Source organism: Novosphingobium sp. BF6, assembly GCF_058273105.1.
Genome location: NZ_CM177775.1, coordinates 1332669 through 1557825 on the forward strand (window position 1 = coordinate 1332669; position 225157 = coordinate 1557825).

The window sequence follows — 225157 nt, forward strand, 5'->3', positions numbered from 1 at the left end:
GGCCTTGCCCTCGATCGAGACGTTACCCTTGATCGCGACGTCGCCCTCGATCGTGACGCCGCCCGGCGCGGTAAGCGCGGCGGTGCCGCCTGCGGGCAGGTTGACGGTGAGCGCGTGGGTCGCGTGGTTGTAGGAGAGGACGGCGCCGTCAGGGAATTCGAGCTGGAAGAGGTCGGGGTCCGACGTGCTCGGCGAATTGGCGTCCGAGTAGATGCCGGGCAGCACGAGGCCGCTATCGACGTCGCCTTCCGGGCAAAGGACGGCGCACTGTTCGCCTGCCGAGGGCGGGCACCAGAGCTTCACGCGCCCGGCGAGCAGGGCGACCCATGGCAGATCGCCGGTTTCGAGGTCGCCCAGCTGGACGGTGCAGGTACGCGCGGCATGGTCGATGGACGCGACAGTGCCCACCTGAATGACCTCGCCGGTCAGCTGCTCATGGTCGTTGGATTGCGCCATGGTGCGACCATGGCGCGAGAAGGATCAGGTTTCGCCGGGCTTCATTTGGTGGGCCGTCTAGCCAAATGAAAAGCGATGCTTCACAGGTATTCTCTGAATTCTAGGCAGCAGAGGAAAATCCCCAGTGGCGAAGTTGTGGTTGACCTACGCGTGGAAAGACAATGAAGAAAATGACGTCGACCATGTCATATCTGAGCTTCGCGCAGCGGGGATCGAAGTAGGATACGATCGCGCGCACCTTCTCGCGGGACGGAGATTGTGGGAGCAAATCTCAGCCGCTATCAGCGCCCCAGAGGTTGAAGCTTGGGCGCTGTACGTGTCAGAAAACAGCCTGAAGAGCGAGCCCTGCCAAGAAGAGCTCGCGTACGCGCTGGATCGCGCCCTGCGGACCCGAGGGACTCAATTTCCTCTCATAGGTTTGTTTGCAGGCGACTTCGATGGCTCGTTGATCCCGTCTGCCTTGGCAACGCGTCTGTGCGTCAATTTGCATAGCAACGAATGGGTGCAGCAAGTTCAAGAGGGTCTCGATGGCGCAAAAAAGGTGTCTCATGTGGAGCCGCTCAAATTTGGTCATCAACTTCACAGTCTCGATGGCTATCACGTTCTTGAGGTTTGGCCTCGGACCGGGACTTGGGCGCCCACCCAAGCTGTGGTGAGCGAGGATGAACGCGATCTGTTGGAGGCGTTCTATCCTGCACCACGCGGTTTGACCAATCCCGGAATAATCGCAATGACCTGCGGGGAAAGCGCGCAGGGTGGGTTCTTTGGTAGGGTTTTCAACAATCCGGTCAACAGCGCTACCACAGCTCACATCAGGCTCAAGAGTTTGCCTCGCTGGATCGAATTCGGAGTCGCAGGGAAAATGCATCGGATCGATTTCGAAGTGCGGCCAGCCTTCAACGTGACGAGTCTCACTTCATCAAACCTTGGCTTTAAGGCTTAGTGGCGTATCCAGTGCTTTCACAGCCCGTAGTAATAGGCCCCGCGTCTGCCGTGCGCGCAGATGCGGGGCCATGCCTCAATCGTCGTTATCTGCCAGCCTGAAGTTGCTGATCACCACTTCGCGCGCCGGCCGCGCCGTGCAGCCCACAGTGTAAGTGGTCTCGATTGGTGCGACGATGAAGCGGCCGAAGGTCTCGCGTACGCCCTCATTGTCGTTGAGCGACATCAGGAATTTCCCCTTAATCCCCGCCAGCTGGTCGGCCAGCGCGGCGAAGTCCTCGCGGGTGAACACATCGGGGCCGTAGTCTTTCTCGCAGGCCCAATAGGGCGGATCGAGGTAGAACAAGGCGCCCTCGCGATCATAGCGGCGGATGAAGTCGCTGTAGGGCAGTCGTTCGATCACGACGGACTGCAGGCGGTCATGGATGTCGGCGAGCATCGGCTCGATCTTGCTGACGTCGAAGCGGGCCGGGGCCGAGGCGCTAACGCCGAAGGTCCGGCCGGACACCTTGCCACCGAATGCCAGGCGCTGGAGATAGAGGAAGCGGACGGCGCGCTGTAGGTCGGTCAGCCGCTCGGGATCCTGCCCGAGCAGCCGCTCGAATTCGGCCCTGCTGGTGACGCGGAAGCGCAGCATATCGACGAGGTAGGGATAATGTTCGGCCAGGCACCGGAACAGGCCGACGACATCACCGGAAATATCATTGATCGCCTCGGCCTTCGGGCGCCGCGTGCGGCGCAGGAAGATGCCACCCATGCCCACGAAAGGCTCGGCGTAGCTGGAGTGCGGCGTGCGGTCGATGATGGCGCAGATGCGCTTGGAAAGGTTCCGTTTTCCGCCGATGTAACCGGCCGGGGGAGAAACGGGGTCAACGAGAACAAAAGGGGTAGACATGTGATTGATCCTGCACGATTGCCCTTCCGCGCCTGAGACGCGGAAGGGTGCTCGAAGGGGCAGGCGTGCTGCCCGGAGAGTGCGAGTGCAGGCTCGCTGGTTTCGAGATGCGGGAACATCCGAGACCCCCTTCCGTAAAGGGGGAATTGGGCGGCGTGAAGTGCCGCCGATCACTTACTCATCAGTAGCGGAATCCGCGGCGTCTTCGATCGGCGCCTCCGGCTCGGGAGCGGGCACGGTGATGATGCCGAGCGCAATCTTGTGTGCCACGCCGAGCGCGACCTCCTCGACGCGGGCTTTCGTGCCCGCCTTGTCGAAAGAGCCGTCGGCCTTGAAGACCGCGTTAACGTCGCGCTTGTGCACGATGTCGCCGCTGGTGAAGGTGACCGGGACGCTGCGCTTGTCCTTGTCGTAGGTGCCGATTTTCGTGGTCAGTTCGGGCATTTCAAAGCCTTTCGGTTGGAGCGACCGGCCACGCGATCGTGGCGAGGTCGGCGGTGGTTTCGGGAAGATCGCGAAGCGCCTGGCGGTAGACGCGCCAAGCGGCGCGCTGGGCATCGGTCAGCGGGGCATCAGCGAATTGCGACCAGTCGGATGCGGCGAGTAGCGAATTGCGCTGCGCGCGCAGCACTTCGAGCAACTGCTCCTCCGTCAGCGGCGCGCGCGCCACCGCAACCGGGGCGCCGTCCTCGCCACGAACAATTTGAAGGCCTTCAGCCTGCGCGGCGAACAGCGCCGCGTGCTCCTCCTCGGTGAGCAGGACCGCGCCATCTTCGGGAACGCTCGTGCCGTCCATGGGCGAGAACGCAAATCGGGCATCCGCCTCGATCCAGAGCGCTGAATGCTGCATGTCAGTTACCCCAAGCCAGATAGTTGAATGCGTTGCCCGACTGGGGGCCAGACGACATGTTGGAGGCGACCGCGCTAAAGCCGGTCTGGCTCTGCCCACCGGTCTGAATGGCTGTCAGGGCGTTGGTTACTGGAGAGGCCACAACGCCAAAACACGCGGTGCGGAATTGCTGCGGGAAGGTGACGTTCAGGGTCGTGAAGTTGCCTGCGCCGATCGTCCCGGTGACCGATACCGTGGCCTGCTGGATCACAAGCCCGCCGGGAAGCCGGAAACTGCCGGTTGCCGCGAGCGTGTTGGTGAACGTGTTCGCAGACAGGGGAAACCAGCTGTTGCCGGTTGCCGAGCACATGATTGCGAAGTCGCCCTGATTGAGCGTGATCGTGGTCTGGGCGATACCTGCGGCGCCGCCGTGAACGTAAATGACATCTGTGCCAGCACGCTGGACCGTGACCGGCGCCATGCCAGTATTCACCAGGTAGATGACGCCGCCACTGCCTCCAGGCCCCATCGTTGCGGAAGCGGGCAGTGTGACCGTGAAGGATGCCGTGCCGATCAAATTGACGATCCTGCCAGCATGCGCGGTCGTCAGTGTGGTTGCACTGGAAAACTGCGCGAAGCCCGAGCATGACCCAAGGGCGCGTTGCACGAATTCGGTCGTCGCGAGGCTGGTGTCGTTGTCGAACAGTGCCGGAGTGGGCGCCGCAGGATTTCCGGTGAACACTGGCGAGGCGAGCGGGGCGAAGAAGCTGGCATGCTGACCGTCCAGCAGATCGGCATCAAGCCCGCAGCCGGACCCATCGACCGTCAGCAGCTTCGCGAGCACGTCGGCAGCTGTGTAGGCCGAGGCCGCGAGCGGATTGAAGCCGAGCCGCGCCGGGATGTCGGTGAAGTAGCTGCCATGATTACCGTCGAGCAGATCGGCGTCGATGGCGGATCCCGATCCATCAACGGTCAGCAGCTTTGCAAGCAAGGCAGCGGCAGTGACAAGGCTGTCCACATACTGTTTCGGGGTGGCCTGAAGCGCGGTCGCAGGGTTCGCGGCGAGGGTCAGGGGGCCGCTCATGGTACCGCCCGCCTTGTCCAGCGGCGTGTACCCCAAGCGCGAGGGGATATCGGTGTAGTAGGAAGGCAGCTGACCGGCGAACAGGCCAGCATCCAGACCGGACCCGGCGCCGTCGTTGTTCGGACCCCACGGCACGTAACCGAGGCGCGCGGGCACATCGGAATAGTAGGCGCCGTGCTGGCCGTCGAGCAGATCGGCGTCCAGACCATTGCCCGCGCCTTCATCCTTGAGCGCGGCGCTCTTGATCTCCAGCGAGATCCGCATGGCAGCGACGGATGCTGCCGTAAGCAGCGTCTTCACGAATGCGGACGGTGCGCCTTCGCCGAAGCGGGCGTCGATCCACTTGGTGACGGCGGATTTCAGCGTCTTGGGCGTCACCGCTCGCTGGGTATCGACCCCGGTGGCAGTTTCCTCTTCGGTCGCGATCTCGATCACGCCCTGAGTCTCGGTGGTCGCGGGCGGATTGAGGAAGTTCGTGTCGCCGAACGTCAGCTGGGCCGCGTCGATGTCCGCGAACTGGACGTCGATCGCGAGCAGCATCATCGCCTGCGCCGACTTTTCGAGGATCGGGTTAGCCTGGCCGTAGATGGCGAACAGGGTGCCGTCCGCGAGATAGAGGGCGAAGCTGCGCACGGTGAAGACGTCCGTGCTTTCGTCGCGGACAATCAGGTGGATCATGTCGGCGGCGACGACGTCGCCAGCGATCGTGGCGATGCGCCTGCTTTCGCCGGGCAGCGTGAGCGCCTCGGGCGATGGCACGACGGCAGTTGCCGAAACGCCGACCTGCGTGATGGTCACGGCGGCGGTGCCCGTCTTCCTGGCGTTGAGCAGCGCGACGCGGCCTGCGGTGGTGACGGTGATCGTAAGGGCCATGGGTGCTCCGGTCAGGCCGCAGGCGCTGTGCAGGACAGGCGGGCGAAGAGAGTGGGGCGAACAGCCGCGACCAGGCCGACTTCGGCGGCGGCGGTGATGCCCTGAGTGAAAGTGAAGTGGCTGCGCACCGGCTTGGCGCGGCTGACCTCTGCAATGACCTGATCGACGAAGGCAGCAGTGGCGGGCGCGCCCTTCTGTTCGAGATTCAGGATCAGCTGGAACGTGTGGGGGATGCCCTTAGGCTCCATCTGCCACCATTCGCGCAGGGCGACCGAGCCGCCGAAGCTCTGCACGACGGCGCGGACGGAACCGGCGGTGCCCTTGCGGCGCGCGATCGGGATTGCCTGGCGCACGCGCTCGCGGCGGATCGCCTCGGGCCAGTCCGAGGACCAGTTGTCGAGCGAACGCTCCCACGCCAGCCACGGCAGGAATTGCAGCGGGCTGTCCGTGGCCGACTTCACCGCACGGACGAGGTTCGGGAGGTCGAGCATCTCCGAGCCGACCCGTTCAAGGGCCTTCTGCAACGCTGTGGAGCCGGGCGGCAGGAGCGACGCGAAGGTCATTCGTCGATGCCCGCATAGGTGACGTCGATCTTGGTGCAGAACGGCGCCTGCGTGCGCGAGATGATGATGTCGGCAGGGGGGTGGGTCAGCTGGACATTCTGGACGCCCTCGACGTGCAGGGCGGCGTGGAGACCGGATAGGGTGATGTCGCGGCCGAGGCGGTGGCTCTCGTCGGTGTAGGCTTTGGCGCTGGCCAGCGCGGCATCCATGACGACGCCGCCGTCGGGGCCAGAGAACGTCTTGATGGTGCCCTCGACGGTGTAGGGCACGATCTCGGCAGACTGGGTGATGACATGGTCGGTCAGCGGGCGGATGTCTTCGCCGGACAAGTAATCGCCGACATCGGCCACGAGATCCGCGCTGGCGGCACCGTCATCGACGCGGGACAGGAGTGATACGATGACTTCGCCCGGCCACACCGCACCGTCGAGCGCGGCGGTCATCGCCGTCACCAGCGCGGTGGGGGCAGCGCTGGATTGCAGGACGCCCAGCACGAGCGCGCGGATGTCGTCCGGCTCGGGGCTGGTGGCGCTGGCGTCGAGCACGTTGGGATGCGCCGACAGCGCGTGGTAGATGTAGGCGCCCTCGGGACCGGCGACCGAGTAGCCCTCGGGTGCCAGGACAATGCGGCGCCGGAATTCGGTGTCGCTCTCCATTACCGCCGGAATACCGAGCACGTCGTCGGCGGGCGTGATGGTCCGGCGGACAACACCGAAACCGGCGGCGAGATTGTCGAGGTCGTTGTTTACGGCATAGGCGACCATGACCGCGCGCACGGCCTCGTTGAGGCGCTGCAACAGCAGCTGGACCTCGTAGGCGAAGACCTGAAGCACCCGCGTGGAGGGATTGCTTTCGCGGCCGTCGAAATCGACGCCTTCTTCCGCCATCAGCGCTTTCATGCGCGCCAGCGCCCGCGCGAAGAGGGTCTCGAAATCGAGTTCCTCGACAGCGTCAGGCAGCGGAATGCGCGACAGGTCTACGGCGGTGAAGGTTGCATCGGCCATACCGCCCATCTCGCGGCAGGTATGGGGGCAGCGCTACCGGGCTGCATTTGGCTGGGCGGCTGACCAAATGATCGTTGTAAACGCACGCAGGCTGAATATGTCGCACTCAGTGAATGATTGGCCAACGGGAGAATGTTAGGTTAAGAGCAGCAGTTCTCAGATAGCTGCCATCTTCCAACATGTTAAGTACGCGTATTTTTGCGCGAACCACTCACTTCCATAGGGTATGTAAACATGATTGAACCCCGCATTCGTATCGACAAGCTTAGTTTGCGCGATGTTGGCGGTTTTCACGACATGAGTATCCGTTTTGGACCACGATTGAATATCCTGTGTGGTCCGAATGGTGTTGGAAAAACAACAGTTCTGGATGCTGTTGCCTCAGCGTTTATTACTGGCCATTCACTACATCACTTACGCCGCCGAGCTGGAACAGCAAAGGGTGAAATTGAGTATTCTGTCATTTTGAATGGAGATCCCCACATCGGATTGGGCGAACTTACCAACTTTGGTCCCAATGAGCAGGCTAGTCCCTTCGGGAGAGGAAGTGAGGCGGCAAGCCAACTCATTTACGTTAAAAGTAGTCGGGATTTTGGTTACAGTCCCCTCCAAGGTGTTTTGCGAGACCCGGACAAGAATGCATATCAGTCTCAGACTGAAGCGTTGTCCGGGATTGCGGTCGGTGATGTAAAGCAGTGGTTTAGTAATCGATATTTGATGGAACCTCACTCAGCCAATTGGCCTGTGTATCGGCGGACTAACCTTACTTTAGCAAAGACATTTTTTTCTTTATTGGATTCAGGGGTGACGTTAAGTCATGTTGACAGCTCGACGTTTGATATTTTCTTGAATACTCCATCGGGTTTGATTCCGTTCGAATACATGTCGGCGGGATTTCGGACGTCTTACGGAATGATTTTCGGGATCTTGAAGGAAATTGAGTTTCGCAAGCTTGATGTACCTGCTGAGAGTTTTGCCGGCCTTATTTTGGTGGACGAGTTAGACCTTCATCTGCATCCAACTTGGCATGGGCCTATGTTACGCGCTTTGGAGGCAGCTTACCCTCGGGCCCAGATGATTGTTTCAACCCATAGCCCGCACATGATTCAGCACGCGCGACCTGACAACCTGATTGTCTTACCAAAGTATGGAACCAAACCTCTTGAACTTCAGGGAGTTGATGCCGAGTTCGGTCTCATCGGCTGGACGGTAGAAGAAATTCTCCGAGACGTGATGGGAATGGATGACCCGCGGCCACCGGCATTTGCTGAGATGATGGAACGATATGAAAGCGCAGTAACGCGAAAAGATAAAGAGGCCATCAAAGACGCGAAGAAAAATATATACCGAGCCCTTCATCCTTCAAGCATCGTGCGTCAAATTATAGAGATTGAAAGCATCTAATGATTCGACTTGTTAGGCCGCAAGCTCCCGGAGTGCTTACCGCTGCATACGTTGCCGCCAATACAGCTCGGTTCATTGCAGACGAAACTGCGGTGTGGAATGTGGATGAAATTAAGACGGCCTTATCGGATATGTCCGGCGGAAAATGCGCTTATTGCGAGATCCGCCTTGGAGAGGGCACCGCCTACCTTGAGGTGGAGCATTTCTTCGCCAAACATCATCATCCGCACCGAGTCCTAGACTGGAGCAATCTTTTACCAGCTTGCCGTAGGTGCAACGGAAAGAAAAGCGACTGGGATGTCGCGCTGCCGGGGCAAATGATGGTAGATCCGGTATTAGTAGATCCGTCGGCTCATATCCGCTTAGATGAGGCGTATAGGCCGATAGGATTGACTAAAGAAGGTGAGAATGCCGTCATCGAAGTTAACTTGGATGACGTTATGCGTCTTGGCGTTATGCGTTACCGCCTAGGAGAGACATTTAAGCGTAAGCTAGAAGAATTGCATATCCTTTATGTGGATATTCCCCCAGCAGCCTCCACGAGGCAACGGCGTGCCGTCATCCGTAAAATCAAAGCCGCACTTGAGTTGTGCCGTAATGATCAGCCATTCAGTGCGGTGACTGCAACAGTTTTGACAAGAAGTGCTGATTACGTAGCACTGAAGGCAGCTATGATAGCAGCAGGAGATTGGGACGCCCAACTCATTGCTGACGATGCGGCAGCGATAGCTGCATCACTAGGATGATCGGGTTTTGTGCTATAGCCTCTCTGATCTTGCCTTGACGGCATCTCAGCGTACCCCTTACATTGGCGGAACTAGCCGAGATTAGGGGCTTCCGAGCCTAAGTACAAAGAATTTACATTCGAACTGCGCGAAAAATATTCGCGTGTACCTGAGAGGCGTCAGTGCAATTGCTGTTAAGATAGCTGATCTGTTAATCGATGAGGTGATCAAAAAGCAAATCGAGTAGGTGTTCTCTATCGAGGGTGGTTAGACCCAACAATTCGCGCTTTGGGTACGAGACGACTTTCGTTCGCAGCGACGGTTTGTCCCGCAGGCCGTACTGGTGAACGCTGGCGATCTGCGCAACCTTGCCGGTGAAGCCGACCCAGACGCCCTGATCGTCCACGCCGCTGCGCAGGAATCGCGCCGTGGCCAGTCGGCGGAACATCGCGCGGCGGCGGATGCGGGCAGGTCGCTTGCGCGCGGCGCTGCTGCCGCGATGCTCCTCGGGCACGGGAAGCCACTTCACGATCTTGTTGAATTCGAACGAGCGGATGGCACCGGCCTCGATGTCGAAGCCGGTGAGCATGTGGCCGCTGCCCCATGTGAAGCTCTTCATCAGGACACGGCGCGGTTCGCCGCCGCCGCCCGCCGGGTAGAGGAAGCAGGCGGGGCCGCGACCTGGCTGCGCGGGCGTCCGCTCCCGGCGCGCTTCGAAGGCGCTGCCGTCCGGCTGCTGCTGGGCGGCAATGCGGCGGCGCTGGCTGGCGGCGAGGTCGCGGCCCATGCGGCGCATCAGGCCGCGCTGCTCGGCGGCGGACAGGCTGCGCAGGAGCGCGCCTGCTACTCGTTCCAGTTCGGAGAGATCGTCGGTCATGCGGCGGGCGGGACGGCGGGCGTGAGCACGGCTTCAGGATCCTCGGTCTCGACCAGCAGTTCGGTGTTGCCGAAGCCTTGGAGGAACGAGGCTTGGACGCCCGCGAAGCTGTCTGGGAACTTAGGTTCGGGGATATGGTCGACGTCGTAGCCGCTGCCGTCTGGCCGGGGAATCACGAGCACCGGCTCGGTCAGGTCGATCGAAATCTCGATATCGAACTTTTCCGTGTCGAGCGGCTGTGCTTCGAAGCCGAAGGGCTGGCTGTCGGCGCGCTGCAGCAGCTGCGGCTGTTCCTTTTCGATCCATGCCAGGATCGGGACCATCAGCGTATCGGGATCGGCAGCGAAGTCGAAGATCGTGACCTTGAGCGCGTAGCTGTAGGAGAACGACAGCGTCTTCGACCGGCGGGCGTTGATCTGGCCCGCGTCGATGTAGATGCTGAGGTTCTCCGGGTTCTTCTTCAGGTCCGGCAGGTAGGCGGTGAGCCAGCGGCGCAGGTCATTTGCCTTGCGCATCGGTGCCTCCCGTGCCGGGCGCCTGCATGGCGCGAACCTGCCCCTGCAGTTCGACGAAGGCCGCGCGGATCTGCCCGGCGACGTCGTAGAGCGCGGTGAGGCTGGCATGTGCGTCGGCGCCGGTCATCTCGCCGGTGCTACCGCGCTGGACCTTCGGAAGCGCCGGGGGCGGCGCCAGCAGGGCCGGGGACACCCTCGCCGTTGGCGACGGACGCGGCGCGGTCGAGCAGGCCGACACCGTCAGCATCAATGCAGATATTGCGATACACCGGCCGCTCAATGACCTTCTGGCTTTCACGGTAGATTTCCCTGACGTTGGTCTGCCGGGCATATTCGGCGGCCTGGCTGCGCTCGGTGGAGGCGTCGATCTGGCCTTGCAGCCGGTCGCGTTCGGCGCGCGCGGCATCGTCGGCGCGCTTCTGGGCGGCCTGTTCCTGTGCGGCACCGACGCCGGTGCCGTAGAAGAAACCGCCAATGCCGGCAGCGCTCGCGGTGAGCGCCCCGGCGAGAATGACGTGGGAGAGGCCGAGGGTCACGCCCACCGACTCCTGATCAGCGCGGCCTGAATCTTCTCGGCAATGTCGGCGATGTCGTCGGCGCGATCGGTGCCGTTGATGATGCGGCGGGCCTGCACGAACTGGTCGCGGGTTCCGGTCTCGGAGACGTAGCGACTGAGGCTGCGCCCGGTGAACGCGCCGTCTTCCATGCCCTTGACGAGGATGCGCACCGACAGGTCGGGGTCGAGGGCGAGGTCGAAGTTCTTGAGCAGGGCACCCTTGAGGCCGAGCGCCTTGTCCGCCCACTCGTAATTGCGGTCCCACGTCAGCTGGACGAGGCCGCGACCGTACTGCGGATGACCGTACTTGCCGGGGGCGGCGTAGGGCCTGCCCTTGCCGAGGCCCCACTCGCGCTGCGGGGTGAAGCGGGCTTCATGCCAGGCGGTGGCGAGCGCATAGGCCAGCCAGCCCACCGGCCACGCGGCGGCGGATGCCATGATGGCATTGACGATGTTGACCTGTTTCTGATCGAGGCCGCCGGTGATCGAGCGGAGCGAAGCGAAGAAGGCGGCAGGGTTGGCGAGCGCGCAGCGCGACTTGGCGGTCATGGGGTCAGTCCTTCTTGGGGAGGAAGCGGTCGGCGAGGCGGGCCGGAAGGCTGGCGAGCGTGTCGATCGCGGCCTTGGCCAGCTTGGGTGTGGCGTCGTAGGCGAGCAGGGCGATGCCGAAGCCGATCGACTGCGCCACCAGGCCGCTCCATCCGGTCGAGAACACGATCGCGAGCGTGGCGTAGTAGCTGACCGTCGAGCCGACAGCCCACTGGACGAAGCGCTGGCGGTACGAGAGGCCGGGCTTCCATGCCTGGGCGACCGCCGAGCCGATCAGCGAGGGCGAAAGCGAGCCGAGAAATTCAGCCGCGGCTTCGAAAATGGGGCGCAGTTCCATGTGTCAGCTCCAAAGCTGGATGAGGGGGAGCACGCGGTTCGCGCTGGTGGAGGTGGTTGCAGTGGCGGGGATCAGGACGACGGTGCCGAGCGGCAGCACCTTCCCGCTGTCGGCAAGGCCGGGGTTGGCATCGAGCACACGCGTCAGTTCGCCCGGTCCCAGCCCGGCTTCGCGCCAGAGCAGCTGGTCGAGCGTGTCGCCCTGTTTGGACCGGAGGCGCTGCGCGGCGGCCATCAGATCAGGTCCACCGTGGTCCGCGATACGCCGAGAATGTCGCGCACGGCATGCAGGGCATCCCGGCGCAGTTCCCCGATCGAGGGCGTGAGATCGTCCGCCTGGTTGCCGCCTGCGCTGGTCGTATCGAAGTCGCGGTAGCGCTCGACCAGTTCGGCCTTGGCGTAGAGGCTGACGGCACGGTGGTAGCGGATCAGCTGCTGGCTCTGGCCGTCCAGCTGCGGCGAGGGGACATCGGCAAGCGTGGCGTGCCCGGCGGCGATTGACCGCGCGGCGTAGGCGCGCAGATCGTATTCCACCGACATGATGGCGCCAAGGATCGCGGCCCGCAGCCGGGGCACAGTGATACTGCTCGAAATGCGGGCATCTGCGCGCACAGCGGCGAGTGCGATGTCGGGGAAGAAGCCGTCGTTGGTGATGACGCCTTCGTCGGCGGGCGGAGCCTCGATCGCATCTCCAGGAGGGTTGGCGATGAAGGTCATACGGCCGTCAGGGCACGATAAGCCGCCAGACCCAACGTAGCGGCGAGCCGTCCAGTCGTATACGCGCAGAGAGCCCAGATAGCTGCCCAAGCGAGCGAATAGAGGCCGAAGACAATTAGGGCGCGCCTAGCTGGCAATATGCGGAAGATTGCCAGCTTTGAGGCCTGCAGCGCTGGGAGCATTGCAGTGTTCGGCGGCCGCAGCAGCAGTGCGACTCCTGCGACCAAGGCCAGTCTATGCACGAGATTGCGAACGGTGTCGGCAAAGGCCGCAGTGCAAAACAGCGTGGCAATCAGCAGGACGATCAGGACGAGGTTCATCGCGGGGTTCCATTTCGGCCGCCCGGCTAACAGGGGTGGGGATCGGGTCAGCTGGCGGCCCTACGGCCCGAAAGCCTCCCGCAGCGCGCGATCCGCCCCTGAGCGCCGGGGGCGAGCTTGTTACGCGGCAGGATTGCCGCCGGTGTCGGTGGTGGGCGCGGCAGCGCTGACAGCAGCCAGCAGCTTTTCCGCGCGCTTGACGCGATCCTTCACGCCGATGCGGTCAAACAGACGCTGGGCTTCGCGAAGGTTGATGAGGGCACTTTCGAGAGGGACCTGGCTGCTTTCGGCAGGCATTTCCTCGGCTTTGCGCAGCTGCTCGATGCCGATGGCCTTGAGCAGCTTGGCGCGAACCTGATCGTGGAGGTCGAGACCGATGGTCAGATTGTCGGCAGTGTCGAGCACGGACAGCGGGAAGGCCTTGCCGGTGTTCTGGACCTTCAAGGCGGCGTCGGCGATCTCTTCGACGAGGATCGTGGCGACATCGCGCTCGTAGCGCTTGGGCATCGCCACATGGTGGCGCAGCAGGAATTCGGCGATGTGGAGGGCGACCGTGTAGGCGCCGACGTCGATCGACCAGACCATGCAGGTGGGAACGACATCAGCGGCGATACCGGAGCCGACGCCTGCATCGGCGCTCAGCACGCCGACGATCCACGCGTTGTACTGCGGGAGCATCTGGCGCTTGGCTTCGATCTTGCGGTCGATCGACTTGATTTCCTTCAGGCGGCGCAGATCGTGCGTCAGGCGCAGGGCGATCTCGGCGGCGGCCCGGTCGGCGGGCGTTGCCTTGCCCCCCGCTGCCGAAGGGAGAGCGGCAGCGGGGGAGGCAACCGCCCCCGTGACAGGTGCGGTTGCTGCGGTGATGGTCTGGGCAGCGAGTACGCGATCACGCTTAAGACGAGCGAGGCTCATGGTGATATCCTGTGACGGGAGCGGCTACGGGTGGCGAAACCGGCCGGTCAGGCGGGCTTCTTGGCCATCTTGATGTTCTCGACGAGGGCGCAGCGACCGTAGTCTTCCACCACGTAGTCCTCGTTGACGGACTCGTAGTTCTCGATCTGGTCGAGTGCCGGCTCATCCTTGAGCTGGCGGCGGCGGGTCTCTTCCTGCCAGTAGATCGCAAGGTTATCGAGGCTGGTGATCAGCAGCGAATCCTCGGGGAAGAACGGCACGATGACGGCGCGCTTGCCTGCCAGCTGCTTGGGCAGCGTCAGGATGCGGTGCGCGGCTTCGCGTTCGGTCGCGGTGTCACCGGCGGCCTGCAGCAGGTTCAGATACTTGTCCTTCACCAGTGCCCAGCCTACGATGACGACAAGGTCGGTATCGCTGCGATTCCAGGGATCGAGCAGATCGAGCGCGTCGAAGGCGACCGCGTCGAGGTTGGCATAGTCGGCCTTGGCGGTGTCGGCGTTCGTGACCTCGCCGTCGATGACTTCGACGATGTCGACATCGGCAGCGACGTAGATCGCCTTGTCGGGGCCGTCTGTAAGCGCGCCGTCATCGAGTACGCGCTCGTCGGCATGGGTGCGGATCTTGTGCAGCCAGCCTTCGTTGACGTCCTGCAGCAGCGGATTGGCGGCGCGATTGGTGGTCGCGGCGGCCGAGGTGCCGTTGAAACCGATCATGATGCGGTCGCGGCCCTGCTGTTTCAGGATCACGTCGCGCAGCAGCGTCTGGAAATTCGGTTTGTGGCGCCACTGGTCGAGCTTGGCGTAGGGGATCGCGTGGTCATAGTTGGTCTGGCGGCAGAAGTAGCCGCCGTCGTCGGTGGTGTCGGTCGGATCGCTGGGGGTCCGGCGCTCACCGTTCTTGGTGTTGGTGCGCCCGGCCAGCGGGCGGGTTGCGCCGACGCCGACCTTGTCGCCGGACTGGGCCACGACCGGCACTACGCTGACCTGCTGCAGGAACTCGCTCGATTCCTGGATCTTCTCTTCCAGCGTCTGTTCGACAGACGGGGCCACGCTGAACTTGGCAACGGTATCGGCTTCGTCGATGCCGTTGAGTTCGGCAACGCGGGCGACGTACTTCTTGTAGGCTGCGCGGGTTTCTTTACGCATTTGGGTTGCTCCTGAGAGGCGCGAGGGGCTTGGGCAGGTGGGGGCGGGCCGATCAGCAGTCGGTCAGGAGCGCGGCATCGCCGCCGCCGCCGGTTGCAGGGTCGCGACGGAAATTCTGCGGCTGTTCGGTGGAGGCCAGCTGGGCTTCCAGCTTGTCGAAGCGAGCGCCGAGGGCGGCGACAGCATCATTCGAAGGCTTCACGGCAGCGGCCGCCTGCTCGCCCATGACGGCGGCGAAGCGTTCGATGTCGGGTGCGTTGTCGTTGGCGGGTGCCGGGGCAGGCGGCGGGGTGACCGGTTCCTTGGGCTTGTCCGACTTGAACAGCGTGGCGAACGCGGCGATGAAACCGGACTTGGTCGCTTCGGCGATGGTCGCACCGTCGAGCGACGGCTCGATCTCAAGCTCAGTCTCGTAAGCCGAGGTGAAGAAGTTGGGCCGGGACTGGACCGCAAACTTCAGCGGTTCGGTGCCGAGCGATGCCGGGGTGTCGGTGATGGCGAGACCGACGAGGTAGCCTTTGCCTTCCCCTGCGAAATTGGGGTGAAGTTCGCAGCTGGTGTAGAGCTTCTGACCGGCTTTGTTGAGCGCGACCAGCTGGTCGTTGGCTTCGATCTCTGCGACCAGGCTGAGCAGCTTCTTCGGCGCGCCGTTGATAGTGAGTTCGACCTCTTCGGTGCGCAGCGACAGCACGGTGCCGTAGGCATTGAAGGGCTTGTCCGGGCTGTACCCGGCGATGTGCTCGCAATTGATGCGCGCGGCATAGGTGGCAGGCGCGTAGCTGGCGGCAGCCTGTTCGAGCAGAGCGCGCTCGATGACGCGGCCATCGACAGTGGGGCCTTCGACGGCGACGCGGAAAAACTTGCTCTTGGCCATGATCGGTCCGGTTCCTTGAGGGTGCGGCGGGTTCGGCAGCGGTGTTGACCCGGCCAAAAGGACCGTTGGGGCGCATCTTCTCAAGGGCATCCATTTGGTCTGGCGCTGGACCAAATGGACAGCGGTGATTGAAGGCAAAAACGCGGCGCATGGTCGCCGCCATGAGCACGAACGCGACCCTTCCCGACCCGCTGGCCTCCACATGGAAGTTCGATCCGCGTCGCCATGCCCGCAGCCTGTACTGGCGCGGGTGGGGCGTGACGCAGATTGCCGACGAGTTCGCGCTGCACGGCGTGACCAACGATCAGGGCAAGCCGATCCCGCGGCCGACGATCGAATCGTGGCGCCAGCGCGACAAGTGGGACGAGGCGCCGTCGATCAAGAAAATGGAGGACGCGACCGAGATCCGCCTGCTGACCTTGATCGCAAAGGAAAAGAAGACCGGCGGCGATTATGTTGAGATCGACGCCCTGCGCAAAGTGGTCGAAAGCGCGGCCCGCGTCCGGCGCTTCGAGCAGCCGGGCGGCCATAGCGGGGACCTCAACGAGAAGGTCGGCAATCGCAACGCCGGGCCGCGCAAGGCGCCGAAAAAGAACCACTTCACCGAGGAGCAGGCCGAGGAACTCAAGCGCATCTTCCTCGACGGGTGCTTCGACTATCAGCTGCGCTGGTGGAAGGAGAAGGATCAGCGCACCCGCATGATCCTGAAGTCGCGCCAGATCGGCGCCACCTACTTCTTCGCTTTCGAAGCGCTGATGGACGCGATCGAGACCGGGCGTAACCAGATCTTCCTGTCAGCGTCGAAGGCGCAGGCCCACCAGTTCCGGTCCTACATCGTCAGCTTCGCCAAGCTGGTGGGCGTATCGCTGGCGGGCGACCCGATGGTCATCACTTCCGACCTGCGCCCGCCGGAGGAGGCCGGGGCCGAGCTGCACTTCCTCGGCACGAATTTCCGCACCGCGCAGGGGCGCAGCGGCAACTTCTACTTCGACGAATTCTTCTGGGTCCACTCGTTCGAGGAGTTGAACAAAGTCGCCTCTGGCATGGCGACGCACAAGAAGTGGCGGAAAACCTACTTTTCGACGCCATCGACCATCGCACATCCCGCTTACCCGTACTGGACCGGCGAGCGGCGCAACAAGCGCCGGAAGAAGGCCGACCGGATCGAGATCGACGTCAGCCACCAGGCGCTTGCCGCTGGTAGCGTCGGACCGGACCGGGTGTGGCGGCACATCGTCAACATCCGGGACGCGGATCTCGCGGGCTGCGACCTGTTCGATATCGAAGAGCTTGAGGACGAGTACGCGGCTGACGAGTTCGCGAACCTCTACATGTGCGAGTTCGTGGACGACAGCCTGTCCGCGTTCAAGTTCAACGACCTGATCGCCTGCGGCTGCGACAGCTTGGTCGAGTGGGAGGACTTCAACCCGGAAGCGGCGCGGCCCTATGGCAATCGCGCGGTTTGGGCGGGCTATGATCCGCAATCGAGCGAGACCGGCGACAACGCGGCGCTGGTAATCGCGGCGCCGCCGCGGTCGGAGGGTGGGACGTTCCGGATCCTCGAACGGCACCCGCTACGCGGTCAGGACTTCGAAGAGCAGGCCGGATTCATCAAGGCGATGCTGGGCCGGTACAACTGCACATACCTCGGCGTTGACGCGACCGGCGTTGGCGCCGGTGTCTATCAGCTGCTGGCCAAGCCGGGCGCGCTGCCGGGCTGTTCCGTCGCCAAGATCGAATACTCGCTGGAAGTGAAGGCGGGCATGATCATGAAGGCGCAGAACGTGATCCGGCGCGGGCGCCTGGCGTTCGAGAGCAGCTACCTCGACATCGTCTCGGCCTTCGTCTCGATCAAGAAGACGCTGACCACCAGCGGGCGCAACGTGACATTCAAGGCCGGACGCGGCGGTGACGACGGCCATGCCGACATCGCGTGGGCGACCATGCACATCCTCATGAACGAGCCGCTCGACGGCAAGGAAAAGCCCAAGGGCACGATGGAGATTATCGAATGAGCAAGCGTAACCGTGCCCGCCGCATGAGCCGTCAGGAAACGGCGGAGGCATCGCACGGCGCGATCGTCTCCGCGAACGACAACCGCGGCGAAGTGCAGGCCTTCACGTTCGGCGAACCCGAGCCGGTGCTCAGCCGGGCAACGATGCTCGACATGCTGGAATGCTATCATAACCAGCGCTGGTACGAGCCGCCGATCTCCCTGCATGGGCTTGCCCGCGCGTTCCGCGCCTCGCCGCACCATTCCAGTGCGATCATCCTCAAGCGAAACATGCTGGCCGCCAGCCTTGAGCCGACCCAGTGGCTGAGCCGTGCGGCGTTCAAGGGCATGGCGCAGGACTATCTGGTGATGGGCAACGCTTACGCGCAGGAGGTCCGCAATCGCCTGGGCGGACTGCTGCGGCTCGACCACGCGCTGGCCAAGTACACCAGGCGCGGCGTGGAGCCGGGGCACTTCTGGTGGGTGCCGGGGCATCAGCCCGAGGTCGAGTTCGCGCCGGGCACGGTTCACCAGCTGATCGCGCCGGACGTCAACCAGGAGATCTATGGTCTGCCGGAGTACCTATCGGCCTTGCAGTCGGCGCTGCTCAACGAGAACGCCACGCTGTTCCGCCGCCGCTACTATGAGAACGGCAGCCACGCGGGTTACATCATGTATGTGACCGGCACGTTTGCCGATGGCGACGTCGACAAGATGCGCGATGCCCTGAAGCGATCGAAGGGACCGGGGAATTTTCGGAACCTCTTCGTCCATGCGCCGGACGGCAAAGAGGCCGGGATCCAGATCAAGTCGATCGCGGAGGCGGGTGCAAAGGACGAGTTCCTCGGGATCAAGAACACGACGCGCGACGATGTGCTCGCCGCGCACCGGGTGCCGCCCCAGCTGCTGGGCATCGTGCCTGCCAACGCTGGCGGCTTCGGGGATGTGACCAAGGCGACCGACGCGTTTTTCGAGCTGGAGATCGAGCCGTTGCAGTCGGTGTTTCTCGAACTGAACGACATGTTGGGCGTCGAGGCGGTGCGTTTCAAAAGACGAGAAAAAGCAACGGTCTGAGAACAATCGCCTTGAGATCTGCCGGAGTTATAGAAAACAATTGGCTATAATGGTTGAAACACCGCTGGAGATTGCTGTTGAGCTTAAGGTCACTTTTCTTTGGGAAGCAAATTATTCCCTCGAAAGAGCGTACAGAGTATCAAGTCGAATTCGAATCGGCAGTAAATTGGAGTGTTGAGCATTCATTCAGGGTTGAAATGCCTAAGTGGCATAATCGTGTAAAATCAAATGCGGACGATATAATCGAAGCTTGTCTCAAGCGCATGGGCGTTGATCTTAGGGACAGCGCATTTCAATGTGTGAAATGGTCACATTATCTGACGCCTCATTTCGAAAAGGCGCTGCGGCAAAAGGCTTGGTTTACACTGGGGCAGCTCTGGAAAGGCAGCAAACCTGTGTTCTGCCCAACACGATTGGACGTCCAACGGTGGGGTATGGAAGGGATGGGTGTCCATGATTTAGAAAGTGGGGCTGGTCTAAGGCTTCATGCTTGGATTACCTTGGAGACAGGTGAAATCATTGAACCGACCCTCTTTTCCTCGTTGGCTGCGGCGTACGACTCCTTTGAGCGTTTCAATGGCGGTTTTACGGTAAGCAAGCCTGACAGTATCGGCGATCATCGTTACATTCCGTTGGCGGTAGGCTCAGACTACATCGAGCAAGTTGCCCGTCGCACGCCATTCCCGATTCTCGCTAGCGGCTTTGCGGATCTGCGCTGTATTGCCGCAATTTTAAGCTATTGAATGGAGGGGGCGAGATGCCTTGAACTTCAGCCGCGAAACCGATTGATCGCCCGCTTCCACTCCCGTTCGTCCGGCATCGGCAGGTGGATCGTCGGTTCTTCCCGGCAGGTCTCGAACTTTGCAGGCCGCAGCTTGCGGCATTTCGTTCGCCAGCAGTCGCGGCAGTAGAAACGGCCTCTCGCCTGGGCGAAGGTTTCGTCCCATCCTCTGCGCTCGAACAGATACCATAGCGCATGGGGATCGAAGACGGCCGACCGGCCGCACGCGCACGTCACCTTGATCGGGTAATGCCAGGCGGCGGCCTCGAACAGCCGCGTGGGTATCCTCAGGCCGTCCTGGTAACGCACGGCATCAGCCGGGCGTGGGCTGCTTGGTCAGCATGGCGGCACAGGCAAGGGCGCCGGTCATGTAAGGGCCATCGTCCTGCTCGCCGGAGCGGATTTGTCGCAGGAACTCTCGGTTATCTAGACCGCGCGTCTCCAGCGCCTTTGCGACCGCTCGGCGGATTTCCTTAATCTGTTCCATCTGTTGTCCTCCTGCACGCCTGAAAGCGTCGACTCATGATGCGAACATATAGAGAACATGATAGGCTTGTTCCACCGATTCGATAGCGAGGATTGCCATGGAACAGACGCCCACCACGCCGACGCTCGATGATTTACGTAGGGAAGTCAGCAGGATCACGGAGGGTGGAGGAGCCTTCCAAGATTTTACGAAAGGGCCGGATTTCCGCGCTTTCGTGCCTGCGCCGCCAGATTTGCGCCTGCGGCCCGCAGGTCGCACGGCCTCGGCTGCAGAGCGCGGAGCATTCGGCCGCTGGCTGCTCATGCAGGCCGGGCGCGGAGGGCTGGTCGGCGAACTGGCGAAGTGTGCCATGGCCGATCGCGGCTTTCCCAAGGATGGAGACCCGGAGGCTGTCCGCCAGCGCCTGCGCGTCGGCCAGGCTGAAGGCGATATGTTCGAGGCCGTGGACGAGGCTGAACTCGACTGGTTGAGCTACTGAGGCGCGTCCGGCGGTATGGTCCAGCGTGGATCTATCCGGCGTTGCCTACCGGCGGATCGCAGGGGATCACCGGACAATGCTGAAAGATGCCGAGATGATCATAGTAGCGTTGCTGATGGCGGTGGCGTTCGCGGCGCAGGTTGTGGGCTGGCTCTCTTGAACCAAGGCTCGTCCGTGCGATCGACCACCAGCGGGGCATCGTAGACGCGGCATAGCGCGAAGGCCTCGTCCGGTTCTCCGTTCGTCCAGCGCTCCCAATCCTCTTGGGCGAGAATCGTCGGCATGCGGTCATGCACGTCGGCCATCTGCTCGCACCCATCCACCATGACCATGGAATAAGCGTCGCCCCACTCGGCCGTCGGGCGCCAGACGCCCGCGACAGCAAACAGATCCTGATCGGGCAGCGAGTACCACGTCCGCGTCATCGCGCCTTTCGCGCCCTCGGCCTCTGCCCAGGCGGTGACGGGGATCAGGCAGCGCCGTTTGCGGAAGCTGTCGATCCAGAAGCCGGTGTGCAGCTTGTCCTCGCGGGTGTTGTTTACCGGCTTGGGCTTGAGCGGCGCGCCAGTCTTCTTGCTCTTGAGCACGAGGGGGAAGCCCCAGTTCATCGCGCGGATTGTGCCGTCAGCGACGACGAGGCCGGGATAGCCGGGGTAGACCTCGGCCGCGAAGTTCGGCGCGGCGCCGGTGGTCGCTCGAAACAATCCTGCGACCGCGCCCGCAGGGGCTGTCATCCGGTAGAGGTTGCACATGCGGTTATCGTGCGCCCGGCCGGGGCGACCGTCAATCGGCCTACCCTTGGTCGCCATTCCCTTTGAGTTGCGTAACAATATTGCGCTGCCGCGACATGGAGTCGTACCCCCTCAAAGCGCGCTTAATCCCCCGCCTCGCCCGCGCACTTTTCGTGTCGGTTTTGATGCATACCGGCGGCGCCGGGAAAATGGCTAGCTTCCTCGGCCGGGTGGCGATGGCGAGAGGCACGGCGCTGATGCACTTTGATGCAGCTGGCAGGCCCATCCGACGCCGGTCGAGGATCGGAAAAATGTTCGACTAGCCAAGCGATCTAAGGAGGGAGGGGGCGGAAAAGCGTAACATCCGTAACCGGCGCCCCATTTTCGGCCTGAAACCCACAGAAATCCGCCGTTTTCGAGATTACATCGCGGGTGTAATCGACCGCTACCTCTTTCGCCAGAAAACGTAACAACCGCAGAAATCCTAGGGTTTTCTGATCCTAAAAGTTACATTCTGAAAATGTAATCTCGTTACGTTGATATTACGCTTTCGGTTACGTAAAAAATGGCGGATTTCCGCCAAGGTTACGTATGTTACGTTTTTTCCGATAGGCCGCCTGTTTGCGGGCGATATGAATTGAAGCAGGGGGAATACGTGAGTTCAGAGTCTGTAGAGATAATAGAAGGTGCCCTGACCGAAGATGAGGTTAACTTTCGGAATGCTATCGCAGATATCGAGCGAAGAGCGAAAGATGCACAGATAAAATTCGACATCGAAGAATCAAGTGTGTCACTTAATAAGGTGCTTGTTCTAAAAGTACCTCAAGGAAGGGGCGAGCGAAGAGTATCAATATTCAATGCAGAAGGTGCAAGGCAGCTCCTTGCCATTGAGTTTGAGAAATTCAGGTTTGTTGCTGGTTACCGGGCAATTTACAATCGCGAAATCGATATAATTGAGGCTGCCATTCGGCCGCTGGCCCCGGCAAGTCTTATGGCTGCTAGGCGACGGCTTTTTGGTCAGGTCGATTACGCGCAGTCGTCAGGCAACGAAATTTGCCTCAGCCACGATGAATTTGATCGCAAGATCGTGCTTGGTGATGCTTCAAATGAAATTCTGGCGCTAGTCCAGCAGTCTAAGGTGTACAGTAAGCCACTTAGTATTAAATTGATAGGTTTTGGGGCTAAGAAGCACGATCAAGTATTGAGTGTTTTAGAGAAAATGAGCGATGCTCTATCTTTTCAAATAGATCTTCTTTCGGACGTCGCGATAGGATTGGTGAGAGATCGTGCTGGATTTATTGGTATAGGTGCAACGAAAAAAGCTTCGGACGCTCTGCGGGAAATGCCATTCCCTAAGCACGAGTACGACCACGCCCCAATCTCCCTTTACCAGTATGGGAGAAATGCGGCGGGTATGCCTCTTCTTCAATTCTTGGCATTTTATCAGGCGGTGGAATTCTACTTCCCGACCTATTCAGACACTGAAGCGCGGAAACGTGTTCGTAATCTTTTGAAGGATCCTGCATTCAAAGCGGATCGTGACGCTGATATTGGACGGTTACTCACGACATTACATGCTCGCTCTGGCGGGTTGGGAAGCGAGCGCGCCCAACTGAAGGCTACTATCAGGGAGTGTGTGGACGAGGGCAACTTCCGTGCATTTCTTTCAGAGAGTAACGCGCGTACCGAGTTCTATAAAGTCAGTGCAAAAAATTCTTCCCGAACAAAACTCAGTGTGGAGAGTGAGAAGTCTAACATACTGGATGAACTGGCGAACAGACTTTACGATATCCGCTGTGAGATCGTTCATACAAAGGATGGGAACGAAGCGGATGTGCAAAACCGGCTGCTTCCTTACTCAGCGGAAGCGGATTTGCTACGGCATGATATCTCTCTCATGCAGTATGTCGCGCAAAGGGTACTGATCGCATCTAGCAGGCCATTGCCTTAACTAGTTATCCCCCTTACCTTGCGGTTGCTTGCTTGATGCCTGTAAGCCGCAGGAAAGGGGGGCGGCAGACAAACGTAGGGATCACCAGTCGAGGCTGCTTGGCCGGTATCTGAAATAATACGAAAGCTATCGCATTCGAATGACACTCGCGAGGGGCAAGCTGCTCGATGACGGTCACCTGATTTCCATCTCGCATACTGCAATGGCCGATCTATAGGATTGCGATCTCCCATGCGTTACGAAAAATGGATGAGACGGTTGCCAAAGCGTCTCATTCACAATCGAATGCGGCGGAGGGTATCCTCCAAGCCAGAACGCTCCTCCGCTACCACACCCCCTTTTCAGAGACAGTTCAGCTTTGTCCGCAGACGTCTCGGGGCATCTTTTTTCAAAATAATTTCAAGCGTTTAAGGCGTCCGTCACGGCACACAAACGTCCGCTCACGTCCATGTGGGACCACCCACGTCGATTTGAATTGGGGGTGGAATTGGGGGTATTTTTTGCCGGCACCCCCAACAGGCGATACCCCCACATGGCCCTCAAGGAACTTGAAGTTAAATATGCGGCGATCCGGAGCCGCGCATACAAGCTGACGGACGGCGGTGGATTGCACCTGTTCGTCCAGCCGAACGGCTCGAAGCTGTGGCGGATGAAGTACCGATTCGGCGGCAAGGAAAAGCTGCTGAGCTTCGGGAAATATCCCGACGTTCCGCTCGCGGCTGCGCGGACCAAGCGCGACGAGGCCAGAGCCTGCCTTGCCGAGGGGCGAGACCCGGGTGTGGTGCAGGCGGAAGAACAGCAGGCAGCAGAGCGTACCTTTGAAAAGGTAGCACGCGATTGGCACGCGAATCGCGCTGGCGGATTGAATGCCGCTCACGCCCAGAGGGTAATCAGCCGGATGGAAAGGGATGTTTTTCCTGCGATCGGTCACCGTCCACTCACCGAGATAACCGTTCCCGAGATCCTGGACATGATCAGGAAGATCGAGGCGAGGGGGGCTCTCGATATCAGCAGGCGCGCGAACCAATGCGTGAGCCAGGTCTACCGGTTTGCGATCGCAAACGGCTGGGCGCGTGAAAATCCGACGGTGCATTTGATTGGTGCCCTGAAACCGCGGCCGCGAGTGAAGCACATGGCGCGTGTGCCACAACAGGAAGTTCCGGATCTTGTTCGTGCCATTGCTGGGTATGACGGCGAAGATGGGAGCCGGCGGCGTGATCGAACCAGGGACGCCATGATGTTCACGTTGCTCACGTGGGCCCGCACTGGTGAAGTGCGCGGTGCGGTCTGGAGTGAGATAGAGGATTTGGATGGTCGGCAGCCCGTGTGGAGAGTGCCGGCGGAGCGCATGAAGAAGAAGCGTGAGCACTTGGTCCCATTGTCGTCCCAGGCTGTTCTAATCCTCAAGCGGCGAAGGGAAATGACAGCGGTGACGGCAGGAGGGTTCGTTTTTCCCGGAGATCGGCAGGGATCCGAGATGTCGGAAAACACGATGCTCTACGGTTGCTATCGGATGGGATATAGAAGCCGCCAGACAATCCATGGCTTTCGGGCTCTGGCTTCGACTTGGGCAAATGAATCCCAGGACTATCGGTCGGATTGGATCGAGTTGGCCTTGGCTCACGTAGAGGATGATACCGTACGGGCTGCTTATAACAGCGCGCAGCATCTTGGTCCTCGGGCGCGTATGCTTCAGGAGTGGGGCGACTATGTCGATGCCTGCGGTCGGCCCGGGAAAGATGGTTCGGCCTCCTCCGGCGTGGACCGGAATGGCATTTCCGACGTCCAAGAACGACATTTGCGTGGCGTGGAGACACGAGGCAATTTGCGGCTCGTCCAGCAGAGCGTGGAAGCCGGGGACAACATCATCAAATTTCCGGGACGTTCTCGTTGCGGTGAGAATTGAGCTGTTCATGCGGAACGCTCATCGTTGAAAGGATCTTGAGCGTCCGCCTCAAATCGAAAAAATTAGTTGCTTGTCGAACAGCTTGAGCGCGGCAGTTTCGAGCAGACCCGGTCGCCCGATTAGCCACAGCGAACGTCTTTTCCTGCCATAGACCCGCCGTCCGGCGGACATCAACCTGCCGAGCTGCAGGGCGCCCATTTCCGTCATAGGGGGTGCGCAGTCGCGCGCCCGAAACCGGAATGGCAAGATTGCAAGATTTTAATCCGAAAGGTGCCTGACCGGACCCGCCGACATTGCGGACATAACTTTAGTTGCTAAAGTCGCACCATGTCTCTTGAGATTGCTGTCCCGATCGCTCTTTTCGGCGTGCCGATTTACGATCGGCTCCTCACCTCTCAGGGAGCGTCATTCATGCGCAGCTTCAAGTACAGCTATCGACCGTTCACTAGGCTTAGATGGTTAAGCTGCATCGTGCTTTTAATTGGTACTTTTATCACGTTCCTACTGGCCGAGCCTCCGGAGCAGAGAATATGGGTGGGAGTACCGTGGCTGGGTGCGATGCTTTTCCATTTTGTTGTGGTTATAGTCGACCTTTTTCGCCAACAGCGGAACGCAGCTACGACGCCACACGGCAGCTAACCACTCATCTCCGACTAAACGGCGCGCAGCCGCGCTCCCGTAACCGTAACGGCAGGATTTCACGACTTTAATCCGAAAGTTGCCTGACCGGACCCGCCGACTAAGCGGACGTCCGGCCTCGAGCTTGATCAGCCCACAAACTGCTTTTCCGAGCACCCGAACGTTTACGCCGTCAGCCGAGCAACGTATTCTGCCAAAGGAACAGTTCGGCACGGCTCAAGGTAATCATCAATAACGTTAGGTTCGGTTGATATTTTGAGAGTGCAGGGAAAATCATCGGTCGCAACTAGCAGCCGACTGTTCTGGTCGGAAGTAAACAAAAGGCCTGGTGCAACCCAACACGAATGCTCGGTTCCCAACGGCAATTCGCCGGGATGAAGATGAGACGGAATGTTGTAGCTGTCCGGCCACTCCTCTGGATTGGAAAGCCAATCTAGCCGCTCCAGCACACCAACCTGCCATTGTCGGAATGGCCACAATGTGAGGTTGCTGGGCACTTGGAAATTCTCGATCTTCGGTGCTGCGACTGGAATTGGCGAGAGAGGCGAATCACTTGCCAGTGCCTGATAGCCCTCTTGTGCAGCAATAAAAGCATCGGCAGGTGTCTGTACGGACAGAGGAAAGACTTCGAATTGCCAAGCTCGGTCGACACTGACCGAAGTTATCAGGAAAGCTTGGGAAACCGTGCAAATCCAAACCGCATCTATCGATTGTCCCGACTGCTCAATGCCGAATGAAACAATCCCCTCAGATAGTGCTAACAGGCTAGAAGCGCTGGACTGAAGCTCAACAGGTTGGTGGTGGACCATGCCATGTTGTAGCAAATGGGGAATGTCCGGAAAGGGGCTTAGCGATCCTTCCACATCATAATGAACGAAGATCCGCTATCTTGCGTGGCTAACCCAAAAGCCGCCTGTCCGGGCTCCACCCTTGCGCGCCAAAATCCCGCCGGATCTTAAGCGCCCCTTTGCGGTCATTATTGCTGCCCGGCATTGGCCGTGGCATGTCATCATGATGCTCGAGCGCTACGAACCTCCTTCGGAATTTCTGAAATCCGTCATAGCGGAGGAAGTGCCGCTGACCGATGGGCCATTTGCTGCTGCAAACCTTGAGAGACTCATAGAATTCACGCGCGACCCTGATCGCGCAAATCGCGATTGGGCCGTACTGCTTCTAAGCCAAGAGGGCGGGGACACATCCCCTGTGCGAGATGCCTTGTATCGTGCAGCATCAGACGGGGACGATTGCATCAGGGGCGAAGCGATATTGGGGCTTGCCGGTCTTGATCCCGTCTCCGCGCTTCCATTCGTGCAAGCGGAACTCAGCAGGGGATCAATTACGATCCCTGTACTGGAAGCCGCCAGCATTTCTGCCGACCCTTCATTGATTCCTGATTTGAAAGTATGGGCGGAGCCTTCCGATCAGCCTTACGCAGATAAGTTGGCTGCGGAAGCGTTGGCAGCCTGTGAGCGGGCAGTCCGCTAACCCGACTTATCGGACGTACAGCCAGAAATTGGCTTCGCTGAAAAGCTGCCGCCCGCTATCCGCGAAAACGATTGATCGCCTGTTTCCACTCTCGCTCGTCCGGCATCGGCAGGTGGATCGTCGGTTCTTCCCGGCAGGTCTCGAACTTTGCAGGCCGCAGCTTGCGGTACTTCATGCGCCAACACTCGCGGCAGTAGAAGCGCTCTCGAGCCTTCGCGAAGGTCGGGTCCCATCCTGCCCGCTCAAACCGGTACCATAGGGCATGGGGATCGAATACGGCTGATCTTCCGCATGCGCACGTCACCTTGATCGGGTAATGCCAGGCGGCGGCCTCGAACAGCCGCGTCGGTATCCTCAGGCCGTCCGCGTAGCGCACGGCCTCAGCCGGGCGTGGGCTGCTTGGCCAGCATGGCGGCACAGGCGAGGGCGCCGGTCATGTAGGGGCCATCGTCCTGCTCGCCGGAGCGGATTTGCCGCAGGAACTCCCGGTTATCGAGACCGCGCGTCTCCAGCGCCTTTGCGACCGCTCGGCGGATTTCCTTAATCTGTTCCATGTGTTGTCCTCCTACGCGCCCGAAAGCGTCGACTCATGATGCGAACATATAGAGAACATGATAGGCTTGCGCCACCGATTCGACAGCGAGGATTGCCATGGAACAAACGCCCACCACGCGTAAGCGTCCGCCCGGGAGCGTTGGCGGCAGAAAACGATCCGTTGCGGACATCTACAACTAAGCGGTTTGAGTGCCTTTTTCGCAGGCCAACAAGGCGTTCAGGACAAGCTGATCGAGCCACACATCATCCGATGGCTCAGTCCAAGGTCGGAGCACCTCCACCAGAACGGGATCAGCGATCAACTCGGCGGCCTCGAACACGGGCATGGTCGCCTGTTCGCCCGATAGTGCTTTCAGAACGAATGGCAGCGCCAGCTTCCGATCGCGCTTTGCAAGACCGAGTAGCGCCTCAGCTCTTACGACGTCATTTTCATCGTTGACGGCTGACAACAGTGCCTCCCGGATTTCGGGCGTATCGGCTTCTTCTGATGCCAAAAGCATCGTCGCCCAGTCACGGTTAGAGAGGTCACCGTCTTGCGTCATCGCGACTAGCTGCCGCATGTTCGCGTCGGCGAAGGCTGTGCCGGAAAGCGGCACCTCCTCAGCGATCACCGCCTTCAGAAAGTCAGAAGTGGGCTCGTAGCGGTCGTTCATCAGCCCAAGCTATCACCAACGCCGAACGACAGCTAGCCACCCAAAATGCGCGTTCACGCCTGCGGGGTGGCCCAGTTCCAAGGCAACAGTTCCTCGATCCGGTTGATGGGATGGCCCTTGCCGATGCGGTCAAGCACGTCGGCAAGCCATTCCTGCGGATTAACGCCGTTAAGCTTGGCCGTTTCGAGCAGTGAATACATGGCGGCGGCGCGCTCACCTCCACAGTCGGCGCCAGCGAACATCCAATTCTTGCGGCCAACGGCTATGCCTCTGAGAGCATTCTCTGCCGGATTGTTGTCGATCTCGAGCCTACCGTCATCGGTGTAGGTGAGCAGCTGCGGCTTCAGCTTCACGGCATAGCGCAGCGCCTCGGCCAGCGGTGACCGGGCCGATGCCCTGGACAGCACATCGTCAGCCCACGCGAAGAAATCCAGCGCCTTGAGCTTCGATAGCTTCCGAGCCTTGCGGCGGAAATCTGCGGGTTCGCGCACGATCTGCCGCTCGACGTCGTAAAGCTCGCCGATCATCTGCAGCCCATCGAGCGCAGCCGAGTTCGGGTCTGCTTTGTAGACATCGTTCAGCTTGCGCCGGGCATGGGCCCAGCACGCAACGGGCGTGATCGGCGCGGGCTGGCGGTCACTCGCATAGAGGCGCTCGAAACCAGCATAGGCATCGGCCTGCAGGAAGCCTGCAAAGGTCTTGAGATGCTCGCGCGGTCGCTCGCCCTTGCGATCGGGGCTGTAGCGGAACAACGCCGCTGGTTTATCAAGATGGCTCCATCGTCGGTTATCGCGAAGGTAGACCCATAGTCGCCCGGTTGCCGTCTTCCCGGTCCCCGGCGCCAGCACGGGAACGGGTGTATCGTCGGCGTGGAGCTTCACGCTGGCCATGACGTGATCGGTGATCCGATCGATCAGCGGTTGTAGCAGCCAGCTCGCCTGGCCCAGCCAGTCCGCCATCGTCGAGCGGCTGATCTCGACACCCTCTCGCGCATAGATTTGCGATTGGCGGTACAAGGGCAGGTGATCAGCGAACTTGGAGACGATGACGTGGGCCAGCAAGCCGGGACCAGCACGGCCGCGCGGCACGGGAAGCGCCGGGGCCGGTGCCTGGCTGATTGCATCGCAGCGGTTGCAGGACAGCTTCGGCCGGACATGACGGACGACGCGGAAGCGGCCGGGTACATATTCCAGCACTTCGGTCACGTCTTCGCCGAGCTTGCCCATCCTGCCTCCACAGGCGGAGCAGCCGCCGGCATCCGGCGCTGCGTGCATGACCTCGTCGCGAGGAAGATGATCGGGCAGCGGAGCACGGCGAGGCTTGCGAGGGGCAGGCTTGACCGGGAAATCTTCGGGCACATGCCCCTCGATCACACACTCGGCATGGGCATGCTCGGCCTCGAGATCCTCCAGCGTCAGTTCGAGTTGATCGGCTTGGAGGGCAAGGCGCTCCGAAGACTGACCGAACTTCATGCGCCTGAGGCGTGCCAGCTGGACCTTGAACTTCTCGATCTGCAGCGCCGTCAGCTTGATCGAGTTTTGAGCAGTCTGAAGCTTCTCGCGGGTCTCGTCATGGGCCGCCCGTTCGGCTTCCAGCGCCTGCTCCGAAACGGCCAGACGTGCGCGCATCGCCTCCGCAAAAGCGTGCAGTTCTGCGGGATCGGTAGGGAGTTCGAGATCGTCGGAAGACACGCTTCCCGTTAGCAGAATCCAGCCTTCCGCCCAAGCAGAAACCCCGGAAATGCGGCGATTATCGCGTCAAATCTGGAGCGGCGCGCGGGGTGGTTCAGGGGCGACGGTGCGCCGCCAGTCCATTGCTTCGATCAGCAACGCGAACTGCGCCGGCGTCAGTACGACACCACCCTCGATAAGCGGTGGCCAGACGAAACGGCTGCGTTCCAGGCGCTTGGCGAACAGGCAAAGCCCAGTGCCATCCCAATGCAGTGCCTTAAGGTAGTTGCCGCTCTTGCTGCGGAAAGGAAGACATGCCCGCCGTAAGGCTCGACCGCGAACAGTGGGCGGACCAATGCCGCCAGCCCATCGAAGCCGAGCCGCATGCTGACCGGCTTGCTTGCCAGATAAACCTTCGTTCCAGGCGCCAGCGAAATCACGATACGTCCCGGAATGCGCGCAGCACGCGGGCCAGCGCCTTCTCGTTGACGTAACTGTCCACCGACAGGCGAACGCCGCTGGGCAGGTCTATGTCTATCGCGCCGGGGCGGGCACCGGGATGTGGGCGGATCAGTTCCTCCGGCGCTGGCGGTATCGGCGACGGAACGGGTCGCGGCACCTTCTGGGGCTCGGGCACCGCCGGCGCGGCCGCAGCCTCCGTCGTTATGATTGCTCCGTAGGGAATGAACTCAAGCGCTTCACTTGCGATGGCCGCTGCTTGGCGGCGAGCCGAGCGCCAGTTATAGATCAGGCTCTCGGCAATCTCATGGCGCTCAGCAACCTGGCGGACCGATACGCCGTCTTCATCCGCCTCCGCGAGGATCGCCGCCTTCTCGACATCCGAAAACTTCCTGCGCCGTTCGGTGCGCGCGATGATCTCCACCCGATCCTTCACTTGGCCTCCTTCTGGAGTCCAGAAAGAGACTCCTTAGCGGAGGTCCATCAGCGCCAACGCCGAATGCGGCAACACACCGGAGGGCGGACGCTTACCACCACGCCGACTCTTGATGATTTACGCAGGGAAGTCAGCAGGATCGCGGAGGGTGGAGGGGCCTTCCAAGATTTTACGAAGGGCCCTGACTTCCGCGCTTTCGTGCCTGCGCCGCCAGACCCGCGCCTGCGGCCCGCAGGCCGCACGGCTTTGCCTGCAGAGCGCGGAGCATTCAGCCGCTGGCTGCTCATGCAGGCCGGGCGCGGAGGGCTGGTCGGCGAACTGGCGAAGTGCGCCATGGCCGATCGCGGCTTTCCCAAGGACGGAGACCCTGAGGCCGTCCGCCAGCGCCTGCGCGTCGGGCAAGCCGAAGGCGATATGTTCGAGGCCGTGGACGAGGCCGAACTCGATTGGCTGAGGTATTGAGGCGCGTCCGGCAGTCTGATCCAGCGCGGATCTATCCGGTGTTGCCTACCGGCGGATGGCAGGGGATCACCGGACGATGCTTAAAGATGCCGAGATGATCATAATAGCGTTGCTGATGGCGGTGGCGCTCGTGTCGCAGGTTGTGGGCTGGCTCTCTTGAACCAAGGCTCGTCCGTGCGATCGACCACCAGCGGGGCATCGTAGACGCGGCATAGCGCGAAGGCCTCGTCCGGATCGCCGTTCGTCCAGCGCTCCCAATTCTCGCGGGCGAGGATCGTCGGCATGCGGTCATGCACGTCGGCCATCTGCTCGCACCCATCCACCATGACCATGGAGTATGCGTCGCCCCACTCGGCAGTGGGGCGCCAGATGCCCGCGACGGCAAACAGATCCTGATCGGGCAGCGAGTACCATGTCCGCGTCATCGCTCCTCTCGCGCCCTCGGCCTCTGCCCAGGCGGTGACTGGAATCAGGCAGCGCCGTCTGCGAAAGCTGTCGATCCAGAAGCCGGTATGCAGCTTGTCCTCGCGGGTGTTGTTCACCGGCTTGGGCTTGAGCGGTGCGCCGGTCTTCTTGCTCTTGAGTACCAGGGGGAAGCCCCAGTTCATCGCGCGGACAGTGCCGTCAGCGACGACTAGGCCGGGGTAGACAGGGTAAACCTCGACTGCGAAGTTCGGCGCGGCACCAGTAGTCGCTCGGAACAATCCCGCGACCGCCTCAGGAGGCGCTGTCATCCGGTAAAGATTGCACATGCGGGTATCGTGCGCCCGGCCGGGGCGACCGTCAATCGCTCCACCCCACCCGACACCGCCCTCGGGCCGCGTAACAATATTGCGCTGCCGCGACCCGCAGCGGCACCCCCTCAAAGCGCGCTTTTCCCCCCGCCTCGCCCTCGCACTTTTCGTGGCGGTTTTGATGCACATCGGTGGCGTCGGGAAAATGGCTGACTTCCTAGGCCGGGTGGCGCCAACGACCGGCATAACGCTGATGCACTTTGATGCATATGGCAGGCCTATCCAAAGCCGGTCGAGGATCGAAAAGTGTTTGGCTAGCCAAGCCATCCACGGAGGGAGGAAGCGGAAAAGCGTAACATCCGTAACCCACCCCCTAGTCTTGGCCTGAAACCCGCAGAAATCAGCCGTTTTCGAATTTACATCGTGGGTGTAGTTAACGCGACGGACTTGCCGGTGATCTGGCCAAGGGCGCCATGGCTGATCGCGGCTTCCCGCGCGACGGCGATCCGGAAGCGGTGCGCAGGCGCCTGAGCATGCTCCAGGCGGACGGCGACATGTTTGAGGCCTTGGACGAGGCCGATCTCGATTGGGCCAGCTATTGAAGGTGGCGAAGCGTTACCGGGTCACCCCTTTCGGCCGCCCGCGCGCGCCGTGGCGCGATAGCATGAAAGAGGCGTCGAACGACGTGATCGCGCTGGGCATCGCCTCGTGAGACGCCAGCCGCCGGGAGTGGACCCTTGCCGTGCGGGTTGGGCTGGCGCGCAAGGCGGCCTGATCCGGAACGAGGTCCTAGGGCGCTTGATTCGAAAAGGCCCGAGGCATGTTGGTGCCTCGGGCTTTCAAGTTCGGGTTGCCTTGCGCTCTCGCGCAGATGGGTGGCCTTGAATGGTAACAGAGTTACTGGCTCAGGACCGACGACAAAGCGCCGCAAGTCTGGAAAGGTTCCAGCACCTTCTCTCTTTTTTGCACGTTCGGATGAGCGTGATAATGAGTCGATGCATGAGGATCGGTGAGGTGAAGTCCCATGTCGATTGATCATCTATATCTAGCGCTTTTCGCCGTCATTTCGGGCGTATCGTTGGCAGGCTTAGCCATCCTTGCAGACGGATCCCTTCCGTCCCGTCCCCGACAAGTAATGGCCGCGCTCGGTTGCTGCGTGATCTTGGTGGGGGTTCTGGTCTTCTGAAACGAAGAGGCCGCCCCTTGCGACACGGGCGGCCTCTAGTCCGGTGCATCTCGGGTAATCAGCACAGAACACTGTCCCTGTGACAGTGCGGGGTCAACATACTGAATGGGCGATTGTTCCCGGCCTCGATCATGTCACTTTCGACCTGGCTGCGGCGCTGGGCTGGACGGCTCCGGCCCGCAGCTACCTCTCCGACGCCGCTGCGCCACCGCGCGCTGCGGCGTCACCTCATTTTGCCGGAGGGCAGGCGATACCCGGCATCCCCATTCCCTCAAAGTGCCGACAGATGCGCCCGCTCGAATCGCTCACCGCCTTTCCCCACACCCGGTCCGCTGATTGATAGTTCGCCGCAGAAGTGGATTTTCCGGGCGAGCGCGGCGGGTGGGATCATCGCGTACGGCGAGGTAATGGTCGCGACGTGCTCTGCGACCACAAGGAATGATGCCAAAATGCCACTATGTTACGGAATCAAGTCAGCCTCGAAACTCGATTGGCTGAGCGCGGTTTTCTGAGCGTGCCGCCAAGTCGGCTATAACGTTCGGAGTTTGAAATGAAGAAGATTGTTTGCGCCGCTGCTCTTGCTCTTGCCCTTCCGACTGCAGCGTTCGCTCAGGACGGGACGGAGGCGACCGCGCCCGATGGCACCCCCGCGTTCGGTATCGAGCCTTATTTCGGTGTGCTTGGCGGCTACCACTCGTTCGACCGTGACAGCGAATTTGGTTCGCCGCGCGGCGGTAAGATGAACGGTGCGCTTATCAGCGGCGTGGCCGGCGTGAACGTGCCTCTGGGGCCGGTCTTTGTGGGCGCCGAAGGCAACGCCACAAAGGGCTTCGGTGACATCGACTGGGAGTACGGTGTCCGTGGTCGCGTTGGCGCCCGCGCCGGTGATAGCGGTATGGTCTTCGCTACGGCTGGTTACCAGTGGGTCAACGGTCGCCGCGCATACAGCGACCAGAAGGACTGGATTTACGGCGTCGGCGTCGAAGTCGGCCCGAAGGACATCGGTCTGGGCGGCATCACCGGCAACAGCGGTGTGCGCCTTCGCCTTCAGGCCGAGACCTACGACTTCGACAGCATCCGCCCGATGGCCGGTGTGATCATGCACTTCTAATAGTTTGGGGCGAGAAGGTCCGGCTCATTCCTGAACCGGTCTCCTCAAACCAATAGTGACGCGGGGTTTAAAACGCCACCGAGAACCGTCGTCATGGCATTAAGGCCCCGCTGCCGCTAGGCAGCGGGGCCTTAATATGTGCGGCGCCGAGAGAGATTATTTTCATCTTGCTGCGGCAGCGCGAAGGGGCGCGCCCTGGTGGCTGTACAGAGGGCCACGCGAGGTGGGCGTGGGCCAGCCGGTTTCGAACCCGGTCCGCAGCCTAAGGCGCCTCGCGAAAAGGGCTGCCGTAATGTGGATTCGGCAGCCCTTTTTTCGCTCAGCAGGTTCGGTGCAATGGGTGATCCAGCCGAACTTGACCCTGAAAGCAGGATCCGCTTGGAGAATGCATAAGTGGGATAAACGTTCCAGATTGCCATCGTGGCGGCGTCGTTGAGGCGACACGGCAAGCCAGAGCTGCGCCAATTCCATGTATGACACCGAGCCAAGGCCGAAAACCATAACGAGAAAAGCCCCGGTTCGCGCTTGAGGACGCGGACCGGGGCTAAGTTTGCGTCGCGTTGCGCCGAAGCGCATCATGGCCTGCCGCCAAGAATTGCCACCCTTGTGGCTGACCAATGATCTTCGAATACCACGGGTCCGTGACAAAGAATTGAAGTGTGGCGCCCTATTCTGTGACCAGGCTAGCACTCTGCTCGATGCGGACACCTTCAGAGAAAGGCCCCGGAGCATGCTTTCGGGGCTCCGGGGCTGAGGTTGTCGCAACGCGCCGAGGCACGCAAAGGGCTGCATCGGATGGGAGGGTCTACCCGATGAGGCGCAGATCCACATTGTGCGGCAAATTCAACGACGGAGCGAATTGCAATTCGTTAATCCCTGCGCCGGTTGGCAAGGGCCTAGGTCGTTTTCGCGAGTGTCGTAAAATGGCCCCGCCGGAGCGGGGCCGAGGTTTGGTAATGCCTGGCCGTTGTCGGGGCAGGAGGCGCGGCTGTTAGCAGGGAACGTGTCGCACCGATACCCGGCATCACTGCGACGCGCTGAGCGGCGCCTGCGAGCCGGTGGGGGCCTTAGCGTCGTGATCCCGGATCGCGTCCACCTTGGCGGCGCACTTCTCGAATCCCTCCATGTAGATGCCCCGCCTCGTGAGGATGTCGGCCGTCGTCGTCAGCGGCACGTCCTTGACGGTGCGTCGCGCCATCAGCCCAGCCGGAATGCCCACATAGGCGGGCGGGGGCGGGGCGAAGGCGCCGTCACTTCTTTTCGAGCAGCCTGCGCAAATCAGCCGGGATAGGGCGAGGCAGATACTCTTTGACCTCGGCATTGCTTACCTCCACATCCTTCAGTTGCGCGGCGGCGGCGATGTTCTGCTGTTCGATGAAGGCGAGCTTGTCCTGAATCAGGATCGTGTTCTGCTGCTCCAGTGCGCGAAGACCGAGAGCAGGCCAATGTCTGCGGCAAGAGCGGTGAGCCAGTCGGACAGCGATTAGTTTTCCATCAGGTCCTCAGTAAGCGCGCATTTCGTAGCACGCCGTTTCCGGAGGCAGTGCGTCCATCATAATTGACGCTGGACGGGACAGCCCACCGCAGCGACGTCGACGTGTCAGGCGTGTCTCTCGAAGTTGAATGGCAGCAGTCGTCGATATCGTCGTCGTGAGGTCGTTGGGGCGGTTCGGTGAGGACATGGCGTAGCCACGTGAGAGGATCGACGCTGCAGGCGCGGCAAGTCAGTATTAGGCTGTAGATGACGGCGCTGGCCCGTCCACCGTCTATGGTGTTGCAGAAAAGCCAGGTTTTTCGTCGTGTTACAAAGACCCTGGTGTCGCGTTCGAGAAGATTGTTGTCGATCAGCATCCTGGAAAGCTGACGGATCACACCTGAGAGCGTAGAATTGCCGGCTGAACGGCACAAAGGGGCCGGTTTCGCTTGAACCAACCGCTGGCTCCTGGGGCTTAGCGGCAGTTTCGTTTAGACATAGCGACTGACCGGTCCCGACAGGAGCCGACATTCGGCATTGCCAAAAAAGTTCAGGCTGGAACGCCAAGTAAACCGCAGCCGTCAACTCCAGGTCGCCGAGAAAGCTGGCGAAGCGAGGAAACTGGCCGGTTGCGGCGAGATAGGCGGCGGGTCGCACACGCCTTCCTCGATGTAGCGCATCGCGGCCATCAGCCCGTTGCGCGAGAAAGGCTTGGGGATGACCCCGTGCGCGCCAGCGAAATCCTCAGGAATTTTCGAGGGGTTGGCAGTCACGAAGACGATGAAGGTGCCGTGCCAGCGCTGCTGGATGAGTCTCGACACATCGAGGCCGCTGGTGCCGCGCGCGAGCTGGATATCGACGAAGGCGAGATCGAACCGGCAATCGTCGGGCAGATCGGCGACATCGTGTAGCGAGGCGGCTTCAGCGACGACGCGATGCCCGGCATCCTCGATCATGGTCTCGAGGTCCATAGCGAGCAGCGCTTCGTCCTCGACGATCAGGATGGAGAGCGGCGCGGAGGGACTGGTCATGCGCCCTCCGGATCGAACAGGATGTCGACCTGGGTGCCCCGGCCGCTGCTGGTCCAGGATACGGTCGCGCCTGCCTGTTTGGAGAGGCGGTTGATGAGCGTGGTGCCGAGACCGCCCCCGGGCGGCTTGTCACCGGCGAAGCCCGGCCCGTCATCTGCGATGGTCAGCCGCGCGGCCGTGCCGTCGCGGTGGGCCGCGACCCTCAGCGTGCCGCCGCGCCCATCAGAATAGGCGTGCTTGACCGCATTGGTCAGCACTTCGTTGAGCACGAGCCCCAACGCCGATGCCATGGCAGCCGGAACTTCGATCCGCTCGGCCGAGACATCGGTCTCGATGTCGCTGCGCCCACTCGAGCCGACGACGTCGGCAACAAGATTCTGGCAGAAGGCGCCGATGTCGAACTGCTGGACATCCTCGCTCTGGTAGAGCCGACGATGGACGGTCGCGAGTGCGTCGACGCGCTCGAGCATCGCCTCGAGTTTCGCGGTCACGGCGGGGTCGGCTATGGTGCGCGCCTGCAAACGCAGCAGCGAGCCGATCATGGTAAGATTGTTTTTCACGCGATGATCGACCTCGTGCAGCAGTAAGGTCTTCTCCTCGAGCGCGGCCGTCAGATCGGCTGTGCGCTTTTCGACCTCGCGCTCGACGATCGCCTTCTGCTCGGCGATCGCGCGCTGCGCCTCGATGCGGTCGGTCACATCGAGCTGCGAGGCGAAATAGAACTGGATGTCGCCGGCGGCGTTGCGGACCGGGCTCAGATAAAGCGCGTTCCAGAAGGTGCTGCCGTCCTTGCGATAGTTCAGAAGATCAACATCGATCGGCTTACCAGCCACGATGGCCTCATGGATGCGCCGCACCGCGTCGCGATCGGTGTCGGGCCCCTGGAGGAACCGGCAGTTGCGCCCAACGATCTCGTCACGGTCGTAGCCGGTGAGCTTCTGGAACGCCTCGTTGCAGAAGATGATCGGATTGTCGGGCTTGGCGGGGTCAGTGATGACCATCGGCATGCGCGTCGCGCGCACGGCGGCGGCAAAGGGATCGCCGGGTCCGCTCTCATGGGTCACATCGTCAGTCAGGTGCCAATTGTCGCGCTGGTCCACTTACCCTCCTGTGCGCAGGAGCGTAGGCCCTAGCGTCTCTACCATAACCACGGTCGGCAGGAGGCGTTCCCAATCTGCGGCGAGCCGCTCGCCTTCGGACCTGCCACTCGCTCAAGTGAGCTGCTCTTCCAGCCGGCCTGATGGTGAGCGCGATCGAACACTGCTCGCCAAGTGTTACCAGCGATCGCGCAGGTCGCTTTCCGCGCCCGAGGCGGTCACGCCCGCCGTGATCCAGGCCGAGGCCTCGCAGCATATCGACGCGTTCAAGTCCTGGCTCGGACGCTGATCGTCCGGGAGCAATCGGCGGGTGCCAGACACAAAGATGCAAACCGGTCCGTCGGCACTTCTCCCGGCCTAGCTTTCACGGGGAACAGAGTTGCGATCGATGCATTGTCTGAACGCTAACATTTGTTGGCGCCACGCGATGGGGCTCTCCCCCGATCCGGGGGACAATGAGCGCTTCGACGACATTGCTGGACCAGCTGAAGACTCTGGTGAACGCCGACCGGCGTTCCGGATTGCCAAGCTATGTCGTGGCGACGTTGTTCATCGCCGCGGTGGCCTTCACGCAGATCTCGCTGTTCGGCTCCTCGGCGCCCTGGTTCCTCTACACGCCAGCCGTCGTCGTCATCGCATTGCTGCTCGGTGGCGGGGCCGGGGTCTGGGCGACGATCCTGTCCGCGCTCGGCGCCGGCTATGCAGCCTCGCGATCCGACCTGCCCTTGTTCCTCACGCCCGTCCACTGGGGTGCTTCGATCTTCTTCATCGCGACGACGCTGGCGCTGGTGGGTCTGGTGGTCGCGTTGCGCACCGCACTGCTCCAGACCGAGGTCCTGCGGCGTCAGCGCGAGGAGGATTTCGTGGCGTCGGCAGAGCGCGAAGCCTTTCTTGCCGGCGTCCTCGCTAGTTCGACCGACTGCATCAAGGTGCTCGATCTCGACGGACAGCTGACCTTCATGAGCGAAGGCGGCCAGCGCGTAATGGAGGTGAGTGACTTCAACGCCATCGCCGGCTGCCCCTGGCCCGACTTCTGGCAAGAACAGGGTCACGTTGAGGCGCGCGCCGCGATCGAGGCGGCGAAACGAGGCGAAGCGCGCAGCTTTGTCGGCAAGGCCGACACCATGGCGGGCACGCCCAAATGGTGGCACGTCGCGGTAAGTCCAATTTTCGGAGCCGACCGCGAGCCCGACCGCATCCTCTCGGTTTCCCGCGACATCAGCGAGCTGCGCGCAAGCGAAGAGGAGCGCGACAATTTCTTGCGTCTGGCCGAGAACAGCACCGACTTCATCGGCATGGCGGGCACCGACAGGCAGATTTTCTATCTGAACGCTGCAGCGCGGCGCATGGTCGGTCTGGAGCGCACCGACGCGGCCTCGCTCACGATCGGCGACTTTTTCGCGCCGGACCAGGCGCAGTTCGTCGAAGAGACCGTGCTGCCGGCGGTCGCCGGAGACGGATCGTGGAGCGGAGAGCTCAACTTCCGGCATTTCGCTACCGGTGAGTCAGTCCCGGTGCTGTATTCGGTGTTCCCGATCCGCGACGCAGCAGGTGGGCTGATCGGCTATGGCACCGTGACCCGCGATTTCCGCGACCGCAAGCGCGCGGAAGACGACATGCGCCTGATGAACGGAGAGCTCGCGCATCGGCTCAAGAATGTCCTCGCTGTGGTCCAGTCTGTCGCCCAGCAGACCCTGCGCAACGCAACCGACATCGAGATCGCGAGCCACGATCTGTCCGCCCGACTGGTGGCGCTGGCGGCGGCAACGGATGTGCTGACGCAGGCTTCATGGCGCTCGGCGGACCTGCGCACGCTCGCTGAGCAGGCGCTCGCGCCGCATGGCCGGATCGGCGACACTATCCGGATCGGCGGCCCGTCGATGACCCTGAAGCCGGAAATCGCGGTAGCGTTCGCGCTTGCGCTGCACGAACTCGCCACCAACGCGGTCAAATATGGCGCGCTGTCGGTGCCGGGTGGCACGGTCACGCTGTGCTGGACGATCAACCGCGGAGTAGAGGATGTGGGCTTCGATCTCGTCTGGGAGGAGAGAGGCGGACCGCCCGTCACGCCGCCCGAGCACAAGGGCTTCGGATCGAAGTTGATCGAACGGTCGCTGCGATCCTATTTTCGCGGCAGGAGCGAAACCGACTACCGACCGGAAGGTTTGATTTTCCAACTCCATGCGCGGTTGAAGGATGCCGCGATCAACACCGGGAACTAAAGCGTGGGCGAGAGCCATCCGATCGGCACCAAAACGATCCTCATCGTCGATGACGAGGCACTGCTTCGCTTCGATCTCGTTGACTTTTTCGAAGCCGCCGGCTGGCGCGTGTTCGATGCAGAAGATGCCGACCAAGCGATCATAATCCTCGAGGAGCGCAAGGAGATCCGGGTGGTCCTGACCGACGTGCAAATGCCCGGCTCGCTGGATGGGTTGAAGCTGGCGCACTACATCCGCGACCGCTTCCCGCCGACTATCCTCTACATCGCCTCGGGTCATGTTCCGCTGCGCGAGGACGAACTGCCCGCGCACGCCACCTTCCTACCCAAGCCGTTTGATCCTAACCGGCTCCTTTGCCAGTTAGAGATGGTGATCGAATAACCGGAAGAATGTCTATTGCGGCGAAAGGCCGAAATTGCGGTGCTTTGTTGCTAGCGGCTTCGCGTCGGGCCAATGACTAGTTCTGTCGGCAACCGCCGTCTCAAGTCGATAGGAGAGTGACACGATCTGGTCGTGAGCCGCCAAAAAGGCGGAAGGTCCACACTTCGATCGCGAAATTCAGGCGCTGAGCGGCGACAAAGGCCCGAAATGCCTTCATGCATTCGGATATATTACTTTCAGACTCAATTATTCATCGCATGCACGCGGCAGTGATCGAGATAGCCTTTTTCATGCCGCCCGGTGAGGTCTACGACTGAACGCCAGAGCCATGACGGGGCATCCAGGGTTCTGGAGCGTCCCCTTTGCAAGGTTTGCGCCCAACTGCGACGGATCTCCGGCGCCATCTGCCGGCCATGCGCTTTGCCCACCACGAAGGCGAGATAGCGCGCTGCCTTGAGCGCTTCGCCCCGCGAGAATTGCTCGACCTCGATCTTGAGATCCTGGGGCATGAGTTCGCGCACGAACACCGAGTGTTCGTGCAGCCGCGCCGTCCCCATGCGTTCGCCGAGATGCGGCGACAAGGCACACGCTGCAGCCAGAACCCGTTCGGCCGGATCGATCGGCATGACGGCGCCAGGTGCGATGGGTGCGACAGGAGCGACGGCCTCCTTTATGTCGACAAGCGCATGGTCACTGCCGCGCGGGCCTTCGAGCGCGACGATTGCTGCATAGCGCATGAGGCCAAGCGAACTACAGCCCTTCATCCAGTAAGCGGCATCGACCATTTTCGGGGCTCGTTCCTCGTCCTTCGTGTCCAGCGACAGGATCATGCTGCTAACCGGCCGGTGCGTGACGATGTCGCGAAGGCCTGTGGTCTCAGTTTCGGTGAGGGGCCAGAAGCGGCGGCCAAGAGGAATTTTCGGCTCCACGTCCTCTAGCCGTTCCTTGGCCAAATGCCTCCACTTCCTGCCGAGCGCGCGGCGGCGCACCACGCGCACGATCTCCGGCTCCCAGCCTGCAGTCTTCTTTGTCTCATCCGGGTCGGCAAAGGCGTCTTCGTAGCCTTCGACCATCTCTTCCATCATCCGCGCGGTGACGACGCCCGGCAGGTCCGATCCGCGTGCCGCCGTGGCAAGCGAAAGGCCCAGGCGGATAAGATCGTGCGCAGGGTTGCCGATCACTGCCTGATCGAGATCACGGATCTGTATCTCGACTTGGCCGTCGCCGTTCGCGATGGGGCCGAGATTGCCGAGATGGCAGTCGCCGCAGATCCAGACCTCCGGTCCTTCGGGAACGATGCGTTCGCCTCCTTCTTCGGCAAGCCAGCGATAGAAGAGTTCGGTATTGCCTCGAACGTAGGCGTGGGCGGAACGCGCCATTTTGAAGTCTCGGCGAGCATGAAGGGTGGCAAGGCGATCTGCCGGGACGACGAATTTCATGCCGACACGAACGAGCAACACTATGCAAGTGTTCCAGATGCAGCCGAGGTTGTGAAAATGGCATCGAGCCATCGGAACAGGCCATGTCTTCGCGGATTTTGCTCCTGCCAAACATATACAAATGGGAAACAAACATGACGACAGTGGCGCAGGTGATCGTGGAGACCCTCCAGGCCGCAGGTGCGCGCCGCTGCTACGGCGTGCCGGGTGACACGCTCAATCATGTGACCGACGCGATCCGGACAAGCGACATTCGATGGGTTCATGTCCGGCATGAGGAGGCGGGCGGCTTTGCGGCCGGCGCTGAATCTCTTCTGACGGGCGAACTTGCACTTTGTGCCGGGTCGTGCGGCCCGGGCAGTCTTCACTTCATCAACGGACTGTTCGAATCCCACCGTAATCGTGCGCCGGTCGTCCTGATTGCCAGCCAGATCGTGCGGGACGAACTTGGCTTCGATTTTCCGCAGGAAGTCGACTTTAACGCCATTTACGAGAGTTGCAGCGTCTTCTGCGAGGAAATCCGTACGCCGGAGCAGGCGCGCCGCAAGACCGCGATGGCGGCTCAGGCGGCCCTGGCCAAGCGCGGCGTTGCGGTGCTGATCGTGCCGGCGGACATCTCCAGCGCCAAGGCACCGGACGAGCCTGCATTTACCGTCCATCGCGCAAGTCCGGTCGTCGTGCCCGCGGATCATGAATTGGAACGTATCGCGTGCTTGCTGGAGCAGGGCAAGAAAATCGCGATTTATGGCGGATCGGGGTGCGAGAACGCGCATGACGAGGTGGTTGCACTCGCGCGCAAATTGCAAGCACCCGTGGCGCACACCTCGCGCGCAAAGGACTTTCTGGAGTACGGCAATCCGTTCGATGTCGGGATGACGGGGATCTTCGGTGGAGAGGCCGGGTATCACGCACTTATGTCATGCGACACACTGCTTCTGCTAGGCTGCGATTTCGCGTGGCGCCAGTTCTATCCGCAGAAGGCGACGATCATCCAGATCGATCTCGACGGGACGCATCTTGGGCGACGCCATCCGGTCGATTTCGGTGTGGTGGGCGATGTTGCAGAGACTCTCAAGGCATTGCGCGGGCGGGTGGACGCGCGGTCCGATCGAGCCTTCCTCGACGATTGCCTGTCGAAGCGCGAGAAGATGGCGGAAAGGCAGGGCAGGCATGCGACGGTCGGCAAGGGCGGCGCGATCCATCCGCAGTACCTTGCCGAAGTCATATCCCGCGCGGCGCCTGCCGATGCGATCTATACGGCCGATGGAGGGTCGCCGATGGTCTGGTGCCTGCGCCACGTCGCAGCGACCGGGAGCAACCGCACGGTGATCAGCCTCAGTCACGGGACGATGGCCAATGCAATGCCGCAGGCGCTGGGCGCAAAGGCGGCATTCCCCGACCGGACGGTGATCTCGCTCTCGGGCGATGGCGGCCTGGCCATGATGCTGGGCGACCTGCTCACCGCCGTGCAGGAGGAATTGCCGATCAAGGTCGCGGTGTTCAACAACAGCGCGCTGGATTTCGTGGAGATCGAGCAGAAGGTCGAGGGGCTGCTCGATGCCTATACCAACATGCTCAATCCCGATTTCGGCCGCGTCGCGGAAGCCATGGGCCTGTGGGGACGCCGGGTCGAAAAGGCGCAGGATCTGGAGGCTGCGGTTCAGGCGTGGCTCGATGCCCCGGGGCCGGCATTGCTCGACGTCGTCACCGACAGATTTGAACTGGTCATGCCGCCGAAGATCGAGGCAGGACAAGTCGCCGGGATGGCGCTCTATTCCGCCAAGGCGGTGCTGGGCGGGCGCGGCAAGGACGTTGCGGGCATGATCCGTAACCTGCTGCCATGAACGGCGGTGCGAGCGGAGCGGTGGGACTCGTCGCGGGGCTGACCCGCGACCATGCTTTGTCACGCAACCTTCTCCTGATCGCCTCGTTTGCGGGGACCGTGTCATCAGTCGCTATCGGCATCCGTCATCCCGGCGGATTGTGGTTTCTGCTGATCAGCTTGCCGATCCTGGTGCTTTCACTCGTCGACCTGTTCCAGACGAAGCATTCACTCCGGCGCAATTACCCCGCCTCGGCGCGGTTCCGCTGGCTGTTCGAATGGCTGCGCCCTTTCCTGCGGGCCTACATCGTCGAAAGCGACCTGGATGGACGACCTTTCAGCCACGATGAGCGAGCGCTAATCTATGCGCGGGCCAAGGGCGATGTTTCGGCCCATCCGTTCGGCACCGAACTCGACGTCTATTCCGACGAGTACGAATGGCTCGCCCACAGCATCGCGCCATCGCGCCATGCGCCCAAGGATACTCGTGTGCATGTCGGCTCGGAGCAATGTTCGAGGCCTTATGAAGCCTCGCGCCTGAACATTTCGGCGATGAGCTTCGGAGCGCTGGGCGCCAATGCGATCGAGGCACTGAACCTAGGTGCGAAGATCGGCGGTTTCTATCACGATACCGGGGAGGGTGGCCTGTCGCCCTATCACCTCCGGCACGGCGGCGACATCGTCTGGGAGGTCGGCTCAGGGTATTTCGGCTGTCGGGATGGCAATGGTCGCTTCGACGGCGCGCGCTTTGCGGAACGGGCCGCGCATGAAGCGGTGAAGATGACCGAGATCAAGCTGAGCCAGGGCGCCAAGCCCGGTCACGGGGGCCTTCTTCCTGGTCCCAAGGTGACGCGCGAGATCGCGCAGACCCGCGATGTGCCTGAAGGCGAAGACTGCCTCTCGCCACCATGGCACAGCGCGTTCTCGACCCCGATCGAACTGGTGGAGTTCGCTGGCAGGATGCGGGATCTCTCCGGGGGCAAGCCGGTGGGGATCAAGCTGTGCGTGGGCTATCCGCACGAACTCTTCGCGGTAGTGAAGGCGATGCTGGAAACAGGCATCTTGCTGGACTTCATCGTCATCGACGGCGCCGAAGGTGGGACCGGAGCAGCACCGACGGAACTTTCTGACCGTGTCGGCATGCCGCTGCGGGAGGGGTTGATCTTGGCGCGCAACGCGCTGGTCGGAACCAACCTCAAAGGCAGGGTCAAGCTTGCAGCATCCGGCAAGGTAAACTCGGGCGCCGGTATCGCTATGAATGCGGCGCTTGGCGCGGACTGGTGCAACGCTGCGCGATCCTTCATGTTCTCGCTCGGCTGCGTCCAGTCGATGCGGTGCCACACGGACACCTGCCCGACCGGAGTTGCCACCCAGTCGCCCGCGCGCCAGCGTGCGCTCGTCATTCCCGAGAAAGCCGAGCGCGTCGCCCGCTTCCAGCGCAGTACGCTAGACGCGTTGCACGACATTGTGGTCGCCTGCGGGCTGGACACTCCGGATCAGTTCACACCGGATGGCCTGCGGCAGCGTATCAGCGCGGTAGAGATGCGATCGATGGATGAAATTTACGCTTTCATCGAACCGGGCGAATTGCTGGATGGTGCTCGGGATCGCCGAACGGCGCGATGGTGGACTCAGGCCGATCCTAATTCGTTCCGCAGAATGGTGCCATGACTACAGCAATGCCGGAACCTTCAGGCCTTATTTGCCAGCGCAGCATACATCCTAACCACCTCTAGCCCTACGTGCAGGTTTCCAGTTTCGCACAAGCGAACGATATGCCCTTGGTGAAGGGAGATTAGGTCCTGAGAGTCCGTGAAGGGTCGAGGCCGAAAGAGAAAGCCACCCGCTCTGGTCGGTCGTTCCATGCTCGTGGCGACGCGACAGAGCCGACCGTTCAGTTTTCCGGGGCGACCAGATCAGCCAGCAGCGGGTTGTTTCGAGACCGCCAGGTTTGAGGAGACGAGCGGTGGTAGCCGTCGCCAGCCGCACCCCTGTAGACAGCGGCCGATTGAACTACGGGATGGTCGATGGACAGGGGCCGCCCGTAATGTTTTGGATTAAGCGCGGCCCAGGTGAACGATGCTCCCGCCCGGCGCAGTCACGTATGACTCATGGTTGGATCCTTGTCCTCTTCGACAAGCTGTTTCGGCCTGGTGCTGGAATAGAATGTGTCATGATTATCAGGTGGCTCAGGCAGGTCGAAGTTGCCTGAGATAATGGCCGGAGCGTTTACTAAAGAGTCTGTAAAAACTACATGGAAGGATGGTATTGCATCGATACTATGAACAAGGATGGAGAGTTCTTTTGATGACTGCATCATTGCTGCGTAAGCAGAATAATAGTCTGATGCCCGCTTCGCGAGCAATGGAAGGGCCGGCACCCAATTCTTATTGAAAGTTCCGTCGAGTGGTTTTGAAACGGATGCAGGCTTTACGTCACCAAAAAACTTCAACGCCGTTGCGGCGCCTTCGGCCAGCCCCTGAACAACTTCAAGAAATCCATGATCATTTCGATTGATATCAATCGTCGCTACATTGTTCATGAGCATCGACGGAAACTGCTTGTCGCCTTCAGAAAGAGTTTCGGCCACGGTCCAGACTTTAGCGTCCGTTGAGTTATCGAGAAAAAGGTCCCGCCCCGAAAAAAACAGGTCACCATAAGACGCCACTTTTTCAACTAAGAGGGCAGATACATTTTGCGCCGTAAAATTAAGTGAAGCCTTGTCCGCTATCCCGCAATGCCTGGTGTATTTGCCAAAAAACGGATTGCCTGTTGCATACCAATAGTACTTCGAATCTTGCGTGTAAATGTTGAATTTTGATGAACTCAATACGCTTCCTTTATACTCTGCAACTATCTGGACAATGTTGTCCAGATAAAAGCACATTGAGGTAAATGCGTGGCTTGTCTCGACATTCTCGAAAACAACCCATTCTTTAGGGCCTGCCTTTATTTCGGAAGTTGTTGGAAGATACATGCATCGGCTGTTGATTAATTTAAAAACTATGTTTTTATCCGAATGATTGTATACTTTAATGTCAAGTTTCTCGCCCATGGTGTCAATTCCCGATTTATACTCAGTATAATTCCAGCGCGAAGTTGCGATGTTCTTTTTTTAAATAGCAATGTTTAAAAATTGTATAATCGCTCGACATCATTTACATTCGAACCAAATGCAATTAACTGATTTAAGTGCGGTGAAGTGTCCTACTCTGTGCAAGAACACTTAATTTGCCTGCCAAATAAATTAAAATTCTGCAATCGGGACGCGCTGCCGACATTCGGAACGGCCTGATCTCGGGCGTTTTCACCGTGGCGGAGAACTTCCCTCTCTCGTGCTCGATCTATCTAAGAAAACAGGCATCTGTCTGGGGTGGTCAGCTAGTCAGCCGACATTTTTGACGCAGCCTATTCCGGGATACCAAGAACGAGGAAACTGCCTGTCCGCACCTGGGAGCGTAAAATTGGTGCTGAACGGCTACAAAAGGGCCCAGCTTCCCATACTTACTAGGCCTCGCCGATGTGCTCGCGCAGCCAGAGGACTTCATCGCTCGGATTACGATGGAAATGACGCTTGAAGTCGCGGCTGAACTGCGCGGGGCTGGCGTAGCCGACCTGCATCGCGACGGTTGCTATGGTAGCTTCGCGCCGCGCGATTATCAGGCGCGCTTCGTGCAACCGCATGGCCTTGATGTACTGAATGGGCGAACTTCCGGTGAGAGCCTTGAATCCGGCGTGATACGAAGCAACGCTCATCCCCGCAGCCTGGGCCAGGGCGGGAACGGTGAGTTTCTCATGATAGCGTTTGCGAATCTCTGACAGGCTCTTCACGACCCTGTCCGCCGTCCCCTCGTGTTGAAGGGCGGCCCGGAGCGGCCGGGCTTGCGGACCCGTCATCACGCGAAAATGCAATTCGCGAATGAGGCCAGGTCCCAGGATAGTGCACTCCTGCGGGGATTGCAGAGCCACCAGCAACCGGCGCAGCACATCGCGAATGGAGGGCCCCATCGGGCTCGAGACCAGACTGCGTGCCTGCTCGCGCGCGTGCGGCGCGTCCGGCTTGGCTATCACCGCAGCGATCTCGGCCGCGAGATGAAGGTCAAAATCGAGATAGATGGCGAGCAAGGGGCAGCCGGCATCCGCCTGTGACGCCATGCGAAATGGCACAGAGACCGAGATGGCGAGGTAGTGATCGGCATCGTAGCGATACTCGTCGCCATCAAGAAAGCCCTGCTTCGATCCCTGTAAGACAAATACGGCTCCGGGCCGGTAAAGCACCGGCACGTCCTCGAGCATGGCTTCCGAACGCAGGATACGCAGGGCGGGGAGGCTGGTCGAATTGTACCCGTGCCGGGGCGCGAGCGCGGCCGCCAATTCGGCAAGATCAGTCATTTCCAAGGATTTTTTCATAGGATCGAGCAAGAAATTTAGAGAAATTGCCGTTTTTTGATCAGCATGATTGTACCATTTGGCAAAGCGTAAAGGCAACCCACAGGAACAACGCCATGTCGCGACGCACTTTCTTCATAACCGGAGCTAATTCCGGCTTCGGCTTTGCAATCGCCAACGCCGCACTGGAGGCTGGCCATCGGGTAATCGGCGCGGTCCGATCCGAGACGGCACGAGATCGTCTCGCTGAACGTCTGCCCGAGATCGTAACGGTCTTGTGCGATGTTACGCAGTTCGAGACGGTTGCCGGAATTGTCGATCGAGCCGACAGCGACCATGGTCCGATCGATATTCTCATCAACAACGCGGGCTATGGGCACGAAGGTGTCATCGAGGAATCCCCACTCGAAGAAATGCGCCGTCAGTTCGACGTCAATGTCTTTGGAGCGGTCGCGGTCGCCAAGGCGTTACTGCCGCGTTTTCGCGAACGTCGCCGCGGCTTCATCGTCAACGTGACCTCGATGGGCGGGATGATTACCATGCCGGGGATTGCCTACTATTGCGGCAGCAAGTTTGCCCTTCAGGGCATTTCCGAAGTGATGCGCGCCGAAATGGCACCTTTCGGCGTTTACGTCACGGCCCTGTGCCCGGGCTCCTTCCGGACCGATTGGGCAGGACGATCGATGGTCCGAAGCCCCCGCGCGATCGCTGACTACGACGCCCTGTTCGATCCGATCCGGACTGCGCGAAAGGAGAAGAGCGGCAAACAGGCAGGCGATCCCGCCAGACTCGCCCAGGCCGTCCTCGCCCTGATCGATGCCGATGCTCCGCCGCCCCAGTTGCTACTGGGTAGCGATGCCCTGCGACTGGTACGTCAACGTCAGATGCAAATGGTGAATGAAATCGAGGAATGGGAGAGTCTGACCGTATCGACGGATGGCTGAGCCAAACGTAGTGCGGGAATGCTCAGGCATGGTCGCTCCCCTCAACGCCCGTTCCCGTAATGCCCACACGTTGTAGGCAAATTCCACTGCCGGACAATCAATCTGGGCCTTACCCCGGGCCATTATTGAGGCAATGGAAGTATCTCGCACGCAGGTTTGCGCAGCTCTTGCATCATCGTTGATATCGATGCGTTGCTCATCCCTTTGGCGAGCTATGAAGGCCGCTATTACTGCTGTATCGAAAGCTATCAGCCAAGCGAAGCTCAGGACACTTGAGATGGCGTTGACCACTATGCAAAGGGCGGTATTTGGGCCTGACGCGCGGTTCTTTGCAATTACGGCGATTGTTATGGCGCTGATAAACGTTGGCGCTTTTTCGTTCTTTGCAGCCATGGGCATATCGTCGTTCCACGCGCCTGTCGCGGTACATATCCACGCGATATTGTTCATGGGGTGGGTCTTGGTGTTCGTGTCTCAGGTGTCGCTTGGAGCCGCCGGTTCGCTCGCCCTTCACCGCAAGTTGGGCTGGCTTGCGGTAGGCTGGGCCTTGGCGATGGTCATCGTCGGAACCACGACGACGATATGGAGCGCCCAGAAAGCTGCAGTGCCGTTCTTCTTCCTACCCGCGCAATTTGTAGTGATGAACCCGTTAAGCGTGATGCTGTTCGCGGCGCTCTTGATTGGGGCCGTGGCGAAGCGGCGTGATCGCGAATGGCATCCACGCCTGATAATATGTGGCATGGCAGCGATCATGGGGCCATCCTTCGGGCGGCTGCTACCCGCTCCCTTGCTCATGTACTCGACGCTGACTGCAGTCTTCATCGGGATGATCGCTTTTCCCGTTGCCGGCATCGTTCGGGACAGGCTGCGCTACGGCCGCGTGCATCCCGCATGGTGGCTTGGCTTGGTTTCGCTCTTGCTGTTGCAATTGGCGACTGAGACACTGGGCCGGAGCGCAATTGCCGGTGCAATCTACGCACGCGTGGTAGTGGGAACGCCGGGCGCGCGTGTGCCTGGGCTGATTTACCAGCGGCCGCCGTTTCCGACAGATTTGTAACTTTGGTCAAGCTACCGGCGAACCTCATCATCGAAAACGACCTTTTGCCGCCTTTCAGCCGGTGACTTTGCGCTGCCGGCTGCGGCCCTTCGGCCTTCACCTCTTCGATGCCCACCAACGTCCGATTGGCAGCTCTGTGCTGTTTACCGGCTACGTTGATCCGGGGCTGGCGCTTCGGATGGCGCCTCGTCAGGTTCATCGATGTTTGGCACCTCGGGCACGATTTCCGGAGGTTCCTGGAATGGGGTCTCCGCAGGTGGCATATCTGGCGGCATCTCAATCGGCGATTGCGGATTGATAGTGTCGGGCGGCGGCATCTCTGGATTCGAAGCCATGAAATTCTCCTCTCGCTGACATAGCGAGCAAGAATATTCGTGGTTCCTGACTTCCAGGCGAAGACGGAAGAAACACTGTCTTGGAGTGAACATCAAAATTGAAGACCGCCCAGATTGTTGGCTCTGCAGGCAGGCCAAATCGGGTGTTTGATGTGAACTTCCTTGTCTCGCACGGCATCAAGGCGGAACGTGGCCAAGCGCTGGACGTTTGATTGGAGCAAACCTTCTGTTGGAGGGGGCGAAGATCAACCGGCAACGGCAAAGGAATGAACAATGGCGGATCCAGCCACAGCAACTCCGACCCTCGTTGAAGCGGATACCTCCGGGCTGAAAGTGCGGTCTCGCGATGGCGACAATCTCGGCCACATCAAATCGTTCATGGTCGACAAGCGCTCTGGCCAATCGACCTATGCCGTATTGAGCCTTGGTGGTTTTCTGGGCTTCAACAAAAGCTTCTATCCCGTGCTTTTCAGTTTGCTGGCTTACGATGCACCGGCGGATGACTATGTGGTCACTATCGATAGGCGCGTGCTGGAAGGCGGCCCTAGCTGGGCGAACAATGCGCCTGAGTTCAATCAGGCGTATGCCGATCGCGTGTCGAGTTACTATGGTACGCCATCTGCGCAGATCGTTTGATGGCGGTTCGATAGTGCCTAGCGCGATCTCTCGTTGACCTATGGTTTGGACTTTCCGTTGCTGCCCGGTTTCGGGGGCTGCTTGTATCGGATATGGACGCCGCGACCCGGGGTGCGCCTGACTTCGAAGGCACCGGTCTTTTCCACCAGGTCGCCGAGCTTTGCATGGCCGAAAGTGCGGGGGTCGAAGTCGGAGGCAAGCGCGGTAAGGCGCTGGCCTACGCCGCCCAGCGCAACCCAGCCGTCGTCGTCTTCGAGTTGCTTCACCGCGCGACGGATCAGCGGGACCGCCATGGTGGGCGAGCGGGCGGCCGAGGCAGGGCGCTGATCCGGTCGTTCCGGTTCGTCGGAGGTCTGCGCTTCCGGAAGCAGGTTTTCCGTATAGATGAGGCCAGGGTGGGCGCCTTCCAGGGATCGCGGCGTTGTCGCCTTGCCGATAGCCTTGAGTTCAATTCGGCGAAGCTCTTCCAGATCTTCGGGAACCAGCGCGCTGGCGAATGGTCCTGCTGATGAAAGCGGCTGTGCCTGGGGCACGAAGTGTTCGAACCTGCGATCAACGAGAAGCCGGCCCGTGGTGCCCGGTTGGCGCGGCGGCGTCCTGGGTATCTCGGGCACCGGCTTTCCGGCGCGCAGCTTGTTCCAATAGCCCTGGGGCGGGGGGACGATGCCCATCGAGACGAACAGTTTCCTGAGACCCACGTCGGAGATGCCGACCTTGGTCGCAAGGTCGCGCATGGGTTCGGACCAGGCAAACTTGATGAGGTCTTCGGGCAGAAGCTGGATGCCGTTCCATGCAGGATAGTAGCGCGACATGGTCGTCCTTCGTGGGCAGGGGCCTGAATTTGTATTGAGTGGATAATGCAGATTGAAGTCCGGCTGCCCCGCGCGCTGCGCGGCCGGGCTCTATTTCGCTGCGCTCAACCGAGCCGCCTGACGGCGTCTCGTCCCTGACGGGTGACGATCCCTGACAGGGGCGGCCCGGTGGGCCGGATGTTGTCGCCGTGCCTGCGGCCCGGCGGCGTATGCCTCGGCTCCAGGGTGACGGGGGGCGTCACGGACCCATAGCCCCGCCATGGCGCGGCGCAACCTGGGCGTTGCCCAGGTCCTCCTCTTCGTTCCGGCCCTTCGGGTGCACCCCGCCATCCTGGCGAGGCTCCTGGTCCGCTCCTGCCGCCCCCCGCCACCCCGGCGCCGGGCCATGGCGGTTGAAGAAAGGAGTAGGGTAATGAGCCAGATTCAGCGTCTTGGCCTGTATGAAGAGGTCACGTCCCGCATCATCGCCGAGCTTGAAGAGGGGCGGCTTCCCTGGGTGCGGCCATGGGACAGCACCCGGTGTCCCTGCATGATGCCGCGCAATGCGGTTACCGGGCGTGTCTATTCCGGCATCAATGTCCTCATCCTGTGGTGCGAGGCGGTGGAGCGGGAGTTCGCTTCGCAGCGCTGGCTGACTTATCGGCAGGCACAGCAAGTTGGCGGAAATGTCCGGCGCGGTGAGAAGGGGACCGTCATCTGTTACGCCGATCGCTTCACGCCCAAGGACGAGGCCGAGAAGGCAGCGGGCGAGGATCGCGAGGCGCGCACGATTGCCTTTCTGAAGCGCTTCGTGGTGTTCAATCTTGATCAGATCGACGGCCTGCCCGAGCAGTTTGAAGAGATCGATACGGTGCCGGATCCGGTTCTTGCGATTGCCGAGGTGGACCGGCTGATTGCAGCTACTGGAGCCGATTTTCGGATCGGCGGGGATGAGGCCTATTACTCCCCCAAGCACGACTATGTGCAGGTTCCGCCGCAGGCCGCCTTCCATGAGCCGGTGAACTGGTTTCGCACGGCGCTGCATGAGCTGGGGCACTGGAGCGGGCACACCAGCCGTTTGAACCGGGATCATACCGGGCGGTTTGGATCGGCCTCGTACGCCAGGGAAGAACTGGTCGCGGAGATGACGGCGGCCTTTGCCTGTGCTTCGCTCGGCATCCATCCGACGGTGCGGCACAGCGACTATATCGGCTCCTGGCTCGAGGTACTGCGCGCCGATGAAAAGGCGATCTTTCGGGCGGCCAGTGCGGCCAGCAAGGCGGCCGATTTCCTCCTCGCATTCGGGGAGGACGCGGCATGAGGGGGCTGCGGTTTTCGCTATGGTGGCGCAGGCGCAGGGTCGAGCATCGCGCTCTGTCTGCCCGACCTGGCGTGCTGCCCGGCATCGATCTGGAAGCGTTGGGGGAGCCGCCACCCGGACTGGTGGAGCGGTTGGAAGCGGCGATGGCGGCACTGCCTGCCGTGGATCGTGAAGTGTTCCTCGCCGTGCGTTTCGACAACATGAGCTATGTGGAAATCGCCCGGCGCACCGGCCGTTCGGTGAAGGACATCGAGAAGCGGATGAGCAGCGCCATTGGCACCATCACGCGAATGCTCGAGGAGAGCGCCGGGGTTTAGCCCCGCTGTCTTTTCCTTGCACCGGCCGCCCCTTATGCCCACAGTCGAGCCAAGCCCATGAAGACCGATCTCGACCATCTCCCCGACCGCAAGCGCCACGATCTAGAACGCGTGGTGCAGATCATCTTTTCGGAATTCGAGGATGCACGCGCGCTTTCCACCCAGAAGTGGAAGCGGGAAGGGCGGATCGCCCAGATCATTCTCTATGGCTCCTACGCCCGGGGAAACTGGATCGAGGATCACGAGGGCGGGTACTATTCGGATTACGATGTCCTCGTGATCGTCAACGACGAGCGGCTGGCCGATCCAGAGTACTGGCACCGTGCGCAGGACCATCTGATGCGCGAATGGAGCATTGCCAAGCGCATCTCGGCGCCGGTGGGCATGGTAGTCCACAGCATGGCCGATGTGAACAGTCAGCTCTCGCGCAGCCGCCCATTTTTCATGGATGTTGTGCGCGAGGGCGTGGTCCTCTACTCGCTCGAAGAGCAGCACTTTGAGATGCCCAGGCCGCTGGATACGGCGGTGGCTTTCTTGGAGGCTGAGCAGAACTATAAGCAGTGGTTCGAGAGTGCTAGCGGGTTTCTTCGCGCGGCACATCACATGGTTGCCGACGATCTGAAAAACCATGCTGCCTTCATGCTCCATCAGGCAACTGAACATTGTTATCATGCCGTCCTGTTGACGCTGACGCTCTACAGCCCGAAATCGCACAACATCGAGTTTCTGCGGAACAAGAGCGAGGACATCGTCCGTGATCTGATCCCGGTATGGCCGCGAGACACAAAGTTCGCTCGGCGATGTTTCGAGCTGCTTCAGCAGGCCTACGTCAAGGCAAGATACTCGCCTTACTACACGATCCGGGACGTCGAACTGGAGTGGGTCGTCCAGCGCGTGGAAATGCTCCATGCGCTGACGAAAGAGGTCTGCGAGACCCATCTGAGGAAGAACGGCAGCCACATCTAGGCGCGCTGGTTCCTTCGAATCGAGCGCCATTTCAGGGCGTCGCCGTGACCGGCGACGCCCTTTTTCTGTCAGGTTCTCGTTGCGGAAAATCGGCTTGATGCGATCGGTTCGCTGCTTGATTTCGTCTCCTTTGCCGGCCTGGCTACTCCCGGAAAGGAGTATATGTCGGCACCTGCGAGCGACACCAAATCGGCGAGCTTTGACCCGATATCACCCAGCAGGCCCCGCCCGGCACGGCCGCTGAAAACCTTTGCAGACGTGTGGAAGTGGCAACAAGCAGGGTTCTTGATGCTGCCGTACGCGTGCAGTGCGAAGGCGGCCTGGCGCTTCCGGAGAATATGGCAGAGGAGAGGGCGTGAAGGGCAGGAGAGGGTAAGAAGGGGGAGGGCAAGTTAAAAGCCGTCGTCTCGCGCAGCGACCCAACTTGTTGTCTGCACATCGTTTTTTACGAGACTCGGAGTGTGGAATGGCCGAACCTTGCCTCCACCGATGGAGGTTTGGCCTCGGAAATGGTGGGTTCCCAACGGCTTGGGCTGGTACGGCGATGGAGGCCCTTGAAGCTACGTGCGCGCAATCCTTCATCGAGGTCTTTGCCAGTGAGGTACGCGCGATGGATGACGACTTCCAGGTATGGCTCGGCCATGTCGGCAAGGAACGGCCTCTTCGCCACGACCTGCGCCGTGCGGTCAATCAGGCCGGAGGAGCGCGGCGAACCTCGGGTGGCGGGAAGGGGCGTTTCACCGGCAGTCGGATTGGCCGAGGCGGGGCCACCGGTAGGTTGCTGGGAAGCGGCGATCGTTTTGGCGGGCCGCGCTCGCGCCGGGTCATCGTCAAGACCCGCTATGTGAAGCTGGCCGAAAAGGGTGCCAAGGCTGCCGCCGCGCACCTGCGTTACCTTCAGCGTGACGGCACCACCCGGGAGGGCGAGCGCGGCACGCTCTACGGTCCGGAAATCGATGTTGCGGACGGCAAGGCTTTTCTCGAGCGCGGTGCCGGCGATCGCCACCAGTTCCGTTTCATCGTCTCGCCCGAGGACGGCCAGCACTACGAGGACCTGAAGCCTTTGACGCGCCGGCTGATGCAGCAGGTCGAAAAGGACCTCGATACCCGCCTCGAATGGGTGGCAGTCGATCACTACAACACCGGCCATCCCCATACCCACATCGTCGTGCGCGGCGTCGACGAGCGCGGCCAGGACCTGATCATCGCCCGCGACTATATCAGCAGCGGCATTGCCGCCCGTGCTTCGGAAATCGTCAGCCTCGATCTCGGCCCGCGCACCGAACTGGAAATACAGGAAGCGCGGCGCTCCGAGATTACCTCCGAACGCTTCACCCGCCTCGATCGAACTTTGCTGACATCGCTCGACGAGCAAGGACTGGCGCCGGCCTGGCACCGTGATCCTGTCGAGCAGGGCCTGCGCGCAGCGCGCCTTGGCACGCTCGCCCGCATGGGGCTCGCACTCGAAGAGGAAAAGGGGCGCTACCGTCTCGATCCCGATATCGAAAATACCCTGCGGACGATGGGAAAGCGCGGCGACATCATTGCCACCATGCATGAGCGCCTGAAAGCACGTCCGGAGCTGGCGCCCCACGACTACGCCATCTTCGAGCCCGGCACGGACCGCGCCATCGTCGGGCGTATCAAGGCTCGCGGACTCTCCGACGAGCACCGGGATCGCCATTACATGATCGTCGAGGCCACCGATGGCCGCACCCATTACGTCGACCTTGGACACGAACTGGCGGACGGTGCCATGCAGGGGCGGTTGGTCAGGATCGAGCAGACGCGCTTCGGCACCCGTATTGCGGATCGCAATGTCGCCGAAATCGCTGCTGCCAATGGCGGAGCCTACAGCGCCGCGAAGCACCTTGCTCATGACCCTACGGCCAGCCACGAATATGCCCAGGCCCATGTGCGGCGTCTCGAAGCCATTCGGCGGGCGCAGGGCGGGGTGGAGCGCCATCTCGACGGCAGCTGGACAATTCCGGCAGATCATCTTGAGCGGGTTAAGCAGTACGAACAGCGCTTGAAGCAAAACCGTCCGGTCACAGTGGAAGTTCTGGCCGATCGGCCCCTGGAGCAGTTGGTCCAGCATGATGGGCCGACCTGGCTCGACCGGCAATGCGTTGCGAAAGATCCCGAGCAGCTTCAGGGCCGAATGGGGGGCGAGGTGCGCGGCGCACTTCAGCAGCGCCGGCAATGGCTGATCGAGCAGGATCTCGCCGAGCAGGACGGCAACACGATCCGCTTCAAGGCGAACCTCCTTGCCAACCTTCAGCAGCGCGAGCTTCGCCGCGTGGCTGGTCAGCTCGCGGAGGAACTGGGCGTTCCCTTCATGGAAAACAGGCATGCCCATATCGAAGGCACCTATCGCCGGGCCGTCGAGGTCGGCGGTGAGAAGTTTGCCCTGATCGAGAAGTCGCGGGAATTTACGCTGGTGCCTTGGCGCCCGGAACTGGAGAGGCACCTGAACCAGCAGGTGTCGGGGATCATGCGCGAAGCGGGAATCACCTGGCGGCGTGGGCTCGATCGCGGTGGGCCCGAAATCTCGTGATGGTCACGAGATGCCGCGGAAAGTACCCTGGGTGCACCAGAGAGTGTCTTTCTGGACGACTGGCCGGCTGGCAGTCTGGCGGGCATGCAGACGCGCAAGACCCGCCATCAGCTTTACCTTCCCGATCACCTCTCGGCGCGCCTCGACGCGCTGGCGGCGGCGCCGAACAATTCCAAGACCGCGATCATGACCGAGGCGCTTGGCATCTGGTTCGAGCGCCGTGAGGATGTCGAGGCGGAGAGACAGTTCGGGAAGAAGCTGGCGCAACAGGTGAGGGCGGTTGAGCGGATGGAGCGGAGGCTTGATTACCTCACCGAAGTGGTTGGGCTCTTTGTACGACATCAACTGACGCTGACGGCGCACCATCCGGGATTCGATGCAGCGACCCGAAAGCTGGGTCAGGCTCGATATGACGCCTTCGTCCGGCTGGTTGCGGAGCAGGCTGCACGAAGCGGAGGCGAAAAGGCGGGTGAAGGTCGGATCCCGAGCAAAGGAGCGAAATGATGGACGAAGAGCGGGCGAGGGCAATGAGCAGCAAGTACGTCCAGCAGTCGCCGACCGAGCCTTTGGCCGTTCGAATTCCCGAAGCTTGCCGATTGACCGGGATCGGCCGCTCGAAGCTCTACCAGATGATTTCCGACGGCTCTATCGAGAGGATTAAGGTTGGCGCGATCACTCTCGTGCCAATGCGAACCCTGCGGCGGCTGATCGAGCGTCCTTGAGTGGGACTTTGTGCTCGGTCCGGTTTGGAAAACCTAAGCCTAGATAGCCGACGTTGCCGACGGCTTAGACGTCGCTTTTTCGTCGGCATCGGTTGTGGGCTACTTTTTCCGATAGGCGCTTAGAAGCAAATTTGCCGGGCCGCGCGAACGTGATTGACCACAGCTATGCCCTCGACGATGTAGCAAAATCATGAAATTGATCACCGAACCCTTCGACCATGAAGAGCAAGACCGCGCACTTGTCGAGGCGCTGACGAAGACAGACAATACAAGGGTCTATCTCGATACTTCCGCGCTTGTCTGGCTCTACCGGATCAGACGGCAGGCACGCGGTGAGTTCGTCGATTTTCTCGAGGCGCCCGCCCTCAAGGAGCGCTCGCATATTCCGCTCTGGTCGCTGCACGAACTGAACAAGCATCGGCGCACCAAGACGGCGCTGTTTCCGCTTAGCGAACAGCATAACCTGCTGTCGAATGCGATGCAGAACGTAGTGACGAATGCGCACCTGTTCGTCGATGACAAGTTCGCCTCGGGCACGAAATGGAAGACGGGCGCGGACTTCATCGAAGCGTTAATGCAAAGCGTCGAGGCTCTGGGGGAGGTCCTGGTGCCGCTGCGCACACCCGGCAAAGTGGAAGAAATCGACACCGAACTGCAATCGTTCCTGCAATCGCACGCCCTAGAGCAACCTATGCCCGCGCTTGCCGGGCTGAAGGAGGAATTTCTCGCGCGGTGCGAGGGCAGGCTACCCCCCGGGTACGAGGATAGCGGCAAGGGCGGGCGCGACGGCGCCGCGAGCAATTATTCCGGAGCAAACCGTTTCGGCGACTACGTGTTCTGGCGCAGCGTTGTCGATCATGCGAAGTCTGACGCCGCTATCAGGACGGTCGTAATCATCAGTCACGATGCCAAACCCGACTGGGTCCATCGCCCCGATACAATCGTCGGCTACGGCGCGAGAAAGTCGCAAACGAAGAAGGAAAAGGGCGGGAGGAAAACCCGCGTAACCTGCCCGCAACCGGTGTTGTCCTTCGAGATCCGGGTCGAGGCAGGGGTGGAGCGGCTGTTCATCGTCTCGATCGAGCAGCTCGTGCTCGCGTTCAGCCTCACCGGCGCGGGCGCGGAACTTCGTGAACTTGCCCGCGCCATCCAGATCGAGTCCGACGATGCCAATGCGCCCGCCGCTGAAGGCAGTGACGATGCGGGCGGGGCGAACAGCGAGGCCGTGGATGCACCCGAAGCCGCTCCCGCGGGCGAACCGGTCGATCCCGCTCCGGAGCCCGAAGCCGTGAGGGGCGGCGAAGACGCAGCCGATGGCCCCGGGGGTGGCGAGATGCCCGGTCCGCTCGACGGTGCGCAGGGGCCCGCTGCCGAGCAGCCCCAGGCGCCTGCGGAACCCGATCCTGTGACGGCGCGGATCGAGGCGCTTGCGCCTGCGGCATTCGCCGATGGCGATTACGTTGCCGATGCGACGGGCGCACCGGAGGCGGATGCGATCATCGAGGCCCTCAAGAGCTACAACTGGTACACCCAGAACCCCGCGGTGCTGCAGCTTCGCAAACTGTTGAAGGATCCGCGTGTCAGCGACCTCCAGCTGTTCGTCCTGGGGCGCAACCTCTATCAGGCCGCCTGCGGCAGCGCCTGGCGTGCCTCCGACATGCTCACGAACCTCGACACTCTCGCCGCGAACGGCGACGCGGGCACGATCGGGATCCTGTTCGCGGGATGCCTGTTCGAGGCCTATTTCGACCATACCGGCGCATTGCGGCAGCGCCCCAAGTCCGACTTCATCGATACGCTGTTCGCCCATGCGCAAATCGCTGCGTTCGCTCCGGCAGTGGACTGGCTGCGCACGCGGCTGGCACCGGTGGCAAACCGCTATGTGCTGCTGCCCTGCGATGATGGAAGGATGGCCGTGTTTGCGCTGCATTCCGGCGATGAGAAGGTCGAGGAAATCCGCGTTCACGGGGTAAGGGTCACCGAGCCTGCCGAACCGGACGAGGACGGATGGGATCCAAGGGCGCTCGCCAGCAAGATCAGCCAGGACCAGCTGACGAGTGACCTTGCGAGCGACTTCGCGATTCCCCAAGACCGGGTGGTGATCGAACCTGCCATCGAGGGCAAGATCAGCCTTGCCCACCTGCGTCTGGTGGCGTGGGGACCTCACGGCGACATCGTGTTTCCCGCGCCGTGAGCCGCGTGCGGGAATGGGGCAAGAGCGCGCGTGCGTGGGTGAAGAGCGGCGCGAACGACGCCATGCGTTCGCGCCGGGTGCAGCGCTGGCTGAAACCCTACGGCTACCAGATGGCCGACGCGAACTCCCAGCAAACCGAGGCGTTCGATGAGGTCGATAAACCAGTCTTCCGCCTGACGTTTGACGCGGTCAAGGCGTGGATTAAGGCACACCGTCTCGGCCTCGCGACATCGCTTTTGGTCACGCTGTGCCTGATCGGCGAACTCTGGCTAGCAGGGAAATACGACGCGCTGGTCCTACATGTCGATCACCCGGAGCGCCTTCCGGCACTTCGCCTCGCCGGGGCCTGCGGCGTGGGGTTCGCAGCCTGCTGGGCCTGCATAGCCCTGTCGCGGCCCTTTCGCGAGCAGGCGGTGACGTCGTGGTGGGAGCCGAGCGACCGGTTCGACAAGTCGGGTCTTGAATGGGACGAGGTTTACCGGCTCGTCGCCTTCAATCCCGAGACGGATCCGGTCGGCTTCGTGAGGAAGGTTCGCTGGCACTGGTGGGGTGTATCGCTCGTGCGGCAGGTGCCGCTGTATCTGGTGGTCTGGGGCATCGCGCTCACCATCATCGACCTGCTGCGTAACGCGCGGCCGCGCACCTTCCTCACCGCGCCGGCAAAGGGAGCGCCCGCATCGCCGGGGCTCGATCATACTCTCGCGACTGTGCTCGGCAATCCGACCGCGTATCTCGCGCTTGTCGGCGCGCTCGCCACCATCTTCTTCACCTTCCGCCAGATACGCGCGAAAGTGCGTGCAGATTCGCGGCAGGCCTGGATCGTCAAGGCGCGCGAGTTGCTGGGCAAGCTCGTTTCGCAGATCGATGCGCACCGCGACCTGACCGAGAAAGGGAAAACCGCAAAGGCGGCTGAGCTGTGGGGCGAACTCAATCCCGGGCGGCTTGAATTCGAGCTCATGCTCAACCCTTCCGAGAAGGATCACCGGTTACTGCTGTACATGATCCAGAATTTCTCGGCCTGGCGCGAGCCCAAGAGCATCCCGCAGGATGGACGGATCGTCCGGGCGGACATCGCCGGGGGGCCCGATCGCGAGCTGCCGGAGAAATGGACGAAGATTCTCGACTCCGACGATCGCTCGACGCAAGTTTCGTACATCCTGCGGCTCTCGCATGTCGTGCTCAAGCGTGAGTGGGAACGGGTCAAGCATACGCGATGACGAGGCGTTGCTGGCTCATTGTCGCTGTGTCGGCGCGAATATCCTGCGCGGGGCACAAGCCATTTCCGTTCAGAGGTTTGGACAGAATTAACTTTCGTGGACACGATCCTCTTCGAAGGCGCCCACAAGATCAGGTTTTTTTGACTGCCTGGGCTTTCCTGGCAGCCAGTTCCTTGCGCAAATCGGCGGGAGCGGGATCCCAGTCATCGGCTTCGGTGTCAAATTGCAGGATGAACTCGTAGAACACCCGGGTCTTGCGGCGGTTGAAAGTGCGCAACGGATCCGCGCTTTCAAGATGGAGATTGATGAAAGCTTCAATTTCCTTCGTGTAGCGTGGCATCATCGCATTCAACAACGGCTGAACCAGATCGATCACCGATTGTCCAAAGGCGATAGCTTGATCCTCTGTCGGCAACAGACCCTGGTGGATTACCTTGTTGCGAAGTTCGACAGACTTCTTCGACAATTGCGGCGGGATCGTTCCATTTTCGTGCAGGTAAAGGCCAATGAACATACCAAGCTGACGTTCTGATTGGCTGGCAACCAGCTTCCAGGTGGCGTCGAAAGCCGTCCGGTCAGTTCCCCTGTTGTAGGATACGATCTCACAATAGAGTTGATAGACGCGTTCAAGCGCCGCAGCGAAAGATGCGACCGCATCCCGGTAATAGCCATCGACTAGGGCCTGCATTCCGGTCTCGGCAAGCACTTCGAAACGCAGCTGGGCCAACACGATCTCGTGGACATGACCATGCGCGCATTCAAAGCGATAAACACTGGTTTCGTTGAAAGGGGCGGTCACGCGCCGACCCGGCATCCCCTCCGCACACTTCCAGCATTGAAACTCCAACTTCACCGTTGCGCGCCCCTCATCGACCGACATGTACTGCTTGGCTGGCACCACAGCATCCGCGGGGTGCCCAGGAGCACATCGCTTCTGCCTCATCGAGCAATGGCTAGCTCAACTGCGCCTCGAAATCGTCAGGTGTGTCATTTTCAAGAGGAGCATCTGATTTTTGGGTGCATGTTCCGAGTCTGCCTCGTCGGACGGGTCGCTGTCACGAACGGCGTTGGCATTGGCAATCTCATGGAACCCGATGTCCGTGACGACATCGCAGCGGGGCGGCTTGTGCGCATTCTTGAAGACTGGACGCCGCCACTTGCGCCGCTGTGCCTGTACTATTCCAATCGGCGCAATTCCTCCGCGGCCTTCCGGGCCTTTATCGCGCTCGCGCGCGATTTCGCAGCGGGGCGGCTCGCACCGTCTTGACCGCCTTCGTCAGGGCCGCTCACTCGGCCGATCGAGGTGAATGCCGGCCTTAGTCGACACCTGCTAGATTGCGGATGAGGTGGATGGCTCCCGCTCACGGCATCAAAGTGCCAAGATGGGTTTGCTGTCATGCAACCCGAGCAGAGGAGCCACCCGCCATGGAGATTAGCACGATCGGCCTGGATTTGGCCAAGAACGTTTTTCAGGTTCACGGTATCAGCGCAACCGGTGAGGTTGTCATTCGCAAGGCGCTTCGGCGATCGCATATGCTGCCGTTCTTCGAGAAATTGGCGCCGTGCCTGGTAGGCGCTGAGGCCTGCGGGACGTCCCATCACTGGGCGCGCGAACTAACCAAGCTGGGGCATGAGGTGCGGCTGGTGCCGGCGGCTTACGTGAAGCCGTATGTGAAGCGCGGCAAGAACGATGCCGCCGATGCGGAAGCGATCTGCGAAGCGGTCACACGCCAGACGATGAGGTTCGTGCCGATCAAGTCGCGCGAACAGCAAGCGGCGCTGTCGCTGCACCGCGTGCGCAACCTTTTGATCAAACAGCGCACCCAGCTGGTAAACATGATGCGCAGCGTACTCGCCGAACTGGGGATCGCCATCCCGGTCGGGATCAGGAAGGCACTGCAGATCGCGCGAGAGATCGTCGACGGGGAATCTAAGCTCGACTTACCGGCCGAAGCCGCGAATGTCGTCGCTATGCTGGCAGGGCAACTGCTCCAGCTTCACGCCCAGTTGCACAAGCTTGACTTGCGGCTCGCCGCTCTGCAGCGGAGCGACGACAGGGCGCGGCGCCTAGCCACGATCCCCGGTATCGGACCGAGTGGTGCGACCGCGCTTGCCGCGTCAGTGACAGATCCAAGCCAGTTCTCGTCAGGACGCCAATTCGCCGCCTGGCTGGGGCTGCCCCCTCGACAAAGTTCGAGCGGCGGCAAGGAGCGTTTGGGGCGCATTACCAAGATGGGCGACCGGTATTTGCGCGCTCTCTTGGTTGTAGGCGCAACCGCGTTGGTCCGGTACGCCAAACAAAAACCTGACACGGTGGATCCGCGCTTTGTCGCTCTGCTTGGCAGAAAGCCCGCGCGCGTTGCCTCAATTGCCATCGCCAACAAGATGGCGCGGATTGCGTGGGCGGTCATGGCGCGCGGCGGTGTCTTCGAACGCGGACATGTGCCCATGCTGACAGCAGCATAGATCAAGAGCTTGACTGAGGAGATCAGCTCCACGAGGTTGTGAGCGCAAAGGATGTGATGGCAAAACCGGTCGGACCGGGAACAAGGACAACCCAAGGACGGTCCTTAGGCGTAATAGCCTGCTTAGCCGATCGGACCTTGTTCGTGGACCCCATCAGGGCCAGCAGTCTACACCGACTGCATAAACAGGCCGGACAGACGACTGCACCCGACGGAACAGTCAGATCATCACTTTAAGCTTGCAACGCGGGAGCCATCCACAGAGGACCGTCCGCACCTGGAGCGCTGCAAACCGGTGCTGAGCGTCTCATAAGGGTCGAATCCCGACGCCAAGTGCAAATTGTGGTCACGAAAAGCGATTGACAGGAAATCAAATTCTCAGGTCACCGCTCACCGGATGGTGAGCTTTTGCGAAACTCAGGCGGCGTGCCGGCGTTTTGGCTTGAACACTCTTGAGGAGATGGCAATGTCGACTGACACGCAAACGCTTAAGCAACACCTTTGGGAAAAGATCGAAAAGGGGCCCTTCCTCATGGTCGGCCTTGCCGATGGGAAGAGCCATTCGGAACCGTTGACGGCGCAGCTCGACAAGGATCAGGCCGACACCATCTGGTTCTTCATCGGTAAGGACAATCGACTTGGCACGGGTGGCGCCGCGATGGCGCAGTTCGTATCGAAGGGTCAGGATTTTTTCGCGTGCCTGTCGGGCCGCGTCGAATTGGACACCAACCCCGCCATGGTCGACAAGCTGTGGTCCAACGCTGTCGAAGCCTGGTTTCCCGGAGGCAAGACGGACCCCAACCTTGCGTTGCTGCGCTTAGATATTGACGAGGCTGAGCTTTGGGAAGCCGATGTGTCGCTGACCGGCAAGCTAAAGATGCTCTTCGGCGGTAAAATCAGAGGCGACGAAGCTGGTAGCCACGCCGTAGTATCGAACACTAAAATCTGAATTGCCGCTTCGAGGCAGGCCCAGCCTGAGAGCGAGCCTGCCTTGGTGCGCCTAGCATCATCCTCCATCGGGGCCTGTATGTCTGAGCCACCAACGCGCGTCGCCGTCCACCCTGTGACGCCGGATGGGCGCTATTTCGTCGTGCGCGGCCGTTTATGGCGCATGTCCGATCCCAACCTGCCGCAAGAGCGTCGCGAGGCGCTGGTCAGGATGCTTATGTCTGCCCGCCGGGCGGTTGGCGTTGCGAGGCGCCAGCGCGATCGCGACGCGCAGGAGCGGGCACATGCTGCGGTCGACGAAGCAAAGCGAGCGCTGGGTGAGCGCGGACCGGTGTGGTGGGACGATGGCGCCCCCGATCTTAATCGGCATCTGGCGAGGACTGGACCCTATGCGCAATGGTACGCACAATTACCGCAACCCTGATTTCACAGGCCGGTGCGCGCGCCCCGCTCACCGGTAACGGGATCGTAGCGGGGGTCAGGCAACGCCGCAATTTGGGCGCGTGTAGCATCGTCCGGAGCCTCGCGCCTAAAGCTCATCAATGGTGGTGGCCGGGCTGACGTCGAGGCAGCACATATCCGTCCCGTCGAAAAGGGTGGCCCTGATATTGTGAGCACTGGTCTCGCTTTGTCGGGGACTGTGCACTGGATGTTCGATCGGGGCCTTATAAGTCTCGCCGATGACCTTGAGGTTCTGGTCAGCCGCCAGGCGAATGATGGCGAGGCGATCCGCGGGCTGATAAATCGTACCGGCGTTGCGCTACCTCCGGCGCATACTGCGGATCGACCTCATCCGAGCTTCCTAAGCTGGCATCGCGAGCATTGATTCAAGCATTGAGAACGGGCTTTCTGGCCAGTTCAATCCGAAGTGTCATGTAACAAAGCCTCTGAAACGATGATTATAAGTCCGAGGATTTGTTACATGCCTGCCCCCCTCTGAACCGCAAAATGCCAGACCGTTCCGCCTCGTGGGGGCGGAGCGATGCTGCGGGCATCAGAGCGAAGCGCGGCAGGCATCAACCCCAAGACGATTGCCAAGGCGGTTGAAGCGGGAAAGATCGAAAGGATTGGGCGGGGCATTTATCAAAAGCCTGATGCCGAGATCAAAGAAAGAAGGTCAGATTTTGCTGAAGCCGCACGTCAGATGTATTCTTCTTTTCGAAAGTGGCTACCACAACTATTCGGTTTGGCTCAGCTATGCAACGCTTCGGCGATTCGTGTATTTGTTGGGGGTGGATTTGGGGGTGGTGACCACCTCAATTTTTCGAAATTGAAAATAGTTTCAGTAAGATAAAGGCGAGCGGTCGATCCCTCCTCCGCTACCAAAAATCAAACACTTAGCATCGACACAAAATGCGGTTTACAGTGCTGTGTAAACTTTCGCGTCTGGTGGCCCCCGTTTCCGGAGCTGCCTATCGCCGCTCGACATGGCTTTGGCGCGGCTGGGACCTGCGCACCATTCTGCATGAGCCCTTCGGGCCCGATCCGGCCGCCCGCTCAGCTTCCTGATGACTGCCGGGTAGATCAGCACTGCAACTCTGCTGAACGATCTGCTCAAGGCGAAATGGCTAATGGGGGACCGCAGCTATGACGCCGACTGGTTCAGGGAAGCGTTGCAAGCGAAGGGTATCTAGCCCTGCATTTCTAGCCGAAAATCCCGGCTTCAACCCGTCAAATACGGCTAGCGCCGGTATAGACGTCGCAACCGCATCTAGATCAAGTTCGGCCGTCTCAAGGACCGGCGCCGCGTTGCTACTCGCTACGATCGCAGTCCCTCCGTCTCCTTCTCCGCCGTCGCGCTCGCCGCAACCGTCATCTTCTGGCTGTGATCAACGAGTCCTGACGCTAGGATACGAAAATCACGGGCTCAATGTCCGACTAGGATCGTCGAAAGCCGTTCGTTCTTAAAATCGACGAGTGGTTCGGGCGCGCAGACCTGCTAGGCGACCACTATGACTAACAAAACAGCCGGTGTCGTCGAGGTGGATGGTCTCCACTACAAATGGGAGCTTCGGAGTGAGCCGCAGTGGGGGGATGCTGAAGGCTGGAGGGGCATGACTGTTGCATTGCTCCGCAAGCAAACCCAGCGAGAAGCTTTGCTGGAGTTCCCCGCGCCCAAGCGTTTGGTGAAAGGCCTGCCGCGAGGGCGGCTCCAGATCAGCGATGCGCTCGTGTCACGCGGCATCCGGGCTGCGTTGCAAGCAGGGTGGGAGCCGGCTTCTCGTGGCAAGCCGATGGTCTTTGCCGTCGATGCGGACGGCAACTGAAGAATGGCGATCTATCGGATTGGGAGAGATCGATGAGCGCTTCGTCAAAACCGTGGGACAACGAGTTGGTCTCGAGGTGGCTGGAAGCTCGCATCGAGGCGGCTGGCCGCGATCAAGCGACGGCCGATAGACGAGGCTACGGGGCCGAGGACGACTATGACAAGGCGGCCGCTGAAGAGTGGGTATGTCGAAGCTTGAGAGCCGTCGCGCGAGAGAGCGGACAGGCCGCGTTTGCGCTTCGGATCAAGCAATTGCTCGATCAGGAGGGCTATCAGATCACCGGCATCCACGATGATCGCCGCGTCGAGCGACATGTCCGCGCAACACTCAGAAAGATTGCCAAAATGGCCAAGGCAAATGAGGGTTTCGAGAACAGGCTGCGCTATCAGTGAATGCGACGGGCTGAAAATAGCGCGTTCGCGCAAAGGGAACTGTCCGTTCATCCCGTTGGGCGAGGGCGCGCATGTTGCCTCACGCCCCAGTTAGCCTATGGCGATGACGGCAAACCAACAGGCGGATAATATGACGGCATCTTCCACCCACGAGCAACGCGAGCACTTCGCTTATTGCGTCCAGCTTTTTGGCGGCACCACAGCATTCTCGCGGCGCATCGGCATAGACGAGCGGGCTATTCGCCGTTTCATAAATGGCGAGCGGCCGCTGGGCACAGGCCTTCTCGAAGACACGGCGAAGGAATTGCGTAAACTCATCGTCGAAGCGACCGCCGCCGAACAGGAAATTGTAGCTTCGCTGAATTCCGGACCAGGCGCTGCACCGTAAGAGCGCGGACGGTTCGAAACGTTGACGACCAATCTCGGCCTGTGTGCCTCGGCGTCCTACCTGCAGGCCATGCTGCACGTCGTCCACCATTCCGGTTACGTGGTCGAAACCGAACGTACGGGCACTTTCCCGCATGACAAGTATGCGCTGGTCATGCGGGCGCTGGGCGAAAGCGGCGTGCCAATGACGGTCCATGCACCCGAAGTCATGCCGCGAGAATGGCTCGAGGCGGTCCACGACCCGGCTTATGTCGACGAAGTCATCAGTTGCGCGGTGCCGGCGGCAAAGCAGCGCCGGATCGGCTTTGCGATCGACGAACGGATATCCCGGAGATCGCAGCTTTCCCCCGGTGGAACATGGCTAGCGGCGAAGCTGGCGCTGCGGCACGGATATGCCGCAAATTCCGCTGGCGGCAGCCATCATGCCCTGGCCGATACCGGCGCGGGCTATTGCGTGTTCAACGATCTGGCGCTTGCCGCCAACAGGCTGATCGAGGAGGGCGACGTCTCGCGCATCCTGATCCTCGACCTCGACGTACATCAGGGAGATGGCACCGCCGCCCTGACCGCGGGGCGCAGCGACATCTTCACGCTTTCCATTCATGCCGAGAAGAACTTCCCCACGCGCAAGGCACGCTCTTCGCGGGATGTCGGACTACCCGATGGAACAGGCGATTCGGACTATCTGGATGCTCTCGCCGGATCACTGCCCATGGTTCTCGATCACTTCGTGCCGGAACTGATCCTGTTGCAGGCAGGCGTCGATGCCCATCGGGACGACAAGCTTGGCCGGCTGTCCCTGACCGATGAGGGGCTCGCGGACCGGGATCGCTATGTGGCGACAGAGGCGAACCGGCGCGGCATTCCCTTGGCGAGCACCCTGGGCGGTGGTTACGGCGCGGACCGCGAAGCCGTGGCCCTGCGGCACGCGCGGACGATCCTTACCCTTTCAGCCATGATTAACGCGCGGGATGCCGCCTGATCGCACGCTCTTACGGGGCCGCGTTCCTCTCGGCATTGAGCCGCTCGACAAGCTTTTCGATCTCGTCGGGATTGAGAATCCAGGTGCGGGTCTTGCGGCCTTCGCGGAACACAGGGCGTGTCAGCAGGATGCGCGCCTGCTCCTTGGCGAAAGGCTTGAAGAGCGAGAAGTGCATCACGCATTCGAGCATCAATCCGATCACCGGCGTCTTGCCGTCCAGATCGATCAGCGTGGCGGGCTGGTCCCAGGGAATGTTCATCATGACGCCCGCCTATCGCGGGTCATGGCGAATGCAAAGGCTGAATGCCTGCATCCCGACTGATGCTGTCCCGGAAAATGCCTCCCGCGGGAATGGGAGTAATCTGGCAAAATCGAAGTTGATTGGTGCCGGAGATTTTGCCCGAAGAAGTCGAAGTTTACCGGCGAGCAGGACGATGGGCTGCGTCCTTCTACGCCCTTCATTCGTCTCTCTGTCTGGCGTCGCGCCTTGGGCCCGGCGCCGGGAGGACGGCCTCGTCATTATCGCCTGCGATAAGTCATTGACGCGAGGGGCGGTCAGCGCGACTCTGCCGATGACCGATTGTGAGAGGGGCGGGAATGCGAGGGGGCAGTTCTGTGAAGCATATGGCCGGGGCTGCCTTGTGGCTTGTCACCGCGGCGCTCGTGCCCGGTGGCGGGGCCTGGGCGAAGGATTTCGTGATCCATGCCGGGCGTTTCATAGACGGAACCGGGGCGGCGCCTCGGCAGAAGGTCTCCATCCTCGTTACCGATGACCGCATCACGGCGATCCAGCCCGGCTTCGTCACGCCTGCAGGGGCCGAAGTGGTGGACCTGGCCGACAAGACGGTGCTGCCCGGTCTTATCGATACCCACGATCACATCACCGCCGGTTGGCATGCCGGCGATCCGATCCGCAACACGGTGACGCGCAGCGATTTCGAGGATGCGATCGAGGCGACCCTGTTCACGCGCAACACCCTGCTGGCAGGATTCACTTCGGTGCGTGACTGCGGGGCCAATACCCAGGTCGTCGTCGCGCTGAAGAAGTCGATCGAGGGCGGCGTGGTGCCGGGGCCGCGCATGTGGGTGGCGGGCGCGGCGCTTGGCCCTACCGGCGGGCACGGCGATCCGGTCAATGGGTTGCGCGCCGAGTTCGCCGATATTCCGCATATCGCCGAGAATGTCGTCGATAGCCCCGAATCGGCGAGGCTGGCTGTCAGGCGGTTGAAGCGCGAAGGCGTGGACCTCATCAAGATCATGCCCTCGGGCGGGGTCATGTCGATCGGCGACGATCCCCGCCACCAGTTGATGACCGACGAGGAGATCAAGGCCGTCATCGATACCGCGCATGCGCTGGGGATGAAGGTCGCCGCCCATGCTCACGGCAAGGAGGCGATCGATCATACGATCGCGCTGGGTGTCGATTCCATCGAGCACGGTTCTTATGCCGACGCGGGCAGCTACAAGCTCTTCAGACAATATGGCGCCTATCTGGTGCCCACCATGCTGGTCGGGGAACGGGTCTATCAGCGCGCGAAGGAGCATCCCGAGCAGCTCAATCCGTCCACTGCCGAAAAGGCGCTTGAGATCGCCCCGTTGCTGCGCCGGAACCTGCATGATGCCTACACTGCGGGCGTGAAGATCGCTTTCGGGACGGACACTTTCGGTCTGTCGAAGCATGGCGAGAATGCGCAGGAATTCGCGTTACTGGTAGGCGCGGGGATGACACCGATGGATGCGATCCGCACCGCGACCGGCAATGCGGCGGACCTGCTGGGCAGCGCCGAAGTCGGTACTTTGCAGGCAGGGCGCTATGCGGACATCATCGCCGTGGACGGTGACCCTCTGGCCGACGTGAAGGTGCTGGAGAGCGTCGGTTTCGTGATGAAGGGCGGGGCAGTCGTCAAGTCCGGCGGCAAGCCGTTGATCTGAGGAGGCGGTTTCCGGTCGGCTCAGGCGGCCAGCCGGGCGCCGTTGGCGCGCAGCGTTTCCAGGACGCGCGCGGCGGCAAGTTCGGCAGGGTGCTCGACGCCCATCAGCGAGAACGTACCGCCGAGCAGGAAGGCGCAGTGGCCATGGACATTGGCGATCAGCGAACTGGCGAGTTCGGCGGTCTTCGCGGCATTCGCATCCGGGAGTACAGAGGCGACTTCGCGGGCGATCATGCCGGTCAGGCGCACGCGCTCGGCCACGAGGTCCTCGGCCATGGGCACGCCTTCCGGGACGCGGTGCTCGTAGATGGCGGACCACAGGTTGCGGTGGCTGGCCGCGAAATCGAAGTAGCCGCGTACCAGCACCAGAATGCGCTCCTGACCCTGCGTGCCTTCCAGCCGCTCGTCCAGCCACTGCGTCCAGAGCCGGAAGGTCCGCGCATTGATGGCCATGACAAGCGCGCCGACATTGCCGAAGACATGCATGACGGTGCCCACCGAATAGCCGATGCGCTTGGCCACCTCGCGGGCGGAAAAGCGGGCATAGCCGCTTTCCGCCATGACTTGCCGCCCGGTGTCGAGGATCAGCGCGTGCAGTTCCTCGCGGCCGTGGTCGGAGCGTCTGGCCACCTTCAGTGCGCTTTACGGACGAAAGGATAGCGCATCTGGGCGAGGTAGCCGCTCGGCACCGCCTCGGGTACGCCGTAGCCCTGCGGCCACTTGCCCTTGGGGAAGTAATGGGTGCCGAACAGGCGGTCGAGCCAGGGGAAGTGGATCGCGAAGTTCTTGTCGATTCCTTCGGCCTCCAGCGCGTGGTGCCAGTGGTGGAAGCGCGGCACGACGAGGAAGCGCCCCAGTCGGTCGAAGTCGCCCCGCACGTTCGCGTGGATCAGCGAGGAATAGACGTAGACCATGCCGATATAGGCCTGCATCACCGAGGGCAGGAAGCCGAAGGTCAGCAGCGGCAGCGAGGTTACGCCGCGCAGCAGCACGATCTCCATGAAATGCATCCGGCCACCGGCCAGCCAGTCCATCGAGCGCGCCGAGTGGTGCACCGCATGGAAGCCCCAAAGGAACGGTATGCGGTGGAACAGGCGGTGGAACCAGTACTGGGCAAGGTCGGTCAGGAACATCGCCAGCAGGAACTGCACGGCCCAGGGCAGGCCGCCGATCGCACCGCGGATGCCCGAAAGGCCGGTGCCGTGGGCGTTGAGGTAGCTCGACGGGGCCAGTGCCAGGAAGGTGATGAGCTGCACCAGCATCGAGCTGATGAGGAAGTAGAACAGGTCCTCCCGCCATTCGGCGCGGAACAGGCGCTGCTTGGCGCGGTGGGGGACGAGGCGTTCCAGCGGCGCGAACATCAGGCCGGTGGCGATCAGGTTCACCGCGAAGAAATCGACGCCGAAGAAAATGCCCCAGTCATGCATCTCGCGCGGCTGGACCGAGGCGCCGCCGAGAATCGTACCGGCCAGCGCGACGACCAGCGCGGTCAGGCCCAGCGCCTTGCGAGGGCGCAGCAGCAGGCTCAACAGCGCGAGGGCATAGGCGCCGAGCAGGGTGGCATGGACCACGATGCGGAAACCCGAGGAGGCCAGTACGCGCGCGAGTTCGGGCGTGGCCAGCCAGTCCGGCCAGCGCAGCGCCGCAACGAAGCAGAATCCGGCGGCGGCGAGAATGAGGGCGAAGAAGCCGGAGAACCACCCCGTACCGAAGCCGCGCGCCTCGATCGGAGCTTCCAGATCGCGCATCAGCTTTTTCAGAAATCCCGTCATGTCCGTTTCCCTGAAAGTCGTGCTGCCTTCATATCGCTGAAATAGAACGCTGTCTAATTTTTTATTGTACGGTGTTCGATTTCACGATACCTCCATGCAGGAAATGTGATCGAGAGGGTAACGGCGTGACCGAATTCCTGTTGCTGGCAACGATCTTTCTGGGCGGACTGCTGTTCGACACACGGCGCCGTCTGGGCCGGATGGAGCGACTGTTTCGCGAGGGCGGGCCTGCCGCAGCGCGAATCGCGCGGCCGGTCTCGATGCCCGAGCCTCCCTTCGAGCCGGAGCGCGTGCCGGAGCCGGTGAAGGCGCCGCCCCCGCTGCCCGTGGAGGATCTGCCGGTTGCCGAGCCCGCAGCGTGGGTCGAGCCGGAACCGGTGCCTTCCATCCCCGAAGCCGTTTCCGAACCAGTCATCACTGCGCCGCCGCCGCCATCGCCGCCGCGCCAGGCGGCCGGTCTTGGCTTCGAGGACCTGTTCGGCCGCAAGCTGCCGATCTGGGCGGGCGGCATCACCCTGATCGTCGCGGCAGTGCTGATGGTGAAATACTCGATCGACACCGGGCTGCTTTCGCCGCTGGTGCGCATTGTGTTGGGCTTCGCCTTCAGCGCGGCCCTGATCGGCGGCGGCGAACTGGCGCGGCGGCGGGCGGATTTCGTGCGCGACGAGCGGGTAGCTCAGGCTCTGGCCGGAGCGGGTGTGGGCGGTCTCTATGCGGCGACGCTGGCGGCAGCGAATCTCTATGGTCTCGTCGGGCCGGGGCTGGCCTTTTCCGGGCTTTTCGCGATTACCGTACTGGCGCTCGGTCTGGCGCTGCGGTTCGGGGCGCCTTGCGCGGTGCTGGGGCTTGTCGGCGGCCTTGCGACGCCTGCGGTTGTCCAGTCGGACAGCCCGAGCGTGCCGCTGCTGGCGGGCTATCTTGCCGTCCTGATCGGCGCGATCACGCTGCTTTCGCGCCGCCAGCGCTGGGTCTGGCTGGGCGTCGGCGCGCTGACCGGCGGTGCCGGGTGGAGCCTGCTGACGATCGCCATGGGCGGCCTCGACAGCGGTTCCACTCTTTCGATGGGACTGCTGGTGCTGCTGATCGGGCTTGGCCTTCCGGCCCTTGCGCTGGAAGGCCGCGCGGCCCCGATCTTGCGCGGCGCGGCAGCGGTCGTCGGCGCGTTCCAACTGGCCCTGCTGGTGGCGAACGGCCACTTCGCGCCGCTGACCTGGGGGCTTTACGGCTTGTTGTCGCTGGCCTTCTGCTGGCTTGCCGGAACCACGCCGATGCTGCGGAGGACGGTCCCCGTGCCGCTGCTGACGGCGCTCGGCCTCACCGCCTTCTGGCCCGCGCCTGAAGCCGGTCTGTTCACGGCGGTCATAGCCGGGATCGCGGCGATCTACGGCGGCTATGCGCTGCGGAACCTGTGGCGGGAAGGCGGCGGTTTTGTCGAAGTCAGCCTGCTCAGCGCCATTGCGCTCGGCGGCTATGCGGTCTGCTGCGCGAAGTTCTACGAGGCGACCGCAGGCCACGACACCGGCTTCGCGCTGCTGGCCTTGGCTTTCGCGGCGTTGCCTGCGCTGGGCGCCGCACTCGGCTGGCGGCGCGAGGCGCGTCACGACGATGCCCGTTTCGCCTTGCTCGCTTCCTGCGCGGGTGTGCTGCTGATCGTGGCCGGTATGATGGGCCTTCCCGAATGGCTCGTGCCCGTCGTTTTCCCGGCCGTCGCGGTGGGACTGTTGGGCGTCGCCGTGGCGGGACGGGACTATCGCCTGAAGCACGGTGCGCTCGCTTTCCTGGGGCTGGCGGTCGCCGTCGTGCTGGCGGTGTCGGCGGAGAACGGTGCCTTGGCTCGTCTGGTGCAGACGGCGAACGTGACGCATCCGGGCCGCGCCCTGCTGCATTGGGGGGCGCTGACTTTGGCCGCCGCCGCCTTCGCCTGGCGCAATGCGGGGTCGCGCCTGCGCTTCGGTTTGCAGCCGCTCACCGTGCTGCTTGGCTACGGCTTCGTGGCGCAACTGGTTCCGGCACCGTGGCTTTCCGTCGTCACGGCGGCTGGGCTGGTGCTGCTGGCCGAAGTGAACGGGCGCAAGCCTGTGCTGGCGATCGAGGCGGCGCAGGGCACGCTGGTCGTGCTCACGGCGCTATGGGCGCTGGAACCGATGGCCTACTGGCTGACGGCGAGCGCGAACTCGGTGATGACAGGCAAGCCGGTCCTCGTGACCGATCTGCCGACATGGGCGGAGGCGCTGCGCCGCCTCGTCGCACCGGCACTGGCGACGGCCTTTGCGCTCTGGCGCGTCCGTGCGCATCTGCCTCGCCCGGTGTTCCTTGCCGGAGCGACGATGGTCGGTCTGCTCGGTCTCGCCGGCAGCCACATCCTGTTCAAGCAGGTCTTCGCGCTCGACGATCCGGAATCCTTCGCCCGCCTCGGACTTGCCGAACGCTGCGTCTGGGAGGCGCTGCTGATCGGCGTGGGCGTGGCGGTCTGGCGCCGTTTTGCCGCGCGCGAGATCGCCCTTGGCTTCCTCGCGATGGGTTTGGCGCATGCGGTCTTCCATACCTGGATTTCGCTGAATCCGTTCTGGAGCCACCAGCAAGTGGGTCCCTGGCCGCTGGTCAACCTGCTGCTACCCGCTTTCCTCATCCCCTTCGTGGTGCCTTCGCTCGCCGCCCGGATCGCGCCGGACCTGGCGCCGCGTTTTCAGCTTCCGGCGGACCTGCTGCGGATGGCGCTGATCCTGCTTTTCGTTTTCGCGACGCTGCGCCAGCTTTTCGCAGGAAGCCTGCTCTACGTCGGCTCGGTGGGCCAAGGGGAGAACATCGGCCGCTCGGTACTGGCGATCGCGCTGGCGCTCGGCTTCCTCGGCTGGGGCATCCGCGAGCGGCTGCGCAGCTGGCGCTTCGCCTCGCTGGTGTTGATGCTAGCCGCCGTCGGCAAGGTTTTCCTCTTCGACGCTTCGGGGCTGGACGGGCTGCTGCGGATCTTGTCCTTCCTCGCCCTCGGCTTCAGCCTGATCGGGATCGGCTGGGTCTATAGCCGTTACCTGAAGCCGGAGGCGGCAGGGTGATGCGCTATCGCTTCCGCAGGACGAAGGCCAAAGTACTGGTGGAAGCGAGCGGGCCGATCCAGTCGACCCACTGATCGAGCTTGGGCCATACCCTGAGATCGAACGGTCCCCACCACGGCATGTTCGCACGCAGGCCGTGGCCATAGGCTTCGATCCAGCGGTACTCGGCCTGCGCCACTTCGCGCCCGAGGAAATAGGCCGAGGCCACGGCGGCGCCCGGCCACCAGCTGCCGGTGAGCAGGCGTAGCAGGGCCTGGACCGCGAGGGCTGCGAGCGTGTGCTCCAGCAGGTTCATGTCATGCTCCCGTTTGCGTGTGCGGGTCCTGTCCGGGATCGCCGGAAGATCGTCAACGCAATAAGGCTTCCCACAAGCCCGCCGAGCGCCTAGAGCGCCCCAATCCCCGGGGGGCCGCTCACGCGCGGCTGAGAGGTGGTCAGCAGACCACGACCCGCTGAACCTGATCCGGTTGACACCGGCGTAGGGAGGGCTGGCGGCAGAGCGTCCGTTGTCCCTCCGACTGGAGCGGACGAAAGACGATGACCCTTACCCCGAAGCCTATTCGCACCCTCACTTCCTTCGGCGGCGCCGCGCTGGCGCTGTTTGCGCCGCTGGCCATGGCTGAGACGGCGCCCGAAACGGGAGGCGAGGCGCCCGACGCTCGCACCGATATCCAGGTCATCGGCCATCCCGACCCCGAAGGCCTGCTGCCGGACCAGACCGCGCCCAAGGCGATCAGCGCGATCTCGGCGGACTTCATCACCAAGCAGGCACCGACCCTGAACGCCTTCCAGCTCGTCAACCTGCTGCCGGGCGCGAATGTTTCCTCCAGCGATCCTTACGGTCTTTCGACCAGTTCGGGCCTGACCATGCGCGGCCTCGGGCAGGACCAGATCGGCGTGCTGATGGAAGGCGCGCCGCAGAACGACATCGGCTATTTCTACGCCTATCCCTCGCAGTTCGCCGACGCCGAGAACGTGCGGCAGATCGCGCTTTCGCAAGGCGCTGCCGCGATCGACGCGCCGGTCGTCGCGGCGGCGGGCGGCACGCTGGCGCTCTCGCTGGACGATCCGAGGCCGGAGATGGGCGGGCTGGTCAATCTTTCGGCCGGGTCCTACGACGCGCGTCGCGCCTTCGTGCGCTTCGACACCGGCACGCTCGGGGCGAGCGGGATCAAGGCCTTCATCTCCTATTCGGACAACCGCGCGGACAACTGGCGCGGCGCGGGCTTCGACAAGCGCCAGCATGTCGATGCCAAGCTGCTGCGCGAATGGGGCGACGGCAACCGCGCCAGCATTTCCTTCTCGTACAACGATGCCAATACCTCGAGCTATGCCAGCCCGACCCTGGCCGACTGGAAAGCCTCGGGCCGCGACTTCAACTATGACAAGCGGTACAGCGAGGGGAACACCAATTACTGGCGCCTCTACCGCGCGCCGTTCCGCAATTTCTACGTCGCCGCGCCGGTTCATCTGAAGCTGTCCGATCGTCTGACCTTCGACAGTTCGGCCTATCTCCAGCTCGGCCACGGCAACGCGCCTTACGGCACCCAGCTCGCCACGACCGGCAACTTCCTAGGCACCGAGGAACTGACTCAGCCGATCGCGCTGCCCGGCGCGGTGGACGGCCTCGCGACGGTGATGGGAAACTGGACCGGCAGGCAATTCCGCGTGGGCGACGTCAGCAAGCTGACCCTCACGGCAGGAGCGCATACGATCATGGCGGGGGTCTGGTTGGATTACGGCACCGACCGCGTCACCCAGTCCTACACCTCGATCGACGCGAACGGCCGCCCGTTCGACATGTGGGGCTATCAGGACAAGGCCATCCGCACTGCGGACGGACGCCTGCTCGCCTACGAGAACGCGCGGACCGAAACGGTGACCAAGGGCTTCTTCCTGGCCGACAGCATCGCGGTGACGCCGCGCCTTGTCGTCGATCTGGGCTTCAAGGGCGTGGACGTGCTGCGCAATGGCCGCAACTACCTGCCCGGCCCACAGGACCGGATCCGCAAGAACAGCTTCGCCGCCCTGCCGCGCGCGGCGGTGCACTACAAGCTGGACGAGCGGCAGCAGCTTTTCGCCAACGTGACCACCAACTTCCGCACCCCGAATGAGTTCGCGCTCTACAACAGCTATTATGGCGGCGAACTGGTAAGTGCGGGCACGACGAGCCTGAAGAACGAGTACTCGGTCTCCGAGGAACTGGGCTATCGCTACATCGGCCCGAGCCTGTCCTTCTCGCTGACCGCCTTCCACTACCACTTCCGCAACCGGCAGGTGGCGACGGTGGTGAACAGCGGCGGCGCGCTGGTCAACTCGACGATCAACGGCGGCAGCCAGACCTCCTATGGCCTAGACGGCGAGATCGACTATCGCCCGGCCAAGGGCGTCAGCGTCTATCTCTCGGGCGAATACCTGCACACGCGGCTGGGCGACGATCTCGCGGTCGGCGGCGATCTCCTGCCGACCAGGGGCAAGCGCGCGGTCTCCAGCCCCGAGTTCCAGTTTGCGCTGGGCACGACGTACGACGACGGCCGCCTGTTCGGCAGCACCGCGCTCAAGTACGTCGGGCGCCAGTACGCGACGTTCATGAACGACGAGAGCATCAAGCCCTACGCCACGCTGGACCTCTCGGTCGGCGTCCATCTGGCGGGCCTGATCGACGCGCAGCGCATGGACCTGCGGCTCAATGCGATCAACGTGACCAACCCGCATGTGCTGTCGGGCGTGCAGGCGATCACCGCCAATGCGCTGGACACCATCGGGCGCGGCGGCACGACGATCACCGGTTCTTCGCCGACCTACTACGTGGGTAGCGGACGCGCTTTCGTGGCGACGCTCAGCCGCGCCTTCTGATCGTGAGCGGCACTTCGTTTCATCTCGTGCATGGCATGGGCATGGCGCTCGAAGTGCCGCGGTGGCCGACGATCACTTCCTTGGAGGCGGAAGCGATCCTCGCCCGTTTTTCCGATGTGGGCACACCGGGAGCGCTGCTCTGGCATTCGCCGCGCCCGTTCTCGGCGGCGTGTCTGGTGGAAACGGAGCGGGGCGCTTTCTTCCTCAAGCGCCATCATCGGCGGCTGCGCACGCCTGCCGCCTTGGCCGAGGAACATGCCTTCATGGCGCACCTGCGCGCGGCGGGCGTTGCCGTGCCGGATGTGGTGGCGGGAGCGGACGGCGTGGGCGCGATTGCCGAGGGCGAGTGGACTTACGAGGTCCTGCGCAAGGCGCCGGGGCTCGATCTCTATCGCGACCGCCAGTCGTGGACGCCGTTCCTGACGCTCGGCCATGCCCGCAATGCCGGTGCGGCACTGGCCCGGTTGCACCGGGCGGCGCGCGATTTTCCGGCCGGGCCGCGCGGGGACCATCCGCTTGTTAGCAGCTTCACGATCCTGCCCGCGCGCGATCCGCTTCCGGCGGCCGAGGCCTATGTCGCCGCCCGTCCGGCGCTTGCCGCCTATCTGGCCGACAAGCCGTGGCGGCAGGAACTGGCGCGCCTCTTTGCATCGTTGGGAGAGGGCCTGTCACAGCGGCTGGCGGACCAGCCCGTGCTCTGGACGCATAACGACTGGCATCCCTCGAACCTGCTCTGGTCCGCTGAGGGCGAGGTGAGCGGGGTGATCGACTTCGGACTGGCGACGCGGACTTGCGCGCTCCACGATCTCGCCACCGCCATCGAGCGCAGCGCCGTCTCCTGGCTCGATCCGGAGCCGCGCGCGGATGGGGAGGCCGCGCTGGCGCTTCTTGTCGGATATCGCTCGGTGCTGCCGCTGAGCCGCGCCGATATCGAGACGCTGATCCGCCTGCTGTCGCTGGTCCATATCGAGTTCGCCTTGTCGGAGGCCGACTACTTCGCGGGCATTCTGGAGGATCGCATGCAGGCCGATCTCGCGTGGCAGGGCTACTGCATCGATCACGCCGACTGGTTCCTCTCCCCGACGGGACAGGACTTTCTGCGGCATCTCGAAACCGGCGCGCTGTCCTGATGTCGGCACTGGAGATCGTCGCCGTCGCCGTGAGCTTCCTCGGCATCTGGCTGACGGCGAGACGGCGGATGCTGTGCTGGCCGGTCAACCTCACCGCTTGCGCGCTCTACTTCAAACTGTTCCTCGACGTGCGGCTCTATGCCGACATGGTGCTGCAGGCGCTGTTCGGTGCGGCGATCCTCTACGGCTGGACTGTCTGGGCGCGGGGCAGGGAGCAGGCGGGTGAGGTCGTCGTGGCACCGCTCTCGGCTGTGCAGGCGGGCAAGGGCCTCGCGATCGGCGCCGTGGCGGCAGTGGCGTTCGGGTGGCTGACCAGCCGCTATACCGACGCGGCGCTGCCGTGGATGGACTGCGCGCTGAGCAGCTTCAGCCTCGTCGCCCAGTACTGGACCGCAAGGCGCCACGCGGCGAGCTGGTTGCTTTGGATCGCCGTGGACGTGCTCTACGTCGGCATGTTCGCGTTCAAGGGGCTATGGCTGACCGGCGGGCTCTACGGCGCGATGATCGTCCTCGCGGTGCTCGGCTACCGCAACTGGCAGCGGGCACGGCGCGAAGACGCGTAGAGCATCAGCCGACGACGATCGCGCTGATCCGGTGGAAGAACGGGTGATGCGGCGTCGCGCCATGGGCGACGTGCGTGAACATGCCGTCGTTCAGATTGGGCAACCTCGATTCGACGCCGCAGACTTCCTCTCCGCCGCGCACGTCGATGTGGGCATGGAGCTTGCCGTCGAACTCCAGGCCGATGTCGACCGCCTGCGGGAACTCGGCGCGCAGCACCTCCAGCACCCGATGGAGACGATCGGTCAGCGTCTCGTCCGTGGCGGGATTCGAGAGCGGGGAACCGTCGATCGAGTACAGGGATGCATCCTTGCGCATGGGGCGCGCCTCCTTGGAAGAACGGGTAGGAAATGGCTGTTGCGAGAGCCAGCTTACCCGTTTTCCCGTAACAGGAAACACCCGAGTTTCGCGGATGCGGTGGCCCGATCAAGTGTCGGACCCGGCGGCATAATCGCATTCAAAGCGCGGCTCTGGCCGGTCCGCTCCGCCGCGAATCGCCTAGCGAGCCTTGCGTGAGGGGCTGGTCTTCCAGCATAGCCAGGCCACGTTGAGCCAGGCACCCATCGTCATTTGCCCGGCCCAGGCGATCAGGCCGTAGCCGAAACCGAAAGCACCCGCGTCGATCGCCAGGACCAGCGCCACGAGCGTCCAGCCGCCGATGCGGGCAAGGCGGCTTTCGCGCTCGGTGAGGGCGCGACCGGCGAGGTCGCGCTGGTGGCGTTTCATCGAGAGGGCGAGCGCGGCGAAGGCGGCGCTTCCCAGCAGCAGGCAGAGCAGGTGGATCATGCCGTCACGGCCTCCCGAGGCTTGCGTCTTGCGGTGCGCGGACCTTCCGCGCGCTTGCGGGCGGCCTTGCGCGCGCCCATGGCGAAACCGAGCGCCAGCAGCAGCATCACCAGATCGAACGAGACGAAGAGCCAGTCGCTCGCCAGCAGGCTCACCGGCAGCCCGCGCGATGTGGTGAAGGCATTGACCAGCGGCACGGCGGCGAAGAGCGCGGCGGCAAGCCCCAGCATTTCCGGCCAGGCGCGGGCGGAGGGGCGGGCCAGCGCGTAGACCAGAACCGCGAGCCAGGTCAGGAACAGGCTGTTGATCTCGTGATCGGCACGATCGGCCATTTCCAGCGGCAGCAGGCGGTTGGCCAGGAAGTATGTGGCGATACCCGCCGGGAAGCCCGCGATCGTCGCGATGTTGAGCTTTTCGACGAGGCGGAAGCCGAAGTGCGGGCGGCTGGGATCGGGCAGCTTGGTGCGGCGCTTGACCGTCCAGAGCACAAGGCCGCTGCCCACCATGATCGTGCCACCGAGGCCGGACAGGAAGTAGAGCCAGCGCAGGCCGTATTCCGCGTAGCGACCGGCATGGAGGCCGATCATCACGCTTTCGGTGGCGAGCGCCGCGCCTTTGGGCATGCTCCCGTCCACCGGCTGTCCGGTAACGCCGCTAAAGGTCACTTCCTCGCCGCGCGAGCCGATTGCGCCTTCGGGCGCGCGGGTCACGCCGATCAGGGCGGTGGCGTCACCGGGATTGGAGACGCGCACGTAGCCGACGCGCTTGCCGTCCCAGCGGGCCGAGGCCGACTGCATGATCGGTCCGATCGCGGCCAGCGGCGCGGGCCTGCCGCTGCGCGCGACTTCCTCGCTCTTGCCGAAGACGGCTTCGAAGAACGTGTTGCGGTCGGTATAGTTCGCGGCGATGCCCCAGGGCATGTACATGGTCGCCAGCGTGACCAGCCCGGTGAAGGTGATCATCAGGTGGAAAGGCAGGGCGACCACCGCCGTCACGTTGTGCGCGTCGAGCCAGGAGCGCTGGCCCTTGTTGAAGCGCAGCATGAAGAAGTCGGCGAAGATCTTCTTGTGGGTGATGATCCCGGAAAGGATCGCCACCAGCATGAACATCGCCGCCACGCCCACGAGATAGCGCGCCCAGAGCACCGGCATGTAGTGCAGGTCGAAATGGAAGCGGTAGAGGAAGAAGCCGCCGCTCGTCTCGCGGGTGGAGATTTCCCGGCCGCTCTGGTCGAGCATGGCGCTGGTCTCGCCGCGCTTCGTGGGCTTGTCGTCGGCCGGTTGCCAGTAGACCTGGGTGGTGGCGCTGCGGCTGTTGGGGGGCGAGATGTACCAGCTCTTCGCATCGGGCACGGTGCGCTGGAGGAAGCGGACGGCACCTTCCGCCGAAGCGACCGGATCGGCGTCCCCGGTGACTTCCGGTTGCATCCAGCGGGTGATCTCGTCCTGGAAATAAGCCGAAGTGCCGGTGGCGAACATCGCGAACAGCAGCCAGCCCAGCAGCAGTCCGGTCCAGGTGTGCAGCAACGCCATCGACTGGCGCAGACCTTCCTTCACAGCCGACCTCCCATGTCGAGCGAAAGCCAGAGCAGGCTGCCGCCGATCGCGCTTCCCACGGCGAGCCAGAGCCACAAACGCGCGATCGAGCGCAGGCCGAAAGCGAACAGCGCCACCGTGGCGAAGATGGCAAACGAGAGCAGCGTCGCGGCGACGCTGGCCTCGGCGGGATTGACCGTCAGGCCGTGCGCCAGCAGCCGGGCAAGGCAGGCCGTTGCAAGCGAGGTGAACAGGTAGTTCGCCGGTATGGCCGCAAGAATGCGCGACGCGACGTTCCAGCGGCCGATTCCGCGGTTCGTTCCCCTGGCAGTGGCGGCACTCTTGGCCATGCTCGATCATTCCTCGAAACAGGATATTGCAAATCAATCGCAAGAACATTGCCGGTAGTTTCGGGGCGCGTCGGAGTCAATGGTTCAGCAGCGCGACGGAAGGAATCCGGGCGCCGACAGCGCCTTTCGCGGCTTGTGCCCGGATGTTCGTCAAACCGTCATGGATCGTCCCTAGGGCGGCGCGCGCCGGACACGAGACGGCGGGGCGCAAGGCGGAAAAATCGTGCTTATCGAGGTCATGGATCGTCCTGCGGCGCCGTCGCAGGACTGGAATGCTGTAAGCGCTGCGCTTCTGCGCTATCTCCGGGCCAGAGGCGCGCGGCCGGATCTGGCGGACGATGTGGCGCAGGAAACGCTTGCGCGGCTGATCGCTCTCAGCCAGACCCGGCAGATCGGCAGTCTTTTTGCGCTGGCCTTCAGGATCGCGGACAACCTGATCGTCGATGCCGGGCGCCGCGAAAAGCGACAATTCGGGGAAGTAGACGAAGAATGGGAAAGCGATGACCCCTCGCTGGACAGGGTTCTCGATTCGCGCCGCGCGCTCGACGTGCTCTCGCGCTGTTTGCGCGCCATGCCGCCGCTGCGCCGGGAAGTTCTCATTCGCCGCCGTCTGAACCAGGAAAGCTGCCGTGCGATCGGCGAAGATCTCTCGATGAGTGCCAAGGCGGTGGAGAAGCACATCACCCGCGGGTTGCTGGACTTGCGCGCCGCGCTGGAGCGCGCGGGGGTGAGCGTGATGGGGATCGGCGAATGAACGCGCAGGGGCAGGAGTTCGACGCGATCGACCGGGAGGCGGCGGCCTGGGTGGACCGGATGAACCGCCCGCTTCACGATGCGGAAGTCGCGGCCGAATTCGATCGCTGGATCATGGCGGATCCGCGCCATGTCGAAAGCTATGCGCGGTTCCAGGCGCTCTGGCAGTCGGGGGGCCTCCGCCATGCGCTGGAGGCGGCCCAGGCCGATCCCGAAGGCTTCGCGCTTTCCGGCGAGGATGAAACGCCGGACTGGGAAGTTCCGAACCGGGCCAGGCAGGCCTGGAAGCAGTTTGCCGGTTTCGCCGCGGTGGCCTTGTGCCTCGTGGGACTGGCCTCGCTGGGGGCGCGCGCACTGGTGAGCGAGACGAGCTATGCGGCGGCGCGCGGCGCGGCGCGGGATGTCCGGCTGGCCGACGGATCGAAAGTCCGGATGAGCGGGGGCACTCAGATGAACGTGCGCATCACCCCGTGGTCGCGCGAGGTGGCGCTCCAGAACGGCGAGGCGTTCTTCGACGTGGCCCACGAGAACCTCCGCACCTTCACGGTGAATACCGGGACCTCGCGCGTCACCGTGCTCGGCACCGCGTTCGACATCGACATGGTGGACCGCGAGACCCGCGTGGTGCGCGTTTATCGCGGCCTTGTCAGCGTCGATGCCGGGGCCGGGCGGCAATGGCGCCTTCCGGCGGGGAACGGCATCGAAGTCGGCGGCGGTCGGGTGCGCAGTCTTGGCGAAGTGCGCGGCGATCATCCCGGCTGGATCGACGGCTGGTTCGATGCCGACGATACTTCGGTGCAGCAGCTGGTCCAGCGGCTCAATCGCGGATCGCGCCTGCCCGTGGTCCTCGACGATCCGGCGCTGGGGAGCCTGCCGGTGACGGGGCGTTTCCAGACCTCCGATCCGGAAATGGTGCTGGAGGCGCTGGCGGCGATTCATGACCTTCAGTGGCGCAAGGAGACGAGCCGTTACGTGCTCTCGCGGTGAAGGTGTCATCAGAATTACTTCATAACGACATGAAAATGTAAGAAAAAATGTTTGTCGGGATCGGCCGGGTGCGCGCGTCTTCCCCCCGAATGCCTAATCCAACGGGGGGTTTTATGTTTCGTTCGAGTAAAGCGCTGGCGTGGGTTTCCGCGCTGGCCATAGCGCTGGCAACGGTTGGGGGCAGCCTTGCCGTGCCAACGGCACAGGCGGCCGCCGCACAGTACAGTTTCACCATTCCGGCGCAGGACCTGGGCCGCGCGCTTCAGGAGTTCTCGCGCGTCACCGGGATGCAGGTGGCGGCGGCGCCCGACGCGGTACGGGGGCGTCGCAGCAGCGCCATTTCCGGCAAGATGAGCGCGCAGCAGGCACTCTCGCAGCTCGTGCGCGGCGCCGATGTCGATACGCAGATGCGCGGGGGCACGGTGATCCTGAAGGCGCGGGCCGCCGCCCGGCCGCGTCCCGTTTCGGTTACGCCGGCCCGCCGGGCGGCTCCCGTCGCTGCGGCGACCGTTGCCGAGGAGCCTGCCGGAGGCGGTGACAGCGAGATCGTCGTCACCGGCTATATCGAGGCGGTCCAGCGTTCGCTCGACATCAAGCGGGGCAACGACACCGTCTCCGACACGATCAGCGCCGACGACATGGGCAAGCTGCCCGCCAACAACGTTTCGGAAGCGCTCGCGCGCCTGCCGGGCGTGAATGCCGTGCGCAGCCCCACCACGGGCGAGGGCGACCGCATCACCGTGCGCGGCCTCTCCACCGAGTTGAACAATTACTCGATCAACGGCGTGCGCCTGGGCGGTGCCGGTTCGCGCGACAACAACTTCTATCGCGGCGTGCGCCTTTCGGTCCTGCCGCCCGACGGCATCAAGCAGATTACCGTCTACAAGACCCTGACTCCCGACCGTGACGGCGATGCGCTGGGCGGCTCGGTGGATATCTCCACCCCCACGGCCTTCGACCAGACCCCGACTTATGCGCGTCTCTCGGTCGAGGGCGGGATGCTCGACAAGTACGACCACCGCAAGTCCGGCCAGGTTTCCGGCGCTCTCGCGCGGCAGTTCAACGAGCATTTCGGCATCTACGTCTCGGGCAACTGGAGCCGCCGCAAGTCGCAGTTCGAGCAGAACGGCGTCGACGGCGACAACCAGCCGGACACCTGGTACGACAACAGCGAGACGCTGGGCTGGGATCCCAACCGCTTCGTCATGCGCGGCATGAACCTGGGCTTCGGCGAGACCGACGTGAAGCGCTGGGGCGCCAATACCAGCATCGACTACCGCTCGGACGACCACGATTTCCACTTTCGCGGGCAGTACAACAAGTACCGCAAGGACGAATTCCTCAACCGCCTGAACTTCCGCAACGACACGGCGAAGAACTCGACGCGCCTCGTTCAGGTCGATGCTGCCGATACCGCGCTGCTCCAGCCCGAGGACAACGTCACCGGGTACGATTCCAAGCTGGGCCGCATCTACGGCTATACCGTGGGCCAGATCGTCGACCAGGACCGCGACGGACGGATCACCGACAAGGATCGCAAGGGCAAGTCGTTCTACAGCCTCAACGGCGGCTCGGGCACCTGGGATCCGCAGGGCTTCCGCCTGCGCCGGTTCTGGGAAGGCTCGCGCGAGACCGGCAGCCTGGCTTCGGCGAACGTCGGCGGCGTTTCGCGGGTCGGCGAGCTGACGATCGACTACGATGTTTCCTATTCGCAGTCCGAGGACAATCTCGACGACGGCTACACGCTGGAATTCCGCAGCGACAAATACAACTGGCTGGGCAACAAGGGCGTTCTGTTCAGCAGCAGCGAGGATTCCCGCTTCCCCAAGTGGCTGCTCAATTCCGCCGGTCTCGACGCCGTGCAGGACCCCTCGCAATATGACTTCAGCAGCCTCGAAGGCGAAGTGGGCGGCAGCAGCGAGAAGCTCTGGCAGGCCCAGTTCAATCTCGAGTGGAAGCCGGTCGATTCCTGGCTGGAAGCGTTCAAGACCGGCGCCAAGTTCTACAACTCTCGCCGCCGCACCTATCAGGGCTCGTTCCTGAATCTGGAAGCGGACGGCACGCTGGCGGACTTTTCGGAATTCTACGGCAAGGAAGTGAACAGCCTGTTCGGCGGCGCCTATAGCGGACTCTACCGCCTCGGCACGACGATCGACAACCGCAAGATGCTGGCCGAACTCCAGCGGGCGCAGTCCGGCGACAGCGAGATTTTCGACGGCTTTGCGGTCGATCCGGGGCAGGCCGAACTCTCGAACGAGGACAGCTTCCGCTTCGAGGAGCGCGTGATCTCGGCCTATGCCATGGGCACGGCGCGCTTCGGTCGGGCGCAAGTGATCGCGGGCCTGCGCATGGAAGCGACACGCAACACGATCGACGCCTGGAATATGGACCTGATCCAGGGCCAGCGCTTCGTCTCGGACAAGTCCAGCTTCGTCAACGTGCTGCCCTCTGTCCATGTCAACTACGAACTGGATGATCGCACCAAGCTGCGCGGCGCGGTCTGGACCAGCTTCGCCCGCCCGGATATCGCCCGCATGAGTTCGGCGCGCGAGTACGGTTACGACACCGATCCCGATGGTGACGGCAAGGAAAACCCGATCTCGCAGTGGGTGCTGACCTCGATCGCGCAGGGCAACCCGAACCTCAAGCCGATGCGCTCGCTCAATCTCGACATGTCGCTGGAACATTACGCGGGTCGCACTGGGGCCTATTCGGTGGCGCTCTACTACAAGCACATCACCAACTTCCTGTTCCGCTCTTCCTCCAGCAACATCCGCAACGGAACGCTGGGCGAGAACGTCGATCCGGCGGGCGTGGCCATCTCGATGCCCAACAACGGCAAGACCGCCGAAGTCTACGGCATGGAGATCAGCGGGCAGCAATTGCTGCACTGGTTGCCGGGCGTGCTCGGTTCGCTGGGCGTCGGCGGGAACCTGACCTTGCAGCGCTCCACGGCGGTGACGGGCCTTTCGTGGCATCCGGACGGCTACGAGCTGCCGCTGATGGAAACGCCCGAGACCATCGCCAACCTGCAACTGTTCTGGGAGCGCAAGGGCTGGGAAGTCTACGGTGCATGGAACTACCAGTCGAAGTTCCTCGGCGGCATCCAGGACTTCGGCAACAACCCCTACGAGCAGGCCTATAGCTTCGTGGACCTGACGTTCCGCAAGACCTTCCTGAAGAAGTCGTCGGTGCAGCTCCAGATCCAGAACCTCTTCGACTCGCATACCTATTGGGAGACGGTCTCGTCGGGCACCGGTGCCAGCCGCGGTTACGTCAAGAATGGGCGCAGCGTCACGCTCGGTCTCAACCTGATCTTCTGAGGGGCACTGTGATGACAATGAAAACCCGCATTCTGCTGGGGGCGCTGGCGCTTTGCCTGCCGCTTCCGGCCATCGCCGCCGACGCGCCTGCCCAGCAGCAGGAGCCGCTGGCCCCTGCCACCGTCCGGCCCGAGCGCGTGATCCTGAACCTCACCGCCGATCCGGCGACCGAGATGGCCGTGACCTGGCGCTCGGCGCCGGGGCTGGCCGGGCAGGTCCAATATGCGAAGGCGACCAACAGCCCCGATTTCGTGAAAACGCCTCTGACGGTCGAGGCGAAGACAGACGACGCAACGCTGCCGGTTCGCGAGGACCCGGCGTTCCGCGCGGCCTATCACGCGGCGGTGTTGACGGGGCTCGAACCGGACACCGTCTATGCCTACCGCGTGGGTGACGGCGCGCACTGGTCCGAATGGTTCCAGTTCCGCACTGCCGCACGCGAGGCCAAGCCGTTCCGCTTCATCTACATGGGCGACATGCAGAACCAGATCCTGTCGGAAGCATCGCGCACCTTGCGCATGGCTTTCCGCCAGGCGGGCGACGCGGCCTTCACGATCCATGCCGGGGACCTCATCAACCGGCATGACAGCGATGCGGAATGGGGCGAATGGTTCGCCTCGGGCGGGTTCCTCTATGCCCAGACGCCGCAAATGCCGACGCCGGGCAACCATGAGTACGTGCGCGACGAGGCGGCGCGGGCAGGGTCCTCGATCAACGGCCAGTGGCGCCGCCAGTTCACTTTGCCCGAGAACGGCCCGGCCGAAGTTCCGGCAAGCCGGGACACGAGTTGGTATACCGACTATCAGGGCCTGCGCCTGATCTCGATCGACTCGATGCAGGTCGATCGCGACGAGACCGCGCGCAAGGCCATCGTGAAGTGGCTCGACGGGCTTCTGGCGAACAATCCGAACCGCTGGACGGTCCTGTTTCTGCACTTCCCGCTGTTCTCCAGCGAGCCGGAGCGGGACAATCCCAAGGTCCGCGCGGCGCTCAAGCCGCTGATCGACAAGTATCATGTCGATCTCGTGCTTCAGGGCCACGATCACGGCTATGCGCGGGGTGCCGTCGGCAAGGACGGTCCCTCGGCGGACGATGCCGGGACGACCTATGCCGTCTCTGTCGCGGGGCCGAAGATGTACGAGGTCGGCAACCTGCCCTGGGCGCGCAAGTCGGCTTCGCGCACGCAGGCCTATCAGGTGATCGACGTCAGCCCGTCCGCGCTGACCTATCGGGCCTATACCGCGACGGGCGAGCCGCTCGATGCGGTGACCTTGCAGAAGCCCTGACGAGAACGAGCCGGAAGCAAGCTGGGGGGCACTGCTCCGGCTCCTGGCGAGGTCGCGCTTCGAATTGCGACCCGAAGGGCGGCTTCGCCACGCCCGCCCGGCCGATCAGGCCGGGCGGGCACATTCCTGTTCAGTCCAGCATCGCCTCGCGCAGCTTGGCGATATCGTTGTCGGTCAGGCCGATCTTCTGCTTCAGATAGCCTTCGGTGCCGCCGTACTGCTTGTCGATGTAGGTGAAGAACTGCGCGAGGTGCGAGGCGCCGCTGGGGGTGTAGAGCGGCTCGGCCTTGGGTGGCTGGCCGTCGGCGCGGGCGGCGTAATACTTGAGGATCGGATTGCCCGGATAGTCGGCGGGATCGACCTTGGGCATTTCCCACTGCGGGCGGCGCAGTTCGGTGGAGCGGTGATAGTCCTTGAGGATCGTCTCGCGATCGACGCCGAGCACGTCGTAGATCAGGGCCGTGGCGATGCCGGTGCGGTCCTGCCCGGCCGAGCAATGGTAGACCACCGCGCCTTCGTTCGCGAGGAGCCGGTTGAACAGCGCGCGGAACTGCGGGACGAGCATGATCTCCATGCCCTCGTACAGGTTCTCGCCGCCGCTCTTGGCCATTTTCGCGAAGAGGGGCTTCAGCGAATAGTCGTTGGCAAGGAACAGCGCGCCGGTGCGGTCGTCGAGCATGTCGGGCGCGACTTCGCGCTCCTCGATCGCGCGCAAGTCGACGACGGCGCCGAGGTGGACCTGATCGAGCAGGGCGTAATCCGCTTCGGTCAGCAGCGGCATCGCACCGGAGCGGAAGGCCTTGTCCCACTTCACGGTGCGACCGTCCCTGGTGACATAGCCGCCGATGTCACGGAAATTGCTGCCCTGCTGGAGCGGCAGCACGCGCTCCGCGACGACGGTGGTCTTGCCGTCCTTGCCTTCGAGAATGACATAGCGCCGCTCGCTTGCCGGGATCGGCAGCTTGAGCGCGACCGCCTTGCTGGCGGCGGCGAAGCGCTGGTCGCCCTTGTCGAGCACGGGGTCGGTGCTGATCCAGACGGTTACGGGGGCGCTGTCGGTGCGGGCAAGTTCGACCGTCCGGTCATCGAGGCGGGTGAGCGTCGCCAGTTCGCGGGCCATGGCGGGCGAGGCGGTGAGCGCCGCAATAAGGGCGAGGGGGGCGATCTTGCGCATGAGCGGAATCCTTGATGTCGTTAGGGCTTCGGCCGTTAAGACGAATGTATGTATCCTTCGTGACAGGATTTTGTTCAATATTCTTATATATGATCGCGATGACGATGGCCCTGCGCAGAATTAATAGGAACAGATGTATGTCTTCTCGCCAAGCGGCGAATCAAAAAGGGGCCGCCTTTCGGCAGCCCCTTTCATCGGTTTTTTGCGTGATAGATCAGTCGCGGCCTTTGCCGAAAGCGACGATCTGGAAGAGGCCGCCGGCCATCGCGACGTTCTTGAAGAAGTGGATGAACTGGTTCTGGTCGGCGAACTGCGAGTGGAAGAACACCGCCGTGACCAGGCTGAACAGTGCTAGACCGGCCGCTACCGTACGCAGGCGGTAACCCGAGATCAGCAGGGCGCCGCCGATGACTTCGATCGCGACCGCACCGGCCATGGCGACGGCAGGGAGGGGCAGGCCGACCGAGGAGATGTAGGCCATCGTCCCGGCAGGATCGGACAGCTTGGAAAGGCCGCTCAAAATGAAGATGGCGGCGATCAGGATGCGGCCGACGAGCGGCAGGAACTTCACGATTCCGGCTTCGTTGGCGGCGGGAGCGATCTTGGCGGTTGCGGTATTCATGGCTTTTCCCCTTTGGGCTTCGTCTAGAGAGGGTCCGGCCGGGTCGGCTGCGGGGTGCCTCGATGAGCCATGAAATGCCGGAGAAAGACGGTTCCAGAAATCCGGATAAATTTGGTTGTGGTGTTCGAGTAATTGGAAATGGTAAGCGTCAGCCCGGAAGATTCAGCGGCTTCCAGCGGTTGCGCCAGACTTTCGGTGTCGTGCCGACCATGCGGCGGAACAGGCGGGTGAGGTGGGCCTGGTCGGTCAGGCCGCAGATACAGGCGATCTCCGACAAGGCGTCGTCCGTCTGGAGCATCAGCCGCTGCGCGCGTCGGATACGCTGGCGGATGACATAGGCGTGCGGCGGCTCGCCCATGCTGGTCTTGAAGGCGCGGCAGAAATGCCCGGTGCTCAGGCGTGCGGCGGCGGCGAGATCATGGCAGGACAGCGGCCCTGCAAGATTGTCCTCGATATGCTGGACAACCTTGCGGAGCTGCCATCCGGCGAGACCGCCCTTGGCCATCCCGTCGGGCAAGGCGGTTATCGGTCGGAAGGATTCGATGTGACGATGCTGTAAATCGTGCGGCCTGTTTGTCGTTGTCGTGCCCAAGGCTTCGTGAAGCATGACGAACTCTCCAGAGCCGCCGCTTGGTTTGCGTCGATAAAGGCAAACCATGTGCGGCGATATGGCAATCGATGGGCATAATTGTCGCATAGTCATTTATAACGACAAGCCCATTATTCGTCGAAAGGCCCTCGATCTTCGTGGATGTTCAAAATAGATCGTGATCGCGAGTCTTTTGGGTATTTTTTTGAGCTATCCGATCAAATGTCGGGAAGTTCGCCCATGTCGCTGTCGAGTTCGCACTGGGCGACGAAGCGGTCGAGCAGCCACGCTGCTGCCGGGCCGGGCGGGGTGTCGCGGCGCCAGATGCCGCCGAAGCGGTAGATGCCGCCCGGATGGTCGGGCATCGAGAGGCGGATGAGCGTGCCGGAAACGAGATCGGCCTCGATCATCGGCAGCGGCATGTTGCCCCAGCCGATCCCCTGCCGCAGCAGCGCGTGTTTGGCGCCGAGGTCGGCAAGGCGCCAGGTCTTGGAACTCATGACCGAGAAATCCTTGCCTTCGGTGAAGCGCGAGCGGTCGCTGAGCACGAGCTGGGTATATTCGCGGCCCGCGCCGGGCGGGATCGGGTTCATGCGGCCGAGCGGATGGTCGGGCGCGGCCACCGGAACCATCGCCACCGAGCCGACCGAGACGCTTTCGAGCCCCCCCACGCCTGCGAAGAGCGGCCCGGACAGGCCGATCACGGCAGTCCCGTCGAGCACCATCGAGGTGATCGCGCCGAGCGCCTCGACATGGAGGCGAAGTTGCACGGTCGGAAACTCGGCAGCGAAGGCGCGCAGGATCACCCCGAGGCTCTCGGCGGGGAACATGACATCCACGGCGAGATCGACTTCCGCTTCCAGACCGTCGAGCAGGCCCTTCACTTTGGCGCGCAACCCGTCGATGCCTTCCGCGACGCCGCGCGCTTCGGACAGGACCGCGCGGCCGGCAGTGGTGAGGACGGGCTTGCGGGTGCCCTCGCGCTCGAACAGCAGGACGCCGAGCTGGGCTTCGAGATTGGCGATGCCATAGCTGATGACGGAAACTGCACGGTTGAGCTTCCGCCCGGCGGCGGCGAAGCTGCCGGTATCGACAATGGCCAGGAAGATGCGAAGCTGGTCCAGGGTCGGCGTACCGGGGTTACTCACTTTTCAATCTCCTCGAACAGTCATGTCGATTTTATCCCTCTGAACTTGAAATGCGGTCAAGTCTATATGGGTTTCAACAGGACGGCACCTCACCCCGCCGCCCCCGGAGACAGGACATGATCGAACTTCGCCCCTTTGACAGCCTCGGCGGTGCCAACCACGGCTGGCTCGACGCCAAGCACCACTTCTCGTTCGCCGGCTACCACGACCCGGCCCGCGTCCACTGGGGCAACCTGCGCGTCTGGAACGACGACTCGATCGCCCCGCAGACCGGCTTCCCGCCGCACCCCCACCGCGACATGGAGATCATCACTTATGTCCGTGAAGGCGCGATTACCCACCAGGACAACCTGGGCAACAAGGGCCGCACCGAGGCCGGCGACGTCCAGGTAATGAGCGCGGGCACCGGCATCACCCACTCGGAATACAACCTCGAGGACGTGACGACGAAGATCTTCCAGATCTGGATCATCCCGACCCGCGACGGCGAAGAACCGAGCTGGGGCGCCAAGCCCTTCCCCAAGGGCGACCGTTCGGGCCAGTTCGTGACGCTCGCCTCGGGCTACGAGAACGACAACGACGCCCTGCCGATCCGCACCAATGCCCGCGTCGTGGGCGCCACGCTCAAGGCCGGCGAAACCGCCGAGTACCCGCTGGGCAAGGATCGCAAGGCCTACCTCGTTCCCGCCATCGGTGCGGTGCAGATCGAGGACGTGCGCGCCAATGCCCGTGACGGCGTGGCGATCAGCGACCTCGACGTGCTGCGGGTCACCGCGATCGAGGACAGCGAGATCGTCCTCGTCGACGCTGCCTGAGAAGAACGGGCCTGACGTAAGAACCGGGAGCGGGCGGAAATCGTCCGCTCCCTACTCTTCCCCGATTGCATTTTCCCAATTCGGCGCCGACTTTCTTCCCCGGCGCTCCATCGCACAAAAGAAGCGCAAGGAAGGATTGCCCCATGACCGTCCACTCGTCCGATATCGAAGGCGTTGACCTCGTCGTTCTCCCCCCCGTCCGCGATCTTGGCGACGGCTTCCAGGTCCGCCGCGCGCTGCCCACCGCGCAGCGCCGCATGGTCGGCCCCTTCATCTTCTTCGACCAGATGGGCGAGGCGGTGTTCCGCAGCGGCGAAGGCCTCGACGTGCGCCCGCATCCGCACATCGGCCTCTCCACGCTGACCTACCTCGTCGAAGGCGAGATCTTCCACCGCGACTCGCTCGGCTCTGCGCAGGCGATCCGCCCCGGTGAGGTCAACTGGATGACCGCAGGCAGCGGCATCGTCCATTCCGAGCGCACTTCACCCGAGGTCCGCGCCAGCGGCGGCAAGCTGTTCGGTCTCCAGACCTGGATCGCGCTGCCCAAGGAAGCCGAAGAGATCGCCCCGGCCTTCGCGCATCACAAGGCCGACGAAATTCCCGTGACCGAAGACGCCGGAACGCGGCTGACGCTGATCGCCGGCACCTCCGACGGCCTGACCTCGCCGCTCAAGACCTACTCCGACATGGTCTATGCCGATATCGTCATGCTCGACGGTGCGCGCTACCAGGTGAAGGCCGAGCACGTCGAACGCGCGATCTACGTCGTCGGCGGCGAAGTCGAGGTGGAAGGCCAGACCGGCAGCTTCAAGGAGACCGAACTCGTGGTCTTCAAGCCCGGCACCGAAGTGGTGCTCCGCGCCAAGGGCGGCACCCGCCTGATGCTGCTGGGCGGCGAACCGCTCCCGGAAAAGCGCCACATCTTCTGGAACTTCGTCTCCTCCTCGCTCGACCGTATCGAGCAGGCCAAGGAAGACTGGAAGGAACAGCGCTTCGCCCGCGTGCCGGACGAGCACGAATTCATCCCCCTCCCGGCCTGAGGAGCACCGGACCATGGCACATGGAACCGCCCATATCGGCGAAACCCCCTGGCGCACCGATATCGTCGTCGGCGGCCACGGGATCACCGCCGACGAACCGGAAGCGCTCGGCGGGCAGGGAGCAGGGCCAGCACCCTACGACCTGCTGCTCGCCAGCCTCGGCGCCTGCACCGCGATCACTTTGAAGATGTACGCGGCCCGCAAGGGCTGGCCGCTGGTCTCGGTGGATGTGGACCTGCGGCTCAAGGGCTCGAAGGAAGAGATGCATATCGAGCGCAAGCTCTCGATCGTCGGGCTGGATGAGGAGCAGAAAGCCCGGCTTGCCGATATTGCCGAGCGGACGCCGGTTACTTTGACTTTGAAGTCGGGGCTCGGGATCGAGACGGAACTGGTTTGAAGGTAAGAGGAAGTCCTGGGGGATGATCCCCCAGACCCTCGGAATGTCGACCTCGTGCGCCGCCTATCGGTATTGCGCTCCTTGCGGCGCAGCCAATATGTCTCCCGACGCAGCCATGAGCGCACAACGGATAGTGCAGGGCGCGACATCGACAGTAATGGGGGTGCAGGGGGGCTATGCTCCCCTGCTTTTCCTTTTCTTCACCCTGCCTCTTCACCCCTTCTGGCGCAAAGCCCCCAAATCGATCCCGTGCTTGTTCACCTTGTAGTAGAACGTCTTGCGCGGCAGATCGAGCGAGCGGATGGCGGCGCCGATCTCTCCGTTCGCGGCCAGCACGGCGGCGACGATTTCCTCCCGTTCGAAGGCGTCCACGCGCTCGGTCAGGCCCTTGGCTGCCGAGGGTGACGGCGTGGGCGTGGATTCGCCGAGGCCCAGCACGAACTGTTCCGCGAAATTGGCGAGTTCGCGCACGTTGCCCGGCCACTCGTGGCGTTCCAGCATCGTGCGCACCGCTGCGCTTACCGGCGGCAGGTCGCGTCCGGTGCGGCGGGCGGCGTCTCCGGCAAAGCGTGCGAAGAGCGGGGCAATGTCCTCGCGGCGTTCGCGCAGGGGCGGCACGGAGAGGCGCATGGCGGCGAGGCGGTAGAACAGCGGCGGCAGCAGTGCGGGGGGCGGGCCTTCGGCGGTGTTCTGGCTGGTGGAGATCACGCGCATGTCGATCGGCATGGTCTCGTCGCGGCGGCGCAGCACGCGCTGTTCGATGAAGGGGAGTAGGCGCTCCTGGAGGTGCGCGGGGGCGCGGTCGATGTCGTCGAGGTAGAGCGTGCCGCGCTGGGCGGCGGCGAGGCCGGGGTCGGCGTGGTTCGACGCGGTAAACAGCGGCTCTGCGAGGGTTTCCGGCATTCCTGCGCAGGCGAGGGGCAGGAAGCGGTGGCGCGCGCGCTTGCCGGTGCGGTGGATCAGGCGGGCGAGGAGGTCCTTGCCGGTGCCGGTCTCGCCTTCGATGAAAAGGTCGATATCGGCATTGGCGAGCACCGGGATCATCTCGCGCAGGCGGCGGATGGCGGGGCTTTCGCCGAGGAAGACGGGGGCGTCGTCGGCTTCGGCCAGCGCGCGCAGGCGGCGGTTATCGAGCGTCAGGGCGCGGGCGGTGGCGGCGCGGTTGACGGCGGCGATCAGGGTGTCGGGCGCGAAGGGCTTGGTCAGGAAGTCCCAGGCCCCGGCCTTGAGCATTTGCACCGCCATCTCGATGTCGCCGTGGCCAGTGACGAGGATTACCGGCAGTTCGGGGTCGCGCTCGTGGAGCTGGCGGAACAGGTCGATGCCGGAGATTTGCGGCATGCGCACGTCGGTGACGACGACGCCGGGAAAGTCGGCGGTGATGGCGGCGAGGGCCGGGGGAGCGGCGGGGAAGCTCTCCACTTCGAACCCGGCGAGGCGAAGAAGCTGCGCGGTCGAGCGGGCGAGGTCTTCGTCATCCTCGACGAGGGCAATGCGGCGGGTGGCTTCCATCAGGCGAGTCTCAATTGCAGTTCGAAAGTTGCGCCGGCTTCGCCTGGCGCGAGGCGCAGGGAGCCGCCGAATTCCTGGGCGATGTCCTGCGCGATCACCAGGCCGAGGCCGAGGCCTTCGGCGCGGCTGGTGGCGAAGGGGGTGAACAGGCGGTTGGCGATTTCGGGGGCGATGCCGGGGCCGTTGTCGGAGACGGTGAGGCGCAGGGTCTGGCCTTCGGTGGCGACGGCAAGGGTGATGCGCGCATCGGGCTGGTTTGCCAGCGCTTCGGTGGCGTTCTGGAGCAGGTTTACGAGAATCTGTTCGAGCCGGACTTTGTCTCCGCGCACTTTGAGATCGGCGGGAAGGGCGGGGGTCTCGAAGGTCAGCGCGGCGAGTCGCTCCTTCATGAGCAGCCGTGCGCCGTCGAGGACTTCGGCGAGCGAGACGGCGCTCTCGCCTGTCCCGGCCTTGCGGGCGAAGCCGCGTAGCTGGGCGGTGATCACGCCGATGCGTTCGGCAAGCCGATCGATGGCGGTGAGGTTCTCGCGCACTTCGGCGGAGGCGCCGAGGTCGAGCAACTGGCCTGCTGAATTCGCGTAGTTGCGGATCGCGGCGACGGGCTGGGCGGTCTCGTGCGCGACGCTGGCCGTGACTTGCCCGAGGGTGGCGAGACGGTTGGCGAGGCGCAGCTCCTCGCGCAGCAGCGCCGCGCGCTGTTCGAGGGCGGTGCGTTCCTCCATTTCCCGGCGCAGTTCGGCGGTGCGTTCGGTGACGGCGGTTTCGAGCAGCGCGGTGCGCTCACGGCGACGGCGGCTGCGTTGCGCCAGCCAGCGGAGTGCGCCGACGGCGATGAGCGCGAGGATCGCCGCCACCGCCTGCGCGCTGCGCATCGGCGTGGTGACGGCGACGCGGATCGGCAGGGCGAGATTGACCCGCCACTGGTCGCGGTTGGGCGGGCTGGTGGCGAGCAGGAGCCGCGCGGTCGCGCCGGACCGGTGCAGGAAACTGTCGCTATCGATCGCGTAGGGGAGCGGGGTCAGGCCGGGAATGCCGATGTCGCCCGCGATGGCCCGCTGCCGGGCGGGATCGATCGGTCGCGTCATCGCGAAGCGCCAGTCCGGGCGGCTGGCGACGAGTATCACACCGTCGCGGTTGGTCACGAACGTCTCGCCGCCTGCCGTGCGCCACTGCGCCTCGATCCGGTCGAAATCGAGTTTGATGACGATCACGCAGTCTCCCGCAGCCTTGCGCGCGAGATAGAGGCCGGGGCGGTGGCTGACGGTGCCGAGCGCGAATTGGGCGCCGTCGCCGTGGCGGCGCGCGTCACGATAGTAGCGGCGGAAGCGGTAGTCGCGGCCCACGAAGCTGTCCGGGCGGCGCCAGTTGCTGGCGGAAATCGCGAAGCCGTTCTCGCCCACGAGATAGATCGCGGAGGCGCCGATCTGCTGGGCGAAGGCTTCGAGTTTGGCGTCGAGGCGGCGGTCGGCGCCGGGCTTGCGGTCGGCGGCGGCGATCACGTCGCGGTCGTCGGCTAAGGTCTGGGGCAGCAGGCGGAAGCGGGCGATCTCGCTGTCGAGCAGGGCCTGACGCAGGCGGGCATCGGCGGCGACGGATGCGGCGAAGGCCGAGGCGGCGCGCTGGCGCACGATCTCTCCGGCAAGGCCCGCCGCGATCAGCGCGGCAATGCAGGCGGCGAGCAGCCAGGTCAGGTTGAGGCGGCGAGTCACCGTGCCTTTCTAGGATGCAGGAAAGCGATGTGCAAATTTCTGCACATCGCTGCGGTGCAATGTGCCGATTTCTGCGCTCGGAAAGTTGAAGCGATTCCTGTAAACCGCCGGAAATCAGCCGTTTAAAACGAATGCAAAAATGTCTTTGGCCGCAGCGTGAAATCGAACAGTCTTTGCCCAGCCCGCGATAAGCATAAGTCTTGAGCGGGCAGAGAGAGGAAGAAAGGCCTTACCCATGCACGCAACGTTGTCCGAAACGCACGAGCTGTCCGCGCCCAAGCGCTGGTACGCGCATCTCTATGTGCAGGTGCTGATCGCCATCGCGGCGGGCGTGACGGTAGGCCATTTCGCACCCGGTACGGGTGAGGCGCTGAAGCCGCTTGGCGATGCCTTCATCAAGCTGGTCAAGATGGTGATCGCTCCGGTCATTTTCCTGACCATCGTCACCGGCATCGCCTCGATGCGCGACCTTCGCTCGGTCGGCCGCGTCGCGGGCAAGGCGTTCGGCTATTTCTTCTTCTTCTCGACCCTGGCGCTGATCGTCGGGCTGATCGTCGCGAACGTGGTTCGCCCCGGTCACGGCCTGAACATCGATCCTGCCACGCTCGATGCCTCGAAGGTCGCAACTTTCTCCGAGAAGGCACACGAAACGTCGATCACCGGGTTCCTGATGGAAATGATCCCGGACACATTCCTCTCCTCCATGACCGAGGGTAATATCCTTCAGGTCCTGGTGGTCGCCATTCTCTTCGGCATTGCGCTGGCCATGCTCGGAGACCGCGGCGCGCGTCCGCTCTCGCTGCTCGAAGACGTCTCGCTGGTGTTCTTCAAGCTCGTCTCGATCGTCATGAAGGCCGCGCCCGTGGGTGCTTTCGGCGCCATGGCCTTCACCATCGGCAAGTACGGCGTCGGCAGCCTTGCCAACCTCGCCGGGCTGGTGGCGACGTTCTACGTGACTTCGGCGCTCTTCGTGGTCGTGGTGCTGGGCGTGGTCGCGCGGCTTGCGGGCTTCTCGATCTTCTCGCTGATCTCCTACCTCAAGGCCGAGCTGCTGCTGGTGCTGGGTACCTCCTCCTCGGAGAGCGCGCTGCCCTCGCTGATGGAGAAGATGGAGCGTGCGGGCTGCCCCAAGAGCATCGTCGGCCTCGTCGTGCCGACCGGCTACAGCTTCAACCTCGACGGCACCAATATCTACATGACGCTGGCGGCGCTGTTCATCGCGCAGGCCTGCAACGTGGAACTGACGCTGGGCCAGCAGGTTCTGCTGCTGGGCGTGGCCATGCTCTCGTCCAAGGGCGCGGCGGGCGTCACCGGCGCGGGCTTCATCACCTTGGCCGCCACGCTGTCGATCGTGCCTTCGGTGCCGGTCGCGGGCATGGCGCTGATCCTGGGTGTCGACCGCTTCATGTCGGAATGCCGCAGCCTGACGAACTTCATCGGCAATGCCGTGGCGACCGTGGTGGTCTCGCGCTGGGAAGGCAAGCTCGACACCGAGCGCTTCAAGGCAGTGCTCGCCAACCGCGAGCCTGCCGCCGAGCCGAGCGCCTTGCTCGTCTGACCTGACCCGACACGGGGCGAAAGCCCCGCACAGGAATCGCGGACATGAAGACAGTTTCCAAGCGGCTGCTGGCCGCCACCCTTTGCTGCGCCTCCTTTCCGGCCCATGCCGAAGAGGCGAAGACCCCGGTCTACCCGGTTTCCGCCAACGGCGACGGCGCCGTGACCAACGGCTACAGCATCTCCCGCTGGGCCGAAGACTGGCGGGTCATGGCGGACGAGAAAAAGCGCGACGATCCGCTCGACCGGCTCAAGTTCCTCCCGCTCGATGGAGACGGGGACATCTACCTGACGCTCTCGGGCGAGCTGCGCCTCCGCGTCAACCAGACCACCAATCCCAACTTGCGCGAGGCCGAGGCGCAGCGTCAGGACATCAGCCGCGTGGTCGCCGGAGCGGATCTTCATGTCGGGCCGCACCTTCGCTTCTACGGCGAACTGGCGCATGGGGGCCTGAGCGGTCGCAACCTCGGCACGCCATCGAGTAACTTCCGCAACGGGCTGGCCGCCCAGCAGTATTTCGCCGAGGCGAACGGGCAGATAGCGGGCCTCGACGTGGGTATTCGCTACGGCCGCCAAGAGTTCGTCGATGGACCCAACCTGCTGACCTCGCAGCGCGACAACAATACCCTCCACTATACGCTGAACGGCGTGCGGGCCTGGGTGCGCGGGAAGGCAGTGCGCGCCGACGTCTTCGACTTGCGCCCGACTGCTTACGGCGAAGACGGCATCGGCGACGACAGGAGCGATCCCGAGCGCCGCTTCTCCGGCGTGACGCTGGGCTATGCCGTGCCGAAGACGTTTCTTGGCGATTCGAAGCTCTTCGTCGATCCCTTCCTCTGGCGGCGGCGCAACGGCGTCGGCACCTGGGGCGGGCGGATCGGCCCGGCGACGCGCTGGTATGGCGGGGTCCACGTCTATGGCGACGCCGGGCCGCTCCAGCTCGACTGGACGGTGAACCACCAGTGGGGCGAGTTCATGGACCAGAAGATCGATGCCTGGCAGGTGCTGCTCGCCCAGTCCTGGCGCCTCGGATCGGACAAGGCCGCGCCGCGCATCGGCCTCAGCGCCGACTATGCCAGCGGGGGCGGCGGCTACGGGGACGGCAAGCTGCGCGACGCCTATGCGCCTTTCGGCAACAATATCTATTTCAGCTACCAGCTCTACCTGACGCCCTCGAACATCCGCGCCATCGCCCCGACTTTCAGCTTCTCGCCGCTGAAGAACGTGAAAGTGAATGCCGAATACCGCTTCGCCTGGCGTGACAGCGTCACCGATGCGGTCTATCGGGCCAACGGCCAACCCTTTGCCAGCACCCAGAACGGCCGGGCGCGCAAGATCGCCGAACTCGCCCGCCTCCAGGCGGTCTGGCAGATCTCGCCGCGCGTCTCGTTCACCGGGCGCTACGAGCATCTCGAAGCCGGCCCCGCGCTGACCGATGCGGGTTACCGCAGCTCCGATTTTCTCGCGGGCTGGCTGAGCCTACGTTTCTGATGAAAGGTCATTGATGTCCCCGACCCGTCACGCCGCCGCCCGCGCGCTGCTTTCCGATCCCCTGACCAACAAGGGGACCGCCTTCACCGCCGAAGAGCGTGACGCATTCGGCCTCCACGGCCTGCTGCCCCCCCATGTCGGCACCCTCGACAGCCAGATCGAACGTCGCCGCAAGGCACTGGAAGAAAAGGAAAGCGATTTCCAGCGCTACGCCTTCCTGCGCGAACTTCAGGACTCGAACGAGGTGCTGTTCCATGCCCTCGTGCAGAGCGACCTGCCGCGCATGTTGCCATTGGTCTATACGCCGACCGTGGGCGAGGGCTGCGAGCGCTTCAGCGAGATCTGGCGCCGTCCGCGCGGGCTGTTTCTGAGCTATCCCAACAAGGACCGCATTTCCGACATTCTCGCCGATCCGGCCTACGACCGCGTGAAAGTGATCGTCGTCAGCGACGGCGAGCGTATCCTCGGCCTCGGCGACCAGGGCGCGGGCGGCATGGGCATCCCGATCGGCAAGCTGGCGCTCTACACCGCCTGCGCCGGTATCCACCCCTCCGAAGTCTTGCCGATCCTCCTCGATCTGGGCACGGACAACCATGCCCGCCGCGAGGACCCGCTCTATGTGGGGTGGCGCGCCCCGCGCGTGCGCGGTCAGGATTACGACGATTTCGTCGAGGCCTTCGTCAGCGTGGTGGACGATCGCTTCCCCGGCGTGCTGCTCCAGTGGGAGGATTTCGCGGGCAAGAACGCCTACGACCTGCTGGTTCGCTACCGTGACCGGCTGCTGAGCTTCAACGACGATATCCAGGGCACCGCCGCCACTGCGGTGGGCACGCTGCTGGCCGCGATCGGCAAGACCTGCGTGCCGCTCGCCGAGCAACGCGTCGTGCTGTTCGGTGCGGGCGCGGCGGGCAGCGGCGTGGCCGAGATGCTGGTTCAGGCGATGGTCGCCGATGGTCTCGACGAGAAGGCCGCGCGTGCGAACATCTGGGCGGTGGACCGCGACGGCCTGATCCTTTCCGACATTCCGCGCCTGCCGCATCAGCAGCTCAAACTCGCACGCGATCCGGCGGCGATCGAGGGCTGGAACGTCAGCGGCCAGAACATGATCTCGCTTCAGGAAGTGGTCGCCAATGTCCATCCGACGGTGCTGATCGGCACCTCGGGACAGAAGGCGGCCTTCGACGAGCGGACCATTCGCAAGATGGCCGAAAAGGTCGCGCGGCCCGTGGTCTTCCCGCTCTCCAACCCGATCTCGCGCGCCGAAGCGCACCCGGCGGACATTCTCGAATGGACCGACGGGAAGGCGATCGTCGGCACCGGCAGCCCCTTCGGCACGCCGGGCGTCACGCAGGTCAACAACGTCTACATCTTCCCCGGTGTTGGCCTCGGGGCGCTGGCCAGCGGGGCCACGGCGATCAGCGACGGCATGTTCATGGCCGCCGCGCGCCGCCTCGGCGAACTGGGCGGCGGCGAAGGTGAAAGCAAGGGCGGCCTGCTTCCGGCCGTCACCGAACTGCGCGACGTGGCGCTCGAAATCGCCGTCGCCGTCGCTGCGCAGGCGCAGGCGGAAGGGTTGGCGACCGCGGAACCGGAAGCCCTGACGCGCGAGAGCATTGCCGCGAGCATGTGGCAGGCGCTTTACGCCTGAGTGGAAGGAAGGGGAGGGGCGTCGCTCCCTTTTTTTCCATTGCCCATAAGAAAACGGGCCATCCTTCCGGACGGCCCGTTTCTTTTTTTCCGAAGCCGAAGCTCAGCCTGCGGGCAGCAGCCTGCGGTCGCTGGCGATGCGGGTCATCGCCTTCTGCAGCTTCTCGAAGGCGCGCACCTCGATCTGGCGGACGCGTTCGCGGCTGACGTGGTAGACCTGGCTCAGCTCTTCGAGCGTCTTCGGGTCCTCGGTCAGGCGGCGCTCCATCAGGATGTCGCGCTCGCGTTCGTTCAACCCGTCCATCGCCTCGACCAGCATGGCGTGGCGCACGGTCGCCTCTTCGGCATCCGCAACGGTCTCGTCCTGCAGTGGACGGTCGTCCGCAAGGACGTCCTGCCACTGACCTTCGCCTTCCTCGCGAAGCGAGACGTTCAGCGAGGCATCGCCGCCCATCATCATGCGCCGGTTCATGTTGACCACTTCCTGCTCGGAAACGCCGAGCGTGGTCGCGATCTTGGCGACGTCATCCGGATGCAGATCGGAATCCTCGTAGGCGTCGAGGTTCTTCTTCATCCGGCGCAAGTTGAAGAACAGCTTCTTCTGCGCGGCGGTGGTGCCCATCTTCACGAGCGACCACGAACGCAGGATGTACTCTTGAATCGAAGCCTTGATCCACCACATTGCATAAGTGGCGAGGCGGAAGCCCCGATCGGGTTCGAACTTCTTCACGCCCTGCATCAGGCCGATGTTGCCTTCGGAGATGAGTTCCGAGACCGGCAGGCCGTAGCCGCGATAACCCATGGCGATCTTCGCCACGAGGCGAAGATGGCTGGTTACCAGCTGGCCGGCCGCTGCCGGGTCCTCGTGCTCCTTGTAGCGCTTGGCGAGCATATATTCCTGCTCGGGCGCGAGAAGCGGGAACTTGCGGATCTCGGACAGGTAGCGGTTGAGGCTCTGCTCGCCGCCCAGTGCCGGCACCGCCGGGAGATTACGTTCCTTGCTCACAATATCCGTCCTTTCCGGTCGGCCCGCGGTCGAAGACCCTTGCGAGGCGTCTTAGCTTGGGGCCACCTTTTAAAGATAGCACATTAATCCGATTTCAGTGTCGCAGTTCATCGATCAGTGTCCGCATGTCGTCGGGTAGCGGACTGACGAAATGGACGTTCTCTCCTGTAACGGGATGGACGAAGCCAAGTTCCGCGGCATGAAGAGCTTGTCGGGTGAAACCGAGTCGCTGAAGAATCGGGCGAATCGCTGAAGGTGTACGACCATATACAGGGTCCCCTAATAGCGAATGGCCGATTGACGACATGTGAACGCGCACCTGATGGGTGCGTCCCGTTTCCAGGCGGCACTCCACGAGACTCGCGTTCTTCAGCGCTTCCAGCGTCTTGTAATGGGTTACGGCATGCTTGCCGCGCCCGTCCTCCACCAGCGCCATCTTCTTGCGGTTGAGGTTCGAGCGGGCGATCGCGCCGCGCACGGTTCCGGCGACCGGGATCGGCCTTCCGGAAACGACGGCCCGGTAGGCGCGTGCGATCGAATGGTCCGCGAACTGGACGGCCAGCCCCTCGTGCGCCTTATCGGTCTTGGCGACCACCAGCAGGCCCGAAGTGTCCTTGTCGATGCGGTGGACGATCCCCGGCCGCGCGACGCCGCCGATGCCGGAAAGCTGGCCCCGGCAGTGGTGGAGCAGGGCATTGACCAGCGTGCCGTCGAGATTGCCCGCCGCCGGATGGACGACGAGACCGGCAGGCTTGTCGACGATGATGAGGTATTGGTCCTCGAACACGACATTCAGCGGAATGTCCTGCGCGACCGCTTCGGCAGGGGCCGCTTCGGGCACGTCGATCGCGAAGGCGGTGCCGCCCGCGACCTTGAGCGAAGCCTGCGAGACCGGCTTTCCGGCCAGCGATATCCGGCCTTCGCCCATCAGAGCCTTGATGCGTTCGCGCGAAAGTCCGCTCGCCTCGGCCAGCGCCTTGTCGAGGCGGCCGCCGTCGCTGCCGATGAAACCCTGGATGATGTTTTCGTGAGCCCCCATTGCCTGTAGGATTTGGGGATGAATGTCGAAGTGACAAGTGACGTGATCGCAAGATTGCATGAAGAATCCTTAAGCGCCCATCCGGAGGAGTGCTGCGGCATCCTGACGGGAGAGGGCGAGCGGATAGAGGCCGCGATACCCGCTGCCAATGTCGCGGCGCAGCCCACCCACCATTTCGAGATTGATCCTGCCAGGCTGCTTGCCGCCCACCGTGCGGCGCGACAGGGTGGGCCGAAAGTGCTGGGTTATTATCATTCCCATCCGGTCGGTCATCCGGTGCCCTCCGCCACGGATTGCGAACATTCCACCGGGGATTCGCGCATTTGGGCGATCATCGCCGACGGGCAGGTTGCTTTCTGGCGCGATACCGGGAATGGATTTTCGCCGATGACGTACCATATCGTCGCACCAGTGGCCGCTAATGGCCTGAATTCGAATGCCTCACCCGAATGATTATTGAAAACGGAAGTCCTCGATCCATGACGACCAGTTCGCTCGAACTTGCCAGCCTGCTATGTTCGCGCCTGTGCCATGACATGCTCAGCCCTGTCGGCGCCCTGACCAACGGGCTGGAACTGCTCGCGGACGAGAAGGACCCCGACATGCGCCAGCGCTGCTTCGAGCTGCTGGACCAGAGCGCGCGGATCTCGGCCGACAAGCTGAAGTTCTTCCGCCTCGCCTTCGGTGCGGCGGGCGGCTTCGGAGACATGGTTCCGGTCAGCGAGGCGCGCGCCCTGATCGACGCGCTGGTGGCGAACAATGCCCGCATCGTGCTCAACTGGGCGCTGGCCAGCGAGATGCTGCCCAAGCCTGCGGTGAAGACGCTGCTCAACTTCGGCCTGATCGGCATCGAGGCGCTGCCGCGCGGCGGCACGCTGGAACTGGCGGCGGAATTCCGCGACGGCGTGACCGAGATCGTCGTGCGCGCGGCGGGACCCCGTATCGCCTTCGACCGGGATATCGGCCGTGCGCTCGAAGGGGCGCTGCCGGAAGGCGATCTTTCCAGTCGCACCGCGCCCGCCGCGATGATCCAGCAGCTGGCGCACGGGCAGGGCGGCAAGCTGCAATATGCCCTGGCGGAAGACGCGCTGGTCCTCGGCGCGGTCCTGCCAGGAGCCTGACGCTTCGACGGGCTCAGGATGACGTTTCGACAAGCTCAGCGGAGGTGATGCGATGTTCCCAGACCCGCTCAGGCTGAGCCTGTCGAAGCCCCCCCTGGAAGCCACAGGCCCTGGAGCCACAGGTCCCGGAGGCATTGGGACATGAACCGCTGGCTGGTCAATCGCACCGTCGCCTCGCCCAATTTCAACGAGCGCAAGCTGCCGATCTCGATGGTCGTGCTGCACTATACCGGTATGAAATCCGCCGCCGAGGCGCTGGAGCGGATGTGCGATCCCGAAGCGGAAGTCTCCGCGCACTACATGATCGACGAGGAGGGCATCGTCACCTCGCTGGTCCCGGAGGGCAAGCGTGCCTGGCATGCCGGGCGATCCTACTGGCGCGGGGTGACCGACGTGAACTCCGCCTCGATCGGGATCGAGCTGGTCAATCCGGGGCACGAATGGGGCTATCGCCCGTTCCCGGAGGCGCAGATGGAGGCATTGCTCCCGCTGCTCGCCGATATCGTCAGGCGCAACCACATTCCGCGTGGCAACGTGGTCGGCCATTCCGACATCGCGCCTGCCCGCAAGCAGGATCCCGGCGAGTATTTCGACTGGGCGCGGCTCGGCGAGCTGGGGCTGGCGTTGAAGATACCGGCGGCGAAGATGAACCTCTTCTACGACAATCCGGGCGCCTTCTATCTCGCGCTCGAACGCTTCGGCTACGACATTTCCGACGGACGGGCGGCGGTGACGGCGTTCCAGCGCCGCTGGCGGCCCGATCTGATCGACGGCGAGATCGACGGCGAAATCGGCGCAATTCTGTTGGAACTGCTGTTGGAGCGGGACAATGGCCGTGCTAGGTGACCGCTCGCACCGGGGAGCCGGGCAGCCGCGGGCGTCTTCGGACGCGCGAGGAAAGTCCGGGCTCCACGAAACAAGGATGGCGGGTAACGCCCGCCGGGCGAGTCGGGTTTTCAGGCCCGGCGAAGCTTAGGGAAAGTGCCACAGAGAGCAGACCGCCTCGCCAACAGGGTTCGTCCCTCGCGGCAGGTAAGGGTGAAAGGGTGCGGTAAGAGCGCACCGCGCTTCCGGTAACGGAAAGCGGCATGGCAAACCCCATCCGGAGCAAGACCGAATAGGGGCTGCGCGCCGTCTCGAACGGCGGGTCTGTTTCGGACCCAGGCAGCCCGGGTTGGTCGCTTGAGTGGCGCAGCAATGCGTCGCCTAGAGGAATGGCTGCCACCGCGGCGTAAGGTCCCCCCGTGGGGAGACCACGCCAGGTACAGAACCCGGCTTACAGGCTCCCCGGTGCGTTTGCCTTGTTTGTTCTTCACGAACTTGCGGTACCAGCCCCAAAGTCTCTCAGGCGCCCCCACCCGGCCTCCCATCTAGGATACACTGAATGGGAGGCCGGGCGTGGGCTGGTGCCGCTTCCGGGCGTTAGCCCGGCTAAATTCAGGCTTCGGCGGCGACCTTTATGGAAATCCCATTCTCGTCCTCGCAGGCCTGGATGAACCAGCGCTCGCTGCCCTCAAGCCCGATCGCGGTGAGGTGGCCGTGCATATAGGCGCCGGTATCGATGCCGATGCGGTTCGTGCGCACGGCCGGCTCCTCTGTGATCGTATGTCCGTGAACGACGAAGCCGCCGAATTCCCCGTTGTGGCTGAGAAACGGCTCGCGAATCCAGCGGCAGTCATGGCCGAGCTGGTTCTCCAGCGGCGTATTGGGACGCACGCCGGCATGAACGAAGACATAGTCGCCGAGCCGGATCATCTTGCGGAAACCGTCGATGAAATCGAAGTCCTGCTGCGGGATGGCGTCCATCGCCGCGCCGTGCAGGTCTTCGAGTTCGGCGTCCCGCACGAAGTCCGGATCGAGGCCGTAGGACAGGATCGTCTCGCGCCCGCCGAACTTCAGGAAGCTGCGGAAGGCATCCAGCTTGTCGCGCGAGACCAGCAGCATTTCCTCGTGATTGCCCTGGATGAACTCGACATCGCGCCGCCGGGCAAGCTCTCGGGCGGCGGCCAGGACACCGGCGCTGTCAGGTCCCCGGTCGATCAGGTCGCCCAGAAGAATGACAAGGCTGCGAGTGCTGTGTCGTTGGCTGTTGTCCCGTTCGATCGCCTCGATCAGGCGCTCGAACAGGTCCAGCCGTCCGTGGATGTCGCCTATCGCATAGACGCGCTGTCCGGCGGGCAGTTCGGGAAGGCGTGCGCTGGGAGCGCGGCCGAGCAGGTTTCTGATTTTCGCTAGCATGCGTCGGCGAGATTATAGATGGCCCCGATCCCGCCTACAAGCAGCCAGCATCGGCTTTCGCGCTTCCTGAGCCGAGCCGTTCCGGCACTACGATGGGACATTTTTGTCTTCTATTTCAGATAGAAGTCTACCGTCGTTACCACGCGGACTTTCTTGTAGGGCGTATCTGAGACGCCCCAGCCGCCGCCCGAATCACCGTCCCGCGCCTCGATCGTGAAATAGCCCTGGGTCGCGCTCTTGATGGCGCCGACTTCGGCGCCGCTGTCCTGCGCAAATTGCTCGGCGGCGGCGCGTGCGTCCCTGGTGGCGGCGGCGACCATTGGCGGCTTGATGGCGTTGAGTTTCGTAAAGGTGAAGGCCATGCCCGAGCCTTCCTCCAGGATGACGCCGCGTCGCACCAGTTCGAACTGGCGCTTCACGGCATCCTGCGCGCGCTTGACGTCCTGACTGCGCAAGGTCACGCGCTGGCGGACGGTGAAGCTGGTGGTACCGCTGTTGTCCTTGCTCTGCTGGACGTTTGCGCCGGTCGGTTGGAGGGCGTCGGCGGGAAAGCCCAGTTCGCGGAAGAACGTCTCGATCCGGCGGGTGTCGTTCTCGACTCCGGACTGCGCGGTGGCGAGATCGCCCGCGGTGGAGGAATAGGCGATCGTCCATGTCGCAAGGTCGGCGGTCACGTCCCGCTCGGCGAGGCCGCGCACGGTGACCGAGCGGTCGGCGCGGTGCGCGCGCCGCATGCCGTCGCCCAACAGATAGCCGCCGCCGACGAGGCCGATGGCGAGGATCGTGGAAGCCGCTAACCAGCGCCTGTTCGTGGAATCTCGCAAGAAGGCGGTGGAGTGGCGGGGGCTTTCCGGGCTATCGTCGGTCATCGCGGCTTCTCCCTGAAGTCTCCCGGATATTGCTGCCCTCCGGCTGTATGCGCGATGAACCGTTTAATAAGTGCGATGAATTGAAGGAATACCCCGTGACGAAGTACCTCCATACGATGATCCGCGTGACCGATCCGGACGCGACGATCCGCTTCTTCGAACTGATCGGCCTCAAGGAAACGCGCCGGTTTTCAAGCGAGCAGGGCCGTTTCACACTCATCTACCTCGCCGTGCCGGGTGAGGAATCCGAAGTGGAACTGACCCATAACTGGCCTGCCGAGGACGGTTCCTTCGAGGAATATACCGGGGGCCGCAATTTCGGCCACCTGGCTTTCCAGGTCGACGATATCTACGCGACCTGCCAGACGCTGGCCGATGCCGGGGTGACGATCAACCGTCCGCCGCGCGACGGCCACATGGCCTTCATCCGCACGCCGGACGGGATTTCGGTGGAATTGCTTCAGGACGGACGCCTCGATCCTGCCGAGCCCTGGGCCTCGATGCCGAACATCGGCAGCTGGTGACGCATCGCCGCCGATCTCTTTCAAGAGATCGGCGGCTTGCCATAATAACGGGCAAGTTAGTTAACTTTGTGAAATAGACGCATGTTCATTGGTGCGGCCGTACTGATGTCCATACTTCGCCTTTGACGATGAAACTCCCAAGAATCGGTAGCTCCGAAGGGCTCCGATAACTTCGGTGTGGAATCGATTCGGTCTAGGGCGAGGGCTAAGGATGGGTTGGGCGGAGCTAATTCAGCAGGCGTTCGGCGTCTTGCTCATGATCGAGCAGGAACTTCTGCTCTTTGCGGGGTTCTGGGTACTGGTCGGCACGGCGGACGAACTGGCTATCGACTGTTGCTGGTTGTGGTTCCGGCTCTCCGGGCGAGCCAGGACCACGCGCATCTCGCAAGAGGCCGTGCGGGCACCGCTACTGGGGAAAGCGGCGGTGTTCATCGCCGCCTGGCAGGAAGATCAGGTGATCGGCCATACGATCCGGCACGCTCTTGCGGCCTGGCGGCAGGACGATTTCACGCTCTATATCGGTTGCTACGGCAACGACGCACCAACCGTCTGCGCGGCGATGGAGGGCGCAGGCGCGGACCCCAGGGTGCGCGTCGTCATCCACGACCGGGCGGGGCCGACGACCAAGGCGGACTGTCTCAACCGCCTCTACCACGCGCTGTGTGAGGACGAACGCCGATCCGGCCGCCGCGTTCGCTGCGTGATCCTCCACGATTCCGAAGATATGGTGCACGCGGCCGAACTGGCGGTGATCGACGCCGCCTTGTCCTCTGCCGATTTCGTCCAGCTTCCGGTACGGCCCGAGCCGCAACCGGCCTCGCGCTGGGTAGGGGGCCACTATGTCGACGAATTTACCGAAGCCCATACCAAGTCGCTCGTCGTGCGGGATGCATTGGGAGCGGCGATCCCGGCGGCGGGTGTGGGCTGCGGCTTCGCCCGCAAGATGCTCGAACGGATCGCGGTAGGCCGCCGCCTGGAGGGCAGTCCGGGGCCATTCGCGGCGGAATGCCTTACGGAGGACTATGAGCTGGGCGTGCTTGTATCGCGTGAGGGAGGGCGTTCTCGGTTCCTCAGGGTGCGGGATGAGACCGGCGAACTCGTCGCCACGCGAGCCTATTTCCCGGCGCGCCTGAAGGATTCGGTGCGTCAGAAGACCAGGTGGATTCACGGTATCGCTTTTCAGGGCTGGGAGCGGCTCGGATGGGCGGGAAGCGCCGTCGATACCTGGATGGCGCTGCGCGACCGGCGTGGCCCGCTGACGGCCATCGTTCTGGCAAGCAGCTATGCGCTTGTCGTGGTGGAGGGGATGCTCGGCATTCCGCGCGTGCTGGGCTGGGATGTAGCGGCGATGCCGGGGCCGCCCTTGCTGCGGTGGATGATCGCGGCGGGGCTGTTCAGCCTGCTCTGGCGCAGTTTCCTGAGAGCGACGCTGACGACGCGTGAATACGGTTTTCCGGAAGGGATTTGGGCGGTCCTGCGGATTCCGGTGGCGAACTATATTGCGATCATGGCCGGACGCGATGCCCTGGCCTCCTACATCCGGACGTTGCGGGGCGGGCAGGTGACCTGGGACAAGACCCGTCACGACGCGCATCCGGCTTCTGCCAGCGGAACGGCCGCATGAGCGTGGTGAAGAGGCTTCGCGGGCAGCCGCTGGTGGCCTTGCTGGCCGTGCTCGCGGGCTGGATGGGCGGGCGGATTTCGGCCTGGGACAATCCCCTGCCGGTTGCAGCCAGGAGCGTTCAGGCGCTGCGCCTGTCTTCGGTGGAAGATGCGAAAACTGCCGGATCGGGGGAGACGAGCATGGCAGCGGGACCTCAGTCGCCGCCCGGTGCGGGCTTCTATCCGGCATCCGCTTATGGCCCTCCGCCGGTGGCGAATGTACCGTACCCTGTGTTCGTGAAAGTGCCGGTCTGGGCGGACGGCCCGCGGCGATGGTATTCCGGCCGAGGTCGGGCGTTGCCGCAAGTGCCCTCGGGACCGGCATATGGTGCGATCGGGGCGTTCGGCTCGGATATCGGTTCGTCCCGGTTCGTCTCGGAGGGCATGCAGGATACGCGGCTACCGGCGGGGCTTCCGCCGGTCTGGCAGTTCGCTGCGCAGCCCTATCCGTCTTCGAGCGCCTCTCCGGTGCCCGTGGCGCCCGCGCGGACCCGGCGGTGGTCGGTCGATAGCTGGGCGCTGCTGCGGCAGGACGGCGCCGGGCCGCTCGCCAACGGCGCGCTTCCCGCGACCTACGGGGCGAGTCAGGCGGGCGCCGTCCTGCGCTATCGGCTCTCGCCGGGCGATAGGCGGCAGTTGACCGGTTACATGCGCACCACCGCCACCTTGGGCACTGCCATGCGCGAGACGGCTGCGGCCCTTGGCGTATCGGCACGTCCGTTTCCGGGGGTGCCGGTCGTTGCCGCGCTGGAAGGACGCCTGACGGAGCAGGGGGGAGCGCGAAGATTCCAGCCAGTGGCGATGGCCGTGACCCAGCTTCCCTATTTCGCCTTGCCCGGTGGCCTGAGGGGCGAGGCCTATGCGCAGGCAGGCTATGTTGCGGGCCGATTCGCGACGCCGTTCGCGGACGGCCAGTTCCGGGCCGACCGGACGTTGTTCTCCCTCGGTAATCTCGAAACCCGCGTTGGCGGGGGCGTTTGGGGCGGGGTGCAGAAGGGGGCGGGGCGTCTCGATGCTGGGCCGTCTGCGAGCCTGGCCATGCCGCTCGGGAAAGGTCTGTTCGGGCGCGCAGCGGTCGACTGGCGGTTCCGGGTGGCGGGCGACGCCGATCCGGGCTCGGGACCGGCGCTCACTCTATCCGCAGGTTTCTGATTCGCCGCTTTCCTCGCTGCCGGTGCTGCGGTAGCGAGAGGGGTGGAATGGATGTCTATCTCCCCATAGCCAATCTCTCCGTCAACGGGATCATCATCGTTGGCCTGGGGGCGATCACCGGCCTGCTTTCGGGCATGTTCGGCGTGGGCGGCGGCTTCCTGACGACTCCGCTGATGATCTTCTATGGCATTCCGCCGACCGTGGCCGCAGCCTCGGCGGCAAGCCAGGTGACGGGCGCCAGCGTGTCCGGCGTCTTCGCCCATACCCGGCGTGGCGGGGTAGACTATCACATGGGCACGGTCATGGTGGTGGGGGGGATCATCGGCACCGGCATCGGCGCGGCGCTGTTCAGCCTGCTGCAACGGCTCGGCCAGATCGATACGGTCATCAACATCCTCTACGTCCTGATGCTCGGCGGTATCGGCGGGCTGATGGCCAAGGAGAGCATCCAGACCATCCGCGCCGAGCGTTCCGGCATTCCCATCGCCGCGCGCAAGCGGCGGCACCATCCTATGGTTGCCAGCCTGCCGTTACGCTGGCGCTTCTACCGCTCCGGCCTTTACATTTCTCCGCTGGCGCCGCTGCTGCTCGGCATCGGTACGGGCATCCTGACGATGCTGATGGGCGTGGGCGGGGGCTTCATCCTCGTGCCCGCCATGCTCTACATCCTCGGCATGAGCGCCAATGTCGTGGTCGGGACCTCGCTCTACCAGATCCTGTTCGTCACCATGGCGACGACGATGATGCATTCGATGACCACCCATGCCGTGGACATCGTGCTCGCCTCGCTGCTGCTGCTGGGCTCGGTCACCGGTGCGCAGCTCGGCGCGCAGTTCGCCCAGAAGGCCAGCCCGGTGAAGCTGCGCCTGGTGCTGGCGATCATCGTGCTGCTGGTGGCCGGGCGCATGGCGATCGGCCTCGGCTATCGGCCCGACGAGATTTACACGGTCTCTCCGCTGTGAGGCGCGTGCTGGCTCCGGCTTTCGCGCTGGTTGCGGCGGTTCTGCTTGGTGGCGCGCGCGATCCGATCCTGGTGCCGGAAATCTCGCAGCACGAAGTGGACCTGCGGCAGGGTTTCACCGGCACCGAACTTCTGCTGTTCGGCGCGATCCTGACGCCCGAGGGTTCCCGTGCCGCGCAGGATTATGACATCGTCGTCGTGCTGAAAGGACCGACCCAGTCCATCGTCCTGCGTGAAAAGCAGAAAGTGGCGGGCGTCTGGATCAACGCGGATAGCACGGAACTGCGTTCGGCGCCGTCCTATTATGGAATCGCCTCGACCCGGCCGATCAAGGATATCGTCGACGACAAGACCGCCGCGATCTACGAACTCGGCCTCAAGTGGCTGCAACTCTCGCCGATCGGCGCCATCGACCCTGCCGAGCAGACCCGCTTTTCCGACGGCCTCGTCGATCTCAACCGCCGCAGCGGTCTCTACCGCGAGGAAGAGGGCGGCGTGAAAGTGAGCGAGCAGGTGCTCTATCAGGCGCGAATCTGGCTCCCCTCGCAAGTGCCGACCGGCACTTATACTGCCGAGACTTACGCTGTTTCGCGCGGTCGGGTGGTGGCTTCGGCGAGCAGCCAGGTGGAAGTGCGCAAGCTCGGGTTCGAGCGGGCCATCGCCAATTTCTCCGAGAACTACGGCTTCGCTTACGGGCTGCTGGCGGTCATGGTCTCGGTCGGGATGGGGTGGCTGGCGGGACGTCTTTTCGCCATGCGCTAATCGCGGGTTTAGCCTGAAATTAACCGCGCGTGCTTAGCAGCTCCGGTGAAACGGCTTGCTGCGGGGGCGCTATGAACGAGATGCGAATGGTGGGCGGCGAGGTGGAAAGCGAGATGAGTCGCGAGCCGATCGGCGCCATTCTCGAAATTTCCGGCGCAGGCGCCCGCATCGCTTTCGATCTCGATCGCCTGAACCATTCCGCGCAGGACGGCGATCCTTCAGTTGCGATGTCGGGGCAGGTCGGCAGTCAGGTGAAAGTTCGCGTCGGCCGGGGTTGGCTGCTGGCCAGCATTCGCAACCAGAAGAGCGATGCCACGGTCCCCGGCGGCATTGTCGCGGAGGCGGACTTCCTCGGCGAAGGGCTGCAGGAGCGCCTGACCGGCCGTATCCACGGTTTCCGCCGCGGCGTGACGCGCTATCCGACCCCTGGCGCGCTGGTCTATCCCGCCAGCACCGACGACTTGCGGCAGGTCTATGCCAGCGATGGACGGCAGGCGATCCAGATCGGCACCGTCTATCCCACCAACGATATCCGCGCCGGGCTCTACATCGATGCCTTGCTCGGCAAGCACTTCGCGCTGCTCGGCTCGACCGGCACCGGCAAGTCGACCAGCGCCGCGCTGATCCTTCACAGGATTTGCGAGCAGGCGCCGGAAGGCCATGTCATCATGGTCGATCCGCACGGCGAATATGCCGCCGCCTTCCGCAATACCGGCGTGATCCTCGACGTCTCGAACCTGCAGATGCCTTATTGGCTGATGAACTTCGAGGAACACTGCGAGATCCTCGTTACCACCCAGGGCGACGAGCGGCAGCTCGATTGCGAGGTGCTCGGCAAGTGCCTGCTGGAGGCGCGTTCGCGCAACCGGCTGGCCGAGCAGATCGGCAAGATCACCGTGGATTCGCCGATCCCCTATCTGCTCTCCGACTTGTCGGTGATCCTGAACAATCACATGGGCAAGCTCGACAAGGGCCATTCCAGCGCGCCCTACATGCGGATCAAGAACAAGCTCGACGAACTCAAGGGCGATCCGCGCTACCAGTTCCTGTTCTCAGGCATGCTGGTGGGCGACACGATGGCGGAGTTCATCGCCAAGCTGTTCCGTCTGCCTTCTGGTGGGCGGCCGATCTCGATCATCGACGTGTCCGGCGTACCTTCCGACATCACCAGCACCGTTGTGGCCGTGTTGAGCCGCATGGTCTTCGACTTCGCGGTCTGGGCGCGGGAGGAGAAGACGCGGCCGGTCCTGCTCGTCTGCGAGGAGGCGCACCGCTACGTTCCCAGCGAGAAGAACGCGGACGGCTCCTCGGTAGGCCGCATTCTCTCGCGCATCGCCAAGGAAGGGCGCAAGTACGGCATCTCGCTCGGCCTCATCACCCAGCGCCCCTCGGACCTCGCCGAAGGCGTGCTCTCTCAGTGCGGGACGATCATCGCGATGCGTCTCAACAACGACCGCGATCAGGCTTTCGTGCGCGCTGCCATGCCGGAAGGCGCGCGCGGGTTCCTCGATTCCATCCCGGCGCTACGCAACCGCGAGTGCGTGATCTGCGGCGAGGGCGTGGCGATCCCGATCCGCGCCTCGTTCGACGATCTGGAGGAGTTCAAGCGACCTGCCTCCGCCGATCCCTCGTTCACCGAACTCTGGAGCAGCTCGGGCGGCGAGGAGGAGATGGTCCTGCGCACGGTCCAGCGTTGGCGCGCGCAGGGGCGGTGAAGGGTTACGGCTTGAACGCCGCGCGCCACTTGCCCCAGCGGTAATAGGCCAGCGTCAGGGCTACAGTCAGCGCCGAGCCGACCGGATAGGACCACCACAGCGCTTCGCTGCCGATCAGCGGATAGGCGAGGTAGTAGAAGCCGAGGCGCCCCGGATAGAGGCCGAGGAACATGATGACGAGCGGCATGACCACCGCGCCATAGGCGCGCAGCGTGCCGGTGAGAATCATGGTGATCGACATGATCACGAAGCTCGCGGTGCAGACGAACTGGATGTGCCGCGCGATCGGCATTGCCGGGCTGTCTCCGCCCAGGAACAGCGCCAGCAGCGGATGGTCGAACACCACGATCAGCGTGGCCATCAGCAGCGAGATCGCCAGGTTGGTGGCAAGGCCGATCTCGGTCACCTTGCCCACGCGGCTGTGATCGTGGGCGCCCAGTGACTGCGCGACCATGGCGCTTACCGCCGAGCCGATCGCCATCGCCGGCATCTGGAGGTAGTTCCACAGTTGCAGAGAAGCGCCGTAGGCTGCCGCCGAATCCAGCCCCTCCCGGTTGACGAGGCCGACCATGATGAGGCCCGCCGAAGAGACCAGCAACATCTGCGCGCCCATCGGCAGACCCTTGAGGGTTACGTACCTCAGTTCGCTGCCGCGCGGGATCAGATAGCCGAGTTCCGCGCCGCGCAGGCGCATCGGCAGGTCCTTGCGGTAGATCGTCCAGAGCTGGAACACGAGGCCCGCGAAGTTCGCGAAAGCCGTCGCCGCCGCGGACCCGGCGATGCCCAGCGTGGGCAGGGGGCCGGGGCCGATGATCAGCAGCGGGTTCAGGATCACGTCCAGCGCGACCGTCAGGATCATCGCATAGAGCGGCGTCTTGGAATCGCCCGCGCCGCGCATGCCCATCGAGACCATGAGCGAGAGCGAGCCCAGTGGCAGGGTCACGAAGATCACGCGCAAGTAGGCCAGCGCCTCGATCCGGCTCTGGCCCGGCGTGCCCAAGGCGTGGAGCAGCGCATCGGCGCCGAACCAGCCCGCAAGTCCGCAGAGCACCGAGAGCACGAGGCAGAAACCGACGCCCGAACCGAAGGTCTTGCGCGCCGCGTCGATGTCGCGCGCGCCGAAATGCTGGCCGACGCGCACCGTGGTCGCCATGCCGAAGCCGAAGACAAGCGCGATCAGCAGGAACATGATGATATTGGCATTGGCGGTCGCCGCCAGTGCGCTCTCGCCCAGCAGTCGCCCGACCCAGATCGCGTTGACCGATCCGTTGAGCGTCTGGAGGACGTTCGAGATCAGCATCGGGATCGAGAACACCAGCAGCGTCTGGAGGATCGGACCCTGCGTGAGGTCGCCCTTCATCCGCGCCATCTGTGCGGGAGGAGGTGCTTCCTCGGGTTCGGTTTCCCCATGTGGGATCGGCGATGCCTCGTTCATGTGCCCCTCAAGTTCCCCGCGTGTCGCCCCAGATATGTATGTGCAGGCGGTCGGTGAAGCGATAGCCTTCCTGCGTGCAGATGTCCGATAGCCATCCCGACCTCTGTCGGATGACATCGCTGGAGCGGCCCTCCGGCATCAGGAATATCCGTTCGGCGGGGATAGCGTGGCGTTCTTTCAACGCACGGACTTCGTCCACATCCGCAGGCTCGGCCACCACGAACTTGAAATAAGCGCGCGGATCGGCGGCCCAGGCATCGAGCCGCTCGGGCACCAGCGCCAGTTCCGCCGGATTGCCGCTGTGCGCCAGCTTGGGGCTGACATTGTACTGCTGCACCCGCGCATCGAGGCTGGCGTGCGGCGCGACCGAGCCGTTGGTCTCGATCTCGACATGCATTCCCGGCCGCGCCGCGTCGAGCGCCGCCAGCATCCGCGCCAGCTGCGGCCCCTGAAGCAACGGCTCGCCGCCGGTGATGACAAGGCGGTCGGGCGGCAGATCGGCCACCATGCGCGCCACCTCGGCTTCCTCGGCCATGACCTGATTGGCCTTGCGCTCGAACGCCAGATCGTCGCGGTGGAAGCGGTTATCGCCGGTGAAGCGCCACGTATAAGCGGTGTCACACCACTGGCAGGCAAGATTGCAGCGCGACAGCCGCACGAAAGTGCTCGGCCGCCCCATGCTGGCGCCTTCGCCCTGAAGCGAAGCGAACACTTCGGGTTCGCCGGGAGTGGTGGTGGCAAGCGCAAGCGTCACGGATGGTCTCGAATGCAAGGTTACGGTTTTGAAGGGCGAGGTTGACACAGTTTACACGGTCCAGAGGGAAAAGTGTCACCTTGCGTCGGAGGTGTCACCTTGTGGCTGGTGTCGTGGAGAGAAGACAGGGTGGTCACGCGCGTGAAGGTGTCAGATGCGTGCAAGGTAGGAAAACGAAAAAGAGAGAAGTCCTGGGGGATGATCCCCCAGGCCCTCGGAATGTCTGCGTCGTACCCGGCCTAGCCGTTTCGCGCCCACTGAATAGCCGGGAGACAAAATAGCCTGCGGCGGCAAGGAGTGCACTACGAGACTGCGCGCGCGACGAAGACAGTATTGGGGGTGCAGGGGGTCTAAGACCCCCTGCTTCAACCCTTACTTCTTCAACCCAGCCGCGCCAGCGCCGCAGCCAGACGCTCGGCTTCAGCCGAGTGATGGGCATGGTCGGCGCGGGCCTTTTCGATGGCCTCGGGCTTGGCCTTCTCGACGAACGCCGGGTTGCCCAAGCGCTTGTCGAGCGAGTCCCGTTCCTTGACCGAAGCGGCCATGGCCTTTTCCAGGCGGGCCTTTTCGGCGGCGATGTCGATCACGCCTTCCAGCGGGATTGCCAGCGTCGCATCGCCCGCGCCCACCTGCATGGCGGCACCGGCGGGAGCGGCCTCGAACACGATTGCATCGAGACGGGCCAGACGGTCGATCACCGTGCCGTTGCGGCCGATCACTGCGCGGGTCGCGTCCGAGGGATTGGCGACATAGGCGGTAAGACGCGCGCCCGGCGCGATGCCGAGTTCGGACTTGGCGCCGCGCAGGTTGCCGATCAGCGCGATCAGCCATTCGACTTCGGCCTTGGCTTCGGCGTCCACCGAGGCTTCCGGCGCGGGCCATGCGGCGACGATCAGGTCCTGTTCGCGCGTGCCCATCTTGCTCCACAGCTCTTCGGTGACGAAGGGCATGAAGGGGTGGAGCATGACGAGGATCTGGTCGAGCACCCAGCCGGCGACGGCCTTGGTCTCTTCGTCGAAGTTGCCCTTGATGAGTTCGATGTACCAGTCGCAGAACTGGTTCCACACGAAGTGGTAGATCGCGTTGGCGGCCGCGTCGAAGCGCAAGTCGGCCATGGCCTTGTCCAGCGTGGCGACGGTCTCGACGACTTCGCCGATGATCCACTTGTTGACGGCGGAGGTCGCTGCGGGCGCCTTGACCGACGTGCTGGCGACGATGCCGTTGGACTGGCAGAAACGCGCGGCGTTCCACAGCTTCGTGGCGAAGTTGCGGTAACCTTCGACGCGCTTTTCATCCATCTTCACGTCGCGGCCCTGGCTTTCCATGGCGGCCATGAAGAAGCGCAGCGCGTCGGCGCCGTACTTGTCGATCAGGCCCAGCGGATCGACCACGTTGCCCTTGGACTTCGACATCTTCTGGCCGTCGGCCGCGCGGACGAGGCCGTGAAGGTAGAGCCGCTTCCACGGCACTTCCTTCATGAAGTGGATGCCCTGCATCGCCATGCGCGCATCCCAGAAGAACAGGATGTCGAAGCCGGAAACCAGCAGGTCGTTCGGGTAGTGCTTCTTCAGCAGCGGGGCGTCTTCATCGGGCCAGCCGAGCGTGGCGAAGGGCCAGAGCGCGGAGGAGAACCAGGTGTCCAGCACGTCCTCGTCGCGGGTCAGCTTCTTGTTGCCGGCCTGCGCCTGTGCCTCTTCCTCGGTTTCGGCGACGAAGATCTCGCCGTCCTCGCTGAACCATGCGGGAATGCGGTGGCCCCACCAGAGCTGGCGCGAGACGCACCAGGGCTGGATGTTTTCCATCCAGTTGAAGAAGGTCTTTTCCCAGCTCTTCGGGACGATCTCGATCGCGCCGGAGCGGACGGCTTCCATCGGCGGACCGGCCAGCGTCTGCGCATCGACGTACCACTGGTCGGTCAGCCAGGGTTCGATCACCACGCCGCTACGGTCGCCGTAGGGGGTCTGGATCACGCGGTCCTCGACCTTTTCGAGCAGGCCGTCGTCTTCGAGGAACTGGACGATCGCCTTGCGCGCCTCGAAGCGGTCCATGCCGATGAACTGCGCAGGGACAAGGCCGTCCTGCGTCTGGCAGACATGGGCATCGGCATCGAGCATGTTGAGCATGTCGCCGGCCTTGAAGCCCGCGCGCTTGCCCACCTCGAAGTCGTTGAAGTCATGACCTGGGGTGATCTTCACCGCGCCCGAGCCCAGTTCGGGGTCGGCGTGCTCGTCGGCGACGATCGGAATCTCGCGACCGGTGAGGGGGAGGGTGACGGTGGCGCCGCGTGCCAGCAGGTCCTTGTAGCGCTCGTCCTCGGGATTAACCGCGACGGCCATGTCGGCCAGCATCGTTTCCGGGCGGGTGGTGGCGACGTGGATGTGGCCCGAACCGTCCGAAAGCGGATACTTGATGTGCCAGAAGTGGCCGTTGGTCTCGCGCGTTTCGACCTCAAGGTCGGAAATGGCGGTGCGGAACTTCGGGTCCCAGTTCACCAGACGCTTGTCGCGGTAGATCAGACCCTGCTTGTGCAGGTCCACGAAGACCTTGACCACGGCCTTGGTGAAGTGCGGATCCATCGTGAACTGCTCGCGGCTCCAGTCCATCGAGCAGCCGAGGCGGCGCAACTGGCCGGTGATGGTGCCGCCGGATTCGGCTTTCCACTCCCAGACCTTCTCGATGAACTGCTCGCGCGTGTAATTCGCGCGCTTGTCCTGCTTCGCTTCCATCTGGCGTTCGACCACCATCTGGGTGGCGATGCCGGCATGGTCGGTGCCGACCACCCAGAGTGCATCCTTGCCCTTCAGGCGTTCGTGACGGATCACGATGTCCTGCAGCGTGTTGTCCAGCGCGTGGCCGATGTGGAGCGAGCCGGTGACGTTCGGCGGCGGGTTCACGATGGTGAACGGCTGCGCGTCGGCACGCTCGGGGCGGAACAGCCCTTCGCTTTCCCAATGCTGGAACCACTTCGCCTCGATCTGGGCGGGGTCGAAGGTCTTGTCGAGAGCGGCTTCGGGGGCGGCTTCTGGAGTGTCGGTCATGGCGCGGCGCTTTGCCAGTAGAGGCACCCGCGCGCAAGTACGCGTAGGAGCGGTGGGGCGGCCTGCCATGAAATCGCCACGGTATGTTTCCAGACCGGCTCTTGCGAAATCAACAATCTGTCGCGGCAGGGGAACCCCTTGCCGGTACAGGCATTTTCCCCCAATACGAGCGCACATGCGGGAATGGGCTGAATTCACTCTGTCGGAAAGCGACCAGGACGGCGTCCAGACCGTGGCGCTGAAGGGGCCGTTGCGCGTCCATTCCTTGGGCAATCTGGGCGCCAAGCTGGCGGCGCTGCACGGCCCGTTCGCGCGGGTCGACATGTCCGGCGTCACCGATATCGACACGACCGGGGCCTGGCTCGTCTGCCGCTATGCCAGCGAGCACAAGCTCGAAGTCGTCGGCCAGAGCGAACAGGCCGAGCGCCTTTTCGCCGCCATCGGCAAGGTCCCCGAAGAAGCGTCCGAGATCGAACCGGAGCGCCCGCTGCTGCTGCGCACCGTGGGCGAGCTGGGCGATCTCGTGGTCGGCTGGGGGCATGGCCTCGTCCGCATGGTCGGGTTCCTCGGCGAACTCATCACTTCGCTCGGCACTGCCATCCGCCATCCCTCGCGGCTGCGCGGCACGGCGCTGGTGCACCACATGCAGCATGTGGGCATCAACTCGCTGTGGATCATCGGCTTGATGAGCTTCCTGATCGGCATCGTCATCGCCCAGCAGGGCGCGGTGCAGCTCGCGCAGTTCGGCGCGGAAATCTACACGATCAACCTGACCGGCCGCCTCGCCATGCGCGAACTGGGCATCCTGATGACCGCTATCATGGTCGCGGGCCGCTCGGGTTCGGCCTTCGCGGCGCAGATCGGAACGATGAAGCTGACCGAAGAGGTCGACGCCATGCGCACCATCGGCGTCTCGCCGATGCAGGCGCTGGTGGTGCCGCGCGTGCTGGCGGCGATGCTGATGATGCCGCTGCTGGGCTTTTATTCCACGGTGTTGGCGATCATCGGCGGTGCCTTCATCGCCAATTTCGCGCTCGACATTCCGTTCTGGACCTTCCTCCAGCGCACCCAGGAAGTGGTGCCGATCACCGACGTCTGGGTCGGCCTGCTCAAGGCGCCGGTCTTCGCGCTGATCGTGGCGCTGGCCGGTTGCTACCAGGGCATGCAGGTGACTTCGAACGCCGAGGAAGTCGGCGCGCGTACCACCCAGGCGGTGGTCACGGCGATCTTCACGGTGATCGTGCTCGACGCCTTCTTCGCGATCTTCTTCACCAAGATCGGCTGGCAATGACCGAAACCGCCCATCTCGAAACCGGCACCCTCGAATCGGAGCGTCCCTCGGACGAATTCCCCATCGTCGTCGACGGGCTGCGCAATGTCTTCGGCGAGCACGTCATTCACGACAACCTCTCGCTCAAGGTCCGCAAGGGCGAGATTCTCGGCGTCGTCGGCGGGTCCGGCACCGGCAAGTCGGTGCTGATGCGCTCGATCATCGGCCTTCAGCAACCTGCCGAGGGCGAGATCACCGTGCTCGGGCACCGCATGGGCGATTCCACCGACGAGGAAGACATCGACTTGCGTTCGCGCTGGGGCGTGCTGTTCCAGGGCGGCGCGCTGTTCTCGACCCTCACCGTGGGCGAGAACGTGGAAGTACCGCTCAAGCAGTTCTATCCCGAGATCGACGATACCCTCCGCAGCGAGATCGCCCGCTTCAAGGTGCGCCTTGCCGGACTGGCCGAAGAATCGGCCTTCAAGTACCCGAACGAGCTTTCGGGCGGCATGCGGAAGCGCGCCGGCCTCGCCCGCGCGCTGGCGCTCGATCCGGAACTGCTGTTCCTCGACGAGCCGACCGCAGGGCTTGACCCGATCGGCGCCGCCGCGTTCGACGATCTCACCCGAGAACTGGCCGATACGCTGGGCCTGACGGTGTTCCTGATCACCCACGATCTCGACACCCTCCACGCCATCTGCGACCGGGTGGCGGTGCTGGCCGACAAGCAGGTCATTGCCGTGGGCACGATCCCGGAACTGCTGGCGCTCGACCACCCGTGGATCCAGGAATATTTCAACGGCCCTCGCGGCCGTGCCGCGCTCTGCGCGAAGGAAGATATTGCGATGAAGCATGACGCGCCTGTCGCGCAGGACGGTTCCGCCCCCGGGGCATCGTCCATGAACACCACCACTGAAAGCGGGGCATAGGGCACACAGCATGGAAACACGGGCCAATCACGTATGGGTCGGAGCCGTTACGCTGGTGCTGCTGGCGACACTGGCGGCGTTCATCATCTGGATCGCGCGGATCAACGATACCGCGCGCAACGAGTATGACATCTTCTTCAAGCAGTCGGTGGACGGTCTCGCCAAGGGATCGGGCGTCGATTACGCGGGCGTGCCGGTCGGGCAGATCAAGGAGATCGAGCTGTGGCCGAAGGACCCCAGCTTCATCCGCGTGCGCATCAAGGTGGACAAGAAGGTGCCCGTCACCGTCGGCACCACCGCGACGATCCAGGGCAGCTTCACCGGCGTCGCCGACATCCAGCTCGAAGGCGCGGTGAAGGATGCTCCGCTGCTGACCGAACCCGGCCCCGAAGGCGTGCCGGTGATCCCGACCAAGCGTGGCGGTCTCGGTGAAATCCTGTCCAACGCGCCGCTGCTGCTGGAACGCCTGGCGACGCTGACCGAGAACCTCAACCTGCTGATGTCCGAAGAGAACCGCCGTTCGATCACCGGTATCCTCAAGAATACCGACAAGATGACGAAGGACCTCTCCGCCGCGACCCCGCAGATGAAGCAGACCTTGGCCGAACTCCAGGGCACGCTGAACCAGGCCACCAAGACGCTCGTCGCCTTCGAGGGCGTGGCGGGCAAGGCGGACAGCCTGCTGGGCGATCAGGGCAATTCGCTGGCCGCGCAGCTGCGCGAGACGCTGGGCGCCGCGCAGAAGTCGATGGAGACGCTCGACCAGACGCTCCAGCATGCCCAGCCTGCGTTCGATAAGGTCTCGAACCAGACCCTGCCTGCCGCCGAAGCCGCGATCCGCGATCTGCGCGCGACCAGCAAGGCGCTACGCAGCGTGACCGAGAAGATCGACGAACAGGGCGCCGGTGCGCTCATCAAGGGGCAGAAGCTGCCCACCTATAAGCCATGACCACGAGAACGACGATGGGAACCGCGATGAAGCTTCGGCACAAGACCCCGATCCTCGGCGGCGCGCTCGCGGCCATGGCGGCCCTCGCGCTGTCCGGCTGCATCAGCCTTGCGCCCAAGCCGCCCGAAGTGCTGTTCCGCCTCTCGCCGGAAGACCGCGCGCCGGTCGGCTCGCAGCGCAGCGGGGAAATTGCGCAGGCGATCGTCGTGCTCGATCCCGAAGCGGACCGCAGCCTCGATGCCCTGCGCATGCCGGTGCGGATCGATGCGGCGACGATGTCCTACCTCAAGGATGCGTTCTGGATCGAGAAGCCCAGCCGCCAGTTCCGCTCGCTGCTCGCCGAGACGCTGCGGGCCGATACCGGACGACTGGTGGTCGAAGGCGTGGAATTCGAAGTGACCGGCAAGACGCTGGTCGGCGGGCGACTGCTCGACATGGGCTACGATGTGCCGACGTCCTCGGTGGTCGTGCGCTTCGATGCCGTCCGCACCGAACGCGGCGGGCCGATCGTGACCAAACGGTTCGAAGCCGTGGTGCCGGGCGTGAAGCCGGAAGCGGCGACGGTCGGTCCGGCGGTGAACCAGGCAGCCAACAAGGTGGCGCAGGAAGTTGCGGCCTGGGTCAAGGGTGAAGGCTGAGCAGAAGTAAAAGGAAGACCCGGGGGATGATCCCCCGGACCCTCGGAATGTATACCTTGCGCGCGGCTTATCCGTAGTGCGCTCCTCGCGGCGCAGCCATTAAGTCTCCCGACGCCACCTTGGGCGCACGACGCTGTCGGTCCGCGTGACTCCGACAGTAACGGGGTGCAGGGGTAATAACCCCTGCATTATTCTTCCCTACTGTATTCCTTTCTACCTCAGGCCCGCGAAAGTTCCGCCAGCCGGATCGCCAGCTTGAACGCCTCGAACCGCGCCGCGCGGCGTTCGGCGGCTTCCCAGTCCTCGCCCCAGAGTTCGACCTGCCAGTCCTCTTCGAGATTGGCGGCGTTCCACAGCATGTCCGCGTCGCTATCGGGGCGGATCGCGGCGAGGGCGATCACCAGCGAGGCGGCGAGGCTGGAGAGCATCTTGAGCGCGGCCAGCGCGAAGTCGTTTTCGTCGGCGAGGGCGGTTTCGAGGCGGGCCAGGGTCTCGGCGGGCTGCGGCTTGTGGAGCACGCCCGAAATGCGCGCGAAGTGCACGTCGTACCGCGTTTCGGCTTCGGTCAGCAGCGGCTCCCAGACGGCGAGCTGGCGCTGGTAGAGCGCGTCCTCGGGATCGGCGCGATAGCAGAGCGTGTCGGTCTCGGCGTAGGGCAGGATATCGCGGACGGTCTGGGCGCGGTCTGCGGCGACGGCGTCGATCGCGAAGTCGGCAAGGTCGCGGAGGAGGAAAGACTGGGCGTCGATCTGCTCGCTCTGCGCCGCCCATTCCGCTGCCAGTGCTTCGGCGAGTGCTTGCGTGGGGACGACTTGCGGGCGGCCACCGGCGGTCTTGATAGGGCGGCCATCGAGCAGAACGCGCCAGCCGCCTTTGGTCTCGCCGAAGGAAGCTTCCTTGTAGAACCGCTTCACTTTGGGCTCCGCCACTTGCGGGCGAGGACCTTGGGCACGACGAAGACGTCGATCAGGCCGTTGATGATCAGCAGGTAGCCCAGCCACAGCGGCATGGCGAACTTGTTCGCGCCGATCGCCATGCCTGCGATCACGCAGGCGACGCCAAAGATGCGCACGAGCTGGATGATCGCGAAGCGGGTTCTTGCGGGATCGGGTTCGCTCACGTCAGCAGGTACTCCAGGAGTTCGTTAGGGACCTCGGCGACTTTTTCCGCGCCTGCCTCGATCAGTTCGCGCGGGTGGTGGTAGCCCCAGTCGACGCCGACGGCACGGGTGCCGGCGGCCTTGGCCATCTTCATGTCATAGACGGTGTCGCCGATCATGACCGCTTGCTCGGGCATTGCGCCCGCCTCGATCAGGGCCTCTTCCAGCATGGCCGGATGCGGCTTGGAGGGATGGCGGTCGGCGGTCTGGAGGGTGACGAAGAGGTCGGAAATGCCGTTCGCCTTGAGGCAATGGGTGAGGCCGCGATCGGACATGCCGGTGGCGACGCCCAGCGTCCAGCCGCGCGCGTGGAGGGTGCGCAGGCAGTGCTCGATGCCGGGGAACAGCGGCTGCGAGACGCGGCCTTCCTCGCGGGCCTGGCGGAAGGCGAGCTTGTAGGCCTCGGCCATGGCGTCCTGCTGGGCCTCGTCGCTTTCGGGCAGGAGCTGGCGGATCGCCTGGGGCAGCGAGAGCCCCACGGCGCGCCGGATCAGGCCGCGCGACGGCGCGGCGAGGCCGAAGGCGGCGAAGCTCGCCTCCATGGCCTCGCAGATCGGCGCCTGTCCGTCGACGAGGGTGCCGTCGCAGTCGAAGACGGCGAACTTCACCGCTTCCCTCGCGGCGCCGGGGGACGGCTGCCCGAGGGCTTGCCGGGAGCGGGACGCGCGCCACCAGGCTTGCGCGGGCCAGCCTTCACGCCCGCACGAACCGGCTTGGCACCGGGCTTGCCGGGACCCTTGCCCGAAGGCTTCCCGCGCGAGCCGGGACGCTCGGAAGCGCCGTCGCGGCGCGAGCGGCGTTCGCCGCGACGCTCCTTGCGGTACTGCTTGGCGTGGGCCTTGGCCGCGCGCTTTTCGTCGTCCTTGGTGAACTCCGGCGCGGATTCGGGCAGTTCGGCGCCGTCCGCCTCGTCGAAGCCGAGCGAGGCCATGGAGTTGGCGAAGTGCTCGGGCAGGGGCGCGGTCACGTCCAGCGGGGTGCCGTCCGGATGCTCGATGATGAGGCGGCGGGCGTGGAGGTGCATCTTGCGGCTGATCGTGCCGGAGAGGAAGGCTTCCTGCCCGCCGTACTTGCCGTCGCCAACGATCGGGTGGCCGATTGCCGCCATGTGGACGCGCAGCTGGTGGGTGCGGCCGGTCAGCGGGTGCAGTTCGACCCAGGCGGCGCGGTTGCCCGCACGGTCGAGCACGCGGTAGCGGGTGCGGGCCGACTGGCCGCCTTCCTCGTCGACATGCATCTTCTCGCCGCCGGTGCCCGGCTGCTTGGCGAGCGGCAGTTCGATCATGCCGTCGTTGATGCTCGGCACGCCGACCACCAGCGCCCAGTAGATCTTCTTGGCGGTACGTCCGGAGAAGCGCTTCGAGAAGAACGCGGCGCTGCCCGGCGTGCGGGCGATCAGCAGGACGCCGGAGGTGTCCTTGTCGAGCCGGTGGACGAGGCGGGGACGCGGGCCTTTCTCGGCATAGGCGTCGAGCAGGCCGTCGACGTGCTCCTTCATGCCCGAACCGCCCTGGGTGGCAAGGCCCGGCGGCTTGTTGAGCACGATCGCCGAGCGGTCCTGCGTCAGGACCATCGAATCGGCGAGTTCGATCTCGGCCTCGGTCAGTTCGCGGCGCGGGCGTGAGCCACCAAGGCCCGGCTTGGCCTCACCGCCCGGCGGCACGCGCAGGACTTGTCCGGCGGCGAGGCGGGTGTCGACATCGGCGCGCTTGCCGTCGACGCGGATCTGGCCGGTGCGCGCCCAGCGCGAGACCATCGCGAAGCCCACTTCGGGAAGGTGGCGCTTGAACCAGCGGTCGAGCCGGATATCGGCATCGTCGCGGCCGACGGTGAACTGGCGGACGGTATCTGAATTGTCGCGGCTCATGCGGCGACTCCCTTCGTGATGGAAAGGCCGGCAAACAGCGCGGCGAAGCCCGCGATCAGAGAGATCGCGACATAGAAAGCCGCAGTACCAGTTTGCCCGCGCGAGACGAGGGCAATGGTATCGAGGCTGAACGAGGAAAACGTAGTATAGCCGCCGAGCACGCCGACGCCGAGGAGCAGGCGGGCGCTCTCGCCCGCCGCGCCCTGGCGCAGCAGCCAGCCGGCGAGCAGGCCCATGAGCAGGCTGCCGACCACGTTGACGGTCAGCGTGCCATAGGGAAACGCACTGGCGCGGGTGGGGCCGAGCAGGGCGGTCCAGGCCACTCCGGTAAGATACCGAAGCCATGAGCCGAGACCGCCGCCGAACGCCACATAGAGCGAGGCAGCTAGAAAGGAAGGTTGGGACATCGCGTCGCCTTAGCCGCGAATGCACGGTTTTCCAATCGTTCCATCCGACCGGATCGCTGTGGGGGCTTCTATAAAGGTCCTTGGGTGCGACCCCACTCCGCAAGGAGACATAATGATGCAGATATCATCGTCGACGAGCGCGCTGAGCGCTCTCATCAACCCGCGTCAGGACATGGACGACAAGCTTTCGACCGCGATCGGCAACGGTTCGATCAGCGACAGCGATGCTTCTGTGCTCGAATCGGCGCTCGATTCGATCGACGACGCGCTGGAAACGGGCTCTTCGGGCAGCCGTCTCGATCCTTCGCAGATGAAGGACCGGATCGATTCGCTGATCTCCGAGCAGGTCGAGAACGGCACTCTGACCGAGGATCAGGCGAGCACTTTGCAGGCGCTCTTCGCGCAGGGCCCTTCGCAGGGCGGCGGCGAGGCTGGTGGAGGGGCCGGTGCCCCCGGCAGCGGTGTCGGCGGTCCGGGTGGTCCCGGCGGACCCAAGGGTGCGGGCGGCCCGCCTCCCGGCGGCGCCCCGGTCGAGGAAACCGATGAGGCTGAGGAAACGGACGGTACGGACGACACGGACGACACGGACGACACCGATTCGACCGCAGGGACCGATGAAACGGGAGAGTCCGACGAGGCCGATGCGGCGCTGGCGGCGATGCAGGCTTTCCTGGATAACCTGAAGGCCCAGCAGGCCGAGGGTGCGACCTATACGGCTTCGGCCGCGACTTCGGCCAGCGTTTCGGCAGCCGGCCTGATCGTCGATCAACTGGCCTGACGCGCAGGATCGGTGTATAAGGCCCCTCCACCGGGGCATTCCACACCCGGTGGAGGGCGCTTTTCGGCCAATCGATGGCCAAGATTGCTTGCCTTGCGGCGCTGACGGTGCTAGCGGCCCCCAACTTCGAGCCGAACCCCTCAGGGATTCGGCGTCTTTACGTTTTTCTTTCAAGGTGCCTTCCGCGTCGGAATGCGGAATTCGTACCTTCGATTTGTGAGGTGTGTCGGTTTATGCAGATTCTCGTTCGCGACAACAACGTCGATCAGGCTCTTCGGGCTCTCAAGAAGAAGCTGCAGCGTGAAGGCGTCTATCGCGAAATGAAGCTGCGTCGCCACTTCGAGAAGCCCTCGGAAAAGCGCGCCCGCGAAAAGGCTGCCGCTGTGCGCCGCGCCCGCAAGCTGGAGCGCAAGCGCATGGAGCGTGACGGCTCCAAGTAAGATTGGGGTCGGCCCCGCGCTCGTGAAGTGCGGGGTTGCGGTGAGGGCTTTCGTTCCTGGGTGAGCAAGGCCGCGCCGCATTCAATCGGATCGCTTTCCCGCGATTGCGATTGGCACATCTTAAATTGCTCGGCTTGCGGCTTGAATGCCGCACCGGCTTGAGCCATGAGGGCGCGGAAATTCCATCCGCGCCCTTTGTGCATCTGCCGTGCAGTTGCCGACGCCGGGCGAACCCGAACGAGGCCCTAGACCATGACTGAGATCACTCGCGTTCCGTTGCAGCCGATTGCCAAGGGCTCGCTGGGCAAGATCTGGCTCGGCGTTGCCGCCGTCGCGCTGGCCGCGGGCGGTGTCGCCTATGCCGCGCTGCCCCCGCAGGTTCACGTCAAGACGCTGACCGCCGGAACCGGCGAATCGCCGACGATCGCGGACGTGGTGCTGATCAACTACAAGGGCACCCTGCCCGACGGTAAGGTCTTCGACCAGGCGCAGCAGGTGCCGATGGCCCTGAACGAGGTGATCCCCGGCTTCACCAAGGCGCTCGTGAAGATGCAGCGCGGGGGCAAGTACGAAGTCGAGATTCCGGCCAAGCTCGCTTACGGCGACAAGGCCGTCGGCCAGATCCCCGCCAACACCGACCTGAACTTCCAGATCGAACTGCTCGACTTCAAGAGCCGCGCCGAGATCGAGCAGCAGCAGCGCCTGATGCAGCAGCTTCAGCAGATGCAGGGCGGCGCGCCCGGTGGTGTTCCGGGCGGCATTCCGGGCGGGGTTGCCCCCGGTGCTGGCGCTCCGGGCGGCGCGACGAACTGATCGCGGCGCTTCGGATGATCGTCACGCTTCGCTCCTCGCTTCTGGCGCTTGCCTTCGTCCTGCCCGTCGCCGCTCCGCTGGCGGCGCAGGACAAGGTCGCCGCTCCCGCACCCGGCGGTATCGCTCCGGCGCCTGCCCGCAAGGTGGCCGTCACCACGCTCACCGCGGGACAGGGCGCCAAGCCCACCCGCGAGGACTACGTGCTGGTGAGCTACAAGGGCATACTCAAGGACGGCACCGTGTTCGACCAGAACGAGCAGATGCCGATGGCCGTGGGCAGTGTGGTCCCCGGCTTTGCCGATGGCCTCGTGCAGATGCAGCGCGGCGGTTCCTATCGTCTCGAAATCCCCTCGGAGCTGGCCTACGGCGCCGAGGGCGGCGGGCCGATCCCGCCGAATTCGGACCTCGTCTTCGAAGTGACCCTGCTGGACTTCAAGACCCAGGCCGAAATCGATGCGATGGTCGCCGAGCAACAGGTGCAGCAAGACGCTGGGCAACAGGCGCAACCGGCCCGATCGGGCCAGTAAGGCGCCTGCCGGACGCTCCTCCCGTGGCGGCGTCCCTGCTTGAAGCATTTTCGGACGGGTGCTAGCTGCCCGGTCCTGACATTCCGGCGCGGTGCGCGCCCTGCCGGGCAAATCTGAAGGAAAGCCATGTCGGTCGATACCGCAACCGTTGCGAAGATCGCCAGCCTCGCCCGCATCAAGGTGAGCGAGGCTGAAATCGAGGCGATGGTCCCCGAACTCAACGGCATTCTCGCCTGGGTAGAGCAGCTTGGCGAGGTCGATACCTCGCAAGTCGAGCCGATGACCGCCGTCATCCCCAATACGCTGCGCCTGCGCGATGACGTGATCGATGCCGATCCGCTGACCGGCGGCGACAAGCGCGATGCCGTTCTGGCCAATGCTCCCGCCGCCGAACACGGCTTCTTCGGCGTGCCCAAGGTGATCGAATAATGACTGATCTTACCGAACTCGGCGTCGCGCAGATCCGCGACGGTGTTGCGGGCGGCGAATTCACCGCCGTCGAAGTGGCGCAGGCGTTCAACGCGAACGTCGCCGCCGCGCAGGAAGCGCTGAACGCTTTCATCATCGCCACGCCCGAAAAGGCGATCGAGGCCGCGCAGGCCACCGATGCCAAGCGTGCGCGCGGCGAGGCTCTCGGCAAGATGGGCGGCGTGCCGATCGGCATGAAGGACCTGTTCGCCACCTTCGACGTGCAGACCACCGCCGCCAGCCACATGCTGGAAGGCTTCAAGCCGCAGTACGAATCGACCGTCTCGCAGAAGCTGTGGGATGCCGGTGCGGGCATGCTGGGCAAGCTGAACCTCGACCAGTTCGCCATGGGCTCGTCGAACGAGACCAGCTACTTCGGCAACGTGATCTCGCCGTGGAAGCGGAACGACGGCGGCAATGCCGCGCTCGCGCCCGGCGGTTCCTCGGGCGGTTCGTCGTCGGCGCTCGCCGCGCGTCTCTGCCCGGCGGCTACGGGCACCGATACCGGCGGTTCGATCCGCCAGCCCGCCGCTTTCACCGGCACCACCGGCATCAAGCCGACCTATGGCCGCTGCTCACGCTGGGGCGTGGTGGCCTTTGCCAGCTCGCTCGACCAGGCAGGCCCGATGGCCCGCTCGGTGCAGGACTGCGCGATCATGCTCGAAGCCATGGCCGGTTTCGACGCCAAGGATTCGACCAGCCTCGACCTCCCCGTGCCGACCTGGGAAGCCGCTCTCTCGGGCGACATGAAGGGCAAGAAGGTCGGCATTCCCAAGGAATACCGCGTCGATGGCCTGGACGACGATGTCGCCAAGTCGTGGGATGACGGTATTGCCTGGCTGAAGGATGCGGGCGCGGAGATCGTCGAGATATCGCTGCCGCACACCAAGTACGCGCTGCCGACCTACTACATCATCGCCCCTGCCGAAGCCTCGTCGAACCTCGCCCGCTATGACGGCGTGCGTTACGGCCTGCGCGATCTGCCGGACGGTGCGAACCTTCAGGACATGTACGCCGCGACCCGCGCCGCCGGTTTCGGCCCCGAGGTGAAGCGCCGCATCCTGATCGGCACTTACGTGCTCTCGGCCGGTTTCTACGACGCCTACTACACGCAGGCCCAGAAGGTTCGCGCGCTGATCGCGCAGGACTTCGCGAAGGCTTTCGAGCAGTGCGACGTGATCCTCGCGCCGACCGCGCCGTCTGCCGCTTTCGGCCTTGGCGAGAACGTCGACGATCCGCTGAAGATGTACCTGAACGACGTCTTCGCGGTGCCCGCCTCGCTTGCGGGTCTCCCAGCGATGTCGGTCCCGGCGGGGCTGAACCGCGAGGGTCTGCCGCTGGGTCTTCAGGTCATCGGCAAGGCTTTCGACGAACAGGGCGTACTGAACGCCGGTCTCGCGCTCGAACAGCGTGCGCAGTTCTCGGCCAAGCCGGAGAAGTGGTGGTAACATGAGCTGGCTCGGCGAAGTGATCAGAACGGCAATTGAATGCGCCGCTGGTTTCTTCGTCGATGCTGCCCGCGAGCGGCGAGCGTCAACTCCCGCAGTCGATCGCGAAAGAGCTAAAGTACTGGCAAAGCGCGCTCAGAGCCGCGCAAACAGGCGAAAAAACCGATGAGCACTTATCGCATCCAGGGCGCTACCGGTGACTGGGAGGTCGTGATCGGCCTCGAAGTCCACGCGCAGGTCACCTCGAACTCCAAGCTGTTCTCCGGATCGGCGACGGCATTCGGCGCGGAGCCGAACAGCCAGGTCTCGCTGATCGACGCGGCGATGCCGGGCATGCTGCCGGTTCCGAACCGCGAATGCATCCGTCAGGCCGTGCGGACCGGCATGGCCATCGAGGCGCAGATCAACAAGTGGTCGCGCTTCGACCGCAAGAACTACTTCTACGCCGACCTTCCGCAGGGCTACCAGATCAGCCAGCTCTATCACCCGATCGTGGGCGAAGGCTCGCTGACCATCGAGGCGGACGAGAAGGCAGGCATCCCGGCCGACAAGGTGATCGGCATCGAGCGCATCCACGTCGAGCAGGACGCGGGCAAGCTGATGCACGACCAGCATCCGACGATGTCCTATGTCGATCTCAACCGCTCCGGCGTGGCGCTGATGGAAATCGTCAGCCGCCCGGACATGACCTCGCCCGCCGAGGCCGGTGCCTACCTGTCGAAGCTGCGCACGATCCTGCGCTATGTCGGCTCGTGCGACGGCAACATGGACCAGGGCTCGATGCGCGCCGACGTCAATGTCTCGGTGCGTCGCCCCGGCGAGGAACTCGGCACCCGTACCGAGACCAAGAACGTCAACTCCGTGCGCTTCGTCATGCAGGCGATCGAGCACGAGGCGAGCCGTCAGGTCGACGTGCTGGAAGCGGGCGGCAAGATCGTGCAGGAAACCCGCCTGTTCGATCCCACCAGCGGCTCCACGCGCTCGATGCGGTCGAAGGAAGACGCGCACGACTATCGCTACTTCCCCGATCCGGACCTGCTGCCGCTCGAACTCGACGATGCCTTCCTTGAGGCATGCCGCGCGAGCCTGCCCGAACTGCCGGACGCCAAGCGCGCCCGCTACGAAGGCGAGCTGGGCCTCTCGGCCTACAACGCCGCCGTGCTGACCGCCGATGTCGATACGTTTGCCTGGTTCGAGGCGCTGCTGGCCGAAACCGCTGCGGCGCAGGGCAAGCAGCCCGCCGAGGTGGCCAAGCAGGCGGCCAACTGGCTGATTTCCGAATTCTTCGGCGCGCTCAACAAGCTGGGCAAGTCGCTGGAAGATTCGCCGATCAGCCATGAGCAGGCGGCGGAACTGCTGGCGCTGGTGGGCAAGGGCACGATCTCCGGCTCGATCGCCAAGCAGGTTCTCGAAACGATGTTCGAGACCGGTGACAATGCCGGTGTCATCGTCGAGCGCGAAGGCCTGAAGCAGGAATCGGACACCGGCGCCATCGAGGCCAAGGTGGACGAGATCCTCGCCGCCAATGCCGACAAGGTCGCCCAGTACAAGGACGGCAAGGTCGCGCTGTTCGGCTTCTTCGTCGGCCAGACGATGAAGGCGATGGCGGGCAAGGGCAATCCGCAAGTGGTGAACGAGATACTCAAGGCCAAGCTGGGCTGATCCCGCCGCACGACTGAACAGAAAAGCCCCGGAAAGCAGCACGCTTTCCGGGGCTTTTCTTTGCGCCGAATGCTCAGGTCACGAAGTCTTGGTACCCGTCAGCGTCATCGAGCCGAAGAACCCGGCCTTGATCGTGCCGGTGAGGTCGGTGCCCTCCACCTCGGCCTTGCAGTCGAGGTCGATGGCCATCGGCGAGGTCATCTTCATCTTCCAGCTGAGCCGGTTGCCGTCGATCCGGCCCTCGCGCAGTTCCATGGTGCCGAGGTCGCCGGTGATCTGGCCGGTGAAGGTGTCACCTTCGGGCACGATGGTCAGCGTGCCCTTCTGGTGCCCCATCGGGGTCTTGGTCGAACATTCGTAGGTTCCGCCGAGCAGCGACATCGTTCTCTCCTTATTCTCGGACGTGTTATTCCTGGCCTTCCGGCGCCGCCGGAGCCGCGCGGACCTCGACCGGGATGCCGAGGCTCTTGAGCTGCGGTTCCACCACCTTGCGGTCGCCCACCACCACGAAAGTCAGGCCCTTGGGCTGAAGGTACTGCGCGGCGGCGCTGCCGATCGCTTTGGCGTCGATCGTGCGGTACTTGGCGGCGAGGGTGACATAGTAGTCTTCCGGGCGGCCGAGACGTTCGTTCTTGCGGATCGCGGCCTGCACGGCGGCGCCTGTCTCGAACTGATTGGGCAGCTGGCGGATCGCGCCTTCGGTCACGCGCTGGAGTTCCTCAGCCGTCACCGGCTTCGTCGCCGGGAAGGCGCCCATGTCGGCGATGATCGCCTGGATTGCCGCGCCGGTCTTGTCCGACTGGACCGGCGCCGCGACCTGCACCGAGCGCGGGCCGACCGGCTGCGCGACGCCGCTGCGCACGCCGTAGCTCCAGCCCTTTTCCTCACGCAGGTCCTTGTTGAGGCGCGAGAGGAAGCCGCCGCCGACGATGTCGCTGGCGAGTTGCAGCGCTTCGGTGTCGGGGGTCTTGCCGGTCATCGGCAGGACGCGCCCGGCCATGATGACCGATTGCGGCGAGTTCGGGCGGTCGATCAGGACGATGCGGTTGGCGCCGACGCTGGGCACGGCGGCGTCGAGTCGCTTGACGGGCCTGGGCGCGGCGGGGGCCCGCCACTGGCTGAAGGCACGCTCCAGCATGGGCTTCAGCTCGTCCATCGTTACGTCGCCGACGACGGTGATCCGCGCGAGGTCGGGGCGCAGCCACTTGTCGTGTGCCGCCTTAAGCTGGTCCGGCGTCAGCGCGGCGAGCGAGGCGGCATTGCCGAGGCCGTCGCCCGGCTGCGCGTAAGGATGCGTGCCGAAGAGTTCCGCGCCCAGCGAACGGGCGGCCAGTGCACTGGGGGTTGAGAGCGTCTGCGCCAGTTCGGCTTCGGCCTGTGCCTTGACGCGGGCCACTTCCGAAGGCGCGAAGGCGGGATCGCGGACGATCTGCGTCATGAGGTCGAGCGAAGGCGCGAGGTTGGCCGAGAGCGCCGACAGCGTCACGCTGCTGGTGTCGAGCGAACCGTCCACCGAAATGCTGGCGCCCAGGCGTTCCTGCGCCTCGGCGATCTGCGTGGCGTTGAGCTTCGAGGTGCCCTGGTCGAGCATGGCCAGCATCAGGCCCTGGGTGCCGGGGGTATCCAGCGCGTCGGCAGCGTAACCGGCGTCGAAGTCGAGCGAGAGCACCAGCTTCGGCACTGCGCTGCGGCGGGCGAGGGCGACCTCGATGCCGTTCGAGAGTGTCGCGTGTTCGATGGCCGGGAAGGTCAGCGCGCCGATCTGGCCGAGCGGCGGCATGTCGCGCTTGGCTCCGGCGGCGACGGCGGCGACTTTGGTCTTCGGGTCGGCCCTGTTCTGTTTGGTACCCGGTGCCGGTTTCTGGGCCTCGTCGCCCCAGCCACCGAGGGCATCGCCGCTTTCCTTGCGCGCGCCGGGTACGACGTCGAGCGCATAGACCGGGCGCGAGAGCCACTTGTTCAGTGCCGCCTTGATCTCGGCAGGCGTCAGCGCCGCCATGCGGGCGAGGTCCTGCTTGTACTTGGCCGGATCGTCCGAATAGACCTGACCTTCGGCCAGCGTCGCGCCCTTGCCGCTGAAGCCGCCGACGCGTTCAAGCCCGCCGATCTCGCCGGACAGGGTGCTGACGACGGCGCGGCGTACTTCGTCTTCGGTCGGGCCGTCGCGGAGGTAATCCGCCAGAACCTTGTCGAAGGCGGCGTCAGCCTTGGCGCGGTCCACGCCGGGCTTCACGTCCATCGCCATGGTCAGCAGGCTGAGCTGCTGGAAGACCTGCGCCGAAGCCGTCACCGCGACGGCAAGCTGCTGGCCGCGAACCAGTTCGTTGTCGAGCCGCGAACTGGCGAGGCCGCCGAGGATGTGCATGCCGATCTGGAGTGCGGGCGTATCGGCATCGTTGAGGCCCGGCGCGGTCCAGTTGCGGGTGAGGCGCAGCACCGGCACCTGATCGGCGATCTCGCGCTTGACCGGCGCGGCCAGCGTGACCGGATCGGCGGCCACCGGCTTGATATCCGGTCCGCGCGGGATATCGCCGAACCACTTTTCCACTTTGGGGCGGGCCGTGGCGGCGTCGATGTCGCCCGAGAGCACCAGCACCACGTTGTTGGGGCCGTAATGGTCGGTGAACCACTTGCGCACGTCGGTGAGGGTGGCAGCGTCGAGGTCGGCCATCGAGCCGATCGTCGAGTGGCGATAGGGATGGCCCACCGGCAGCAGGCCTTCGCTCTGGGCATATTCGAAGAGGCCGTACGGCTGGTTGTCGCCCTGGCGCTTCTCGTTCTGGACGACCCCCCGCTGCTTGTCGAGCTTGTCCTGGGTCACCGCGGGCAGCAGGTGGCCCATGCGGTCACTTTCCATGAACAGCGCCACGTCGAGCGCGCCGGTGGGCACGGTCTCGACATAGTTGGTGCGGTCGTACCAGGTGGAGCCGTTGGTGGGAGTGGAGCCTGCGGCTTCCAGCGGAATGTCGAAGTCCGGCACATTGGCCGAGCCGCCGAAGAACAGGTGCTCGTAGAGATGCGCGAAGCCGGTCTTGCCGCGCGGCTCGTTCTTGGAGCCGACTTTGTAGTAGGCGGTGACGCCGACGATCGGGGCCTTGCGGTCGGTGTGGACGATCGTGGTGAGGCCGTTGGCCAGCACGAACTTCTCGTAGGGGATGTCCACCTTGGCGACGAGGTCGGCGGGGGAGGCGGGGGCCGGGGCGTCCTTTCCGGCAGGCGCCGCTGGCGCCGAGGCCACGGTCGCGGTCGGCGCACTGGCGCAGGCGGAGAGGAGAAGAGCGGCGGCGAGCGCGATGGCGCTGGAACGAGGAGCAAGTCGCATGGCTGAAGGTCTAGCACGTTGTTCGGCAAGGGCCAGAGCTTCGATGGCTGGTAGGGACTTCGAAAACCGAAACCTTTTCGCAATGGCGAATGCCTGCCGGACTATCCCCGCTTGAAGATCTGCCCGGAATCGAACCGCGTGATCCGCCATTCACCGTCCCCGTCGCGGCGGCATTCCATCGTCACGTCGGCCACCGCCAGCGGATCGCAATACTTGTCGAAAGGACCGTCGCCCAGTGCGGCGAAGAACACCAGCAGGTACCCGACTTTCGCATGATCGGCGTCATCGAAGGAGACGCGAAGCGAAGTGATGATGTGGCGCATGGTCATGAGACCGGCGCCCGCGCGCATGGCATCGGCGCGGCCCTTGTAGAAGGCGTCCACTTCCGCCAGTCCCCGGCGCCAGGCCCCGCCGACATTGTAGGCCACGTCCTCGGCCAGAACGTCCGCCTGCCGCATCCGGAGGCCGTTGTGGATGTCCAGTTCGTCGCCCCATTCGTAGACGACCTGCTTGATCGCGAGCACGTCCGCCGCCTGCTGAGGAGTGAATTTCGCCACGTCGGATGCCCCTTTTCCATTTCTTCTCGGCCTTGTTCGTGAAAGGCTAGGCAAGGGTGTCCGTTGCGCCAAGCGAATGCGTGTCCCGCCACCTGTTCAACGCCCCGGCGACGTTTTCACGGCCCTAGCATTCGGCGCGGCGCATCCCATCTAAGGGCAAGCCGATTCCGGCTCTTGAGAATCCACGCTTTCTTCCCATTTGCACGCCAGTAACCCGCGGCGCCCGAAAAATATAACGGCGCGCCTTGTGTTGTAAATATGCAACACCATATGGTCGAGATCAGGAGGCAATTCAGACCATGAATCTCGAAAAATTCACCGACCGGGCCAAAGGGTTCCTTCAGGCGGCGCAGACCGTGGCGATCCGCATGAACCACCAGCGCATCAGCCCCGACCATATCCTCAAGGCTCTGCTTGAGGATAGCGAGGGCATGGCGTCCGGTCTGATCCAGCGCGCGGGCGGCAATCCGGCCTTCGCGCAGCAGGAAGTCGACAAGGCGCTGGCCAAGGTCCCGACCGTCTCGGGCAGCGGCGCGCAGGGCACGCCCGGTCTGGACAACGACGCCGTGCGCGTGCTCGATCAGGCCGAGCAGCTCGCCACCAAGTCGGGCGACAGCTTCGTCACGGTGGAGCGAATGCTGCTGGCGCTGGCCTTCGCCACCATGACCTCGGCCGGGCAGGCACTCAAGGCCGCCAACCTCACGCCGCAAGCGCTGGAAGCCGCGATCACGCAGCTGCGCGGCGGTCGCAGCGCCGACAGTGCAGGTGCGGAAAACGCCTATGACGCGATGAAGAAGTATGCCCGCGACCTTACCCAGGCCGCGCGCGACGGCAAGCTCGATCCGGTCATCGGCCGCGACGAGGAAATCCGCCGCACCGTGCAGATCCTCGCCCGCCGCACCAAGAACAACCCGGTGCTGATCGGCGATCCCGGCGTCGGCAAGACTGCCATAGCCGAAGGCCTCGCGCTGCGCATCGCCAACGGCGACGTGCCGGACAGCCTCAAGGACCGCCAGCTCATGGCGCTCGACATGGGTTCGCTGATCGCAGGCGCCAAGTATCGCGGCGAGTTCGAGGAACGCCTGAAGGCCGTGCTCGACGAAGTGAAGGGGGCGGACGGGCAGATCATCCTGTTCATCGACGAGATGCACACCCTGATCGGCGCGGGCGCTTCCGAAGGCTCGATGGACGCGGGTAACCTGCTCAAGCCTGCGCTGGCGCGCGGCGAACTGCACTGCATCGGCGCGACCACGCTCGATGAGTACCAGAAGTACGTCGAGAAGGACGCCGCCTTGCAGCGCCGCTTCCAGCCGGTCTTCGTGGGCGAGCCTACGGTCGAGGACACGATCTCGATCCTGCGCGGCCTCAAGGAGAAGTACGAGCTGCACCACGGCGTGCGCATCACCGACGGCGCCATCGTGGCGGCGGCTACGCTCTCCAACCGCTACATCACCAACCGCTTCCTGCCCGACAAGGCGATCGACCTCATGGACGAGGCCGCCAGCCGCATTCGCATGGAAGTGGAAAGCAAGCCCGAGGAGATCGAGAAGCTCGACCGCCGGATCATCCAGCTCAAGATCGAGGAAATGGCGCTCGCGAAGGAAACCGACGAGGCCTCCAGGGATCGTCTGGTCGCTCTTCGCGAGGAACTGGCCAATCTTGAACAGCAGTCGAGCGAACTGACCACCCGCTGGCAGAACGAGCGCGACAAGATCGCCGCCGAGGGCAAGCTCAAGGAGCAGCTCGACGCCGCGCGCGTCGAACTCGACCAGGCCCAGCGCCTCGGCGATCTCGCCAAGGCAGGCGAGTTGTCCTACGGCACGATCCCCTCGCTGGAGCGCAAGCTTTCCGAAGCCCAGGCCCAGGCCGATAACGCGCTCTTGCGTGAGGAAGTGACCGAGGACGACATCGCCGGTGTCGTCAGCCGCTGGACCGGCGTGCCGGTCGACAAGATGCTGGAAGGCGAGCGCGAGAAGCTTCTCAAGATGGAGGAAGTGATCGGCGCGCGCGTGATTGGCCAGAAGGATGCGGTCTCCGCCGTGTCCAAGGCGGTGCGGCGTGCCCGCGCGGGTCTTCAGGACCCGAACCGGCCGCTGGGTTCGTTCCTGTTCCTTGGCCCCACGGGCGTCGGCAAGACCGAGCTGACCAAGGCGCTGGCCGGCTTCCTGTTTGACGACGACAGCGCGATGGTCCGCATCGACATGTCGGAGTTCATGGAAAAGCACGCGGTCTCCCGCCTGATCGGCGCGCCTCCGGGCTATGTCGGCTACGACGAAGGCGGCGTGCTGACCGAGGCCGTGCGGCGCCGGCCCTATCAGGTCGTGCTGTTCGACGAAGTCGAGAAGGCCCATCCGGACGTGTTCAACGTGCTGCTGCAAGTGCTCGACGACGGCCGCCTGACCGACGGGCAGGGCAGGATGGTGGACTTCACCAACACCCTTATCATTCTGACCAGCAATCTCGGCAGCCAGTACCTGACCCAGCTTGACGAAGGGCAGGACGTGGACACGGTCGAACCGCAAGTAATGGAAGTGGTGCGCGGGCATTTCCGGCCCGAATTCCTCAACCGCCTCGACGAGATCGTGCTGTTCCACCGCCTCGGCCAGGAGCACATGGGTCCGATCGTCGATATTCAGGTGGCGCGGGTGCAGAAGCTGCTGAAGGACCGCAAGATCGTGCTCGACCTCACCGACGCCGCCAAGCGCTGGCTGGGCCGGGTGGGCTACGACCCGGTCTACGGCGCGCGTCCTCTGAAGCGCGCGGTCCAGCGATACCTGCAGGACCCGCTCGCCGAGAAGCTGCTGGCGGGGGAAGTGCCCGATGGCTCGCATCTGCACATCGACGACGGCGACGGCGCGCTGGCGATCGCGGTGGAATGATCCTTACGGATTCGAGCCTCCCTTGCTTGACCGCAGGGGGGGCTCGGTTACCGTGGTTTTACAACCTGGTGGCGAGTGTCATCTGTTCGGTCGGGGGTGCCAAATGAAAATGTCCGGTTTTATCAGTCGTTGCCTTGTTTCTGCGGCGTTTGTTTGCGTGGGTCCTAGTTTGGCAGTTGCACAGGAATTCTCGGAGGCATTCGTCCGTTGTGGCGATTTGGTCGAGGATGGCGCGCGCCTTCGGTGTTTTGACGCGCTTTTGCCCCAGGCGCGCAAGAGTGAAGCGGAACGCCATGCGGAGGCTGCTGCCGAAGCTAAGGCGGAGTTTGGCCTGACTCCGGTGCAGCGTAATGAAAGAGCATCGCGGGATGCCCCTGAAAAAGTGGCACGAAAGCAGGCTCTGAAGCAGGAAAGCGAGCGCGTCGAAGGTACTATTACGGCTCTGGATATGAATCCGTTAGGCGCTGTTTTCACCTTGGATAACGGTCAGGTATGGCAGACGACTTCCTTCGGAAGATTGTCGACGGTTCCCAGGATCGGTCAGAAGGTACTTGTCAGTTCCGGGCCGCTGGGCGGCTATCGTCTGAAGCTCGAGGGCAAGACCGCAGAAGTTGGCGTCAAGCGAATCAAGTAGCTTTCACAGGGGATAGGTGCGCTGAAAAGGGACTGGTTGCCGAACGTGCAGTCAGCCCCTTTTTCATATCAGCACGCCTGTCCCGCACAATGACTGTTGCGGTTGCGATTTTCCATCGCCTGGCGGGCTATTTCGGCCTCTTTCGCCCATTCGCCATTCGTCTTGCAGACGCGTTTAGGGATGCGCGACCCGACTTCCCGGACGGCACGGCATTGCACGGCATCGGGGTCTGGAGGCACTGGCACAGCATGTTCCGAGGCCGCGACGGGAACTGCGACGATGGCAAGTAACAGCGAAAGATAGCAACGCACTGGCGATCATCCTGAATTTATAAAAAAAGGGCAGCGATTTCTCGCTGCCCTCTCTTTTTAACCAATTCCGCTCGACTTAGAAGTGGAAACGGACACCGGCATAGAAACGGCGACCGAAGATGTCGTAGACGTCTGCAGCCGTATCCGAACCTGTGACGTTGAAGGTCGTTCCCGTGAGGATGTTCGGAGCCTTCTTGTCGAGCAGGTTGTCGATGCCGAAGTAGACATCGAACTTTTCGGTCGGCTTGAAGCTCATCTGGCTGTCCAGGTAGAACTGGGCCGGAACCGAAACGCACTTCGGTGCCAGATCGAATGCGGCGCACCAGCTGACGTCGTCTTCGTAGGACTTGCCGATGAAGGTGCCGGTGAACGACCAGTCGAACTTGTCGCTGGTGTAGCCGAGCGTCGCGGTGAAGCGATCGGCTGCCGTTCCGATTTCACCGTCCTGACGATCCAGTTCGCCGGGGAGGGCGTAGTAATCGTACTGGAACAGGTGCGTATACGCGATGTTGAAGTTCAGGCGGGCATCGTTGTTCAGGAAGTTGACCGGCGTGTACCAGCTTGCCGTGATGTCGAGACCCTGGGTCTTGAGCGTCGCGGCATTGACGGCGAAGTCGTTGACGAACTCCAGCGAGCCTGCGCTGTTCGTGGCCGTTGCCGTGGGACGACGGGTGATCAGGTTGCAGAGCGTTTCATTGCTGTTGTTGTAGCATTGGTCGAGGATGACGCCGCGACCGTACGTGGCAATGATGTTGTCGATCTTGATGTTGTAGTAGTCAGCCGTCAGCGTCAGCCTGCTGAGCGGGCCGCCCAGCGAACGCGGCGTCAGGACCGCACCGACCGTCCAGGAATTCGACTTTTCTTCCTTCAGGTTGACATTGCCGCCGTCGAAGCCGCTGACGCCCTGACGATCAAGCTGGGTGAGCGTGAATGCGCCATTGGCAGCGATGTTCGCAGCCACGCCGGGATTGGCGCGGCAGATATCGCCACGGGTGCCGCCACCGGTTGCAGTGATGCCTTCGCAAGGATCCTGCAGACCCGACGGGAAGGTCTGCGACAGACCGGAGTACAGTTCACCGATGTTCGGCGCACGCACCGCGCGGGCATAAGTGCCGCGGAAGCGGAGATCGTCGATCGGCTGCCACGTTCCCTGAACGTTGTAGCTGTAGATCGAACCGATCGTCGAGTAATCGGCTGCGCGGAAGGCACCGCCCAGTTCGAGCAGGCGGAAGAACGGCTGATCGCGGAGAATCGGAACCTTGACTTCCGCATAGCCTTCAATGACGTCGAAGCGGCCGTAAGTGTCGGGCAGCTTGTTCGAGCCGTTGAGACCCTGGTTGGTCAGGGCATCGTTGTCCTCGGAGCTTTCCTCCTTACGGTATTCAAAACCAACGGCGATGCCGAGCGGGCCGGCCGGCAGCTCGAACAGCGAGCCGCTGAGGTTACCCTGGACGACCTGCTGCTTGATGTTGGTTTGCAGCGACTGCTGGGCGGCGATGTATTCGATCGCTTCGGGGCTGATCGAACCCTTGCCAAAGATGTTGATCGGAACGCATCCGTTCGCCCGCGCTTCGGCGTTGATGCAGACCGTGTCGGTGGTCAGGCCATTGCCGTTGAGATCGTTGACGTCCGTCATCGCCGCCAAGGCGTTGCGGAAGTTGGTCACGTTGACCTGACCGTTCGAGATCTGGTTTTCGGTAACCTGACCATAGTTGTAGCTCAGGTCCCAATTGAACTTCTCGGCGAGCGTGCCCTCGAAGCCAACCACGAAGCGGAGGAAATCGCGCGTGGTCTTGCCGGTGCGGTTACCGAATTCGCTCAGGCGGCGAGCGAAGCCGATGTCGCGCAGGCCGTCGCCGTCGCCGTCAATTGCAGCGTTGACGATGGCGGTCGGGACCAGCGGGTTCAGGACCTTGCTGGTGGTGCCGTCGGCGCCGATCACATAGTTTTCGATCGGCATCAGGCCCGAAGACGGGAAGATACCCGTCGAACCGTCCGAGGAAAGCGCAAACGGTTCGATAATGCGCGAGGACTGCGTCTTGTTGTAGGTGCCTTCGAAGAACGCCGAGATGTTGTCGGTAAGGTCGTAGTGACCCACCGCTGCGATGGTGTAGCGCTGAACGGGCACGGCCAGGGTGCGGTAGTACTGGCGGTTGAACCCGGTCGGGCCGGTGCCGGTGCCGAGGGTGCTGGAGCAGCTGGTGCCGTTGGTCGTGGCGCAAGGCTGCAGAACGCCGTTGGGGCCGTAAGTGAACTGGTAGGGGTTGCCGGTTGCGGGATCGATGCCGACGGTGAAGCGACCCTGCTCGTTGAAGCCGGAATACTGCGGCTCAACCGGAGTGCCGTAGTCAGCCATGTCGCCGGTCAGCGCTGCCAGATCGTAATCGTCGATCCGGGTGTTCTTGCGCTGGCGCGAGAGTAGGCCCTTCTCGTTGGAATAGCCGAGGTGAACCATGATGTTGCCGCGACCGTCATCGAAGTTCGCGCCCATGGTCATGTTGGCCTGGTAGCGAATGTCGTCGCCGCGACCGGTCAGGCCGTACTGGGCATTGCCTTCGAGGCCCTGGAAGTCCTTCTTGTAAACGAAGTTGACGACACCTGCGACTGCGTCCGAACCGTAAAGCGACGAGGCGCCGCCGGTCAGCGTGTCGACACGTTCAAGGAACTGCGTGGGGATGACGTTAAGGTCGACCGTCGAGCTGCCTGGAAGGCTGGACACGACGCGGCGACCGTTGATCAGCACCAGCGTACGGGCGCTGCCGAGGTCGCGAAGGTCGATCGAGGCAACGCCGGTGCCCGAGGTCAGGAAGGCCGAATTCGTGCGGCTGAGCGTAGGGGTGCCGAAGATGGGACTCTTGAGCAGCACTTCCTGAACGTTCGTGACGCCGGACTGCTGGATACGGGCGCTGTCGACGATCTGCAGTGGCGCGTTCGAGCTGGTGATCGGGCTGGCGATGCGTGAGCCGGTGACGACGATGGCGGGACCTTCTGCGCCCGCTTCGTTAGCCGAGGCATCCTGCTGTGCATAAGCGGAAGTGGTGCACAATGCGGCGAATGCCGTCAGGCTCGTCGCGCCCTTCAAGGCCGACTTCATCAGGTTGTTTTTCAAGTTTCGTGTCCCTTGTTGCTTTCGTGCGCACGGCTGGAAGCGTGACCAGACCTACCGTGCACCCGGATGCGGTAATCTTCGTGCGCAGACGCACGGGATCACCATGGAGGGATTTCTCGCGCGGGGGGCGTCAGCTTTCAATCGTAAACACCCCAAGGGACGGAATTGCTCTGCGGGTTGTGGCTAAGATGCAACAGGCAAGCATCGCATTTCTAACGGGTTTTTTTAGGATTGCTAAGGTCAATCGTAACCATTTTGCCACAAACGGACTTCTGCAAGCGTTATCGGTTTTCCGATGTGTCTGCAGTGGGCTGTTGTCGGTTATTTTGTTGCTTGAAAGTTTTTGCTCTCGGCCGGGTCTGTTGAACCCTCTGGGCCTACTTGACGCGGCGCATCTTGATCGGGCGTTGACCGCGCACCGAAATGGTGAATGTCCCGAGTATGCCGCGGGTGATTTTAGCTTCGTTGCCAACCTTTGGGGAAAGCACGAAGTCGCGCGTGTCGTTCTGTTCCCAGGTGCTGCCGTCTTCGAAATCGAGCACCCAGCCCGACGCATTGCGGCGGGCGCCGCTGACTTGGGTAACGATTTCCTTCAGTTCGTCCGCTGAATCGGCGTTGCCGCCAAAGCCCATCAGTTTTGCGACCGGGGTGGCAAACCCGAATAGACCGCGCTTCGCGGTCTCGACGGCCTGTTTGTCGGCAATCACGATTTCGTGCTTGCTGGCGGCCTGCTCCAGTGCCGCGACCTGACGATCGAAGCAGGTCAAGCGGGCGGTCGAGTCCTGGATGTCGCGGCAGGCTATGAGTTCGCGATAAGCCTCGGGGCGATCCTGCCCGGATTCGGTCCCGGATTTGCCTTTGTCCCCGGCAAACGCGGCATGGGAAAGGAGCATCAGTGAAGTCGCCGCTGCCAGGTGTACCTTGCTCAACGCATTTCCCCTTGTTGCGATTCATCGCGATGTTGGCGGCTTGTCGTAGCAAGCGCTCCAGGGGCGCGGCAAGCCGGCTTGCAGAAGGTGCGACGACGTCGTGAGTGAGAGCGCTTTTGCAGCATTGCGATCTTCCGCCTTGCCGGCATTGAAATGATGTTGCGACAATGTCACGCATGCTGGAGAAATATTTCGGTAACCCTCTGTTGGAATCAGAGCGGAGCGAGAAGGTTTGATGCAGGTTTGTTGCGGATATGCCACAAGGCATCACCAATGTTGCGGGGCAACGATCAAAGCACTTTGAGCAAATCTGGCTTTGCGTAATGAAAGCGTATCTTCTGTCGCGCGAAATATCCTTACTGGGGCAACGTCCTTCGAAGGGCATGGCGCGTGCCGGGGAATTCAAGGCGTGGGAGTCACACCCTCGCCTTAGAAAAAAGGGACACACCAGTGAACAAGCAAACTCTTACCGCGCTGAAGGCCGGCGCAGCACCTCTGGTGCTCGGCTTCGCCTTGCTCAGCAGCGGCGCGCAGGCGCAGGACGCAGGCGCTGACGACAGCTCCAGCGGCGGCGCCATCGTCGTCACCGGCAGCCGCATCGTCGCCCCGAACCAGACGTCGATCGCACCGATCACCACCGTTTCCTCGCAGGACATCCAGCTTCAGGGCACGACCCGCACCGAAGACCTGCTGAACTCGCTGCCGCAGGTCGTCGCTTCGCAGAGCTCGAACCTCGCCAACGGCGCGACCGGTACGGCCAACGTCGACCTTCGCGGTCTCGGCCCGTCGCGCACCCTGGTGCTGATCAACGGCCGCCGTCTGATGACCGGCGATCCGAACACCACCACTTCGGCTGCCGACCTTAACTTCATCCCGGCCTCGCTGGTGAAGCGCGTCGATGTGCTGACCGGCGGCGCTTCGGCCACGTACGGTGCAGACGCTGTTGCGGGCGTCGTCAACTTCGTGATGGACACGGAGTTCGAGGGCTTCAAGATCGACGCCAACTACGGCGTCTACATGCACAACAACGACAACCAGTTCATCCGCTCGATTCTCGACAAGGAAGCGGGTAATCCGGACTACGCCTACCCGAAGGGCCAGACGGTCGGCGGCGGTCAATATGACATCACCGCGTCGTTCGGCACCAGCTTCGACGACGGTCGCGGCCATGCCACCGCCTATGTGGGCTATCGCCGTGCCAACCCGCTGCTTCAGGGCCGCCGTGACTACTCGTCTTGCGCGATCGGCGCGGACGATTTCGATACCTTCAGCTGCGGCGGCTCGGGCACCGCAGCTCCGGGCAATGCCAACTACTTCCTTCCGGGCGCTACCGGTGCGACCCTGAACGCGCTGGGCGCGGGCACGATCGCTCCAGGTGCCAACATCTACAACTTCGCACCGGTCAACTACTACCAGCGCCCCGACGAGCGTTACACGGCGGGCGTCTTCGCCGACTATGAAATCAACAAGGCCATCCATCCGTACATGGAATTCATGTTCATGGATGACCGCACCGTCGCGCAGATCGCGCCTTCGGGCGATTTCGGCAACACGCGGACGATCAACTGCGACAATCCGCTGCTTTCGGCGAGCCAGCAGGCGGCGATCTGTAATCCGTCCAATCTAGTGAACGGTTTCCTTGGCTCGTTCCCGCTTGCTGCGGGCGCGGCTTACAATCCGAATCCCGGCGCCGCTCCGATCGAATTCACGGATCCGGTCACCGGTGCAAAGTACAACCAGGCCTATTTCCAGTTGCTCCGCCGCAACGTCGAAGGTGGTGCACGCCAGAGCGATCTGCAGCATACTGCGTTCCGCACCATTATCGGTTCGCGCGGTGAACTGGGCAACGCTTGGTCCTACGATGCCTACTATCAGTATGGCCGCACCAATTACTCGCAGGTCTACACCAACGAGTTCTCGGCTTCGCGCCTCGCCAATGCACTCGATGTAGTTCAGACCGCAAACGGCCCTGCCTGCCGCGTCGCGGCGAGCGGGCAGGACAGGAGCTGCGTGCCGTATGACGTGTTCAGTGGGGCACCGATTTCACAGGGCGCGCTCGACTACCTTTCGGCAACCGGCTTCATGAAGGGCCAGACCTCGCAGCAGGTCGCCAGCGCCAGCTTCACCGGCCTGCTCGGTGAATACGGCATCAAGTCGCCGCTCGCTTCGGACGGCATCAACGTTGCTCTCGGCGCCGAATATCGCCGCGACGCGTTGGAGCTGAAAACTGACTACGCCTTCACCACCGGCGACCTTACCGGCCAGGGTGCTCCGACGCTCTCGACCTCGGGCAGCTACAAGGTCACCGAACTCTTCGGCGAAATCGACATTCCGCTGATCCAGGACAGCTTCGTCCAGAACCTGTCGTTCAATGGTGGCTACCGCTATTCGCACTACAGCATCTCGAATGGCCGCACCTTCAACACCAACACCTACAAGCTGGGTATCGACCTTGCCCCGGTTTCGGATATCCGTATCCGCGCCGGTTACAACCGCGCGGTTCGCGTGCCGAACATTCAGGAACTGTTCGCTCCGCAAATCGTCGCGCTTGACGGCAATACCGACCCCTGCGCCGGACAGACCACGATCTCGCCGGTTTGCGCCGCGCAAGGCGTCGTCGCGCAGACCCCACTCAACCCCGCAAGGCAGTACAACGGCCTGATCGGCGGCAATCCGAACCTCAACCCCGAGAAGTCGACCACCAAGACCATCGGCGTCGTCGTACAGCCGCGCTGGATTCCTGGATTGACTGCCAGTGTCGATTGGTTCGACATCAAGGTTAAGGATGCCATTCGCCAGTTCGGTGCAGACGCTATCCTTGCCGCTTGCCGTACCGGCGTTGCAAGCGCCTGTGATCTCGTCAATCGCGATCCGGGCGGTTCGCTGTGGTTGAGCCCCGATGGCTACGTTATCGACACCAACCAGAACGTTGGCGGTGTTCAGACGCGTGGTTTCGAGTTCAACGGCAACTATTCGACCGAAGTCGGCAATGCTGGACGCGTGTCGCTTAACTTCGTGGGTACGTTGCTTGACAAGTATAACGTCGACAACGGTTTGACCGAAGAATACGACTGCACCGGCTACTATGGTCCGACTTGCGGCGTTCCGCGTCCCAAGTGGCGTCACAAAGCCCGCGTGACCTATACCATGACCAATGGCGTAGGCATCTCGATGCAGTGGCGTCACCTTTCGCAGGCCAAGGTTGAGTTTCTCAACCCGTCGAGCTCGCTCGCCGGTGCGACCAACAGCCTGGATGACAAGATCAAGGCTCAGGACTACTTTGACCTGACCCTGACGGCTGATCTCGGCAAAAACCTGACCTGGCGCCTGGGTGCGACCAACCTGTTCGACAAGAATCCGCCGCTGGTCACGCAGGATGCGTGCGCCTCCACGTTCTGTAACGGCAACATCTATCCGGGCACCTACGATCCGCTGGGTCGTTATGTGTTCACCGGCATCACGATGAACTTCTAATCGTTTTCACGAACGTTTAGTCTCTGGCGGCGGTCTTCTCCTGGAAGGCCGCCGCCTTCTTATCAGCCGACTCGCCCGGTTTCATGTCGAGTCCGGTCTGAACGCGCTCGGGGGGGCAATGAATTCAGGGGTTTCGTCGTTCGTCGAAGTGGACCGGCTCACTGCGGCCGGTAATCTGCCTGCCGCTGCGCAGGCGCTGGAAAATCTGCTGGTCGCGGGGCTGGCTTCCGCTCGATCCGACCTCGACTTGCGCGCTCTGGTCGCCCAGTGGCTGAAGCTGGCGGGCTTGCGCCGGGCCTTGCGGCAACCGCGCAAGGCGCTGGAGGCGGTTTATCATGCTCTGGAACTGGCGCCGCTCGATTTCATGGCTCTGGTCATGCGGGCGGGACTGCTGGAGCGGTTGGAGGAGCCGCAGGCCGGGGCGGCCTGGGGCGAGGCGCTGGCGCAAGTGCCCGACGGTCCGCTGCCGCCGCCGCTCGCAGCGGCCGTGACGGCGGGTAGGGCTTTCCACGAGGCCTGGCTGGACACGCGCGCTCGGGAACTGGCAGCGGCGTCCCCGGCAGTGCCGAGCCACACTGACAACGAGGCCGATCTCGCCTGGCGGCTGGCGCGCTTCCGCGACAACATCCTGCACAAGACGCGTGTCTATCACAGCGAGCCGACCCACTTCCATTATCCCGGCCTGATCGAGCGCGAGTTCCATCCGCGCCATGCGACGCCCTGGCTGGCCGAAGTCGAAGCGGGCTTCGAGGATATCCGTGCCGAAATGCTGGCCCTGCTGAAGTCCGACCGGGCCGAACTGGAGCCGTACATCCAATACGAGGAGCGCGAAAATCTCGCGCAGTGGCGCTCGCTCAACCGGAACCGGAACTGGAGCGCGATCCATCTCCTGAAGCAAGGCGCGGAAGTGACGCACAATGCGCGCCAGGCGCCGCGCACGATGGAGATACTCTCCCGCCTGCCGCAGCCGCAGGTTCCCGGCGCCTCGCCGAATGCCATGTTCTCGCTGCTGGCGCCGCATACCGCGATCCCCGCGCATGTCGGCGTCGACAATACCCGGCTGGTCTGCCACCTGCCGCTCGTAGTGCCGCCGGGCTGCTGGTTCCGCGTCGGTGCCGAGACGCGCGAGTGGCGCGAGGGCGAGGCCTTTGCCTTCGACGACACGATCGAGCATGAAGCGATGAATCCCACCGACGTGCTGCGGATCGTGCTGATCTTCGACGTCTGGCATCCCGGACTGGCCGAGGCCGAACGCGCGGCCGTGGCCGCGACGATCGCCGCGGCCGGGTTCGGCGGGAGCGGTCATTGAGCGGAGCGACGATGTTGGACGAGCGGCAGCATCTGGCCGACCTGGCGGAAAAGGCCTTGGCCGAGGGCAACGAGGAGCAGGCCGAAGCGCGTCTGGGCAACTGGTTGTCGCGCCATGCGCCGGATGTCACCTTGCTGCATTGGACGGCGATGCTGCGCCGCGCGCTCGACCGGCGCGACGGCGCGGTTGTGGCGCTGGAGGCGGCGCGTCGGCTGGCGCCGGACAATGCCGGCGTGGTTCACGCGCTCGCGCATGTCTCGCTGGAAGCCGGGCTGCCTTCGGCGGCATTGTTCGAGCATGCCACCCGGCTTGCGCCTGCCAAAGGCGAAATCCGGCTCGGGCTCGCCTCGGCGCGCCTGGCGGAAGGAGAGGGCCTGCGCGGCCTCGGCGAACTCGAAGCGATGCTCGGCGCCAATCCGGGCTGGATGGAAGGGCATCGCCAGTTCGCCCAGCTTGCGGTTATGGTGGGGCAGGAAGGCCGAGCGCTGGCGAGCATCGAGACGGCCTTGCAGCGCTTTCCACAGAGCGAGTCGCTGCGGAATCTCGCCATCGACCTGCTGCTTTCCGGCGAGCGCCATGGCGAAGCGCTCGCCGTGGCCGACCGGGCGATCGCGACCCATGGCCCGGCCACGCCCTTCCTGTTGGCCCGCGCCGCTGCACTCGACGAACTGGGGCGGACCGAAGAAGCGGGGGTTGCCTTCGGACAGCTCGGGCCGGTGACCGAGGCGGGCCATGCGATCTGGCATTTGCGGCATCTGCTGCGCAAGGGAGACGTCGCCCGCGCGGCGGCCGACATCGAGCCCTGGCTCGCGCGGGGCGGCGCGGAAGCGTTCTGGCCTTACGCGGCGACCGCCTGGCGCCTTGCCGGCGATGCGCGGTCGGACTGGCTTGATGGTCAGGAGGGGCTGTTCCGGGTGATCGACCTCGATCCGGGAGAGATCGGTCTCGACGCACTCTTGCCGATGCTACGCAGCCTCCATGCCCGTTCCGGGCGTTTCCTCGACCAGTCGGTACGGGGCGGAACCCAGACCGACGGCGCCTTGCTGGGGCGGTGCGAGCCGGAACTGGTGCGCGTGCGCGAGGTTCTGCGCCGTGAGGTCGCGAGGTTCGAGGCCGACCTGCCACCCGCCGATCCGGCTCATCCGATGCTGGGACAGAAGCGCGCCGCCCGCCCACGGTTTGCCGGGAGCTGGTCGGTCAGGCTGGCGGGGGCGGGTTTTCATGCGCCGCATCACCATCCGCAAGGGTGGATCAGTTCGGCGCTCTATCTCTCTGTTCCGGAAGGGCTTCGCCCTGGCGAGGGCTGGCTCGATCTGGGCGGCGCGCCGGAAGGGCTGGGGGATCTGACGCCCCGCGCCTCGGTGGAGCCGAAGCCCGCGCGCCTCGTGCTGTTTCCTTCGTGGATGTGGCACGGAACCCGTCCTTTCACGGCGGGCGAGCGCATGACCATCGCCTTCGATATCGCCCGCACTTGATGTGCGGTACGTCCCGATTTACCTTCGTTTCATCCAGTCATTCGGCATGCGGCTCCAGAAGCCGATGCCACGGAGTTGCATCATGCATATGCTCACACGACTTGCTGCCGTTTCTCTCGCTTTCGCCGCCGCGCCGGTGTTGGCCGGGAATCCCGCGCCCCAAACCGCGCCTGCCGTTGCCGGGACGCCGGTGGCGCAGAACGACATCGACAAGAAGGACCCGATGATCTGCGAGCGCGTCACCGAAATCGGCTCGCGCCTTCGCGCCAAGAAGGTCTGCATGACCAAGAGCCAGTGGGAAGAGCAGCGCCGCGGCGATCGCTCCAATATCGAGCGCTCGCAGATCCAGCGCGGAATGGATCCGGTCGGCTGATCGCAGGCCTTCGGCGACCTGCTTCCCGCACCCGGTGACGACGCCGGGGCGGGTTTTGTCCTGTTCCACCGACCTGCCCGATTGACCTGCCGGTTCCGCCTGCTTAACCGGTTGATTAAATCATCGGGCCTGCGAGGTTCCGCCACGGGTCGGGATCTTGTGCGCGAGCAGGAAGGGGAAGCAGCATGAAACTGGACAGCAGCCTGGCCGCCGTCGTCACCGGCGCGGCATCGGGTCTCGGCGCGGCCACCGCGCGGGCGCTGGCGGCGCAGGGCGTGAAAGTGGCGGTGTTCGACCTCAATGCCGAGGCGGGCGAGGCCATCGCGGCCGAGATCGGCGGCGTCTTCTGCAAGGTCGACGTGACCGACGACGCCAGCGTCGATGCCGGTTTCGCCAAGGCCCGCGCCGCGCATGGGCAGGAACGCGTTCTGGTCAATTGCGCGGGCATCGCGCCTGCTTCCAGGACCGTCGGCCGCAACCGCGAGACCGGGGCGCCGCGTGCGCATGACATGGCGCTGTTCGAAAAGGCCATTCTCATCAACCTCGTCGGTACGTTCCGCTGCATCAGCAAGGCGGCGGCGGGGATGGTGACGCTCGATCCGCTGGACGATGCAGGCTCTCGGGGCGCCATCGTCAATACCGCCTCGGTCGCGGCGCAGGACGGGCAGATCGGGCAGGCAGCCTATGCGGCGTCCAAGGGCGGCGTGCTGGCGATGACCTTGCCGGTCGCCCGCGATCTCATGAGCGAGGGTATCCGCGTCAACACGATCCTGCCGGGCATCTTCGAGACGCCGATGATGGCCGGAATGCCGCAGCCGGTGCAGGATGCGCTCGCGGCCATGGTGCCGTTCCCCAAGCGCCTCGGCAAGCCCGAGGAATATGCGAAGCTGGCGCTCTTCATGCTGGAACACGACTATATGAACGGCGAGTCCGTCCGCCTCGACGGCGCGATCCGCATGGGCCCGAAGTAAGGGCTGCGGGACCGAGAGATGGCGCAGGGCACTTCCTCGACCGAGCACGGCGCGCCGCATCCCGGCGCGCGCGGGCAATTGCTGGACACGGCCAGCGCGATCATGCGCGAAGGCGACGTGATCGACATTTCGCTGTCGGAACTGTCGCTGCGCTCGGGTCTCAATTCGGCGCTGGTGAAGTATTACTTCGGCAACAAGGCTGGTTTGCTCAAGGCTTTGCTCGACCGGGACTGGCAGGCGATCGTCACCAGCGTCGATGCGCTTCTGGCCAAGGATGGCTGGTCGCCGGAGGCCAAGCTGCGGCGCCATCTCTGGAAGGTTGTCGATACCTTCTACGAAGTGCCCTATCTCAACCGCCTGACCATGCGCATGGTGCGCGAGAGCGACGATGCCGAGGCGCGTCGCATTGCCGATTGCTATCTTTCGCCGATCTACCGCGCCTACGAGCAGCTGATCGGCGATGGCGTGCAGGCGGGGGTGTTCCGTGAAATCGATCCGCAACTCTTCTACTTTACCGTGACCGGAGCGGTGGACCGTTTCTTTTCGGCGCGGCTGGTGCTCAAGCATTGCTTCGACCAGGATACGTTGACCGAGGAGCTGCGCGACCGCTACCGCGAACACACGATCGACATCATCATGGCAGGTATCCTTGCGCGCTGAGAAAAGCAGCTTCTGGCATCTGGGCATCATCGGCGGTTCGGGTCTGGCGGCCGGAATCGAACTGGAGGACGCGCAGGAGATTTCCGTCTCCAGCCCGTTCGGGGCGGCTTCCGGGCCGGTCACGACCGGATGGCTGGACGGGGTGCGCTTCACCTTCATCGCCCGCCACGGCGCGGGCCATGCGATCCCGCCCTCGGCGGTGAACTACCGCGCCAATATCGACGTGCTCAAGCGCTGCGGGGTAACGGACGTGCTGGCGCTGTCCGCGATCGGTTCGCTGCGCGAGGAGATGGCGCCGGGCCACATGGTCATGGTCGACCAGTTCATCGACCGGACCACGGGCCGGGTCGGCAGCTTCTTCGGCACCGGACTGGTCGCCCATGTCAGCCTGGCGGACCCGGTCTGTCCGCGTCTTTCGGGATTGGCTGGTGCAGCGGCGGAAGCGGCCGGAGCCAAAGTCCATGCCGCCGGATGTTACCTAGCGATGGAAGGTCCGCAGTTCTCGACTCGCGCCGAAAGCCGCATCTACCGGGGCTGGGGCGCGGACGTGATCGGCATGACCGGCATGCCCGAGGCCCGACTCGCCCGCGAGGCGGAACTGCCTTACGCGATGCTCGGCATGGTTACGGACTACGATTCCTGGCGCGAGGAAGAGGCGGGCGTCGAGGTCAGCCATGTCCTCGAAGTCATGCATGGCAATGCCCGCGTGGCGCGCGATTCGCTGCGCGCGCTGGCGGCAAGCCTGCCCGCCGAGCGCGCGCCCAGCCCGATCGACCGGGCGCTGGACCATGCCCTCATCACCGCGCCCGATGCGCGCGATCCGGCTGTGGTGGCGCGGCTTGATGCCGTGGCGTGCCGTCTGTTCGGCGAGCGGGGCTGACGCTCCGGTCTTATCCGCCCCGCGTTACCGGGATCAGCGCCCCGGTGATCGCGCGGGCAGCGTTCGAGGCGAGGAAGTCGATCACATCGGCGATCGCGTCCGGCTGCACCCAGGTCGAGAAATCGGCGTCGGGCATGTCGGCCCGGTTGGTCGGGGTGTCGATAATGCTGGGCAGGACCGCGTTGACGGTGACGGAGGTGCCCGCGAGTTCTTCGGCCAGGGCTTCGGTCAGGCGGTGGACGCCGGACTTGGAGGCGGCATAGGCGCCCATACCCGCACCGGCCTTGATCGCCGCGCCCGCGCCGATGTTGACCACGCGGCCCGCCGCCGAAGCCTTGAGCCGGGGCAGGGCAAGCTGGGTGATAGTCGCCGCCGTCGTCAGGTTCATCGCCTGCATCCGCGCCCAGTTCGCCAGCGAACCGCCTTCCAGCGTCTCCCAGGTGAAGCCGCCCGCGACGTTGACCAGCACGTCGATGCCGCCATGGGCCGCGACCACTTCGTCCAGCGCGGCCTGGGTGGCCTGCGCGTCGGTCAGGTCCACGCCGCCGATGTCCAGTGCGCCTGCCACTGCTTCCTTGGCTTCGGGCGCGAAGTCGATGCGGGTGACCTTGTCGCCCGCTGCGGCGAAGGCGGCGGCTACGGCCGCGCCGAGAATGCCGAAACCACCGGTGACGATAACCGAACGTGCCATGGGAACTCCTTGCTGTGATGCGACGCTAACCGCCTGTCGGGATCGCGGCAAGGCAGGCGGGAAAGCCAACGCCCCGTCGATGCCGCGGATACGAAAAAGGGCGGCCTCCCAAAGGAAGACCGCCCCGCTTGCGCTATCGCGCCCTGATCAGAGCTGGCCGAGCAGGTGGTCGGCGGAGCTGACCTCGAAGGCACCCGGCGCTTCGACGTTGAGCTGCTCGACCACGCCGTCGTTGACGACCATCGAGAAGCGCTTGCCGCGATGGCCCATGCCGAAGGCTGTGCCGTCCATCACCAGATCGATCGCCTTCACGAAGTCGCCGTTGCCGTCCGACAGCATGGTCACGTCGGCCGAGCCGTTGGCCTTGCCCCAGGCGCTCATGACGAAGGCGTCGTTGACGGCGGTGCAGGCGATCTCGTCGATGCCCTTGGCCTTCAGTTCGGCGGCCTTGTCGACGAAGCCGGGCAGGTGCCTGGCCGAGCAGGTCGGGGTGAAGGCACCGGGAACCGAGAACAGCGCGACCTTGCGGCCCGCGAAAAATTCCGCGCTCTGTACGGGTTCGGGGCCGCTTTCGCCGGCCTTGACGAGCTTCACGTCGGGCAGCGTGTCACCGATGGCGATGGTCATGGGGTAATCCTCCTCAAGCGTGGAAATATGCTGCGCAGATATAGAGGCGCACGAGGCTCGGGCAATGCGGGCGCGTGATTTAGATGGCGATTACACGGCTGGCCAGACGGTCCACTTCGGCGCGGTCGTGGCTGACGTAGAGGATCGGCAGGGCGAGTTCGTCGCGGATGCGCTCGATCACGGTGAGGATCTCCTCGCGCCTTTCCGCGTCCACCGAGGCGAGCGGCTCGTCCATCAGCAGGAAGCGCGGGCCGGAAAGCAGGGCGCGGCCGATCGCCACGCGTTGGGCCTCGCCGCCGGAGAGTGTGGCGGGGCGGCGATCCAGCAAGTGGCCGATGCCGAGGAAGCCCAGCGCGGTGTCGAGGTCCATCCAGCGCCGGCCGGGCGGCGCGAGGCGCCAGCCGTAGAGCAGGTTGTCACGCACGCTCTTGTGCGGAAACAGGCGCAGGTCCTGGAACACGTAGCCGCAGCGGCGCTGCTCGGGCTTGAGGTCGATGCGGCGGGCCTTGTCGAACAGCACCGTGTCATCGACGCGGATATGCCCCTCGCTCGGCCGGGCGAGACCGGCGATGGCATCGAGCAGCGAGGTCTTGCCTGCGCCCGAGGGGCCGAACAGGGCGGTCAGCCCGCCTTTCTCGGTGCGGAAGGCATAGTCGAGCCGCAGCTTGCCGCGCCGCAGGGCGATGGCGACGTCAAAGGGCATGGTGCGCCGATCCCTGTCCGCTGCGGCGGGCGAGCCATTCGGAAGCCACGAGGGCGACGACCGAGACGAGGATCGACAGCACTGCAAGGCGCGTCACCTGCCACTCGGAACCGGGCATCTGGAGCGCGCTGTAGATCGCCAGCGGCAGGGTCTGGGTCTCGCCGGGGATATTGGAGGCGAAAGTGATCGTCGCGCCGAATTCGCCGATCGAGCGGGCGAGGCCGAGGACGAGGCCCGCCAGCACGCCGGGCATGGCCAGCGGCAGGGTGACGCTGGCGAAAGTACGCCAGCGGCCCGCGCCGAGCGTGCGGGCGGCGCTTTCGAGGCGGCGGTCGACGGCCTCGATCGAGAGGCGCATGGCCCGCACCATCAGCGGCAGGGCCATGACCGCAGCGGCCAGCGCGGCGCCGGTCCAGCGAAAGATGAAGGTCAGCCCCAGCCACTCGGCGAAGAAACGGCCGAGCGGCCCGTTGGTGCCGAAGGCGATCAGCAGCAGCCAGCCGGTGACGACCGGCGGCAGCACCAGCGGCAGGTGCACCAGCGCGTCGAGCAGGACCTTGCCCGGAAAGCGCCAGCGCGCCAGCACCCAGGCCAGCGCGAAGGCCAGCGGCAGGGTAGCGGCCATGGCCACGCCGCTGACTTTCAGCGACAGGATCAGGACCTGCCATTCTTCCAGGGTAAGCGCCGTCATGACCTGCGCGGGATCAGCGCGTGCCGAAGCCGAAGCGGCGGAACACCGCCTTGCCCTCGGCAGAGATCAGGAAGCGGCGGAAGCCCTCGGCGTCCTTGTGGCGCGAGGCGGCGAGCAGGGCGACCGGGTAGCTGATCGGATCGTGCGATGCGGCGGGGAACGTATCGACCACGCGCACGCCCGGTTCGGCGCGGGCGTCGGTGGCGTAGACGATGCCGAGCGGCGCCGCGCCCCGGCTGACGAGGGCGAGGGCGGCGCGCACGTTCTCGGCCGGGGCCAGCTTGCCCTGCACCGAGGGCCAGACCTTGAGCCGCGTCAGTGCCTGCTTGGCATAGACCCCGGCGGGCACGGCATTGGGGTCGGCCACGGCCAGCCGGTTCGGCCCGAGCGCGGCAGCAAGGCGGAAACCGGGCGCGATCTTCAGGCGCACAGGCTTGTTCGCCGGGGCGATCAGCACGAGGTTGTTGGTGAGGAACGACACGCGGGTCTTCGGGCGCAGCAGGCCCTTGCCCTGCACGTCGTCCATCCACGGCTCGTCCGCCGAGACGAACAGGTCCGCCGGTGCCCCGGCCTCGATCTGGCGGGCGAGGGCGGAGGACCCGGCAAAGGAAATCTTCGGGCGCGGATGGCCTTTTGCCGCCCAGGCGTCGGCCACCGCGTTCATCGATTCCTGGAGGCTCGCAGCGGCCAGCACCAGTGGCCCCGTTTGCTGGGCAAAGGCGGGCGGCACCAGCGCGGCAAAAGTCATGAACAGCGAGAGGATGAAGGCAAGCGGCCTGCGCATTTCGGGAAGACTCCGGAGCGTTTGCCAAAGGACGTATGGCTGTATCCGGTCGTATATGGATGGACCGGGGCATTGCAAGGCGTTGATGCCTATCCGAAAGGCTTGTCGTGACGGTCTGGGCAAGGTCCCGTGAAGATGTTAGCATCCCGATTCTGCGGGAGGTTCGAGGCGTCACACCACAACGGTGGGCGGCATCGAACCGGCGGGAAAGGCCGCCACGCACAAGGGGATGTTGTGGATGAACGTCATTGACGAAGGTATGTTCGATCGCCGTTCGGAAGGGTTCGCCGGCGGAAATCTCGGATTAAGTTCAGGTCTCGTCTACGCCGAGCAAAGCGGCCGATTGAGCGATCAGGAACACGACGCGCGCGGCCTCATCATTGCGATCGCGCTCTGCGCGTGTTGCTGGCTCGGTCTGGGATATTTCCTGCTGACCTAACTGCCGAGAAACGCCTTCACATCGTCCATGAAGCGATCGAACTGGTCGTGATGCAGCCAGTGGCCGGCGTTTTCGTACTCGATCAGCGTGGCGGTCGGGAAATGGTCGATCCGGCGGTCTTTCGCGGGGCTCTGGGCGAAGCTCTTGCTGCCCCAGAGCATCAGCACCGGACAGGTGATCGCCTGCCATAGCGCGACCAGATCGTCGGTGGGCAGGTCGGAAGCGGACCAGACGTTGACGTAGTTGTCGAACTTCCAGCTCCAGGTGCCGTCCTCGTTGCGGCTGGCGCCGTGGATGGTGAGGTGACGGGCCTGTTCCTCGGTGAGGAAGGAATTCTCCTCCTTCATGCGCTGGTAGGCATCCTTGCGAGTCGCATACTTGCGCGGCGCCCTGCCGGAAGCGCGGCGCTTGTCCTCGATCCACTGCCTGAGCCGCTCGCCAACGCCGCGCTCTTCCATCTGGCGGCGGATTTGCGGCGGCGGGCCGAGGCCTTCGATATTGACCAGCTTCTCGACTTTCTCCGGAAACAGCCCGGTGAACCGCGTCGCGATGTTGCCGCCCAGCGAATGGGCGACGATCGTCACTCTTTCGTGCCCCAGCGTGTGGACCAGCTGCGCGAAGTCGTAGACGAAGGCGTCCATGCCGTAGTGCCCTTCGGGCGACCATTCGGAATCGCCGTGGCCGCGCAAGTCCGGGCAGATCACATGCCAGTCGTGCCGCAGCTCCTCGGCCACCCAGTCCCAGCTGCGGCAATGGTCGCGCCCGCCGTGCTGGAGGATCAGCGGCGGCGCTTCCGGGTTGCCCCAGTCGACATAGTTGAGGCGCAGGCGCTGCGAGATGAAGCGGTTCGAGGTCGGTCCGAGCTGGCTTTTCATGACAGAACCGTGATGCGCCGAAGCATCAACGTCAATGGGGCAGGTCAATGACAGGTTAGCCGGGATTTGCGGGGATCAAGATATTCCTTATGCCCCCTGACGCTTGGCAAACCGGGGTGCTTGCCCCTATCTCGCGCCTCAACGATATTCGCCCATTCACGCCGGAGACTTTCACATGGCGACGACGCACAAGACCCGCATGCTCATCATCGGCTCCGGCCCCGCAGGCCTTTCGGCCGCGATCTACGGCGCCCGCGCCGGCATGGAGCCGATCGTGGTGCAGGGTCTCCAGCCCGGCGGCCAGCTGACCATCACCACCGACGTCGAGAACTATCCGGGCTTCCGCGAGGTCATCCAGGGCCCCTGGCTGATGCAGGAAATGGAGGCCCAGGCCGTCCACGTCGGCACCCGCATGATGTACGACATCATCACCTCGGTCGACCTTTCCGGCCCGCTCTTTACCGCCATCGCCGATTCGGGCGACGTCTACGAAGCCGATACCCTCGTCATCGCCACCGGCGCGCAGGCGCAGTGGTTGGGCGTTCCCGGCGAGCAGGAACTCTCGGGCAAGGGCGTCTCGGCCTGCGCCACGTGCGACGGCTTCTTCTATCGCGGCAAGAAGGTCGTGGTGATCGGCGGCGGCAACACCGCTGTGGAAGAGGCGCTCTACCTCACCAACCACTCGGACGAAGTGACCCTGATCCACCGCCGCGACACCCTGCGCGCCGAGAAGATCCTTCAGGACCGCCTCTTCGCCAATCCCAAGATCAAGGTCGTGTGGGACAAGCGGGTCGAACGCTTCATGGAAGGCGAGAACGGCGAACTGCGCGCTCTCGCACTGATCGACACCAAGACCGGCGAGCAGAGCGAGATCCTCACCGACGGCGCCTTCGTCGCCATCGGCCACGCGCCCGCGACCGAGCTGTTCAAGGGCAAGCTCGCCATGGACGAGACCGGCTACCTCCTCGTCGAACCGGGCACGCCCAAGACCGCGATCCCCGGCGTCTTCGCCTGCGGCGACGTGATGGACCACGTCTACCGCCAGGCGATCACCGCGGCAGGCACCGGCTGCATGGCCGCACTCGACGCCGAGCGTTACCTCGCGCATCGGGAATTCGCCGAGGCGGCGAAGGTCGAGGCCTGATTTTACAGTAGGGAAGGGATTCCGGGGGCTGAGCCCCCGGACCCGCGAAATGTCTGCCTTTGCTTGCGCCTAACCCTTGGGGGCGCATTACAAGAGGTGTGTAATCCTGTTAACTGCGTTGCAGCACGTCCAGCACTTGGGCCAGCAACCAGTCCTGCGCCTCGGGTTCGACATAGCTGTGGGTAGCCCCGGCGCACAGCCGCAGGCGCGTGTCCGCCTTGTCCCAGTTCGCCAGAAACGCGAGACCCGTGCGGTCTCGCGCCGCGACCAGCAGCCGAACCTCGCCTGAAAAGTCCGACAACTCACGCGCAATCTCCTGCGCCAGACCGGCGGGAGCCGCCGGAGCCCGGCGCATTGCCGCAATGAGGCTCCGCACCAGTCCGCCGATCGCCACTTTGCCGGTGAGCAGGCGCCGGATCGCCGCCGGATCGGCCAGGCGGCGGCGATAATGGTCGCGCACCACTTCGGCAGGCGCTTCCGCCGTATCGTCCTCGATGGTCCAGGGGTTGGACAGCACCAGTGCGTCGAGACCGGCGCCCTGAGCCAGCATCAGCGCGCTGGCGGCGTCGCAGTTGCCGAAACCCACCACGCGGCGGACGTGCGGGCATTCGGTGCGCAGAGCAGCGAGCGCGGCGCGGATATCCGGCCCGTTCGAGCGAAAACCGTGGTTGTCGCCCTCGCTGTCGCCCACTCCGCGCCGGTCGAAGCGCAGTACGGGGAACCCTTGCGCGGCGATACTGGCGGCAAGACGGGCCTGTCCGTTCCACGCCCCGGCGCGCACTTCGTTGCCGCCGGAGACGATCAGCAGCGCGTTCTCGCCTGCCGCTTCGTCGAGCGTCCCGACAAGCTGCACGCCTTCGCAGGTGAAGGTGAAATGGCGCCGCGTCATGCTTGTACGGCCTCAACGAGAATCGCGGCGAGGGCGTCGGCCTGGGCGGCATCCTCGTCCGGCTCGGCGCGCAGCCAGAGGCCGCTGCCGCCGATCCGGTCCTGCGCGATGACCTGAGCAGGAGCGGATTCCAGCGTTTCGAGTTCGCGGAAAAGCGCAGCGCCGAACGGATATCCAGCCAGCATGATCCCTTCGCGCCGCGCCGTCTCGGTCAGCGAATCGCGATTTTCCTCAAGCCCGGCTTCCCGGCTGGCGAGCATTCGGGCGCGGAGCATGCCCCGCAAAATCTGCGCGCCCTTGACCGGCGCATAGTGAAAGGCGGGCAGGTCCGGGGTGAACAGGCAGCCGCCGCGCAGGCCCAGCACATGGGTCACGGCGAAATACCGCGCGGCCGCCTGCATCGCCTCTCGCCAGAGGCCCGCATCCTGCGTTTCGAGGCCGAGCAGGCTCTCGTTCATGCCGGGCAGGTCCGGCAGCATGGTGTCGATTCCGGCCCGGTCGAGCCGCCGCATGACTTCCACCGTGAAGCGGCGCAGGCGATTGCCTTCGTCGAACAGCGCGGGAACGATCAGCAGGCGCAATGGGCGCGCGCGATCACGAACGAGGGCCGTTTCCTCGCCTCCGTGGGCATCTGAGGACCATGTCGCGGGGATCATGTCACGCTCCCCGCCGACCGGATCATACCCCGAAGAGTCAGGCAGGCGCGCGCTTGGCTTTCGCGAATTCGAGCAGGCCGCCGAAGGTCTCCAGCATCTCGCCGTCGATCTCGTCGTCCTCTATGATGATGTCCAGCCGGTCTTCCAGCTCGGTCAGCAGGCCGGCGACCGCCATCGAATCCAGTTCGGGCAGGTGCCCGAACAGGCCGGTATCGGCATCGAACGTCTCGGCCTGACCCTGCTTGAGGCCCAGCACGTCCGTCAGGATGCGGCGCAGCAGCAGGTCGGTATCGTCTTGCATGGCCCCTCTCTTCGGGCATTGTTCGTAACCCCGCGCCTCTAGCCGCGCTTCGCAGTTGCGGCAAGGTATTGTGCACCGGCGCGCAGCAGGTCCCGTCCCAATGTCGGCCAGTTTCGCGGCGAGCCAGCGCGGAACATGTCCAGCCGATAGCGTGGGCGGACCACTTCCATCCAGTCGCGCTTGTAGGGATCGTCGCCGGTGCCGAAATCGACGAGATCGACCCGGTCCACGTCTATCACATGGCGAAACAGCGCCGCGCTCAGCACCGATCCGGGCGACAGCGGTTTTGCAACCTCGCGGTGGGCGAGCTTGTGGATCCACGCGGTGCCGTGCTCGACCGTCCACATCTGCGCCGCCACCGGCGCGCCCTCGGCAAGGGCGATTCCGAGCCGGAGCCTGCCCGCCTTGCCTTCCGCCTCGGCAAAGGCGCGCAGGAAGGCGGGGCTGCCTTCCTCGGGCTTCCAGCTTTCGGCGTAGATCGATTCGTAGGCGTTCCAGATCTCTGCGTCGAAACGGTCCAGCACCCGTGTCTCGACTTTGCCGGACTTGCGCTTGAGCGTCGTGCGCAGTTTTCCGGGGCGCGAGACGAGATATTGCTCGTAGCTGCGGCCATCGACGGGGAGGATGTGATTGCTGTCGCAGACCGTGCGGCGGACCAGCCATCCGGTCTTGCGAAAGGCCGCTTCGAGACGGGAGGCGCTGCGGTCTTCGTCGGGAAGCCCGGAAAGCGTCACGCGGCGGGCCTTTCCGGCAAGGTCTCGCGCGAGCGCTTCCAGCAAGCCTTCGGGCCGCGAGGCGAGGGGGCGATAGCGGAAGGTGTACCAGTTCGACAGTGCGTGAAGATGGCCGCCGTCACCCCGCAAAGGCAGGGCGGCGATATCGCCGCCTTCGCGCGCCACGGCGATCAGCGGATTCAGCCCGCAATGCTCGCTCAGCCCGGCGAACCACGCCAGCCGGTCGAAGGGCGCGCGCTGGTTGCTCTCGGAAAGCCATGCGGTTAGCTGGCCGTCCGATTGCACTTGCTTAAGATCGCGGTGATAATCGACCTGTACCAAACCCTTGTGGAGCCTTTCCCGCCATGATCCTGCCGCTCGACCATCTCGCACTGCGCGGAGAGGATTCGGCCGAGGCGCTCGTGCTGCGCGGAGACGTGCTGGACTACAAGGCCTTAAGAACACGTGTCTCCCGCCTTGCGGCATGGCTCGCGCAGGAAGTGCCGGAAAAGGGCGCGCGGGTGGCGTCCTGGGCGGCCAAGGGCGAACTGACGTGTCTGCTGCCGCTGGCCGCCGCGCGGGCGGGCCTTGTCCATGTGCCGATCAATCCGCTGCTCAAGCACGGCCAGGTCGCGCATATCCTGGCCGACAGCGGCGCCGTGCTGCTGATCGCCACGCCGTCGCGACTGGCCTCGCTGGAGGAGGGCGACGTTCCCGCCGCCTGCCGCCGGATCGAGGAAGGCGCGGCGCTGGCCGAAGCGCAGGCGCTCGGGGGCGACATGGCGCCCTCGCAGGCCGATCCCGAGGAACTCGCGGCGATTCTCTACACCAGCGGCTCCACCGGGCGGCCCAAGGGGGTGATGCTCAGCCATGCCAACTTGTGGCTGGGGGCGGAGAGCGTGGCCGACTATCTCGGCGTTACCCCGCAGGACCGGGTCCTGGCGGTCATGCCGCTCTCGTTCGACTATGGGCAGAACCAGTTGCTCTCGACCTGGCATGCGGGTGGCTGCGTGGTGCCGCTGGACTATCTGATGCCGCGCGACGTGATGAAGGCGGTGGACCGGCACGATATCACCAGCCTCGGCGCGGTGCCGCCGCTCTGGGTGCAGATCTGCGAGATCGACTGGCCTGCAGAGGTCGCCGCGAAGCTGCGGCGCCTGACCAATACCGGCGGCGCCCTCACCGTGGATCTCGTGCGCCGGATGCGCGCGCTGTTCCCCGAGGCGCGGCTTTTCGCGATGTACGGACTGACCGAGGCGTTCCGCTCGACCTATCTCGATCCGGCGCTGATCGACACCCATCCGACCTCGATGGGCAAGGAAATCCCCCATGCCGAAGTGCTCGTGGTGAACGAGGCCGGAGAGATCGCCGCCGACAATGAGGAAGGCGAACTGGTCCATTGCGGCCCGCTGGTCGCCCACGGCTACTGGCAGGACCCGGCGCGCACCGCCGAACGCTATCGGCCCGCGCCTTCCGGTTCGCGCTATGGCGGGATGGCGGTCTGGTCGGGCGACCGGGTGCGGCGCGATGCCGACGGGCTGCTCTATTTCGTCGGTCGCCGCGATGCGATGATCAAGAGCGCGGGCAACCGCATCAGTCCGCAGGAAGTGGAAGAAGCGGCGTTGGCGACGGGTCTTGTTGCCGAAGCGGTGGCGCTGGGCGTGGCCGATGCGCGGCTGGGGCAGGCGGTCCATCTGGTGGTTCGCCCACTCCCCGGAACTTCGCCCGGAACTTCCGACGCCGAGGCAGAATTACCGCGTAAACTTATGCAGGAACTACCGAATTTCATGCAGCCCAAAGTGATCCATTGGCGCGAGGCGATGCCGATCGGGCCGAACGGCAAGATCGACCGTAACGGGCTTGCATCCGAGTTGGCGGCGGAACTGGCACCATGAAGCCGCTTGGTCCTATCCCCGCCGGTTTTGCGGCGATAGACGGCGTTCTCGCGATCGGCGGCAGGCCGGTGACGGAATGGGTGGAAGTGGCGGGCGACACCCCTCTGTTCCTCTACGAAGCGGCGCGCATTCGCAGCCGCGTGGCGGATTTGCGGGCAGCCATGCCGGAGCGGCTGGCACTGCACTATGCGGTCAAGGCCAACCCGTTTTCGCCGCTGCTCGCGCTGATGAACGGACTGGTCGATGGCTTCGACATCGCCTCGGGCGGCGAACTGGCCATCGTGACCGGTGCGGGGATCGACCTGACAGCGGTCAGTTTCGCCGGACCCGGCAAGCGCGACCGCGAACTGGAAGCGGCGATCCGCGCCGGGGTGACGCTGAACCTCGAATCGGAAGCCGAGGCCCGGCGCGCTCTGGCCATTGGCGAGAAGCTCGGCCAGACGCCGCGCCTCGCAATTCGGGTCAATCCGGATTTCGACCTCAAGGGCTCGGGCATGAAGATGGGCGGCGGCGCCAAGCCCTTCGGCATCGATGCGGCGCGCGTCCCGGCCTTGGTGCGCGAGATCGCCGCCAGCGGTGCGGAGTGGCGCGGCTTCCACATCTTCGCCGGAAGCCAGGCCCTCGACGGCGAGGCGATTGCCGAGACCCAGGGGCAGGCGATCGACCTCGCGGCCCGTCTGGCGCAGGAAAGCGGCACGCCGCTACCGCATTGCAATCTCGGCGGCGGCCTCGGCATTCCCTATTTTCCGGGCGACACCCCGGTCGATCCGGCCCTTGTCGGCGAGCGGCTGGCCGCGCGTTTCGAGCGGCTTCCCGAGGTCTTGCAGGACACCGCATTCTGTATCGAACTAGGACGCTATCTCGTTGGCGAAGCGGGAATTTACCTCGCCCGCGTGATCGATCGCAAGGAGAGCCACGGCGAGGTCTTCCTCGTCACCGACGGCGGCCTGCATCACCAGCTTGCCGCCTCGGGCAACTTCGGCACGGTGGTCCGCCGCAACTATCCCTCGGCCATCGCCACGCGCTTCGAAGCGTCGGTCGAGGAAGAGGCCTCGATCGTCGGTTGCCTCTGCACCCCGCTCGACAAGCTGGCCGACAAGGGCGGCTTTCCGCGCGCCGACGTGGGCGATCTGATCGCGGTGTTCTGCGCCGGGGCCTATGGGGCCTCGGCCAGTCCGGCGCACTTTCTGGGGCAGGGGCCGGCGCTGGAAATGCTGGTGTGACGGCGCCGGACTGCGGTTAAAGCCCGACGCCGATGTTGTCCCATTACGGGACCGCGCGGGAATCGCTGGCTCACGACTAACGCAATGTTCACCCTTTTGAGCGATAGGCGAGACTGGAAATTTGCCCGGTCCGCCAGTCTCGTGCGGCGGAAGAGACGGGCGCCTGAAGGGATTGGTCTATGTCGCATCGCCGCTTCACCGGACTGCTGGCCGGCACTGTGCCTGTAGGTGTGCTTCTGGCCAATGTCGTCCTGTCCGGCTGCGCCCATGCCGCGCCGAAGCAGGAGCTTCCGCCCGCGCAGTTCGTGGCGATGCAGGAAGGGCCCAGCGAGGAATACGTGATCGGTCCGCTCGACCAGCTGACCGTGTTCGTCTGGCGCAATCCCGAACTCGGCGCCAAAGTGCAGGTGCGGCCCGACGGGCGCATCACCACGCCGCTGATCGCCGACATGCCCGCCGTGGGCAAGACCCCGGCGATGCTGGCCGAGGATATCCGCCTCCAGCTCTCTCAGTACATCCAGGACCCGCTGGTCTCGGTGATCGTTGACGGTTTTTCAGGCACTTACAGCCAGCAGATCCGCATCGTCGGCGCGACAGAGAAGCCTGCCTCGATCCCCTACCGCGCCAACATGACCGTGCTGGACGCGATGATCGCGGTGGGCGGCCTGTCCGAATATGCGGCGGGCAATCGCGCCCGCCTGATCCGCTTCGACAAGGCGAGCGGCAAGCAGACCGAATATGCCCTGCGCCTCAGCGACCTGCTGAAGAAGGGCAAGAGCAAGGCCAATGTCATGCTCAATCCGGGCGATGTCATCATCATCCCGGAAAGCATGTTCTGAGGATCTGAGGGGAGCGGCACGGCGCGATGAACGGCCTCTACGAAGAACTGCTGGCGGCGCTCCACAGCGTCTGGCACCGGCGCTGGATCGCGCTGGCGGCGGCCTGGGCGATCTGCCTCCTGGGCTGGCTGGCGATCGCGCTGATCCCGAACACTTACGAGTCGCGCGCGCGCATCTTCATTCAGCTCGACGACGCGCTGGCCGAGCAGGTCGGCATCGGCGTGGCCGACAAGAAGCGCGATATCGAACGTATCCGCCAGACCCTGACCAGCGCCGTGAACCTCGAGAAAGTCGTGCGCGGCACCCGTCTGGGCGACACCATCCAGTCGCCCAAGCAGATGGAAGCGGCCGTGGCCGGGTTGGGCAAGAACGTCTCGGTGGTCGCCCAGCAGGACAACCTCTTCGAGATCACGGCGACCGCCAACTACGCCTCGTTCTCCGATGCCGAGAATGCGCAGCTCGCCCGCGAAGTCGCGCAGAAGCTGATCGACATCTTCCGCGAGGAAAACCTTTCGGGCGATCGCGGCGACATGGTCGAGACGCTGACGTTCGTGAACCAGCAGCTGCGCGCCCGCGAGAAGGAACTGGAGACCGCCGAACAGCGCCGCACCGCCTTCGAGGCGCAGCATCCCGAAATGGCGCTCGGCGGCGCGGCGGTGGCGCAGCGGCTGGAAAGCTCGCGCACCCAGCTGCGCGATCTGGAGGCGGACCTCTCCGCCGCGCAAAGCTCGCTGGCGGCGATCGACGGCCAGCTTGCCGGAACCCCGCGCTCGATTGCGGGCGGTTCGGCGGGCGGGGCCGCGGGGGCACTCGCTGCCGCGCAGGCGGAATTGTCCAATCTCAAGGCGCGCGGCCTCACCGACAATCACCCCGACGTGATCGTCGCGCGCAATCAGGTCGCGGCCCTGCGCGGCGCGGCGGCGCAGGAAGCCGCCAGCGGTGGGGGCACGCCCAATCCGGCCTATAGCTCGCTCCAGTCGATCCGCGCGGAACGCCTCGCCAACGTCCAGGCGCTGACTTCGCGCAAGGCGGCCTTGCAGTCCGACGTGGCCTCGCTGACCGCCTCGGCGATCCAGGACCCGGAACTCGCCACCGAGGCCCAGCGCATCAACCGCGACTATGACGTGCTGCGCCAGCAATACGACAAGCTCCTGCAGGACCGCGAGGAACTGCGCCTGCGCGGCGAAGTGAAGACCGAGCGCGAGGCGGTGAAATTCCAGGTGGTCGATCCGCCGACGACGCCGCGCAAGCCGGTGGCGCCGAACCGTCCGCTGCTGCTGGTCGGCGTGCTGATGGCCGGGATCGTCGGCGGCTGCGCCGGGGCTTTCGCGCTCGGCAAGGTCCGTTCGGTCTTCGCCACGACGGCGGGGCTGGAGCGGGCGACCGGGCTGCCGGTGCTCGGCGCGATCTCGCAGAACGTGACCGATCAGGTCCGCCTGCTGCGCCGCCGCCGCCTCAAGTATTTCTTCGGCGCGGGCGCGGCGCTCTGCGTGCTTTGCGTGGTGCTGCTGGCGGTCGAATTCATCCAGCGCGGCATGGTGGCCTGAGGAACGGTGATGACCCAGCACAGCAAGATCCCGCTCAATGGTCAGGACGGCGCCGGTCAGGATGAAACCTCTCCGGAGATCCAGCCGACCAGGACCCGTGGCCCCGGCGAATCGCTGATCGAGCGTGCCGCCGGGCACTTCGATTTCAACGCGATGATCGCGCGTCCCGGTCCGCTGCCTGCCGAACCGGCGCGCAAGATGGCGCCCGCGCCGGCCGTAGCCGCACCGACGAGCCCGGCTCCCTTCGCCGCTCCGGCGGAGGCCGGTGGCGAGACCCGCATGGAAACCGCCCCTGTGGTCGAGCCGGTCTCCTTCCACGGCGAGCATCACCCGATCGACCGCGAGCATCTGCGCGAGCAGGGCCTGATCGTGCCCGAAGGCGCGGTCTCCACGCTGCTGGAGGAGTTTCGCATCGTGAAGCGCCAGTTGCTGGTCCAGGCGCGCGACTTGCGCCGTCAGGGCGCGGGCGCGGCGGCGCAGCGCATTCTCATCAGTTCGCCCCATCCGGGCGAGGGCAAGACCTACTGCGCGCTGAATCTCGCGCTGTCGATTGCGGCCGAGAAGGAAAGCGAAGTCCTGCTGGTCGATGCCGACTTCGCCAAGCCCTCGATCCTTTCCGCGCTCGGGCTTCCGGGCGGGCCGGGTCTGATGGACGCGCTGATGGACGAGACGATCGACCCGGCGGCCTGCGTGCTCGGCACGGATATTCCGGGGCTCTGGGTCATGCCCGCGGGCGACGCGACGATCAACGACAGCGAGTACCTGTCCTCCTCGCGCACCGCGAAAGTGCTGGAACGGCTGACCGAGAACGCGCCGCGCCGCATGGTGATCTTCGATTCGCCCCCGGCTCTGGCGGCCTCGCCCGCCGCCGAGCTAGCAAAGTACGTCGGTCAGACCGTCGTCATCGTGCGGGCCGACCGGACCGGGCAGGGCGCGCTGGAAGATGCGATCTCGCTGCTGAATGCCTGCCCCAACGTGCAGCTTCTGCTGAACGACGCGCAGTTCAGCCCGAGCGGTCGCCGCTTCGGCTCCTATTACGGGTACAAGGGATGACATCCCGTCAGATGAAACTGAGTACGATGAAATTGGGTACATTGAGTCTGGTCGCGCTGGCCGCTGCGGCTGCGCCGTCCGTGCAGGCGCAGACCATGGGCTACGATCAGGTCGGGAGCGGTTCCGACGAAGCGACGGCATCTTCAGCCGATGCGGGCGGGCACGGAAAGTCCGGTCGCGGCGAGCGGGGCCGCAAGCCGCGCCGTCTGGAAGTGACGCCCTATATCGAGATCGACCAGATCGTCGACGCGCAGCTCTCGCCCGGCAGCGACGTGCTGACCTATACCCAGCTTGCAGCAGGCGTGGACGCGGGCATTTCCGGGCGCAACAACGCGCTCTCGGCCTCGGTCCGCTACGAGCGCTATATCGGTTGGGGCCGGAAAGCGCGGGACGGCGACGCGATCAGCGGGCTGGTGCGCGGCTATACCACGATCGCACCGGGCCTGACGTTCGAAGCCGGTGCTCTCGCGACCCAGGCGCGCGTCGAGAACGGCGGCTCGGCGCTCTCCGGCGGGCTGGTGAACGACACTACCCGCACCAATATATACTCGGTTTACGGCGGCCCTTCGTTCAAGACCCGCGCCGGGGATATCGATCTTTCCGCGAACTACCGCGCCGGTTTCACCAAAGTTGAGCAGCCCGATGCCTATGTCGCCGTTCCCGGCGGCGCGGCGGCGGACCTGTTCGACAAGAGCGTGACCCAGATGGCCGATGTGCAGGCCGGTGTCGCGCCGCATGTGATCGCCCCTGTAGGGCTGGGCGTGGCCGGGAGCCTCTATCAGGAGGACGTCTCCAACCTCGACCAGCGCGTGCGCGACATGCAGGCGAGGGGGCTGGTGACGGTGCCGGTCAGCCGCACCGTGCAGGTGGTCGGCGCGCTCGGCTACGAGGATGTCGAAGTCTCCAGCCGCGATGCCTTGCGGGATGCCGACGACAATCCGGTGATCGGCCGCGACGGCCGCTATGTCACCGACAAGAGCGCCCCGCGCCAGCTATCCTACGATGTCAGCGGGCTGCTTTGGGACGTCGCCGTCATGTGGCGACCCAGCCGCCGCACCTCGCTTTCGGCCCATATCGGCCGCCGCTACGGCTCGACCAGCTTCGGCGGCACTCTGGCCTATGCGCCCGACGACCGCAGCCAGCTCAGTGTCGGCGTCTACGACAATGTCAGCGGTTTCGGCGGCCAGCTAAACCGCGCGCTCGACCAGCTGCCGAACGACTTCGTGGCCGTGCGCGACCCGGTGACCGGCGAACTGCGCGGCTGCGTGATCTCGCTCGACGGCAACAACTGCCTCTCGGGCGCGCTCGGTTCGGTGCGTTCGGCGGTCTATCGCGGGCGCGGGATCGCCGCGAGCTATTCGCGCGAGATCGGCCACATGACCGCGGGCATCGGCGCCGGTTACGACCGCCGCGACTTCATCGCCGGGCGCAATACCGTGCTTGCCGCCGCCGATGGGGTGGTCGACGAGAACTGGTGGATCGCCGCCTATCTCAACGGCCAGCTCGGCCGCGATGCGGGCTGGTCGGCCAATGTCTATGCCAACTGGCTGAACAGCAGCGACGCCCTGACCGGCAATGTCACGGGCTATGGCGCCACGCTCGGCTATTATCGCATGCTCGCCCGCCGCCTGCGCGCGAGCGTGGCCTTGGGGATCGACGGGGTGACCCGAAACGATCCGCTTTACGACGACTACTGGACCGCGTCGGCCCTGGCGGGCTTGCGCTACAGCTTCTGATTGCGAAGGAGAGCAGGGATGTTCGACCAATTCTACGGGTTCGAGGGCCGGCCTTTCCAGCTGACGCCCGATCCGGCCTTCTATTTCGAGAGCGCGACGCACCGCAAGGCGCTGTCCTATCTCGGCTACGGCCTGGCGCAGGGCGAGGGCTTCGTGGTCATCACCGGCGAAGTCGGCGCGGGCAAGTCCACGCTGGTCTCGCACCTGATGGCGACGATCGATCCGGCGCGGCTCACCGCCGCCTGCATCGTCACCAGCGCGCTTGACGGCGAGGCGATCGTCCATGTCGTCGCGCAGGCCTTCGGGCTGCCGGTGGCCGGGCATGACAAGGCCTCGGCGCTCGGCGCGATCGAGGGCTTCCTCCATGCCGAGGCCCGCGCGGGCCGCCGCTGCCTGCTGATCGTGGACGAGGCGCAGAACCTGGCGATCGATGCGGTCGAGGAACTGCGCATGCTGTCGAACTTCCAGCTCGGCTCGCATCCGCTGCTCCAGACGCTGTTGCTCGGCCAGCCCGAATTCCGCGCGACCTTGCTGGAAAGCCCGCAGCTCGAACAGCTTCGCCAGCGGGTGATCGCCACGCATCACCTGACGGCGATGGAGCCGCGCGAAGTGCAGGCCTATGTCGAGCACCGCCTGAACTGCGTGGGCTGGAAGGGCAATCCGGGCTTCGATCACCGCGTCTTCGCCGATGTGCACGAGGCCACGGGCGGCATTCCGCGCCGGATCAACCAGATCGTCAGCCGCCTGCTCCTGCTCGGCGCGGTGGAGAAGCGTTCGCTGATCGACCTCGACATGTTGCACGATGTGCTGGGTGAACTGGACGAGGACGGCACCCGCAACCTCGTCTGCCAGAGCGAGCCTGTCGCGGTCGCCGAGGTGCCCGTCGCGGCTGTTCCGCAGGGCGATGCGCTCGATGCCAAGGCCGCGATCGCCCTGATCGAGGCGGCGCTGGCGGGGCGCGATTCGCAGATCGACGAGCTTCAGCATGCGGTCCTCGAACTGGCGGCGAATGTCGAGCGCCAGAAGGATGCGGGCGCTGCGGGCGAGGACCCGCGCGTGGCGGCCTTGCAGGACCAGCTGGCCCAGGCGGCGGCGCAGAGCGCCGGGCTTGAGGCCCGTCTGGAAGAGCAGGAGCGCACCTTGCGCCACACGCTGACGATGCTGATCGAGTGGTTCGAAGGCGGCGACGGCCAGCGCCGCGCCGCCTGAGTTTCGGATACCGCACCCAGCCGACAAGGATGGACGCCATGAACGACACCCGACCCATCAACGGCCTCTCGGTCGATGTCGAGGACTGGTTCCAGGTCGGCGCCTTCGAGACGGTGATCGACCGAGCCGACTGGCCCGCGATCCGCACGCGGGTCGAGCGCAATTGCGACGATATCCTCGCGCTGTTCGACGCGGCGGGGGTCAAGGGCACGTTCTTCACGCTCGGCTGGGTCGCGGTGCGCCACCCCCGGCTGCTGCGCCGGATCGCCGAGGCCGGGCACGAGATGGCCAGCCACGGCTGGGACCACGAGCGCGTGTTCCGCATGGATGCCGCGACGTTCGCGCGCGATCTCGACATGAGCCGCAAGGCGATCGAGGATGCCGCCGGGGTCAAAGTGAGCGGCTACCGCGCGCCCAGCTTTTCCATCGATGCGCGCACGCCCTGGGCTTTCGAGGTGCTGGCCGAGCAGGGCTATGCCTATAGCTCCAGCGTCGCGCCGATCGCGCACGACCATTACGGCTGGCGCGAGGCGCCGCGCTTCGCGTTCAACCCGCTGGCGGACAGCCCGCTCGTCGAGATTCCGGTGACGACCGCAAGGTTCGCCGGACGACGGCTGGCGGCTGGCGGCGGCGGGTTCTTCCGGGTGCTGCCCTACGGCTTCTCGCGCTGGGCGATTCGGCAGGTGAATGGCGAGGGGCGCCCGGCGGTGTTCTATTTCCACCCCTGGGAGATCGACCCGAACCAGCCGCGCGTGCCTAACGCGCCGCTGCGCTCGCGGCTGCGGCACTACACCAATCTGGGCGTCATGGCGGGCAAGCTGCGCCAGCTCATCGGCGATTTCCGCTGGGGCCGCATGGACGAACTCGCCGTGCGCGAGGCCGAGCGCGCGGTGCCGCTGCGGGAAGCGCTGGCGGCATGAACGCGCCTTTCGCTCCGGTGGCGGGCGCGGTGCGGCTGGTCGATCTCTCCGATCCCGGTGAAGTGGCGCGGCTGGAACTGTTCACCGCGCGCCACCCACAAGCGACGCCGTTCCATCGCCCGGCCTGGTTCGTCTCGGTCGCACGGGCGACGGGCAACCGCGCGCTGGCGCTGATCGAGGAGCGACAGGGCGAAATCCTCGCCTTCCTGCCGCTCGACGTCATTCATTCGCCGATTTTCGGGAGGCTGCTGGCTTCGTCCGGCTTCGCGGTCGGTGGCGGGCTGCTCACGGCGGAGGGCGCGGACGTCGCGGCGCTGTTCGCGGCGCTGGAGGAACTGGCGCTGCGCCAGTCCTGCCCGGCCATCGAACTGCGGGGCGGGGTGCTGCCGGAAGCTGGAGAAAGCTGGGCGCTCAAAACCGAGAGCCATTGCAACTTCGCCCGCCCACTGGCGGCGGACGACGAGGCGCAATTGCTCGACATTCCGCGCAAGCAGCGCGCCGAGGTCCGCAAGGCGCTGGCGAACGATCTCGACGTGGAGATCGGCACGTCCGAGCGCGACCGCGCCGCGCACTATGCGGTCTTCGCGGAAAGCTATCGCAACCTCGGCACCCCCGTTTTCCCGCGTGGCCTGCTCGATAGCGTGCTCGATGCTTTCGGGGAGGACGCCGACGTGCTGACCGTGCGCCATCAGGGGCGCCCGGTCGCCAGCGTCATCACCCTCTACCATCGCGGCGCGGCCATGCCGTACTGGGGCGGCGGCACCCACGAAGCGCGCGTCCTGCGCGCCAACGACCGGATGTATTACGAGCTGATGCTTCATGCGCGGCGGCGCGGATGCACCATGTTCGACTTCGGCCGCTCCAAGACCGGCAGCGGCGCCTATCACTTCAAGCGCAACTGGGGCTTCGAGCCCGAACCGCTGACTTACGCGACCTGGACCGCGCCCGGCGCGGCCAAACGCGAGGCCGATCCGACCAGTTCCAAGCTCTCGCTCCAGATCAAACTCTGGCAGCGCCTGCCGCTATCCGTGGCCAACCGGCTCGGACCGCTGATCGCGCGCGGGATCGGTTGATGGGCGAGATTCTCTTCCTCGCGCACCGCATTCCGTTCCCGCCCGACCGGGGGGACAAGATCCGCTCGCACAATCTGCTCAAGGCGCTGGCGGCCTTGGCGCCGATCCATCTGGGCTGCTTCGCGGACGACGCGGCGGATCATGCCTGCGAGGGCGAGATGGCCGCGCTGACGGAGAGCCACCTGCTGCTCGCGCGCGGCAAGTCGCTGCCGGTGGCGGGGATCGAGGCGCTCGCCAAGGGCCTCCCGCTCAGCCTGACCGCCTTTCACGACCGCCGCATGGCGCAATGGGTCGGGGAGAGCCTGCGCAGCCGGCCCATCGAGACGATCTTCGTGTTCTCCGGCCAGATGGCGCAATATGTTCCCGAGGACTTTCGCGGGCGGGTGATCGTCGATCTGGTCGACGTCGATTCGGCCAAGTTCGAGGCCTATGGCGCCAAGGGACGCGGCTTCCGCAGCTGGATGGAGCGCCGGGAAGGGCGACTCCTGCGCGTTGAGGAAGCCCGGATCGCACGCCGCGCCGACCGCACTTTGCTCGTCAGCAAGGCCGAGGCGGCGCTGTTCGCCGCGCGGCTGGACGATCCGGCCTGCACGGTCGAGGCGATGGGCAACGGCATCGACAGCGCACTCTTCGATCCCGCAGGCGCAGCGCCGGAGCCGCGCATGCTGGCCCTGAAAGGGCCGCGTCTCGTCTTCACCGGCCAGATGGACTACGCGCCCAATATCGCGGCGGTCGAGCGGGCGATCACCCGTATCCTGCCGCTGGTCCGCGCCCGCTGCCCGGATGCCAGCCTGCATGTCGTCGGGCGCAATCCGCCGCCTGCGTTGCTCGCCCGCCATGGCCGCGAGGGCGTTCATGTCTGGGGCCGCGTCGAGGACATTCGCCCCTGGCTCGCGGCTGCGGATATGGCTCTGGTGCCGCTGGAGATCGCGCGGGGCGTGCAGAACAAGGTGCTGGAGGCGATGGCGATGGAATTGCCGGTCGTGCTCTCGCCGGGCGCCGCGACCGGCATTGAGGCCGAGGACGGACGGCACTTCCTTGTCGCGACAAGCGACGCGGCGCTGGGGAATGCCGTCATCGCACTCGCCGATGACCGGGACCGCAGCCGCGCCATGGGACAGGCGGCGCGCGCGTGGATTTGTGCCCATGCCAGTTGGGAGGCCGCGCTGGCCGTGCTGCCGCGCATGATCGGCATGGAGAAGGAAAGCCTGACCGATGCCGCCTGAGACTCTGGCTGCGAATGCCTCCTCGGGCTGGCACTGGCAGAACGTGCCCGCGCCGTGGCGCTCCGCATTGATCCGCTGGAGCCTTGCCGCGCTCGCTCTGCTGGCCGCCTTTTTCGGCGACTGGGCGGCGATGGCGCGGCAGTGGTGGGATATCTCGACCTACAATCACATCGTGCTGATCCCGCCGATCCTAGGCTGGCTGGTCTGGCAGCGGCGCGGCGAACTGGCGCAGCTGGAGCCGCTGTGCTGGTGGCCGGGGCTGATCCCGATGGCGGGCGCGGCGTTCCTCTGGCTGCTCGGCGCGCTGTCCGGTCTCGATCTCGCCCGTCAGGCAGGCGCGGTGGCGATGCTCGGCGCGACGGTGCCGCTGCTGCTTGGGCCGCGGGTGACGGCGGGGCTGTTCTTCCCGCTCTGCTACATGGCTTTTCTGGTGCCGGTGGGCGAGGAACTGGTCGAAGTGCTCCAGACCATCACCGCGAAGATCACCGTCGCGCTCACCCATGTCAGCGGCATTCCCGCGACCATCGACGGCGTGTTTATCGATACGCCCGCCGGGCTGTTCGAAGTGGCGGAAGCCTGCTCCGGCGTGAAGTTCCTGATCGCGATGATCGCCTTCGGAGCGCTCGCCGCCAATGTCTGCTTCACCAGTTGGCGCCGCCGGGCGGGGATGATGCTGGCCTGCCTCCTGGTGCCGATCCTTGCCAACGGCGTGCGCGCCTGGGGCACGATCTATGCGGCGCAGATCGTCGGCGTGGAGAAGGCGGCGGGCTTCGATCATATCGTCTACGGCTGGGTTTTCTTCGCTGTCGTACTCTCGTTGGTGATCGCGGGCGCATGGCGCTTTTTCGACCGACCGCTCGATGCGCCGATGTTCGACGCCGCCGTCATTGCGCAGTCGCCGATGCTGGGCCGTCTCGAACGCGCGCGCGTCCCGGCGGCGATCGTGCTGGCCGCGCTGGCGCTGATGCTGGTGGGCGCCAAGGCTTGGGCGCATCTCGGCGACACGCTGGCGGCGCCGCTGCCGCAGCGGATCGATCTGCCGCAAGTCCCCGGCTGGAAGCGCGTGGATTATACCCCGGCGATCTGGTGGGAACCGCGCGCGGAAGGCGCCGATCACCGCCTGCTCGGCCGCTATGCCGATGGCGAGGGGCGCAAGGTCGATGTCTTCGTTGCGCTCTATGCCGGGCAGGGCGAGGGCCGCGAGGCGGGCGGCTTCGGGCAGGGCGCCCTGACGCCCGGCACCGCCTGGTCGTGGCAGTCCCCCGGACCCGCGATCGGAGAAGGCCGCAGCGAACGCCTGCTGGGCGGCGGCAAGGTCGAGCGTCTCACTGTGACCTGGTATCGCACCGGAGACCTGCTGAGCGGCAGCAATGCGCGCCTCAAGCTTGCCGTGATCGGTGGAAACCTGCGCCTCCATGCACGGCCCACGGCGATGCTGATCCTCTCGTCGGAAGGCCGTGACGCGGCCGATGCGATTGCCCGTTTCCAGGCCGCTACAGGCCCAACCGGCGCGTGGATGGACCGCGTGACCGGGCTCCGCTAGACCAAGCACTTATGTGTGGAATCGCCGGTATCTATCATCTCGAAACGCCCAAGCCGGTGGACCCGGCGCGGGTGGAGGCCATGTGCGACGCGCTGGCGCATCGCGGGCCGGACGGCAGCGGCGTATGGACCGCACCCGGCGTGGCGCTCGGCCACCGGCGCCTCTCGATCATCGACGTGGCCGGTTCGCCCCAGCCAATGGTCTCGCCGGACGGGCGGGCGATGCTGGTCTTCAACGGCGAGATCTACAATTACCGCGAATTGCGGCGCGAACTGCGCGCCACGGGCGCTGAGTTCCGCACCGACGGCGACAGCGAGGTGATTCTCGCCGCCTGGCAGCGCTGGGGGCCGGACTGCGTCACCCACCTCCACGGCATGTTCGCCTTCGCGATCTACAACCTCGATGCGCGGACCCTGTTCCTCGCGCGCGACCGGCTGGGCGTGAAACCGCTGTTCCTGGCGCCGCTGAGCGACGGCAGCCTCGTCTTCGGCTCGGAACTCAAGGCGCTGCTCGCCCATCCCCTGCTGCGCCGCGAGATCGATCCGCTGGCGATCGAGGACTATCTCGCCTGGGGCTACGTGCCCGATACGCGCTCGATCCTGAAAGGCGTGACCAAGCTGCCTGCGGGCCATTCGCTGCTGCTGCGCCACGGCGCGCCGCTGCCCAGGCCGGTCCAGTGGTGGGACATTTCCTTCGCCGAGCGCCGCAAGGGCAAAGTGGAAGACCTCGAAGCGGAACTGCTCCACCTGCTGCGCGAAGCAGTCACCTCGCGCATGGTCGCCGACGTGCCGCTGGGCGCTTTCCTCTCGGGCGGAGTGGACAGTTCCAGCGTCGTCGCGCTCATGGCCGAGGCGAGCGGTGCGCCGGTCAGGACCTGCTCGATCGGCTTCGACGTCGCCGCGCTCGACGAGAGCGACTATGCCGCGCAGATCGCCCGCCAATTCGGCACCGACCACCGCGCCCGGCAGGTCTCGCCCGACGATTTCGAGGCCATCGACGGCCTTGCCGGGATGTTCGACGAGCCTTTCGCCGATGCCTCCGCGCTGCCGACCTGGCGGGTCTGCCAACTCGCGCGCGAATCGGTGACCGTGGCGCTGTCCGGCGACGGGGCTGACGAGGCCTTTGCGGGCTATCGTCGCCATATCTTCCAGCGCAGCGAGGACCGCGTGCGCGGGCTGATCCCGCAGGCAATTCGCGGGCCGGTGTTCGGCACGCTCGGAGCGGTCTATCCGAAGGCGGACTGGGCGCCGCGCCCGCTACGGGCCAAATCGACGCTGCTTTCGCTCGCGGCGGACAGCGCGGAGGGCTATGCCCGCGCTATCGGGTTCACCCCGCCGGAACTGCGTGATCGGCTCTATTCCGACGATTTCCGCCGCCTGCGCGGGGACTACCGCGCCGAGCAATCCGTGCTCGACCTGATGCGCGCGGCTCCGGCCCGTTCGGGCCTCGACCGCGCGCAATATGCCGATCTCAAGCACTGGCTTCCCGGCGATATCCTGACCAAAGTGGACCGCGCGAGCATGGCGGTCAGCCTTGAAGCGCGAGAACCGCTGCTCGACCACCGCCTGATCGAATTCGCTGCCCGGCTGCCCGAAAGCCTGCGCGTGCGCGGCGGGCAGGGGAAGTGGCTGATGAAGCGGACCATGCGGCGTTTCTTGCCAGAGCCGATTCTCTATCGGCCCAAGCAGGGATTCGTCACGCCGATCGCGCAGTGGTTCCGGGGACCTCTGGCACAGAACGCCCGCGAGATTGCCTCCAGCGCGACGCTGGCGCGGACCGGCTGGTTCGACGCGCCGCGCCTCGGTGCTCTGGTGGAGGACCATATTTCCGGTAAAGGCGATCATTCGCGCCTGCTCTGGCAGCTTCTGATGCTCGATCGATCGCTGACGCATCTGGGCATCTCCTGATTTGCCCTCTGTCCCGAGGCCCGGCTGCGTTAGCCAGGGATGTCGGAAATCTATCGTGAATCGGGATTAACCTAACTTCTTCTTAGGACCTTTGCTCTAGTCCGGGCAGCGACAACGCCATCGCAGGACGTCCATGAACAGAGCAGGTCGTCATTACACGATTGAAATGCGGACGCTTTCCGCCAAGGACAGCCATGTCCTGCGATTGGGCGCAGAGGGGAAGAATTTGCGAGGGCATGATGTCTGACCTCCGCGCGCGGATCGCAAAGATCTGGAAGAGCGCCCGGTTCCGGATCGTCTTCTGGGCGGTGCTGACCGGTGTCCTGCTGGGCGTGACCGGCGCGGCCCTGCCGCTTGAGGACGTGTTGGTGAACGGCCGCACCTGGCTGCGCATGCACCCTTCCAAGGGCGAGATCGTCATGGTCTTGCAGGACGGCAAGACACTTGAGGAACTTGAGGTTCTCGACGTTACCCGCGCGAACGATGCGCAGGTCATCCGCAACTTGCAGGGTGCGGGCGTCAAACGCGTGTTCGTGGATCGCTTCCTGACCGACAACGACAAGGAACCGGGTCGAGATCAGTTCCTGGAGGCGCTCAAGGCGTTTCCGAACCGCGTGTTCCTGGGCGCGATGCCTGCCAAGGATGGCCCGCGGGGCAATTACGCCGCTGCAATGCCTTCACGCGCATTTCTTGAAAATGCCGAGGCCGTATCGCTGCTGGCGCTCGAACACCCATTCAACCTGAGCACGAGTTTCCCGTTCGCTTCGAATAGCCGGATCGGTGTCATTCCCAGCATGGCAGCCAAGATCGCCGGAGTATCGAGATCTACCGACCGCGTTTTCCGGCCGGACTACGCCATCGATTACACGACTTTCCCGACGGTTAGCTATGTCGACATCCTCAAGGGGCGATTCGACAAGACGGCCATTCGCGGCAAGGACGTCATCATTGCACCCAGCGCGGAAGTCTATCACGACCTCCACACCTTGCCCGCGCAGGGATATGCACCCGGCGCGTTCTTCCATGCCATCGCAGCGGAAACCCTGAGGGAAGGCGTTCCGCTTGAACTGGGGTGGCTTCCCGCCTTCCTCGTGGTGCTGGGCGTTGTCCTGACAGGACTTGGCCGGGGTCGCGTTCTCGATGTCTATCGTTTCACGGGCCTGGTCGCCGTTCTGATCGTGGCGCCGTTGGCACTCGATCAGTTCCGTATCCAGGTGGACATCGTTCCCGCGATCGCCATGGCGGCGGTGGCCGTGTTCCGGATGCGCAATCTCGACCGTGTCGAGGTGGCCGGAGAGACCAATTCGGGTTCGGGCCTGCCGAGCATTCAGGTCCTGCGCAAGTACGATGCGGTATCGAGCCGCATTCTCGTGGCGCTTCAAATCCGCAACTACGGAGCGATCATCGGCAGTTTTGCCGAGCATGTCGAAGGGCAGGTCGCCAACGAGATCGTGCGACGCATCCGCATCAGCGACAGCGAAGTCACGGTTTATCACGAAGGCGGCATGTTCATGTGGCTCTCGACGATCCGCAGCACTTTCGATCTGTTCGAGAACCTCGAAGGCTTGCACCGGATCGTCCAGAACGGCATTCAGGTCGGCGGGCTCGACATCGACCTCTCGTTCAACTGCGGCATCGATTCGGAATTCGATCGCCCGGTTTCCAGCCGAGTCGCCAGCGCCATGCAATCGGCCGAGGAGGCCGTGCGCAACGACGAACTCGTCTACAAGTTCGACAGCCGCAAGCATGAGGCGCAGTGGGAAATCTCGCTGCTCACCCAGCTCGACCGCGCGATCGACAACGGCGAGGTCTGGGTCGCCTATCAGCCCAAGCTCGACGTCGCCAGCAACCGCGTGACCGGCGCCGAGGCCCTTGTCCGCTGGACCCATCCGGAGCGCGGCCCGATCAGCCCGGACAAGTTCATCCGCATTGCCGAGGAATTCCACCGGATCGAACGAATCACGCGGTTCGTAATCGACGATGCCGTGCGCTCGGCGGTGGAACTGCGCCGTCATGGTTTCGACATGACCATGTCGGTCAACATCTCCGCCCAGCTCCTGCGCAATCCGGGGCTGCCGGGCATGATCGCGGAAATCCTCGCGACTTATGGTCTGCCTGCGGACAAGCTGACCCTGGAGATCACCGAGACAGACCGTCTGGACCGCAGCTCGCGGACGTTCCAGATGCTCCAGAAGCTCGTCCAGTCCGGTATCCATCTCTCGATCGACGATTTCGGCACGGGCAACGCGACGATCGACTACTTGCGCTATCTCCCGGCCACCGAGGTCAAGATCGACAAGGTCTTCATCCAGGCGATGGAAGGGAACAAGGAAGATCTCCTGCTCGTGCAGTCCATCATCGAAATGGCCCACTCGCAGGACCGGGTCGTGGTGGCCGAGGGTGTCGAGACTCAGGCGGCGCTGGAAATCCTGCGCGCGATGCAGTGCGATGTGATCCAGGGCTACTATGTGAGCCGTCCCGTCCCGTTCCGGGATCTCCTCACGCAAATCGTGGGGAGAGAGCCGCGACGAACTGGTTAAAAAAGTCTTGATGACTTTTTAACCTATTGTTATCCATGTGCTCAGCCGCAAGATAGCGGCGGTTCACATGGGGTAATGTTATGTACAGCTGGAACTGGGGCAGCTACGGCCGCTAATAACCAAAATCGGGTGCGGCACTTCGCAAGAAGTGCCGCACTTTCTCGTTATGGAGTTGGAAAACGCAATAAATCAGGGCTTTAATGCGGATATAGCGTGTTCCAGAAACATGCTGACGTCCTCTCCGGCATAGGAGCAGGGCGTTTTTTATTGCCGCCGGTCTGTTAACGACTTGGAGCAGAGTCGCTTTGTTCGGGCAAGAATCGTTGCTCGCGAAAGCATTTGGCAGCTCTCGCGTTAACGATTGATTCGCAGACTGTTAACGATTTCAGTCTTCGCCGTGGCCCATGGCGAGGTAATCGGCGCTCTGCATCTCGTTGAGACGGCTGACCGTGCGCTCGAATTCGAAGCGGCCGTCGCCGGCCTCGTAGAGATCTTCCGGGGTGGCATCGGCCGCAGCGATCAGCTTGACCTTGTTCTCGTAGAGCGCGTCGATCAGCGTCACGAAGCGCGCGGCTTCGTTGCGGCGATCAGGGCCCATCTTCGGAATCCCCATGATGAGGACCGTGTGATAGGCGCGGGCGATCGCCAGATAGTCCGCCGCGCCGCGCGCTTCGCCGCAGAGGCGCTTGAAGCTGAACACGCCGACGCCCTTCAGGCTCTTGGGGACGTGCAGCATGCGCCCGCCGCCCACGTCGATGTCGGCAGAAGGTACGTGCTCGCTGTCTTCCGGCGGATAGTCGGTCAGGCGGTAGAAAACCTCGCGCGCCAGCTCCGTGGCTTCCTCGCCCAGCGGATGATACCAGGTCGCCATGCCGCCGAGGCGGTGAAGGCGGTAGTCGGTCGGGCCGTTGAGCGTCAGCACGTCCAGTTCCTTCTCGATCAGGTCGATGAAGGGCAGGAAATGCTCGCGGTTGAGGCCGTTCTTGTAGAGGTCCTTCGGCGCCCGGTTCGAAGTGGTGACGATCGTCACCCCTTCGTCGAGAATGAGGTGCGTGAAGAGCCGGCTCATGATCATGGCATCGGCCGAATTGTTCACCACCATCTCGTCGAAGGCGAGAACGCGCACGTTGCGGGCGATCGTCGCCGCGACCGGCGGAATCGGGTCACCGCTTTCCTTGCGGCGTTCCTCGCGCAGCAGCGCATGGACTTCCAGCATGAAGGCGTGAAAGTGGATGCGGCGCTTTTCCTCGATGTCGAGGGTCTGGTGGAACAGGTCCATCAGCATGGACTTGCCGCGCCCGACGCCGCCCCACATGTAGAGGCCGCGCGGGGAGGGGGCCTTCTTGCCCAGCAGCTTGCCGAACAGGCCGGTGGAAGTCCGCGCCTTGTAGATCTCGCGCTGAAGCTGATTCAGCCGCTCCGCGGCGGCGGCCTGTTCCGGATCGGAACGAAGCTCACCGGTCGCGACCAGCGTTTCGTAACGTTCGAGCATCGCGGTCATTGCAGGCCTGCCTTGAAGTGCGGACCTGCGACGGGAGATGGTTCGGACGACACGGGGTCAGCGCAGTTGAGGCAAGGTCTGGTCCGAAGACTCAGACCTGACGCTCGGCCTGCATCTTCTTGATTTCGGCGATCGCACGCGCGGGCGAGAGGCCCTTGGGGCAGACGTTCGCGCAGTTCATGATCGTGTGGCAGCGATAGAGGCGGAAGGGATCTTCCAGCTCGTCCAGGCGCTCGCCGGTCATTTCGTCGCGGCTGTCGGCCAGCCAGCGATAGGCCTGGAGCAGGATCGCCGGGCCGAGGAACTTGTCGGAATTCCACCAGTAGCTCGGGCACGAGGTCGAGCAGCAGGCGCAGAGGATGCACTCGTAGAGACCGTCCAGCTTCTCGCGCTGTTCGGGGCTTTGAAGGCGTTCCTTGCCCGAGGGCGTGGTCGAAACCGTTTGCAGCCAGGGGCGGATCGAGGCGTACTGCGCGTAGAAGTGCGTGAAATCGGGAACGAGGTCCTTGATCACTTCCATGTGCGGCAGCGGGGTGATGCGGATGTCGCCCTTGAGGTCCTCGATCGCGGTGGTGCAGGCGAGGCCGTTCGAGCCGTTCATGTTCATCGCACAGGAACCGCAGATGCCTTCGCGGCACGACCGGCGGAAGGTCAGCGTCGAATCCAGCTCGTTCTTGATCTTGATGATCGCGTCGAGAACCATCGGGCCGCAATTGTCGAGGTCGATCTCGAACGTGTCGTAGCGCGGATTCTCGCCCGAATCCGGGTCATAGCGGTAGACGGTGAACTTCTTGACGCGCGTGGCGCCCTCGGCCTTGTGAACCTTGCCCTGCTTCTTGATCTTGCTGTTGGCCGGGAGGGTGAAGCTCGCCATGAAGAAATCCCCGTGATCTTGCACTGCGGCACGAACCGCGACTGTGAATGTCCCCTTAGCGATTCAACCGCGTGGGGCAAGGGCCAGAGTGGGTGTGATAGCGGTTTCGTGGCCTCAGGGTGTTGCAAATCGGTCGTGCGGGATTGCGGCAGGCGAACGATTCCCGGCGCGGCGCGGGTTAAACGGGCGTATGACAGTCCGATCTGGCGGGCCGCGAGGACGGCATCCGGCGATCCGCGCGGTCCCGAAGACATGGGAGAGCGGCGATGATGAAGCGCTATGTGATCGAGCGCGACTTGCCCGGCGTGGGCGGCATGAACAGTGCGGAACTGGGCGGCGCGGCGCGCGCGTCCAATGCTGCGCTGGCGCGGATACCCGGCGTGCAGTGGGAGCACTCCTACGTCGCCGGGGACAAGACTTTCTGCATCTACCTGGCCGAAAGCGAGGAGCGGATTCGCGAACATGCGGAAATGTCGGGCTTTCCGGCTACGCGCATTACCGAGGTTGCGGCGATCATCGATCCGACGACCGAGCAAAGCTGCGTGATCTGACGGCAAAAGGCCCCGCACGTTGCCGTGCGGGGCCTTTTTCTGGAGGAGGGCGGCCTGAACCGCCCACACACCGTCAGTTTTCGGTCGTCAGTTGCCGAAAGTGCGCTGCCACCAGCCACGACGCGGACCCGAGGCGTCGTCCGAAGACTCGGCGGCAGCGGTCTCTTCGTTGGCGGACGTCACGGCGACCGGCTCTTCGGCTACCGGTTCGGCAGCGGCCTTGGCGGCAGTCTTCGGCTTCGCCCGGGTCGCGGTCTTGCGTGCGGGTTTGGCGGGGGCTTCCGCGGTCTCGGCAGTGTTGGCCTTGCGGGCGCGGGTGCGCTTCGGCTTGGCAGGCGCTTCCTCGGCGGCCGGAGCTTCCGCTGGCGCTTCGGCGGTTTCCTCGGCCTTCTTGCGGCGCGTGCGCTTCGGCTTGGCCGGAGCCTCTTCCTCGGCAGCCGGTACTTCGGCGGCCGGAGCTTCGGTTACGGCTTCGACCGTCTCGGCCTTCTTGCGACGGGTGCGCTTCGGCTTGGCCGGGGCCTCTTCCTCGGCGGCCGGTGCTTCGACGACCGGAGCTTCGGTTACGGCTTCGACCGTCTCGGCCTTCTTGCGACGGGTGCGCTTCGGCTTGGCAGGTGCTTCCTCGGCCTCGACGACCGGTTCGGCGGCGATCACCACTTCGGCGACGACTTCGACCGGTTCCTCCGCTTCGGTCACGGCCTCGGCCACTTCCTCGCCGCCTTCACCGTTCTCGGCGCCCTCACCGTTCTCGTCTCGACGACCGCGCCGACGACGGCCACCACGGCGGCGACGCTTGCGCGGTGCCTCCGAGTCGTCGCCTTCCGCGGCAGGTGCGAATTCGCCGTCGGTTTCGGCATCCGCTTCACCGTCTTCGACAGCGGTTTCAGCGTCAACTTCGCCTTCAGCCTCGAATTCGGCGCCTTCTTCCGAGCCGTTCTCGTCGCGGCGATCGCGACCACGACCCCGGCGACGCTTGCGACGCTTGCGACGCGAGCCGCCTTCATCGTCCTCGTCACGGGTTTCGCCGCGCGATTCGTTTCGGCCGCGCGCTTCCTCGCGCTCTTCCTCGGCGAACTCTTCTTCCTCGTCGATGAAGTCGTCCTCGACGTCTTCGGCGATCGGGTCGAAGCGCGGAACGAATTCGTTCCGCGGGCCGGAGGAGATGACGCGCATCTTCGCGCCTTCGTTCTCGCCTTCGGGGATCACTTCGACATTGACGCCGTAGCGGTCCTCGATGTCGGCGAGATCGGTGCGCTTGGCGTTGAGCAGGTAGATCGCCGCTTCGGTCGAGGCGAAGAGCGAAACCACGACGCCCTTGCCCTTGGCCGCTTCGTCCTCGATCAAGCGCAGCGCCGAGAGACCCGCCGAGCTGGCGGTGCGGACGAGGCCGGTGCCGTCGCAGTGCGGGCAGGAGCGAGTGGTCGCTTCCAGCACGCCGGTGCGCAGGCGCTGGCGGCTCATTTCCATCAGGCCGAAGCTGGAAATGCGGCCGACCTGGATGCGGGCGCGGTCGTTCTTGAGCGCTTCCTTGACCGCCTTCTCGACCTTGCGGACGTTCGAGCCGTACTCCATGTCGATGAAGTCGATGACGACCAGACCGGCCATGTCGCGCAGGCGAAGCTGGCGGGCGATTTCCTGCGCGGCTTCGAGGTTGGTGGCGACCGCCGTCTGCTCGATTCCGTGCTCCTTGGTGGCGCGGCCCGAGTTGATGTCGATCGAGACGAGCGCCTCGGTCGGGTTGATGACGATGTAGCCGCCCGAACGCAGTTGCACGACCGGATCGTACATCGCGGTCAGCTGGTCTTCGGCGCCGTAGCGCTGGAACAGCGGCACGGGATCGGAATAGGGCTTAACCTTGCGGCCGTGGCTCGGCATCAGGAGCTTCATGAAGTCCTTGGCCGCGCGGTAGCCTTCCTCGCCCTCGACGACGACTTCCTCGATATCGCGGTTATAGATGTCGCGGATCGCGCGCTTGATGAGGTCGCTGTCCGAATGGATCAGCGCCGGGGCGGCCGAGCGCATCGTCTGTTCGCGCAGCTCGTCCCAGAGGCGGGCGAGGTAGTCGAAGTCGCGCTTGATCTCGGTCTTGGTGCGCTGGAGGCCCGCCGTGCGGACGATGCAGCCCATCGAGCGCGGCAGGTCCATTTCGGCGATGATCGACTTCAGGCGCTTGCGGTCCGAAGCCGAGCTGATCTTGCGGCTGATGCCGCCGCCATGGCTCGAATTCGGCATGAGCACGCAGTAGCGGCCCGCGAGGCTGAGGTAGGTGGTGAGGGCGGCGCCCTTGTTGCCGCGTTCTTCCTTGACGACCTGCACCAGCAGCACCTGGCGGCGGTGGATCACGTCCTGGATCTTGTAGCGGCGGCGCAGCGCCATGCGTTTGGCGCGCAGTTCGTCGGCTTCCTTCGAGCGACCGCCGCTGCGGCCACCCTGGCGGCGACCACGGCCGCGGCGGCCACGGCCACCGTTTTCTTCCTCGGACGCTTCTTCCTCGGCGGTTTCGAAGCCGTTCTCGACGGCGCCGTCCTCGATCGTGGCGACCTGGTCCTTCTCGGACGTGTCGACTTCGGTCAGGCCGCCGTCGTCGTAGCCGTCGCCGCCGTCTTCGTCCTCGTCATCGCCTTCCGAAGCGCGCAGGGCGGCTTCTTCCTCGGCATGGGCGGCTTCTTCCGCCAGCAGGGCCTCGCGGTCCTCCTTGGGGATCTGGTAGTAGTCGGGGTGGATTTCGCTGAAGGCCAGGAAGCCGTGGCGATTGCCGCCGAAATCGACGAACGCCGCCTGAAGCGAAGGTTCCACGCGGGTAACCTTCGCCAGGTAGATGTTGCCCTTTATCTGCTTCTTGTCGGCCGATTCGAAATCGAACTCTTCAATGCGATTTCCCTTGAGTACCGCCACCCGCGTTTCTTCCGGGTGGCGCGCATCGATGAGCATGCGCGTTGCCATTGTATAATCTCCGTACGCGCTCTGCCCCGGCCGGATCAGCCAGGGTGGCGCGTGTCTGTGCGATGATGCCCGCCGTGAGGACATGAGGCCTGCCGGATGCGGCAAGGCCTGTCTCGAAACGGGCAGGGGTAAAGTGTGAAACGGGGCAATCCAGCGCCCCGAGTGCGACGGTTTTTCTGTCTGCCGCGCCGGAAGGCGCGGTGGTGCCTGCGGTCTTGCGGCGGAGTGCCGAGAGACGTGCGGGCGTGTCTGCGAGCGGAAGTGCGCGTGGCGATTTCGGACACGCGAAGAATTGCGCCCACACCGCCACCGCCCGTTCGGGCGTCGGCTGGCAAGGCGGCAATTGGCTTCTCATCTCTCGCGTCAACCTGTTCGATCCGGAACGAATTTTCCGGCTTTTGACGGCCGGGACTTGGCCTTGTCGGTCTTGCCCGGCGCCGTTCGAGGCGGCGTCTTTCCGGAGTGCAAGGGCCGAGGCTTTTTTGTCCCGGGTCGGAACGGCCTAGCATTCAAGACACTGTACGGCAAGTTCATTGCCGAACTGTGTGTCATATCGCGCTCCGGATTGCCGCCAGAGGCGTGAAATCGGGGGAAAAGCGCGTCATGGCGGGATTGCCGGGCGGGCAGGGCGATCCTAGTCAGAGGCCATGTCGCGCCCGATCCAGCTCGCCATGATCCTGTCGGCGCCTCTGGCGCTGGTGATCGCGTTGTGGGTGCTCTGGCCGCGTTTCGTGCTCTCGCCCCGCGATCTCGATTACGTCGTCCGCTTCGATCTGCCCGATGGCAACATGCCGGTGGACCTGCCGAGAGTGGACGGCCCGCCCGACGCCAGTCGTCCGCTGGTGGTGATCGACGCCGGGCACGGCGGTTTCGATCCCGGCGCGGGGCAGGGCGACCTCAAGGAAAAGACCGTGGCGCTGCGGATCGCCACTGCCTTGCGCAACCGCCTGCTCGAAAGTGGCGGCATTCGCGTGGCGCTGACCCGCGACGCCGACCGCTTCATTGCCTTGCCGGACCGGCCCGACATCGCGCGCCGTCTGGGCGCCGATCTCTTCGTATCCATCCATGCCGACAGTGCCGATGCCGATTCCGCGCGCGGCGCCAGCGTCTACGTCCTGTCCGAGAAGGGGTCGAGCGAGGCGGCCGAACGCTTCGCTGCGCGCGAGAACCAGGCTGGCCGCGTCAACGGCGTGGCGCTGGCGCAGACCAGCCAGACGGTGGGCGCGATCCTGCTCGACCTGTCGCAGCGCGGCACGCAGGCGGGATCGACGCAAGTGGGCGAACTGGTCCTGCGCGAGATGCGCGGCACCGGTCTTGGCCTGCACCGCGACGAAGTGCAGACCGCTGCGCTCGCCGTGCTCAAGGCGCCGGATATCCCGTCGATCCTGTTCGAGACCGGCTATATCAACAACCCGGCGGATGCCGAACTGCTCGGCTCGCGGGCCGGGCAGCAGGCGCTTGCGGATGCCGCCGCCCGCGCCATCCGCGCCTATTTCGCGCGCAAGGGCGGGGCGTGAAACGGAACTGCTGGCAGAGCCAGCGCTGCGACGAAAAGAGTGCTCGGCGTCTGGCCTTGCCGGAAAAGGGCGTGCTAGGGCGTGATGGGCTCGACCGGAGCGGCTCAGTCTCCGATTAATCTGTTGTTGCCGCATTTTCCGGACGCTCGGTGTTTCCACCTGACCCGAAAATGCTTCAGAGCAGTTTTTCGATTCTACGCATCGGAAAACCGCTCTGGATTTTTGTTTATCGCATTTCCGAGTCATCAGGTGATTCCACCTGATTAGAAAATGCTCTAGAGGGCAGTCGAAATGACCGACGAGATCATCGACAACGGCGCCGAGCAGCCGCCCGAGGACGCCCACTATCGCATCCATCGCGGCGCCGGTTCGCGCTTTACCCGGCCATTTGCCGCATTCGGCGGGGCCTGGCGCGAGCGCAAGTGGCTCCGGCGTTTCACGTATGCCGGAGGGGTCGGCCTCGTCGCGCTGGGCGGACTCTGGGTCGCTTTCACCCATGACCTGCCCGATGCCAGCAAGCTGCTCGAATATCAGCCGCCGCTGCCGACCATGGTGCGCGGCGTCGATGGCGCGATCGTCTACAGCTATGCCCGCGAACGCCGCGTGCAGCTGCGCTACGTCGATTTTCCGAAGCCGCTGATCGATGCCTTCCTCTCCGCCGAGGACAAGACCTTCTGGACCCATGGCGGCGTCGATGTCACCGGGCTTGGGGCCGCGGTAATCGACTATGCCTCGAAGCTGGGCACCGGCGACCGCGCCCGCGGCGGTTCGACGATCACCCAGCAGGTCGCCAAGAACATCCTGATCGGCGACGAGTATTCGGTCACCCGCAAGCTCAAGGAAATGGTGGTCGCCCGCCGGATCGAGAGCGTGCTGAACAAGCAGCAGATCCTCGAACTCTATCTCAACGAGATCCCGCTCGGCCGCCAGAGCTTCGGCGTGCAGGCGGCGGCCCGCGCCTATTTCGGCAAGGACGTCGACCAGCTGCAGCTTCACGAGGCGGCGTTCCTGGCGATCCTGCCCAAGGCGCCGGAACGCTACGGCCGCAAGCAGTACGAGGACATGGCGATCGAGCGTCGCAACTGGGTGCTCGACCAGATGGTCACGAACGGCTGGGCCAGCCGCGCCGACGCCGATGCCGCCAAGGCGCAGCCGCTCGGCCTGATCGCCCGCCGCGTGGAGACCTACCCCACCGGCAACGGCTACTTCATCGAGGAAGTGCGCCGCCGCCTGATCGACCAGTACGGCGAGAAGGCCGAGGACGGCCCGAACAGCGTCTATGCCGGCGGTCTCTGGGTGCGCACTTCGCTCGACTACCAGATGCAGGACGCGGTGCGCGATGCCTTGCGCGCGGGTCTGCTGCGCTATCAGGGTGCCCGCGCCTGGTCGCGCCCGATCGCCCATATCGACGACATGAGCACCTGGCAGTCCCAGCTGATCGTTTCCAACAAGACGATCGACTACAAGGACTGGCGCGTCGGCGTGATCCTCGAGCGGGGCGGCTCGACCGGGCGGATCGGCTTCGCCGACGGCAATATCTCGGCCCTGACCAATATTTCCGAGCTTGCGAAAGTGGGCGATCTCGTGGCCGCGGCGCCGGTGTCCTCGGGCACTTATGCGGTGCGGACGATTCCGGAAGTCTCGGGCGGCATGGTCATCGAGCAGCCCGGCACCGGCCGCATCATGGCGATGCAGGGCGGGTTCGATTCCGGCCTCGATTCCTTCAACCGCGCGGTCCAGGCCGAGCGTCAGCCCGGCTCGACGATCAAGCCCTTCGTCTATGCCACCGGCCTGCAATACGGCATGACCCCGGCGACGCAGGTGCTCGACGGCACCTTCTGCGTCTATCAGGGCGGCGCGCTGGGCAACAAGTGCTTCCGCAACTTCGGCGGCGAGGGCGGCTCGGGCAGCCATACGATGCGCTGGGGCCTCGAACAGTCGCGCAACCTGATGACCGTGCGCATCGCCAACGATACCGGAATGAACCGCGTGGTGAAGACCTTCAAGACGGTCGGCATCGGCGACTACAAGCCCTATCTCTCCTTCGCGCTCGGCGCCGGTGAGACGACGGTGTCGCGCATGGTCAACGCCTATTCGGCACTGGCGAACAACGGCGTGCAGTTCGCCTCCTCGCCGATCGACTACGTGCAGGACCGCAATGGCAAGGTGATCTGGAAGTCGGACAACCGCCGCTGCGATACCTGCAACATGCCCGAGTGGGACGGCAAGCCGATGCCGCGCATCCAGCGTCGGGGCAAGCAGGTCATCGATTCGGGCACCGCCTATCAGGTGGTGCACATGCTCGAAGGCGTGGTGACGCGCGGCACCGCCGTCGTCCTGCGCGATCTCGGCATTCCGATGTTCGGCAAGACCGGCACCACCAACGGCCCGACCGACGTCTGGTTCGTCGGCGGCACGCAGGACTATGTTGGCGGCGTCTATCTCGGCTACGATACGCCGCGCTCGCTGGGCGGCTATGCCCAGGGTGGCCGAATTTCCGCGCCGATCTTCAAGCAGGTGGTCCAGGCCACCAGGGAGCGCTGGGGTACGCAGCCCTTCGTCGCGCCTGCCGGTATCCGGATGGTCCGGATCGACCGCGTCAGTGGCAAGCAGGTCATGGGCGTGGAGCCGGGCAATGAAGCCAAGGCCGCGGTGATCTGGGAGGCCTTCAAGCCCGACACCGAACCGCGCCAATATTCGCCGGAGGACGAATTCGCCCGTCGCCGCGACGCGCTCGTCGCGCAGATTCGTGGCGTGCAGGAGGCGCGTCAGGCTGCCGCTGCGGCCAAGGCTGGAGACGTGCAGGACTTTGCCGAACAACAGGGGGGCGTTTATTGATCCGGGTGAAGGGCATTTCCCTGCCTTTCACTCGCAAAGCCCGAACTGCTTAAGTACAACGATCCTTCCAGACAGGGAGGATGGGATGCAGTTTGTGATCGATACGAAGAAGCGCGCTTCGACTTTCGCATATCTGGTGCCGGGGCTGGCTGCCTTGCTGGTGCTTGCCGCGCCGACAGGGCTTGCGGCCAAGGACGCCGCCCCGGTGGTCTCGACCGCAACGCAGGAAACCGCCGACACCCCTTACATTCGCCCGGACGTGGCCGCCTATCTCAAGGCCTCCAATGCCCAGCCGATGCCGGCGCTGACCGCAGAGGTCATTGCCCAGACCCGCAAGCTGCCGCCCTCCGCCATGCCTTCGCGAGACCTCCCGGTCGGCAATATCGCCGTGGTCAAGGATCTCACCATGCCGGGCGGCGAGGCCGGGCCGATCGCGCTGCGCCTGTTCGATAGCCGGACGGATCGTGGACCGGGGCCGGTCGTCGTCTATTACCACGGCGGTGGCTATGTGCTCGGCAGCATCGATACCCATGCCGCTCTGGCCGCCGAGATTTCCCGTCAGCTTGATCTCCCCGTGGTTTCGGTCGAGTACCGGCTTGCCCCGGAACATCCCTGGCCTGCGGCTCCCGACGATGGCGAGGCCGCCGCGCGCTGGGTCGCCGCCAACGGCAGAGTGCTGGGCCGCGACGTTACCGGCCTCGTGCTCAGCGGGGACAGTGCCGGTGGGAATCTCGCCCTGATCGCCGCGGCGGCCTTGCGCGACAAGCCGGCGGCGGTGCCGGTCATCATGCAGGTGCCGATCTATCCGGCGACGGACTTCACCCGCGAATATCCCTCCATGAAGCAGTTCGGCCATGGCTACGGTCTGGATGACAGCATGACCGCGCTGTTCCGCCAGCACTACAAGGCCGACCCGAAAAGCCTGAAGACCTCCCCGATCCTGGGCGATCTCACGGGCCTGCCGCCGACGGTACTGGTGACGGCGGGCCTCGATCCCTTGCGCGATCAGGGCCGGGCCTATGCGGCGAAGCTCGTGGAAGCGGGGGTGCCGACCACGTATTACGAGGGGCGCGGCCTGATCCACGGCTTTGCGACGTTCCGCCGGGCCGTGCCTTCGGCGCAGGCGGACACCGTGAATTTCCTCAAGCTCGCCAAGTCGATGCTGGACGAGATTCAGGCGAGCGCGAAGTGAGCCGAATCTGAATGATGGGCCCCGCGAGCGACGTCGCGAGGCCCGTCCCGTATCGGTGCGACCCGTTCAGGCCCGCATCAGGCAGCGTGCGGAAGTTGTTCGGGTTCCGGCATGACGACCGGATCGGGCAGGCACTTGCGCATGGCTTCGCTCAGCGACTGGAGCAGGGCCTCCGGATTGACCTTGTCGTCCTTGCCGTAGATCAGGCTGATGACCAGCGGATGGCCTTCGGGTTGCCGGGGGACGAGGCCGGAGAGCGCCTCGGCGCCGCTGCCGAACCCGGCCGGGCCGAATACGTAGCGCGGATCGCGACAGGCGTCGACGCGTGCCATCATGTCCGAGAACTGGAACTTTTCGAGTTCGCCAGCCTCGGCGTTGAGGCGGCGCACCATGCCTTCGCAGCGCTGGCGGGCAATCGTCGAGAGCATGAGCAGGCCGGCGCCGTTGCGGGCCAGCGGTTCCTTCACGCCCCCGGCAAGCTCACGGGTGGCGGCAAGGGCGCGGGGGCCGTGGCGCCAGTTCACGATCTGCACGTCGAGGCCGACCATCGAGGTGAGGGCGACCGACAGCCCGGTCTGCGCCACGAGCCGGTCCATCAGGCGAACGATGCGTCCGTCGCGGACCAGTTCGGGCTGGCCCGAGGTGCCGATCAGGGCCGCGCGCGGCGTCAGGCTATAGGCGCGCGAGTAGGGGTCCTTGTGCAGGAGGCCCAGCTCGACGAGGCTGGAAAGCAGTTCCGAGGTGCTCGACTGCGGGCGATTATAGCGCCGCACGATGTCCATGACGGTCGCTTCGCGATGGGAATCGTCGAAATATTCCAGCACTTCGATGACGCGGCGGGCGATCTTCGCCTTGTTCGATGAGGTCGTCTTTCCAGGCATGAGGTCTCTCCTCCCTTGGGGGTGGTTATGGTGAACTCACTTCTCTCCGCGAGTCGGTCCTTAAAAACTGAGGCAGACTCGTTTTTTGCTAAGCTTGGTTATCATCAAGGCGATCGCGCATCAATAGGCTTCGCACATGCGATGAAGTGCGGTGGGCTGGCCACGGCGGGCCGCCCGGTCCATGCTCCGCCGAACAAGCGACAGATCCGAGGGAATGCGGGGCTTGATGATGCCGGAACATGCAATCTTGCGACTGCGCGACCTGAGCGATCCGGGGTCATTTCCGCAGGTGCCGGTGGCGTTCGTGGACCTTTCCGATGACGACGGCGAAACGATCCCTCTTGCGCTGCCGCCGTTTCCGGTGATCGCTCTGGGACCTTGCGATCATCCGCTGTCCGCGCGCCTCGACGCCGTGCTCGAACCGCGATTTACGCCTGAGGCGGTGTTTCGCTCGGTCTCTGCCCAGCCGCTTGCCGCGCGTGTGGTCACGCAGTTGCTGCGCATGGTGCCGCAGCTTTCGGACGAGGATGCGCTGAATGCCGAGTCGCTGGCCTATGCCGCCTTGCAGGGAAGCGAGGCGCACCGCCGCTGGATCGCGGCGCGGCCCCGTAGCGGGGCTGCGGCGGAAGGCCGGGTCCGCCTGCTGCGCGAAGACGACGTGCTGACCGTGACGCTGGACCGGCCCGAGGCGGGCAATGCCATCGACCGCGCGATGCGCGACGCGCTGCACGAGGCATTCGCGCTGGCCAATGCCGACACGTCGATCGTGCGAGTGATCCTGCGGGGCGAGGGCAGGACTTTCAGCCTCGGCGCCGAGCTTTCCGAATTCGGCACGACGACCGACCCGGCGACGGCCCATGCCATCCGCTGCGCCACGCTTCCCGCGCGGGAGGCGGTGCGCTGCGCGGCGCGTCTGGAAGTGCATGTCGACGGCGCCTGCGTCGGCGCCGGACTCGAACTGGCTGCTTTTGCCCGGCGGATCACGGCGACGCGGCGTTCCTGGTTCCAGCTTCCCGAGCTGGCCATGGGCATTTTTCCCGGCGCCGGGGGCTGCGTCTCGCTGAGCCGCCGGATCGGGCGCCAGCGGACCTTGCTGATGGTCTTAGGCGGTCGCCGCCTCGGTGCGCGCGAGGCGCTCGACTGGGGGCTGGTCGACGCGCTGGTGGATGACCCGGCCTGAAGCCACGGCGATCCGCACATCCCCGCTGTCCAGCCGCTCGCGGGCCTCGCGCCAGGGGCGGTTCAGCAGGCACAAGTCGGCCGGTTCGCCCAAGTCCACGCGGCGCTGCCGGGACAAGTCCAGCGGGTCGGCGAGGTAGAGGGCGAGGGCCTGTTCGGGCGTCAGCGCTTCCTGCGGCGTGAAGGCGACTCCCGCGCAGGTTCGGCGCCCCACGGCTGCACGCATGGCGGCCCAGGGATCGGTGCTGCCGTAAGGCGCGTCGCTGCCGCCTGCCAGCGTCAATCCCGCGTCCAGCAAGCTGCGCAGGCGATAGAGATCGGCATGGTGGCGTGCTTCGACTTCGGCCAGATAACGGTCCCCGCGTTCCGCAACGAACTGCGGCTGTACGCAGGCCTTGAGGCCGAGATCGGCCATGCGGAGGGCAAGGTCGGGCGAGACGATCGAGGCATGTTCGATGCGGTCGCCCTCCCGCGTTCCCGCCGTTTCGAGAAGCGCCAGCGAGAAGACCAGTTCGACTTCGGTGACGCAGTGGATCGCGACGCCGCGCGTCTGTTCGTGCGCGCGGGCGATCCAGCGGCAGGTTTCGTCGAAATCGGGCAGGGCGCTTTCGTGAAGGTGGAGCTTGGCGGGACCGAGGCGCCAGCCCTCCGGCGGTGCTTCCGCCAGCGACAATGCGCCTGCCAGCACGAGCGACTGCCGGAGTGCGCCCTCGGCGATCTGGCGGGCGAAATGCCGGGCGATCTGCGGTTCGTTAGCGGGCGACATGTCGGTCACGCCGGTCACGCCGCAGGCCGCGAGGCGCGCACTGGTCGCGGCGAAATCCGGCGGGGTGGCGGCAAGTGCCTGCTGCAACCAGCGATCCTCGTCGAACAGCCTGCCGGTGTAGCGCCCGTGCTCGCGTTCGAGACCCGGCGGCGGCGCGGCGCGGCCTAGCAGTTCGGCGAGCGCCGCCGAGTTCAGGAACCACATGCGGCCGGTGCGGTGCTGCACCCGCAACGGCCGGTGGGAGACGATGGCGTCCAGCATCCGCGCATCCGGCAGAGTGCCGCCGAGCAGGCTTTCGCAAAGGCCGATACCGCGCAGCCAATCGCTGCCGGGGCGGGTGAGCGCGGCGGCGAGATCGTCGCGGCTCGTCACGTGCGGCGGCCCGCAGGCGATCGAGGCGTCGCGCACGGCCAGCGCGGCAAGATGCAGGTGGTGATCGTGCAGGCCGGGAAGCAGCGCGCCGCCATGGGCCTCGATGACGGGTTTCCCCGGATGCGGCTCCAGCCTGCCGATGGCGGTCACGGTCCCCTGCTCGATGCGCATGTCGGCATGGCCATGCCCGTAGATATCGGCGTCGCGGATCAGCACGGCACGCTCTCTCCGAAATAGCGCCGGGTATCGATGCCGAAGGGGCGGACCGGGGCCGAGAGCTGGCGCCGGTCGATCTCGGGAAAGGGGCGGCCTGTGGATCGGCCCCAGGCGCGAAGTTCTCGTCCCAGCATTGCGGGATCGAAGCTGCGCTCCTCGGCGAGGGCCATCGCGGCGATCGCGCTCATCGACAGGCCGATGCGTTTCGCGGTGCCTTGGCGCAGCGCCCGAAGCACTTCGCGCGCGCCGACGATTCCGGTGAGCGGGTCGGCGATGGCGTCCCCGACATAGCCGATCTCGCCGGTCGCCTCGGCGAGCGCGCGGGACAGGCCCCCGGCGACGCCGCAATCGTTGCCGATGCCGACCCAGTTTGCCGCGTCCCCACGCGCGCCGTGTCCGGTGACCGAGAGCCAGACGAGCCCCGGAACCTCGCGCACCAGTGCCTGCGCATCGATTCCGAACTGGCGCAGCGCGCGCGGCCGGGCGCTTTCGATCACCACGTCGGCGCGGCGGATCAGTGCGACGAGTTGCTGCCGGTCTTCGGCGTCGTTGAGATCGACGAGCAGGCTGGCCTTGCCCTGGTTGAGGATATCGAACGTCGCCGGATCGTCGCGGCGGATCAGGTCTGGCCGCGTGCGGCTCTCGACTTTCACCACGTCCATGCCCGCCTGCCAGAGCAGGTGCCCGGCCAGCGGTCCCGCCCAGATCGCGGAGAGGTCCACGACGAGGCCACCGCCTTCGCGGCGCGCGCGGTGTTCCCCGCGTTCGAGCAATTCGATGGGGGCGCAGACCGGCGTTTCGTGGGCGCCGGCGACCGGCAGGCCGAGCAGGCGGCCGCGTTCGACAAGCTCGGCGCAAGGGTGTCGGAGCACGGCGGCGGCGATGGCGCTATCGTCGTGGATCGCGAGGTCGGCGTCGCCGAACAGGGCCGGGAGCAGTTCGCGGTCGACCTCGCGGATCAGGGTCAGCGCGAACCAGCCGCCGTCACGGGTGGGGAGCAGGCGACTGGCGCCGAGGCCTGCGGAAGTCCGCCCGCCGATGCGGTAGCCGCCATGGGCGCCGCGCTCGCCCAGCAAGGTCGCGCCAGCAAGGCGCGGAAGGCCGTGTTCGCGGGCGAGCGCCTCCAGTTGCCGATCGGCCCAGCGCGCCAGCGGGATCGCGGGCGGGGTGGTTTCCGCTTCAGCTCGCAAGGAGATCCTTGACCTTCCGCCGCAACAGCTTGCCCATTTCGTTGTAGGGCAGTTCGGCAAGGAAGACGATCTTCTCGGGCACGCGCGAGGAACGCAGGCGCGCCCGCACGAGATCCTTGAGATCCGGTTCGGCCGGGGCGGCATGGCCTTCGCGCAGGACCAGGGCGATGCCCACGGTCTCGCCCCATTCCACCGAAGGGATCGCGCAGGCGCAGGCATCGGCGATGGCGGGGTGGGTCAGCAGCACGTCCTCGATCTCGCCCGGCGACATGTTTTCCCCGCCGCGCACGATCACGTCGTCGGCGCGGCCTGACAGGAACAGGTAGCCGTGCTCGTCCCTGTAACCGGCATCGCGGGTGGGGAACCAGCCCTCGGCATCGAGCGCGCTCTTTTCCCTGTACTCGCCCGAGACCTGCTCGCCGCGCACGTAGATCTCGCCGGGCACTCCGGCGGGCAGGACTTCGCCGTTCTCGCCCCGGATCTCGATCTCGACGGTCGGGATCGGCTTGCCCAGCGAGGTCAGGCGGGCGCGGACGGCGGGATCGTCGGAAGCCAGTGCCGCGCGGTGATCCTCGGGGCCGAGCAAGGCCACGGTCGAGCTGGTTTCGGTCAGCCCATAGGCATTGGTGAACCCTGCCTGCGGGAACAGGTCCAGCGCCTTGAGGATCACTTCGAGCGGCATCTTGCCGCCACCATAGGCGATGGCACGCAGGCTGGATATGTCGGGTGAACCGACCCGTTCCATGGCCTCGACGATGCGCGAGAGCATGGTCGGCACGACGAAGGCGTTGGAGACTCGCTCCGTGCGCACCAGTTCCAGCCATCCCTCCGGCGAGAAGGCCGGCAGCATGACGATCGTGCGCAGGGCATAGATCGAGGAGAGCAGGGCCGAGATACCGGCAATGTGATAAGGCGGCACGACCACGAGCGCAGCGTCGGTTTCCTCTGCAGAACCGAACTCGACGGTGCCGAGGATGTAGCCCAGCAGGTTGGCGTGGCGCAGGATCGCGGCCTTCGGAGCGGCGGTGGTGCCGCTGGTGAAGAGCTGGATCGCCACGCCTCCCCCGGATTCATCGGCGCCGGGATCGTATTCGCGGGCATCCCCGGCGGGGACGGTCTCCTGCGCCTTGAGCGCGAAGTCCTCGCGGGCGAGCACGGTGTGATCCTGTTCTCCGGCAATACGGGTGATGCGCTCCTCGTCGCCGATCACGAGGGCCGGGGCGATGCGGCCGAGCAGGGCCGCCAGATCGGCGTCGGGCAGGCGGTAGTTGAGCGGGCAATAGGGCACCCCCGCCAGCGCCGCGCCGAACACCGCGATCACCGCCGCCTCGCTGCTTTCGTCGAGCAGGGCGACGTATTGGGCATCGCTTTGCCGGATCAGCTCGAAAGCGCCGCGGGCGGCGGCCAGCAGGTCGCCGTAAGTCCACCGCTTGCCTTCGCAGACGAGGGCGATGCGGTCGGGCGCGGCTTCCGCCGCCATTTCGAGAAGGAGGGCGATGTTCATCGGGTGCCTGGATGCTGCTGGGCCGGATCAGTCGGAGGCGGGGAGCGGCTTGGCGTCCTTGACGACCAGTGCCACGCCGTCGACCGCCAGCGATCCCTTGCCCGGTTTCACGCAGAGCAGTTCGTACTTGCCGTCGGCATCGACGTAGCGCTTGCCCATCAGCGTACCGGCGGAGAAATCGGCGGCGAGCGGCGCGGCATCGGCGGGCTTGGCCTCGCCCATTGGCGCGCCGCCGCATTCGATTGTCCCCTCGCCGCTACGGATTACCATGACTTCGGTATCGCAAGCCGCGCTTTTCAGACGGGTTCCTGGCTTCATTTTCCCAACTTCCTGTTCACTGTCTTCGAAGGACGCTCAGGCGATCGCGCCCTTGGTCTTGAGGTCCTCGATCCTGTCCCATTCGACGCCCAGTTCCATCAGCACGATCTCGGTGTGCTCCGAGGCCTGCGGCGAGCGGGTGGTTTCCAGCGCCTCGCCGTTCCACTGCACCGGGCCGCGCACCAGCTTGAGCGGCTCGCCGCCGTCCGCCGCCTCGACTTCGACGAGCAGGTCGTTGGCGAGCGCCTGTTCGTCGCCTGTCAGTTCGAGCAGGTTGAGGATCGGCGCCCACTGGCCCTTGAGCGTCTTCAGGTGCTCGCGCCAGTAGGCGAAAGGCTTGGCGGCGAAGGCTTCGACCAGAATGGCGCTGGCCGCCTGCGCGTTCTCGATCAGGCTGAGCACGTCCTGGAAGCGCGGATCGCCGGCAGCATCGGCGCGGCCGACGTGCTCGAAAGTATCGCGGATCAGGCCGGTCGGGCTGACCATGCACAAGTTGATCGTGCGTCCGTCCGAGGTCCAGAAATTGCCCATGAAGGGGTTCTTCGCGCTGCCGCCCGAAGTGGGCATGGAATTGCGCGAGACCACGCCGGTTTCCACCACTTGCGCGATATTGGCACCGGAGGCCCAGGCCGCGGTGCTCATCAGCGAGACGTCGAGTTCGGTGCCTTCGCCGGTCTTCTCGCGGTGATAGAGCGCGGCGGAGATGCCGCCGGCGATGAACATGCCGCCGATCGAATCGCCGAAGGCGGGCATGCCCTGCGACAGCGGGCCGGGCAGTTCGGGCGGAGTCATGCAATCGGCGATGCCGCTGCGCGACCAGAAGGCGGTGCCGTCGAAGCCGCCTTTTTCGCGCTCGGGTCCCTTGTTGCCCCAGGCGCTGCCGCGGGCATAGATGATCTTGGGATTGGCGGCGCGGATGTGCTCGACGTCGAAGCGGTTCTTCTGGCGCACCTGCGGCAGGTAGTTGGTGAGGAAGACATCGCACTGCGCGGCCAGTTCGTAGAGCAGTTCCTGGCCTTCCGTGGTCGAGAGGTCGATGCCGACGCTGCGCTTGCCCCGGTTGGGATGCTCGAACAAGGTATGGCGCAGTGGATCGAGCTGGACGCCGCCCATGTTGAGGAAGCCGCGCTGGGTATCGCCGCGCACCGGGTGCTCGATCTTGATGACGTCCGCGCCCCAGTCGGCCAGGATCGCTCCGGCCGCCGGCGTAAAGGTGAACTGCGCCACTTCGAGGACGCGCACGCCCTGCATCACCTTTGTCGACATCGTCCGCCTGTCCCCGCCTGTTGTGTTGTCATCGGTCTTCGCACCGAGCCTTGCTTGGCAGGATTTCCGGGCCTGCCGAGGTCTCGTTGGATGTGAGCGCAAAGGGCAGGGCTGACAAGGCACGCGCCATCGCGGGCACGATCATGCCGGGTCCAAGCCGCGCGATACGCTCCCGCGATCTTCGCTGCTGCCATGCCGCCCGGTGCCGGAGACCCGGATTTCCGCAGAGGCGATGGTTGCGTAAACTGTCGCGACTGATGTTAAAAACGCAATTGACTATACGTTCAGCAAAACCTAACCTAGGTTAGTAAATCGAGAAGCCGCGACGGCTCTTTCGAAAAGCCAACAAGATCATTTGGAGATGCCTGGATGAAGAAATTCGTTGCGCTCGCTGCCGCTGCTTCGGTTGCCTCGTTCGCCCTGGTTCCCGCCGCTTTCGCCGAAACCAGCCAGTCGGTTCAGGCCGTCACCGAAGCGGCCGCGGCGCCACTCGACCTGACCGCCGGCAAGATGCTCTACATGGGCAACGGTAGCCGCCTCGCGCCGATCTACCGCGTTGCCGCCGACGGCAATCCGCAGGTCATCCTCAACGGCCGCCTCGTCACCGTTCCGGCCGCCAGCCTCGCTGCCGTGGACGGCAAGCTCACCACCTCGCTGTCGAAGAAGGACATCGCTTCGGCGAAGTGAACTTCTTGCCGAGAACGAAAAAGGGCGGCTCCACGGGCCGCCCTTTTTCTTGCGCGTGAACCGGGATCAGCCCCGGCTGACGTTGTCGTAGATCCGGTTCATGTAGTCGCGAAGCTGCTCGACCTCGCTGTCCGAGAAACCGTGAAACATCTTCTCTTCGCCTTCGTCGGCGATCTTGCCGAGCTGGTCGAGCAGGGGACGGGCCGCATCGGTGAGATAGACCGCGCGGGCGCGCCGGTCGTCGGCGCGATCAAGGCGTTCGAGCAGCCCTTCGGCGCAGAGCCGGTCGATCAACCGGCCTGCCGAGGCTTCCGACATCTCCAGATATTCGGCGATCGTGCGCTGGGTCGAACCCGGATAGCGCGAGACCACGGCGATCATCGCCCACTGCGAGCGGGTGACGTTGAGGACGGCGACCTTGCGGTCGAAATTGTTGCGCTGGAGGCGGGAAATCACCGTCATCCGCAGGCCGACCTGCCGCCGGGTGCTGATCTCGCCGTCGCTCAGGGCCTCGCCCAGCCTGCCGGTCAGCTTGTCTTCCGCCTCGGTTGCCAACTCGATACTCCTTGGACTGCGTTCATACGCGTTCGATGACGATGGCCGGTGCCATGCCCCCCGCCGCGCACATGGTGACGAGGGCATAGCGCCCGCCGCTGCGCTCCAGCTCGTCGAGCGCGGTGCCGATAAGGATGGCCCCGGTTCCCCCGACGGGATGGCCGAGCGCGATCGCGCCGCCGTTCGGATTGACCTTCGCGCGGTCGAGGTCAAGGTCGCGGATGAACTTCTCGACGACGACGGCGAAAGCCTCGTTCACTTCCCAGACGTCGATCTGGTCCCTGGTCAGCCCGGCCCTGGCGAGGACCTTCTTCGCTGCCGGAACCGGGCCGTTGAGCATCAGGGTGGGGCAGTCCCCGGTCTCGGCCATCGCGACGATGCGGGCGCGGGGTTTCAGCCCGTGCCTTTCGGCATAGTCCTTCGAGGCAAGCAGGATCGCCGAGGCGCCGTCGACGACGCCCGAGGAAATCCCGGCGTGGTGGATCGGCTTGACGTCGAGGTCCGGATAGACCTGGTGGACGAGTTCGAGATAGGTCTTGCCGCCGGGCGCCGAGGGCATGTCGAAAAGCATCTCGAAGGCGGGCTTGAGCTGGGCGAGGCCTTCCGCCGTCGTATCCGGGCGGGGATATTCCTCGTGGTCGAGGATCACGTTGCCCGCCTCGTCCTTCACGACGATCGTAGACCTGTCGAAGCGGCCTTCGGCGATGGCGCGGGCGGCGCGGCGCTGGCTCTCGACGCCGAGCGCTTCCAGTTCGGCGCGGGTGATGCCTTCCATCGCCGCGATCGCGTCGGCGGCGACGCCCTGGTTGGTCTGTGGATGCCTGGCCTGAAGACGCGGATTGCCCGCGCCCATGCCCGCGCTGCCGAGACCCGCTTCGCGCATCTTCATGCCATGGGCATTGGCATAGGAAAGCATGTCCATCCCGCCCGCGATCATCAGGTCGGACATGCCGGACAGGATCATCGCCGAGGCGAGGCTGGTTGCGGTCAGGCTGGAGCCGCAGAAGCGGTTGAGCGTGACGCCGCCTGCTTTCACGTCATAGCCCGCGTCCAGTGCGGCCATGCGGCCGATGTCGCCGCCTTGCAGGCCGATCGCGGCGGACACGCCCCAGATCACATCGTCGACATCGGCGGTGTCGAAGCGGTTGCGCTCCTTCAGCGCGGCGAGCACGGCGGCGGAGAGATGCTCCGGATGCAGGGCGGAGAGGGCACCCTTGCCCATCTTGCCGATGCCGCGCGGCGTGCGGACGGTGTCGATGATATAGGCCTCGGTCACGGTCAGCTCTCCTCCTGGTCCCGGCCGGAAAGCGCTTCGCGCGCGGCACCCGGCATTCTTTGTCCGGGGTCATGCTGGCGCACCTGGGCAAATGCAATCGGAGGTCCGTTTCCTATCGCCTTGGCGATTGCTTTCAGGTGAAAGCATATCGCGGGGGCGGGGCCTCGGTCAATCGCGGGCGGCGCGCTTGACGATCCCGGGACGGGCGCCATCATCCCTTGCGAAAAGGCAATGAGAGAGGGGATGGCGGAGTGAAACGCGGGGAGCCGTCCGGCGAAACGTTCGTACCCCGACCGCCGGAAGGCGGTGCCTTTGCACCGCTGCGCGAGCCGACGTTCCGACGGATCTGGACAGCCAGCCTGTTCTCGAACTTCGGACAGCTCTTCCTCGGTGTCGGTGCGGCTTGGGAGATGACCCGGCTCAGTTCTTCGCCCAGCATGGTCGCGCTGGTGCAGTCGGCGCTGATGCTGCCGCTGGTGCTGGTGACACTTCCCGCCGGGGCGATAGCCGACATGTTCGATCGCCGCCGCATCGCCATGACCGGCTTGACCTTCAGCGCGATCTGCGCGGCGGTGCTGGCGGGCATCGCCTTCCTGGGCCTCGTCACGCCTTGGCTGCTGTTGGCTTTCTGCGTACTGATCGGCGGCGGCGTCGCGCTCTATTCGCCTTCGTGGCAGGCCTCGATCCCGGAACAGGTCTCTCGCGAGCACCTTCCTGCCGCCGTGGCGTTGGGCACGATCAGCTACAATCTTGCGCGCAGCTTCGGTCCGGCACTGGGTGGGCTGATCGTGGTGATCTACGGGGCGAAGGCCGTGTTCGGCATGACTGCGCTGCTCTATCTGCCGCTGCTCTTCGCCTTCTTCTTCTGGCGGCGGCGCCATACCCCCTCGCGGCTGCCGCCCGAGCGCATGGACCGCGCGATCGTCGGCGGGGTTCGCTATGCACTCCACGCTCCGGCGATCCGCACGGCGCTGGTACGGGTGCTCGTCTTCGGACTGAGCACGGCGACCGCTTCCGCCCTGGCACCGCTGATCGCGCGCGACCTGCTGCACGGCGATGCCTCCACGTTCGGCGTGCTGCTAGGCGCGCAGGGTGTCGGCGCCGTGACCGGCGCGCTCTTCGTCAGCCGGATCCGCGAGGCGATCCCGACCGAGCTGGCCTTGCGGATATTCGCAGTCGGTACGGGCCTCGCGCTCGTCACGATCGGGATGAGCCACGCGATCGTCCTGACTTGCGGGGCCTTCCTGGTGGTCGGCGCCTGCAATATCCTGACCATCGCGATGTTCAACGTGACCGTGCAGCTTTCGGCGCCGCGCTGGGTGACGGCGCGGGCGCTTTCGCTGTTTTCCTCGGCGATCACCGCCGGGATCGGGCTGGGCGCCTGGGGCTGGGGGGAAGTGGCGGCGGGCCGGAGCGTGGCCTTCGCGCTCGTGGCCTCGGGTATCGCGGTTGGCGCGACGGCGCTGCTCGGCCTGCTCCTTCCGGTCGGGCGCGACGAGAGTGATACCGCCGAAGTTGCGCTCGGTCACGAACCGGCGGTCGGCATGGCACTGACCTTGCGTTCCGGACCGGTGGTGATCGAGGTGGATTACGAGGTCGATCCCGGAGAGGCGCGGGATTTCTACGCGGTGATGATGAAAATGCAGTCGATGCGCAAACGCAACGGCGGCTTCGAATGGTCGCTTGCGCGCGATATCGCCGATCCCGCGCTCTGGACCGAGCGTTACCATTGCCCGACCTGGGGCGACTACTTGCGCCTGCGCGACCGCTTCACCCAGGCCGATATCGAGATCCAGAAGGAGGCGGACAGGTTCAACCGCCTGCATCACGCCGGTCGTGTTCGCCGCCGCCTCGAACGGCCTTTCGGTTCGGTGCGGTGGAAGGCCGATTCGCTCGATCCACGGCAGGAGACCGTGAGCTGGATGACGCCCTGAGCGATCGTGAATGGACGAACCTGGGAGAAAGACGATGGCGGAAGACCGGACCTGGCGGGTGATCCAGTGGGCGACGGGCAATGTCGGCAGCCGCGCCTTGCGCACGGTGATCGAGCATCCGCGCATGGATCTCGTCGGACTCTGGGTGCGTTCGCCCGAAAAATTCGGCAAGGACGCGGGCGAACTTTGCGGCTTGCCGCCGACGGGGGTGACGGCAAGCGGGTCGCTGAAGGAGATGCTCGCGCTCGATGCCGACTGCGTGCTCTACATGCGGCAGGGCGCCGACTTCGACGAGATCTGTGCCTTGCTGGCGTCCGGCAAGAACGTCGTCACCACGCGGGGCGATTTCCACCATCCGGCGCGGATGGATCCCGCGCTCCGCGAACGGGTGGAGGCCGCCTGCCGGGCGGGGAATGCCTCGATCTACAGCACCGGCTCCAGTCCGGGCTTCGTGACCGAAGCACTGGTAATTCCGCTGCTGTCGCTCCAGCGCGCGCACGGGCTGCTCACCATCGACGAATATGCCGACGTCTCCAGCCGCAACTCACCGGAAATGCTGTTTCAGGTCATGGGCTTCGGCGCCCCGATGGCGCCCTTCGACCAGCGCCGGGCCGAGCACCTCAAGGGCGATTTCGGCAGTTCGCTCTCGCAGATCGCGGATGCCGTCGGGCTTGAAGTGGACGCGATCGAGGCGCTGGGCGAACTCTCGCCGACGCGGCGCGAAGTGACGATCGCCGCGGGCACGGTGGCGGCCGGGACGGTGGGGGCGATGCGCACCACGATCACCTGCAAGAGCGGCGGCCGTCCGGTCCTGCGCTTCCGGGCCAACTGGTACGTGACCCAGGATATCGAGCACGACTGGGACTTGCGGGAATCCGGCTGGCGGATCGTCACCGAGGGGGACACGCCGGTGAAGGTGGACGTGACTTTTCCGGTCTCGGAGGAGGACTACGCGGCCTATACGCCGGGCCTTACCGCGCACCGGCCGGTCAACGCCATTCCCGCCGTCTGCGCCGCGCCGCCGGGTATCCGCACGACGGTCGACCTGCCGCAGGTTCTGCCGATCTTCAGTTAAAGCGCTGAAAAGGCGTGGTTGCGAAACAGCGCGAGCGCGTCTTTCGCGGTCATCGGGCGGCCGTAGTAGTAGCCCTGGATCTTTCGGCAGCCGAGCTTGCGGACCATTTCGACTTCCTTCTCGGTCTCGGTGCCCTCGGCGGTCGTGGACATGCCGAGACTGTCGGCCATGGCCACGACGGCGCGGACGATCGCCAGGCTTTCCGCATTGCCGGTGGCCGCGCCCTGCACGAAGGAGCGGTCGATCTTGATGGTCGAGAAGCGCAGCTTGCGCAGATAGCCGAGCGAGGAATAGCCGGTGCCGAAATCGTCTAGCGCCACCTTGCAGCCCAGCGCCATGATCTTCTCCAGCGCCGAGCGGGCGAGGGTAGCGTCGCGCAGGAAGATGCTTTCGGTCACTTCCAGTTCGAGTCGCGCGGCGGGCAGCCCGCTCTCGGTGAGGGCGGAGACGACGCCGGTGACGAAGTTCGGATCGAGCAGTTGCTCGCCCGAGACATTGGCGGCGACCCGCACATGCTCGGGCCAGTTCATCGCTTCGCGGCAGGCCTCGCGCAGCACCCATTCGCCGATCGGGACGATCAGCCGGGTATCCTCGGCCAGCGGGATGAACTTCGCCGGGCTGACGGCGCCGTGCTCGGCGCTGTTCCAGCGCAGCAGTGCCTCGAAGCTGACAACGGTCTCGTTCCGGGCATCGACGACCGGCTGGAAATGCAGCGTGAATTCCTTGCGCTCCAGCGCGGTGCGCATCGCCGATTCCAGTTTGCGCTGCTCCTCGGCGTGGGCGTGGAGGGCGGGTTCATAAGAGAAGTGCGTGTTGCCGCCTTCGTCCTTGGAGCGGTAGAGCGCGAGGTCGGCGTTGCGCATCAGCGTTTCCACCGCCTCGCCGTCGCGCGGGCCGATGGCCGAGCCGATCGAGGCGCCGACGAAAAGCGTATGGTTGTCGATCTCGTAGGCCTGCGACAGGCTCTGGATCACCCGCTGGGCCACGCGTTCGACATAGCCGAGGTCGGAGGCATCGCGGATGACGATGGCGAATTCGTCGCCGCCGAGACGCCCGCAGACTTCGCGCTCGGTCATCTGCTCCTTGAGCCGCTCGGCCACGCGGGCGAGCAACTGGTCGCCGACATGGTGGCCGAGCGTGTCGTTGACAGCCTTGAAGCGGTCGAGATCGATCATCAGGAAGGCGCAGCGTAGGCGCCACTGCGCGGCATGGGACAGCGCTTCGCCCAGCGCCTCGCCCAGCATCAGCCGGTTGGGCATGCCGGTAAGCGGATCGTAACGGGCGAGCCAGGCGATCTTGTCGGAATTCTCCCGCGCCTCGGTGACGTCGGAGCCGACGCCGCGAAAGCCGTCGAACTGGCCGTTCTCGTCGATCTGCGGGGTGCCGGACAGTTCCCACCAGCGCGGCTTGCCGCCGATGGTGACGCGGACCAGCAGGTTGGAGAAGCTCTCGCGGCGCTTGAGGCGTTCGGCAAGGTCGTGGAGACTGGCGGGGAAATCGCCCGTTTCCCAGTCCGCGCCGGCGATGAGCCGGAGAAACGACATACCTTCGATCTCGGGTGCCTGCTTGCCGAGCGCGAAAGCGAAGCGGGGGGAGACGGCGCGGACGCGGCGGGCAGGGTCGATCTGCCAGAGCCAGTCGGCCTCGCCGTCCTCGAACTCACGCAGGAGCAGCGAGACCACTTCGTCCCGCTCGACCATGCCCGCTTCGGCGACTTTGCCGATCAGGAACTGCCGCGCGGACTGGATGGTCCCCGCCAAGACGACGGCGATGAAGGCCGAGGCGACGAGCGCCATGTCGAACAGGCCGAGAAGCAGGAAGCAGAGGATCGCCGAGCCGCCGACGAGAGCGGTGAAGACCAGCGTACCCATCGGCAAGCCGGGGATCAGCACGGCGAAAGCCGTCATCAGCATCGCGAGGACGGCCCAGAGTTTGATCTGGATTTGCGCATCGAGGAACGGCCCGAAGCCGCAGACCGGGATCGACCAGACCAGACCCTTCGCCAGAGTGGCGGCGAGGTAGGAGCGGGTCTCGCCGGGGTGCAGGATCCGGCCTTCGGTGCCGGAAATGGCGCGGTCAATGCGCGTGCCGTACCAGGTGGCTGCACAGACCAGCGCGGCCCAGCCCAGCACGAGCACCGGATCGAGGCGGGGAACCAGCAAGCCGCACGCAGCCAGCATTGCCGCCAGTTGCGTGACCGCGCGCGCGACGGGCGCCCGGCCGAGGGAGGAGTATTGGATGCCGCGCAGGCGCGCCCAGTCTCCTTCCGCCGGCTGGCTCAGCCCGAGGATCGCGGAGACCGGCAGCTCCTGCGGGAGCGGTTGAATGGCGTGCGGCCGCTTTCTCACATTTCAGGGCTTACCGAGCGAAGGGTTATCGCCCGGTAAACCATAGGGCATTTCCGCGATGGGAGGAAACACCCCTGCGACGGAAGAAAACCGCCGATACGGTGCTATTCGACCGTGACGCTCTTGGCGAGGTTGCGCGGCTGGTCCACGTCGGTGCCCTTCACGCAGGCGACGTGATAGGCAAGCAGTTGCACCGGCACGGCATAGACCAGCGGCGCGATCAGCGGATGGACACGCGGCATTTCGATGGTGGCGATGCAGCCTTCGCCCGCCTCGGCAATGCCTTCGGCGTCGGAGATCAGCACGACCTTGCCGCCGCGTGCGCGCACTTCCTGCATGTTGCTGACGGTCTTTTCGAACAGCGGGCCGGAAGGGGCAAGGACGATCACCGGCACCGCCTCGTCGATCAGCGCGATGGGGCCGTGCTTCATCTCGCCCGAGGCATAGCCTTCGGCATGGATGTAGCTGATTTCCTTCAGCTTCAGCGCGCCTTCGAGGGCCAGCGGATAGTCCGGGCCGCGGCCGAGGTAGAGCACGTCGCGGGCAGGGGCAATGAGGTGCGCCATCGCCGCGATCTCTTCGTCGAAAGCGAGCGCGGCGTTGAGGCTGGCAGGCGTCTGGAGCAGGTGCTGGACGATCTCGGTTTCCTCGGCCCGGTCCATGCGCCCGCGCTTGACCGCGAGATGCGCCGCGAGCGCTGCCAGCACGGCCAGCTGGCACGAGAAGGCCTTGGTGGAGGCGACGCCGATTTCCGGCCCGGCGTGGGTGGGCAGCAGCAGATCCGCCTCGCGCGCCATCGTGCTGGTGGGCACGTTGACTACGACGGCGATGGTTTGCCCGGCCGCCTTGCAGTGCTTGAGTGCGGCGAGCGTGTCCGCCGTCTCGCCCGACTGTGAGATGAACAGGGCCAGGCCGCCCGGCTCCAGCACCGGATCGCGGTAGCGGAACTCCGAAGCCACATCGATGTCGACCGGCAGGCGGGCGAAGGTCTCGATCCAGTACTTCGCAACCATGCCCGCGTAGAAGCTGGTGCCGCAGGCGACGATGGTGATGCGCTTGATCGCCGAAAGGTCGAAATCGATCTGCGGCAGGGCGACGGACTGGTCCACCTGGTGGATGTAGCTGCGCAGGGTCTGCGCCACCACGGTCGGCTGCTCGAAGATCTCCTTCTGCATGAAGTGGCGGTAATTGCCCTTCTCGATGGCGACCGCCGAGGCGCCGGAAGACACGATCTCGCGCTCCACCGGGTTGTTGTCCGCATCGAAGACCCGCGCGCCGTCGTGGGTGATGACCACCCAGTCGCCTTCCTCAAGGTAGGAAATGCGCTGCGTCAGCGGGGCGAGGGCGAGGGCGTCCGAGCCGAGGTAGGTCTCGCCCTCGCCATAGCCGACGACCAGCGGGGAGCCGAGGCGCGCGCCGATCAGGCGGTCAGGGTGCTGGCGGAAGGCGATGGCGAGCGCAAAGGCGCCGCGCAGCTGCGGGAGGACCACCTTCACCGCCTCTTCCGGCGAAAGCCCGGCCTCGACCTGCTCGGACACGAGGTGGGCGACCACTTCGGTATCGGTCTGGCTCTCGAAAGTGCGGCCGCGCGATTCGAGGGCTTCGCGCAGCGGCTTGAAGTTCTCGATGATACCGTTGTGGACCAACGCGAGTTGCTTGGTCGCGTGCGGGTGGGCATTGGCGGCGGTGGGGGCGCCGTGGGTAGCCCAGCGGGTGTGGGCGATGCCGATCAGGCCCGGCGCGGGATCGTGGGCGAGTTCGTTCACGAGGTTGACCAGCTTGCCCTGCGCGCGGCGGCGGATCAGCTGGCCGTTCTCGACCGTGCAGACGCCCGCGCTGTCATAGCCGCGATATTCCATGCGGCGGAGGCCGTCGACGAGCCGATCCGCGACCTGTTCCTTGCCGACGATGCCGATGATTCCACACATGCGCTTGAGATACCCTGGTTCGAGCCGAAACTGCCTTGCCGTTACACCGATAATGGTTGGCGTTTGGTGGCGCCACCATGAAGGCTTGGTAATGTGTGCAAAGTGGATGGGTTATCGGATGTAATCCGAACCGCTCAGTCGTCCCCGCTGAGCAGGGCACCGATACCCCCGACAGCGCCGAGGCCGAGCAATGTGCTCTCGCCGCGGTTCTGCCCGCCATAGGGCACGGCGGCGGCCATCATCCGTCCGGCGAGGCGCGAGAAGGGCAGGGACTGGATCCAGACTTTGCCCGGACCGCGCAGGCGCGCGAAGAACACGCCTTCGCCGCCGAAGATCATCGACTTGACCGAGCCCGCGCGCACCACGTCGAAGTCGATGCACGATGTGAAGGCGGCGACGCAGCCGGTGTCGATGTGGAGTTCCTCGCCCGGCGCCAGCGTCTTTTCGATCACGGTGCCGCCCATCTGCACGAAAACCCAGCCGTCGCCTTCGAGGCGCTGCATGATGAAGCCTTCGCCGCCGAACAGGCCGGTCATGATCTTCTGCTGGAAGTGCACGCCGATCGAGACACCGCGCGCGGCGCAGAGGAAGGCGTCCTTCTGGCAGATCAGGCGGCCGTCCACGTCATCGAGCTTGATCGGCACGATGGAGCCGGGGATCGGTGCGGCAAAGGCAACTCGCGCCTTACCGCGTCCTTCGTGCGTGAACACGGTGGTGAACAGGCTCTCGCCGGTGACGAGCCGCTTACCCGCGCCCAGCAGCTTGCCCATGAAGCCCCCGCCCTGCTGCTCGGAACCGTCGCCGAATACGGTGGACATGGCGATGGAGGAATCCTTCCAGACCATCGCGCCAGCTTCCGCCACCGCGCTTTCGCCCGGGTCCAGCTCGATCTCGACGAACTGGAGTTCCGCGCCCTTGATCTCGAAATCGACATCGTCGGCGATCGCGGAATTGCGGCTGTGGCTCCAGGGGTTGTTCGGCATGGATACTCCGGTGAACGAGAAAGATTCCGTGCCTGCTATCTGGGTTTCGTGAAAGTTCTTGTCAAACCGCGCTCGTCGGATAGTCTGGCCCCTTCGACGAACACTGTTCCGACGAAAATCGCCCGGCAAATACCCTATGGGGTCACGACTGGGGCGTGATCGGTGTTCCTGGAGAGGATAACACCGATGAACTTTATCAAGAGGTCGGTTTCATTTGCTTTTATCGGGTTGGCTGGAGTGGCTTGCTCCGGACCCGCTTTCGCGCGCGACATTGGCGGCGGTGCGGTTGTGAACACCGCGCTCCATGTCGAGAGCCGCAATGAGGCGAGCAAGGGCGACGTCAGCAAGGGCTTCGCGCTGATCCGCGCGGGCAAGCCCGCGCAGGCGGTCAAGATGTTCGATGCGGTGATACTTGCCAGCGAACAGGCGCTGGGCGGCGACGCCCGTCCGCGTCTCTGCCAGTCGGGCGGCGCCGAGGCACCGATCGCGGCCGGCAAGGCGGTGGCGGTCAGCAGTGACGTTTGTGATGCACATTTCGGCAAGGGCTATGCGCTCGTCGATCTCGGGCGGGGCGACCTTGCCGAGGCCGAACTGCGCCGCGCCACCGAACTCGCGCCGGACAATGCGCATTTCGCCAACGAATATGCCGAACTGTTCAAGTCGCGCCGGGAATGGCAGCGTTCCTACGATCTCTTCGCCCATGCCTGGGCGATCGTCGACAAGAACACTTCGGGCGAGGACGCCAAGGTCGCGGCGCGGGCGCTGCGCGGCATGGGCTATACCCGAATCGAGATGGGCCGGCTCGACGATGCGGCGAAGCTGTTCCGCGAGTCGCTCGACTACGATCCGAGCAACGTCGGCGCCAAGACCGAACTGGATTTCATCGCGCAGAAGCAGGCTATCGGCGCCTGATTTCGGTAAGTTCGTCAGGGAGGATGGGCGGTCCGTGAGGACCGCCCGTTTTCGTATCACTTGGCCGACTTCTCGGCCTTTTTCTTCTTCATCGCGTCGTGGAAGCGGTCGGCCCAGCCGGGCTTTACCAGTTGCTCGCCGCGCACGAGGCGAAGTTCGCCGTCTGCCACGTCGCGGGTGACGGTGCTGCCCGCCGCGACGATGGCGTCGGCGCCGATCTTCACCGGGGCGACGAGGGCACTGTTCGAGCCGATGAAGGCGCGCTCGCCGATCACCGTGCGGTGCTTGAAGTAGCCGTCGTAATTGCAGGTGATCGTGCCCGCGCCGAGGTTGGCCTTGGCGCCGACCGTCGCATCGCCGACGTAAGAGAGGTGATTGGCCTTGGCGCCTTCGCCCAGTTCCGCGTTCTTAACTTCGACGAAGTTGCCGACTTTCGAACCCTTGCGCAGCACCGCACCGGGGCGCAGGCGGGCATAGGGACCGATGGCCACGCCGCTTTCCAGCGTCGCGCCTTCAAGGTGCGAGAAAGCGTGGATGACGACGCCGTCCGCCACGGTCACGCCCGGCGCGAAGACGACGTTCGGCTCGATGGTGACATCTCGGCCCAGCTTCGTATCCCAGGCGAAGAACACGGTTTCGGGGGCGATCAGCGTCACGCCGTCGGCCATCGCCGTCACGCGGCGCTTCGCCTGCCAGCGCGCTTCGGCCTCGGCCAGTTCTCCGCGGCTGTTGATGCCGCCCACTTCGTCCGGATCGGGCGTGACGATCACCGCGCAGGGGCGCCCTTCGAGCGTCGCCACATTGACGATATCGACGAGGTAATATTCGCCTTGCGCATTGTCGTTGCCGACGCGGGCGAGCAGGTCGAACAGGTCGGCCGACTTCACAGCCATCAGACCGGAATTGCAGAGTCGGCAGGCGCGCTGTTCCTCGGTGGCGTCCTTGTATTCGACCATCATCGCGATGCGCCCGTCATCGTGGGCGAGCACGCGGCCGTACTGGAGCGGATCCTCCGGCTCGAACCCGAGCACGACCACCGCAGGCGAATCGTCGGCATGAAGTCGGTCGATCATCGCGCGCATCGTGTCGGTGCCGACGAACGGCACGTCGCCGTAGAGAATCAGCACGTCGCCCGCGAATCCGGAAAGCGCGCCTTCCGCCTGCTGCACCGCATGTCCGGTGCCCAGCTGCGGTTCCTGCACGGCGATCGCGGCGCGGCTGCCGAGGGCTTTCTCAAGCTGCTCGCGGCCATGTCCTGCCACCACGACCTGCCGCTCCGGCGCCAGCGCGGCTGCACTTTCCAGCAGGTGCTCCAGCATCGGGCGGCCGGCTATGGGGTGGAGAACCTTGTGCAGGTCACTCTTCATGCGGGTGCCCTTGCCTGCGGCGAGGACGACGATTGCGAGAGGCGTGGAATGTTCGACCATGTGCATCACTTGCCAGCAAATTGTTGCGGTTTCCACCGCGGGAAGCCACTGAGAAGAGGATGACAGATTTTCCCTTCGACATCGTCGGCTTCGACCTGGATGGAACCCTGCTGGATTCGCTCGGCGATCTGGGTGTGGCGCTCAACCACGCCCTCTCGCTGGAGGGACGCCCGCCGATCCCGAGAGACTCGGTGCGCGATCTTGTCGGCGGCGGCGCCAAGAAGATGCTGGCCAAGGGGCTGGACGTCACCGGCGGTCCGGTCTCGGACGAACGGCTGAACGAACTGCACTTGGCACTGATCGACTTCTACAGCGACCATATCGCCGTGGAGACGAAGCTCTATCCGGGCGGCGAGGCGATGCTTCAGGGCCTCGCGGCGCGCGGCGTGAAGATCGCCGTCGTTACCAACAAGCTGGAACGGCTCGCGGTAAAGATCTTCGCGGAAATGGGCCTTTCGCATCACTTCTTCACGGTGATCGGCGGCGATACGCTCGGACCGGGCCGGGCCAAGCCGAAGCCGGACCTGATCGAACTGATGCTGGAGCGGGCCGGTGGCGGACGGGCGGCCTTCGTCGGAGACACCACTTACGATACCGGAGCGGCAGCAGCGGCGGGGATTCCCTGCGTCGCGGTAAGCTTCGGTTTCAACGATCGCGCGCCGCACGAACTCGGCGCGACGGCGGTGATCGACCACTTCGACGAACTCATCCCCGCTCTCGAACGCATCGGCGCGGAAGCCGAGACGGCCTGATCGCAACGCCCCGCCGATAAGCGCAAGGCCCGCTTGTCCCACCTCGGCAATCGTGCGAGCCCCGCTGGGACAGGAGCGGGAGAAACGCGATGCCGACGCCGGGTGAGAAATTGCGCGCGCTGATCAAGAACGGCGAGCACTTTGTCGCCGCCGAAGCCTATTCGGCGCTGACCGGGCGGATCGTCGAGCATGTCGGCTTCAAGGCGGCCTATCTCGGCGGACACGCCTGCTCGGCCTTCCACTACGCGGTCCCGGACAATGGCGTGTTCAGTCAGGTCGAGATGATCGAGCAGTCCGCGCGGATTGCGCAAGCGATCGACATCCCGCTGATCGTCGACGCTGACACTCTGGGTGAGACCGTGGCCGACGCCTACCACTTCACCCGCCGCTACGTCGCTGCCGGGATCGCCGGATACCACGTCGAGGACGAGGTGAATCCCAAGCACTCCAAACACGTAAACGGCCTCTGCGCGATCGAGGACATGCAACTGCGCATCGAGGCGGGGGTGAAGGCCCGGGGCGATTCCGGCCTCGTCGTAATCGCGCGCTGCGACGAACTCTACACCAGCGCCAACGGCGGCGGTGGCACCGGCTCGGTCGAGGAAGCGATCCGGCGCGGCAAAGCCTATGCCGAGGCAGGCGCAGATGCGATCGTCTTCGCCAGCGCGCCGCCCGAGCAGCAGGCCGAAGTCATCCCGCACATGCCGATCCCGGTTTGTACCCTGGGCTTCAACCTGCCGGACACCGCCTTCACGCTCTCGACGGCATGGGGCTGGGTCTCCGCGGCGGTCGGCCACCTCGCCATGGCCCGCGAATTGATGGAAACCGGCGCGGTGAAAAGCGCGATGATGGCTTTCACCAACTTTCCCGAGAAGTACGATCTGATCGACCAGAAGCTCTACGACGATCTGATCGTGGAATGGGCGGAGCGGACGGGGAGGCCTGTGAGGGGCAATCATGCGAGATAGAAAGAAGAGAGAAGTCCTGGGGGATGATCCCCCAGACCCTCGGAATTGGCGACGTTGCGCGCCACTATCGGTCGCGCGCTCCCTGCGGCGCAGCCAATAAGTCTCCCAACGCAGCCATGGGCGCACGAGGCAGTTGGTCCGCGTGACCTCGACAGTTCCGGGGTGCAGGGGCGATGGCCCCTGCTTTTCCCTTACTTCTTCAAAACGTCCACCCCTTCCGGCAAAACCAGCACTTCCAGCCCCTTTGCCGGATCGAGATAGCGCTGCGCCATCGCCTGAACGTCGGCGGGGGTGAGTGTCATCAGCCGTTCGCGGGCCTTGCTGAAGCGTTCGATCCGGTCTGCCTGGGTCTGTGCGCGGTCGACCAGCGAGAGCCAGCCCGCATTGCCCTTGAGCGCGTTCTGGAAGGCTTCCACCAGCGGCGCGCGGGCGCGTTGCAGCACGTCATCGCTGACCGGCGCCGTGGCCAGTTCGCGCACGACTTTGGCGATGGCCTCGCGGCTGGCGGCCACGTCGGCCACGTCGACCGAGGCGTTGATCGAGAAGGTGCCGTAGCCTTTCCAGGTGTGGGAGAGCGCGCTTTCGGCGGAGGGCGAGTATGCCTTGCCGAGGGCTTCGCGCAGGCTGTCGGTCAGTTCGATGCGCACGACCCGTTCGAGCAGTTCCAGCCGGAGCGCGTCGATCGGGTCCGAATCGTCGCGGGTCGGCCAGGTGAGCCGCAGCAGTGCCTGGTCGGCGGCGCCGGTGTGGCGCAGGACGCGGGGGCTGCGGTCGGCGGTGAAGGTGCGCGGGGGCTGGTTGTCGTAGGGGCGGAAGGCGGTTTCGCGGGCGGGGAGGGCGCCCAGCGTCCGGGCGACCATGGCGATGGCCTTGTCCTCGTCGAAATCGCCGACGAGGCCCAGTTCCACGGCGCCGTGGGCGAGGCGGTCGGAGATGTCCTGCTTGAGCTTCGCGTAAGTCAGGTGGCGGTAGGCTTCCACTGGCTGGAGGCTGAAGCGGGGGTCGTTGTCCGAGACGATGCCGCCGAGATCGGCGCCGAGCGAGGAGGCAGGTGTCGCGCGCAGCTGGGCGAAGCTGTTGTTCACCTGCTGGCGGTACTGGACTTCGCCTTCCGAGCGATAGCCGGGGTCGGTCATGAGCGCGGTCATCAGCTGGAGTTGCAGTTCGAGGTCGCGCGGGGTCGTGGCGGTCTGGGCGTCGAAGCTTGAGGCTCCGTTGGAGAGGCCAAAACCGAGCGTGTGGCCGGACATGATGGTGTCGAGGTCGTCGCGGCTGTGCTTGCCGAGGCCGCCCTTGTCGAGCCAGTTCACCATGTCGGTGGCGAGCGGATTGTCGCGGGTGTCGAGGCGGTCGCCGCCGTCGATCGCGAGGCTGACGCGGATGCGGTCCTTTTCCAGCTCGGTCTGCTTGAGGTTCAGCATCACGCCGTTGGCGAAGCGGATCTCGCGGATGCCGAGGATCGGGTCGTGGGTGTCGCTGACGACAGTGCCGGGGGTGCCGAAATCGGTATAGGCGAAGGCGGCGAGCGCCTGTGTGTCCTCGCGCGGGACCGGGCCGCGGGTGGCGTGTTGCCAGGCGGTGCGGATCGCCTGCTCGCCGCCTTCGGGGACCTTGCGGCCTTCGAAGCGGATCAGCGGCTTGTCGAGCGCCAGCGCCTCGCGCTTGAGGGCGGCGAGAACGGCCTTTGGTGTGATCGCGGGGGCGAAAGCCTCGAAGCGTTCGAGCGTGGAAGCGGGTGTCGAGGGCACGACGCGGTCGTCCACGAGGGAGAGGGCGATGGCGGCCAGCGCCGCGTTGCTGCGGGTATTGGCCGAACCGGCGGCATTGACGAGCGAAGTGCGCAGCTGGGCGAGCTGTTCGGCGATCTCGGCGGCGGTGAAGCCGTGGGCGAGGGCGCGGCGATATTCGCGGGCGGTGGCGGCAAGGCCGTCCGCCCACTTGCCGTCCACGCTGTCGATGATGAGTCGGGTGGAGCGGGCGGTCTCGAAGACGTCGCCGGTGCCGAAGCCCGCGCCCCGGAACGGCGGCTCGGCATTGCGGGAGAGGCGTTGGAGGCGGCGGTTGATGATCGCATAGCCGACCGAGCGGAGTAGGCTTTCTCGGCGCTGGGCCACGCTGTCCGGCTCGTCCATCCAGGCGCCGTTGCGCTGGATGACGACGCGTTCCGATAGCGCCGGATCGATCCAGATGCCGGTGCGATTGCGGTCTTTCGCATCGACCGGGCCGGGATCGGGCTGGGGCTGGGCCGCACTGCCGGTCCAGTCGGAGAAGTGGCGCTTGATGTCCGCTTCGACTGCGGCGGCGTCGAAATCGCCAATGACGACCAGCGTGACATGGGCGGGTACATATTCGCGCTCGTAGAAGGCCCTGAGCTTCTGCGCGTCGGCGGCGTTGAGCGTGGCGACGGTGCCGATCGGGAAGCGGCTGCCATAAAGCGCCTGCGGATAGAAGAAGCGCGTCGAATCGATCGCATTGCGCAGGCCGAAGGTGTTGCGGTCGCGCATTTCCGAGAGGATCACGCCGCGCTCGCGGTCGATAGCGCCTTGGGAGATGGTCAGTTCGCTCGCGGTCTCGCGCATCAGCATGAGCGCGGTGTCGACCAGCTTGGCGTCGCTGCGCGGCAGGTCGAGCTTGTAGACGGTGCGCTCGAAACTGGTCGAGGCATTGGTGTCGGCGCCGAACGCGAGGCCGTCGCGTTCGAGCAGCGGGATCATCTGGCCTTCGGGCACGCGCTTGCTGCCGTTGAAGGCCATGTGCTCGACGAAGTGGGCATAACCCTGTTCGGCGTCGCTTTCGTCGAGCGAACCGGCGGCGACTTCCATGCGGACCACACCGGTTCCGGCAGGCGTCGCATTATGGCGGATCACGTAGCGCATGCCGTTCGGGAGACGGCCGAACCGGAAATCGGGATCGAGCGGGACGTCGCTCTTCTCGAAGGCCCAGCTGGTATCGACGGATTGGGCTGGGGGTTTGGGTGCGGCTTCGCGGGCGAGGACCGGCAGCGGCGCGGAAAGGAGGAGCGCGGTAACGAGAAGGGATCGCATGGAGTGCTGGTGCCCCAGTCGGTGCCCGATCACAAGAGGATGGGGGCTGTCGCTCCGGATTGCTTCGCTACGCTCGCAATGACGAAGAGGGGTGAGAATCGGCTGCGTTTCGCGTCCCGGATGCAAGAAGGCCCGGCACACCTCGCGGTGGCCGGGCCTTCTCTTGCATGCTTGCGGGGCTTACTTGCCGCGCAGCTTGCGGTGCTTCGACAGGTCGAGGACTTCGCTCGGGCCGTTGTCGTCCTGGAGCAGGCCGAGGCGGCGGGCGACTTCCTGGTAGGCCTCTTCCTCACCGCCGAGATCGCGGCGGAAGCGGTCCTTGTCCAGCTTTTCGCCGGTGTTCATGTCCCAGAGGCGGCAGCCGTCGGGGCTGATTTCGTCCGCCAGGATCACGCGGCTGTAGTCGCCGTCCCAGATACGGCCGAATTCGAGCTTGAAGTCGACGAGGCGGATGTTGATCGCGGCGAACATGCCCGCCATGAAATCGTTCACGCGGATCGCCATCGCCGAGATGTCCTGCATCTCCTCGTTGGTGGCCCAGCCGAAGGCGGCGATGTGCTCTTCGGCGATCATCGGATCGCCCAGCGCGTCGTCCTTGTAGTAGTATTCGATCAGCGTGTGCGGCAGCGGCTCACCCTCGGGAATGCCGAGGCGCTTGGAGATCGAACCGGCGGCCACGTTGCGCACCACGACCTCGATCGGGATGATCTCGACCTGGCGGACCAGCTGCTCGCGCATGTTGAGGCGGCGGATGAAGTGGTTGGGCACGCCGATGTGGTTGAGGCGCGTGAACACGTACTCGCTGATGCGGTTGTTGATCACGCCCTTGCCCTGGATCGTGCCCTTCTTCTGCGCGTTGAACGCAGTGGCGTCGTCCTTGAAGTACTGGATCAGGGTGCCGGGTTCAGGGCCTTCGTAGAGGATCTTGGCCTTGCCCTCGTAGATCTGGCGGCGACGGGACATGCGTGTTCGTCCTTCGAAACTGTAAAAGAGCAAGCCCCGGACCGTCTATAGTCGCATCCCGATAAATCAAAGGAGGCGACCGTGGGCCGGGGCGTTCGAGCGGGCATATAATGGAAGCAGGGGCAAAAGCAAACGGCGCTTGCGGCCTCCGGAAGGTCAGCCCCGCTTCGGCGCGAGTTGCGCCACTAAATTGCGGGCGGCGGCGCTGACTTGCGCCCACGTGGTCTCGAACCCTTCGGGGCCGCCGAAGTAGGGATCGTCGACATCCTGTCCTTCGAGACCGGGAACGTGGTCGAGCAGCAACGAAAGGCGGGCCTTGTGCCCGGCAGGGGCGATCCGCCGCAAGTTCGCGAGATTGCTGGCGTCGAGCGCGACGATGCGCTCGAATCGGTTGAAGTCCTTCGCCGTGACCTGACGGGCGCGATAGGCGGAGATGTCGATGCCGTGGCGCAGCGCTTCGGTGCAGGAACGCGGGTCGGGACCTTTGCCGATGTGCCAGGAGCCGGTGCCTGCCGAATCGACCTCGATGTTCAGCCCGGCTGCTTCCGCTTCGCGGCGCAGGGCGGCTTCGGCCAGCGGGGAGCGGCAGATATTGCCAAGGCAGACGAACAGGACGGAGGGCATGGAAGCGGTGCGGGACATGAACCCGACCTAGCGCCGGGCCGCAGTTAACTCCAAACGGATTTCGAACCTGTTCAGCGGTGGCCGAACAGGCGCTCGATCAGGGTGGGCTGGTCCATCGGCTGGATCGGGCCATGGAAGCGGCGGCGCAGGCCGGGGTCCTGCGGCGGGCGCGGGGTCCAGATGCGCTCGGTGCGATAGGTGCTGTCCTGGGTCAGGGCCATGGGCGGAAGGCTCCTCTTCCTCGATTTGTTCCTTAGGGAATAAACCGCTTTTCCGCCTGAAAGTTTCCTTAACCGATCTCCACCACGCCCGTCAGCCTGCCGGAGCCGCGACTTCTTCGGCAAGCTGCCGGACGATCGCACCGACGTCGCGGCCGAGGAACGGCTTGCCCAGCATCGGCCGTTGGTTGTGGCGATCCGGCAGGTGCCGGCGGTCGTAGCCGCTGACGAAAGCGAAGGGCGTGGCGCGGGAAGCCAGTTCGTCGGCCACGGCATCGATGCGCTCGCCATTGAGGTTGCCGTCGAGCAGGGCGAGGTCGGGCGCGGCCTCGCGGATCATGGCTATGGCCTGTTCGCAGGACGTGGCCGGGCCGATGGCAATCGCACCCGAATCCTCGATTTCCATCATCAGTTCCATGGCGACCAGCGGTTCGTCCTCGACGATCAGGACCTTGAGGGCCTTGGGCGTGGAATGGACGGGGGCAGGGACGGCAGGAGCTGCCGTCTCTACACCAGTGGTTTTTTGCGCTGGTTCAGGAGGAACATCGTCGCCCAGGGGCAGGTCAAGCTGCCAACGGACGCCCTCCGGGGCGTAGTCGGCGCCGATCTGCGCGCCGTCGGCTTTCATGCTGCTCTCGATCAGGGTCGAGCCGAAGCCGCGTCGTTCCGGCACCGCAACCGGCGGGCCGCCGCGCTCGGTCCAGGTCAGCGAGAGCACCTGCCGCGTCAGCGACCAGTCGAGCGCGACGGTGCCGGTCTCGTTCGAAAAGGCGCCGTACTTGTGGGCATTGGTCGCCAGTTCGTGGAGGATCAGCGAGAAGCGCAGCGCCAGTTCGGGCGGCAGATCGACGTCCGGTCCCGACAGCCGCAGCCGTTCCTCGCTGAGCGCGCCGAGCACGACCTGATCGGCGATCAGGCTGCGCAGGCCCGCCGGTTCCCAGGTCGTCGTGCTCAGCAGCGAATGGGCGCGGGCGAGCGACTGGAGGCGGCCGCTGAACGACTGCTGGAAATCCTCCGCCGAGCGGGCATGGCGGAAGCCCTGCGAGGCGATGGCCTGAACCGTCGCCAGCGTGTTCTTCACCCGGTGGTTGAGTTCGCCGATCAGCAGGCGCTGGGTTTCCTCGGCGCGGTGGCGTTCGGTGACGTCGAGCAGTTCGATCATCACGCTGGCCCCGCGCGAGCCGGTCCCGGCCAGCGAGGAGCAGTACCATTCGCCCTCGCGCAAGGCGCCGCCCGCGCGCAGGAAGCGGTGGACCTGGGTTTCCCGGCGATCCTCGCCGCCGAGCAGCGCGCGCATGCCCTCGACGAAGCCGGGCCGGTCGGCAGGGGCAAGGAACGGCGCGTCCTCGACCTTGAGGCCGAGCACGTCCTGCGCGGAAAAGCCGATCTCGCGCTCGGCGCTGCGATACCAGCTGACGATGCGGAGGTTGGCGTCGATCTCCAGCACCGCCAGCGGCGAATTGTCGCCGTGCGCGCGCAGGCGGCCCAGCGCCAGGCCGAGTTCGTCGCGCTGGCGGGCGATCTCGCGGCGCTGGCGGGCCAGCTCGACGAAGACCGCGACCTTGGAGTTCAGCTCTACCATGTCGAGCGGTTTGAGCAGATAGTCCACCGCGCCCGCCTCGTAGCCGCGGAAGCGGCGGCGCTCGTCGGTGGCAAGCGCGGTGAGGAAGATGATCGGCACGGCGCGGGTGCGCTCGGTGCCGCGCATCAGTTCGGCCAGTTCGAAGCCGTCCATCTCGGGCATCATCACGTCGAGCAGGGCCAGCGCGAAATCGTGGCGCAACATCGCTTCCAGCGCCTCGAACCCGGAGGAGACGGTGACGAGTTCGACGCCGGGCTGGTCGAGCGCGGCTTCGAGGACGAGCAGGTTCTCCCGGATATCGTCGACGGCCAGGATCTTGAGCGGCTCATTCAGCAAGGGCGTGCTCCTGGACGTCGTGAAGGGTGCGTCGCCAGATCTTTTCGAGAGGCGCGAATTCGGCGAAGCTGTCGCCCTCGGCGGAGAAATGCACGGTCTCCTTCGAGCCGAGGCCGAGGAAACCGCCCGGCGGCAGCGACTGGGCGAAAAGGCCGAGCGCGCGGTCCTGCAGGGCGCGGTCGAAATAGATCAGCACATTGCGGCTGGAGACCAGCTGGACCTCGGAAAACACCGCGTCGCTGGCAAGATTGTGGTCGGCGAAGACCGCGCGGCGGCGCAAAGACGGATCGAAGCGGGCAACGCCGTAGTTGGCGGTGTAGTAGTCCGCCAGCGAGGCCTTGCCGCCCGCCTCAAGGTAATTGCGCGAGAAACCGGCGATCCGCTCGATCTCGTAGACCCCCGCCTCGGCTTTCACCAAAGCGGCGGGGTTGATGTCGGTGCAGTAGAACAAGGTGCGCTCTTCCAGCCCTTCCTCGCGGAACAGGATGGCCAGCGAGTAGAATTCCTCGCCGTTGGCGCAGCCTGCCACCCAGACCTTGATCGAGGGCCAGGTGCGCAAGTGCGGGATCACCTGCTCGCGGATCGCACGGAAGTATTCGGGATCGCGGAACATCTCGCTGACCTGGATGGTCAGGAAACCGATCAGCACGTTCAGGCTCTCGGGATCGTGGAGGATGCGGTCGAGCAGGCTGGAGAGGTGCGGATAGCCGAAATGCGACTGCGCGCGCTGGAGCCGCCGCAGCAGCGAGGCGCGGGAGTAGTCGCGGAAATCGTATTGGTAGCGCCGCCAGATCGCCTCGACGAGAAGATCGACCTCGATATCCTCCACCGCCTCGGCGGCGCGCCTGATGATGGGTTTCATCGGGGCATCCAGACGCGCACGAGGCTGAGCAGCTTGTCGACGTCGAGCGGCTTCGACAGGTAGTCGTTGGCGCCGGCCTCCAGGCATTCGCGGTGGTCGCGCTCCATGGCCTTGGCGGTGAGGGCGATGATCGGCAGGTTCTGCCACTGCGCCTGCATGCGGATCTCGCGGGTGCAGGTGAGGCCGTCCATCTCGGGCATCATCACGTCCATCAGCACGAGGTCGATGGCGGAGCCGTCACTGTCGGCGGTGCGGGCCAGTTCGTTCAGCGCCTCGATCCCGTTGCGGGCGATGCGGACCTGGACGCCGTGGGGTTCGAGCACCGAAGTGAGGGCGTAGATGTTGCGGATGTCGTCCTCGACCACCAGGATCTGGCGGCCTTCCAGCGCGGCATCGCGGCCGAGTGCGCGGGCGAGGAGCTGCTGCTTCTCGTCCGGCAGTTCGGAAACGACCTGGTGGAGGAACAGCGTCACTTCGTCGAGCAGGCGCTCGGGGCTCTTGGCGCCCTTGACGATGATCGACTTCGAATAGCGCCGCAGCCGCATCTCTTCCTCTTCGGAAAGTTCGCGGCCCGTATAGACGATCACCGGCGGGAACCCGACGCTCTCGTCGTGCGAGAGGCGTTCGAGCAGGTCGAGGCCGGACATGTCGGGCAGGTTGAGGTCCAGCACCATGCAGTCGAAGGTCTCCTCGCCGAGGCGGGCGAGGCAGTCGGCGGCGCTCTGGACGTCCACCGTCTCGACATCGCGCGAGGCGAGCAGGAGGTGGATCGCCTCGGCCTGGCGGGGATCGTCCTCGACCACGAGCACCCGGCGCAGGCGCTGGTCCATCCGCGCCTCAAGGCCTTCGAGCATGTGGACGAGGGTGTCGCGGCTGACCGGCTTGAACAGGTAGCCCACCGCGCCGCTGGCCAGCGCGGCATTGTCGTCGTGGTCGGCGGAGACGATGTGGACCGGGATATGGCGGGTGCGGGTGTCGCGCTTGATGCGGTCGAGCACCGAAAGCCCGGTGTGGTCGGGCAGGTGCATGTCGAGAATCACCGCCTGCGGCAGGTATTGCCGGGCGAGCAGGGCGCCTTCGTCGGCGG

The 225157-nt window shown here is 64.5% G+C and carries 209 protein-coding genes, 1 other RNA gene, 4 pseudogenes and 1 riboswitch (2 of these 215 only partly in view); of the genes and pseudogenes, 110 read left to right on the forward strand and 104 right to left on the reverse strand.

Annotation, left to right across the window (positions count from 1 at the left end):
- Positions 1 to 456, reverse strand: the 5' portion of a protein-coding gene (locus AC4D6D_RS06660; RefSeq protein WP_491326988.1) for a phage baseplate assembly protein V. The gene continues 99 nt to the left of window position 1, outside the view; only the first 456 of its 555 coding nucleotides appear in the window; it begins with the start codon at positions 454 to 456; its stop codon lies beyond the left edge, outside the window.
- Between the two features lie 124 nt (positions 457 to 580).
- On the opposite strand from AC4D6D_RS06660, the gene AC4D6D_RS06665 reads away from it, so the two are divergent.
- Complete coding sequence (locus tag AC4D6D_RS06665; RefSeq protein ID WP_491326989.1) at positions 581 to 1399, forward strand: toll/interleukin-1 receptor domain-containing protein; 819 nt, start codon at positions 581 to 583, stop codon at positions 1397 to 1399.
- A 75-nt stretch (positions 1400 to 1474) separates the two neighbouring features.
- Here the strand turns inward: AC4D6D_RS06665 and AC4D6D_RS06670 are convergent, their stop codons facing one another.
- From AC4D6D_RS06670 to AC4D6D_RS06695, 6 genes are all read right to left on the reverse strand, one after another.
- Complete coding sequence (locus AC4D6D_RS06670) at positions 1475 to 2293, reverse strand: DNA adenine methylase (protein ID WP_491326990.1); 819 nt, start codon at positions 2291 to 2293, stop codon at positions 1475 to 1477.
- A 174-nt stretch (positions 2294 to 2467) separates the two neighbouring features.
- The gene (locus AC4D6D_RS06675; RefSeq protein ID WP_491326991.1) at positions 2468 to 2737 is read right to left on the reverse strand and encodes a hypothetical protein; all 270 of its coding nucleotides are present in this window, start codon (positions 2735 to 2737) and stop codon (positions 2468 to 2470) included.
- Between the two features lies 1 nt (position 2738).
- Positions 2739 to 3143 carry a tail fiber assembly protein gene (locus tag AC4D6D_RS06680; protein WP_491326992.1) on the reverse strand — a complete coding sequence of 135 codons (405 nt, stop codon included), beginning with the start codon at positions 3141 to 3143 and terminating at the stop codon, positions 2739 to 2741.
- A 1-nt stretch (position 3144) separates the two neighbouring features.
- Positions 3145 to 5079, reverse strand: a complete 1935-nt coding sequence (locus tag AC4D6D_RS06685; protein WP_491326993.1) for a gp53-like domain-containing protein — start codon at positions 5077 to 5079, stop codon at positions 3145 to 3147.
- A gap of 11 nt (positions 5080 to 5090) precedes the next feature.
- On the reverse strand, positions 5091 to 5642 hold the full coding sequence (locus AC4D6D_RS06690) for a phage tail protein I (RefSeq protein WP_491326994.1): 552 nt from the start codon (positions 5640 to 5642) through the stop codon (positions 5091 to 5093).
- Positions 5639 to 6646, reverse strand: coding sequence for a baseplate assembly protein (locus AC4D6D_RS06695; protein ID WP_491326995.1), 1008 nt, complete (start codon positions 6644 to 6646; stop codon positions 5639 to 5641). The genes AC4D6D_RS06690 and AC4D6D_RS06695 overlap by 4 nt, the downstream gene beginning before the upstream one ends.
- A 234-nt stretch (positions 6647 to 6880) precedes the next feature.
- Between AC4D6D_RS06695 and AC4D6D_RS06700 the strand changes: the two genes are divergently transcribed.
- Together AC4D6D_RS06700 and AC4D6D_RS06705 are read left to right on the forward strand one after the other, a co-directional pair.
- Positions 6881 to 8050 (forward strand): AAA family ATPase, encoded by a 1170-nt coding sequence (locus tag AC4D6D_RS06700; RefSeq protein WP_491326996.1) that lies wholly within the window; start codon positions 6881 to 6883, stop codon positions 8048 to 8050.
- A gap of 32 nt (positions 8051 to 8082) precedes the next feature.
- Complete coding sequence (locus tag AC4D6D_RS06705) at positions 8083 to 8796, forward strand: HNH endonuclease (protein ID WP_491326997.1); 714 nt, start codon at positions 8083 to 8085, stop codon at positions 8794 to 8796.
- Positions 8797 to 8986: 190 nt separating this feature from the next.
- Here AC4D6D_RS06705 and AC4D6D_RS06710 read toward each other — a convergent pair whose 3' ends face one another.
- The 12 genes from AC4D6D_RS06710 to AC4D6D_RS06765 form a co-directional block, all read right to left on the reverse strand.
- On the reverse strand, positions 8987 to 9652 hold the full coding sequence (locus AC4D6D_RS06710) for a phage virion morphogenesis protein (RefSeq protein ID WP_491326998.1): 666 nt from the start codon (positions 9650 to 9652) through the stop codon (positions 8987 to 8989).
- The gene (locus AC4D6D_RS06715) at positions 9649 to 10167 is read right to left on the reverse strand and encodes a phage tail protein (RefSeq protein ID WP_491326999.1); all 519 of its coding nucleotides are present in this window, start codon (positions 10165 to 10167) and stop codon (positions 9649 to 9651) included. Before AC4D6D_RS06715 ends, AC4D6D_RS06710 begins: the two co-directional genes overlap by 4 nt.
- Positions 10151 to 10294, reverse strand: a complete 144-nt coding sequence (locus AC4D6D_RS06720; protein ID WP_491327000.1) for a hypothetical protein — start codon at positions 10292 to 10294, stop codon at positions 10151 to 10153. The genes AC4D6D_RS06715 and AC4D6D_RS06720 overlap by 17 nt, the downstream gene beginning before the upstream one ends.
- A 10-nt stretch (positions 10295 to 10304) precedes the next feature.
- Positions 10305 to 10709 carry a hypothetical protein gene (locus AC4D6D_RS06725; protein ID WP_491327001.1) on the reverse strand — a complete coding sequence of 135 codons (405 nt, stop codon included), beginning with the start codon at positions 10707 to 10709 and terminating at the stop codon, positions 10305 to 10307.
- Positions 10700 to 11272, reverse strand: coding sequence for a hypothetical protein (locus tag AC4D6D_RS06730; protein ID WP_491327002.1), 573 nt, complete (start codon positions 11270 to 11272; stop codon positions 10700 to 10702). The genes AC4D6D_RS06725 and AC4D6D_RS06730 overlap by 10 nt, the downstream gene beginning before the upstream one ends.
- Before the next feature lie 4 nt (positions 11273 to 11276).
- The gene (locus tag AC4D6D_RS06735) at positions 11277 to 11609 is read right to left on the reverse strand and encodes a hypothetical protein (protein WP_491327003.1); all 333 of its coding nucleotides are present in this window, start codon (positions 11607 to 11609) and stop codon (positions 11277 to 11279) included.
- A 3-nt stretch (positions 11610 to 11612) separates the two neighbouring features.
- The gene (locus AC4D6D_RS06740; RefSeq protein ID WP_159831530.1) at positions 11613 to 11843 is read right to left on the reverse strand and encodes a tail protein X; all 231 of its coding nucleotides are present in this window, start codon (positions 11841 to 11843) and stop codon (positions 11613 to 11615) included.
- Positions 11843 to 12325 (reverse strand): head completion/stabilization protein, encoded by a 483-nt coding sequence (locus AC4D6D_RS06745; RefSeq protein WP_491327004.1) that lies wholly within the window; start codon positions 12323 to 12325, stop codon positions 11843 to 11845. Before AC4D6D_RS06745 ends, AC4D6D_RS06740 begins: the two co-directional genes overlap by 1 nt.
- On the reverse strand, positions 12322 to 12645 hold the full coding sequence (locus AC4D6D_RS06750; RefSeq protein ID WP_491327005.1) for a hypothetical protein: 324 nt from the start codon (positions 12643 to 12645) through the stop codon (positions 12322 to 12324). Before AC4D6D_RS06750 ends, AC4D6D_RS06745 begins: the two co-directional genes overlap by 4 nt.
- 120 nt (positions 12646 to 12765) lie before the next feature.
- Positions 12766 to 13560, reverse strand: a complete 795-nt coding sequence (locus AC4D6D_RS06755; RefSeq protein ID WP_491327006.1) for a phage terminase small subunit — start codon at positions 13558 to 13560, stop codon at positions 12766 to 12768.
- A gap of 47 nt (positions 13561 to 13607) precedes the next feature.
- Positions 13608 to 14705, reverse strand: a complete 1098-nt coding sequence (locus tag AC4D6D_RS06760; protein ID WP_491327007.1) for a phage major capsid protein, P2 family — start codon at positions 14703 to 14705, stop codon at positions 13608 to 13610.
- Positions 14706 to 14757: 52 nt separating this feature from the next.
- On the reverse strand, positions 14758 to 15579 hold the full coding sequence (locus AC4D6D_RS06765) for a GPO family capsid scaffolding protein (protein ID WP_491327008.1): 822 nt from the start codon (positions 15577 to 15579) through the stop codon (positions 14758 to 14760).
- 161 nt (positions 15580 to 15740) lie between these two features.
- Between AC4D6D_RS06765 and AC4D6D_RS06770 the strand changes: the two genes are divergently transcribed.
- The 3 genes from AC4D6D_RS06770 to AC4D6D_RS06780 are packed head-to-tail and all read left to right on the forward strand — an operon-like array spanning position 15741 to position 19389.
- A complete protein-coding gene (locus AC4D6D_RS06770) occupies positions 15741 to 17594 on the forward strand; it encodes a terminase large subunit domain-containing protein (RefSeq protein WP_491327009.1) in 1854 nt (617 codons plus the stop codon).
- Positions 17591 to 18646: a phage portal protein gene (locus tag AC4D6D_RS06775; RefSeq protein ID WP_491327010.1), complete on the forward strand. Its 1056-nt coding sequence runs from the start codon at positions 17591 to 17593 to the stop codon at positions 18644 to 18646. The genes AC4D6D_RS06770 and AC4D6D_RS06775 overlap by 4 nt, the downstream gene beginning before the upstream one ends.
- Before the next feature lie 53 nt (positions 18647 to 18699).
- Entirely contained in the window at positions 18700 to 19389 is a 690-nt protein-coding gene (locus AC4D6D_RS06780; protein WP_491327011.1) for a hypothetical protein, read from the forward strand.
- Between the two features lie 26 nt (positions 19390 to 19415).
- On the opposite strand, the gene AC4D6D_RS06785 is transcribed toward AC4D6D_RS06780, so the two are convergent.
- Complete coding sequence (locus AC4D6D_RS06785) at positions 19416 to 19736, reverse strand: hypothetical protein (RefSeq protein ID WP_491327012.1); 321 nt, start codon at positions 19734 to 19736, stop codon at positions 19416 to 19418.
- Positions 19737 to 19740: 4 nt separating this feature from the next.
- Complete coding sequence (locus AC4D6D_RS06790; RefSeq protein ID WP_491327013.1) at positions 19741 to 19914, reverse strand: hypothetical protein; 174 nt, start codon at positions 19912 to 19914, stop codon at positions 19741 to 19743.
- A 214-nt stretch (positions 19915 to 20128) separates the two neighbouring features.
- On the opposite strand from AC4D6D_RS06790, the gene AC4D6D_RS06795 reads away from it, so the two are divergent.
- Positions 20129 to 20392, forward strand: coding sequence for a hypothetical protein (locus AC4D6D_RS06795; RefSeq protein WP_491327014.1), 264 nt, complete (start codon positions 20129 to 20131; stop codon positions 20390 to 20392).
- Positions 20393 to 20490: 98 nt separating this feature from the next.
- Here the strand turns inward: AC4D6D_RS06795 and AC4D6D_RS06800 are convergent, their stop codons facing one another.
- The gene (locus tag AC4D6D_RS06800) at positions 20491 to 21144 is read right to left on the reverse strand and encodes an SOS response-associated peptidase (RefSeq protein ID WP_491327015.1); all 654 of its coding nucleotides are present in this window, start codon (positions 21142 to 21144) and stop codon (positions 20491 to 20493) included.
- Between the two features lie 616 nt (positions 21145 to 21760).
- Between AC4D6D_RS06800 and AC4D6D_RS06805 the strand changes: the two genes are divergently transcribed.
- Both AC4D6D_RS06805 and AC4D6D_RS06810 read left to right on the forward strand, forming a co-directional pair.
- Complete coding sequence (locus AC4D6D_RS06805) at positions 21761 to 23074, forward strand: hypothetical protein (protein ID WP_491327016.1); 1314 nt, start codon at positions 21761 to 21763, stop codon at positions 23072 to 23074.
- Positions 23075 to 23606: 532 nt separating this feature from the next.
- Complete coding sequence (locus AC4D6D_RS06810) at positions 23607 to 24980, forward strand: tyrosine-type recombinase/integrase (protein WP_491327017.1); 1374 nt, start codon at positions 23607 to 23609, stop codon at positions 24978 to 24980.
- A gap of 48 nt (positions 24981 to 25028) precedes the next feature.
- Here AC4D6D_RS06810 and AC4D6D_RS06815 read toward each other — a convergent pair whose 3' ends face one another.
- Entirely contained in the window at positions 25029 to 25178 is a 150-nt protein-coding gene (locus AC4D6D_RS06815; protein ID WP_491327018.1) for a hypothetical protein, read from the reverse strand.
- Positions 25179 to 25783: 605 nt separating this feature from the next.
- The gene (locus AC4D6D_RS06820) at positions 25784 to 26428 is read right to left on the reverse strand and encodes a hypothetical protein (RefSeq protein ID WP_491327019.1); all 645 of its coding nucleotides are present in this window, start codon (positions 26426 to 26428) and stop codon (positions 25784 to 25786) included.
- Positions 26429 to 26549: 121 nt separating this feature from the next.
- Here AC4D6D_RS06820 and AC4D6D_RS06825 point away from each other — a divergent pair, with 121 nt between their 5' ends.
- Positions 26550 to 27104, forward strand: coding sequence for a lyase (locus AC4D6D_RS06825; protein ID WP_491327020.1), 555 nt, complete (start codon positions 26550 to 26552; stop codon positions 27102 to 27104).
- A 55-nt stretch (positions 27105 to 27159) separates the two neighbouring features.
- On the opposite strand, the gene AC4D6D_RS06830 is transcribed toward AC4D6D_RS06825, so the two are convergent.
- From AC4D6D_RS06830 to tnpA, 6 genes and pseudogenes are all read right to left on the reverse strand, one after another.
- Positions 27160 to 27480, reverse strand: a complete 321-nt coding sequence (locus AC4D6D_RS06830) for a hypothetical protein (protein WP_491327021.1) — start codon at positions 27478 to 27480, stop codon at positions 27160 to 27162.
- 4 nt (positions 27481 to 27484) lie between these two features.
- On the reverse strand, positions 27485 to 27658 hold the full coding sequence (locus tag AC4D6D_RS06835; RefSeq protein ID WP_491327022.1) for a hypothetical protein: 174 nt from the start codon (positions 27656 to 27658) through the stop codon (positions 27485 to 27487).
- Positions 27659 to 27835: 177 nt separating this feature from the next.
- Entirely contained in the window at positions 27836 to 28312 is a 477-nt protein-coding gene (locus AC4D6D_RS06840) for a HEAT repeat domain-containing protein (protein ID WP_491327023.1), read from the reverse strand.
- A gap of 53 nt (positions 28313 to 28365) precedes the next feature.
- Entirely contained in the window at positions 28366 to 29940 is a 1575-nt protein-coding gene (tnpC, locus tag AC4D6D_RS06845) for an IS66 family transposase (RefSeq protein WP_491327216.1), read from the reverse strand.
- A gap of 129 nt (positions 29941 to 30069) precedes the next feature.
- Positions 30070 to 30368, reverse strand: a pseudogene (gene tnpB, locus AC4D6D_RS06850) (IS66 family insertion sequence element accessory protein TnpB).
- A 50-nt stretch (positions 30369 to 30418) separates the two neighbouring features.
- On the reverse strand, positions 30419 to 30877 hold the full coding sequence (gene tnpA, locus AC4D6D_RS06855) for an IS66-like element accessory protein TnpA (protein ID WP_491327024.1): 459 nt from the start codon (positions 30875 to 30877) through the stop codon (positions 30419 to 30421).
- Between the two features lie 198 nt (positions 30878 to 31075).
- Here tnpA and AC4D6D_RS06860 point away from each other — a divergent pair, with 198 nt between their 5' ends.
- Positions 31076 to 31339, forward strand: a complete 264-nt coding sequence (locus tag AC4D6D_RS06860) for a hypothetical protein (protein ID WP_491327025.1) — start codon at positions 31076 to 31078, stop codon at positions 31337 to 31339.
- Positions 31340 to 31437: 98 nt separating this feature from the next.
- On the opposite strand, the gene AC4D6D_RS06865 is transcribed toward AC4D6D_RS06860, so the two are convergent.
- Positions 31438 to 32091 carry an SOS response-associated peptidase gene (locus AC4D6D_RS06865; protein ID WP_491327026.1) on the reverse strand — a complete coding sequence of 218 codons (654 nt, stop codon included), beginning with the start codon at positions 32089 to 32091 and terminating at the stop codon, positions 31438 to 31440.
- 455 nt (positions 32092 to 32546) lie between these two features.
- Here AC4D6D_RS06865 and AC4D6D_RS06870 point away from each other — a divergent pair, with 455 nt between their 5' ends.
- Positions 32547 to 32675, forward strand: a complete 129-nt coding sequence (locus tag AC4D6D_RS06870; protein ID WP_334183648.1) for a hypothetical protein — start codon at positions 32547 to 32549, stop codon at positions 32673 to 32675.
- A gap of 1134 nt (positions 32676 to 33809) precedes the next feature.
- On the forward strand, positions 33810 to 34370 hold the full coding sequence (locus AC4D6D_RS06875) for an opacity protein (protein ID WP_334183649.1): 561 nt from the start codon (positions 33810 to 33812) through the stop codon (positions 34368 to 34370).
- Between the two features lie 1024 nt (positions 34371 to 35394).
- Here AC4D6D_RS06875 and AC4D6D_RS06880 read toward each other — a convergent pair.
- From AC4D6D_RS06880 to AC4D6D_RS06895, 4 genes and pseudogenes are all read right to left on the reverse strand, one after another.
- Positions 35395 to 35568 carry a hypothetical protein gene (locus tag AC4D6D_RS06880; RefSeq protein WP_334183650.1) on the reverse strand — a complete coding sequence of 58 codons (174 nt, stop codon included), beginning with the start codon at positions 35566 to 35568 and terminating at the stop codon, positions 35395 to 35397.
- A 402-nt stretch (positions 35569 to 35970) separates the two neighbouring features.
- Positions 35971 to 36224 (reverse strand): annotated as a pseudogene (locus AC4D6D_RS06885) (transposase domain-containing protein); the annotation flags it as partial.
- Positions 36225 to 36425: 201 nt separating this feature from the next.
- On the reverse strand, positions 36426 to 36875 hold the full coding sequence (locus AC4D6D_RS06890) for a response regulator (protein ID WP_334186319.1): 450 nt from the start codon (positions 36873 to 36875) through the stop codon (positions 36426 to 36428).
- Positions 36872 to 37975: a PAS domain-containing protein gene (locus tag AC4D6D_RS06895; protein ID WP_334186320.1), complete on the reverse strand. Its 1104-nt coding sequence runs from the start codon at positions 37973 to 37975 to the stop codon at positions 36872 to 36874. The genes AC4D6D_RS06890 and AC4D6D_RS06895 overlap by 4 nt, the downstream gene beginning before the upstream one ends.
- A gap of 452 nt (positions 37976 to 38427) precedes the next feature.
- Here AC4D6D_RS06895 and AC4D6D_RS06900 point away from each other — a divergent pair, with 452 nt between their 5' ends.
- Positions 38428 to 40194, forward strand: coding sequence for a PAS domain-containing protein (locus AC4D6D_RS06900; RefSeq protein WP_491327027.1), 1767 nt, complete (start codon positions 38428 to 38430; stop codon positions 40192 to 40194).
- Between the two features lie 3 nt (positions 40195 to 40197).
- A complete protein-coding gene (locus tag AC4D6D_RS06905) occupies positions 40198 to 40575 on the forward strand; it encodes a response regulator (RefSeq protein WP_334186323.1) in 378 nt (125 codons plus the stop codon).
- 242 nt (positions 40576 to 40817) lie between these two features.
- On the opposite strand, the gene AC4D6D_RS06910 is transcribed toward AC4D6D_RS06905, so the two are convergent.
- Complete coding sequence (locus AC4D6D_RS06910; protein WP_491327028.1) at positions 40818 to 42014, reverse strand: DUF2252 family protein; 1197 nt, start codon at positions 42012 to 42014, stop codon at positions 40818 to 40820.
- 134 nt (positions 42015 to 42148) lie between these two features.
- Here AC4D6D_RS06910 and AC4D6D_RS06915 point away from each other — a divergent pair, with 134 nt between their 5' ends.
- Both AC4D6D_RS06915 and AC4D6D_RS06920 read left to right on the forward strand, forming a co-directional pair.
- Positions 42149 to 43858, forward strand: a complete 1710-nt coding sequence (locus tag AC4D6D_RS06915) for a thiamine pyrophosphate-dependent enzyme (protein WP_491327029.1) — start codon at positions 42149 to 42151, stop codon at positions 43856 to 43858.
- Positions 43855 to 45507 (forward strand): FMN-binding glutamate synthase family protein, encoded by a 1653-nt coding sequence (locus AC4D6D_RS06920; RefSeq protein WP_491327030.1) that lies wholly within the window; start codon positions 43855 to 43857, stop codon positions 45505 to 45507. Before AC4D6D_RS06915 ends, AC4D6D_RS06920 begins: the two co-directional genes overlap by 4 nt.
- A gap of 427 nt (positions 45508 to 45934) precedes the next feature.
- Here the strand turns inward: AC4D6D_RS06920 and AC4D6D_RS06925 are convergent, their stop codons facing one another.
- Both AC4D6D_RS06925 and AC4D6D_RS06930 read right to left on the reverse strand, forming a co-directional pair.
- Positions 45935 to 46891 (reverse strand): hypothetical protein, encoded by a 957-nt coding sequence (locus tag AC4D6D_RS06925; RefSeq protein WP_491327031.1) that lies wholly within the window; start codon positions 46889 to 46891, stop codon positions 45935 to 45937.
- A gap of 452 nt (positions 46892 to 47343) precedes the next feature.
- Positions 47344 to 48228 carry an AraC family transcriptional regulator gene (locus tag AC4D6D_RS06930; RefSeq protein WP_491327032.1) on the reverse strand — a complete coding sequence of 295 codons (885 nt, stop codon included), beginning with the start codon at positions 48226 to 48228 and terminating at the stop codon, positions 47344 to 47346.
- 113 nt (positions 48229 to 48341) lie between these two features.
- On the opposite strand from AC4D6D_RS06930, the gene AC4D6D_RS06935 reads away from it, so the two are divergent.
- A complete protein-coding gene (locus AC4D6D_RS06935) occupies positions 48342 to 49169 on the forward strand; it encodes an oxidoreductase (RefSeq protein ID WP_491327033.1) in 828 nt (275 codons plus the stop codon).
- A gap of 214 nt (positions 49170 to 49383) precedes the next feature.
- The gene (locus tag AC4D6D_RS06940) at positions 49384 to 50226 is read left to right on the forward strand and encodes a hypothetical protein (RefSeq protein ID WP_491327034.1); all 843 of its coding nucleotides are present in this window, start codon (positions 49384 to 49386) and stop codon (positions 50224 to 50226) included.
- 143 nt (positions 50227 to 50369) lie between these two features.
- Here AC4D6D_RS06940 and AC4D6D_RS06945 read toward each other — a convergent pair whose 3' ends face one another.
- Positions 50370 to 50561: a hypothetical protein gene (locus tag AC4D6D_RS06945; protein ID WP_491327035.1), complete on the reverse strand. Its 192-nt coding sequence runs from the start codon at positions 50559 to 50561 to the stop codon at positions 50370 to 50372.
- A 273-nt stretch (positions 50562 to 50834) separates the two neighbouring features.
- On the opposite strand from AC4D6D_RS06945, the gene AC4D6D_RS06950 reads away from it, so the two are divergent.
- On the forward strand, positions 50835 to 51197 hold the full coding sequence (locus AC4D6D_RS06950) for a PRC-barrel domain-containing protein (RefSeq protein ID WP_491327036.1): 363 nt from the start codon (positions 50835 to 50837) through the stop codon (positions 51195 to 51197).
- Between the two features lie 38 nt (positions 51198 to 51235).
- On the opposite strand, the gene AC4D6D_RS06955 is transcribed toward AC4D6D_RS06950, so the two are convergent.
- Complete coding sequence (locus tag AC4D6D_RS06955) at positions 51236 to 52009, reverse strand: OST-HTH/LOTUS domain-containing protein (RefSeq protein ID WP_491327037.1); 774 nt, start codon at positions 52007 to 52009, stop codon at positions 51236 to 51238.
- 412 nt (positions 52010 to 52421) lie between these two features.
- Here AC4D6D_RS06955 and AC4D6D_RS06960 point away from each other — a divergent pair, with 412 nt between their 5' ends.
- From AC4D6D_RS06960 to AC4D6D_RS06995, 8 genes are all read left to right on the forward strand, one after another.
- On the forward strand, positions 52422 to 53309 hold the full coding sequence (locus tag AC4D6D_RS06960) for an ArdC family protein (protein ID WP_491327038.1): 888 nt from the start codon (positions 52422 to 52424) through the stop codon (positions 53307 to 53309).
- A gap of 71 nt (positions 53310 to 53380) precedes the next feature.
- A complete protein-coding gene (locus tag AC4D6D_RS06965) occupies positions 53381 to 53626 on the forward strand; it encodes an RNA polymerase sigma factor (RefSeq protein WP_491327039.1) in 246 nt (81 codons plus the stop codon).
- 57 nt (positions 53627 to 53683) lie between these two features.
- Entirely contained in the window at positions 53684 to 54592 is a 909-nt protein-coding gene (locus AC4D6D_RS06970; RefSeq protein ID WP_491327040.1) for a HEPN domain-containing protein, read from the forward strand.
- Between the two features lie 610 nt (positions 54593 to 55202).
- On the forward strand, positions 55203 to 57149 hold the full coding sequence (gene rlxS, locus AC4D6D_RS06975; protein ID WP_491327041.1) for a relaxase/mobilization nuclease RlxS: 1947 nt from the start codon (positions 55203 to 55205) through the stop codon (positions 57147 to 57149).
- Positions 57150 to 57233: 84 nt separating this feature from the next.
- Positions 57234 to 57653, forward strand: a complete 420-nt coding sequence (locus tag AC4D6D_RS06980) for a CopG family transcriptional regulator (protein WP_491327042.1) — start codon at positions 57234 to 57236, stop codon at positions 57651 to 57653.
- Positions 57650 to 57871, forward strand: coding sequence for a helix-turn-helix domain-containing protein (locus AC4D6D_RS06985; RefSeq protein ID WP_491327043.1), 222 nt, complete (start codon positions 57650 to 57652; stop codon positions 57869 to 57871). The genes AC4D6D_RS06980 and AC4D6D_RS06985 overlap by 4 nt, the downstream gene beginning before the upstream one ends.
- A gap of 190 nt (positions 57872 to 58061) precedes the next feature.
- The gene (locus AC4D6D_RS06990) at positions 58062 to 60065 is read left to right on the forward strand and encodes a PIN-like domain-containing protein (protein WP_491327044.1); all 2004 of its coding nucleotides are present in this window, start codon (positions 58062 to 58064) and stop codon (positions 60063 to 60065) included.
- Complete coding sequence (locus tag AC4D6D_RS06995) at positions 60062 to 61282, forward strand: hypothetical protein (protein ID WP_491327045.1); 1221 nt, start codon at positions 60062 to 60064, stop codon at positions 61280 to 61282. Before AC4D6D_RS06990 ends, AC4D6D_RS06995 begins: the two co-directional genes overlap by 4 nt.
- Before the next feature lie 130 nt (positions 61283 to 61412).
- Here the strand turns inward: AC4D6D_RS06995 and AC4D6D_RS07000 are convergent, their stop codons facing one another.
- Positions 61413 to 62180, reverse strand: a complete 768-nt coding sequence (locus tag AC4D6D_RS07000) for a hypothetical protein (RefSeq protein WP_491327046.1) — start codon at positions 62178 to 62180, stop codon at positions 61413 to 61415.
- Positions 62181 to 62321: 141 nt separating this feature from the next.
- Here AC4D6D_RS07000 and AC4D6D_RS07005 point away from each other — a divergent pair.
- From AC4D6D_RS07005 to AC4D6D_RS07055, 11 genes and pseudogenes are all read left to right on the forward strand, one after another.
- Positions 62322 to 62549 (forward strand): annotated as a pseudogene (locus AC4D6D_RS07005) (LysR substrate-binding domain-containing protein); the annotation flags it as partial.
- 158 nt (positions 62550 to 62707) lie between these two features.
- Positions 62708 to 63748, forward strand: coding sequence for an IS110 family RNA-guided transposase (locus AC4D6D_RS07010; RefSeq protein WP_491327047.1), 1041 nt, complete (start codon positions 62708 to 62710; stop codon positions 63746 to 63748).
- Between the two features lie 465 nt (positions 63749 to 64213).
- On the forward strand, positions 64214 to 64696 hold the full coding sequence (locus AC4D6D_RS07015; RefSeq protein ID WP_491327048.1) for a pyridoxamine 5'-phosphate oxidase family protein: 483 nt from the start codon (positions 64214 to 64216) through the stop codon (positions 64694 to 64696).
- 78 nt (positions 64697 to 64774) lie between these two features.
- On the forward strand, positions 64775 to 65119 hold the full coding sequence (locus AC4D6D_RS07020) for a hypothetical protein (protein WP_491327049.1): 345 nt from the start codon (positions 64775 to 64777) through the stop codon (positions 65117 to 65119).
- Positions 65120 to 65305: 186 nt separating this feature from the next.
- On the forward strand, positions 65306 to 65521 hold the full coding sequence (locus AC4D6D_RS07025; protein ID WP_491327050.1) for a hypothetical protein: 216 nt from the start codon (positions 65306 to 65308) through the stop codon (positions 65519 to 65521).
- 156 nt (positions 65522 to 65677) lie between these two features.
- Positions 65678 to 65989, forward strand: coding sequence for a type IV toxin-antitoxin system AbiEi family antitoxin domain-containing protein (locus tag AC4D6D_RS07030; RefSeq protein WP_491327051.1), 312 nt, complete (start codon positions 65678 to 65680; stop codon positions 65987 to 65989).
- A gap of 193 nt (positions 65990 to 66182) precedes the next feature.
- Positions 66183 to 66524 (forward strand): annotated as a pseudogene (locus AC4D6D_RS07035) (transposase); the annotation flags it as partial.
- A gap of 123 nt (positions 66525 to 66647) precedes the next feature.
- Entirely contained in the window at positions 66648 to 66962 is a 315-nt protein-coding gene (locus AC4D6D_RS07040) for a hypothetical protein (RefSeq protein WP_491327052.1), read from the forward strand.
- A 32-nt stretch (positions 66963 to 66994) separates the two neighbouring features.
- Positions 66995 to 67354, forward strand: a complete 360-nt coding sequence (locus AC4D6D_RS07045) for a hypothetical protein (RefSeq protein ID WP_491327053.1) — start codon at positions 66995 to 66997, stop codon at positions 67352 to 67354.
- Positions 67355 to 67451: 97 nt separating this feature from the next.
- A complete protein-coding gene (locus tag AC4D6D_RS07050) occupies positions 67452 to 67742 on the forward strand; it encodes a hypothetical protein (RefSeq protein ID WP_491327054.1) in 291 nt (96 codons plus the stop codon).
- A gap of 69 nt (positions 67743 to 67811) precedes the next feature.
- Complete coding sequence (locus tag AC4D6D_RS07055; RefSeq protein WP_491327217.1) at positions 67812 to 68723, forward strand: histone deacetylase family protein; 912 nt, start codon at positions 67812 to 67814, stop codon at positions 68721 to 68723.
- Positions 68724 to 68733: 10 nt separating this feature from the next.
- Here the strand turns inward: AC4D6D_RS07055 and AC4D6D_RS07060 are convergent, their stop codons facing one another.
- Positions 68734 to 68985: a hypothetical protein gene (locus AC4D6D_RS07060; RefSeq protein WP_147219994.1), complete on the reverse strand. Its 252-nt coding sequence runs from the start codon at positions 68983 to 68985 to the stop codon at positions 68734 to 68736.
- Between the two features lie 362 nt (positions 68986 to 69347).
- Between AC4D6D_RS07060 and AC4D6D_RS07065 the strand changes: the two genes are divergently transcribed.
- Positions 69348 to 70655, forward strand: coding sequence for a metal-dependent hydrolase family protein (locus AC4D6D_RS07065; RefSeq protein ID WP_491327218.1), 1308 nt, complete (start codon positions 69348 to 69350; stop codon positions 70653 to 70655).
- 20 nt (positions 70656 to 70675) lie between these two features.
- Here AC4D6D_RS07065 and AC4D6D_RS07070 read toward each other — a convergent pair whose 3' ends face one another.
- Both AC4D6D_RS07070 and AC4D6D_RS07075 read right to left on the reverse strand, forming a co-directional pair.
- Positions 70676 to 71284 (reverse strand): TetR/AcrR family transcriptional regulator, encoded by a 609-nt coding sequence (locus AC4D6D_RS07070; RefSeq protein ID WP_147219995.1) that lies wholly within the window; start codon positions 71282 to 71284, stop codon positions 70676 to 70678.
- A 2-nt stretch (positions 71285 to 71286) separates the two neighbouring features.
- The gene (locus tag AC4D6D_RS07075; protein WP_491327055.1) at positions 71287 to 72426 is read right to left on the reverse strand and encodes a sterol desaturase family protein; all 1140 of its coding nucleotides are present in this window, start codon (positions 72424 to 72426) and stop codon (positions 71287 to 71289) included.
- A 125-nt stretch (positions 72427 to 72551) separates the two neighbouring features.
- On the opposite strand from AC4D6D_RS07075, the gene AC4D6D_RS07080 reads away from it, so the two are divergent.
- Positions 72552 to 75479: a DUF2339 domain-containing protein gene (locus AC4D6D_RS07080; protein ID WP_491327056.1), complete on the forward strand. Its 2928-nt coding sequence runs from the start codon at positions 72552 to 72554 to the stop codon at positions 75477 to 75479.
- Between the two features lie 4 nt (positions 75480 to 75483).
- On the opposite strand, the gene AC4D6D_RS07085 is transcribed toward AC4D6D_RS07080, so the two are convergent.
- The gene (locus tag AC4D6D_RS07085) at positions 75484 to 75774 is read right to left on the reverse strand and encodes a hypothetical protein (RefSeq protein WP_491327057.1); all 291 of its coding nucleotides are present in this window, start codon (positions 75772 to 75774) and stop codon (positions 75484 to 75486) included.
- Positions 75775 to 75871: 97 nt separating this feature from the next.
- Positions 75872 to 75981, forward strand: a riboswitch (TPP riboswitch).
- Positions 75982 to 76094: 113 nt separating this feature from the next.
- On the opposite strand from AC4D6D_RS07085, the gene AC4D6D_RS07090 reads away from it, so the two are divergent.
- From AC4D6D_RS07090 to pnuC, 3 genes are read left to right on the forward strand one after another with little or no spacing between them, the layout of a single operon-like run.
- Positions 76095 to 78335, forward strand: coding sequence for a TonB-dependent receptor (locus AC4D6D_RS07090; RefSeq protein WP_491327219.1), 2241 nt, complete (start codon positions 76095 to 76097; stop codon positions 78333 to 78335).
- A gap of 2 nt (positions 78336 to 78337) precedes the next feature.
- Positions 78338 to 79465 carry a phosphotransferase enzyme family protein gene (locus AC4D6D_RS07095; protein ID WP_491327058.1) on the forward strand — a complete coding sequence of 376 codons (1128 nt, stop codon included), beginning with the start codon at positions 78338 to 78340 and terminating at the stop codon, positions 79463 to 79465.
- Entirely contained in the window at positions 79465 to 80028 is a 564-nt protein-coding gene (gene pnuC / locus AC4D6D_RS07100; RefSeq protein ID WP_147219999.1) for a nicotinamide riboside transporter PnuC, read from the forward strand. Before AC4D6D_RS07095 ends, pnuC begins: the two co-directional genes overlap by 1 nt.
- 4 nt (positions 80029 to 80032) lie before the next feature.
- Here pnuC and AC4D6D_RS07105 read toward each other — a convergent pair whose 3' ends face one another.
- From AC4D6D_RS07105 to AC4D6D_RS07120, 4 genes are all read right to left on the reverse strand, one after another.
- On the reverse strand, positions 80033 to 80344 hold the full coding sequence (locus tag AC4D6D_RS07105; protein WP_491327059.1) for a hypothetical protein: 312 nt from the start codon (positions 80342 to 80344) through the stop codon (positions 80033 to 80035).
- 180 nt (positions 80345 to 80524) lie between these two features.
- Positions 80525 to 80812 (reverse strand): DUF3325 domain-containing protein, encoded by a 288-nt coding sequence (locus AC4D6D_RS07110; protein WP_491327060.1) that lies wholly within the window; start codon positions 80810 to 80812, stop codon positions 80525 to 80527.
- Positions 80809 to 82368: a PepSY-associated TM helix domain-containing protein gene (locus AC4D6D_RS07115; protein ID WP_491327061.1), complete on the reverse strand. Its 1560-nt coding sequence runs from the start codon at positions 82366 to 82368 to the stop codon at positions 80809 to 80811. The genes AC4D6D_RS07110 and AC4D6D_RS07115 overlap by 4 nt, the downstream gene beginning before the upstream one ends.
- Positions 82365 to 82697 carry a hypothetical protein gene (locus AC4D6D_RS07120; protein ID WP_147220002.1) on the reverse strand — a complete coding sequence of 111 codons (333 nt, stop codon included), beginning with the start codon at positions 82695 to 82697 and terminating at the stop codon, positions 82365 to 82367. Before AC4D6D_RS07120 ends, AC4D6D_RS07115 begins: the two co-directional genes overlap by 4 nt.
- Positions 82698 to 82920: 223 nt before the next feature.
- Between AC4D6D_RS07120 and AC4D6D_RS07125 the strand changes: the two genes are divergently transcribed.
- From AC4D6D_RS07125 to AC4D6D_RS07140, 4 genes are all read left to right on the forward strand, one after another.
- A complete protein-coding gene (locus AC4D6D_RS07125) occupies positions 82921 to 83451 on the forward strand; it encodes an RNA polymerase sigma factor (protein WP_491327062.1) in 531 nt (176 codons plus the stop codon).
- Complete coding sequence (locus tag AC4D6D_RS07130) at positions 83448 to 84437, forward strand: FecR family protein (RefSeq protein ID WP_491327063.1); 990 nt, start codon at positions 83448 to 83450, stop codon at positions 84435 to 84437. Before AC4D6D_RS07125 ends, AC4D6D_RS07130 begins: the two co-directional genes overlap by 4 nt.
- A gap of 113 nt (positions 84438 to 84550) precedes the next feature.
- On the forward strand, positions 84551 to 87760 hold the full coding sequence (locus AC4D6D_RS07135; RefSeq protein WP_491327064.1) for a TonB-dependent receptor: 3210 nt from the start codon (positions 84551 to 84553) through the stop codon (positions 87758 to 87760).
- An 11-nt stretch (positions 87761 to 87771) separates the two neighbouring features.
- The gene (locus AC4D6D_RS07140) at positions 87772 to 89046 is read left to right on the forward strand and encodes a purple acid phosphatase family protein (protein WP_491327065.1); all 1275 of its coding nucleotides are present in this window, start codon (positions 87772 to 87774) and stop codon (positions 89044 to 89046) included.
- A 130-nt stretch (positions 89047 to 89176) separates the two neighbouring features.
- On the opposite strand, the gene AC4D6D_RS07145 is transcribed toward AC4D6D_RS07140, so the two are convergent.
- The 4 genes from AC4D6D_RS07145 to AC4D6D_RS07160 all read right to left on the reverse strand — a co-directional run bounded on the left by AC4D6D_RS07145 (position 89177) and on the right by AC4D6D_RS07160 (position 92579).
- On the reverse strand, positions 89177 to 90220 hold the full coding sequence (locus AC4D6D_RS07145; protein WP_491327066.1) for a tyrosine-protein phosphatase: 1044 nt from the start codon (positions 90218 to 90220) through the stop codon (positions 89177 to 89179).
- 214 nt (positions 90221 to 90434) lie between these two features.
- Complete coding sequence (locus tag AC4D6D_RS07150; RefSeq protein WP_147220008.1) at positions 90435 to 90842, reverse strand: DoxX family protein; 408 nt, start codon at positions 90840 to 90842, stop codon at positions 90435 to 90437.
- Between the two features lie 148 nt (positions 90843 to 90990).
- Positions 90991 to 91347: a helix-turn-helix domain-containing protein gene (locus AC4D6D_RS07155; protein WP_491327067.1), complete on the reverse strand. Its 357-nt coding sequence runs from the start codon at positions 91345 to 91347 to the stop codon at positions 90991 to 90993.
- A gap of 302 nt (positions 91348 to 91649) precedes the next feature.
- Positions 91650 to 92579: a LysR family transcriptional regulator gene (locus AC4D6D_RS07160; protein ID WP_147220010.1), complete on the reverse strand. Its 930-nt coding sequence runs from the start codon at positions 92577 to 92579 to the stop codon at positions 91650 to 91652.
- 116 nt (positions 92580 to 92695) lie between these two features.
- On the opposite strand from AC4D6D_RS07160, the gene AC4D6D_RS07165 reads away from it, so the two are divergent.
- From AC4D6D_RS07165 to AC4D6D_RS07175, 3 genes are all read left to right on the forward strand, one after another.
- The gene (locus AC4D6D_RS07165) at positions 92696 to 93394 is read left to right on the forward strand and encodes a pirin family protein (RefSeq protein ID WP_491327068.1); all 699 of its coding nucleotides are present in this window, start codon (positions 92696 to 92698) and stop codon (positions 93392 to 93394) included.
- 143 nt (positions 93395 to 93537) lie between these two features.
- On the forward strand, positions 93538 to 94434 hold the full coding sequence (locus AC4D6D_RS07170) for a pirin family protein (protein ID WP_491327069.1): 897 nt from the start codon (positions 93538 to 93540) through the stop codon (positions 94432 to 94434).
- Between the two features lie 13 nt (positions 94435 to 94447).
- Complete coding sequence (locus AC4D6D_RS07175; protein WP_491327070.1) at positions 94448 to 94831, forward strand: OsmC family protein; 384 nt, start codon at positions 94448 to 94450, stop codon at positions 94829 to 94831.
- 213 nt (positions 94832 to 95044) lie between these two features.
- Here the strand turns inward: AC4D6D_RS07175 and AC4D6D_RS07180 are convergent, their stop codons facing one another.
- Both AC4D6D_RS07180 and AC4D6D_RS07185 read right to left on the reverse strand, forming a co-directional pair.
- Positions 95045 to 96343: a sigma-54-dependent transcriptional regulator gene (locus tag AC4D6D_RS07180; protein WP_491327071.1), complete on the reverse strand. Its 1299-nt coding sequence runs from the start codon at positions 96341 to 96343 to the stop codon at positions 95045 to 95047.
- Positions 96343 to 98052 carry a sensor histidine kinase gene (locus tag AC4D6D_RS07185; RefSeq protein ID WP_491327072.1) on the reverse strand — a complete coding sequence of 570 codons (1710 nt, stop codon included), beginning with the start codon at positions 98050 to 98052 and terminating at the stop codon, positions 96343 to 96345. The genes AC4D6D_RS07180 and AC4D6D_RS07185 overlap by 1 nt, the downstream gene beginning before the upstream one ends.
- A 235-nt stretch (positions 98053 to 98287) precedes the next feature.
- Between AC4D6D_RS07185 and AC4D6D_RS07190 the strand changes: the two genes are divergently transcribed.
- The 3 genes from AC4D6D_RS07190 to AC4D6D_RS07200 are packed head-to-tail and all read left to right on the forward strand — an operon-like array spanning position 98288 to position 102748.
- The gene (locus tag AC4D6D_RS07190; protein WP_491327073.1) at positions 98288 to 99610 is read left to right on the forward strand and encodes a dicarboxylate/amino acid:cation symporter; all 1323 of its coding nucleotides are present in this window, start codon (positions 98288 to 98290) and stop codon (positions 99608 to 99610) included.
- 44 nt (positions 99611 to 99654) lie between these two features.
- Positions 99655 to 101100: an alginate export family protein gene (locus tag AC4D6D_RS07195; RefSeq protein ID WP_491327074.1), complete on the forward strand. Its 1446-nt coding sequence runs from the start codon at positions 99655 to 99657 to the stop codon at positions 101098 to 101100.
- Positions 101101 to 101113: 13 nt separating this feature from the next.
- Entirely contained in the window at positions 101114 to 102748 is a 1635-nt protein-coding gene (locus AC4D6D_RS07200) for an NAD-dependent malic enzyme (protein WP_491327075.1), read from the forward strand.
- 102 nt (positions 102749 to 102850) lie between these two features.
- Here AC4D6D_RS07200 and rpoH read toward each other — a convergent pair whose 3' ends face one another.
- Both rpoH and AC4D6D_RS07210 read right to left on the reverse strand, forming a co-directional pair.
- Positions 102851 to 103753, reverse strand: coding sequence for an RNA polymerase sigma factor RpoH (gene rpoH, locus AC4D6D_RS07205; RefSeq protein WP_147220019.1), 903 nt, complete (start codon positions 103751 to 103753; stop codon positions 102851 to 102853).
- 94 nt (positions 103754 to 103847) lie between these two features.
- Complete coding sequence (locus AC4D6D_RS07210) at positions 103848 to 104792, reverse strand: RluA family pseudouridine synthase (protein ID WP_491327076.1); 945 nt, start codon at positions 104790 to 104792, stop codon at positions 103848 to 103850.
- An 18-nt stretch (positions 104793 to 104810) separates the two neighbouring features.
- Between AC4D6D_RS07210 and AC4D6D_RS07215 the strand changes: the two genes are divergently transcribed.
- The 4 genes from AC4D6D_RS07215 to rnpB all read left to right on the forward strand — a co-directional run bounded on the left by AC4D6D_RS07215 (position 104811) and on the right by rnpB (position 107208).
- Positions 104811 to 105245, forward strand: a complete 435-nt coding sequence (locus AC4D6D_RS07215; RefSeq protein ID WP_147220021.1) for a Mov34/MPN/PAD-1 family protein — start codon at positions 104811 to 104813, stop codon at positions 105243 to 105245.
- 26 nt (positions 105246 to 105271) lie between these two features.
- On the forward strand, positions 105272 to 105913 hold the full coding sequence (locus tag AC4D6D_RS07220; protein WP_147220022.1) for a histidine phosphotransferase family protein: 642 nt from the start codon (positions 105272 to 105274) through the stop codon (positions 105911 to 105913).
- A gap of 141 nt (positions 105914 to 106054) precedes the next feature.
- Positions 106055 to 106759 carry an N-acetylmuramoyl-L-alanine amidase gene (locus tag AC4D6D_RS07225; RefSeq protein ID WP_147220023.1) on the forward strand — a complete coding sequence of 235 codons (705 nt, stop codon included), beginning with the start codon at positions 106055 to 106057 and terminating at the stop codon, positions 106757 to 106759.
- A 9-nt stretch (positions 106760 to 106768) separates the two neighbouring features.
- An RNA gene (gene rnpB / locus AC4D6D_RS07230) (RNase P RNA component class A) lies at positions 106769 to 107208 on the forward strand.
- A 142-nt stretch (positions 107209 to 107350) separates the two neighbouring features.
- Here rnpB and AC4D6D_RS07235 read toward each other — a convergent pair.
- On the reverse strand, positions 107351 to 108151 hold the full coding sequence (locus tag AC4D6D_RS07235; RefSeq protein WP_147220024.1) for a metallophosphoesterase: 801 nt from the start codon (positions 108149 to 108151) through the stop codon (positions 107351 to 107353).
- Positions 108152 to 108261: 110 nt separating this feature from the next.
- Positions 108262 to 109020, reverse strand: coding sequence for an SIMPL domain-containing protein (locus tag AC4D6D_RS07240; RefSeq protein WP_147220025.1), 759 nt, complete (start codon positions 109018 to 109020; stop codon positions 108262 to 108264).
- A gap of 95 nt (positions 109021 to 109115) precedes the next feature.
- On the opposite strand from AC4D6D_RS07240, the gene AC4D6D_RS07245 reads away from it, so the two are divergent.
- The 6 genes from AC4D6D_RS07245 to AC4D6D_RS07270 all read left to right on the forward strand — a co-directional run bounded on the left by AC4D6D_RS07245 (position 109116) and on the right by AC4D6D_RS07270 (position 115796).
- Positions 109116 to 109544, forward strand: coding sequence for a VOC family protein (locus tag AC4D6D_RS07245; RefSeq protein WP_491327077.1), 429 nt, complete (start codon positions 109116 to 109118; stop codon positions 109542 to 109544).
- 256 nt (positions 109545 to 109800) lie between these two features.
- Positions 109801 to 111168 carry a glycosyl transferase family protein gene (locus AC4D6D_RS07250; RefSeq protein WP_491327078.1) on the forward strand — a complete coding sequence of 456 codons (1368 nt, stop codon included), beginning with the start codon at positions 109801 to 109803 and terminating at the stop codon, positions 111166 to 111168.
- Positions 111165 to 112358, forward strand: coding sequence for a hypothetical protein (locus tag AC4D6D_RS07255; RefSeq protein WP_491327079.1), 1194 nt, complete (start codon positions 111165 to 111167; stop codon positions 112356 to 112358). The genes AC4D6D_RS07250 and AC4D6D_RS07255 overlap by 4 nt, the downstream gene beginning before the upstream one ends.
- 47 nt (positions 112359 to 112405) lie before the next feature.
- Positions 112406 to 113320 carry a sulfite exporter TauE/SafE family protein gene (locus tag AC4D6D_RS07260; protein ID WP_147220028.1) on the forward strand — a complete coding sequence of 305 codons (915 nt, stop codon included), beginning with the start codon at positions 112406 to 112408 and terminating at the stop codon, positions 113318 to 113320.
- Complete coding sequence (locus tag AC4D6D_RS07265; RefSeq protein WP_491327080.1) at positions 113317 to 114081, forward strand: TIGR02186 family protein; 765 nt, start codon at positions 113317 to 113319, stop codon at positions 114079 to 114081. The genes AC4D6D_RS07260 and AC4D6D_RS07265 overlap by 4 nt, the downstream gene beginning before the upstream one ends.
- A 71-nt stretch (positions 114082 to 114152) precedes the next feature.
- The gene (locus tag AC4D6D_RS07270; RefSeq protein WP_491327081.1) at positions 114153 to 115796 is read left to right on the forward strand and encodes an ATP-binding protein; all 1644 of its coding nucleotides are present in this window, start codon (positions 114153 to 114155) and stop codon (positions 115794 to 115796) included.
- Positions 115797 to 115800: 4 nt separating this feature from the next.
- Here the strand turns inward: AC4D6D_RS07270 and AC4D6D_RS07275 are convergent, their stop codons facing one another.
- The 3 genes from AC4D6D_RS07275 to AC4D6D_RS07285 all read right to left on the reverse strand — a co-directional run bounded on the left by AC4D6D_RS07275 (position 115801) and on the right by AC4D6D_RS07285 (position 121023).
- Positions 115801 to 117231 carry an MATE family efflux transporter gene (locus AC4D6D_RS07275; protein WP_491327082.1) on the reverse strand — a complete coding sequence of 477 codons (1431 nt, stop codon included), beginning with the start codon at positions 117229 to 117231 and terminating at the stop codon, positions 115801 to 115803.
- A gap of 7 nt (positions 117232 to 117238) precedes the next feature.
- Positions 117239 to 117985, reverse strand: coding sequence for a 7-carboxy-7-deazaguanine synthase QueE (locus AC4D6D_RS07280; RefSeq protein ID WP_491327083.1), 747 nt, complete (start codon positions 117983 to 117985; stop codon positions 117239 to 117241).
- A 380-nt stretch (positions 117986 to 118365) separates the two neighbouring features.
- Entirely contained in the window at positions 118366 to 121023 is a 2658-nt protein-coding gene (locus AC4D6D_RS07285) for a valine--tRNA ligase (protein ID WP_491327084.1), read from the reverse strand.
- A gap of 175 nt (positions 121024 to 121198) precedes the next feature.
- Here AC4D6D_RS07285 and AC4D6D_RS07290 point away from each other — a divergent pair, with 175 nt between their 5' ends.
- From AC4D6D_RS07290 to AC4D6D_RS07305, 4 genes are read left to right on the forward strand one after another with little or no spacing between them, the layout of a single operon-like run.
- Positions 121199 to 122314 carry an MlaE family lipid ABC transporter permease subunit gene (locus AC4D6D_RS07290; RefSeq protein WP_147220034.1) on the forward strand — a complete coding sequence of 372 codons (1116 nt, stop codon included), beginning with the start codon at positions 121199 to 121201 and terminating at the stop codon, positions 122312 to 122314.
- Positions 122311 to 123222, forward strand: coding sequence for an ABC transporter ATP-binding protein (locus tag AC4D6D_RS07295; protein WP_491327085.1), 912 nt, complete (start codon positions 122311 to 122313; stop codon positions 123220 to 123222). Before AC4D6D_RS07290 ends, AC4D6D_RS07295 begins: the two co-directional genes overlap by 4 nt.
- Before the next feature lie 10 nt (positions 123223 to 123232).
- The gene (locus AC4D6D_RS07300; protein WP_334185752.1) at positions 123233 to 124171 is read left to right on the forward strand and encodes an MlaD family protein; all 939 of its coding nucleotides are present in this window, start codon (positions 123233 to 123235) and stop codon (positions 124169 to 124171) included.
- A 26-nt stretch (positions 124172 to 124197) separates the two neighbouring features.
- On the forward strand, positions 124198 to 124809 hold the full coding sequence (locus AC4D6D_RS07305) for an ABC-type transport auxiliary lipoprotein family protein (protein WP_491327086.1): 612 nt from the start codon (positions 124198 to 124200) through the stop codon (positions 124807 to 124809).
- 218 nt (positions 124810 to 125027) lie between these two features.
- Here AC4D6D_RS07305 and AC4D6D_RS07310 read toward each other — a convergent pair whose 3' ends face one another.
- From AC4D6D_RS07310 to crcB, 5 genes are read right to left on the reverse strand one after another with little or no spacing between them, the layout of a single operon-like run.
- Complete coding sequence (locus tag AC4D6D_RS07310) at positions 125028 to 125723, reverse strand: ATP12 family chaperone protein (protein ID WP_491327087.1); 696 nt, start codon at positions 125721 to 125723, stop codon at positions 125028 to 125030.
- The gene (locus AC4D6D_RS07315; protein WP_491327088.1) at positions 125720 to 125929 is read right to left on the reverse strand and encodes a hypothetical protein; all 210 of its coding nucleotides are present in this window, start codon (positions 125927 to 125929) and stop codon (positions 125720 to 125722) included. The genes AC4D6D_RS07310 and AC4D6D_RS07315 overlap by 4 nt, the downstream gene beginning before the upstream one ends.
- On the reverse strand, positions 125926 to 126576 hold the full coding sequence (locus AC4D6D_RS07320; RefSeq protein WP_491327089.1) for an HAD-IA family hydrolase: 651 nt from the start codon (positions 126574 to 126576) through the stop codon (positions 125926 to 125928). The genes AC4D6D_RS07315 and AC4D6D_RS07320 overlap by 4 nt, the downstream gene beginning before the upstream one ends.
- The gene (locus AC4D6D_RS07325; RefSeq protein WP_491327090.1) at positions 126573 to 127835 is read right to left on the reverse strand and encodes an RluA family pseudouridine synthase; all 1263 of its coding nucleotides are present in this window, start codon (positions 127833 to 127835) and stop codon (positions 126573 to 126575) included. Before AC4D6D_RS07325 ends, AC4D6D_RS07320 begins: the two co-directional genes overlap by 4 nt.
- Entirely contained in the window at positions 127832 to 128242 is a 411-nt protein-coding gene (gene crcB, locus AC4D6D_RS07330; protein WP_491327091.1) for a fluoride efflux transporter CrcB, read from the reverse strand. The genes AC4D6D_RS07325 and crcB overlap by 4 nt, the downstream gene beginning before the upstream one ends.
- Positions 128243 to 128354: 112 nt before the next feature.
- On the opposite strand from crcB, the gene AC4D6D_RS07335 reads away from it, so the two are divergent.
- From AC4D6D_RS07335 to gatB, 7 genes are all read left to right on the forward strand, one after another.
- Positions 128355 to 129020: a hypothetical protein gene (locus AC4D6D_RS07335; RefSeq protein WP_491327092.1), complete on the forward strand. Its 666-nt coding sequence runs from the start codon at positions 128355 to 128357 to the stop codon at positions 129018 to 129020.
- 233 nt (positions 129021 to 129253) lie between these two features.
- Entirely contained in the window at positions 129254 to 129460 is a 207-nt protein-coding gene (gene rpsU, locus AC4D6D_RS07340; protein WP_021234711.1) for a 30S ribosomal protein S21, read from the forward strand.
- Between the two features lie 252 nt (positions 129461 to 129712).
- Positions 129713 to 130273, forward strand: coding sequence for an FKBP-type peptidyl-prolyl cis-trans isomerase (locus AC4D6D_RS07345; protein WP_491327093.1), 561 nt, complete (start codon positions 129713 to 129715; stop codon positions 130271 to 130273).
- A gap of 14 nt (positions 130274 to 130287) precedes the next feature.
- The gene (locus AC4D6D_RS07350; protein WP_491327094.1) at positions 130288 to 130800 is read left to right on the forward strand and encodes an FKBP-type peptidyl-prolyl cis-trans isomerase; all 513 of its coding nucleotides are present in this window, start codon (positions 130288 to 130290) and stop codon (positions 130798 to 130800) included.
- 126 nt (positions 130801 to 130926) lie between these two features.
- Positions 130927 to 131229 carry an Asp-tRNA(Asn)/Glu-tRNA(Gln) amidotransferase subunit GatC gene (gene gatC, locus AC4D6D_RS07355; protein WP_021234714.1) on the forward strand — a complete coding sequence of 101 codons (303 nt, stop codon included), beginning with the start codon at positions 130927 to 130929 and terminating at the stop codon, positions 131227 to 131229.
- Positions 131229 to 132716 carry an Asp-tRNA(Asn)/Glu-tRNA(Gln) amidotransferase subunit GatA gene (gatA, locus tag AC4D6D_RS07360; RefSeq protein ID WP_491327095.1) on the forward strand — a complete coding sequence of 496 codons (1488 nt, stop codon included), beginning with the start codon at positions 131229 to 131231 and terminating at the stop codon, positions 132714 to 132716. Before gatC ends, gatA begins: the two co-directional genes overlap by 1 nt.
- Positions 132717 to 132881: 165 nt before the next feature.
- Positions 132882 to 134378 carry an Asp-tRNA(Asn)/Glu-tRNA(Gln) amidotransferase subunit GatB gene (gene gatB / locus AC4D6D_RS07365; RefSeq protein WP_491327096.1) on the forward strand — a complete coding sequence of 499 codons (1497 nt, stop codon included), beginning with the start codon at positions 132882 to 132884 and terminating at the stop codon, positions 134376 to 134378.
- A gap of 78 nt (positions 134379 to 134456) precedes the next feature.
- On the opposite strand, the gene AC4D6D_RS07370 is transcribed toward gatB, so the two are convergent.
- From AC4D6D_RS07370 to AC4D6D_RS07380, 3 genes are all read right to left on the reverse strand, one after another.
- Complete coding sequence (locus AC4D6D_RS07370; protein WP_147220046.1) at positions 134457 to 134759, reverse strand: hypothetical protein; 303 nt, start codon at positions 134757 to 134759, stop codon at positions 134457 to 134459.
- Positions 134760 to 134784: 25 nt separating this feature from the next.
- Positions 134785 to 137700 (reverse strand): M16 family metallopeptidase, encoded by a 2916-nt coding sequence (locus AC4D6D_RS07375; protein ID WP_491327097.1) that lies wholly within the window; start codon positions 137698 to 137700, stop codon positions 134785 to 134787.
- A gap of 101 nt (positions 137701 to 137801) precedes the next feature.
- Entirely contained in the window at positions 137802 to 138257 is a 456-nt protein-coding gene (locus AC4D6D_RS07380) for a nuclear transport factor 2 family protein (RefSeq protein WP_491327098.1), read from the reverse strand.
- A 299-nt stretch (positions 138258 to 138556) separates the two neighbouring features.
- Between AC4D6D_RS07380 and clpB the strand changes: the two genes are divergently transcribed.
- Both clpB and AC4D6D_RS07390 read left to right on the forward strand, forming a co-directional pair.
- On the forward strand, positions 138557 to 141136 hold the full coding sequence (clpB, locus tag AC4D6D_RS07385; RefSeq protein WP_491327099.1) for an ATP-dependent chaperone ClpB: 2580 nt from the start codon (positions 138557 to 138559) through the stop codon (positions 141134 to 141136).
- 103 nt (positions 141137 to 141239) lie between these two features.
- The gene (locus AC4D6D_RS07390) at positions 141240 to 141770 is read left to right on the forward strand and encodes a hypothetical protein (RefSeq protein ID WP_491327100.1); all 531 of its coding nucleotides are present in this window, start codon (positions 141240 to 141242) and stop codon (positions 141768 to 141770) included.
- Between the two features lie 387 nt (positions 141771 to 142157).
- Here the strand turns inward: AC4D6D_RS07390 and AC4D6D_RS07395 are convergent, their stop codons facing one another.
- Positions 142158 to 145175: a TonB-dependent receptor domain-containing protein gene (locus AC4D6D_RS07395; RefSeq protein ID WP_491327101.1), complete on the reverse strand. Its 3018-nt coding sequence runs from the start codon at positions 145173 to 145175 to the stop codon at positions 142158 to 142160.
- A gap of 392 nt (positions 145176 to 145567) precedes the next feature.
- Complete coding sequence (locus AC4D6D_RS07400) at positions 145568 to 146119, reverse strand: hypothetical protein (RefSeq protein WP_491327102.1); 552 nt, start codon at positions 146117 to 146119, stop codon at positions 145568 to 145570.
- Between the two features lie 450 nt (positions 146120 to 146569).
- Between AC4D6D_RS07400 and AC4D6D_RS07405 the strand changes: the two genes are divergently transcribed.
- From AC4D6D_RS07405 to AC4D6D_RS07435, 7 genes are all read left to right on the forward strand, one after another.
- Positions 146570 to 149593, forward strand: a complete 3024-nt coding sequence (locus tag AC4D6D_RS07405) for a TonB-dependent receptor domain-containing protein (protein ID WP_491327103.1) — start codon at positions 146570 to 146572, stop codon at positions 149591 to 149593.
- A 118-nt stretch (positions 149594 to 149711) separates the two neighbouring features.
- Positions 149712 to 150902 (forward strand): aspartyl/asparaginyl beta-hydroxylase domain-containing protein, encoded by a 1191-nt coding sequence (locus tag AC4D6D_RS07410; protein ID WP_491327104.1) that lies wholly within the window; start codon positions 149712 to 149714, stop codon positions 150900 to 150902.
- Positions 150899 to 152377: a 2OG-Fe(II) oxygenase family protein gene (locus AC4D6D_RS07415; RefSeq protein WP_491327105.1), complete on the forward strand. Its 1479-nt coding sequence runs from the start codon at positions 150899 to 150901 to the stop codon at positions 152375 to 152377. The genes AC4D6D_RS07410 and AC4D6D_RS07415 overlap by 4 nt, the downstream gene beginning before the upstream one ends.
- An 82-nt stretch (positions 152378 to 152459) precedes the next feature.
- The gene (locus AC4D6D_RS07420; protein WP_491327106.1) at positions 152460 to 152750 is read left to right on the forward strand and encodes a hypothetical protein; all 291 of its coding nucleotides are present in this window, start codon (positions 152460 to 152462) and stop codon (positions 152748 to 152750) included.
- A 185-nt stretch (positions 152751 to 152935) separates the two neighbouring features.
- Positions 152936 to 153721 carry an SDR family oxidoreductase gene (locus AC4D6D_RS07425; RefSeq protein ID WP_491327107.1) on the forward strand — a complete coding sequence of 262 codons (786 nt, stop codon included), beginning with the start codon at positions 152936 to 152938 and terminating at the stop codon, positions 153719 to 153721.
- Between the two features lie 18 nt (positions 153722 to 153739).
- A complete protein-coding gene (locus AC4D6D_RS07430) occupies positions 153740 to 154381 on the forward strand; it encodes a TetR family transcriptional regulator (protein WP_491327108.1) in 642 nt (213 codons plus the stop codon).
- Positions 154371 to 155261: a phosphorylase family protein gene (locus tag AC4D6D_RS07435; protein ID WP_491327109.1), complete on the forward strand. Its 891-nt coding sequence runs from the start codon at positions 154371 to 154373 to the stop codon at positions 155259 to 155261. The genes AC4D6D_RS07430 and AC4D6D_RS07435 overlap by 11 nt, the downstream gene beginning before the upstream one ends.
- A gap of 10 nt (positions 155262 to 155271) precedes the next feature.
- Here the strand turns inward: AC4D6D_RS07435 and AC4D6D_RS07440 are convergent, their stop codons facing one another.
- The 5 genes from AC4D6D_RS07440 to modA all read right to left on the reverse strand — a co-directional run bounded on the left by AC4D6D_RS07440 (position 155272) and on the right by modA (position 158757).
- Complete coding sequence (locus tag AC4D6D_RS07440; RefSeq protein ID WP_491327110.1) at positions 155272 to 155952, reverse strand: SDR family NAD(P)-dependent oxidoreductase; 681 nt, start codon at positions 155950 to 155952, stop codon at positions 155272 to 155274.
- A 147-nt stretch (positions 155953 to 156099) separates the two neighbouring features.
- Positions 156100 to 156579, reverse strand: a complete 480-nt coding sequence (locus tag AC4D6D_RS07445) for a peroxiredoxin family protein (protein ID WP_147220061.1) — start codon at positions 156577 to 156579, stop codon at positions 156100 to 156102.
- Between the two features lie 79 nt (positions 156580 to 156658).
- Entirely contained in the window at positions 156659 to 157282 is a 624-nt protein-coding gene (locus AC4D6D_RS07450; protein ID WP_491327111.1) for a molybdenum ABC transporter ATP-binding protein, read from the reverse strand.
- The gene (gene modB, locus AC4D6D_RS07455) at positions 157272 to 157973 is read right to left on the reverse strand and encodes a molybdate ABC transporter permease subunit (protein WP_491327112.1); all 702 of its coding nucleotides are present in this window, start codon (positions 157971 to 157973) and stop codon (positions 157272 to 157274) included. The genes AC4D6D_RS07450 and modB overlap by 11 nt, the downstream gene beginning before the upstream one ends.
- Before the next feature lie 13 nt (positions 157974 to 157986).
- Positions 157987 to 158757 carry a molybdate ABC transporter substrate-binding protein gene (modA, locus tag AC4D6D_RS07460; RefSeq protein WP_491327113.1) on the reverse strand — a complete coding sequence of 257 codons (771 nt, stop codon included), beginning with the start codon at positions 158755 to 158757 and terminating at the stop codon, positions 157987 to 157989.
- 184 nt (positions 158758 to 158941) lie between these two features.
- Between modA and AC4D6D_RS07465 the strand changes: the two genes are divergently transcribed.
- Positions 158942 to 159196: a hypothetical protein gene (locus AC4D6D_RS07465; RefSeq protein ID WP_491327114.1), complete on the forward strand. Its 255-nt coding sequence runs from the start codon at positions 158942 to 158944 to the stop codon at positions 159194 to 159196.
- Here AC4D6D_RS07465 and AC4D6D_RS07470 read toward each other — a convergent pair.
- Positions 159193 to 160071, reverse strand: coding sequence for an alpha/beta fold hydrolase (locus AC4D6D_RS07470; protein ID WP_491327115.1), 879 nt, complete (start codon positions 160069 to 160071; stop codon positions 159193 to 159195). The genes AC4D6D_RS07465 and AC4D6D_RS07470 overlap by 4 nt on opposite strands.
- Positions 160072 to 160246: 175 nt before the next feature.
- On the opposite strand from AC4D6D_RS07470, the gene trxB reads away from it, so the two are divergent.
- Positions 160247 to 161215: a thioredoxin-disulfide reductase gene (gene trxB, locus AC4D6D_RS07475; protein WP_147220066.1), complete on the forward strand. Its 969-nt coding sequence runs from the start codon at positions 160247 to 160249 to the stop codon at positions 161213 to 161215.
- A gap of 109 nt (positions 161216 to 161324) precedes the next feature.
- Here trxB and AC4D6D_RS07480 read toward each other — a convergent pair whose 3' ends face one another.
- Genes AC4D6D_RS07480 through AC4D6D_RS07495 form a run of 4 tightly spaced genes read right to left on the reverse strand, consistent with a single transcriptional unit; the run spans position 161325 to position 164080 of the window.
- A complete protein-coding gene (locus AC4D6D_RS07480; protein WP_491327116.1) occupies positions 161325 to 162104 on the reverse strand; it encodes a hydrolase 1, exosortase A system-associated in 780 nt (259 codons plus the stop codon).
- Positions 162101 to 162760, reverse strand: coding sequence for a hypothetical protein (locus tag AC4D6D_RS07485; protein ID WP_491327117.1), 660 nt, complete (start codon positions 162758 to 162760; stop codon positions 162101 to 162103). The genes AC4D6D_RS07480 and AC4D6D_RS07485 overlap by 4 nt, the downstream gene beginning before the upstream one ends.
- A 37-nt stretch (positions 162761 to 162797) precedes the next feature.
- Entirely contained in the window at positions 162798 to 163061 is a 264-nt protein-coding gene (locus tag AC4D6D_RS07490) for a phosphopantetheine-binding protein (protein ID WP_147220069.1), read from the reverse strand.
- Positions 163062 to 163099: 38 nt separating this feature from the next.
- Complete coding sequence (locus AC4D6D_RS07495; RefSeq protein WP_491327118.1) at positions 163100 to 164080, reverse strand: GNAT family N-acetyltransferase; 981 nt, start codon at positions 164078 to 164080, stop codon at positions 163100 to 163102.
- Between the two features lie 59 nt (positions 164081 to 164139).
- Between AC4D6D_RS07495 and AC4D6D_RS07500 the strand changes: the two genes are divergently transcribed.
- The 13 genes from AC4D6D_RS07500 (at position 164140) to AC4D6D_RS07560 (ending at position 182485) form a co-directional block, all read left to right on the forward strand.
- Positions 164140 to 165669 carry an acyl-CoA ligase (AMP-forming), exosortase A system-associated gene (locus AC4D6D_RS07500; RefSeq protein WP_491327119.1) on the forward strand — a complete coding sequence of 510 codons (1530 nt, stop codon included), beginning with the start codon at positions 164140 to 164142 and terminating at the stop codon, positions 165667 to 165669.
- Positions 165666 to 166892, forward strand: coding sequence for a pyridoxal-dependent decarboxylase, exosortase A system-associated (locus tag AC4D6D_RS07505; RefSeq protein ID WP_491327120.1), 1227 nt, complete (start codon positions 165666 to 165668; stop codon positions 166890 to 166892). The genes AC4D6D_RS07500 and AC4D6D_RS07505 overlap by 4 nt, the downstream gene beginning before the upstream one ends.
- 179 nt (positions 166893 to 167071) lie before the next feature.
- Positions 167072 to 167731: an XrtA/PEP-CTERM system exopolysaccharide export protein gene (locus AC4D6D_RS07510; protein WP_147220073.1), complete on the forward strand. Its 660-nt coding sequence runs from the start codon at positions 167072 to 167074 to the stop codon at positions 167729 to 167731.
- Between the two features lie 26 nt (positions 167732 to 167757).
- Positions 167758 to 169278 (forward strand): XrtA system polysaccharide chain length determinant, encoded by a 1521-nt coding sequence (locus AC4D6D_RS07515; protein WP_491327121.1) that lies wholly within the window; start codon positions 167758 to 167760, stop codon positions 169276 to 169278.
- A gap of 9 nt (positions 169279 to 169287) precedes the next feature.
- Positions 169288 to 170331 carry a P-loop NTPase family protein gene (locus AC4D6D_RS07520; RefSeq protein WP_491327122.1) on the forward strand — a complete coding sequence of 348 codons (1044 nt, stop codon included), beginning with the start codon at positions 169288 to 169290 and terminating at the stop codon, positions 170329 to 170331.
- 11 nt (positions 170332 to 170342) lie between these two features.
- Positions 170343 to 172067, forward strand: a complete 1725-nt coding sequence (locus AC4D6D_RS07525) for a preprotein translocase subunit YajC (protein WP_491327123.1) — start codon at positions 170343 to 170345, stop codon at positions 172065 to 172067.
- Positions 172068 to 172085: 18 nt separating this feature from the next.
- Positions 172086 to 173276 carry an XrtA/PEP-CTERM system-associated ATPase gene (locus AC4D6D_RS07530; RefSeq protein ID WP_491327124.1) on the forward strand — a complete coding sequence of 397 codons (1191 nt, stop codon included), beginning with the start codon at positions 172086 to 172088 and terminating at the stop codon, positions 173274 to 173276.
- Positions 173277 to 173314: 38 nt separating this feature from the next.
- Positions 173315 to 174196: an XrtA system polysaccharide deacetylase gene (locus AC4D6D_RS07535; protein ID WP_147220078.1), complete on the forward strand. Its 882-nt coding sequence runs from the start codon at positions 173315 to 173317 to the stop codon at positions 174194 to 174196.
- The gene (locus AC4D6D_RS07540) at positions 174193 to 175269 is read left to right on the forward strand and encodes a FemAB family XrtA/PEP-CTERM system-associated protein (RefSeq protein ID WP_491327125.1); all 1077 of its coding nucleotides are present in this window, start codon (positions 174193 to 174195) and stop codon (positions 175267 to 175269) included. The genes AC4D6D_RS07535 and AC4D6D_RS07540 overlap by 4 nt, the downstream gene beginning before the upstream one ends.
- On the forward strand, positions 175269 to 176495 hold the full coding sequence (locus AC4D6D_RS07545; RefSeq protein ID WP_491327126.1) for a TIGR03087 family PEP-CTERM/XrtA system glycosyltransferase: 1227 nt from the start codon (positions 175269 to 175271) through the stop codon (positions 176493 to 176495). Before AC4D6D_RS07540 ends, AC4D6D_RS07545 begins: the two co-directional genes overlap by 1 nt.
- Entirely contained in the window at positions 176485 to 178038 is a 1554-nt protein-coding gene (xrtA, locus tag AC4D6D_RS07550) for an exosortase A (RefSeq protein WP_491327127.1), read from the forward strand. The genes AC4D6D_RS07545 and xrtA overlap by 11 nt, the downstream gene beginning before the upstream one ends.
- Before the next feature lie 11 nt (positions 178039 to 178049).
- Entirely contained in the window at positions 178050 to 179945 is a 1896-nt protein-coding gene (locus AC4D6D_RS07555) for an XrtA/PEP-CTERM system amidotransferase (RefSeq protein ID WP_491327128.1), read from the forward strand.
- A 236-nt stretch (positions 179946 to 180181) separates the two neighbouring features.
- Positions 180182 to 182485 (forward strand): EAL domain-containing protein, encoded by a 2304-nt coding sequence (locus AC4D6D_RS07560; protein WP_491327129.1) that lies wholly within the window; start codon positions 180182 to 180184, stop codon positions 182483 to 182485.
- 385 nt (positions 182486 to 182870) lie between these two features.
- On the opposite strand, the gene zapE is transcribed toward AC4D6D_RS07560, so the two are convergent.
- On the reverse strand, positions 182871 to 183986 hold the full coding sequence (zapE, locus tag AC4D6D_RS07565) for a cell division protein ZapE (protein ID WP_491327130.1): 1116 nt from the start codon (positions 183984 to 183986) through the stop codon (positions 182871 to 182873).
- A gap of 91 nt (positions 183987 to 184077) precedes the next feature.
- The gene (locus AC4D6D_RS07570; protein WP_147220084.1) at positions 184078 to 184860 is read right to left on the reverse strand and encodes a succinate dehydrogenase iron-sulfur subunit; all 783 of its coding nucleotides are present in this window, start codon (positions 184858 to 184860) and stop codon (positions 184078 to 184080) included.
- 266 nt (positions 184861 to 185126) lie between these two features.
- Between AC4D6D_RS07570 and AC4D6D_RS07575 the strand changes: the two genes are divergently transcribed.
- Positions 185127 to 185411 (forward strand): DUF4242 domain-containing protein, encoded by a 285-nt coding sequence (locus AC4D6D_RS07575; protein ID WP_491327131.1) that lies wholly within the window; start codon positions 185127 to 185129, stop codon positions 185409 to 185411.
- An 87-nt stretch (positions 185412 to 185498) separates the two neighbouring features.
- Here the strand turns inward: AC4D6D_RS07575 and AC4D6D_RS07580 are convergent, their stop codons facing one another.
- Positions 185499 to 188357, reverse strand: coding sequence for an Rne/Rng family ribonuclease (locus tag AC4D6D_RS07580; RefSeq protein ID WP_491327132.1), 2859 nt, complete (start codon positions 188355 to 188357; stop codon positions 185499 to 185501).
- A 647-nt stretch (positions 188358 to 189004) separates the two neighbouring features.
- Here AC4D6D_RS07580 and AC4D6D_RS07585 point away from each other — a divergent pair.
- The 3 genes from AC4D6D_RS07585 to AC4D6D_RS07595 all read left to right on the forward strand — a co-directional run bounded on the left by AC4D6D_RS07585 (position 189005) and on the right by AC4D6D_RS07595 (position 193904).
- Complete coding sequence (locus AC4D6D_RS07585) at positions 189005 to 189874, forward strand: N-acetylmuramoyl-L-alanine amidase family protein (RefSeq protein WP_491327133.1); 870 nt, start codon at positions 189005 to 189007, stop codon at positions 189872 to 189874.
- Between the two features lie 291 nt (positions 189875 to 190165).
- Entirely contained in the window at positions 190166 to 192712 is a 2547-nt protein-coding gene (locus AC4D6D_RS07590) for a penicillin-binding protein 1A (RefSeq protein ID WP_491327134.1), read from the forward strand.
- Between the two features lie 85 nt (positions 192713 to 192797).
- Positions 192798 to 193904, forward strand: coding sequence for an alpha/beta hydrolase (locus AC4D6D_RS07595; RefSeq protein ID WP_491327135.1), 1107 nt, complete (start codon positions 192798 to 192800; stop codon positions 193902 to 193904).
- A 77-nt stretch (positions 193905 to 193981) separates the two neighbouring features.
- Here the strand turns inward: AC4D6D_RS07595 and AC4D6D_RS07600 are convergent, their stop codons facing one another.
- Positions 193982 to 194785 carry a helix-turn-helix domain-containing protein gene (locus AC4D6D_RS07600; RefSeq protein ID WP_147220089.1) on the reverse strand — a complete coding sequence of 268 codons (804 nt, stop codon included), beginning with the start codon at positions 194783 to 194785 and terminating at the stop codon, positions 193982 to 193984.
- Between the two features lie 247 nt (positions 194786 to 195032).
- Between AC4D6D_RS07600 and AC4D6D_RS07605 the strand changes: the two genes are divergently transcribed.
- Positions 195033 to 195965 carry an enoyl-CoA hydratase/isomerase family protein gene (locus AC4D6D_RS07605; RefSeq protein ID WP_491327136.1) on the forward strand — a complete coding sequence of 311 codons (933 nt, stop codon included), beginning with the start codon at positions 195033 to 195035 and terminating at the stop codon, positions 195963 to 195965.
- Here AC4D6D_RS07605 and AC4D6D_RS07610 read toward each other — a convergent pair.
- Genes AC4D6D_RS07610 through AC4D6D_RS07630 form a run of 5 tightly spaced genes read right to left on the reverse strand, consistent with a single transcriptional unit; the run spans position 195888 to position 201596 of the window.
- Positions 195888 to 197318, reverse strand: coding sequence for an amidohydrolase family protein (locus tag AC4D6D_RS07610; protein ID WP_491327137.1), 1431 nt, complete (start codon positions 197316 to 197318; stop codon positions 195888 to 195890). The two genes, AC4D6D_RS07605 and AC4D6D_RS07610, sit on opposite strands and share 78 nt — an antisense overlap.
- The gene (locus AC4D6D_RS07615) at positions 197312 to 198508 is read right to left on the reverse strand and encodes a CoA transferase (protein WP_491327138.1); all 1197 of its coding nucleotides are present in this window, start codon (positions 198506 to 198508) and stop codon (positions 197312 to 197314) included. The genes AC4D6D_RS07610 and AC4D6D_RS07615 overlap by 7 nt, the downstream gene beginning before the upstream one ends.
- On the reverse strand, positions 198498 to 200012 hold the full coding sequence (locus tag AC4D6D_RS07620; RefSeq protein WP_491327139.1) for a class I adenylate-forming enzyme family protein: 1515 nt from the start codon (positions 200010 to 200012) through the stop codon (positions 198498 to 198500). The genes AC4D6D_RS07615 and AC4D6D_RS07620 overlap by 11 nt, the downstream gene beginning before the upstream one ends.
- 27 nt (positions 200013 to 200039) lie before the next feature.
- Positions 200040 to 200330 carry a hypothetical protein gene (locus AC4D6D_RS07625; RefSeq protein ID WP_147220093.1) on the reverse strand — a complete coding sequence of 97 codons (291 nt, stop codon included), beginning with the start codon at positions 200328 to 200330 and terminating at the stop codon, positions 200040 to 200042.
- 36 nt (positions 200331 to 200366) lie between these two features.
- Positions 200367 to 201596 carry a CaiB/BaiF CoA transferase family protein gene (locus tag AC4D6D_RS07630; protein WP_491327140.1) on the reverse strand — a complete coding sequence of 410 codons (1230 nt, stop codon included), beginning with the start codon at positions 201594 to 201596 and terminating at the stop codon, positions 200367 to 200369.
- A gap of 369 nt (positions 201597 to 201965) precedes the next feature.
- Here AC4D6D_RS07630 and AC4D6D_RS07635 point away from each other — a divergent pair, with 369 nt between their 5' ends.
- Positions 201966 to 202283: a hypothetical protein gene (locus tag AC4D6D_RS07635; protein ID WP_491327141.1), complete on the forward strand. Its 318-nt coding sequence runs from the start codon at positions 201966 to 201968 to the stop codon at positions 202281 to 202283.
- Positions 202284 to 202349: 66 nt separating this feature from the next.
- Here AC4D6D_RS07635 and AC4D6D_RS07640 read toward each other — a convergent pair whose 3' ends face one another.
- On the reverse strand, positions 202350 to 202838 hold the full coding sequence (locus AC4D6D_RS07640) for a MarR family winged helix-turn-helix transcriptional regulator (protein ID WP_491327142.1): 489 nt from the start codon (positions 202836 to 202838) through the stop codon (positions 202350 to 202352).
- A 22-nt stretch (positions 202839 to 202860) separates the two neighbouring features.
- A complete protein-coding gene (locus tag AC4D6D_RS07645; RefSeq protein WP_491327143.1) occupies positions 202861 to 204114 on the reverse strand; it encodes an acetyl-CoA C-acetyltransferase in 1254 nt (417 codons plus the stop codon).
- Between the two features lie 251 nt (positions 204115 to 204365).
- On the opposite strand from AC4D6D_RS07645, the gene AC4D6D_RS07650 reads away from it, so the two are divergent.
- Together AC4D6D_RS07650 and AC4D6D_RS07655 are read left to right on the forward strand one after the other, a co-directional pair.
- Positions 204366 to 206048, forward strand: a complete 1683-nt coding sequence (locus AC4D6D_RS07650) for an MFS transporter (protein ID WP_491327144.1) — start codon at positions 204366 to 204368, stop codon at positions 206046 to 206048.
- A gap of 34 nt (positions 206049 to 206082) precedes the next feature.
- Positions 206083 to 207123: an NAD(P)H-dependent amine dehydrogenase family protein gene (locus AC4D6D_RS07655; protein ID WP_491327145.1), complete on the forward strand. Its 1041-nt coding sequence runs from the start codon at positions 206083 to 206085 to the stop codon at positions 207121 to 207123.
- Here AC4D6D_RS07655 and AC4D6D_RS07660 read toward each other — a convergent pair.
- The 3 genes from AC4D6D_RS07660 to AC4D6D_RS07670 all read right to left on the reverse strand — a co-directional run bounded on the left by AC4D6D_RS07660 (position 207120) and on the right by AC4D6D_RS07670 (position 212382).
- On the reverse strand, positions 207120 to 209471 hold the full coding sequence (locus AC4D6D_RS07660) for a putative bifunctional diguanylate cyclase/phosphodiesterase (protein ID WP_491327146.1): 2352 nt from the start codon (positions 209469 to 209471) through the stop codon (positions 207120 to 207122). The two genes, AC4D6D_RS07655 and AC4D6D_RS07660, sit on opposite strands and share 4 nt — an antisense overlap.
- A 104-nt stretch (positions 209472 to 209575) precedes the next feature.
- Positions 209576 to 211399 carry a glutamine--fructose-6-phosphate transaminase (isomerizing) gene (glmS, locus tag AC4D6D_RS07665; RefSeq protein WP_491327147.1) on the reverse strand — a complete coding sequence of 608 codons (1824 nt, stop codon included), beginning with the start codon at positions 211397 to 211399 and terminating at the stop codon, positions 209576 to 209578.
- Between the two features lie 134 nt (positions 211400 to 211533).
- Entirely contained in the window at positions 211534 to 212382 is an 849-nt protein-coding gene (locus AC4D6D_RS07670) for a TIGR00266 family protein (protein WP_491327148.1), read from the reverse strand.
- Positions 212383 to 212619: 237 nt separating this feature from the next.
- Between AC4D6D_RS07670 and AC4D6D_RS07675 the strand changes: the two genes are divergently transcribed.
- Entirely contained in the window at positions 212620 to 213294 is a 675-nt protein-coding gene (locus tag AC4D6D_RS07675) for a tetratricopeptide repeat protein (RefSeq protein ID WP_491327220.1), read from the forward strand.
- Between the two features lie 56 nt (positions 213295 to 213350).
- On the opposite strand, the gene glmU is transcribed toward AC4D6D_RS07675, so the two are convergent.
- Positions 213351 to 214721, reverse strand: coding sequence for a bifunctional UDP-N-acetylglucosamine diphosphorylase/glucosamine-1-phosphate N-acetyltransferase GlmU (glmU, locus tag AC4D6D_RS07680; RefSeq protein WP_147220103.1), 1371 nt, complete (start codon positions 214719 to 214721; stop codon positions 213351 to 213353).
- 59 nt (positions 214722 to 214780) lie between these two features.
- On the opposite strand from glmU, the gene AC4D6D_RS07685 reads away from it, so the two are divergent.
- A complete protein-coding gene (locus AC4D6D_RS07685) occupies positions 214781 to 215473 on the forward strand; it encodes an HAD family hydrolase (protein ID WP_491327149.1) in 693 nt (230 codons plus the stop codon).
- Positions 215474 to 215562: 89 nt separating this feature from the next.
- A complete protein-coding gene (locus AC4D6D_RS07690; protein WP_491327150.1) occupies positions 215563 to 216441 on the forward strand; it encodes an isocitrate lyase/PEP mutase family protein in 879 nt (292 codons plus the stop codon).
- Positions 216442 to 216632: 191 nt separating this feature from the next.
- Here AC4D6D_RS07690 and AC4D6D_RS07695 read toward each other — a convergent pair whose 3' ends face one another.
- The 7 genes from AC4D6D_RS07695 to AC4D6D_RS07725 all read right to left on the reverse strand — a co-directional run.
- Positions 216633 to 219485 (reverse strand): M16 family metallopeptidase, encoded by a 2853-nt coding sequence (locus AC4D6D_RS07695; protein ID WP_491327151.1) that lies wholly within the window; start codon positions 219483 to 219485, stop codon positions 216633 to 216635.
- A 180-nt stretch (positions 219486 to 219665) separates the two neighbouring features.
- Positions 219666 to 220448: a phosphoribosylaminoimidazolesuccinocarboxamide synthase gene (gene purC / locus AC4D6D_RS07700; protein WP_147220107.1), complete on the reverse strand. Its 783-nt coding sequence runs from the start codon at positions 220446 to 220448 to the stop codon at positions 219666 to 219668.
- Positions 220449 to 220604: 156 nt separating this feature from the next.
- Positions 220605 to 221090 (reverse strand): low molecular weight protein-tyrosine-phosphatase, encoded by a 486-nt coding sequence (locus tag AC4D6D_RS07705; RefSeq protein WP_491327152.1) that lies wholly within the window; start codon positions 221088 to 221090, stop codon positions 220605 to 220607.
- 53 nt (positions 221091 to 221143) lie between these two features.
- Entirely contained in the window at positions 221144 to 221293 is a 150-nt protein-coding gene (locus tag AC4D6D_RS07710; protein WP_186830060.1) for a hypothetical protein, read from the reverse strand.
- 91 nt (positions 221294 to 221384) lie between these two features.
- Positions 221385 to 223208 carry a response regulator gene (locus tag AC4D6D_RS07715; protein ID WP_491327153.1) on the reverse strand — a complete coding sequence of 608 codons (1824 nt, stop codon included), beginning with the start codon at positions 223206 to 223208 and terminating at the stop codon, positions 221385 to 221387.
- The gene (locus tag AC4D6D_RS07720) at positions 223198 to 224070 is read right to left on the reverse strand and encodes a CheR family methyltransferase (protein ID WP_491327154.1); all 873 of its coding nucleotides are present in this window, start codon (positions 224068 to 224070) and stop codon (positions 223198 to 223200) included. Before AC4D6D_RS07720 ends, AC4D6D_RS07715 begins: the two co-directional genes overlap by 11 nt.
- Positions 224067 to 225157: the 3' end of a response regulator gene (locus AC4D6D_RS07725; protein WP_491327155.1), read on the reverse strand. Its footprint extends 2020 nt past the window's final position; the window shows 1091 of its 3111 coding nt (coding positions 2021–3111); its start codon lies off the right edge, out of view; it ends in the stop codon at positions 224067 to 224069. Before AC4D6D_RS07725 ends, AC4D6D_RS07720 begins: the two co-directional genes overlap by 4 nt.

What these genes read in the sequence shown, in the direction of transcription:
- AC4D6D_RS06695 (WP_491326995.1), bottom strand. Translation starts at nt 6,646, where the DNA reads ATGGCCGATGCAACCTTCACCGCCGTAGACCTGTCGCGCATTCCGCTG.
- AC4D6D_RS06890 (WP_334186319.1), bottom strand. Translation starts at nt 36,875, where the DNA reads ATGACCAGTCCCTCCGCGCCGCTCTCCATCCTGATCGTCGAGGACGAA.
- AC4D6D_RS07445 (WP_147220061.1), bottom strand. Translation starts at nt 156,579, where the DNA reads ATGACCATCGCCATCGGTGACACGCTGCCCGACGTGAAGCTCGTCAAG.
- AC4D6D_RS07170 (WP_491327069.1), top strand. Translation starts at nt 93,538, where the DNA reads ATGACCGTCCACTCGTCCGATATCGAAGGCGTTGACCTCGTCGTTCTC.
- AC4D6D_RS06815 (WP_491327018.1), bottom strand. Translation starts at nt 25,178, where the DNA reads ATGGGCGCCCTGCAGCTCGGCAGGTTGATGTCCGCCGGACGGCGGGTC.
- AC4D6D_RS07210 (WP_491327076.1), bottom strand. Translation starts at nt 104,792, where the DNA reads ATGGGGGCTCACGAAAACATCATCCAGGGTTTCATCGGCAGCGACGGC.
- AC4D6D_RS06875 (WP_334183649.1), top strand. Translation starts at nt 33,810, where the DNA reads ATGAAGAAGATTGTTTGCGCCGCTGCTCTTGCTCTTGCCCTTCCGACT.
- AC4D6D_RS06835 (WP_491327022.1), bottom strand. Translation starts at nt 27,658, where the DNA reads ATGGAACAGATTAAGGAAATCCGCCGAGCGGTCGCAAAGGCGCTGGAG.
- AC4D6D_RS07485 (WP_491327117.1), bottom strand. Translation starts at nt 162,760, where the DNA reads ATGATCCCCGCGACATGGTCCTCAGATGCCCACGGAGGCGAGGAAACG.
- AC4D6D_RS07620 (WP_491327139.1), bottom strand. Translation starts at nt 200,012, where the DNA reads ATGAACATCGCCCTCCTTCTCGAAATGGCGGCGGAAGCCGCGCCCGAC.
- gatA (WP_491327095.1), top strand. Translation starts at nt 131,229, where the DNA reads ATGACTGATCTTACCGAACTCGGCGTCGCGCAGATCCGCGACGGTGTT.
- AC4D6D_RS06985 (WP_491327043.1), top strand. Translation starts at nt 57,650, where the DNA reads ATGATGGACGAAGAGCGGGCGAGGGCAATGAGCAGCAAGTACGTCCAG.
- AC4D6D_RS07500 (WP_491327119.1), top strand. Translation starts at nt 164,140, where the DNA reads ATGATCCTGCCGCTCGACCATCTCGCACTGCGCGGAGAGGATTCGGCC.
- AC4D6D_RS07570 (WP_147220084.1), bottom strand. Translation starts at nt 184,860, where the DNA reads ATGGCGAGCTTCACCCTCCCGGCCAACAGCAAGATCAAGAAGCAGGGC.
- AC4D6D_RS07525 (WP_491327123.1), top strand. Translation starts at nt 170,343, where the DNA reads ATGAAACTGAGTACGATGAAATTGGGTACATTGAGTCTGGTCGCGCTG.
- AC4D6D_RS07200 (WP_491327075.1), top strand. Translation starts at nt 101,114, where the DNA reads ATGTCCCCGACCCGTCACGCCGCCGCCCGCGCGCTGCTTTCCGATCCC.
- AC4D6D_RS07175 (WP_491327070.1), top strand. Translation starts at nt 94,448, where the DNA reads ATGGCACATGGAACCGCCCATATCGGCGAAACCCCCTGGCGCACCGAT.
- AC4D6D_RS07120 (WP_147220002.1), bottom strand. Translation starts at nt 82,697, where the DNA reads ATGGCCAAGAGTGCCGCCACTGCCAGGGGAACGAACCGCGGAATCGGC.
- modB (WP_491327112.1), bottom strand. Translation starts at nt 157,973, where the DNA reads ATGACGGCGCTTACCCTGGAAGAATGGCAGGTCCTGATCCTGTCGCTG.
- AC4D6D_RS07705 (WP_491327152.1), bottom strand. Translation starts at nt 221,090, where the DNA reads ATGTCCCGCACCGCTTCCATGCCCTCCGTCCTGTTCGTCTGCCTTGGC.
- AC4D6D_RS07540 (WP_491327125.1), top strand. Translation starts at nt 174,193, where the DNA reads ATGAACGCGCCTTTCGCTCCGGTGGCGGGCGCGGTGCGGCTGGTCGAT.
- AC4D6D_RS06790 (WP_491327013.1), bottom strand. Translation starts at nt 19,914, where the DNA reads ATGGAACAGATTAAGGAAATCCGCCGAGCGGTCGCAAAGGCGCTGGAG.
- gatB (WP_491327096.1), top strand. Translation starts at nt 132,882, where the DNA reads ATGAGCACTTATCGCATCCAGGGCGCTACCGGTGACTGGGAGGTCGTG.
- AC4D6D_RS07630 (WP_491327140.1), bottom strand. Translation starts at nt 201,596, where the DNA reads ATGTCGACAAAGGTGATGCAGGGCGTGCGCGTCCTCGAAGTGGCGCAG.
- AC4D6D_RS07260 (WP_147220028.1), top strand. Translation starts at nt 112,406, where the DNA reads ATGGATGTCTATCTCCCCATAGCCAATCTCTCCGTCAACGGGATCATC.
- AC4D6D_RS06760 (WP_491327007.1), bottom strand. Translation starts at nt 14,705, where the DNA reads ATGCGTAAAGAAACCCGCGCAGCCTACAAGAAGTACGTCGCCCGCGTT.
- AC4D6D_RS06720 (WP_491327000.1), bottom strand. Translation starts at nt 10,294, where the DNA reads ATGACCGGCGCCGACGCACATGCCAGCCTCACCGCGCTCTACGACGTC.
- AC4D6D_RS07325 (WP_491327090.1), bottom strand. Translation starts at nt 127,835, where the DNA reads ATGAGCCGCGACAATTCAGATACCGTCCGCCAGTTCACCGTCGGCCGC.
- AC4D6D_RS06880 (WP_334183650.1), bottom strand. Translation starts at nt 35,568, where the DNA reads ATGGCGCGACGCACCGTCAAGGACGTGCCGCTGACGACGACGGCCGAC.
- AC4D6D_RS07105 (WP_491327059.1), bottom strand. Translation starts at nt 80,344, where the DNA reads ATGCGCAAGGATGCATCCCTGTACTCGATCGACGGTTCCCCGCTCTCG.
- trxB (WP_147220066.1), top strand. Translation starts at nt 160,247, where the DNA reads ATGGCGACGACGCACAAGACCCGCATGCTCATCATCGGCTCCGGCCCC.
- AC4D6D_RS07670 (WP_491327148.1), bottom strand. Translation starts at nt 212,382, where the DNA reads ATGCCGAACAACCCCTGGAGCCACAGCCGCAATTCCGCGATCGCCGAC.
- AC4D6D_RS06715 (WP_491326999.1), bottom strand. Translation starts at nt 10,167, where the DNA reads ATGCGCAAGGCAAATGACCTGCGCCGCTGGCTCACCGCCTACCTGCCG.
- AC4D6D_RS06920 (WP_491327030.1), top strand. Translation starts at nt 43,855, where the DNA reads ATGAACGGCGGTGCGAGCGGAGCGGTGGGACTCGTCGCGGGGCTGACC.
- AC4D6D_RS07520 (WP_491327122.1), top strand. Translation starts at nt 169,288, where the DNA reads ATGACCCAGCACAGCAAGATCCCGCTCAATGGTCAGGACGGCGCCGGT.
- AC4D6D_RS06945 (WP_491327035.1), bottom strand. Translation starts at nt 50,561, where the DNA reads ATGGCTTCGAATCCAGAGATGCCGCCGCCCGACACTATCAATCCGCAA.
- AC4D6D_RS07250 (WP_491327078.1), top strand. Translation starts at nt 109,801, where the DNA reads ATGATCGAGCAGGAACTTCTGCTCTTTGCGGGGTTCTGGGTACTGGTC.
- AC4D6D_RS06865 (WP_491327026.1), bottom strand. Translation starts at nt 32,091, where the DNA reads ATGTGCAATCTTTACCGGATGACAGCGCCTCCTGAGGCGGTCGCGGGA.
- AC4D6D_RS07240 (WP_147220025.1), bottom strand. Translation starts at nt 109,020, where the DNA reads ATGACCGACGATAGCCCGGAAAGCCCCCGCCACTCCACCGCCTTCTTG.
- AC4D6D_RS07055 (WP_491327217.1), top strand. Translation starts at nt 67,812, where the DNA reads ATGCTGCACGTCGTCCACCATTCCGGTTACGTGGTCGAAACCGAACGT.
- AC4D6D_RS07440 (WP_491327110.1), bottom strand. Translation starts at nt 155,952, where the DNA reads ATGGCACGTTCGGTTATCGTCACCGGTGGTTTCGGCATTCTCGGCGCG.
- AC4D6D_RS07510 (WP_147220073.1), top strand. Translation starts at nt 167,072, where the DNA reads ATGTCGCATCGCCGCTTCACCGGACTGCTGGCCGGCACTGTGCCTGTA.
- AC4D6D_RS06980 (WP_491327042.1), top strand. Translation starts at nt 57,234, where the DNA reads ATGCAGACGCGCAAGACCCGCCATCAGCTTTACCTTCCCGATCACCTC.
- AC4D6D_RS06745 (WP_491327004.1), bottom strand. Translation starts at nt 12,325, where the DNA reads ATGACCTTCATCGCCAACCCTCCTGGAGATGCGATCGAGGCTCCGCCC.
- xrtA (WP_491327127.1), top strand. Translation starts at nt 176,485, where the DNA reads ATGCCGCCTGAGACTCTGGCTGCGAATGCCTCCTCGGGCTGGCACTGG.
- AC4D6D_RS07585 (WP_491327133.1), top strand. Translation starts at nt 189,005, where the DNA reads ATGTCGCGCCCGATCCAGCTCGCCATGATCCTGTCGGCGCCTCTGGCG.
- AC4D6D_RS06820 (WP_491327019.1), bottom strand. Translation starts at nt 26,428, where the DNA reads ATGGTCCACCACCAACCTGTTGAGCTTCAGTCCAGCGCTTCTAGCCTG.
- AC4D6D_RS07685 (WP_491327149.1), top strand. Translation starts at nt 214,781, where the DNA reads ATGACAGATTTTCCCTTCGACATCGTCGGCTTCGACCTGGATGGAACC.
- AC4D6D_RS06775 (WP_491327010.1), top strand. Translation starts at nt 17,591, where the DNA reads ATGAGCAAGCGTAACCGTGCCCGCCGCATGAGCCGTCAGGAAACGGCG.
- AC4D6D_RS07190 (WP_491327073.1), top strand. Translation starts at nt 98,288, where the DNA reads ATGCACGCAACGTTGTCCGAAACGCACGAGCTGTCCGCGCCCAAGCGC.
- AC4D6D_RS07135 (WP_491327064.1), top strand. Translation starts at nt 84,551, where the DNA reads ATGTTTCGTTCGAGTAAAGCGCTGGCGTGGGTTTCCGCGCTGGCCATA.
- AC4D6D_RS07165 (WP_491327068.1), top strand. Translation starts at nt 92,696, where the DNA reads ATGATCGAACTTCGCCCCTTTGACAGCCTCGGCGGTGCCAACCACGGC.
- AC4D6D_RS06990 (WP_491327044.1), top strand. Translation starts at nt 58,062, where the DNA reads ATGAAATTGATCACCGAACCCTTCGACCATGAAGAGCAAGACCGCGCA.
- AC4D6D_RS07395 (WP_491327101.1), bottom strand. Translation starts at nt 145,175, where the DNA reads ATGAAGTCGGCCTTGAAGGGCGCGACGAGCCTGACGGCATTCGCCGCA.
- AC4D6D_RS07370 (WP_147220046.1), bottom strand. Translation starts at nt 134,759, where the DNA reads ATGTCGCTGCTCGGCGGAACCTACGAATGTTCGACCAAGACCCCGATG.
- AC4D6D_RS06675 (WP_491326991.1), bottom strand. Translation starts at nt 2,737, where the DNA reads ATGCCCGAACTGACCACGAAAATCGGCACCTACGACAAGGACAAGCGC.
- AC4D6D_RS07410 (WP_491327104.1), top strand. Translation starts at nt 149,712, where the DNA reads ATGAATTCAGGGGTTTCGTCGTTCGTCGAAGTGGACCGGCTCACTGCG.
- AC4D6D_RS07220 (WP_147220022.1), top strand. Translation starts at nt 105,272, where the DNA reads ATGACGACCAGTTCGCTCGAACTTGCCAGCCTGCTATGTTCGCGCCTG.
- AC4D6D_RS07590 (WP_491327134.1), top strand. Translation starts at nt 190,166, where the DNA reads ATGACCGACGAGATCATCGACAACGGCGCCGAGCAGCCGCCCGAGGAC.
- AC4D6D_RS07150 (WP_147220008.1), bottom strand. Translation starts at nt 90,842, where the DNA reads ATGAATACCGCAACCGCCAAGATCGCTCCCGCCGCCAACGAAGCCGGA.
- AC4D6D_RS06770 (WP_491327009.1), top strand. Translation starts at nt 15,741, where the DNA reads ATGAGCACGAACGCGACCCTTCCCGACCCGCTGGCCTCCACATGGAAG.
- AC4D6D_RS06950 (WP_491327036.1), top strand. Translation starts at nt 50,835, where the DNA reads ATGGCGGATCCAGCCACAGCAACTCCGACCCTCGTTGAAGCGGATACC.
- AC4D6D_RS06670 (WP_491326990.1), bottom strand. Translation starts at nt 2,293, where the DNA reads ATGTCTACCCCTTTTGTTCTCGTTGACCCCGTTTCTCCCCCGGCCGGT.
- AC4D6D_RS07375 (WP_491327097.1), bottom strand. Translation starts at nt 137,700, where the DNA reads ATGCGACTTGCTCCTCGTTCCAGCGCCATCGCGCTCGCCGCCGCTCTT.
- AC4D6D_RS07560 (WP_491327129.1), top strand. Translation starts at nt 180,182, where the DNA reads ATGATGTCTGACCTCCGCGCGCGGATCGCAAAGATCTGGAAGAGCGCC.
- AC4D6D_RS07470 (WP_491327115.1), bottom strand. Translation starts at nt 160,071, where the DNA reads ATGAAAAGCCAGCTCGGACCGACCTCGAACCGCTTCATCTCGCAGCGC.
- AC4D6D_RS07075 (WP_491327055.1), bottom strand. Translation starts at nt 72,426, where the DNA reads ATGACGGGATTTCTGAAAAAGCTGATGCGCGATCTGGAAGCTCCGATC.
- AC4D6D_RS06765 (WP_491327008.1), bottom strand. Translation starts at nt 15,579, where the DNA reads ATGGCCAAGAGCAAGTTTTTCCGCGTCGCCGTCGAAGGCCCCACTGTC.
- AC4D6D_RS06955 (WP_491327037.1), bottom strand. Translation starts at nt 52,009, where the DNA reads ATGTCGCGCTACTATCCTGCATGGAACGGCATCCAGCTTCTGCCCGAA.
- AC4D6D_RS07015 (WP_491327048.1), top strand. Translation starts at nt 64,214, where the DNA reads ATGTCGACTGACACGCAAACGCTTAAGCAACACCTTTGGGAAAAGATC.
- AC4D6D_RS07480 (WP_491327116.1), bottom strand. Translation starts at nt 162,104, where the DNA reads ATGACGCGGCGCCATTTCACCTTCACCTGCGAAGGCGTGCAGCTTGTC.
- pnuC (WP_147219999.1), top strand. Translation starts at nt 79,465, where the DNA reads ATGTCGGCACTGGAGATCGTCGCCGTCGCCGTGAGCTTCCTCGGCATC.
- AC4D6D_RS07225 (WP_147220023.1), top strand. Translation starts at nt 106,055, where the DNA reads ATGAACCGCTGGCTGGTCAATCGCACCGTCGCCTCGCCCAATTTCAAC.
- AC4D6D_RS07635 (WP_491327141.1), top strand. Translation starts at nt 201,966, where the DNA reads ATGAAGAAATTCGTTGCGCTCGCTGCCGCTGCTTCGGTTGCCTCGTTC.
- AC4D6D_RS06755 (WP_491327006.1), bottom strand. Translation starts at nt 13,560, where the DNA reads ATGAGCCTCGCTCGTCTTAAGCGTGATCGCGTACTCGCTGCCCAGACC.
- rlxS (WP_491327041.1), top strand. Translation starts at nt 55,203, where the DNA reads ATGGATGACGACTTCCAGGTATGGCTCGGCCATGTCGGCAAGGAACGG.
- AC4D6D_RS06690 (WP_491326994.1), bottom strand. Translation starts at nt 5,642, where the DNA reads ATGACCTTCGCGTCGCTCCTGCCGCCCGGCTCCACAGCGTTGCAGAAG.
- AC4D6D_RS07300 (WP_334185752.1), top strand. Translation starts at nt 123,233, where the DNA reads ATGGAAACACGGGCCAATCACGTATGGGTCGGAGCCGTTACGCTGGTG.
- AC4D6D_RS07335 (WP_491327092.1), top strand. Translation starts at nt 128,355, where the DNA reads ATGATGCAGATATCATCGTCGACGAGCGCGCTGAGCGCTCTCATCAAC.
- AC4D6D_RS07045 (WP_491327053.1), top strand. Translation starts at nt 66,995, where the DNA reads ATGAGCGCTTCGTCAAAACCGTGGGACAACGAGTTGGTCTCGAGGTGG.
- AC4D6D_RS07085 (WP_491327057.1), bottom strand. Translation starts at nt 75,774, where the DNA reads ATGAACCTGCTGGAGCACACGCTCGCAGCCCTCGCGGTCCAGGCCCTG.
- AC4D6D_RS06840 (WP_491327023.1), bottom strand. Translation starts at nt 28,312, where the DNA reads ATGAACGACCGCTACGAGCCCACTTCTGACTTTCTGAAGGCGGTGATC.
- AC4D6D_RS06800 (WP_491327015.1), bottom strand. Translation starts at nt 21,144, where the DNA reads ATGTGCAACCTCTACCGGATGACAGCCCCTGCGGGCGCGGTCGCAGGA.
- AC4D6D_RS07195 (WP_491327074.1), top strand. Translation starts at nt 99,655, where the DNA reads ATGAAGACAGTTTCCAAGCGGCTGCTGGCCGCCACCCTTTGCTGCGCC.
- AC4D6D_RS07420 (WP_491327106.1), top strand. Translation starts at nt 152,460, where the DNA reads ATGCATATGCTCACACGACTTGCTGCCGTTTCTCTCGCTTTCGCCGCC.
- crcB (WP_491327091.1), bottom strand. Translation starts at nt 128,242, where the DNA reads ATGTCCCAACCTTCCTTTCTAGCTGCCTCGCTCTATGTGGCGTTCGGC.
- AC4D6D_RS07305 (WP_491327086.1), top strand. Translation starts at nt 124,198, where the DNA reads ATGAAGCTTCGGCACAAGACCCCGATCCTCGGCGGCGCGCTCGCGGCC.
- AC4D6D_RS07140 (WP_491327065.1), top strand. Translation starts at nt 87,772, where the DNA reads ATGACAATGAAAACCCGCATTCTGCTGGGGGCGCTGGCGCTTTGCCTG.
- tnpC (WP_491327216.1), bottom strand. Translation starts at nt 29,940, where the DNA reads ATGCGCGCACGTCTGGCCGTTTCGGAGCAGGCGCTGGAAGCCGAACGG.
- AC4D6D_RS07430 (WP_491327108.1), top strand. Translation starts at nt 153,740, where the DNA reads ATGGCGCAGGGCACTTCCTCGACCGAGCACGGCGCGCCGCATCCCGGC.
- modA (WP_491327113.1), bottom strand. Translation starts at nt 158,757, where the DNA reads ATGCGCAGGCCGCTTGCCTTCATCCTCTCGCTGTTCATGACTTTTGCC.
- AC4D6D_RS07515 (WP_491327121.1), top strand. Translation starts at nt 167,758, where the DNA reads ATGAACGGCCTCTACGAAGAACTGCTGGCGGCGCTCCACAGCGTCTGG.
- AC4D6D_RS06870 (WP_334183648.1), top strand. Translation starts at nt 32,547, where the DNA reads ATGGCTGATCGCGGCTTCCCGCGCGACGGCGATCCGGAAGCGGTGCGC.
- AC4D6D_RS07090 (WP_491327219.1), top strand. Translation starts at nt 76,095, where the DNA reads ATGGCTGAGACGGCGCCCGAAACGGGAGGCGAGGCGCCCGACGCTCGC.
- AC4D6D_RS07600 (WP_147220089.1), bottom strand. Translation starts at nt 194,785, where the DNA reads ATGCCTGGAAAGACGACCTCATCGAACAAGGCGAAGATCGCCCGCCGC.
- AC4D6D_RS06935 (WP_491327033.1), top strand. Translation starts at nt 48,342, where the DNA reads ATGTCGCGACGCACTTTCTTCATAACCGGAGCTAATTCCGGCTTCGGC.
- AC4D6D_RS07535 (WP_147220078.1), top strand. Translation starts at nt 173,315, where the DNA reads ATGAACGACACCCGACCCATCAACGGCCTCTCGGTCGATGTCGAGGAC.
- AC4D6D_RS06740 (WP_159831530.1), bottom strand. Translation starts at nt 11,843, where the DNA reads ATGGCCGCCGCGCAGCGCCTCCGGTCCAAACAGGGCGACACGCTCGAC.
- AC4D6D_RS06915 (WP_491327029.1), top strand. Translation starts at nt 42,149, where the DNA reads ATGACGACAGTGGCGCAGGTGATCGTGGAGACCCTCCAGGCCGCAGGT.
- AC4D6D_RS07130 (WP_491327063.1), top strand. Translation starts at nt 83,448, where the DNA reads ATGAACGCGCAGGGGCAGGAGTTCGACGCGATCGACCGGGAGGCGGCG.
- AC4D6D_RS07215 (WP_147220021.1), top strand. Translation starts at nt 104,811, where the DNA reads ATGAATGTCGAAGTGACAAGTGACGTGATCGCAAGATTGCATGAAGAA.
- AC4D6D_RS07695 (WP_491327151.1), bottom strand. Translation starts at nt 219,485, where the DNA reads ATGCGATCCCTTCTCGTTACCGCGCTCCTCCTTTCCGCGCCGCTGCCG.
- clpB (WP_491327099.1), top strand. Translation starts at nt 138,557, where the DNA reads ATGAATCTCGAAAAATTCACCGACCGGGCCAAAGGGTTCCTTCAGGCG.
- AC4D6D_RS06700 (WP_491326996.1), top strand. Translation starts at nt 6,881, where the DNA reads ATGATTGAACCCCGCATTCGTATCGACAAGCTTAGTTTGCGCGATGTT.
- AC4D6D_RS07545 (WP_491327126.1), top strand. Translation starts at nt 175,269, where the DNA reads ATGGGCGAGATTCTCTTCCTCGCGCACCGCATTCCGTTCCCGCCCGAC.
- AC4D6D_RS07490 (WP_147220069.1), bottom strand. Translation starts at nt 163,061, where the DNA reads ATGCAAGACGATACCGACCTGCTGCTGCGCCGCATCCTGACGGACGTG.
- AC4D6D_RS06735 (WP_491327003.1), bottom strand. Translation starts at nt 11,609, where the DNA reads ATGGAACTGCGCCCCATTTTCGAAGCCGCGGCTGAATTTCTCGGCTCG.
- AC4D6D_RS06970 (WP_491327040.1), top strand. Translation starts at nt 53,684, where the DNA reads ATGAAGACCGATCTCGACCATCTCCCCGACCGCAAGCGCCACGATCTA.
- AC4D6D_RS07580 (WP_491327132.1), bottom strand. Translation starts at nt 188,357, where the DNA reads ATGGCAACGCGCATGCTCATCGATGCGCGCCACCCGGAAGAAACGCGG.
- AC4D6D_RS07155 (WP_491327067.1), bottom strand. Translation starts at nt 91,347, where the DNA reads ATGGCCAAGGGCGGTCTCGCCGGATGGCAGCTCCGCAAGGTTGTCCAG.
- AC4D6D_RS06680 (WP_491326992.1), bottom strand. Translation starts at nt 3,143, where the DNA reads ATGCAGCATTCAGCGCTCTGGATCGAGGCGGATGCCCGATTTGCGTTC.
- AC4D6D_RS07285 (WP_491327084.1), bottom strand. Translation starts at nt 121,023, where the DNA reads ATGACCGACACTCCAGAAGCCGCCCCCGAAGCCGCTCTCGACAAGACC.
- zapE (WP_491327130.1), bottom strand. Translation starts at nt 183,986, where the DNA reads ATGACCGCGATGCTCGAACGTTACGAAACGCTGGTCGCGACCGGTGAG.
- AC4D6D_RS07345 (WP_491327093.1), top strand. Translation starts at nt 129,713, where the DNA reads ATGACTGAGATCACTCGCGTTCCGTTGCAGCCGATTGCCAAGGGCTCG.
- AC4D6D_RS07030 (WP_491327051.1), top strand. Translation starts at nt 65,678, where the DNA reads ATGCTGCGGGCATCAGAGCGAAGCGCGGCAGGCATCAACCCCAAGACG.
- AC4D6D_RS06750 (WP_491327005.1), bottom strand. Translation starts at nt 12,645, where the DNA reads ATGAACCTCGTCCTGATCGTCCTGCTGATTGCCACGCTGTTTTGCACT.
- AC4D6D_RS07625 (WP_147220093.1), bottom strand. Translation starts at nt 200,330, where the DNA reads ATGAAGCCAGGAACCCGTCTGAAAAGCGCGGCTTGCGATACCGAAGTC.
- AC4D6D_RS07145 (WP_491327066.1), bottom strand. Translation starts at nt 90,220, where the DNA reads ATGCGCAAGATCGCCCCCCTCGCCCTTATTGCGGCGCTCACCGCCTCG.
- AC4D6D_RS07690 (WP_491327150.1), top strand. Translation starts at nt 215,563, where the DNA reads ATGCCGACGCCGGGTGAGAAATTGCGCGCGCTGATCAAGAACGGCGAG.
- purC (WP_147220107.1), bottom strand. Translation starts at nt 220,448, where the DNA reads ATGTCCCGTCGCCGCCAGATCTACGAGGGCAAGGCCAAGATCCTCTAC.
- AC4D6D_RS07060 (WP_147219994.1), bottom strand. Translation starts at nt 68,985, where the DNA reads ATGATGAACATTCCCTGGGACCAGCCCGCCACGCTGATCGATCTGGAC.
- AC4D6D_RS07010 (WP_491327047.1), top strand. Translation starts at nt 62,708, where the DNA reads ATGGAGATTAGCACGATCGGCCTGGATTTGGCCAAGAACGTTTTTCAG.
- AC4D6D_RS07390 (WP_491327100.1), top strand. Translation starts at nt 141,240, where the DNA reads ATGAAAATGTCCGGTTTTATCAGTCGTTGCCTTGTTTCTGCGGCGTTT.
- AC4D6D_RS07180 (WP_491327071.1), bottom strand. Translation starts at nt 96,343, where the DNA reads ATGGAAGCCACCCGCCGCATTGCCCTCGTCGAGGATGACGAAGACCTC.
- AC4D6D_RS07235 (WP_147220024.1), bottom strand. Translation starts at nt 108,151, where the DNA reads ATGCTAGCGAAAATCAGAAACCTGCTCGGCCGCGCTCCCAGCGCACGC.
- AC4D6D_RS07350 (WP_491327094.1), top strand. Translation starts at nt 130,288, where the DNA reads ATGATCGTCACGCTTCGCTCCTCGCTTCTGGCGCTTGCCTTCGTCCTG.
- AC4D6D_RS06940 (WP_491327034.1), top strand. Translation starts at nt 49,384, where the DNA reads ATGAAGGCCGCTATTACTGCTGTATCGAAAGCTATCAGCCAAGCGAAG.
- AC4D6D_RS07040 (WP_491327052.1), top strand. Translation starts at nt 66,648, where the DNA reads ATGACTAACAAAACAGCCGGTGTCGTCGAGGTGGATGGTCTCCACTAC.
- AC4D6D_RS07290 (WP_147220034.1), top strand. Translation starts at nt 121,199, where the DNA reads ATGCGGGAATGGGCTGAATTCACTCTGTCGGAAAGCGACCAGGACGGC.
- AC4D6D_RS07020 (WP_491327049.1), top strand. Translation starts at nt 64,775, where the DNA reads ATGTCTGAGCCACCAACGCGCGTCGCCGTCCACCCTGTGACGCCGGAT.
- AC4D6D_RS06960 (WP_491327038.1), top strand. Translation starts at nt 52,422, where the DNA reads ATGAGCCAGATTCAGCGTCTTGGCCTGTATGAAGAGGTCACGTCCCGC.
- AC4D6D_RS07110 (WP_491327060.1), bottom strand. Translation starts at nt 80,812, where the DNA reads ATGATCCACCTGCTCTGCCTGCTGCTGGGAAGCGCCGCCTTCGCCGCG.
- AC4D6D_RS06810 (WP_491327017.1), top strand. Translation starts at nt 23,607, where the DNA reads ATGGCCCTCAAGGAACTTGAAGTTAAATATGCGGCGATCCGGAGCCGC.
- rpsU (WP_021234711.1), top strand. Translation starts at nt 129,254, where the DNA reads ATGCAGATTCTCGTTCGCGACAACAACGTCGATCAGGCTCTTCGGGCT.
- AC4D6D_RS07255 (WP_491327079.1), top strand. Translation starts at nt 111,165, where the DNA reads ATGAGCGTGGTGAAGAGGCTTCGCGGGCAGCCGCTGGTGGCCTTGCTG.
- AC4D6D_RS06900 (WP_491327027.1), top strand. Translation starts at nt 38,428, where the DNA reads ATGAGCGCTTCGACGACATTGCTGGACCAGCTGAAGACTCTGGTGAAC.
- AC4D6D_RS07505 (WP_491327120.1), top strand. Translation starts at nt 165,666, where the DNA reads ATGAAGCCGCTTGGTCCTATCCCCGCCGGTTTTGCGGCGATAGACGGC.
- AC4D6D_RS07275 (WP_491327082.1), bottom strand. Translation starts at nt 117,231, where the DNA reads ATGAACGAGGCATCGCCGATCCCACATGGGGAAACCGAACCCGAGGAA.
- AC4D6D_RS06910 (WP_491327028.1), bottom strand. Translation starts at nt 42,014, where the DNA reads ATGAAATTCGTCGTCCCGGCAGATCGCCTTGCCACCCTTCATGCTCGC.
- AC4D6D_RS07065 (WP_491327218.1), top strand. Translation starts at nt 69,348, where the DNA reads ATGGCCGGGGCTGCCTTGTGGCTTGTCACCGCGGCGCTCGTGCCCGGT.
- glmS (WP_491327147.1), bottom strand. Translation starts at nt 211,399, where the DNA reads ATGTGTGGAATCATCGGCATCGTCGGCAAGGAACAGGTCGCGGATCGG.
- AC4D6D_RS07050 (WP_491327054.1), top strand. Translation starts at nt 67,452, where the DNA reads ATGGCGATGACGGCAAACCAACAGGCGGATAATATGACGGCATCTTCC.
- AC4D6D_RS06925 (WP_491327031.1), bottom strand. Translation starts at nt 46,891, where the DNA reads ATGGGCGAGAAACTTGACATTAAAGTATACAATCATTCGGATAAAAAC.
- AC4D6D_RS07710 (WP_186830060.1), bottom strand. Translation starts at nt 221,293, where the DNA reads ATGGCCCTGACCCAGGACAGCACCTATCGCACCGAGCGCATCTGGACC.
- AC4D6D_RS07595 (WP_491327135.1), top strand. Translation starts at nt 192,798, where the DNA reads ATGCAGTTTGTGATCGATACGAAGAAGCGCGCTTCGACTTTCGCATAT.
- AC4D6D_RS07720 (WP_491327154.1), bottom strand. Translation starts at nt 224,070, where the DNA reads ATGAAACCCATCATCAGGCGCGCCGCCGAGGCGGTGGAGGATATCGAG.
- AC4D6D_RS06930 (WP_491327032.1), bottom strand. Translation starts at nt 48,228, where the DNA reads ATGACTGATCTTGCCGAATTGGCGGCCGCGCTCGCGCCCCGGCACGGG.
- glmU (WP_147220103.1), bottom strand. Translation starts at nt 214,721, where the DNA reads ATGGTCGAACATTCCACGCCTCTCGCAATCGTCGTCCTCGCCGCAGGC.
- AC4D6D_RS07295 (WP_491327085.1), top strand. Translation starts at nt 122,311, where the DNA reads ATGACCGAAACCGCCCATCTCGAAACCGGCACCCTCGAATCGGAGCGT.
- AC4D6D_RS07425 (WP_491327107.1), top strand. Translation starts at nt 152,936, where the DNA reads ATGAAACTGGACAGCAGCCTGGCCGCCGTCGTCACCGGCGCGGCATCG.
- AC4D6D_RS06710 (WP_491326998.1), bottom strand. Translation starts at nt 9,652, where the DNA reads ATGACCGACGATCTCTCCGAACTGGAACGAGTAGCAGGCGCGCTCCTG.
- AC4D6D_RS07555 (WP_491327128.1), top strand. Translation starts at nt 178,050, where the DNA reads ATGTGTGGAATCGCCGGTATCTATCATCTCGAAACGCCCAAGCCGGTG.
- AC4D6D_RS06730 (WP_491327002.1), bottom strand. Translation starts at nt 11,272, where the DNA reads ATGACCGCCAAGTCGCGCTGCGCGCTCGCCAACCCTGCCGCCTTCTTC.
- AC4D6D_RS07655 (WP_491327145.1), top strand. Translation starts at nt 206,083, where the DNA reads ATGGCGGAAGACCGGACCTGGCGGGTGATCCAGTGGGCGACGGGCAAT.
- AC4D6D_RS07575 (WP_491327131.1), top strand. Translation starts at nt 185,127, where the DNA reads ATGATGAAGCGCTATGTGATCGAGCGCGACTTGCCCGGCGTGGGCGGC.
- AC4D6D_RS07270 (WP_491327081.1), top strand. Translation starts at nt 114,153, where the DNA reads ATGAACGAGATGCGAATGGTGGGCGGCGAGGTGGAAAGCGAGATGAGT.
- AC4D6D_RS07450 (WP_491327111.1), bottom strand. Translation starts at nt 157,282, where the DNA reads ATGCCCTTTGACGTCGCCATCGCCCTGCGGCGCGGCAAGCTGCGGCTC.
- AC4D6D_RS06685 (WP_491326993.1), bottom strand. Translation starts at nt 5,079, where the DNA reads ATGGCCCTTACGATCACCGTCACCACCGCAGGCCGCGTCGCGCTGCTC.
- AC4D6D_RS07530 (WP_491327124.1), top strand. Translation starts at nt 172,086, where the DNA reads ATGTTCGACCAATTCTACGGGTTCGAGGGCCGGCCTTTCCAGCTGACG.
- gatC (WP_021234714.1), top strand. Translation starts at nt 130,927, where the DNA reads ATGTCGGTCGATACCGCAACCGTTGCGAAGATCGCCAGCCTCGCCCGC.